The organism is Flavobacterium sp. LC2016-13 (genome assembly GCF_009707955.1).
Taxonomy (GTDB): Bacteria; Bacteroidota; Bacteroidia; order Flavobacteriales; family Flavobacteriaceae; genus Flavobacterium.
The window spans coordinates 1-220,197 of the sequence record NZ_WMDQ01000010.1 but is presented as its reverse complement, the minus strand read 5'-3'; the positions used below and the strand labels follow the sequence as shown (position 1 = coordinate 220,197).

At 32.2% G+C, this 220,197-nt stretch carries 191 protein-coding genes, 2 tRNA genes and 1 riboswitch; of the genes, 111 read left to right on the top strand and 82 right to left on the bottom strand.

The annotated features are described in order from the left end of the window. Positions 1-2,447 (bottom strand): cadherin-like domain-containing protein (locus GKZ86_RS19775; protein WP_195936691.1); only part of this gene is annotated, 2,447 nt, incomplete at its 3' end. A 521-nt stretch (positions 2,448-2,968) separates the two neighbouring features. Here GKZ86_RS19775 and GKZ86_RS19770 point away from each other — a divergent pair. Together GKZ86_RS19770 and GKZ86_RS19765 are read left to right on the top strand one after the other, a co-directional pair. Beyond that, positions 2,969-3,316, top strand: coding sequence for a hypothetical protein (locus GKZ86_RS19770; protein WP_154784775.1), 348 nt, complete (start codon positions 2,969-2,971; stop codon positions 3,314-3,316). A gap of 449 nt (positions 3,317-3,765) precedes the next feature. After that, positions 3,766-3,972: a hypothetical protein gene (locus tag GKZ86_RS19765; RefSeq protein ID WP_154784774.1), complete on the top strand. Its 207-nt coding sequence runs from the start codon at positions 3,766-3,768 to the stop codon at positions 3,970-3,972. Positions 3,973-4,524: 552 nt separating this feature from the next. Here GKZ86_RS19765 and GKZ86_RS19760 read toward each other — a convergent pair. After that, the gene (locus GKZ86_RS19760) at positions 4,525-5,103 is read right to left on the bottom strand and encodes a hypothetical protein (RefSeq protein WP_154784773.1); all 579 of its coding nucleotides are present in this window, start codon (positions 5,101-5,103) and stop codon (positions 4,525-4,527) included. Positions 5,104-5,111: 8 nt separating this feature from the next. Beyond that, complete coding sequence (locus GKZ86_RS19755; protein WP_154784772.1) at positions 5,112-6,530, bottom strand: hypothetical protein; 1,419 nt, start codon at positions 6,528-6,530, stop codon at positions 5,112-5,114. A gap of 945 nt (positions 6,531-7,475) precedes the next feature. On the opposite strand from GKZ86_RS19755, the gene GKZ86_RS19750 reads away from it, so the two are divergent. The 6 genes from GKZ86_RS19750 (at position 7,476) to GKZ86_RS19725 (ending at position 15,253) form a co-directional block, all read left to right on the top strand. Then, positions 7,476-7,853: a hypothetical protein gene (locus tag GKZ86_RS19750; RefSeq protein WP_154784771.1), complete on the top strand. Its 378-nt coding sequence runs from the start codon at positions 7,476-7,478 to the stop codon at positions 7,851-7,853. Between the two features lie 106 nt (positions 7,854-7,959). Next, complete coding sequence (locus GKZ86_RS19745) at positions 7,960-10,092, top strand: TonB-dependent siderophore receptor (RefSeq protein ID WP_154784770.1); 2,133 nt, start codon at positions 7,960-7,962, stop codon at positions 10,090-10,092. 21 nt (positions 10,093-10,113) lie between these two features. Next, positions 10,114-11,202: a PepSY domain-containing protein gene (locus GKZ86_RS19740; RefSeq protein WP_154784769.1), complete on the top strand. Its 1,089-nt coding sequence runs from the start codon at positions 10,114-10,116 to the stop codon at positions 11,200-11,202. 582 nt (positions 11,203-11,784) lie between these two features. Further along, positions 11,785-12,960 carry an FAD-dependent monooxygenase gene (locus GKZ86_RS19735; protein WP_154784768.1) on the top strand — a complete coding sequence of 392 codons (1,176 nt, stop codon included), beginning with the start codon at positions 11,785-11,787 and terminating at the stop codon, positions 12,958-12,960. Between the two features lie 76 nt (positions 12,961-13,036). Continuing rightward, entirely contained in the window at positions 13,037-13,843 is an 807-nt protein-coding gene (locus GKZ86_RS19730; RefSeq protein ID WP_194632589.1) for a helix-turn-helix domain-containing protein, read from the top strand. A 927-nt stretch (positions 13,844-14,770) separates the two neighbouring features. After that, entirely contained in the window at positions 14,771-15,253 is a 483-nt protein-coding gene (locus GKZ86_RS19725; RefSeq protein WP_154784766.1) for a hypothetical protein, read from the top strand. 126 nt (positions 15,254-15,379) lie between these two features. Here GKZ86_RS19725 and GKZ86_RS19720 read toward each other — a convergent pair whose 3' ends face one another. The 4 genes from GKZ86_RS19720 to GKZ86_RS19705 all read right to left on the bottom strand — a co-directional run bounded on the left by GKZ86_RS19720 (position 15,380) and on the right by GKZ86_RS19705 (position 29,716). Beyond that, positions 15,380-17,545 (bottom strand): TonB-dependent receptor, encoded by a 2,166-nt coding sequence (locus GKZ86_RS19720; RefSeq protein WP_154784765.1) that lies wholly within the window; start codon positions 17,543-17,545, stop codon positions 15,380-15,382. A gap of 446 nt (positions 17,546-17,991) precedes the next feature. Further along, complete coding sequence (locus GKZ86_RS19715; RefSeq protein WP_154784764.1) at positions 17,992-18,867, bottom strand: PorP/SprF family type IX secretion system membrane protein; 876 nt, start codon at positions 18,865-18,867, stop codon at positions 17,992-17,994. Between the two features lie 64 nt (positions 18,868-18,931). After that, positions 18,932-19,621, bottom strand: coding sequence for a gliding motility-associated C-terminal domain-containing protein (locus GKZ86_RS19710; protein ID WP_154784763.1), 690 nt, complete (start codon positions 19,619-19,621; stop codon positions 18,932-18,934). 144 nt (positions 19,622-19,765) lie between these two features. Further along, complete coding sequence (locus tag GKZ86_RS19705) at positions 19,766-29,716, bottom strand: LamG-like jellyroll fold domain-containing protein (RefSeq protein WP_154784762.1); 9,951 nt, start codon at positions 29,714-29,716, stop codon at positions 19,766-19,768. A 241-nt stretch (positions 29,717-29,957) separates the two neighbouring features. Here GKZ86_RS19705 and GKZ86_RS19700 point away from each other — a divergent pair, with 241 nt between their 5' ends. After that, positions 29,958-31,220, top strand: coding sequence for an AraC family transcriptional regulator (locus tag GKZ86_RS19700; protein ID WP_154784761.1), 1,263 nt, complete (start codon positions 29,958-29,960; stop codon positions 31,218-31,220). A 667-nt stretch (positions 31,221-31,887) separates the two neighbouring features. On the opposite strand, the gene GKZ86_RS19695 is transcribed toward GKZ86_RS19700, so the two are convergent. Together GKZ86_RS19695 and GKZ86_RS19690 are read right to left on the bottom strand one after the other, a co-directional pair. Next, positions 31,888-32,958 carry a hypothetical protein gene (locus GKZ86_RS19695; protein WP_154784760.1) on the bottom strand — a complete coding sequence of 357 codons (1,071 nt, stop codon included), beginning with the start codon at positions 32,956-32,958 and terminating at the stop codon, positions 31,888-31,890. Positions 32,959-33,021: 63 nt separating this feature from the next. Beyond that, a complete protein-coding gene (locus GKZ86_RS19690; protein ID WP_154784759.1) occupies positions 33,022-34,671 on the bottom strand; it encodes a hypothetical protein in 1,650 nt (549 codons plus the stop codon). 592 nt (positions 34,672-35,263) lie between these two features. Here GKZ86_RS19690 and GKZ86_RS19685 point away from each other — a divergent pair. Next, positions 35,264-35,728, top strand: a complete 465-nt coding sequence (locus GKZ86_RS19685; protein WP_154784758.1) for a JAB domain-containing protein — start codon at positions 35,264-35,266, stop codon at positions 35,726-35,728. A gap of 296 nt (positions 35,729-36,024) precedes the next feature. On the opposite strand, the gene GKZ86_RS19680 is transcribed toward GKZ86_RS19685, so the two are convergent. The 5 genes from GKZ86_RS19680 to GKZ86_RS19660 form a co-directional block, all read right to left on the bottom strand. Beyond that, positions 36,025-37,314 carry an HlyD family secretion protein gene (locus GKZ86_RS19680; RefSeq protein ID WP_154784757.1) on the bottom strand — a complete coding sequence of 430 codons (1,290 nt, stop codon included), beginning with the start codon at positions 37,312-37,314 and terminating at the stop codon, positions 36,025-36,027. A gap of 3 nt (positions 37,315-37,317) precedes the next feature. Beyond that, positions 37,318-39,531, bottom strand: coding sequence for a peptidase domain-containing ABC transporter (locus GKZ86_RS19675; RefSeq protein WP_154784756.1), 2,214 nt, complete (start codon positions 39,529-39,531; stop codon positions 37,318-37,320). A 606-nt stretch (positions 39,532-40,137) separates the two neighbouring features. Continuing rightward, the gene (locus GKZ86_RS19670; protein WP_154784755.1) at positions 40,138-41,715 is read right to left on the bottom strand and encodes a thioredoxin domain-containing protein; all 1,578 of its coding nucleotides are present in this window, start codon (positions 41,713-41,715) and stop codon (positions 40,138-40,140) included. Positions 41,716-41,724: 9 nt separating this feature from the next. Next, positions 41,725-42,498 (bottom strand): TlpA disulfide reductase family protein, encoded by a 774-nt coding sequence (locus tag GKZ86_RS19665; RefSeq protein WP_154784754.1) that lies wholly within the window; start codon positions 42,496-42,498, stop codon positions 41,725-41,727. 63 nt (positions 42,499-42,561) lie between these two features. After that, positions 42,562-42,750, bottom strand: coding sequence for a hypothetical protein (locus GKZ86_RS19660; protein ID WP_154784753.1), 189 nt, complete (start codon positions 42,748-42,750; stop codon positions 42,562-42,564). A 425-nt stretch (positions 42,751-43,175) separates the two neighbouring features. Here GKZ86_RS19660 and glf point away from each other — a divergent pair, with 425 nt between their 5' ends. Both glf and GKZ86_RS19650 read left to right on the top strand, forming a co-directional pair. After that, positions 43,176-44,291: a UDP-galactopyranose mutase gene (gene glf / locus GKZ86_RS19655; RefSeq protein ID WP_154784752.1), complete on the top strand. Its 1,116-nt coding sequence runs from the start codon at positions 43,176-43,178 to the stop codon at positions 44,289-44,291. A 69-nt stretch (positions 44,292-44,360) separates the two neighbouring features. After that, positions 44,361-45,641 carry a DUF6734 family protein gene (locus GKZ86_RS19650; RefSeq protein ID WP_154784751.1) on the top strand — a complete coding sequence of 427 codons (1,281 nt, stop codon included), beginning with the start codon at positions 44,361-44,363 and terminating at the stop codon, positions 45,639-45,641. 701 nt (positions 45,642-46,342) lie between these two features. On the opposite strand, the gene GKZ86_RS19645 is transcribed toward GKZ86_RS19650, so the two are convergent. The 9 genes from GKZ86_RS19645 to GKZ86_RS25620 all read right to left on the bottom strand — a co-directional run bounded on the left by GKZ86_RS19645 (position 46,343) and on the right by GKZ86_RS25620 (position 59,448). Beyond that, on the bottom strand, positions 46,343-47,245 hold the full coding sequence (locus tag GKZ86_RS19645) for a hypothetical protein (protein ID WP_154784750.1): 903 nt from the start codon (positions 47,243-47,245) through the stop codon (positions 46,343-46,345). Positions 47,246-47,438: 193 nt separating this feature from the next. Continuing rightward, the gene (locus GKZ86_RS19640) at positions 47,439-47,618 is read right to left on the bottom strand and encodes a hypothetical protein (RefSeq protein ID WP_154784749.1); all 180 of its coding nucleotides are present in this window, start codon (positions 47,616-47,618) and stop codon (positions 47,439-47,441) included. 557 nt (positions 47,619-48,175) lie between these two features. Next, the gene (locus GKZ86_RS19635; RefSeq protein WP_154784748.1) at positions 48,176-50,026 is read right to left on the bottom strand and encodes a TlpA disulfide reductase family protein; all 1,851 of its coding nucleotides are present in this window, start codon (positions 50,024-50,026) and stop codon (positions 48,176-48,178) included. 1,821 nt (positions 50,027-51,847) lie between these two features. Then, positions 51,848-52,867: a LamG domain-containing protein gene (locus GKZ86_RS19630; protein ID WP_194632591.1), complete on the bottom strand. Its 1,020-nt coding sequence runs from the start codon at positions 52,865-52,867 to the stop codon at positions 51,848-51,850. Positions 52,868-52,950: 83 nt separating this feature from the next. Continuing rightward, on the bottom strand, positions 52,951-54,720 hold the full coding sequence (locus GKZ86_RS19625) for a hypothetical protein (protein ID WP_154784746.1): 1,770 nt from the start codon (positions 54,718-54,720) through the stop codon (positions 52,951-52,953). 191 nt (positions 54,721-54,911) lie between these two features. Beyond that, positions 54,912-58,376 carry a hypothetical protein gene (locus GKZ86_RS19620; protein WP_154784745.1) on the bottom strand — a complete coding sequence of 1,155 codons (3,465 nt, stop codon included), beginning with the start codon at positions 58,374-58,376 and terminating at the stop codon, positions 54,912-54,914. A gap of 137 nt (positions 58,377-58,513) precedes the next feature. Further along, positions 58,514-58,912, bottom strand: coding sequence for a hypothetical protein (locus tag GKZ86_RS19615; RefSeq protein WP_154784744.1), 399 nt, complete (start codon positions 58,910-58,912; stop codon positions 58,514-58,516). Positions 58,913-59,018: 106 nt separating this feature from the next. Beyond that, positions 59,019-59,195: a DDE-type integrase/transposase/recombinase gene (locus GKZ86_RS25625; protein ID WP_370456776.1), complete on the bottom strand. Its 177-nt coding sequence runs from the start codon at positions 59,193-59,195 to the stop codon at positions 59,019-59,021. A gap of 61 nt (positions 59,196-59,256) precedes the next feature. Beyond that, complete coding sequence (locus GKZ86_RS25620) at positions 59,257-59,448, bottom strand: DDE-type integrase/transposase/recombinase (protein ID WP_154784742.1); 192 nt, start codon at positions 59,446-59,448, stop codon at positions 59,257-59,259. A 1,335-nt stretch (positions 59,449-60,783) separates the two neighbouring features. Here GKZ86_RS25620 and GKZ86_RS19600 point away from each other — a divergent pair. Genes GKZ86_RS19600 through GKZ86_RS19590 form a run of 3 tightly spaced genes read left to right on the top strand, consistent with a single transcriptional unit; the run spans position 60,784 to position 64,193 of the window. Beyond that, positions 60,784-62,472 (top strand): ATP-binding protein, encoded by a 1,689-nt coding sequence (locus GKZ86_RS19600; RefSeq protein WP_154784741.1) that lies wholly within the window; start codon positions 60,784-60,786, stop codon positions 62,470-62,472. 11 nt (positions 62,473-62,483) lie between these two features. Then, the gene (locus GKZ86_RS19595) at positions 62,484-62,924 is read left to right on the top strand and encodes a response regulator (protein ID WP_154784740.1); all 441 of its coding nucleotides are present in this window, start codon (positions 62,484-62,486) and stop codon (positions 62,922-62,924) included. Positions 62,925-62,966: 42 nt separating this feature from the next. Beyond that, positions 62,967-64,193 (top strand): hybrid sensor histidine kinase/response regulator, encoded by a 1,227-nt coding sequence (locus GKZ86_RS19590; protein ID WP_154784739.1) that lies wholly within the window; start codon positions 62,967-62,969, stop codon positions 64,191-64,193. A 400-nt stretch (positions 64,194-64,593) separates the two neighbouring features. On the opposite strand, the gene GKZ86_RS19585 is transcribed toward GKZ86_RS19590, so the two are convergent. Then, the gene (locus tag GKZ86_RS19585) at positions 64,594-65,025 is read right to left on the bottom strand and encodes a hypothetical protein (RefSeq protein ID WP_154784738.1); all 432 of its coding nucleotides are present in this window, start codon (positions 65,023-65,025) and stop codon (positions 64,594-64,596) included. A gap of 597 nt (positions 65,026-65,622) precedes the next feature. Between GKZ86_RS19585 and GKZ86_RS19580 the strand changes: the two genes are divergently transcribed. The 8 genes from GKZ86_RS19580 to GKZ86_RS19545 all read left to right on the top strand — a co-directional run bounded on the left by GKZ86_RS19580 (position 65,623) and on the right by GKZ86_RS19545 (position 73,034). Continuing rightward, positions 65,623-66,123, top strand: a complete 501-nt coding sequence (locus GKZ86_RS19580; RefSeq protein WP_228526617.1) for a tetratricopeptide repeat protein — start codon at positions 65,623-65,625, stop codon at positions 66,121-66,123. Positions 66,124-66,252: 129 nt separating this feature from the next. Beyond that, positions 66,253-67,215, top strand: a complete 963-nt coding sequence (locus GKZ86_RS19575; RefSeq protein WP_154784737.1) for an ion channel — start codon at positions 66,253-66,255, stop codon at positions 67,213-67,215. A 73-nt stretch (positions 67,216-67,288) separates the two neighbouring features. Further along, the gene (locus tag GKZ86_RS19570; RefSeq protein WP_154784736.1) at positions 67,289-68,188 is read left to right on the top strand and encodes a MerR family transcriptional regulator; all 900 of its coding nucleotides are present in this window, start codon (positions 67,289-67,291) and stop codon (positions 68,186-68,188) included. A 37-nt stretch (positions 68,189-68,225) separates the two neighbouring features. Then, the gene (locus GKZ86_RS19565; protein WP_154784735.1) at positions 68,226-69,692 is read left to right on the top strand and encodes an NAD(P)/FAD-dependent oxidoreductase; all 1,467 of its coding nucleotides are present in this window, start codon (positions 68,226-68,228) and stop codon (positions 69,690-69,692) included. Positions 69,693-69,696: 4 nt separating this feature from the next. After that, a complete protein-coding gene (locus GKZ86_RS19560; RefSeq protein WP_154784734.1) occupies positions 69,697-70,536 on the top strand; it encodes a phytoene/squalene synthase family protein in 840 nt (279 codons plus the stop codon). Positions 70,537-70,643: 107 nt separating this feature from the next. Continuing rightward, entirely contained in the window at positions 70,644-71,084 is a 441-nt protein-coding gene (locus GKZ86_RS19555) for a sterol desaturase family protein (RefSeq protein WP_154784733.1), read from the top strand. An 8-nt stretch (positions 71,085-71,092) separates the two neighbouring features. Next, the gene (locus GKZ86_RS19550) at positions 71,093-71,554 is read left to right on the top strand and encodes an SRPBCC family protein (RefSeq protein ID WP_154784732.1); all 462 of its coding nucleotides are present in this window, start codon (positions 71,093-71,095) and stop codon (positions 71,552-71,554) included. 184 nt (positions 71,555-71,738) lie between these two features. After that, positions 71,739-73,034: a deoxyribodipyrimidine photo-lyase gene (locus GKZ86_RS19545; RefSeq protein WP_154784731.1), complete on the top strand. Its 1,296-nt coding sequence runs from the start codon at positions 71,739-71,741 to the stop codon at positions 73,032-73,034. A 134-nt stretch (positions 73,035-73,168) separates the two neighbouring features. On the opposite strand, the gene GKZ86_RS19540 is transcribed toward GKZ86_RS19545, so the two are convergent. Both GKZ86_RS19540 and GKZ86_RS19535 read right to left on the bottom strand, forming a co-directional pair. Continuing rightward, complete coding sequence (locus GKZ86_RS19540) at positions 73,169-74,473, bottom strand: AarF/ABC1/UbiB kinase family protein (protein ID WP_154784730.1); 1,305 nt, start codon at positions 74,471-74,473, stop codon at positions 73,169-73,171. Then, a complete protein-coding gene (locus GKZ86_RS19535; protein ID WP_154784729.1) occupies positions 74,473-75,132 on the bottom strand; it encodes a TetR family transcriptional regulator C-terminal domain-containing protein in 660 nt (219 codons plus the stop codon). The genes GKZ86_RS19540 and GKZ86_RS19535 overlap by 1 nt, the downstream gene beginning before the upstream one ends. Positions 75,133-75,230: 98 nt before the next feature. Between GKZ86_RS19535 and GKZ86_RS19530 the strand changes: the two genes are divergently transcribed. Continuing rightward, positions 75,231-76,142, top strand: a complete 912-nt coding sequence (locus GKZ86_RS19530; protein ID WP_154784728.1) for a TIGR01777 family oxidoreductase — start codon at positions 75,231-75,233, stop codon at positions 76,140-76,142. Between the two features lie 3 nt (positions 76,143-76,145). On the opposite strand, the gene GKZ86_RS19525 is transcribed toward GKZ86_RS19530, so the two are convergent. The 5 genes from GKZ86_RS19525 to rmuC form a co-directional block, all read right to left on the bottom strand. Beyond that, complete coding sequence (locus tag GKZ86_RS19525) at positions 76,146-76,715, bottom strand: YceI family protein (protein WP_154784727.1); 570 nt, start codon at positions 76,713-76,715, stop codon at positions 76,146-76,148. 176 nt (positions 76,716-76,891) lie between these two features. Next, entirely contained in the window at positions 76,892-77,134 is a 243-nt protein-coding gene (locus GKZ86_RS19520; RefSeq protein ID WP_154784726.1) for a hypothetical protein, read from the bottom strand. Between the two features lie 231 nt (positions 77,135-77,365). Then, positions 77,366-77,761: a VOC family protein gene (locus tag GKZ86_RS19515; RefSeq protein ID WP_154784725.1), complete on the bottom strand. Its 396-nt coding sequence runs from the start codon at positions 77,759-77,761 to the stop codon at positions 77,366-77,368. 189 nt (positions 77,762-77,950) lie between these two features. Then, the gene (locus GKZ86_RS19510) at positions 77,951-78,499 is read right to left on the bottom strand and encodes an acyl-CoA thioesterase (RefSeq protein ID WP_154784724.1); all 549 of its coding nucleotides are present in this window, start codon (positions 78,497-78,499) and stop codon (positions 77,951-77,953) included. Positions 78,500-78,541: 42 nt separating this feature from the next. Continuing rightward, positions 78,542-79,915 carry a DNA recombination protein RmuC gene (rmuC, locus tag GKZ86_RS19505; RefSeq protein ID WP_154784723.1) on the bottom strand — a complete coding sequence of 458 codons (1,374 nt, stop codon included), beginning with the start codon at positions 79,913-79,915 and terminating at the stop codon, positions 78,542-78,544. A gap of 202 nt (positions 79,916-80,117) precedes the next feature. Here rmuC and GKZ86_RS19500 point away from each other — a divergent pair, with 202 nt between their 5' ends. From GKZ86_RS19500 to GKZ86_RS19480, 5 genes are read left to right on the top strand one after another with little or no spacing between them, the layout of a single operon-like run. Beyond that, the gene (locus GKZ86_RS19500) at positions 80,118-80,993 is read left to right on the top strand and encodes a protease complex subunit PrcB family protein (protein ID WP_154784722.1); all 876 of its coding nucleotides are present in this window, start codon (positions 80,118-80,120) and stop codon (positions 80,991-80,993) included. A gap of 7 nt (positions 80,994-81,000) precedes the next feature. Continuing rightward, a complete protein-coding gene (locus GKZ86_RS19495; RefSeq protein WP_154784721.1) occupies positions 81,001-81,393 on the top strand; it encodes a hypothetical protein in 393 nt (130 codons plus the stop codon). A gap of 50 nt (positions 81,394-81,443) precedes the next feature. Next, positions 81,444-81,995: an RNA polymerase sigma factor gene (locus tag GKZ86_RS19490; protein WP_154784720.1), complete on the top strand. Its 552-nt coding sequence runs from the start codon at positions 81,444-81,446 to the stop codon at positions 81,993-81,995. Further along, positions 81,992-84,166, top strand: coding sequence for a hypothetical protein (locus tag GKZ86_RS19485; protein ID WP_154784719.1), 2,175 nt, complete (start codon positions 81,992-81,994; stop codon positions 84,164-84,166). Before GKZ86_RS19490 ends, GKZ86_RS19485 begins: the two co-directional genes overlap by 4 nt. A 52-nt stretch (positions 84,167-84,218) precedes the next feature. After that, positions 84,219-84,758, top strand: coding sequence for a MepB family protein (locus GKZ86_RS19480; RefSeq protein WP_154784718.1), 540 nt, complete (start codon positions 84,219-84,221; stop codon positions 84,756-84,758). A 54-nt stretch (positions 84,759-84,812) separates the two neighbouring features. Here the strand turns inward: GKZ86_RS19480 and GKZ86_RS19475 are convergent, their stop codons facing one another. The 3 genes from GKZ86_RS19475 to GKZ86_RS19465 form a co-directional block, all read right to left on the bottom strand. Next, a complete protein-coding gene (locus GKZ86_RS19475; protein ID WP_154784717.1) occupies positions 84,813-88,307 on the bottom strand; it encodes a T9SS-dependent choice-of-anchor J family protein in 3,495 nt (1,164 codons plus the stop codon). 303 nt (positions 88,308-88,610) lie between these two features. Next, on the bottom strand, positions 88,611-89,363 hold the full coding sequence (locus tag GKZ86_RS19470; RefSeq protein WP_154784716.1) for an SDR family NAD(P)-dependent oxidoreductase: 753 nt from the start codon (positions 89,361-89,363) through the stop codon (positions 88,611-88,613). A gap of 148 nt (positions 89,364-89,511) precedes the next feature. Further along, a complete protein-coding gene (locus GKZ86_RS19465) occupies positions 89,512-89,886 on the bottom strand; it encodes a hypothetical protein (protein WP_154784715.1) in 375 nt (124 codons plus the stop codon). 143 nt (positions 89,887-90,029) lie between these two features. Here GKZ86_RS19465 and GKZ86_RS19460 point away from each other — a divergent pair, with 143 nt between their 5' ends. The 4 genes from GKZ86_RS19460 to GKZ86_RS19445 all read left to right on the top strand — a co-directional run bounded on the left by GKZ86_RS19460 (position 90,030) and on the right by GKZ86_RS19445 (position 92,513). Further along, entirely contained in the window at positions 90,030-90,611 is a 582-nt protein-coding gene (locus GKZ86_RS19460; RefSeq protein ID WP_154784714.1) for a pseudouridine synthase, read from the top strand. A gap of 13 nt (positions 90,612-90,624) precedes the next feature. Further along, on the top strand, positions 90,625-91,080 hold the full coding sequence (locus GKZ86_RS19455) for a tRNA (cytidine(34)-2'-O)-methyltransferase (protein ID WP_154784713.1): 456 nt from the start codon (positions 90,625-90,627) through the stop codon (positions 91,078-91,080). 119 nt (positions 91,081-91,199) lie between these two features. Continuing rightward, positions 91,200-91,679: a hypothetical protein gene (locus GKZ86_RS19450; protein ID WP_154784712.1), complete on the top strand. Its 480-nt coding sequence runs from the start codon at positions 91,200-91,202 to the stop codon at positions 91,677-91,679. A 27-nt stretch (positions 91,680-91,706) separates the two neighbouring features. Next, entirely contained in the window at positions 91,707-92,513 is an 807-nt protein-coding gene (locus tag GKZ86_RS19445; RefSeq protein WP_154784711.1) for a hypothetical protein, read from the top strand. Here GKZ86_RS19445 and GKZ86_RS19440 read toward each other — a convergent pair. From GKZ86_RS19440 to GKZ86_RS19430, 3 genes are all read right to left on the bottom strand, one after another. Further along, complete coding sequence (locus GKZ86_RS19440) at positions 92,510-93,286, bottom strand: ABC transporter ATP-binding protein (protein ID WP_154784710.1); 777 nt, start codon at positions 93,284-93,286, stop codon at positions 92,510-92,512. The genes GKZ86_RS19445 and GKZ86_RS19440 overlap by 4 nt on opposite strands. 115 nt (positions 93,287-93,401) lie before the next feature. Then, positions 93,402-94,430, bottom strand: a complete 1,029-nt coding sequence (locus GKZ86_RS19435) for an iron ABC transporter permease (protein ID WP_228526618.1) — start codon at positions 94,428-94,430, stop codon at positions 93,402-93,404. 5 nt (positions 94,431-94,435) lie between these two features. Then, the gene (locus tag GKZ86_RS19430; protein WP_154784708.1) at positions 94,436-95,578 is read right to left on the bottom strand and encodes an ABC transporter substrate-binding protein; all 1,143 of its coding nucleotides are present in this window, start codon (positions 95,576-95,578) and stop codon (positions 94,436-94,438) included. Between the two features lie 177 nt (positions 95,579-95,755). On the opposite strand from GKZ86_RS19430, the gene GKZ86_RS19425 reads away from it, so the two are divergent. The 9 genes from GKZ86_RS19425 (at position 95,756) to GKZ86_RS19385 (ending at position 104,020) form a co-directional block, all read left to right on the top strand. Then, entirely contained in the window at positions 95,756-96,118 is a 363-nt protein-coding gene (locus GKZ86_RS19425) for a DUF5522 domain-containing protein (RefSeq protein ID WP_154784707.1), read from the top strand. A 30-nt stretch (positions 96,119-96,148) separates the two neighbouring features. Beyond that, on the top strand, positions 96,149-96,526 hold the full coding sequence (locus GKZ86_RS19420; protein WP_154784706.1) for a four helix bundle protein: 378 nt from the start codon (positions 96,149-96,151) through the stop codon (positions 96,524-96,526). Positions 96,527-96,539: 13 nt separating this feature from the next. Further along, the gene (gene cobU, locus GKZ86_RS19415) at positions 96,540-97,049 is read left to right on the top strand and encodes a bifunctional adenosylcobinamide kinase/adenosylcobinamide-phosphate guanylyltransferase (protein WP_154784705.1); all 510 of its coding nucleotides are present in this window, start codon (positions 96,540-96,542) and stop codon (positions 97,047-97,049) included. 84 nt (positions 97,050-97,133) lie between these two features. Next, on the top strand, positions 97,134-98,813 hold the full coding sequence (gene cobT / locus GKZ86_RS19410) for a nicotinate-nucleotide--dimethylbenzimidazole phosphoribosyltransferase (protein ID WP_154784704.1): 1,680 nt from the start codon (positions 97,134-97,136) through the stop codon (positions 98,811-98,813). A gap of 19 nt (positions 98,814-98,832) precedes the next feature. Further along, positions 98,833-99,261, top strand: a complete 429-nt coding sequence (tnpA, locus tag GKZ86_RS19405) for an IS200/IS605 family transposase (RefSeq protein ID WP_154784703.1) — start codon at positions 98,833-98,835, stop codon at positions 99,259-99,261. Positions 99,262-99,448: 187 nt separating this feature from the next. Beyond that, positions 99,449-100,240 carry an adenosylcobinamide-GDP ribazoletransferase gene (locus tag GKZ86_RS19400; protein ID WP_154784702.1) on the top strand — a complete coding sequence of 264 codons (792 nt, stop codon included), beginning with the start codon at positions 99,449-99,451 and terminating at the stop codon, positions 100,238-100,240. Next, positions 100,225-100,761, top strand: coding sequence for an alpha-ribazole phosphatase (gene cobC, locus GKZ86_RS19395; protein WP_154784701.1), 537 nt, complete (start codon positions 100,225-100,227; stop codon positions 100,759-100,761). Before GKZ86_RS19400 ends, cobC begins: the two co-directional genes overlap by 16 nt. Positions 100,762-100,828: 67 nt before the next feature. After that, positions 100,829-101,060, top strand: a riboswitch (cobalamin riboswitch). Between the two features lie 27 nt (positions 101,061-101,087). Further along, complete coding sequence (locus GKZ86_RS19390; protein WP_194632592.1) at positions 101,088-102,950, top strand: TonB-dependent siderophore receptor; 1,863 nt, start codon at positions 101,088-101,090, stop codon at positions 102,948-102,950. Between the two features lie 5 nt (positions 102,951-102,955). Continuing rightward, positions 102,956-104,020: a YncE family protein gene (locus tag GKZ86_RS19385; protein ID WP_154784700.1), complete on the top strand. Its 1,065-nt coding sequence runs from the start codon at positions 102,956-102,958 to the stop codon at positions 104,018-104,020. A 111-nt stretch (positions 104,021-104,131) separates the two neighbouring features. Here GKZ86_RS19385 and GKZ86_RS19380 read toward each other — a convergent pair whose 3' ends face one another. Continuing rightward, positions 104,132-105,607 carry a S41 family peptidase gene (locus tag GKZ86_RS19380; protein ID WP_154784699.1) on the bottom strand — a complete coding sequence of 492 codons (1,476 nt, stop codon included), beginning with the start codon at positions 105,605-105,607 and terminating at the stop codon, positions 104,132-104,134. A 232-nt stretch (positions 105,608-105,839) separates the two neighbouring features. Between GKZ86_RS19380 and GKZ86_RS19375 the strand changes: the two genes are divergently transcribed. The 5 genes from GKZ86_RS19375 (at position 105,840) to yiaA (ending at position 108,469) form a co-directional block, all read left to right on the top strand. Beyond that, a complete protein-coding gene (locus GKZ86_RS19375) occupies positions 105,840-106,349 on the top strand; it encodes an RNA polymerase sigma factor (RefSeq protein WP_154784698.1) in 510 nt (169 codons plus the stop codon). Continuing rightward, on the top strand, positions 106,336-106,794 hold the full coding sequence (locus tag GKZ86_RS19370; protein ID WP_154784697.1) for a hypothetical protein: 459 nt from the start codon (positions 106,336-106,338) through the stop codon (positions 106,792-106,794). The genes GKZ86_RS19375 and GKZ86_RS19370 overlap by 14 nt, the downstream gene beginning before the upstream one ends. A gap of 15 nt (positions 106,795-106,809) precedes the next feature. Further along, complete coding sequence (locus GKZ86_RS19365) at positions 106,810-107,337, top strand: DUF4252 domain-containing protein (protein WP_154784696.1); 528 nt, start codon at positions 106,810-106,812, stop codon at positions 107,335-107,337. Positions 107,338-107,339: 2 nt separating this feature from the next. Further along, positions 107,340-107,876, top strand: a complete 537-nt coding sequence (locus GKZ86_RS19360) for a DUF4252 domain-containing protein (RefSeq protein ID WP_154784695.1) — start codon at positions 107,340-107,342, stop codon at positions 107,874-107,876. Positions 107,877-108,073: 197 nt separating this feature from the next. Then, positions 108,074-108,469: an inner membrane protein YiaA gene (yiaA, locus tag GKZ86_RS19355; protein WP_089353010.1), complete on the top strand. Its 396-nt coding sequence runs from the start codon at positions 108,074-108,076 to the stop codon at positions 108,467-108,469. A 97-nt stretch (positions 108,470-108,566) separates the two neighbouring features. Here the strand turns inward: yiaA and carB are convergent, their stop codons facing one another. Together carB and rpmH are read right to left on the bottom strand one after the other, a co-directional pair. Further along, positions 108,567-111,422 (bottom strand): carbamoyl-phosphate synthase large subunit, encoded by a 2,856-nt coding sequence (gene carB / locus GKZ86_RS19350; protein ID WP_154784694.1) that lies wholly within the window; start codon positions 111,420-111,422, stop codon positions 108,567-108,569. Between the two features lie 146 nt (positions 111,423-111,568). After that, positions 111,569-111,730 carry a 50S ribosomal protein L34 gene (gene rpmH / locus GKZ86_RS19345; protein ID WP_008464848.1) on the bottom strand — a complete coding sequence of 54 codons (162 nt, stop codon included), beginning with the start codon at positions 111,728-111,730 and terminating at the stop codon, positions 111,569-111,571. A gap of 166 nt (positions 111,731-111,896) precedes the next feature. On the opposite strand from rpmH, the gene GKZ86_RS19340 reads away from it, so the two are divergent. Then, positions 111,897-112,412: a DUF2892 domain-containing protein gene (locus GKZ86_RS19340; RefSeq protein ID WP_154784693.1), complete on the top strand. Its 516-nt coding sequence runs from the start codon at positions 111,897-111,899 to the stop codon at positions 112,410-112,412. 136 nt (positions 112,413-112,548) lie between these two features. Here the strand turns inward: GKZ86_RS19340 and GKZ86_RS19335 are convergent, their stop codons facing one another. Then, positions 112,549-113,208 (bottom strand): alpha/beta hydrolase, encoded by a 660-nt coding sequence (locus GKZ86_RS19335; RefSeq protein ID WP_154784692.1) that lies wholly within the window; start codon positions 113,206-113,208, stop codon positions 112,549-112,551. A gap of 293 nt (positions 113,209-113,501) precedes the next feature. On the opposite strand from GKZ86_RS19335, the gene GKZ86_RS19330 reads away from it, so the two are divergent. Then, complete coding sequence (locus tag GKZ86_RS19330; RefSeq protein ID WP_154784783.1) at positions 113,502-113,786, top strand: GNAT family N-acetyltransferase; 285 nt, start codon at positions 113,502-113,504, stop codon at positions 113,784-113,786. Between the two features lie 2 nt (positions 113,787-113,788). Here the strand turns inward: GKZ86_RS19330 and GKZ86_RS19325 are convergent, their stop codons facing one another. The 5 genes from GKZ86_RS19325 to GKZ86_RS19305 all read right to left on the bottom strand — a co-directional run bounded on the left by GKZ86_RS19325 (position 113,789) and on the right by GKZ86_RS19305 (position 121,051). Further along, the gene (locus tag GKZ86_RS19325; protein ID WP_154784691.1) at positions 113,789-115,219 is read right to left on the bottom strand and encodes an anion permease; all 1,431 of its coding nucleotides are present in this window, start codon (positions 115,217-115,219) and stop codon (positions 113,789-113,791) included. Positions 115,220-115,234: 15 nt separating this feature from the next. Continuing rightward, a complete protein-coding gene (locus GKZ86_RS19320; protein WP_154784690.1) occupies positions 115,235-116,392 on the bottom strand; it encodes a porin in 1,158 nt (385 codons plus the stop codon). A 205-nt stretch (positions 116,393-116,597) separates the two neighbouring features. Further along, entirely contained in the window at positions 116,598-118,031 is a 1,434-nt protein-coding gene (locus GKZ86_RS19315) for an anion permease (protein ID WP_154784689.1), read from the bottom strand. 30 nt (positions 118,032-118,061) lie between these two features. Next, a complete protein-coding gene (locus tag GKZ86_RS19310; RefSeq protein ID WP_154784688.1) occupies positions 118,062-119,216 on the bottom strand; it encodes a porin in 1,155 nt (384 codons plus the stop codon). 200 nt (positions 119,217-119,416) lie between these two features. Beyond that, a complete protein-coding gene (locus GKZ86_RS19305) occupies positions 119,417-121,051 on the bottom strand; it encodes an ABC-F family ATP-binding cassette domain-containing protein (protein WP_154784687.1) in 1,635 nt (544 codons plus the stop codon). A 274-nt stretch (positions 121,052-121,325) separates the two neighbouring features. Between GKZ86_RS19305 and GKZ86_RS19300 the strand changes: the two genes are divergently transcribed. Next, a complete protein-coding gene (locus GKZ86_RS19300) occupies positions 121,326-121,769 on the top strand; it encodes a PepSY-like domain-containing protein (RefSeq protein WP_154784686.1) in 444 nt (147 codons plus the stop codon). Between the two features lie 95 nt (positions 121,770-121,864). On the opposite strand, the gene GKZ86_RS19295 is transcribed toward GKZ86_RS19300, so the two are convergent. Together GKZ86_RS19295 and GKZ86_RS19290 are read right to left on the bottom strand one after the other, a co-directional pair. Beyond that, the gene (locus GKZ86_RS19295; protein WP_154784685.1) at positions 121,865-123,040 is read right to left on the bottom strand and encodes a GlmU family protein; all 1,176 of its coding nucleotides are present in this window, start codon (positions 123,038-123,040) and stop codon (positions 121,865-121,867) included. Positions 123,041-123,384: 344 nt separating this feature from the next. Next, on the bottom strand, positions 123,385-123,639 hold the full coding sequence (locus tag GKZ86_RS19290; protein ID WP_029272307.1) for a type B 50S ribosomal protein L31: 255 nt from the start codon (positions 123,637-123,639) through the stop codon (positions 123,385-123,387). Positions 123,640-123,886: 247 nt separating this feature from the next. On the opposite strand from GKZ86_RS19290, the gene GKZ86_RS19285 reads away from it, so the two are divergent. From GKZ86_RS19285 to GKZ86_RS19265, 5 genes are all read left to right on the top strand, one after another. Continuing rightward, on the top strand, positions 123,887-124,420 hold the full coding sequence (locus GKZ86_RS19285; RefSeq protein ID WP_154784684.1) for a DUF4199 domain-containing protein: 534 nt from the start codon (positions 123,887-123,889) through the stop codon (positions 124,418-124,420). 21 nt (positions 124,421-124,441) lie between these two features. Then, entirely contained in the window at positions 124,442-125,389 is a 948-nt protein-coding gene (locus tag GKZ86_RS19280) for a glycosyltransferase family 2 protein (protein ID WP_154784683.1), read from the top strand. 158 nt (positions 125,390-125,547) lie between these two features. Further along, complete coding sequence (locus GKZ86_RS19275) at positions 125,548-127,275, top strand: phospho-sugar mutase (RefSeq protein WP_154784682.1); 1,728 nt, start codon at positions 125,548-125,550, stop codon at positions 127,273-127,275. Between the two features lie 320 nt (positions 127,276-127,595). Beyond that, positions 127,596-129,425, top strand: a complete 1,830-nt coding sequence (locus GKZ86_RS19270; RefSeq protein WP_154784681.1) for an ABC transporter ATP-binding protein — start codon at positions 127,596-127,598, stop codon at positions 129,423-129,425. 142 nt (positions 129,426-129,567) lie between these two features. Next, a complete protein-coding gene (locus GKZ86_RS19265; protein WP_154784680.1) occupies positions 129,568-130,269 on the top strand; it encodes a DUF2971 domain-containing protein in 702 nt (233 codons plus the stop codon). A 208-nt stretch (positions 130,270-130,477) separates the two neighbouring features. On the opposite strand, the gene GKZ86_RS19260 is transcribed toward GKZ86_RS19265, so the two are convergent. The 4 genes from GKZ86_RS19260 to GKZ86_RS19245 are packed head-to-tail and all read right to left on the bottom strand — an operon-like array spanning position 130,478 to position 136,047. After that, positions 130,478-131,200: a hypothetical protein gene (locus tag GKZ86_RS19260; RefSeq protein WP_154784679.1), complete on the bottom strand. Its 723-nt coding sequence runs from the start codon at positions 131,198-131,200 to the stop codon at positions 130,478-130,480. Between the two features lie 46 nt (positions 131,201-131,246). After that, positions 131,247-131,879, bottom strand: a complete 633-nt coding sequence (locus tag GKZ86_RS19255; protein WP_154784678.1) for a hypothetical protein — start codon at positions 131,877-131,879, stop codon at positions 131,247-131,249. Further along, complete coding sequence (locus tag GKZ86_RS19250; protein WP_154784677.1) at positions 131,876-134,341, bottom strand: carboxypeptidase-like regulatory domain-containing protein; 2,466 nt, start codon at positions 134,339-134,341, stop codon at positions 131,876-131,878. Before GKZ86_RS19250 ends, GKZ86_RS19255 begins: the two co-directional genes overlap by 4 nt. An 11-nt stretch (positions 134,342-134,352) precedes the next feature. After that, positions 134,353-136,047, bottom strand: a complete 1,695-nt coding sequence (locus GKZ86_RS19245) for a M23 family metallopeptidase (protein ID WP_154784676.1) — start codon at positions 136,045-136,047, stop codon at positions 134,353-134,355. Positions 136,048-136,226: 179 nt separating this feature from the next. Here GKZ86_RS19245 and GKZ86_RS19240 point away from each other — a divergent pair, with 179 nt between their 5' ends. From GKZ86_RS19240 to rny, 3 genes are all read left to right on the top strand, one after another. Next, positions 136,227-136,517, top strand: a complete 291-nt coding sequence (locus tag GKZ86_RS19240; RefSeq protein ID WP_133509626.1) for a hypothetical protein — start codon at positions 136,227-136,229, stop codon at positions 136,515-136,517. Positions 136,518-136,523: 6 nt separating this feature from the next. Then, a complete protein-coding gene (locus GKZ86_RS19235) occupies positions 136,524-136,817 on the top strand; it encodes a cell division protein ZapA (RefSeq protein WP_012022231.1) in 294 nt (97 codons plus the stop codon). A gap of 207 nt (positions 136,818-137,024) precedes the next feature. Beyond that, positions 137,025-138,587, top strand: coding sequence for a ribonuclease Y (rny, locus tag GKZ86_RS19230; protein WP_154784675.1), 1,563 nt, complete (start codon positions 137,025-137,027; stop codon positions 138,585-138,587). A gap of 69 nt (positions 138,588-138,656) precedes the next feature. On the opposite strand, the gene GKZ86_RS19225 is transcribed toward rny, so the two are convergent. The 5 genes from GKZ86_RS19225 to GKZ86_RS19205 form a co-directional block, all read right to left on the bottom strand. Beyond that, on the bottom strand, positions 138,657-140,177 hold the full coding sequence (locus GKZ86_RS19225) for a PAS domain-containing protein (protein ID WP_154784674.1): 1,521 nt from the start codon (positions 140,175-140,177) through the stop codon (positions 138,657-138,659). A 162-nt stretch (positions 140,178-140,339) separates the two neighbouring features. After that, a complete protein-coding gene (xerD, locus tag GKZ86_RS19220; RefSeq protein ID WP_154784782.1) occupies positions 140,340-141,236 on the bottom strand; it encodes a site-specific tyrosine recombinase XerD in 897 nt (298 codons plus the stop codon). Between the two features lie 78 nt (positions 141,237-141,314). Then, positions 141,315-141,884 carry a porin family protein gene (locus tag GKZ86_RS19215; protein WP_154784673.1) on the bottom strand — a complete coding sequence of 190 codons (570 nt, stop codon included), beginning with the start codon at positions 141,882-141,884 and terminating at the stop codon, positions 141,315-141,317. A gap of 169 nt (positions 141,885-142,053) precedes the next feature. Further along, a complete protein-coding gene (locus GKZ86_RS19210; protein ID WP_154784672.1) occupies positions 142,054-142,638 on the bottom strand; it encodes a porin family protein in 585 nt (194 codons plus the stop codon). Between the two features lie 116 nt (positions 142,639-142,754). Next, the gene (locus GKZ86_RS19205; protein ID WP_154784671.1) at positions 142,755-143,360 is read right to left on the bottom strand and encodes a porin family protein; all 606 of its coding nucleotides are present in this window, start codon (positions 143,358-143,360) and stop codon (positions 142,755-142,757) included. Between the two features lie 232 nt (positions 143,361-143,592). Here GKZ86_RS19205 and GKZ86_RS19200 point away from each other — a divergent pair, with 232 nt between their 5' ends. From GKZ86_RS19200 to GKZ86_RS19190, 3 genes are all read left to right on the top strand, one after another. After that, positions 143,593-144,153: a porin family protein gene (locus GKZ86_RS19200; RefSeq protein ID WP_154784670.1), complete on the top strand. Its 561-nt coding sequence runs from the start codon at positions 143,593-143,595 to the stop codon at positions 144,151-144,153. A 102-nt stretch (positions 144,154-144,255) separates the two neighbouring features. Further along, positions 144,256-144,669, top strand: coding sequence for a type II 3-dehydroquinate dehydratase (gene aroQ, locus GKZ86_RS19195; RefSeq protein WP_154784669.1), 414 nt, complete (start codon positions 144,256-144,258; stop codon positions 144,667-144,669). Positions 144,670-144,738: 69 nt separating this feature from the next. Continuing rightward, a complete protein-coding gene (locus GKZ86_RS19190; RefSeq protein ID WP_154784668.1) occupies positions 144,739-147,228 on the top strand; it encodes a DUF5686 and carboxypeptidase regulatory-like domain-containing protein in 2,490 nt (829 codons plus the stop codon). Positions 147,229-147,563: 335 nt separating this feature from the next. Here the strand turns inward: GKZ86_RS19190 and GKZ86_RS19185 are convergent, their stop codons facing one another. The 4 genes from GKZ86_RS19185 to GKZ86_RS19170 all read right to left on the bottom strand — a co-directional run bounded on the left by GKZ86_RS19185 (position 147,564) and on the right by GKZ86_RS19170 (position 150,948). After that, positions 147,564-148,442, bottom strand: a complete 879-nt coding sequence (locus GKZ86_RS19185) for a cation diffusion facilitator family transporter (protein WP_154784667.1) — start codon at positions 148,440-148,442, stop codon at positions 147,564-147,566. A gap of 86 nt (positions 148,443-148,528) precedes the next feature. Next, positions 148,529-149,842, bottom strand: a complete 1,314-nt coding sequence (gene murA / locus GKZ86_RS19180; RefSeq protein ID WP_154784666.1) for a UDP-N-acetylglucosamine 1-carboxyvinyltransferase — start codon at positions 149,840-149,842, stop codon at positions 148,529-148,531. Between the two features lie 83 nt (positions 149,843-149,925). Continuing rightward, complete coding sequence (locus GKZ86_RS19175) at positions 149,926-150,648, bottom strand: DUF4290 domain-containing protein (RefSeq protein WP_154784665.1); 723 nt, start codon at positions 150,646-150,648, stop codon at positions 149,926-149,928. A 3-nt stretch (positions 150,649-150,651) separates the two neighbouring features. Next, positions 150,652-150,948, bottom strand: a complete 297-nt coding sequence (locus tag GKZ86_RS19170; RefSeq protein ID WP_154784664.1) for a DUF493 family protein — start codon at positions 150,946-150,948, stop codon at positions 150,652-150,654. Between the two features lie 286 nt (positions 150,949-151,234). Between GKZ86_RS19170 and GKZ86_RS19165 the strand changes: the two genes are divergently transcribed. The 7 genes from GKZ86_RS19165 to GKZ86_RS19135 all read left to right on the top strand — a co-directional run bounded on the left by GKZ86_RS19165 (position 151,235) and on the right by GKZ86_RS19135 (position 157,815). After that, positions 151,235-152,152: a S9 family peptidase gene (locus GKZ86_RS19165; protein ID WP_154784663.1), complete on the top strand. Its 918-nt coding sequence runs from the start codon at positions 151,235-151,237 to the stop codon at positions 152,150-152,152. 20 nt (positions 152,153-152,172) lie between these two features. Further along, a complete protein-coding gene (locus GKZ86_RS19160; RefSeq protein WP_154784662.1) occupies positions 152,173-152,928 on the top strand; it encodes a hypothetical protein in 756 nt (251 codons plus the stop codon). A gap of 300 nt (positions 152,929-153,228) precedes the next feature. Next, positions 153,229-153,762, top strand: a complete 534-nt coding sequence (locus GKZ86_RS19155) for an AAA family ATPase (protein ID WP_194632593.1) — start codon at positions 153,229-153,231, stop codon at positions 153,760-153,762. 65 nt (positions 153,763-153,827) lie between these two features. Beyond that, positions 153,828-155,723 (top strand): ATP-dependent DNA helicase RecQ, encoded by a 1,896-nt coding sequence (locus GKZ86_RS19150; RefSeq protein ID WP_154784661.1) that lies wholly within the window; start codon positions 153,828-153,830, stop codon positions 155,721-155,723. Beyond that, on the top strand, positions 155,723-156,670 hold the full coding sequence (gene fmt / locus GKZ86_RS19145; RefSeq protein ID WP_154784660.1) for a methionyl-tRNA formyltransferase: 948 nt from the start codon (positions 155,723-155,725) through the stop codon (positions 156,668-156,670). The genes GKZ86_RS19150 and fmt overlap by 1 nt, the downstream gene beginning before the upstream one ends. Before the next feature lie 182 nt (positions 156,671-156,852). After that, positions 156,853-157,125, top strand: coding sequence for an HU family DNA-binding protein (locus GKZ86_RS19140; RefSeq protein WP_042567273.1), 273 nt, complete (start codon positions 156,853-156,855; stop codon positions 157,123-157,125). A 129-nt stretch (positions 157,126-157,254) separates the two neighbouring features. Continuing rightward, complete coding sequence (locus GKZ86_RS19135; protein ID WP_154784659.1) at positions 157,255-157,815, top strand: YqgE/AlgH family protein; 561 nt, start codon at positions 157,255-157,257, stop codon at positions 157,813-157,815. On the opposite strand, the gene GKZ86_RS19130 is transcribed toward GKZ86_RS19135, so the two are convergent. Both GKZ86_RS19130 and GKZ86_RS19125 read right to left on the bottom strand, forming a co-directional pair. Beyond that, complete coding sequence (locus GKZ86_RS19130) at positions 157,812-158,651, bottom strand: aminotransferase class IV (protein WP_154784658.1); 840 nt, start codon at positions 158,649-158,651, stop codon at positions 157,812-157,814. The genes GKZ86_RS19135 and GKZ86_RS19130 overlap by 4 nt on opposite strands. 54 nt (positions 158,652-158,705) lie before the next feature. Further along, positions 158,706-159,098 carry an START-like domain-containing protein gene (locus GKZ86_RS19125; protein WP_026727620.1) on the bottom strand — a complete coding sequence of 131 codons (393 nt, stop codon included), beginning with the start codon at positions 159,096-159,098 and terminating at the stop codon, positions 158,706-158,708. Positions 159,099-159,251: 153 nt separating this feature from the next. On the opposite strand from GKZ86_RS19125, the gene GKZ86_RS19120 reads away from it, so the two are divergent. The 10 genes from GKZ86_RS19120 to GKZ86_RS19075 all read left to right on the top strand — a co-directional run bounded on the left by GKZ86_RS19120 (position 159,252) and on the right by GKZ86_RS19075 (position 168,477). After that, positions 159,252-159,325: transfer RNA gene (locus GKZ86_RS19120), tRNA-Met, on the top strand. 417 nt (positions 159,326-159,742) lie between these two features. Continuing rightward, a complete protein-coding gene (locus tag GKZ86_RS19115; protein WP_154784657.1) occupies positions 159,743-160,000 on the top strand; it encodes a hypothetical protein in 258 nt (85 codons plus the stop codon). 208 nt (positions 160,001-160,208) lie between these two features. Next, entirely contained in the window at positions 160,209-160,625 is a 417-nt protein-coding gene (locus GKZ86_RS19110) for a helix-turn-helix domain-containing protein (protein ID WP_154784656.1), read from the top strand. Positions 160,626-160,772: 147 nt separating this feature from the next. Next, complete coding sequence (locus GKZ86_RS19105) at positions 160,773-161,993, top strand: DUF763 domain-containing protein (RefSeq protein WP_154784655.1); 1,221 nt, start codon at positions 160,773-160,775, stop codon at positions 161,991-161,993. Positions 161,994-162,124: 131 nt separating this feature from the next. Further along, entirely contained in the window at positions 162,125-162,382 is a 258-nt protein-coding gene (locus GKZ86_RS19100) for a hypothetical protein (protein ID WP_154784654.1), read from the top strand. Between the two features lie 236 nt (positions 162,383-162,618). After that, on the top strand, positions 162,619-164,346 hold the full coding sequence (locus GKZ86_RS19095) for an ATP-binding protein (protein ID WP_228526620.1): 1,728 nt from the start codon (positions 162,619-162,621) through the stop codon (positions 164,344-164,346). Between the two features lie 4 nt (positions 164,347-164,350). Continuing rightward, the gene (locus GKZ86_RS19090; RefSeq protein ID WP_154784653.1) at positions 164,351-164,791 is read left to right on the top strand and encodes a response regulator; all 441 of its coding nucleotides are present in this window, start codon (positions 164,351-164,353) and stop codon (positions 164,789-164,791) included. A 34-nt stretch (positions 164,792-164,825) separates the two neighbouring features. After that, complete coding sequence (locus GKZ86_RS19085; protein WP_154784652.1) at positions 164,826-166,079, top strand: ATP-binding protein; 1,254 nt, start codon at positions 164,826-164,828, stop codon at positions 166,077-166,079. 588 nt (positions 166,080-166,667) lie between these two features. After that, a complete protein-coding gene (locus GKZ86_RS19080) occupies positions 166,668-167,141 on the top strand; it encodes a GNAT family N-acetyltransferase (protein WP_154784651.1) in 474 nt (157 codons plus the stop codon). A 73-nt stretch (positions 167,142-167,214) separates the two neighbouring features. After that, entirely contained in the window at positions 167,215-168,477 is a 1,263-nt protein-coding gene (locus tag GKZ86_RS19075; protein ID WP_154784650.1) for an MFS transporter, read from the top strand. Between the two features lie 188 nt (positions 168,478-168,665). On the opposite strand, the gene GKZ86_RS19070 is transcribed toward GKZ86_RS19075, so the two are convergent. The 3 genes from GKZ86_RS19070 to GKZ86_RS19060 all read right to left on the bottom strand — a co-directional run bounded on the left by GKZ86_RS19070 (position 168,666) and on the right by GKZ86_RS19060 (position 171,540). After that, positions 168,666-169,040, bottom strand: coding sequence for a hypothetical protein (locus GKZ86_RS19070; protein WP_154784649.1), 375 nt, complete (start codon positions 169,038-169,040; stop codon positions 168,666-168,668). A gap of 117 nt (positions 169,041-169,157) precedes the next feature. After that, positions 169,158-170,246, bottom strand: coding sequence for an exopolyphosphatase (locus tag GKZ86_RS19065; protein WP_154784648.1), 1,089 nt, complete (start codon positions 170,244-170,246; stop codon positions 169,158-169,160). Positions 170,247-170,907: 661 nt separating this feature from the next. Beyond that, positions 170,908-171,540, bottom strand: a complete 633-nt coding sequence (locus GKZ86_RS19060) for a response regulator transcription factor (protein WP_154784647.1) — start codon at positions 171,538-171,540, stop codon at positions 170,908-170,910. Between the two features lie 310 nt (positions 171,541-171,850). Here GKZ86_RS19060 and GKZ86_RS19055 point away from each other — a divergent pair, with 310 nt between their 5' ends. The 3 genes from GKZ86_RS19055 (at position 171,851) to GKZ86_RS19045 (ending at position 174,347) form a co-directional block, all read left to right on the top strand. After that, positions 171,851-173,005, top strand: coding sequence for an alpha/beta hydrolase-fold protein (locus tag GKZ86_RS19055; protein ID WP_154784646.1), 1,155 nt, complete (start codon positions 171,851-171,853; stop codon positions 173,003-173,005). 12 nt (positions 173,006-173,017) lie between these two features. Continuing rightward, on the top strand, positions 173,018-173,743 hold the full coding sequence (locus GKZ86_RS19050; RefSeq protein WP_154784645.1) for a DUF6193 family natural product biosynthesis protein: 726 nt from the start codon (positions 173,018-173,020) through the stop codon (positions 173,741-173,743). Between the two features lie 76 nt (positions 173,744-173,819). Continuing rightward, positions 173,820-174,347: a PaaI family thioesterase gene (locus GKZ86_RS19045; protein WP_154784644.1), complete on the top strand. Its 528-nt coding sequence runs from the start codon at positions 173,820-173,822 to the stop codon at positions 174,345-174,347. A 12-nt stretch (positions 174,348-174,359) separates the two neighbouring features. Here GKZ86_RS19045 and GKZ86_RS19040 read toward each other — a convergent pair whose 3' ends face one another. Beyond that, entirely contained in the window at positions 174,360-175,382 is a 1,023-nt protein-coding gene (locus tag GKZ86_RS19040) for a hypothetical protein (protein ID WP_154784643.1), read from the bottom strand. Between the two features lie 202 nt (positions 175,383-175,584). Here GKZ86_RS19040 and GKZ86_RS19035 point away from each other — a divergent pair, with 202 nt between their 5' ends. From GKZ86_RS19035 to GKZ86_RS18995, 9 genes are all read left to right on the top strand, one after another. Beyond that, entirely contained in the window at positions 175,585-176,100 is a 516-nt protein-coding gene (locus GKZ86_RS19035) for an RNA polymerase sigma factor (protein ID WP_154784642.1), read from the top strand. A 49-nt stretch (positions 176,101-176,149) separates the two neighbouring features. Beyond that, positions 176,150-177,049 (top strand): FecR family protein, encoded by a 900-nt coding sequence (locus GKZ86_RS19030; RefSeq protein ID WP_154784641.1) that lies wholly within the window; start codon positions 176,150-176,152, stop codon positions 177,047-177,049. A gap of 27 nt (positions 177,050-177,076) precedes the next feature. Continuing rightward, positions 177,077-179,590, top strand: coding sequence for a TonB-dependent receptor (locus GKZ86_RS19025; protein WP_228526621.1), 2,514 nt, complete (start codon positions 177,077-177,079; stop codon positions 179,588-179,590). Between the two features lie 329 nt (positions 179,591-179,919). Beyond that, on the top strand, positions 179,920-180,828 hold the full coding sequence (locus GKZ86_RS19020) for a hypothetical protein (protein ID WP_154784639.1): 909 nt from the start codon (positions 179,920-179,922) through the stop codon (positions 180,826-180,828). A gap of 105 nt (positions 180,829-180,933) precedes the next feature. Beyond that, positions 180,934-181,329, top strand: a complete 396-nt coding sequence (locus tag GKZ86_RS19015; RefSeq protein WP_154784638.1) for a hypothetical protein — start codon at positions 180,934-180,936, stop codon at positions 181,327-181,329. Between the two features lie 2 nt (positions 181,330-181,331). After that, positions 181,332-182,177: a DUF5777 family beta-barrel protein gene (locus GKZ86_RS19010; protein WP_154784637.1), complete on the top strand. Its 846-nt coding sequence runs from the start codon at positions 181,332-181,334 to the stop codon at positions 182,175-182,177. A gap of 11 nt (positions 182,178-182,188) precedes the next feature. Beyond that, entirely contained in the window at positions 182,189-182,539 is a 351-nt protein-coding gene (locus GKZ86_RS19005; protein WP_154784636.1) for a cytochrome c, read from the top strand. A gap of 260 nt (positions 182,540-182,799) precedes the next feature. Beyond that, entirely contained in the window at positions 182,800-183,345 is a 546-nt protein-coding gene (locus GKZ86_RS19000; RefSeq protein ID WP_154784635.1) for a YceI family protein, read from the top strand. A 370-nt stretch (positions 183,346-183,715) separates the two neighbouring features. Then, positions 183,716-185,182 (top strand): glycoside hydrolase family 130 protein, encoded by a 1,467-nt coding sequence (locus GKZ86_RS18995; protein WP_154784634.1) that lies wholly within the window; start codon positions 183,716-183,718, stop codon positions 185,180-185,182. Between the two features lie 18 nt (positions 185,183-185,200). Here the strand turns inward: GKZ86_RS18995 and GKZ86_RS18990 are convergent, their stop codons facing one another. The 7 genes from GKZ86_RS18990 to GKZ86_RS18960 all read right to left on the bottom strand — a co-directional run bounded on the left by GKZ86_RS18990 (position 185,201) and on the right by GKZ86_RS18960 (position 193,073). Then, positions 185,201-185,788, bottom strand: a complete 588-nt coding sequence (locus tag GKZ86_RS18990; RefSeq protein WP_194632594.1) for a TetR/AcrR family transcriptional regulator — start codon at positions 185,786-185,788, stop codon at positions 185,201-185,203. Between the two features lie 15 nt (positions 185,789-185,803). Continuing rightward, entirely contained in the window at positions 185,804-187,402 is a 1,599-nt protein-coding gene (locus GKZ86_RS18985; RefSeq protein WP_154784632.1) for an MFS transporter, read from the bottom strand. Continuing rightward, positions 187,402-188,442: an HlyD family secretion protein gene (locus GKZ86_RS18980; RefSeq protein WP_154784631.1), complete on the bottom strand. Its 1,041-nt coding sequence runs from the start codon at positions 188,440-188,442 to the stop codon at positions 187,402-187,404. The genes GKZ86_RS18985 and GKZ86_RS18980 overlap by 1 nt, the downstream gene beginning before the upstream one ends. A gap of 30 nt (positions 188,443-188,472) precedes the next feature. Further along, the gene (locus tag GKZ86_RS18975) at positions 188,473-189,795 is read right to left on the bottom strand and encodes a TolC family protein (RefSeq protein WP_154784630.1); all 1,323 of its coding nucleotides are present in this window, start codon (positions 189,793-189,795) and stop codon (positions 188,473-188,475) included. Positions 189,796-189,890: 95 nt separating this feature from the next. Continuing rightward, a complete protein-coding gene (locus tag GKZ86_RS18970) occupies positions 189,891-190,754 on the bottom strand; it encodes an AraC family transcriptional regulator (RefSeq protein WP_154784629.1) in 864 nt (287 codons plus the stop codon). A gap of 265 nt (positions 190,755-191,019) precedes the next feature. Next, positions 191,020-191,808, bottom strand: coding sequence for a TIGR03915 family putative DNA repair protein (locus GKZ86_RS18965; RefSeq protein ID WP_154784628.1), 789 nt, complete (start codon positions 191,806-191,808; stop codon positions 191,020-191,022). Between the two features lie 5 nt (positions 191,809-191,813). After that, positions 191,814-193,073, bottom strand: a complete 1,260-nt coding sequence (locus GKZ86_RS18960) for a putative DNA modification/repair radical SAM protein (protein ID WP_154784627.1) — start codon at positions 193,071-193,073, stop codon at positions 191,814-191,816. Between the two features lie 282 nt (positions 193,074-193,355). On the opposite strand from GKZ86_RS18960, the gene GKZ86_RS18955 reads away from it, so the two are divergent. From GKZ86_RS18955 to GKZ86_RS18940, 4 genes are all read left to right on the top strand, one after another. Beyond that, positions 193,356-193,928 (top strand): DUF6642 family protein, encoded by a 573-nt coding sequence (locus tag GKZ86_RS18955; protein ID WP_154784626.1) that lies wholly within the window; start codon positions 193,356-193,358, stop codon positions 193,926-193,928. Continuing rightward, positions 193,925-194,845: an AraC family transcriptional regulator gene (locus GKZ86_RS18950; protein WP_194632595.1), complete on the top strand. Its 921-nt coding sequence runs from the start codon at positions 193,925-193,927 to the stop codon at positions 194,843-194,845. Before GKZ86_RS18955 ends, GKZ86_RS18950 begins: the two co-directional genes overlap by 4 nt. Before the next feature lie 71 nt (positions 194,846-194,916). Beyond that, positions 194,917-195,117, top strand: a complete 201-nt coding sequence (locus tag GKZ86_RS18945) for a hypothetical protein (RefSeq protein ID WP_154784625.1) — start codon at positions 194,917-194,919, stop codon at positions 195,115-195,117. A 42-nt stretch (positions 195,118-195,159) separates the two neighbouring features. Then, a complete protein-coding gene (locus GKZ86_RS18940; RefSeq protein WP_154784624.1) occupies positions 195,160-195,732 on the top strand; it encodes a pentapeptide repeat-containing protein in 573 nt (190 codons plus the stop codon). 115 nt (positions 195,733-195,847) lie between these two features. Here GKZ86_RS18940 and GKZ86_RS18935 read toward each other — a convergent pair whose 3' ends face one another. The 4 genes from GKZ86_RS18935 to GKZ86_RS18920 all read right to left on the bottom strand — a co-directional run bounded on the left by GKZ86_RS18935 (position 195,848) and on the right by GKZ86_RS18920 (position 204,290). After that, positions 195,848-197,425, bottom strand: a complete 1,578-nt coding sequence (locus tag GKZ86_RS18935; protein ID WP_154784623.1) for a DUF5123 domain-containing protein — start codon at positions 197,423-197,425, stop codon at positions 195,848-195,850. Positions 197,426-197,453: 28 nt separating this feature from the next. Then, on the bottom strand, positions 197,454-199,268 hold the full coding sequence (locus GKZ86_RS18930) for a RagB/SusD family nutrient uptake outer membrane protein (protein ID WP_154784622.1): 1,815 nt from the start codon (positions 199,266-199,268) through the stop codon (positions 197,454-197,456). Between the two features lie 17 nt (positions 199,269-199,285). Then, entirely contained in the window at positions 199,286-202,456 is a 3,171-nt protein-coding gene (locus tag GKZ86_RS18925) for a TonB-dependent receptor (RefSeq protein WP_228526622.1), read from the bottom strand. A gap of 667 nt (positions 202,457-203,123) precedes the next feature. Then, positions 203,124-204,290: an MFS transporter gene (locus GKZ86_RS18920; RefSeq protein ID WP_154784620.1), complete on the bottom strand. Its 1,167-nt coding sequence runs from the start codon at positions 204,288-204,290 to the stop codon at positions 203,124-203,126. A gap of 102 nt (positions 204,291-204,392) precedes the next feature. Between GKZ86_RS18920 and GKZ86_RS18915 the strand changes: the two genes are divergently transcribed. From GKZ86_RS18915 to GKZ86_RS18900, 4 genes are all read left to right on the top strand, one after another. Beyond that, positions 204,393-205,226, top strand: coding sequence for an AraC family transcriptional regulator (locus tag GKZ86_RS18915; protein ID WP_154784619.1), 834 nt, complete (start codon positions 204,393-204,395; stop codon positions 205,224-205,226). A gap of 71 nt (positions 205,227-205,297) precedes the next feature. Then, entirely contained in the window at positions 205,298-205,681 is a 384-nt protein-coding gene (locus tag GKZ86_RS18910; RefSeq protein ID WP_228526623.1) for a hypothetical protein, read from the top strand. 131 nt (positions 205,682-205,812) lie between these two features. Beyond that, positions 205,813-206,343: a DUF3347 domain-containing protein gene (locus tag GKZ86_RS18905; protein WP_154784618.1), complete on the top strand. Its 531-nt coding sequence runs from the start codon at positions 205,813-205,815 to the stop codon at positions 206,341-206,343. A 2-nt stretch (positions 206,344-206,345) separates the two neighbouring features. Then, the gene (locus GKZ86_RS18900; protein WP_154784617.1) at positions 206,346-206,906 is read left to right on the top strand and encodes an AraC family transcriptional regulator; all 561 of its coding nucleotides are present in this window, start codon (positions 206,346-206,348) and stop codon (positions 206,904-206,906) included. Positions 206,907-206,956: 50 nt separating this feature from the next. On the opposite strand, the gene GKZ86_RS18895 is transcribed toward GKZ86_RS18900, so the two are convergent. Together GKZ86_RS18895 and GKZ86_RS18890 are read right to left on the bottom strand one after the other, a co-directional pair. Then, entirely contained in the window at positions 206,957-207,238 is a 282-nt protein-coding gene (locus GKZ86_RS18895) for a Txe/YoeB family addiction module toxin (protein WP_154784616.1), read from the bottom strand. Beyond that, on the bottom strand, positions 207,214-207,444 hold the full coding sequence (locus GKZ86_RS18890) for a DUF2683 family protein (protein WP_154784615.1): 231 nt from the start codon (positions 207,442-207,444) through the stop codon (positions 207,214-207,216). The genes GKZ86_RS18895 and GKZ86_RS18890 overlap by 25 nt, the downstream gene beginning before the upstream one ends. Before the next feature lie 320 nt (positions 207,445-207,764). Here GKZ86_RS18890 and GKZ86_RS18885 point away from each other — a divergent pair, with 320 nt between their 5' ends. From GKZ86_RS18885 to GKZ86_RS18860, 6 genes are read left to right on the top strand one after another with little or no spacing between them, the layout of a single operon-like run. After that, positions 207,765-208,478, top strand: coding sequence for a heavy-metal-associated domain-containing protein (locus GKZ86_RS18885; RefSeq protein WP_154784614.1), 714 nt, complete (start codon positions 207,765-207,767; stop codon positions 208,476-208,478). 56 nt (positions 208,479-208,534) lie between these two features. After that, positions 208,535-210,724, top strand: a complete 2,190-nt coding sequence (locus tag GKZ86_RS18880) for a multicopper oxidase family protein (RefSeq protein WP_154784778.1) — start codon at positions 208,535-208,537, stop codon at positions 210,722-210,724. 37 nt (positions 210,725-210,761) lie between these two features. Next, the gene (locus tag GKZ86_RS18875; protein ID WP_154784613.1) at positions 210,762-211,184 is read left to right on the top strand and encodes a hypothetical protein; all 423 of its coding nucleotides are present in this window, start codon (positions 210,762-210,764) and stop codon (positions 211,182-211,184) included. Positions 211,185-211,187: 3 nt separating this feature from the next. Further along, positions 211,188-211,856 (top strand): hypothetical protein, encoded by a 669-nt coding sequence (locus tag GKZ86_RS18870; protein WP_154784612.1) that lies wholly within the window; start codon positions 211,188-211,190, stop codon positions 211,854-211,856. 42 nt (positions 211,857-211,898) lie between these two features. Next, positions 211,899-212,453: a hypothetical protein gene (locus GKZ86_RS18865; protein WP_154784611.1), complete on the top strand. Its 555-nt coding sequence runs from the start codon at positions 211,899-211,901 to the stop codon at positions 212,451-212,453. 31 nt (positions 212,454-212,484) lie between these two features. Continuing rightward, entirely contained in the window at positions 212,485-212,640 is a 156-nt protein-coding gene (locus GKZ86_RS18860) for a hypothetical protein (RefSeq protein ID WP_154784610.1), read from the top strand. Between the two features lie 100 nt (positions 212,641-212,740). On the opposite strand, the gene GKZ86_RS18855 is transcribed toward GKZ86_RS18860, so the two are convergent. Next, a complete protein-coding gene (locus GKZ86_RS18855; protein WP_154784609.1) occupies positions 212,741-213,193 on the bottom strand; it encodes a DUF4442 domain-containing protein in 453 nt (150 codons plus the stop codon). Positions 213,194-213,424: 231 nt separating this feature from the next. On the opposite strand from GKZ86_RS18855, the gene GKZ86_RS18850 reads away from it, so the two are divergent. The 5 genes from GKZ86_RS18850 (at position 213,425) to GKZ86_RS18830 (ending at position 217,808) form a co-directional block, all read left to right on the top strand. Next, positions 213,425-213,904, top strand: coding sequence for a DUF4870 domain-containing protein (locus GKZ86_RS18850; protein ID WP_228526624.1), 480 nt, complete (start codon positions 213,425-213,427; stop codon positions 213,902-213,904). Between the two features lie 169 nt (positions 213,905-214,073). Continuing rightward, the gene (locus tag GKZ86_RS18845) at positions 214,074-214,409 is read left to right on the top strand and encodes a PadR family transcriptional regulator (RefSeq protein ID WP_154784608.1); all 336 of its coding nucleotides are present in this window, start codon (positions 214,074-214,076) and stop codon (positions 214,407-214,409) included. Between the two features lie 2 nt (positions 214,410-214,411). Continuing rightward, positions 214,412-216,151, top strand: coding sequence for a PspC domain-containing protein (locus GKZ86_RS18840; RefSeq protein WP_154784607.1), 1,740 nt, complete (start codon positions 214,412-214,414; stop codon positions 216,149-216,151). 3 nt (positions 216,152-216,154) lie between these two features. Then, entirely contained in the window at positions 216,155-216,889 is a 735-nt protein-coding gene (locus GKZ86_RS18835; RefSeq protein ID WP_154784606.1) for a head GIN domain-containing protein, read from the top strand. An 85-nt stretch (positions 216,890-216,974) separates the two neighbouring features. Beyond that, entirely contained in the window at positions 216,975-217,808 is an 834-nt protein-coding gene (locus GKZ86_RS18830) for a GIN domain-containing protein (RefSeq protein WP_228526625.1), read from the top strand. A 337-nt stretch (positions 217,809-218,145) separates the two neighbouring features. On the opposite strand, the gene trxB is transcribed toward GKZ86_RS18830, so the two are convergent. After that, positions 218,146-219,093 carry a thioredoxin-disulfide reductase gene (gene trxB, locus GKZ86_RS18825; RefSeq protein WP_154784605.1) on the bottom strand — a complete coding sequence of 316 codons (948 nt, stop codon included), beginning with the start codon at positions 219,091-219,093 and terminating at the stop codon, positions 218,146-218,148. Between the two features lie 176 nt (positions 219,094-219,269). Between trxB and GKZ86_RS18820 the strand changes: the two genes are divergently transcribed. Next, positions 219,270-219,344: transfer RNA gene (locus GKZ86_RS18820), tRNA-Pro, on the top strand. Between the two features lie 301 nt (positions 219,345-219,645). Further along, positions 219,646-220,125, top strand: coding sequence for an Arm DNA-binding domain-containing protein (locus GKZ86_RS18815; RefSeq protein ID WP_154784604.1), 480 nt, complete (start codon positions 219,646-219,648; stop codon positions 220,123-220,125). Positions 220,126-220,197: the final 72 nt, after the last annotated feature.

Here is a 220,197-nt window from a genome sequence, read left to right as displayed (position 1 = left end):
ACTGGATTATCATTTACCGGTGTAACGGTAATAAGTTCATTGGCTGTAGCTGTTCCGCCGTGACCATCGCTGATAACATAAGGAAAACTAATCGCTCCATTATAATTTAAAACTGCTGTAAACGTAATCACATTCGCAGCTGAGATATTTACAGTTCCGTTTGTAACTGAAATACTCTGAACTCCGCCTGTTAATGCAGTTCCATTGATTGAAGTAATCGTTAAAGCATCGCCATCAACATCTGAATCTAAAGCCAATGGGGTTAACGTTACAGTTGCATCTTCGGCAACGGTATAATTATCGTTTACTGCCACAGGATTATTGTTAACGCTAACTACACTTAATGTTGCAGTATTAGAAGAAAGTTGGGTACAAACATTTGAAGTACTTGTAAGATCTACTCTATACTGATAATTATTATATGAAAATGGGACATTCGTTAAGGTTAACGAATTTGTTGTTGCATTTGAAAAAGCAGGAACTGTTCCGCCATCCGTTACAGTTGTCCAGGTGGTACCATCTGTACTTTGTTTCCAGGTATATACTATATGTGTTCCGGTAACAACAGAGTTAAAGGTAACATTCGTACCGGAATTTATAGTTTGGTTTCCGGGTGATGTAGTGATTGCAACACTATTTCGAACCAAATAATTTGGCTTGCTGGTACCTGTAGTATTCACAGGGGCACTATATGAAGCGGATGTTACTTTACCATCAGTGGCATTGGTTGCCGGAGGATTACCCGTACCATAATATCCGTTTGAATCCGGATCTGCCGTAGTGGTTCCATAAGCTTCTACAGCATCAGGACATCCATCGTTATCTGAATCTAAATCCAGCTGATTTATTATTCCATCTAAATCTTCATCATATCTGTCGTCAATTCCGTCTGAATTTGTATCTGTAAATCCTGGAGCATCACTATCGATATAGTTCACTTTTTTATCACCGTCTAAATCTCCAAAAGCATCGGGTAAACTTCCTATTTCAACTGTATCTAAAATTCCATCATTATCATCATCCAAATCACAATCTACATTAAGACCGTCATTATCCTGATTTCCTTCATAATTAGGATTTTCTATCGGAATATACAAAGAAACACTTCCTCCCGCTGACCCATTTTGTGATCCGTTTCGTTGACCATCTAGGTGTTGTCCGCCAATACCTCCTGTCGATATTAATGTTACGTTTGCAGGCAAGCTTGCTAAAGAGTAGAGTAAGGCACCACCTCCGCCTCCGCCTCCGGGACCGTGATAAGTATTTGTATTTAAATCCTGACCATCTCCTCCTTTAGCAGATACCGTCAGATTACCGTTAAAAATCGGAGTCTTTAGAACTATTGTTCCTCCGGCGCCGCCACCTCCACCACCATCTGGTGCACCTGTAGGATTAACGGCTGAAGGTGCAAAACCATCAGCTATTATCGAATGACCATTTCCTATAATTTCATCAGCAAAAATGATTACAATACCACCACCATCAGCAGCTGTTGAAGGATTACCTGTTGTTACATATCCAGATCCTCCAGCTCCACCAAGGAAAACTTTATCCTGAGCAAAATATGATGTCAGACTAACACCTCCAATACCACCGGCATTTAATCCATTGACATCGCACCAGCGCTTACCGCCTTCTCCTCCGGCTCCAAAGTTTGATCCACCACCACCACCAGAATCACCTGCAACACCAGAACCTCCACCATTCGCTCGTGGTGATCTACCTCTATTATTAGCTGTATTGTCTATAACAATACCATCTCCTTTGGTAAAAGATGCTGTATAAGTACTATTTTGTACATATTGTGTATTTGGATTAATCGTACAATCATTATTCGGCCCATTTGTTAACATCTGAATTCCCTGATATCCCTTTCCTGCAACATTTATATCTGCGTTAAAAGTTACCTTATCAGCCTGAATAGCCAACACTCCTCCAGTTCTATCTGAATTGATCCAGTCTTTTGCAGTTAAGGTTCCGTTAATATTTACTGTTCCCGTATATTTTGGAACCCTCACTACCTGGACAAAACCGCTAATTGTATAACTTTTAATCAAGGGATATACAGGTGTTATTACATTACCTGCAATACTTTTAATTTCAAAAAATTCATAATTCCCCGTATTGTTAATTGCTGTAATACCACCACCGCCACTGGTGTTAGTAGTATTAATCGCAGCTCCTTTCATCTGAATAATCAAAGCTTTGTCCCCAGCCGAAAGTCCTGCAGTGTTACTAACTGTAATAGTATTAGCACAGTTTAAATCACAAGGAGCGCAAACTGGCTGATTAATTGCTGTAACCGAAAAGTAACTGTTTACTATTCCTGAAATATTGGTTTGTGAAAAACCATTTAAACTAAATAGCAAAAAAAGACTGACCAGAAGCCGATTGACGGTTCCCTCCTTATTTAACACTAAAAACTTAAAATAAGTAAAATTCATCATATAATAATTGTTTAAAAATTCAAAAAAAAACGGGACATAAAAAGAGTTATCTCCAGCTGGTATTAAAATCAAATTAATAATTTCGAGTACTTATTTAGAGATAAGCAGGCTTTATAAATAATTCAAAAAAATCATGTGTTTTTAATTTCCAGAAGATTGACTGAAAATCAAAGTGTCGTATTTTTACAAAAAAATGTTTTTGATTTTTAGTGATGCAAAAAAACAAAATCGGTCTAAAAACAAGTTGTTTGTAATTTTAAACATTGTCCAAAAACGAAGATTTTGGAAAACAAAAAAAACATAAAGACACTTACAGCTTCAAAATCAAAATATTAATCTTTTAGAAAAAAGGTCTGAATAAATTAATATAAGATTGATTTTAATATTGTATTTGTTAATTTTGTTTGTCTAAAAAGGTCCTATTTTCGCTATTATTTTTTAATGAGTCCTTATATATCTGCCCTGTTTTTTCATCTTATTCGGTGGTACACTATATTGTATTGTTTAAGAAAAGTCTGTTTTTGACAGCGGTTCTTTATAATAATACAGCTCTAGTTGGTTTAATACTTGAGCCGTTGTTTCATTTCTATATAAGAGGTACGCTGTTTGATAATCGTAAGCTCTCTAAAAAAGACCTTATCCATTTAGTTCCGTCTTTTATCAATATGGTAAGTATAACCCCTTATTTATTAACTCCTTTTTCATATAAACTAGCACTGGCGGAAAAACTTTTTAAAGACACTATGGTTGCTAAAACTTTTACCGTAGAGCTTTATCCAAATACGATAAACATTATTGCAAGACCAACGCTGCTATCTATTTATACTATATCCGTGATAGTCATGCTGTGTAAATTTGGGCGAATATGAAAACAAATGACTATATCCCTAAAAAGCAATCACGAAAAATACTGATATGGCTCTTCAGTTTCGTTTTTATAGTCATTATTACCTCGGTAAGTTTTGTAGTACTCTCTTATCTTTTCTTAAAAGAACCTAATCCGGATCTTGTCAGTTTAAAAACCGATTTACCAATGACTATAGTAGGCTTTTGTCTCTTGATGATACCTGTAAGTTTACTTATTTTTCCTGAAATACTCTATGGAATTCCACAGATGATAAAAGACAAAAAAATGATTTTGTACACCTTAAAGCCGATATAAAAGGAGAGGAAAAAATTGTTTCTGATAAAGAAGAAAAGAATAAAGAGCAGACCGATTTTCAGTAAAAAAATCTTGATCCAAAATTTACAGAATTATTACAATCGATTCTAGAGTATATTAATAGAGAGTGAAATCTATTTGAATCCTAATTTTTCGATGGAAAAACTTTCTCGATTCATGAATGTTCCCAAACACCCTCTTTATTATTCTTTCAATACTATCTTAAACGTTAAATTAACAAAAATACGTGCCGAATTAAGAGTCGAATATGCAAAAAAAGTACTGTTACAAGGTCTTTCAGATTCGTTAACTCTGGATACAATTTGGAACAAAGCCCGATTTTCGTCTCGTTCTTCTTTTTAAAGTGTTTTTAAAGATTAAGTAAGATGTACTCACTGAGAATATCTAAAAACGAGATCCGAGATAGTTCCTTAGTGTGAAAATCGCTAATATTGATTATCTTGTAGCAAAATTAACTGACCATAATTCAGGCTTAAAATAAACAAAAAAATATACAATTATGAATACTGGAGTGATTGATTTTTTTAACAAAAGCTCAACTCATAAGATATCTTAAATCTGCTCATATTAGGGAATTCCTAAATTGACCATCTACCAGTATGAAGTCAAAACCTACTTGTTTTCTTCTATTACAGCTCTGCGTACTTAAAAAAATCCTAAACCTTTATTTTAAAAGGGTTTAGGAGTTTTTTATTTTCAATTTTGCCGAAATTTTGTCGAAAATACTAGCTTAAACAAAAAAACATTAAACTAATTATTAGTCTAATGCTTAAAATAGTTTTCCTATATTTTTTATTATTATGTTCGAAAATTAATTTTAAGTCAATTTCTTGCCTTAAAAAGATATTCTTCAATTCTTCCAAATAATTATCTTAAAAAGCTTTCTTTTATATTTTAATTAATTTCCATAACGTTATTGTAATGATTCAATTCTACCCAAATATCGTTTACTTTTTTTAACAATACTGCTTTTTCATTAGAAAAGCCTATCTCGACAGCAAAAGACCTATAAAATAAAAATGCATGTTTTTTATCTGTAGTTATTAAAGGTTTTGATAAATAAATTCCATTTTCGCCTAATTGACGGCTTCCTCGCTTTTTAATTGTTTTATAAGGCACAATTTTTAATTTTTGGTTTTTAAAATCTGAAGCTGCCCAGTGATAGGTAATAGTATCTTTTAAAGCTTCTTTTTTTAAAACACCTATTTCTATAGAATCTATTTCCCAAGTATATGGAGGATATCCATTTGGCGCAAAACGTATTTCACCTTCATGGAGATTTCGTTCATTGTAAGCATTTTCATAATATTGCAAAGCTTTAATTTTAGGCAAAGATTCTTCAACTAAAATAACAGTAGATTTATCTGTTTTTAATTCTTTATCTAAAAAATCATTAATTACTTTCTTTTCTGTTTTTGATGATGAACAGGAAATAAAAGTTGTAACTAAAATTAAGCATATTATTTTTTTCATAATTTCAATTATTTACAAGGTTTCCCTTTTGGAGTGTATTCAGGGTCATTATTACCATTATTTTTCTCAGTCAAATATTTATTTGTGATCCTTTTGTATTCTTGGCCATCTGTGGGATATTTACCGGCAAAATTATCTGTTTTCATTAGAGTTCCCAATATAATATCTTGATAAAATTGCGATGGAGAATTAGTAGGAACTCCAGTACTATATTCTTGTAATGAAGAAGACATAACATTAATAAAACTTTTCCAAATTTGAGCGTGTTGAGCATCATCAGTTCCTACATAGTTTTTTGTAACATATCTCTGATACAATAAATCAAAATTATCTAATGCTTTTGGCTTATTGCTATTTATTTTATCGTCAAATAAACTGAAGAAATAAGCATGTACAACTTCGTGTATTATTACAGCTGCAATAACCAAATCAGTTGGAGGCTTATTTATACCTGTACCGTCATTACCATCCAAAAAATCTTTATCTAAAATAGTTGTATAAGTATTAAGCGCATTTCTATTTGTTGCTGCAAGATTACCGTTTGTATTTCCAATATCAAAAGTTAAAGTATAAACTTCAGATTTCCCTCCTAACTTTGACATTATATTAGCAATATCACTCTGTGTTAAATTCTTTAATTTATCTAAAATTGCTTTAGTACATGGATCCAGCTTAGTACCATCTATTTTTTTCTCTAATTCAGCAACAATTTGTGCAGATGTTGGCGCTGTAATACCACTGCCACTACCGCCGCCGCCAGTCGCATCCCAAGTGACTCCTGACGCACCACCTACAGGAGCATAACCCATACTTGAACCGCCACTTCCCCAAATCATATCAAAACTAACAGCATTAGTCAGTTTAGGCTTAGGACCAATAACTACTTCTTTTAATTCTCCTCCATCTATTGTTTTTGAAGTCGAAGATTTTGTTGCATTAGTCTTTACATATTGAATGTCAATAATTCCATCTTTTGCTTTGTACCCGTTAATAAAATCACCATCGAGTGAGTAAATAAGCAGTTTTCCAGAAAAACTACCTTCAACAGAATTCTCATCAGGTTGCATACTAAAAATAACGCTTCTAATCTCATCGTCTATCTTCACTATCAAAACACGATCATTTCGAATTTCGTTATTTGTTGCAAAAGGAATTACGGTCAATAACTGATCGCTGCCGTTTAATTTTTCCAGTGTTGCTTTATCAAATTCAAGCTCATCTATTTCACTGCCTGATATTTTAGCCATAGGATTATTAACTGACCTTGCTAAGAATGCTCTAGCATCATTGATGCTTACGGTTTTAATTGTGCTTTGTTCCTGCTTTGTTAGGTTTTCATTGTCCTGACAATTGGTTAGTACCAATGCCAAGGTAAAAAGAAACATTCTTTTTGTTAGTTTTAATTTCTCTGGTTTGTAGTTTCTCATGGTTATATTTCAGTTTTTTCTTTCGAAAACCAAAAGTATACATTTTAGCTATTCAAAAAAACTACTTAGGTATTTCTTACAAAAAAAAACAAAAAAGTAGATTAAGTGATTTATAATGATTATCAGCCTACCCTATCCAACAAAGAATCCGTTATTTTTTGCAATACCATTGCAAAAGCTTAGCAAAAAAAAAAATTAGCTAGTAATTTAATTGATAATCCTTAGTAATTTTGATTGAAAAACAATTTTTAGTACAGTTTTATTGCAAAGGGGATTTGTATTCATAGCTTTTTAAACTCTATTAAAAAAGGCTTTGTTTTACTTTGGGTGCGCTTTTTATCAGCCCCATGTAGACTAGTAGACTAGTTGAAACTTTTTAATAAAATCGGGCAATCAAATGCTTTCATTATTAAAACTGTGTCAACTTGCTTAAAACTTGAAAATCTTCAAGTAAAAAATTCGAATTTTGTACCAAGAAGTTTCCAAGAAAAAGACAAAGCTTGTGAAGTATTTATTTTGCAGGCTTTTTTGGGTTCAACAAATTTTTCTGCATTTTTAATTGATCAACATATCCTTATGTTTATTGAGTTTTCTGGTTCGAACCCTGTAAAGATTTTTAACTTATATGTTAAACTTTTAAAAGCTATTCAGTTTATATAGAGTTAAAAGTTAACACAGGATATATTTTTATTCTCAGATCCCGACCAATGGTGCGAGAAATTGGCTAAGATTATGAAGTTTATTTAAGACACAGTAGTATTAATCTCCAACTTTCATTTTAAATTGAATCTTTAATAGATAATAATAGAATTTACATAATAAAGTTTTAATCCTAAGTGATTATAAATAAGCAAAGTGGTGTTTTTTTGGTGAAGTAAATAAGACCTTTCTTCAAAAGAAAAACAAAAAATGGTATTTTTGCGGTCGTAAACAAAAATAACAACTTTGAAAAAGTATCTAATCATATTGCTTAGCTGCATTATTTTAGTATCATCATTTGGTAGTGTATTTGTTTATGTATCTTTTAAACTAGAGCAGCAAGAAATTGTAAAAACAATCTGCGTACAGCGAAAAATGGTTTTTAATACCTGTAACGGACGCTGTGAACTTCAAAAAAGTCTAAAAAAATACGACGACAACGAAAAGAAAATGCAGAACAACCTTAAAGAAAAAACAGAGTTGTTTTACATTTTACATACTTCAAATAACACTTTCAAATTAATAGAACCTATTGAAATCAAAGCTGACTTTTCGGCTAGATTCGACAATAAGCCTATTTCTGTTTTAACCGAGACTTTCCGTCCCCCTTCTCTTTTTATATAAATTCTAATTTCAATTTCAATTCTTATTGGAATGATTTTTCATTGTTATACAACAATGAAAGAGTGTAAGCACTCTAATAAAATTACAATTATATAAAAATTACAAAATGAAAAAAGTGATATTTTTTTCGGTAGCTGTTGTGGCTTCACTACAAATCTATGCACAAAAAAAAGATAGTATAACCAACAAATATACCTTAATGGACGAGGTGATTATTGAAGGAGTCAGAAAATCCAAAGATGTTTCAAGTGAATTAGCTTCTAAATTACCGCTCAAGAACTTGGAGAATCCTCAGGTGACCGCTTCGGTTTCACCACAACTTATTAAAAACAGAAATTTTTTCACTCAAGGCGAAATGCTGAAAAATGCCACAGGTGTTGCTCCTAGTTGGGCAGGAATTTCACCCTATTATTCCATCAGGGGATTTCGTACCCGTTCCAGCTTCAGAAATGGTGTAAACGGTTATGTGGCTTCTGATATGGATCCAGTTAACATCGCCCAGTTAGAAGTCATCAAAGGACCAAGCGCCGTAATTTTTGGAGGTGGTGGCGCAACCATGATTACTTTCGGCGGACTGATTAATCGTGTTACCGTAAAACCCCAACAAACCACTTTTGCCGACATTACTGTTATGGGCGGATCTTATAATTTACAAAGAGCAACTATTGATATCAACAGGCCTCTTGACAAAGATGGAAAGATTCTTGCTCGATTAACCGGCGCTTATAACTACAATGATACTTTTCAGGATCAAGGTTTTTCAAAAACATTTTTCTTAGCTCCCAGCATTTCTTACAAGTTTAGCGATGATTTAAAAATTCAGCTTGATGCAGAAATTTTAAACAAAATGGCTACGAATAATCCGCTGTACCAAGTAGCTTTGGGAACTGCTAAATCGGCTGATGAACTCAATTTAGATTATTACCGTTCTTTCAATGACAACTCGGTTACGCTCAATAATAAGGCGGTAAATATTTACGGAAAAATCATTTACAGGCTTTCAGAAAATTGGAAATCGGAAACCAATTTAATTTCAATCAATAATAAAACTCCGGGTGATTACATTAGGCTAAGATTAGATGATAACAGTCAAAATGTAACACGTCGAGTGTACAGAATGTATCCGGAAAATATTACCAGCCAGCAAATCCAACAGGACTTCGTGGGGAATTTCAAAATTGGGAGTATGAAAAACCGACTAATTACAGGTGTTGAATATTATCATTATCTCTACGGGATTGCCAGTAAATCTATGAATTTTACTAAAGTTTCGGCTACTGCTTCAGATCCTCAAAATGCTAATTTTAATAATGAATATATTTCTGGTCAATTGGCTACAAAACCGTATGGAGAGAATTATAAGGCGATTCAGGATCATTATTCAGTATATGTTTCAGATGTTATTAACCCATTGGAGAATTTAAGTGTAATGCTTAGTGCCCGAATCAATTACATTAATAACAAAGGAACTGAGGATTTATTAACAGCAACAACTACCGGTGATTATACACAAACGGCTGTTTCTCCCAAATTAGGAATTAATTACCAGATTATTCCTGAAAGAATAGCATTGTTTGCTAATTATATGAATGGTTTTCAGCCGCAGGCACCACAGTCGGTAAACGGACAGATGACCAATTTTCAACCCGTTTATGGAAATCAATGGGAATCGGGAGTTAAAGTTTCCCTGAAAAAGAACCTTTTGGATGCGGTTTTGAGTTATTATAATATTGATGTAACCAATGTGGTAAGACAAAACCCAAATGATACGGCTTCTTATCTCCAGGACGGTGAGCAGCGCAGTAAAGGTTTTGAGGCCGATTTAGAATCAAATCCGATAAAAGGACTCTTTCTGCATGCCGGTTTTGCTTATAATGACAGTAAACTTATTGTTTCAGATGCGCTTACTGAAAGGTTAAGACCTGTTGATGCAGGTCCTAAACTTTCTGGGACTTGGTACGTTAATTATGCTCCACAGTCAATAGCATTAAATGGGTTTTCATTAGGTATAGGTGGTAGTCATTATGGTAAAGATTTGATGATTAATAACACTAATGGTTCTTTTTACACAAATCCTTATACGGTAATCAACTCGGTTCTAAGTTTTGAGAAAACAGGTTATGTATTTTCGCTTTCTGCCAATAACTTGCTCAATGAACATTATTGGTATGGCGGTCGTGGTATGATTACTCCGGGAACCCTTCGCCAAGTGATTTTATCTCTAAAATTAAAATTGTAATGCTGTAATTCAGAACTTCTAGTGAAAAAAATCACAAAAACCTCATTTAAACTGCACAGTTACCTCGGATTGTTTTTCGGGGTACTGTATCTGTTTTTTGGAATTTCGGGCACTTTATTGGTTTTTAAAAAAGAGATTGAGTATTTCAATAATCCACCAATGCATTGCTGTGTAAAGGGCAGTAAAACCATTTCGTTAAATGAGATGTATCATAAAGTCTCTGAGACGTATCCCGAAGCACGACAGATTATGTTGCAGACTTTTCCGAGAAATAGCTGCGACACCTATGAATTTATGATTTTTAATTATCAGGGCAATACAATCGATAATTATCTCTATTGTTGTATGATAGACCCTTATTCGGGGAAAATTGTAAGAGAAGGCAGTTTCGGCTCTTTGCAGTCGCCTTTTTTCCGCTGGCTGTATGTTGCGCATTACTCGCTTTTAATTGATAAACCAGGCAGACTCATAACTGCCATTGCGGCCATTGCTTTACTGTTAAACTTAATTACAGGTGTGATCATTTATCGTAAAAAGATATTTGCTGTACTTACTTTTAAAGAGAAGTTAAATCGTAAATCTTCCAGATCCCTTTCTTCTTCATTGCACAGGATTATTGGTGTCTGGACTTTGATACTTAATTTCATTCTTTTTTTCACCGGTTTCTGGATGAATAAAAGTCTTTTTCTACCTGCTGAATGGGAATTGATTCCTAAGAAAGAACAGAATTATCAGGTAAAGGCAAATATTGACCAAGTAATAAAACATGCCAGAGAAATTCCGAATTTTAATCCAATTGCCATAAAAATAGCCGCTGATAAAAAAACGGATATTATAGTAAGCGGCGAGTTTTCGGATACTGAAAATCCATTGTATTTTGGTAAAGGGAGTGACATTTATTATGACAGTGATAATGGCAATTGGATCAAAACAATACGGATTGAAGAAAAATCATTTTCCGACCGATTTTATTGGATGATGAAACAGCTTCACAGAGGGGATTATGATAATTTTTGGATTAAAATTCTTTATGTAATTGCCGGATTTAGCCCTGCAATACTTTCTATTACGGGATTTATTCTTTGGAAAAGAAAAGGCAAAAAGCAATAACTGCTTAAAAACAGGTTGAAACTTCATTATGAAAATAATAGATTAGGGCTCCAAATACTTTTAATTTGAACTGTATTTCTTGACAAGATTCATAAATAAATCTCCAATGAAGCGGGTCAGAATCATCTTAAACCATTATTTACGGTTCGAAAAAATAGACTAAAAGAAGCTCTGAATATCTTATTACTGCAACATAAAAAGAGGTTCGTGATCTACAGAACACAAATCATGTTTAAAACAGATAATATTTATCTTTTTTGTTTAATTTTTAGCAGTGATTTAATTTCCTTATCAGGCTTTAAAAGGGGTTCAATAAATGAGTACAGAAAACATGAAGGGCAAATATTTTATAAAGATTAAATTTTAATTAACCTTGTCGGATATTATTAGAAACATAAATATTCAGCAGAGATTTATATGAAATAAATTTGCATGAATTTTAAAAAACACTTTTTTCTTTTGTCTAGTCGTTCTCAAGAAAACCTTTTTTTGTTTTGGCAGAAATGATAAATTAATTGTTATTATTTCAAATTAACATGTTTTGTTATTAGAATATTTTTGTACTCTAAAACATTTTAAAATATGTCAACAATAAAAAAAGAAGAGACCAAAGTTGTAATTATTGGTTCTGGAGTATCTGGTTTAACATTAGGAGCTTTACTTTCTCAGGCTAACATTCCTTTTATTTTGTTAGAACAAAGCAGCTTGAGTGCAATTAAAATGCAAAATCGAGCAGGTTCAGTAGAAGCAAGAGCCTCCAAAATGTTTTTTCGCTGGGGTTTAGGCGATGTAGTGGTTGGTCCGCCGGCAATGGATACAGAATTTCGTTATGAAGGTAAAAGCTATATGCTTTCAACAAATGTTGGAGATGGAAGCATTGATTCCGAAGTACGCCTTTGTCCGCAGCAATTATTGGTTATAAACTTAATTAACAATCTTACTGAAAAAAACTGTGCATTGCATTATGAAGCAAAAGATGTTAAGATTATAAACCTTGAAACGAAAAAACCAACTGTAACCTACACAGACAAAGAAGGTGGTAAGCACGAAATATACTGCGATTTTATAGCTGGCTGTGATGGATATAGCGGAGTTAGTAAAAAAGTGATTCCTGATGGTATTTTGAAAAAATACACACAGGATTACGGTATTACCTGGCTGAATTTGTTTGTAGATATAAAACCTAAAATCTGCATGTCTATGGGAGAAAGAGGACTGGCAGCTCAATTCCCTAGACAAGATAAAAGCAGGGTGTATTTAGAATGTCACCCGACAGATAAATTAGAGGATTGGACAGACGAAAGATGCTGGAAAGAAATAAAGTCGAGAATGTATGAACCTGATATGGAAGAAACTTCTATTTTAGAAAAATCACTATTTCCATTGCGCAGTGCAGTTTTTGAGCCGATGAGATATCAAAATATATTTTTGGTAGGTGATGCTGCACATATCATTTCGCCAGTGGGGGGCAAGGGAATGAATCTTGCATTATATGATGCCGATATTTTGGCAACAGCTCTAAAAAGTTATTTTGAAACCGGCGAAGAAACAGCATTAGACGCTTACTCAGACACCTGCCTGAAGCGTACTTGGAATTATCAAGAATTCTCTTCTTCTTATGTAGATATGCTACATGACAGCTCAGAAATGCTGGGTAAAAGTCCTTACAGGGCTAAATTGGCAAAAGCAAATTTAGAAAGATTAATTGAATTGGGCTCAGCATCTAGATTGTACTCAGAAATGATGGCCGGCATTTAATCATATTTAAATTTCTCAACCCACAATGGTCTTAAACATTGTGGGTTACCTTTTTATGGATATATTGCAATCAAAAATGTATAAAAAAATGGCAGCTAATAATGATTTTGAAATATTAAGAAATATAGATGCCAATCCAAAAGAAGTAATGGCTTTTAATTTCAAAACCCCATTAGATGTATTCGAAAAATCGTATCGTCACAGCCACAGAAAAGCGCAACTGCTTTATGTCAAAAACGGTGTATTGAATTGCGAAGTTGATAATGCAATTTGGCTAGTACCGGCACAAAATGCGGTTTGGATTCCCAGCGGTCTATCACATTGTGTTTTTGGTACTGGAGCTGTTGAATGTGTTTCCATTTATTTTGAACCTACAAAAAAAGTGTCTTTGCCTGAAAACTGCTGCACACTATTGGTAAGCAGATTACTCCGAGAATTAATTATGGCTTGCTCCTTATTTGTTATTACTGAAAAGTATTCTAAACAAGAGTTAAATATTATAAATGTTTTGTTAGATGAAATTTGCATTGCAAAAGTTGAAAAGTTGTATCTGCCAATGCCTGCCGATGCAAAATTGCAGGATTTAGTAGGTTTTCTAATAAATGATCCTTCTAATAAACAAAAAATGAGCCAAATAGCAAAGCAGATTGGTATGAGTGAAAGAAATCTTGCAAGAAAATTATCAGAGGAAACAGGTTTGAGTTATGGTCAATGGAAGCGACAATTACATATTGTTACTGCTATAAAAAAGTTGTCTTTAGGCGAAAGTGTTAAATCCATTGCTTATGAATTAGGATATGAAAGCAGTAGCAGCTTTGTTACAATGTTTAAAAAAGTTTTAGGCAAACCTCCACTTCGCTATAATATTGATAGTGATAAATAGAATTAATCAGACTATTATTACTTAAGTATGAATACTGGAAAAAATACTTAAATTGACTATAGATTATAAAAATAAAACATATTTAAAACTAGCTAAATTCAGATTAAATAATTATCATTAAGAACACATGACAACCAAATCATTTTTATAGTATAAATATAATGAAAGTTATGACTAAAAATAAATCAAATTATTAAAACAAGAAATGATCAGAGATTGACTAATTATATATTTGATAAAATAACATCGTTGTCACAATTGAATATAATCTCAACTTAATTACTATTGGCATAAAAGCAAGAGACTCATATAAAGTAGTATTAATGATTTTAAATTCCAGTCAGCCCTAACTAGGGTAGTTTCTTTCAATGTATAAACTAAGTTTCCCTTTTGTTTTGTCAGTATATTCAGAAATAGAAAGCAGTTTTGATGAAATCACAAAAAAACATATCAATAAAATTAATCATTCAGCTCAAAGAATGGAGAATATAATAGAACTATACTTAGTTATTCCAAGGTTGATATAAAAAACAACCAATAGAAAATATACATCTAAATAAAATAATTGAAAACGTAAAAACTCATATGTACTTATAATAAGAGAAAAGGATACTACATTTTTTGATTTCCATTTTCCTGAAATAGAAAACGGATTATACATTATTATAAATAAGCTTTTTTACCTTTTACAAAATATAATGAAATTTTCGAAAGCAGATCATGCTCCAAAGGTAAATAATAGCGTGCTCTTCAAGTAATATTAAACTAATTGATACAGTGTACAGATCATAATAAAAAATAACGGAACAGGAGGGACTGCCAGCAGTCTTTCAGAACTAATTTTAAACTAACTTCATTCAAAAAATTAGTATCAAGAAAATATAATTGAATCGGCACTTTTCAGAAAAATTTTAAAAATACAATAAAATGTATGAATGTTCTAACTTTTACAATGCATCAGCAAGTGCATCAGCAGCACTTACAGGCTTAATTTTTATAGGGATCTCTATTAATCTAGAAAAAATTTTGCAGCATTCATCACTTCCAACACGAGCATCTTTCTCTCTGTTATTATTAATTTCTATTTTGATTTTTTCTCTTATTCTGCTTATACCAAAACAAACCCCCAAGTTAATTGGCTTCCTGTTTACATTTCTAGGTTTTATTTTATGGGCAATTATAACGAAAGCAGATTTAAAAATCCACATAGAAACAAATCCCGAATATAAAAGACTTTTTTTAATGAATCTATTTTTTGACCAGTTAGCTGTACTACCATATATAATTGGGGGTATTTATATTTTATTTTTAGGTCAAACAGGATTGTATTTTATTGCTTTTGCTTTTATTGTATCATTTATAAAATCTGTTTCAGATGCATGGGTTCTGCTAATAGAAATTCTTAGATAGAAAAAAATAAATCGACTAATTACTATATCTTAGGGTTAAATCACAAACTATTGCTAAAAATTAGTTTTAGTTATTTTGATAAAAAAATCTAATCTCTTTCATTTTTTAGCAACTGTAAATGAATAATTAAAATCTAAAAGATAATGTCATTCCTATCTGACTTGGCATTGCAGCAACAGAAGACCTTCTTAAACTGGTATCACTGCTTCCATATAACAAATAGTGTTCATTGGTTAAATTTTTAGTCCATAAAAACAATCCGTAATTTTTATAACTTAATCCAAATCTTGTATTTACAACATGATAAGTGGGCTGGTAGAGACTATTTTGAATATCAGTATAATATCCTCCAATGTTTCTAAATTCAACTCGAAACAGTAAATTTACTTTTTCTGAGGTTTCGATTGAATATTGAGCTGCGGTATAAAATGTTGTCTTTGGAGCATTAGATAGTTTATTACCTCCTATTGGTGTTACAATTACTGATCCTGATGCAAAATCTATTCTTTTTAAATCAAAATCTTTATATTCAGCATCATTTATTGCATAGGCAAAATCCAATTGCAGGCCTTTTACAGGAATAATATTAGCTTCTAATTCAATTCCTTTTGAGTATGCATCACCTACATTTTCCATAGAATAAGTAGCCGGTGCAACCAAATTAGAGAATTGCAAATCCTGCCAATTAATCATAAATGCTGCTACATTCAAGTTTACTCTGTTGTCCCAAAAATTGGTTTTGTAACCTAATTCAAAATTATCCGAATATTCGGGATCATAATCTTGACGGACTCCCGCAGGAACAATTTGAGAACTTATTCCTCCAGCTCTAAAACCACGTGTAAATGTCGCATAAACATTTGATTTTTTGTCAAGATTATAAATTAAAGAGGCTTTAGGAGAAAAAGAACTATAGCTTACCGACTTTGTTACGTCAGGTTTTATTTGTGTAAATACCCCGCCCACAAAAACGGCATCTCCAAAACCATTAAAAACAGATTCACGTTCTTCAATATCGTATCTTGCTCCAGCAACTACTTTTAGCTTATCTAGAAATTTATAACTGATTTCTCCAAAAGCTGCATATCCGCTGTTATTTCTTTTATTTCTATAAATTACATATTTATTTGGAGCCAATTCATAGGCTAAATTACTTGTTGGGTCATAGCTAATTTGCTTAAAACCATATAAACCCGCAATGTATTGAAACTTGTTATTTTTGTTAGAAGAATTAATTCGAACCTCTTGACTCCATACATTTTGTGTTGGTAGTTTTTCTCCAATACTACTTCTATAGAAGGATTCATAATAACCAGGGAAATCCATATTTTTAAACAAAAAATAAATTTGTTGGAAAGCACTAATAGAAGTTAGCTCGAAGTTTTGGGCTTGATATTTTACTGTTAAGGAATAATTAGTCATTTTTCTTTCATGAGTTCCTATTCTAGCCAGATTAATGACCGTAGGTGTTTCCAAAGCAATTTTTTCCGATTTTTGTGATACCAAATAACCTGATGCATTTGAAAAATCTCTTTGATGTTTGACATTAGCGGTAAAACTAAGTTTATGATTAACGAGCCATTTCAAGAAAATATTTCCATATGTGTTTTCTTCATCCCCAATGGTTTTTCCGTTTAAACTGGTATCTGTCGATGGGGTTCCTGTGATGTCGTTTTTCATAAAACCATCTTTTTTCAGGAATAAACCATTTAAACCAAAAAATAATTTGTCTTTAATAAATGGTGTTTTGATACCAGCCGAATAACGCTGTAAAGCAAAATTTCCGCTTTCCAGTTCTATAAATCCTGTAGTTTTATTGGTCGGTTTCTTAGTATAAACATTTACAACACCCCCCATAGCATTTCGCCCAAAAAGGGTACTTTGGGGCCCGCGTAAAATCTCAATACGATCAATATCGGTAAGTTCAAATCCACCAGCCATAATATCAAATGAATTTACATCATCAACATAAGTGGATACAGCCGGGTTATAACTAAACACCTGAATTCCCCTTATAGAATGTATCGATTGAAAACCAACACCAGATCCTTGGTATAAATAATTAGGAACTCTTGCAGTTAAATCAGAGTAGCTTATTAATCTGGAATCTGCGATTGCTTTTGCCGAAATAGAAGTGACAGATACAGGAACCTCTACATTTTTTTGTTCTACTTTGTTGGCCGTTACAATAACCTCTTCAAGCTGACTGTTTTTTGTACTGTCTTTTTCCACTTTGTTTTGTCCATATGTATATTGTATTGACAGCGTTAAAAACAAAATAATTTTTTTCATTTCGATAATTATAATTAATTCAGCAGCTAGTTTTAATTGAATAAAAAAATAGCGTTTTGTGATTTTTTTATACAAAAGCTTACCACAGTTTTCGGGCGCAAAACTATATTATTTTTTTCTTTAATATATAACATTCCAGAAAGAATTATTTATGTAAATAAATTTTCAAAACCAATATTTTAATAATGTCTTCATCCTGATGTAAAAAAACAAAAAAGTAATGCTTTACAATAATTATTCTGTTGTAAAATTTTAATCTTATACAAAAATAAATGGGCTGCCAAAAATGACAACCCATTTGTTTTTTCTTAAATTCATTTATCTAATCAATATTAAAGGTGTTGAAATATCAAAATTTTAAACCCTTTTGCTTGACTTTCTCAGAAAGTCTTTCATTTAAAAATTAAGATTAACTTCATACAATTAAATAACAATAGTGAATAAAATTAGATATTAAAAAATAATCCAAACTGGCTTGTATTACCTACTAATGCTTTGAATTCAGAATTAGAAGAAAATGAATAATTATAAGCAAAATTCATTTTTTTATAATTAATTCCAAAACCCATTACTACTTGTTTAAAATTACTATACCCTATTTGTAACGAAGCTTTTTTGATGTAATTTACACTGAAAGAAGTAAAAGCTTCAACTTTTTTATTTTGAGCCTCTGTCATTAAAACAGAAGGGGTTAAATCGAATTTTTCATTAAGTTTGAACTCGTATTCGGTATAAGCTGTAAAACCTACATTTTTTTGTTTGTGTTGTAATAATGAAGGAAGCCCTAATGCTACTTGCAATTTTTTGAATTTGTAAACAATGCCAACTTCCATATCGAATCCGTTTTCAGAATAGCTGTTTCCTAACAAATAAGGATCTTCCAAATCAACATTATCATTCGGATTAAATCCATTACTGTAATTAATAGATTGTTTATTGAAACTTACTCCAAGTCCTGCAGATAAAGACTGAGTATCTGAAAGGTCAATTTTATAAGCAAAGGCTTGTTTTATTTCAAACTGTGCAAAATTACCTTGTTTAATATTAGTAAAAACAGTAGCCATCGATACTTTTTTGACCAATGGCAAATCCAGAATAGCTTGTTGCCAAACCAAATCTTTAGCATCATCTAAATTTTTGGACGTAACTCCATACACCGCCGCTACACGTATTTTTTCAAATTCACCTGCATAACCTATATTTATAGCTGTTTTATTATCTTTAAATAGCCTGTTGCTCAATTGAAATTGAGCATGGGCTAAGGGGGCAAAAAAGAGTGTAAAGTTTAATAGATAAAATAATCTTTTTGATATATTTTTCATTTAATTTTTCGTTTTATAAATTGACCATTTGTAACTATTTATCATAGGTATTTCATTTTACTAATTATGATTTTTTCACTAAGTGCAAAACCTCTTTATAAATGAATTTATTTTTATCCTGATCTGTTCCGCTGATGTAAATGTAGTACTCACCGTTTAGTAAATCATTTCCACTCCAATCGTTTTGATAATTCGTTGTTTCATACACTTTTTGTCCTCTGATATCGTAGATAGATAAGGTATATTGGTTGAATAATGCTAATTTTTCTATAACCAAAACGTCGTTGTGCCCATCTCCATTTGGAGTAAGAAGATTATTGTATTTTATTTTTTTTGGAATACTGCTGTCGCTAAAAACAAATGGATTTTCGAGTGTTCCAATTATTCCATCAGCTACAAAATTAATTGCCTCTACTGGCGAATTCGAAACTACATTATTAGATTGGTCATATACTTTAAAAGTAATAGGGACATTCTGATCGTTACTGTAAACAATCAAAGTAGCTACATAACGATCCTGGCTTTTTAAATAGGTAATAGGAGAAGCAACTCCCCGAACATCAGCACCAATAAAGGCTGTAATTACATCCTGTGTATTGCGTGATTCTTCAGAATTGACATTCAAAACACAAGTGATTATCATTGAGTGATTATAGTCATTTGGGTTTACAGACCAGTTTGCAGGTACTTGAGCGTAAAGTCTCGCAACACTAAAAAGAAATACAAAAAATGTATGCTTTATTATTTTTTTCATTTTTTATGTTATTAAATTCGAAGTTTGAACTAGTACTTATAACATCAAATCATCTGAGCTGATGCTTAGTAAAAGTTTTAAAATAACACTGCTGTAAAACAAATCACAGCAGTGTTATCAACTAAATCAAGACATTTTTGTACTCTATTTGACTACACGTCTGGACTGTAACACATTCCCTTTTGAGTCATAAGTCAGAACTAAATAAACTCCAGAAGGAAGATTTGACACATTTAATATTACTTTAGAATCTGTTGGTGAAACCGCATTCGTTTTCACTAAAGATCCCTTCATATCTACTATACTAATACTTTTAATTTCATGATGTTCATAAAGATCTATGTTAAGCACATTGGTAAACGGATTAGGATAAATCATTAAGTCAATAGAATCTTCCTGAGGTATTCCTGAACCAATTGTCAATGCTTTTGGAGTTGCCAGACCACCTAAAACAACATTGTTATTAAAAGCGATCACTTCATTAATTGCAGCAGATTTTTCATCGTCTAAAAATTCAAAATTCACTTTATCGTTGTCATTACTACCATAAATAGTCATGAAATACGATGTTTTGTTTGTTATTGGATTGTAAATAGCAGGTGCCTGACCTCTTAATTCTTTTCCAACAAAAGCTTTCAAATAATTATTTTTGGATTGATTATCTCCCACAACTTCTGCAACAACATTCATCGTGTTGGCATATTTGGTAACCGCTTCTATGGTTTGATTTGCGTATAGATTGTCGTTATTTGACATTTTACTAGTAGCAGAATAACTCAGATTTGGATAATAAAAATGTCCGTCAGAAGCTGATTTCATCATGTATCCTTCACCCGGTTTGAGAGCTGTTAAATCTCCAACCCAGCCAATATTTTTATTATAGATAGCCAAGTGATATTGGTTCTTGATAACATCTCCTTCCTGCACATTTGCAAAACCAGCCAGCGCTTGATTGATTGGTGTGTTTTTAAAACCTATATAACCAATCCAATTCCAGCCTTTTACAAGATCAATTTTCACTTCACTTCCTTTTAATAAAAGTCCGTTATATTTTAATTGATTTTCGTTAGTCACAAAGATTTTGTAACCGCGACCATTTTTAACTCCCCCTTTGGCAGTAAGTGTTCCTAACCAGCCTTCTTGAGAGCTATAACTATCGACGGCATCTATAGCACGTATCAAATCACCGCTGACAGCCTTGATTGGTTTTAACAGATCGTTTGTTGTAAGCTGTTTGCTTGGATTGTAATTGTAATTTAAATGAGATGAAATCCACGTCCAGCCTTTTGGCAAATCATATGTATATTCAATAACATCTACTGCTTTAAGCATTTCGGGATTAATTGCGGTTCCTTTTACGGTATTAGAGTCGAAAGAATAAGACGGTGTAACGTCTCTGTGAATTTGTCCGTCGCTGGCATTCCAGATACGGAATTCAACTGCTTCTCCCAAAGGTTTATTACTGTAGATACTCACATAAGCCTGATAATTATCTAAAGCTTGTATGTAGGTTAATTTTGCAATTCCACGACATTCATCCCCAACAAATGCGGCTACTTGATCATTGGGATCTCTTGAAACATCACCATTAATATTCAATTGCGCAATCACGTTCATCGAATATTGATAATTGGCTGGTGTAACTTTCCAGTCTGCCGGCAATGGTTTTGCAACATCTAAACTAAGATTTAGAACCTCAGCAAATCCGAATTCAGTTTCCAGCAAAATATCCTGAACATAATTCCCGATGTTCACATTTTTATCAACGGTAAATGTAACCGGAATTGAACTTACAGGAGTCAAAACACCGCTGCTTGGACTAACAGTAAGCCAAGAAGGCAAGTTACTGATGTTGTAATTAAACACTTTCCCACCTGTATTTTGAATTCTGGTTTCGAATGTAAATCCGTTACCCGATTCAATAGCAAAGTGTTTATCTGATTCTGCCCAAATCACTTGGTTTTTATCCACGTAAGCTGTCCAGCTTACAGGAGCTCTCATAGTATTTCCGTTCAAATCCTGAACTCCGGTCACACTAATATCTAAAATAACATTTTCTAAAATGCTGTCCGGATCGGTAGTAGTCAGGATAATTTTATCCTGATTAGCTGAATAGCCAAAGTTTACTTTTCTAACCGGTCTTGGCAGTTTTACCAAAGGAGTATCTTGCATATAAGCAATTTGCCCTTTAAGTTCAGCTTGAACACCATTTGATCTTACTGCTGTATTTCCAGTAGCTGCAGAAGAATTAGATGCTTCTAACAATTCGATACCCATATTGGTTTTATATTTATCAAAAGGCAAGTATAAATCCAATCCAACTTCGTCTCCGGTTAGCATATAACGCATATCACGTTTAATTTGCAAAGCAGAACGAGTTCCTTGCCAAATTCTAACCTCGTCTAACGAGCCAGTAAAATGTTGCGTTTGTTGAGTAGTTCCAATTGCATCTACCCAGCCCATAGAACCTAAGTAAAGTGCCGCTCCACCAAATCCAGAAAACCCAGCAGTATCTGTTTCAATTGTATTTTGCTGATTTCCATCAACAAAACAAACTGTATTAGTAGCACGATTAACCACTAAAGCAAAATGATGCCACTGATTGTCAAAATAATTATTAGGCGATGCTGTAAACGTTTTATTGTTATTCCAAACTTCTAATAAACCAGAAGTATTAGCACGAATAGACCAACCATTTTTGTTCAAATCCTGATCGTCTCCCTTCCCGTTAGAAAGCAAAGTAGCTCCAGTTGTTTTATCTCCTTTAAACCAAAATTCTACGCTAAAGTTTGCTACATCTAAATAAGCAGGCGAGCTAATAGCAGGAGAATTAGTAGTTGAAGTCGACAACGCATTACCAGATAAAGCTACTTGCCAAGTCCCAGAAATTAATTGTGCGTGACGTTCTCTAACGATATCATTGATAACCACACCTTCTGTTTCTTCCATTGTCCAGTTTCCTAAAAGACCTGGCTCATTGTTTTTCAAACGTTTTGTAGCTACAACATTGATTTGAGATGCTGTTAGCGCTTTGCCCCAAAAACGTAATTCGTGCATGTTTCCTTTGAATGAAGACGCTCTTGATAAAGCATCTTTTCCAACGAAAATTTTGCCTGTTGCCTCATAATTTGGAGAATAGCCCTGTTTTACAACATCCAATATTCCATTAATATATAATTTACCTTCTTGATTCGTAGCATCATAAGCAAAAGCATAATGTACCCAAGTATCATCAACTGAAATAGTTTTAGCCGAATTTAATTTTATACCTGCTAATGCAACCTCAAATTGATTCGCAGCATTAAACCCAACACTAAGTGATTGGGCCTCGGTACTTCCTTGAGAAAGCAATACTTCAGATCCTGATTTTTTACGTTTTGCATAAAAATCAAGAGAGAATGAACGACGATTTAATTGAATACCTTCTGGTATTTCCATATAATCGTTAGCCCCGTTGAAATAAATGCTGGCAGGATGTTTTAATTCTCCTCCTTGGATGACACCTCTAATATCAAAATTGTACGGATTTAACAAACCGGCATTTACAGGTTCATTAAATTGTATCATAATTTCGTCACCCGCTGATAGGATTCCGTCAGCAGGCTGTGGTGCACCAAATGAACTTGGATTGATACGATCGATAATACCAGTAATCGTTGGTGACGTAAAAACAACATCATCTGCCTCTCCCTGACACATACTTTGAATGCGTACATCATACAAATCATCGGTTAGTTTGGACACATCCCAATTATAAATAAAATCAGTACCTCCTTGTTCTGTTAATAAAGGCGCTTTTCTTGCAACTTCTTCAGAACCTGCGTTGGTACGTGACTCTTCATTACGATAATAGGTTTCTAAAAGTTTCCAGTTAGACTCTGATTCACTGGCACGTTTGTACTGAATTTTAATTCCTTTAAAGCCTTGATAATTAACATCGTAATTATTTACTTTGATAGGTAATCGGTTATTACCATCATAGTTTACAGTCCAATTGTTACCTGGGCTTACAATAGTTGCTTCAGAACAAACCGGAATGTATTCAATATCCATAGTGATTTCTTTGTGAATACTTTCGTCGCAAGTCGATTCAAAAACCAAAGTCAAATCTTTGTATTTGTATTCTTTTGGACCTCTTAAAACGGTTAAGGTTTGACGGATCTTTTGCCCAAAAGGAATTGAAACTTCTACAGGTTTTACTAAGGTTTCTCCGTTCAATAATACAACCAGACCATCAGGATTAGATGCCGGATCTATTGACATTTGATACGTAATCTCCTGATCTGTGGAAGAAGGAATTAATTCGGTTTCGTTGCGTAATTCTAAATCAAAAGTAGCGGCTTTGCTCGATGGTACGTTTACCATTGTGGCTTTGTCGTTTCCGTTTACCAATATGCCCGGTTTTTCGATTTGAACGGTACGTTTACTTAATAACGGTTTTTCAGCATCATTATACATCGTTAATAACTGGCTGTAAATTGCTTTTTTCTCTTCGATAACTGCAGTTACAGTTTCAATTTCTTGATTTTGTTTGTCAAGATCGTCTGTTATTTGCCCTCCTAAAGGATTTGCAATAAGATGTCTATCTTTTATGATTTTTATTTGTTCATCTAAAACTGTTGGAAACATTTTTATCCAATAATCCAAATAATAGGTATGTTCTTTGGTTACTTCTAATTCTTTTTCTCTTTCGAAAGGGCAAGACGTTTGTCCTCCTACAATTTGAAAGATAGGTCCATCACTACCTTTTCCGTCATAAATATTCATGCTATAAGCATTGTACTTATCATTATCTTGTATTGTATAAGATGTTGTAACGGTGTTAATGCTTGTGTCGTTTGCGCTATCGCTAAAAGTTTTATCTCCTCCACCGTGAATACTATAGGCTGGGCCTATTAAAACTCCTGCTCCTAATAAAAATTTCCCCTCTGCATCTGCAGAAGCTCCCGCCATTACTTCAGTAGAAGATATGGTGGTTTCGGTAGTTTCGGTAGTCGAAGTGTTAGAATATGCAATTCCTGAACTAATAGAAATATTTTTCTGTTTCGGTTTGTTACCAGAAATAGCGGTGTATTTTTGAATTTCGTTGGTCATCAAAATTTCTTCCCAAGCTCTAATCTGAGTATTATACCAACGTACTTTATCCTGAATAATACCGTTTGTTTTAGGAGCTATTGATCGATTAAAACTATAACTTGCTCCGGTATCATCTTCAGCATCATCTTTCGTATAATCATTTTGATTCGCCAAAGTTCCCAAACGAGGATCGTCATTATTTACTCCATATAATGGGTTTGAAGTATCCAATTTTGTAACATATACATTAGCCTGGTCTATAAAAAGACTATTTCTAATGGCTGCCAATTTCGGAATTATATCCGTTTTGATATGGTCTTCTGAATATAATAATAAGGTTTCGCCTTTTTCTTTTTGGTAATAAGTTTCGCCTTTATTCAAAATGTATTCTTGACCATCATCTCCAGTTACTTTTGGTCCTACGCATCCCACACATTTATTAGCCAAAATAAATTTTAAATTATTAGCCCGACCAATTTCTATGTTTTTAGAATCGGCAATAAAGAAATCGCCTTTTTCAAAAGCATCTTCGGCTGTAATCGTAAGATTTTGTGTTGTACTATTTGCTTTCGCACTTGTTTTTTCATTACCTAAATACCTTGAACCATAAGTGGTAGCCATTACTTGATTTTCACTTTTACCAAGATGAAGACCTGCTAAAGGAGTTTCTAATTCATAATCAAAAGCAACTCCCGCACCAAAACTCCAATCTCCACCTGCTTGTGTACTACTAGTAGTTTCTTTGGTTATCGTACTCCCTTTTTCTAAGGTTACGCTACTGCCGCTTCCTGGGGGAATTCTAATAGTAGTGGTTATAGAAGCAGGTGCTTCAGTAATAAAATCAGTACCTGGCATTTTAGAACCTCCTAAAACATACGCCTTATATCCTTTGGAAGCATCGTTTGAATTTGGCCAATAAACAGTATAATCGCCCGTTTTTAAGGCAATAGACATTGATTTTACAAAAGTATCTTCGATACCAGAGCCTTGAATTAAATCTGGATCTCCACCTACAAAGTTATAGTTGACGCTACCTCCATTTTGCAAATCAAACTGATGTGTGTTTCCTGAAAGAGAAACCCATTCTTCATCGGTTAACTGATAAGCTGCCGATGAACCTCCATCTGCTTTAGCACTTATATTGTTGCTTATCGTAACTTGACCGTCCAAAACTGGTACTTGATCAGTAGCTGGATTTTTGACAGGTTTTGTTCCGTAATACGCATATTTTTCAATCGCTTTAATCGTTACCTGATACCCTTTTCCTTGTAAAAAAGCTGGATATGGCAATGTTTTAGTAGGCAAATTAATGTCTTTAGATAATTCTTTGTCGTATATTTTTACCGTAGTTTCTCCCACTAATGTTTTTTCCGTAATGATATTTCCATTACTATCAAGTTCTTGGGTGTTAGGTAAATAATCTAACGAAGTATTACTTTGTACCACCATACTTGGGGTGCTTCTGTAAATCAATCGTTTGGCTGCATTGTACCTTACTTTTTGAGCAACATACCCTCCAGAAACCAAAACAGGCTCTTCTTCTTCAATTCCTTTATAGGCTGCATCATCGTCTAATTTTATAGAAGATATGTCTTTTGATAAAAACAAAATTTTATCATCAGCTGGATTTGCTTCATCTCCAATAAAAGACACATCTGAGAATTCGTACTCATTTGGAGGTAACTTAATTTCAAACTCTCCCGTCTCAGGATCCGTTTGTACTGAACGTTTAATACGAGTATCTTTTGAAGTCAATGTAAAATAAGTTGCTCCAATATTGTTAACACGCTGTACGTCTGTTTGTAATTTTCCTTTATAAGCAGAAAAACCTAATTTTTTGTTCGCCTGAACCAATCCGCCAACTACGCAACCTGTAAGGGTATGCTTGGTATTGTCTAAAACTTCTATGCCAGACAAAATATCCTGATAATCGTAAGTACCTGTTGTTGGAAATTTATTGCTTACAAACGTGTGTCCGTCTTTTCTAAATTCTAAAAAGTGCTTACCAATAGGCACTACTACTTGAAATTGTCCAAACTCATCTGATAAAATTGCTTGTCCGTTTTTCATCAATTGTTGCGCTCCGTCCAACCAAATAGAAACGCCTTTTGAGCCCGAACTCTGAAAATGAGTTGGGTCGTTTTCGGTATTATCAAAATCATATCGAATGGTTCCCGTTACATTAAAGGAAGACTGATCGATAAAATCGATATTGTTTTCGATGCTTCTGCCTTCACCTAAAAATAAAACACGATTACTTGGCGAAAAGGCATGAATAGCACCACTAAGTGTTATAGTTGGCGTTATACTAAAATTTTCTCCCGAACCAGTATAAGAAATACCTTCGATAACGTAATTTCCGTTTTTATCTGTAAATCCTGCAAAACCTAATTGTTCTCTCGAAGGAACTTCTTTACTCCAAGTAGCACCAATTAAATCGCCATCAATTTTGTTGAAAACACCTGATTCTTTGGACGAGTCAAACACAAAAGGTCCAACCCCTTCGTCAAAACGCCAGTTTCCAACAATATTTGGAGTTTCGGCCTGCACCAATCGGCTGTAATCTCGTTCTACATCTGCGGAGGTAAGAGCAGCTTTGTAAATACGGAATTCATCTAACAATCCGTTATAATAATCATCAGACCCGTTACTTCCTAAATAAATAGCATTGCTAACATTGGCTGTTAATGCACCATTAGCATTGATCGATTTATCTAGTTTTCCGTTGATGTATAATACTAATTTACTATTATCATACGTAGCAAAAATATTAGAATAATTACCGTCAACCAGTTTTACTTTTGAAGTTATAGTAGTTCCAGCAATAGTAACTTCTACTCTTTCATTATGCAAGGCTACTTCAAAAACACCTGACTGACTGGCTAAAACTTGTTTAGAAGTCCACGCTTTTGGTTTTGCCCATATCGAAACTGAGATTCCGGTTGTATTATACACAATATTTTCTTGGTTCGGATTGATTTTTACGGTTTGGTTTACACCATCAAAAGCCAAAGCATTTCCTGTAGCTGTTCCGTCTTTCTCGGCAACCAGCTTTACATTAGGTACGGCAACGCCGCCTACATACGTTACATTCCCGGTTACAACTGCCGATGGCAATCGAAACCCAATACCTGTTGCTAAGCCTTTTAACCCAGTTAATTGTGTGTATGGAGTTCCTGAAACTCCGTTTATATCATAACTGGTAATTTTTTCTAAACCACAATCGGCAGTAGCTACTACAAAATATTCATAAAGTGTTTGTGCAGTGGCTTTATTATCTGCCCAAGAACGAACGGTTTTATCAACTGTAGCTTGTAATTCGGGAGCAACTGTGCTGTTTAACACTCGACGATAAATTTTGTAATTGCCTACAAAGTCGGCATTTTCATCGATTTTCCAGTCCAATTGTACTAAATTCCCAAAATATCCTTTTGAGGTTTCCAGATTATTAGCCAAAAATACACTCGAAAGATCAATATTGGTAATACTCAATTTATCTGAAGCATTGTCCTGAACAAAAACTGCAGCTGCAGACGACTGACAGCTATTTACTGCTACAATTTTGTACGAATACGATTCGCATGTACTTACTTCTTTGTCTGTATAAGTTAGCAAATACCCTTTGTTTCCGGCTACTTGATCCTTAATTTGCCCTTCGTAGAAATCACCTATTGGTAACTCGATAGTTGTTTCAGTACCTTTTTTTAAATCCTTTCTGAAAATTTTGTATTTCTGATCGGTTGCTTTTTCAAAATCTTCCAAACTCCATTGAGACTCATTCCAAGATAGTTTCACCCCAGAGTCAGCACCTGTAACCATAACCATTTGGGCATTTGTGGGTGCTACTGGATTAGCAGGAGAAATTCCCATTGTAGCATCTTCCGATTTATCGCCTTTGGCATCAGGACATTTCCCTCCATTGGCGGCTATTTTAAAATAATATTTTTGTCCACGAGTAAGTCCGGTAATGGTATAAGAACGTTTAGACCCCGAAATAATATCAGAAAAAGCCGTAAAAACACCATTTGGAGTAGTGGAACTATATACCACAAAATTACTCGGACTGGCTTGCATCCATTGCCATTTTAAATCGACTGAACCATCACATTTGGTCGTACTGGCAGTCAAATCGGCGGGTATAGGCAACGGGTCGTAGGCAGAACCTTCGGTGGAAGCTTCGTCTATGTAAGTTCCTTGCCAATACAACCGTACAATTGGACTAATAGCACCAGTAACACCTGTTATCACAAAACTAGTCTTGTCAATTGATACCTCGGTATTAAGACCACTACCGTTATCGACTACATACTTAAAATCGCCAGGATTAAAACTCGAAGGAATAGTCATTTTATCCCAGGATAATTTTACTGAATTACAACCTTGGGTCGCTCTTACGGTTGGCATACCAGGTAAAGTTGGAGTGCTCAAAGAGGCATTTAAATAAGTAGTTTTACCGCTTTTGCCACCATTACCATTGTCAAGCGTTTCTGCTTCACCTCCAATAGTAAGCTGATTTCCATTTAAAAACTTTGCCGGAAGCTGGTAGGTAACATACAGTACACCTTTGTCTCCGTATCTTTTACCTTCGTAGTAAGATATATTATTAGGCCCTGCGGTTCTATAGGAATCGAAATACCAGTAACTATCATCAAGATCGCCATCTCCTGAGGTAAGAAAAATAGTAGTACTCATATTTGGCAAATAAAGAAGCTTAGTCAAATGAAAAATATCACCTTCGTCACCTACGCTAATGTATAATCTTTTCAGATAATCATCCATGTTTTCTGGATCACCATCGGCAATCATAGCCGAAATATACAATTTAGAACCAACAATCTTAGCATTCCAATGTTCGCCAAAGTTGTATGAACTTCTTAAATCCACACTGGCGGTATTTAGTATTGTGTGTCCATTCTGTGCATTTCCCAAAAATGATGTTAAGAGCAATGCAAAAATAAGTAATAACATTTTTAGTTTTTGAAAGACTTTCCAAAAGTCAAAGAGTAGTGTTTTTTCCATAAAAGTATATTAGAAATTAAGAACTTGCAAAACAACAAAAACCTTTAAAAACATACTTATGTAAAGATTTAAAGCTTGTCCAAAAATGAAGATTTTGGCAAACAAAAATATTTTACCAGTAAATACTTAATTTTAAAAAAGCAAGCATTGTTGATTTTAAAAAATCTTGTTTTTAAAACTGTATTTTTTAACTTTGCAGAACTTAAAAGCCGATAGCTTATAAGTTTAAAAAATAACTTTGATGCACCCTTATATTTCGGTATTTACTATTTTTCTGGCAATTTTGATGACTTATCATAATTGGAATATTAACCGTAATTCCATTTTTTTATCCGGATTCATTTATGTACTCTCATCATATTCCTTGATACACTATGTATTGTTTTTTAAAAAGAGTGTGTTTTTACTGGCTATTTTTTATAATAATACCGCTCCGATTGGTTTTTTGATTGGGCCATTATTATATTTTTATGTGAGAGGTACTTTATTTGATAATAGTAAGTTAACCAAAAAAGATTGTTTACACTTGATTCCAGCCTTTGTCAATCTGGTTAGTATAACACCTTACCTACTAACACCTTTTACTTACAAATTATCATTGGCACATAGAATAGTCAAAGACACTATGGTTGCAAAAACGTTTACAGTAGGACTTTATCCTAATATTGTAAACATCATTGCAAGACCTACTTTGCTTTGTATTTATGTGGTATCGGTACTTATTATGTTATTTCGTTTTTGGGCTAAAATGAATACCAATAATCGTATTCCTAAAAAACAAACTCGCAAAATGCTAATATGGCTCTTTAGTTTTGTCTTTATAATTGTCTTTATAATTGTTTCTTTTGCGATACTTTCCTATTCTTTTTTGAAGGAACCAAATCCAGATCTTAGGCAATTTAAAACTAGTTTACCAATGGATATTGTTAGTTTTTGCTTGTTAATAATACCTTTAAGCATGTTATTTTTTCCTGAATTATTGTATGGAATTCCGCAAAGAGGAAGAAATGTAAATGATTATTTTGTAAAACAAAATGAAAAAGTACAACCTGAAGAACAAATTATTTTAAAAGATATTTTTTCAACCGAAGCGTCAGATATTTTAGATAAAGAAGAAAGAAACCCACCTGAAGAAGAGCTACAACAAAAAGATATTGAACCAAGATTTATTGAATTATCTCAATCAATTTTAGATTACATTAAAAAGAGTGAAATTTTTCTAAATGCTAATTTTTCAATGGAAGAACTTTCCCGATCTATGAATGTACCCAAACATCATCTTTATTATTGTTTCAATAGTATATTAAAAGTTAAATTGACAAAAATACGAGCAGAACTGAGGGTAGAATATGCAAAAAAACTAATAGAAGATGGTCTTTTAGATACATTAACGCTTGATGCAATAGGAAATAAAGCTGGATTTTCTTCACGGTCTTCTTTTCAAAGTACCTTTAAAGAAGAAGTTGGTTGTACACCTGGCGAATATTTAAAAACAAAACCCTAAGTATTTTTCTAATAAATATTAACTAAAAATCCGTTTATTAGATTAATAATAGCTGTCATTATTTTTTTAGATTTAGCATTTTTGTTATTATAACTAAATAAATTTGTATTGAGAATTAAAAGTGAGTTCTAATTTTATTGAACCAATTATAATACGACCACCTTTTATAATACGACCACCTTTTTACCATAATGACTAATAAAAAGCCATTTTAATAACATGGCTTTTATTTTTATCAAAATGTCCCGTCCTGAAATAGCGATTATTTCTCCAACGCACGCTTTGACTAACCATTATACCTAAACTGGGTTTCATATTAGTCCTTTTTTACTACGTACTCGTTTTCTTAACTTAAAAAAGTAATAAGTCAAAATATGCTAAATCTGCACATTTTGAACGGTAAATAAACAAGCTACTATTTTTGAAAATTACAAAGCAACATTCTCCACTTACAACCACTCTCAATCGGGTAGTCGATAGCATTTCAGATGAAACGCAAGCTGCGTTAACGTTTTTTATCAAAAATAAAGAGCTATGAGTCTTTTAAATCTTAGAAAAGCTTAAAAAAACAACGGTTTGTGATTATTTAGGTATTAAAGTTAACTACTTAGTTGTTAAAAAAACTAAGTAGTTAACTTTAACATGTCGCAAAAAGTTCTTTTCATTATTAATGTCCCAAATATACGTTTACTGCATTAGCTACTCCATCATCATAATGAAAAGCTTTGGGTGAATTATAAGCATCAATATGTTGAAATCCTGCTTCGAGAATAAAAGTTGTAGCTACTTCTGGGTCACCATAAAATCTATATTCTTGTGGCTTTCCATCAAAAATTCGGGTATATTCACTATTTTTTAAACAATTATTTTCTGAATATTCCAAAGCTTTTTTTACCTTTTCTGAAAGGGTTAAAAATCCGAATGGAGCAGTATTATAGATATCTGGAATTTGTAAAAGCGTTTTAGAGTTCCACGCATGAGGAACTATATCATAATTATTAATAACGGAATGATAATGGTTGCCAAATTTACTTTCTGCATATTCTACAAAAGCTTTGTTACCAGAACTTGCACCTGCACTTGGATAGGTAGAAACTAAAAATGATTTGTGTTCTTTTTCTTTCCATTCAATTATTTTAAGAGCTAATAATGGAGATAAAGTACCTGCTAAACTATGTCCGCAAGTTGTTACTTCTGCATTTTGGTCTAATGGTAATTGACTTAAAAAAGAAATGATGTTTTGATTTTTATCGTTTTTTAAATTCTTCAAAATTTTTACTCCATCATAGCTACCACCTGCTATTTTTGCATTAGGAATAGTTTTCCAACTTCTCATAAATTTAGTTTCGACTTTAAAATCTTCATCAAGCCATCCAAATTTTGAAATAAGATTAGTCCCTGAAATAGAAATTACGTAAAGTGTTTTATTTTCATCATCAGGATCTTGACCTTTTGCAACAAACATAGCGTTATCTGTAATAAATTCATTAGGGATAACTTTTAGGTTTTTATCCCTTTGCTTACTATTTTTAGTACAAGGTCCCCAGACAATATCCCAATTACCAATGTATGCTTTTATGGTTTCGTTGTTTAAAGCTGAAGTTACTTGATCGCATAAATAATCCTGTAATTCTTTTTCGGTACTTTTATGGATATTTTGATTGCAATTTGATAATGCTGATAAAATAGAAATTACCTGATGTTTTTTGGTCAATGGATTTAAATCGTTGTTTTTCATAACTTTTAAGTTTAGTATTTTTTATTTGTTTGATTTTTCTTTAAAAAACCTATCTTCAAAAAATTAAGCTGCTGACGCTTTATTAGATATTAAATCAATAATTGATGTATGTTTTTTAGAAAGTTCTTCAACTAACTTTTCTTCTATATTCAACATCTCGGCAATTTCTCTTGGTGTTTTTCCTTGCAATAGCATATTAACAGCTTTTGCATCTATTATGTATTTAGCTTCAATGCCCGTTTGAGAGCTAATTTCAGAAACCGATTTTGATTCATCTTTCAATAAATACATTGCTTTTAATATATCTTTTTTTTCTTTTTTATTATAATATGTAATAGAATCAAGATTAACGACTGCGAAACGTATTGATGTATTTAAGTCAAATTCCTCATTATCAGCTTTAGCATCTTCTTCGGTGTTTTCTATCATTTTAATGGCTGCAGTCCATTTGTTCATTTCAGTTCTTTGCATTATTATAAACTCTGTAAATTCATGATAAGCATTATCCTTGCTAGTGTCGATTTCTTTAAATTTTTTATATTCTGCTTCAGTAAGAAATCCTGCTGCATAAAATGTTGTCAAAATATTTTTATAGAATGTTTTAATTTTTTCCATAGAAGAATTAATTTCCGATCGAACTGATTTTATTTTTTCATTTGACTTTTTGGTTTCATTCATTATTTTTTCAAAAAAATCTTTTCTTTCTTCCGCAGCAAAAATGGCCGTAATTATTTCAATAATCCCAAAAAGTGCTAATGCAATTGGTAGAATAGGTGCAGCAAATATCGAGATTCCTATTCCTATACCAACAACTGTATCTATTGTGTTAAATTTTGTGAATGAATCCTGAAATGCTGGTACAGTTAAACTTAAAGATACTAGTTGAATATTAACATCTTTTTTCCATGACTCATAGTTGTTTATTATTTGTTGAATATCCCCTTTCAAAAGATCTTTTAATTTATCTAGTTCCTCAATAACAATGTCAATATTTGTTATAATACCATCCTTTCCTTTTATAGCTTCTATTGCATTTTTCTTTCTCTCTGGATTGTCGGGTCTAAACACATTATCACCAATCCAAGCTGATATTGAAAACGTCTCGTTTTCTATCTTATTTAAAAGACTATCATAATCTTTTCGAACTGTTTTTAAATCTGAAATTGCTTTTACAACTTGATCTGTATTTTCCATATTATCGTATTTAAAAGTGTAAATTTTATCTTCTGGTTGCCATAGTGTGCCAAATTTCGCTTTCACAACTCCTTGTTCCATAACAATCCAAGAATCGTTATCATTTGTATTGAACGTAGTACTGAATTGAAAGTTTTTGGTATAAATAAATAATGTTTTGTTTGAAGCTCCCAATTCAGAGAAAATGCCACTTATAGATGTGTATTTCAATATAGTGTCACTAGTTACTTCTTTAAATTCGTGTGAGGGTATCTTTATTGCGTTTGGACGAAGTTGGTCAAATATTTTTACAGCTACTCCTGCTGGAAAATAGGTGGCTTTACCTATGGTTTTGATATAACTAAATGCAGTCCACAAAGTTTTTAACGAATTAATAGCAACAGGTGCATTCAATGTAGCAAGGCTAGCGGCTAGTGATATCGTATCAAAACCAACATCTGCTAATAACCAATCTGTGTTTTTTGTGGCAATTACGTATACGTCCTCTCTTAGATTATTACTTATGTAGATTTTACTCATTGTTTTCGCTTTATTTGTTTTTAAAATTAAACCTACTATGGGATTGATTTTTTACACTCACAAAAAAAAGTAAAATCTTCCTACAAAATAATGTTTTACACTTCAATATTGTCCAAAAACGAAGAATTTGGCACTAAAATTAAATTTTAACAGTCTATATCTTATATTTTGTACATTTTGTTTAAAAAAAAGTAAGTATTGTTCATTTTAAAAAAATCTTATTTTTAAAACTGCAATTTTTAATTTTGAATTAGTTTCAGTTGCTATTTAATGGATTTACTCGATTGTAGTCAAACACAAATAAGATTAGCTTTGTAATAAATATTTGAAGCGTAACTAACCTCTGCATTGTTTTTTATTCTATTGGAGACTAGCAACTTGAATTAATTAGTGTTTTTAACCTATGCTAAAGAGTCCTTTATTCTTTTATATCTTATTTAATTTTGTCACAAAGTTAGGGAACCGCCTGCGGGCGCTAGCAAAAAATTCCCCCATAAATGCAGCAAAAAATTCCTGCTTTATTGCGTTGCTTTTTGCGATTGCTAAGCGATTCCCAGTGAATGTTCCATAATTAATTTAAAATATCGAAATTATGGAAACTTTAAATCAAAACTGGCAGACTGTATCTGAAATTGAACTGATCTACAAAACAAAAGTAAAAAACTCTGAAAGACCACAAATCAAATCTTCAAAAGATGCATATAAACTAGTCCTTTCAGCTTGGGATTATAATAAAATAGAATTCTTCGAGCAGTTCAAAGTATTACTTTTGAATCAAGCTCACAAGGCACTTGGAATTTACGAAATCTCTTCAGGAGGAATTGCTGGAACTGTTGTAGACATTAGACTAATATTCTCATCAGCTCTTAAGGCAAATGCTACATCTTTGATGATGATTCACAATCATCCTTCAGGAAACCTTACAGCCTCCGAAGCAGATAAACACATAACTCGAAAAGTAAAAGAAGCCGGAATACTTCTGGATATCACATTACTGGATTCATTAATTATAACTCCCGAATCATATTACTCTTTTGCTGATGAAGGCGCTTTATAGGCGCCTTTATAACTATTATTGTCTCTAAAAGATTTCCAAAAAAAGTTTAAGATTTTTTAATTTATATTTTAAGATACAAGTGCAATAATCATATAATAATCTTCAATAAAGTGTTTAGATAATTGAATGCTTCCCGGCTAATAAGTAAATATTTTACATAATGGTAAACTTTTTTTAGACAGTTTATCCCTTTTCCAGAATGCCATATTAAACTATTTTGATTTTTATTGTATCGAGAACTTGATTCTAATCATTGTTTAGTTCTTTTATATTTTTTGGAAGAAAGTCATCAAAACTTAAACCTGCTCAAATATACTTTTAAACTGATACAGAATTCTTTCGATAAGCCTCAAATCTTCGGTTACAATTTCAGCGCTTCCTTTCATTTCCTGTTGAAATACAATTTGTTTTTTATAAGAAGTTTGCAGTCCGTTTGGAAGTGCAACGTCAAGTAACAGATTTCCGTCTTTGTCCGGAACCAATGAGATATTTTTTATTTTTCCTCTCAGAACACCAAATTCTCTGTCAGGGAAATTCGCCAATCTGATATTTACTTTTTGACCCACTTTTATTTTTCCTGAATTCAACGCAGCAGCTTTTACTTTTCCAACAAAACCATTTCTGGCATCGGGAATTATAGAAAAAACATTATCACCCACATTTATCGTTTGATTCTCTGTCCAAACCTGCAAAAAAGTAACCACACCGCTTACAGATGTTTTTAGCATGTATGCCATTTCCCAGTCTTTTATCACTTTTTTGAGCTGATAAAATGATTGTGCCATATTGCGCCCAAGATTAACCTCTTCTTTAGTGCTGTTTATCTGCGAGCTCTGACTTGATTTTGTGTTATCGATCAAAGTAGATTTTAATTGCGAAATCGACGATAATAACCCCTTATAACTCTTTTGAGCCTGCAAATAATTCAGTTTCTTGGCTTCCATTTCCTGTGCCGATATGATTCCTTTATTGAAAAGGGTTTCAAATCGTGCAATCTCATTTTTCTGAAGCTGTAATTCGCTTTCGTTTATCACTTTTTGCTGTTGCAAAATTTCCAGTCTTTCCTTAATCTGAACTTTCTCTGAAATCTGCGCTCTGTTCTCGACTTCAAAAGGCTGTAAATCTTCATTTAATTGTTCTGCCTGATAATCTTTTTGAAAAACTGCAAAGGCGCTTTCTATTTCGCCCAATTGTGTGTTCTTGAGTTTAGCAAACGGAAATGTTTGTTTTGAATCGTTGACATTATAATTATCAACGATACTTTTTAATAAAAAAACATCTTTATAATTGGCCGTATTTTCTATTATCGCCAATGTGGTATTTTTAGCAACTATGGCTTTATTTTTCACCAAAATAGCTTCAATTCTACCCGATGATTTCGATACGATTTTCTCCGGCGGAATATTGGTTGTGATTATGATTTCGGTATTTACAACGTCCGGATATTTGATAAACCAGGACACAAAAAACAGCAAAAATATAATAGCAAATATCACAACAGTTCCCCAGCGTATCATCCAATGCGGTACTTTGGTGAGAATGTCCTGTACTTCTTCACTTCTTAATTCAAATGTATCTTCTGCCATGTTTTAATTCCCTAATTGTAATTGATTGCGAACCAATTCAAAATAATTTCCTTTTTGTTGTACTAATGCCGAGTGCGATCCTATTTCGATAATTTTTCCTTTATCCAGAACCACAATCTGATCTGCGTTCATAACCGTGCTGAGTCGATGTGCGATTACCACAACGGTTTTTTCTTTAAAGAAAATATCGAGTTTTCGCATAATCTCCTTTTCATTATTGGCATCTAATGCTGATGTTGCTTCGTCAAAAAACAAGATTTCCGGATTTTTGTAAACGGCTCTTGCAATTAGTAATCGTTGCTTTTGTCCGGTACTCATTCCTGTACCTTCTGAGCCTATTTTTGTGTTATATCCCAGTGGCAAACTCGAGATGTATTCTTTTATATTAGCTACATCTGCAGCGTATATCAAGCGTTCTTTATCAACTTTGTCTACGCCAATGGCAATATTATTGGCGATAGTATCATTAAAAATAAAACCTTCCTGCATTACAGCGCCAATATTGGATCTCCAGGCTTTTTGCGAAATGTTTTTCAACTGTGAATTGCCAATATTGATTTCTCCTTTTTCGGGTTCATAGAATTTAAGAAGCAATTTCATCAGAGTAGTTTTTCCGCTTCCGCTAACGCCAACTATTGCAGTTACTTTGTTTGCGGGAATTTTTAGGGTCAAATCATCCAAAACCGGAATATCAGATCCTAAATAACGATACGAAAGGTTTTTTATCTCAATATCTGAATCATACGGAACTTCATTGGTTTGATTTTCTTCCTGATCAGTTTCATCTTCTTTTTCATGAATTTCGGACAATCTTGCCAAAGAGATTTTTGCATCCTGAAGTTCTCTCACAAATTCTATAAGCTGGGCAATTGGTCCGTTTAAACTTCCCACAATCGAACTGATTGCCAACATCATACCCAGAGTTATCGAGCCGTCAATTACCAGTTTTGCCGACAGAAATATGATAAAAATATTCTTCAATTCATTGATTACAGAAGAACCTATGGTTTGGGTTTGTTCTAAAACTAATCCTTTTATCGAAACCCTAAAAAGTCTTGCTTGTACATATTCCCAACCCCAGCGTTTTTGTTTCTCGGCATTGTGGAGTTTGATTTCCTGCATTCCGTTGATAAGCTCCATTACTTTACTTTGCTCTTGAGAAACTTCGGCAAAGCGTTTATAGTCCAAAATTTCTCGTCGTTTTAAAAACAGGGTAATCCATCCAAAGTAAAAAATACTTCCGATAAAGAAAACGAAGAAAATCTGCAGGTTAAAGTACGCCAAAACACCTCCCATGACAACCATGTTAATCGTGGAAAACAATACATTCAAAGATGATGTGGTCAGAATTCTTTCAATTCTTCGATGATCATTAATACGCTGCATTATATCTCCTGTCATTCTTACATCAAAGAACGAAATAGGCAGATTCATTAGTTTTATAAAGAAATCTGAAATAAGGGAAATATTGATACGGGTAGAAAGATGGAGCAATATCCAGCTTCTAATAAGTTCTAGACCCGTTCTTCCTGCAAAAAGGAACAATTGTGCAAAGAGTATTAAATAAATAAAATGGATATTCTGATTCTGAATCCCAATATCAACAATACTTTGAGTCAAAAATGGAAAGACTAATTGCAGTAAAGTGCTTGCAAATAAACCTATACTTAACTGTACTAGAAATGATTTATAACGGATTATGTATTGTGATAAAAGCCCAAACCCAAACTTTAATTGTTCATTTTCTTCTTTATCAAAATCTGTTTGATAAAATTTAGCGGAAGGCTCTAACAATAGTGCAATTCCTTCATTAGTATTTTCATTCGCATTATTTCCAATCCAAAATTTTAAGAATTCGTCTGGTGAATATTCTAGAAGACCAATCGCCGGATCTGAAATAAATATTTTTTCGATTTTTGATTTCCGAAATCTAAGCTCGTACAAAACCACATAGTGTACCTTATTCCAATGCAATATACATGGGAATGAAACTTCTGATAATTTTTCTAAACTTAATTTTGCTCCAATAGTTCTAAAGCCTATTTTTTCGGCTGCATCGCTTAACATCAATAAATTACTACCATCGCGATTGGTTTCGCTATGATCTCTTAAATCTTGAATCTTGCATATTTTACCGTAATATTTAGCAATGATTTTTAGACAAGTTGGACCACAATCCTTAGATTCAGTTTGTAAATAATTAGGGAATTGCTTCAAATTTTTCTTTTCTTTTATAAAACTTAACTTATAATGACAATTTTTTGTTCGACAGATATAAAATTATTTGGAATATTTTTTAAATATTAAAAATGTAAAAGATATTTATTAAAAATAATACGGATTAAAATATAAAAACTTACCATATTACTCTTCATCATTAAAGATAGTATCATTTCTTAGATATTCTTCTAGCACAAAAAACATTCTAATTTGTAATAATTGAGAATACTTAAGATATTACAAATGTTAATCTTTTCTTCAGTTAGAAAACTTCCTTAATTTTCATAAACAATGGCTAAAACTTACTCTCCAATAATCATATTATTGAAATACTTAAAAAAAAACTTAAAAACCGTTGAATTTAAACACATTAAAACCAATTACGTCAAATTTTATTTTTTGGAAGCCATTTTTTGAATCTCTTATAAATAATTATATTGGGTAATCAACTCTAATTGGGATATAGTTTAAAATCTAAATAATGATATAAAAACTTATCAATGGATTGAACGAGCAAGAATGTAAATAGTACTAAAATATTTTCAACACTTAAAGTACCAACCTCAAAATCGTTATTAAAATTAATCCAATAGTCAGTGATTTTTAAAATTCATCTTCTATTAAATCATTTATAAAAAATAAAAGGTTTTTCTCTTCATACATCTGTGGATATTCATATCCATTTATAAAAATGAGAGGTGTAAAATTATAATCATTGTCTTCACACCATTGTTGTTGATTATTAAACATTGAATCAAATTCGTTTGATTCAATTACGGTGAACAAACGAAACCATTCTATAATCTTTTTATTCTCAAACCAATTTTTTAATGCTTTAGTAAAATTAGCTTCACCATCGAATTTATATATCCCCATCAAACTTCTAAACAGTTTTTTACCCTCTTCATTTTCCTTTTCAATATTAGTTTTTAAGATGACTTGTATTTGTATTTCTTTATGATATCTATCTAAAATATTTTCCATTATCTCGTGGGCATCTTTACAAAAACTACAAAATGGATTTGAAATTATTGTAATTATTGTTTTACTCTCTTTATTTCCCAAAACAATAAGGCTTTCTGGCAATTCAACTTTATCTTTTGCCAATAAGGAGTTTTTGAATATAGTATAATTTCGTTCAAAACGAATAGCTTTTAATTGGTGTTCTTTCAATTCTTTCCGCTGTATAAACATTTTTTTCAATGCAGACCAAATGAACATTACAGAAAGAAAAACAAAACTAAAAACAATTATTTTTTTATTTGAAATTTGATAAACTGAGTACTTAAAAGCCATTAAATAAAGTATTTCCGTAAGAATAAGAGCTATAATAGCTAAACAAATTGGACACCATTTATTTTCAACAAATTTTTGATAGTATAATGATAAAAACAAAATAGGAACAGATACAATAAGAATTATTTTTTGAATTAAAAAATAGGTTATAGTATCACCTAAAAGAAAAAAAAATAACAACCCTAAGAATTGAGAACTAAAAAAAACTAAACTCAAATCACTGAAATTAACTATTTCGAAAATTTTCCATTTATTAGAACTAACAACCGTAGAACAACTAGTAGAATTGGTGATATTACAAAACCTATTAAGAAACTCTATTTTAGTCCCAAATAAATCTTTAAGAGCTGTAATAGAAAAAAACATTCCAACTATAGGAAATAGAAAAAATATTTTGGACTTAAAATAATCTTCCATCTGAAATAAAACAGCTAAAAATGACATCAAGCATAAAAAAGGTAAAACCCAAAAAAATCTATTCTTGCTTTTTATAAGGATTTCCTCTTCTTCAGGTTTTTCCAATAACAGAATAATACCAAACCAACGTAATTCCAATGAATTGTTTGAAATAGAAATAGATCTTTTGTCTTTTACATAAAAATACGCATTATTTCTTCTTTCAATAAAATATTGTTTGGTTTCAATCGTAGGCTTATCATTTTCCTCTTTTAAGATTGCAATAAAATGATTTGGAAGCAATTCAATTTCAGAAAAAGATACATTTATAGCTCCATTTTTTACATTAAAAAAACTCAAAGTATCTGCAATAGACAATAAGGAAGGATAATCCGGGTGGGATTGAACTTGAAATATAAACTCATTCTTATCAATATTTATGTTTTCTTTCTTCAAATACAAGAAAAGGTTTGTAAAATTTTCGCTCATAAATTGTTATTATTTTGAGATTTCTTTTTTTAAAGCTATTTCTAATTCAGAATAACTATTTACAACTTTAGTAACATTTCCCATCTTGCTGATTATCATATGTGTGGGAAATATTTGTAATCCTAGATTCTTTAAAATATAATCTTCTTGATTACCAATGACAGCATATTTAAACATTTTCTTTTTCAAGAACTCTTTTAATTTTTTATTTTCATCAAAAGCTAAACTTATAAAAAGTATATCTTTTCTATTTTCATATTTTTTGACCAACATATTTAGTGATGGCATTTCTTCAACACATTTCTGACAATTTATAAACCAAAATTTTAGAACTATAATTTTCCCTTTTGTATTGTAAGTGTTATAAATATTACCATTCAAATCTGTATAACTAAATTTTTTAAAAGGTTTTCCTTCCCTCAAAAAATTACCGTATTCCATATTTGCCATATTTTTTATTTGATCAGGAATATCATTGCTACTCCAAGAATTAACTTTTAATAGTTTATAATATATTGGTCTTTTGCATTTAAGTCTTAATGGTAAATACTTACCTGAAAGAAGTAATCTTAAGAATTCTTCTTTTTTTAAGACACTTGAATTGGAATTCAGACCTACAAAATCGGACGATAATTGAATATAAGTATTATAATAATTCCAAAAACTTTGAAAATCTTTAGTTATTAGAGATGGGTTTTCTATTGGCTCATTACAATTATTTTTTTGAGCATTAGAATATTGACATAAAAAGAACACTAAAAAAAGAGGTAAAATAATTCTCATATTTTTAATTTATTTAAAATATAATTAAAAAAATCAGAGAGGAAAACTCCTCCCTGAAATTCTTTAACAATCAGTTAAAGTTGCTCCGTCAACACAAGAAGTTCCTCCTTCAATACAGATGGAACAATTAGTAGTTCCATTCCAACAACATTTTTTCTTAGTTTTACCGCCGCTAGAATAACCTCCATTAATCATTTTCATTTCATTTCTGGAAAGCATACTTTCAACATTTTTTAAACTTAACTTTTTCATAATTTAATTGTTTTTAGTTAAAAATAAAATCACTACTCATCTTTACTAAATTTTCTTATGTGCACTTAAGTTAATAGCTAAGCAAGTAAGATTATTATTTCAAATATCACAAAAAAAAAAGAATCAATCGTTCAAAATCATTGTTAATGTTTTGTTAAAAGTGTAATATACACACTTTTTAAATAATTAATTTTGAATGATTTATATGGAAGAATAGTAGCAAATTCAAAATATAATTTCCTACTATAATTCTTCGGCATTAAATTTATTAGTAGATTAAGATGTAAAAATATAAATGAGAAATATTTTAAATTTATTTGCAAGCTAGTTATACATGTAAATGATACTAGTTGAAAATTTGAGTCATCACGCAATATAAATTCAGTTAATTTTTCCTACATTAACACAAAATTATAAAGTAATATATGTTAAAAAAATATGATTTTCTGATTATTGGGTCTGGTCTTTATGGTGCTGTATTTGCTCAACAGATGACCAAATTTGGAAAAAAATGTCTAGTCATTGAAAAGAGAAATCATATAGGAGGCAATATCTATTGTGAATCTAAGGAAGGTATTAATATGCATAAATATGGTCCTCATATTTTTCATACAAATGATAAAGGAATCTGGGACTATGTTAATTCTTTTGTAGAATTCAATAACTTTATTTACTCTCCACTAGCTCATTACAAAGGTGAACTATACAATTTACCATTTAATATGAATACGTTTTATCAACTATGGAAAATTAAGAATCCGCAAGAAGTTATCACTAAAATTCAAGATCAGATTATAAAGTCAGGAATTAATAATCCTCAAAATCTTGAAGAGCAAGCTATTAGTGTGATTGGAACAGATATCTATGAAACTTTTATTAAAGGCTATACAGAAAAACAATGGGGAAGAAAGGCAACAGAGTTGCCAAAGTTTATTATTAAGCGTTTACCTGTTCGATTTACTTTTGACAATAATTATTTTAATGATAGATATCAAGGAATCCCAATAGGAGGATATAATAAGTTAATAGAAGGTTTATTAGAAGGTATAGAAGTAAGAACTGATATCGATTTTTTTAAAAATAGAGATCAATTTCAAAATATTGCGGAACGAACAGTATATACTGGTAAACTGGATGAGTTTTATGATTATAAATTTGGGCATTTACAATATAGGAGTTTAAGATTTGAACATGAATATATTAATTTGCCAAATTACCAAGGGGTAGCGGCAATAAATTTTACTGAGTTTGATATTCCCTATACTCGTATTATTGAACACAAGCATTTTGAGTATGGAAAACAGGAGGGAACAATCATTACAAAAGAATACCCACAAGAATGGACACCCGGAGCTGAAGCTTATTACCCAATAAATGACAGTTATAATACTAAAAAACTTAATAAATATAATGAGTTGGTAAAAATGGAAGATAAAGTGATTTTTGGAGGACGATTAGCAGAATACAAATACTACGATATGCACCAAGTAATAGCTTCTGCACTCTCAAAGGCAAAAAAAATGATGGAATTAAAACTATGATTTAAGTAAATAACTTTTGCTTAAATATAATTATTACTCCTAATCTAATAAAATTAACAACAATATAATATGAAAATTATTCATTCATTTTGGTCTAAACCAACTTTACACAAGCAAAAGCAAGAATTTAGTAATAATAGAAAATTTGGGGGATGGCTGGAATATAAATATTTTTTAATGAGCAACTGCTTGAGTTTACTTACATTAAAAAGAGAAAATTCCAATGTTGATCTTTATACAGATGATCATGGTTATGACATTCTAATTAATCAGCTAGGATTACCATATGGAGATGTTTCTTTAATATTGAATGAGTTAGAAAATGAAGACCATAGATTATGGATTCTTGGAAAAATTAAAGTCATAGAATTACAAGAGAAACCGTTTATTCATGTAGATAATGATGTTTTTACTTGGGCTCCTTTTCCGAAATCAAATTTGAATGACCATTTGATTGTTCAAAGTAAACATCCAGTTCCTGATATTTATAAAACAGCATTGATGGAAGTACAGCAAAAACTGAAAAGCATTCCTTCTCATCTAAAAAAAAATGTTAATGAATATCTGTTTAATGCCAACGTAGGAATTGTGGGAGGGAATGATATTGAATTTTTCCAAAATTGGTGTAAAATGGCTAAGAAATTTCTGAAGGAGAATATGAATCAAATAATCAATTTAGAAAACATAGGATATTTTAATCAAATCATAGAGGAATTTTCGATCAGCTGCATGCTAAGTGAAAGAAAAAATGTCACATATCTAATTGACTGTTCTAAAGATATCAATGATTTAGATTCTGTTCTACGTTTTCATTTTATCCCATTCATAGATAAGTATATTCATCTTGTAGGTATTGCTAAACATAATAAAATAGCATGTAATCAACTAGAACTTCGTTTAAAATATGAATTTCCAGAATATCACAAAAAAGTAATGGATATTATGGATTCGATGGATTATGAAGACTCAAGTTCTACTTATGAAAGGATGAAGTCTGATCGTATCTTTAAGGCATTACCAAAAGTGTATCATTATAAATATGAGGAAATCAAAACTATCAAGATTAAATTGTACGATAACTTTTCTATACATGAAGAAGGAGACGAAGAAAACTTTTTTTTAATAGAGATTGACCCTTTTTCCGGGAAAGAAATCCAGAAGATTCTATTAGAAGGAACTGATCAATTGATGTACTATTTTACAGAATCATTATCTATAAACGAACTTATTGAAATAATTAGGGGAGATTTTCAAAACATCAATGAGATTGAATTTAAACAATTAGAAGAAAATATACTAAGCATGGTTTTTGAGGAAATTCTTATGATTGGTTCACTTGAAATTTTATAATGTATTAATTATTCAGTTGAAATCTTGGCTTAGAGCAAGCCTGGTAAATAGTTTAGCTTATTGGGGATTTTTTTGGTGAATTTTATTCTATAATAAATTGTTTTTATTTTTAAACTGGTATTTCATAGATAGTACAGGAAGATGGTAAATCAAAAAACAATATATAACAATGAAATAAAGAAAACTGTTAAGTGTGTATTCGATAAAATTATATTGTAAAAAAAGAAAAAAATAGTTTATGTTTTTTTCTTTTTTTTGCTGTATGGTACATCTAAAGAAATTTCAAAAGATATTTACAAATGCTAGAGATAAAAATGGTTATTAATATTTTTAATGAACTGAAAATTAAGACACAAAGTAAGTTTGCATATTTTTATGACGTTGCTAGAAATTTTAACAATTGAGTTAGAATGTAAAAATATGATATATGTGTTTCAAAATTTTGGCACGAAAAAACAGGCTGTATAATTTAATGAATTATAAACAGTTATTTTGACACTTTAAAGGTAACAAAGAATGAAAAAATAAAATAATTTTCAAATAAATATTGGAAAGGGAAATGATGGTTTATCTTTTTTTTCTCAAATATCTTATTAAATTTAAGTATGAATATTGATAAAGATAACATTAATCAAAATTCACTTTTAATAATCTTGTGTTAAAAGCATAAAAATTTATTTACTAATTAAGCAAAGCCATCATTAATATTCAACATCCATAATATAATGAAGATCTTGTGGGAGCCAAATATTACATTTTTCCGGATAATCACATTGCCTGTACAAATAGGATTTTCGGATATAATCTTTGCTATATTTATAAGCTTTTAATGCTGGAACTGCGGATATTATACCAAAACTTGAATTGATAAAGTCTACAGGATAGTCTTTTTTTTCTAAAATTATAAAAACAACAAAAATACCTTCGTCAGGAATTGTTATTTTAAATTTTGAAATATCAACCTTTGTCAAACTATTATCATCATTTTTTTTTGATATTATATCCTTTTCAAAAACGGGCTTTAGCGGTTTCCCTAAACTATCAACAGTATATAAATTTACTTTAAATGGTAAATATTTTAAATTTTTAACTCCTCCATAGTCAGAAATGGCAAATAAGAGATTTTTTATGCAATTATTTTGATTACTTTTCGGAATATAAACAGCAGCTTTATTTTCCCAGCTAAAGTTAGTTTCAAAATTATTTAGTTTTTCTATAATGGATAGTTTATATTTAGTTTTAGATTTTGAATTAATAATTACTTCGTTTAATTGATTTGTGTAATTTTCTAGATAAATAGTATCTGTAATTATTTTATTTAAGACTTTTTTAAAACCAAGTGAAGAAATCTCAAAAAAATCTATTTTATTTTGAGGGGTATTAGGTATTTCGAACTTTCCGTTTATATCTGTTGTAAAATATCTTAACTCATTTTTTGATGATGTTTTTATCGTTGCTTTTTCAATAGGTAAGCCATTGTTGCGCGAATAAACATATCCTATAATCAAATTACTATAATCTTGATTTTTTATTACTTGAGAAAATAAATTATGAAAGGTTAACAACAAAATAAAAATCAGATTAAATAAGGTTTTATTTTTCATTTGTTTATAAAAATAAAGACGTATAAAACAGGCTCTCTCATAATTCAAAAAATAAAAATTATTATTAAGTTTATAATAAAAAAAGCTATACTTCTATTTTTCGGACATTAAAAATAGGTCTTTTTCAAATACTTTTCTGTTAACTAAATAAAAATAGAGGAAATCTCATAGTACTGAGACTTCCTCTATTTAATTAACCCCATACTGAACAGCCGCCCCATTTAAGAGTTCCGTTGCATGACCATTCGCAAGCATAACTCACAGGTTCTCCACCAGAATAAATTATTTTTTCATTTCCAGTTAATGTACAGCCAGAGCCAGAGCCTCCTGAGTAACCACCCATAATTGTTTTCATTTCTTTCCTAGAAAGCATGCCTGGAGCATTTTTCAAATTTAATTTTTTCATGATTTAAATGTTTTTTATTAAAAAAATGGAATACTTAATTTTTAATTAATCAAATTCCTCACGTGCACTTGAGTTTTTTTTATAAAAAAAAATCAGGTTATTTTTACAAATATATAAAAAAACTGTAAAGTAGTTATTTTAAATTCATAAAAAAGAAAGTCTTTTCCTAATTTTATTAATGTTTACCAAAAGCTTAAATCATCTTTAAGAAGTTTAAAACCAAAATATTAATATTGTTATTTTTTTAATAGAAGTGGCTTTTTAATAATTGGGTAATTTACCACATACAAAGTATTTGTGAAGTTTTAAATTTAAGAGGCTATTGCAAAAATCGCAAAATAATCTTCAATAAATTGGTTAGATAATTGAATGCTTCCACTACAACGATAAAAGCTTCAAATTTCTCTGAAGCTTTTTGCTTTTTTAGACTTTTTAAAATTGTTGCCATGAATCAGATTGCGGGTGAGAAGTCAGGTGACATTCGTACAGATTTCATAAGAACTCTTCGGTAAGCGGTTTAAATTTTAATTCAATTGCTGGTCAATTAAATCGGTGAGAGTTGAATCTGAAGCATCACCGGTAAGAATTTTTCCGTTTTTATCAATAAGTATTTTAGTCGGAATGGATTCAATTTTGTAGTTGGTAGCTACATCCGTTTTATAATCAAAGATGACGTTGAAACTGTATTTTTTGTCTGAGATATAAGTATTGACTTTTTTGAAAGTATCTTCTTCCTTTCCTTTTTCAAAAGTATTTACAAACAGAAACTCTACATTTTTGCCCTTATATTTAGTTACCAATTCTTGCATTTTCGGAAACGAAGCTTTGCATGGTCCGCACCAGGTTGCCCAAAAATCAAGAACTACTACTTTTCCCTTGTAATCAGAAAGGTTGACTTGTTTTCCTTCGAGATTTTTAAGTGAGAAATTTGAAGCTGTTGCACTTCCAAATCTTGCAATAACAGCTTCTTCCAGTTTGGTTTTAGTCAGAAGATCGGCTTTTTGCTTTAGTTTCTCATATTTATCCAGCGGAATATTTTGCGAAGTATAATTGGTTTTCAATGCAGATAAAAATGCAGCAGGAACAAGCTGGTCGTTGTTGATTTCATTTTCAATATATTTATTCACTTCATCTTTACTTTTTACCTTCTGCATATAGGTCAGATAACGTTCTTTTCCTCCGGAATCAAAACCATTGAATCCTCTGACAATTTCCTGATATTTAAAAGCCCCGTCATAATCACCTAGTTTATACAAAATCAATGCATAAGTGTCTGAAAACATATTATACATGCTTTCATAATCAGGATTAGAAGCAACTTTTTGATTTTCGTCAAGAATGTCCAGCGATCTTTTTGAAATTTTTTGGGCAAATTCAAGATCATTTGCGGGTGTTGTTAAATCTGCACCGGACAATTCCCATGCTGTTTGATTGTAGCTCGATGTAATTGCGACTTTATTTTTTAAGGTACTTTCTAAATTAACTATTTTTTCGAGATCCTTATTTTGGAGGTAGATATTCATTAAAAAATAGTTGAAAGTAAATAATGTACTTTCAGAAGTATCATGATACTTGGTTTTTATGGTATTCATGCTTGCTAAAACGGAAGCTTCGGTTTTGTTGGGATTAGAGAAGAATTCCTGAAGAAATTTCGTCTTTTCGAGTTCCCCACAAGGATATTTCTTTAAAATTTTCTGATCCAGTATTTCTTTTTCTTTAACCATTTCGGTTCTGCCGTAAATATTTGAAGCCAGTATTAAATATTCTTCAGTATTTTTATTAATGCATTTTTGGGCGAAAGCTAAAAATTCCGATTTGGTTTTATCTTTGTTAATTCGTTCTTTTTGAACAAGGTACTGATAAAAAGATTTATCATTTTTTAAATTTGGATATTTTGCAAACAATACCTCATAGTCTCTAACCATGTTTTCGGGCTTAGTATCCGTTTTTAGTTTTAGACTAAAAGAGCCTAAATTTCTCATAGCAATTTCATCAGCCAAAGTTTTACCCAATTCCGTCTTGTTTTGAGTTCTTAAAAGTACCGAATATCCTTTTTCTTGATTGTCATCTATTACTTTTTGATTATTATTGATAGTCAGCAGAATCACTCTGCAGGAATCAGGAACTTTTACTGCGAATTCGTAAAAGCCGGCCTTTTTGATTATTTTTTTGAATTCAACACCAAAGTCATTGCTCGTTGAGTAGGCTACAGAAGCTCTTGATTGGTCGGGAATTTCGATTCCTATAGGTGGCTCGTAAACATAAGTATTTTCCTTTCCGAATTTGAATTTGGAGTCTTTCAAATATACTTTTCCTGTCTGAGAAAAAGCGATATTAATAAAGGTAATAAACAATAAAATGAGTTTTTTTTTCATTTGTCTTTTTGTATTTGTTTATAGATATCTTAATTTTTTAACGATAGCTAAATTATAGAACATTAGTCTTATTGTTTTTTTTATTAAGAAAATATTAGCAAAAAAAAAAAAAAACAATAGAAAAGATCCATATTGAGAGACTTGACCTTAACTGCATATTTGAGATAATATTAGTTTACTTTTTTTTGAAATATTACATTTAAGACGCTAATGCAAAAACTGCATAATAATCCTTAATAAACTGGTTAGATAATTGAATGCTTCCCGCTACAACGATAAAAGCTTCAGAGAAATCTAAAGCTTTTTAATTTAAACAATCCTTAAAAAACATCTTTGTCAACATTTCGTTAGGAAGGAAGTATAAGATTCTGTTAAGCCTTCCTAAACTAAAAGTCATCAGACAATTCAACACAACAAACTACAATACTAATAAATAAGTAATTAAAAATCAAACAGAACTTATTTTTCAAGATTGTTTGAAATTAGTAAACATCATGCAATGATTTATATTTCATTAAAAAAAAATATCTCATAAGACAGTTTTGTGATATGATATGAGCGCAAAAATGAAATCTATACAAAATTAAAATGAAATGTTCATTTTAATTTTCTGTTTTTTTTTTTTTTTTTACTGAGAATAAACAGTTTACATGTTTTTTGATTATACTCATAAGGTAACCCATTAATAAACCCATTGACTTAATAACATATACTAAAAGCCTTTATGGGTGTTTTATGGAACATATTTATGTCATTTGTTTTTCATAATATACATTTCATTTTTTGTACAATTCAAAGAATTACTTGACAAACCTCAAATGCTTACTAGGCTTTTGTGAATATTTCCATTATTTGAAAATGTACATTTCATTTTTTCAAATATACTTTAAAAGATTTCCAAAAAAATTAAAGATTTTTCAATATATATTTAACAAAATTAATATTCCCTATCAAGCGGTTCATAATGAAAAAATGAGTAAAATACTTTTTTTAAATCAAACCGAAGAGGATTATTTAGTATAAGAGCTAAAGTGAAGATAAAAAACTTACTTATTTTGAAATAGAAATCCCTTTTAATGCTAATGTTCTTTGGAATTAAACCTAATATTTCTAGAAGAAGCCCAAAATTTATTTAAGCAATCCAATTTCATTAAAACAAGCAGTAAATAAATATTATCACATATTAGAAACCAAGTCAAAGGTGTAAAGGCTACTTATTTCGGTAACGGATTTTTCATTTCGATTGTTGTTTTTTACATCAATACCTTGATTCGGGTCTTTCATGATTATAGTAATACAAGAAAACATTAGAAATGCAATATACAAACGCGATGCGGAGACATGATTCTAATCCCTCTTTTTCTGTTTAAAACGAGATCCCCAATATTTATTGGGGATCGTAATGTTTTTAGAGGACGCAAAAAACTGCTAAGCCCTCAATTCAAAAAAAGCTTAATTCCTCGAAAACTCAATAAAATCAAGCTTTCACAAATTTCTTTCTTTCGTTTACCTCTGATCAAAATTCCCAAAATGCTCCATACATATAACTCCCGTATTACCCCCGGTAATACCTGTCGGAATTTTATTTATCGGACGACACATAGCTATTTTTCATAAAATGTTTTACCCAATTTCTGCCATGTTCTATCTCTCACATGGCTCATTCACATAGACTCAATCCACTAGAATTCATCACGCTCTTGCTTAAGTTGGCTATAACCGGGTTTCATTATATAATCTCCGAAAGTATCAATCGTATATATACTGAATTCTGAAGGAATAGTTCTATCGTTTTTGGTTAATTTTTTATCTTCAGGTAATTTAAGAGATTGCGCCTGGGGAAACGTAGGAAACAGATCCCGTTGGCGTAGCGTTATTCTTTGTAGGTGAACTGTCATTACCGTTTTGGGCAGAGAAAGTATAGTAGCCTACTAATCCTGCTTCATTTCCTGTAAGCGGTTTATTCATGTTCGCTACAATTTCAGCAGCAGATAACGCGCGGCTCCATACCCTTACTTCGTCCAAACTTCCTGTAAACTGTCGGAATGGCTCCTGTGCCTGAGCAACATTACCAATCATCAACGGAAGGTTATTGCTTACATCAATGGGAGGGGAAATATTAGAACGCGGGTTAGACGGAATTAGCTTACCATCTACGTAAAGTTCTAACACATTAGAACGTCTCACAGCAGTCAGGAAATGCCAATTGCCATCATTTATTCCGCAAGGAACTGAGTTTATTTCATAAAATCCAAAACCATTATCAGTCGCAAATTTAATAGAGGCATCATTTTTTATCACCACAAGAAATCCTCCGTTTCCTGGACCTCCCTGAGTTGATTTTCTTGAAATCACTGTACCTGATCCTTTTGTTTTCACCCATGCCTGAACAGAAAAGTCGGATGTCCTGAAATTATAAACCGAATTAGCCGGTGCACTCAGGTACGATGGATTACCTGTAAGGTTCAATGCATAACTCGCTGTGATATTATATAATATTACAATAGCAGCATTTATGACATCGGGAGTAAAATTTACTGCAGTGAGCACCACAAACATATCTTCTTTGGAAAGGTTGGGAAAGATTGTTGGATCTAGCAATATCTTTCCTAGCTCCAAGGCTTTCAAATCCGGAAACCCAAATTCTGACTTCAGCCCTTCGGCAACAAATTTCGGATCGTTTTCGAAAGCTTTTAGCCCCTGAGCCATCTCCAAAGGTGTTACTCCTTTCCATATTGTACTTATGGCAGTAGCCAGCAATTGCGGATTTATTGTTATTGCAGCTGTTGATGCAGTACCAGCAGCTAAACCGCCGGATTTTAATTTTTTAACAGCCTCCAACGGGCTCTGGCCACTTTCTTTGTAAGCAAGCAATTGCTGCTCTAAAATTTTAAAATTTTCCATAATTAATTGGTTTTAATGATTTATTTATAACTCTGGCGAAAAATATTAGCTACTTCCGCAGGGGAGAGTTTTGGGAAATATTGTTTTAGGGCCGGGCCAAGCTGTTCAGTACTATAGCCTGCCTGTCCAAGAGAAACACCAAAATCCATAGCGCTTATTCCGGGAAATTGCGATACCAGATTTGCTCCTGCTTCTATAGACGTCAGACCCTTCTCTTTGTCTGATTTGGCAAGGTCACCGGGTGTTGTCTTTCCAAAAGCTACTGAAAGTGCTTCTGTTACCTGCGCTGGCGTAAGCTTAGGAAATCCAATTTTTAAAGCACCGGCTGTCTCAGTGAATTTGTAACCCACTTTTGCCAATACTATAGCCGATTCATTAGCAGTAACCGCTGAAAACTGTTTTAGAATTAGAGAAATGCAATCGTTAGCTGATTTTTTGTTTGAAAACTGCAGCTGGGCAAGTTCCATTAAGGTGAATACGGTAATCGTTAATTGCTTCTGACCTACTATAACTCCCTTTATCAAAGCCGTAAGGGTAAATGTTGTAGTCGCTAGAATAGTATAAGGAAAACTTGCGTCTGTAAGTTTTATAGCATTGTCTCCCGAGCTAAGATTGCTGATCCCAACTTCTGAAAAATAAGAAAGTGAGATACTATCAACACCTTTAGCTGTGCCCCACGAAAACTGAATTTTAGAACCTTCTCCCACTACAGCCTGATCGACAAAAAAAGTAAGATACTCTTTAGTTCCAACTATATCCGGTGGTAATTGCCCCACAGTAAGCTGTCCCTGCAGTTCTTGAATTTGAGGTACTTGCCCCGAATTTAGCTTTCCTGTCATCTCTCCCAGATCCGGTAGTTGTATTATGGCTACCTTACCCTTCAGATTTTTAATTTCAGGCAGGATATCAGGAGTCAGCTCCGGTAATCTGTCTGTTTTAAGTTCAACACTTTTCCTGTCGTTACTACTTACCGCCGGCAGTCCTCCGGTAACCTTAACTGTAGCGAGAACAACCTTATCTTTAGTTTTCTTTTCGGTAAATTCCAGAATTGGTGCACCTGAATCGGGTGTGTTTTGAGAAATTAGCAGTAACCATGTTTTATCCTGAAAAGCTGCATCACTCATATCCAGAGAAAAAACTCCCTTCTCCGCTGTTATAGTACTGTTTTTATAGGTTGCAGTAGTATCAAGAACAATTTGGTTTCCCGAAGCATCTACAGCAATTCCACTTGTCAATTGTACGATGTTATCTGTATTACTGGCGGTTAATCCGGTAAGTACTCCCGCTGTGAAAGCGTTTTTTACTATTGCATTGTCGTTATTAGGAAGGACAGGAAGCTGTGACGGGGTTAATTTTCCATTAAGGTTCTGAAGATCAGGAATACGATTTTTGTCAAAAATACCTTTTGTTATTACCGAAGTATCAAGATTTTGAATCGATTGTTCAGGAATTCTTGAAGAGCGTATCTGTACTTCCGATGCAGCTCCTTCTAGTTTAGATACAACCTTATTGGCAATTGTCACATTGGCAAGCAGTATAGCATCATTTATTGGTTTTCCAGCAGCTATAAGGCTTAATGCTGGATCGCTTTTCAGCTGATTCTTCGTGCTGGGTATAAGAACTGTTTGATAATTCATAACAAACTGATAATCTCCATCAGCCGAAGTTACAGCATAGGATTTGTCCGCTGTCAGTAATAGGTAAGCTCCATTTATATCAATTGCCGCACCAGAGGTTACATTAATAGCTGAACCGTTGGTATTTATATCTACTATCAGACCCGAAAGCACTCCTGAAGAGAACAGCTGCTGATTGCCAAAATTGCGGTACTGGATATGAAAATCCCGCTCCCGGTTGAAATCGTCAAGCTGAAGCAGTTGTCCCGCGTAATACATTTGTTCGATGATAGATGGTATAATATCGGCCATGATTTCTATATTTTAATGATGCACTTATCTTTGGTCGCGCAAGATGATAATTTTTATGTAATTCTGGTATTTATCCCTATTACAGCCTTCCCAACTCTAAATTGGGTGTCCGTACCGGTCTGGGTAGCATATACTACCTCTGAAGTCAAACCATTTGTATTGTAGCCTTTCATTTTGATTACAAATTCGTGCAACTCCTCACTAAATGCTAATGCCCCGTCGAGGCTGCCACCAATCTCCTTTAATGTGTCTATAGTACTTTGAAGATTATTTTCTGCCTCTCGGGTCAAAAAAGTATAACCGGTTATAGAGGTTTGGATGGATGCATTCATTCTGAAATCAGGGTCTTCCTGTAACATTTCTGACCATGCTCTATGATATGAAGTACTTTGCATCGACATGAAGCCTGTCGACGGTATCTTAGAGGGTATATCTCCGGAACCTATTTCTCTTCCTAAAAAATTTAACTTATAGACAATATGCGGATTTTCTCCTAAATCTGCTGAAGGAGAAGGAAAATTCCAATTCAGCATATAATCACCCTGATCGTTAATACCTGCTTCTAACGATTTTACCTGTATCGTAGCTGCCATTTTATTAAGACTGGAATTGAGAGATGCTATAAGCTGCTGTACGGGTGCTTTGATGGCGTTTAGTTTATCTTGAGCCTCTTGCTTGCCGTCATCACCTCCAAATATTTTTTTGATTTCATCCCACACTTTTTTAAGAATACCCAGAAGTCCTCCTACAGCTCCGGCAATACCTGCGGCGAATACTGCGGTAATTACTGCACCAAGTTCAACCAATCCTTCAAGTCCTGCTGTTATAAGTCCTTCTGCTAAAGCTTTTGAAAGCGCCTGAGCCAGGTCCTTCGCAACTTCTTCGGCTGCCCTGCACAGCATCCTTGCTGCCAGCTTGGCTGCTCCCTTTTTAGCCATCTCAAGAGCAATAGCCTTGTAAAATGTAGGGCTTCCCAACAACTGCTCAACGATACTTCCCATATTTGAACCAAGCGTTTCGATCATCGCCCCCGGCAAGCCTCCAATTGATGTTGGCATTTTCACATTTAAATCCATCCTGATACTGTCGCTCATGATGGTTGTATCGCCAACAGAAAAGGTGTAGTTTATTTTCAACGGCATAAGCATAGTTCCATTACCATTGTCAGTAGGACTTTTTCCTTCCTGTAATGCAGGACTGAAACTGGATTTTAGTCCTTCAAACATCTTATCTACAATGCTTTCGCAACCTCCACTGCCTGTCATGCTGTTCAGTTTTTGAACCAACGCAGCAATAGATTCTAATTCCTTAATATCGATCCCGTCAATTCTCGTAATTGAAAATCCTCCAGAACCTTGTTTTTTTGTCCATTGCCATTCAAATCCAAATTTTGGATTGTTAAGACTATAGGTTCCTGAAAAAAATCCATTTTGATATTTGGCGATGATTTTGTCGCCAATCGTAGTTCCAAAGAGTTTGAGATTACTTATACTTATTTCAAAATTGTTTCCTCCTACTGTACCTATTGAAAGTACCGGAGATTCCAACGATATAAAAAAGGCTGTTATTACTTTAGCACTTGTAATCTTGCCATTCTCATAAGTACCTCCATAAGAACCTGAAAGAGTAATTCCATCAGTTTGTACAGACAGATCAATTACAAACACATATTTTTCAAACAGCAATAAATCCGCATGTATATGATAGCCGGGTTTAAATACGGTTAATGCATTAGCAATTCCTCCATCAGTAGCACCATCTAAATTTTGGGGTTGGTCGAGCTGTATAGGATTAGTATAGGAAAAAGTATAATTTTTTTTGTCTTTTACGGATTCCGGCACATTCAGATAATACATCGTACCGGAAATGAATCCGATTTGTTTCGTGATCTGATCCACCCATTCCCATGGTTTTTGTATTACCTCTCTAACAAAGTTATTTAGAGTTAATGCCGGTGTAGCATTGAGTGATACCAGTACCAGACAGGCTTCTTTATCTTCAAACACCACGTTCCCCTGCAGCTGAAGTCCTACGCCGCTGAAGTTAAAATCTATATAACCGCCTATAGCCAGATCTAGTTTTTCTTTGACTTCCGGTTGTATACCTTCGGCTTTCTTGGCAAATGTTTTATTGACGCACAGATATAATTTCCCGAAATTGATTCCGGTCATTCCCAAAGGCTTATTAATGTTTTTATTTGGTGAATCCACTGTGATATCAATGGTCGCAACAAGCTTGTCATCATTGACTAATAGGTCACCGCCAAATACAAATGACTTTTCAAAAGCAGTAAAGGTTATACTCCCGCTCAGTTCATATTGGTTTTTATTTGAAGTATATTTAAAAAGTATTCCCTGTCTGCCCTTCAGTCCTTCTAATGTTAAAAAATTGAGGAATGTTATGGCTGGCAGCTGTGCATAAAAATAAGCAGCTGTAACGGGTTGAGGAATACCACTCTTTTTATTTTCAGTTTTAAATCCATATAGAATTAATGAATTTACCTGCTCCTTTTTATATCCGATCGTAATCAGGGAACCAAATAAAGATATCTGATTAAAATTAATCATAACCCAAAAGCAAATACCCGTAACATCTTCACCCGAAAATACTTCGGTAAACTGAGCCGTAAAATCGGTATCTATTTCATTGCCGGCACGTATGCCAACTTTTGTTAGCTGTGTCCCGTTTTCAATAATTGTTTTTTCTGCCAGCGGAAACGTAGAAGGCATGTACTTGGTGACATCTGAATCGCCGACAGGTCCTTCGGATTTGTTTTGAAGACTTGCAATCTGGCGCAATGCGTCGAGGTAAGTAATCTCTGGAACAGTTGTATCCGGAGCTCCATCCTTACCGGGAATCTTTTTTTTAGCAGCTGTTTTGGCTATCCTGAATATTCCTGAACTTTGAACATCAATTGTCAGGTTTAGTGAGGTAACGCCAAATATTGCTTCTATAATTTTGCCTACATTAATTTTTCCGGAAAAAGCAAAGTAGATGACGGATGCATTATTGGATAAGAAATAAGCTGCTTTTAGCGTAGCATTTGTAAGTACCTCAAAAAGTTTTGTGTTCTGTTTTACGGAAAGATTACAACCAAGGAATATGATCTGATCTTTAAAATTGGACTGACTGTTTGCAGCGCTTGGACTAAGATACAGATAATAGAAAAAAGCTTTATCGATACTAATATCACTCAAAATGGGAATGGGAATCGTTATTTTCTCCATTTCCCCTGCAAATTTTATCAGGCGGTATTCTCCGTTTGGATTAGGTTTCTTATTCTGATCTGTTCTGGATATCGCACCGCTAAATTTAGCGACGGAAAGTGTACTGGAACCTTCAGGCAGGATGACGTTAAGGCTGTTAAACCTTTCTTTTACAGTTTCAACAAGGTCAAATTTACAACTCTTTACCTCAATATATAAAGTAGTACTATTAAACGATGCCTGAAAAACTATAGGAATATCATCAGCTATGATTGTAGTGCCAATTCCGATATTTTGCGTATCTGAATTCATAACTAGAGATTAGATCAAATAAAATGGATAAATCAATTATTAATAAAAAGGATTTCCAAAAAGTGACTTGTTATGATTAGAAAAACAAGCAACCTTTCGGTTCACTTTTTGGAAATCCTTATGAAGCAGTAAACCGCTTATACTTTGGTACCCTTTACTGAGCCAGGTATTTCCTTTCCATCTACATAGACACCTGTAGCAAACTGAATTGCAATGTTTTTAATTGCAAATGTAGTCTTCGTAGAGTCTGTGCTGTCCTTAATATTAGGCAGGATAGATGCTGGCGGACTAAGCTCCAGATAAAAATTATCAGGAAATGTCTCTGTGGAATCAACATTGTAAGATGCTGCAACATGCGCTAACATAGCCACGTTATCTGTTGTTGGGGTCAGAGCAACTTCTGCTTGATTATAAATTGTTAAAGTGTAAGCGTTAACTCCCACAACTGGTGTGCTTGTCGGAATTGCAACAGACACGTCGTAAGTGTCATTGAGGATAATGACGTCGGTTTGAATTTTACCATTAATCTTTGCCATTTTTTATAAATTTAGTTTGTTAATAATTGATTTTACCTTATAGCTGACTTACTTGGTTCTGTCGCATTTGCCAGAATCAGATGTAAGAATTTAAGCAATTTAAAATTTAGTCCGATATTAAGAATGATTTAATCACAGATATTCCTGTTATAATTATCTGATCCTTTTTAAGCATATGAACAACCTCAATACCGCTTAAAGTTCTCTTTGCAGATTTAAAATTTTTAAAGCTGAATTCGTTTTCTATACGCAACTTGATAAAACAATGATCCTGTTCTAATATCTTATTAAGTTACATTGTCGGATTTTAATCTTTGAGAACGAACGCTTGTTATAAACTTTGATCACTTCAGTATTAGAACCACTTTTATTACTCTTGACCTGCAGTTGTTACTAATCACTTTAATTAGAAAAGACTCAGTGCTCATTCTCTGTCTTTTTCTGTTCAAAAGAAAGTCAATCGTATTGCCTAATTTATCTACTGCACTATATAAACAAAACCATTGCCTCTTAACATTAATATAATTCTGGTTCATTCTCCAACTACTACCAACTTGTAACTTTGCGTTTCTTTATTTACATCACCATTAAGGTGTAAGCTTATAGAACGAGCGCTAAATATTAACATCCTCAACATAAACCCCTTGCATTTTCATAATCTCTTGAATATCCCGATAGCATAATACAAACCTAAGCTTAAAATATACTGCCTGCAGTATAATAGACTTCGGATAGCAATGACTCTTCGTATTCATTTTTCGATGAGTTTAAAATTCTAAAGATAAAAGTTATCCCCCGATGCGACAGAGCCGCAAAGTTTGGGTATGACATTTTTTATGTTTTTAGCGATTAATAAAAACTAATATTTAGAACTAAATCTGCTTTATTATAATTCACAAGTAAATCTAATTTATCATAGCATTATGTCATTATAAAATGTCATGAGTAAGCTTTTTTTAGACACAAAACAGATAAATTAGGATATAAGTTTTTGCATAAAAAATATTAAAGTGTTAAAATTTAAATTAACTCTTATATACATGATATGTTATATTTCCGACTCATTGGATTCGAAAAAGAAGTATCAAAAAATTAGTTTTGCTTTAATAAGCTGTTTAGGTACGAAACTGTATTAACAAGCTATTTTTTATTAGTTTAAAAAAATTACTATCCAAATAATTCCAAAACCACTGACTTGATGGTTTGTAAATTAATTTTTGGATTTCACGACTTCTTAATCTCTCATATTATCATAATATAGATTAATGGTCTTGAAGTGTGGATTGGCCACTACAAATTATTTTTTCTCTTCGCCAGCATGATTAACGTAACAAGTTGAATCTTATTTTTTACTGCAAACGTACTTCCATACCATAAACAAAATTTTCATGATAATGACTGAGTTTAAAATTGACGTCGCTATACGCTTCTTTGAAATCCATCTTTACCTAAATTTTAATAAACGGACTTCCTGTTCAATCAAAGAAAAACCTTTTCTTTTTTGTTCCTCAGTACTTACTCTGACATATCCCGGATTGTATAACTATTCAAGTTCTGAGAGTTGGGAATTATAAGTAAAATACAATTTTGAAAGCAATTCACAACGAGTACTTGCTATTGTCTCAGGCTTTTTTAGTTGGGAATTATAAGTAAAATTACCACTAATCTAATTGTAGTAAGCATCTAAATAATAATTCTTTATATCTACCACCTAAGATATTAACTTGAATAACCATTTTATTTACCTATATTCGTTTAATATAAAATTACTCCATTTGCCACAAATGGTATCCGCTCTAAATAATTATTAAAATATAGGTGCTTTTCCAGCAAATTACTGCCATTATTTTTCAAATAAAACATCGCTTACTATGAGCATTAAAGAAAAAAATGGTATTAAGGAAGTTGCACTTTCTGATACAGTACTTCCACAAAAGGAAAACATTCCAGAGAATAGCGAACATTTAACGGAAGAAAAGTTAACGCTTCAGAATATCAGTAAAGCAAAAAAAGCAATGTCGCCTGTTAGCGACAGCATCGAAGCTGAATTTCACAATAAGCAAATAGAAGCTGAAATTTTAACCCTTAAAGAACAACTTCAAGCAAATGAACAGTATTTGCTAAATCTAACCAATGCTATAAACACCACAAACGCATCTGTAGAGCTCAATATGGATGGCAATATTTTAAATGCCAATAAAAATTTTCTCAAAATTATGGGCTACACTGCAAAAGATTTGCTGGGAAAGCATCATAGTATTTTAGTTGATACCTCATATTCAAAATCAAATGCGTATCAGTTTTTTTGGAACAGCCTAAAAAAGGGTATTTATCAAAGGGACGAATTTATTCTGACCGCGAAAAATGGCAAATTGATATGGTTTTTAGGTAGTTATAATCCTATTTTTGATGCTCAAGGAAAACCTTATAAGATCTTAAAAATAGCAACAGACATAACACTTACCAAAACACAATTTTTACAGCTGGCAGTTCAGGCTGACGAAAAGGAAAAAAGATCATCTGAGTTAATTATTGCCAATAAGGAACTTGCTTTTCAAAATAAGGAAAAGGAAAATCGTGCTGCAGAATTAATCATTGCAAATAAAGAATTAAAATTTCAGAATGACCAAAAAGAAAAACGGGCAGAAGAATTAATTATTGCTAATAAAGAACTGGCCATTCAAAGCAGAGAAAAAGAAAAACGTGCTGCTGAACTTATAATAGCCAACAAGAAACTTGCTTCTGAAAAGATTCTTAAAGAAAAAAGAAAAGTGCAAAAGCTAAAAAGAGCAGCAGAATTGATAGTTAAAAATCGAGAACTTGCCTATCAGGAAAAACGAAGCAGTGAGCTGACATTGGCTAATGATGAATTAAAAAAAGCGCAGGAAGAACTGGGATCATTCTCTTATTCTGTTTCCCATGATCTGCGCGCTCCAATACGTGCGATCAATGGTTATACACAAATATTGATAGAAGACCATGCTGATTCAATAGATGATGATGGGAAAAAAATCATACAAGCCATAATCAACAACTCCAATAAAATGGGAATATTGATAGATGACTTACTTGCTTTTAGCAAATTAGGCCGTAAAGAGGTCTCTTCTACCAATATAAACATGACCTCACTAGTAAATGGAGTCATAAATGATATAACATTTGAAAAAGGTGAAAATACACCCATTTTTGAAATTGAAGAACTTGCTCACTCCTATGGAGACCCATCACTGATCAAACAAGTCTGGATCAATTTAATCTCTAATGCAATAAAATATTCAAAATACAAACCAGAGATAAAAATTAAGATAACATCAACTTCACAAGAAGACAAAATCATATATAGTCTAAAAGACTGGGGCGCAGGATTTGATATGACCTATTACGATAAACTGTTTGGCGTATTTCAGCGTCTGCACTCACAGGAGGAATTTACAGGAACAGGCATTGGACTTGCAATAGTACAAAAAATAGTCAGCCGGCACTCGGGAACGGTTTGGGCTGAATCAAAATTAGATGAAGGTGCAACTTTTTACTTTAGCCTGCCGAATATTAAACATTAAAAAATAAAAAAATGGATTACGAAAATATTGAAATTTTATTTGCCGAAGACAGCATGGAAGATGCCATGCTGACCATGCGTGCCCTTAGTAAAAGTGGCTTTACCAACAAACTCCTACATGTAAAGGATGGTGCAGAAGCGCTTGATTTTTTATACTGCAGGGGAATTTATTCTAAGAGGAATCCAAAATCACATCCCAAACTTCTTCTCTTAGATTTAAAAATGCCTAAGATGTCCGGAATGCAGGTGCTTGAAAAGGTCAAAACCGATGATGCGCTTAAATCTATTCCAATAGTGATTCTTACCTCTTCCCAGGAAGATCCGGATATTGCAGAATGCTACAAACTTGGAGCCAACAGTTACATTGTAAAACCTGTTGACAGCAATAACTTTTTTAACGCAATAAAAGAACTTGGAATGTACTGGATGATCCTGAGCCAGCCGGCTAATTAAGCGTTTAATTAATTATTTCCTAAAACTATGATTCTATATTAAATGAAAAAAGATATTAGAGCATTGATATTAGAAGACAATACTTCTGATGCAGATTTATTAATCCGTCACTTGACAAAATCAGGATTATCGTTTGTATCAAAAATAGTCGATTCAAGAAAAGGTTTTGAAGAATCACTTGATACATTTTTGCCTGATATTATATTATCGGATTATGCACTGCCTTCATTTGATGCTGTTTCAGCCTTTAAAATAGTAAAAGACAGAAACCTCAATATACCCTTTATCATAATATCAGGTACTATTGGGGAGGAAAATGCTGTAATGCTTATAAAAGAAGGTGTTACGGATTATGTTTCCAAAAACAATTTATCATCGCTGATCCAAAAAATAAATCGTGCCCTGAAAGAAGCAGAAGAATTAGTTCAGAAAGAAGAGCTTATTGAAAAACTAAAAATACAGACTGCTGCACTGCTCAAGGCAAATAAGGAACTCGAACTCCAAAATGCGGAGAAGGAGAAAAGAGCAATTGAGTTATTGAATGCAAATAAAGAACTGCTTGCTTTTAATTTTATCTCAAGCCATGATCTGCAGGAACCGCTTCGAAAAATTCAGACTTTTATTTCCATTATAATGGAAAAAGAGATGACAACAATGACTGAAGCGGGAAAAAACAATTTGAAACGCATACATATCTCGGCAACAAGAATGAGACAGCTTATTGAAGATCTACTGGAATTTTCAAAAGTGAGTGTAATTGAACATCCATATGAATTAAGTGATCTGAGTGCTGCAATCGAAGATGTTAAATCAGAGCTTTTAGATGACATATATCAAAAAAAAGCTGTCTTTAAGATAAACGGATTAGTGCCTGTATTTATAAGACCATTCCAATTTCGTCAGCTTATCTATAACCTGATATCTAATTCATTAAAGTTCACAATTCCAGAAACTGAACTTCTCATCACTATACAATCGACCATTATTAAATATAATAAATTCAAGATGCTTAATCTCACCAATAATCCACAAGTATGTGATTATTGGAATCTCACATTTAAAGATAATGGAATCGGCTTTGACGCGCAATACAACGAGATTGTCTTTGTCATATTTAAAAGACTTCATCATGTTGAGGAATATTCCGGAACAGGAATTGGTCTGGCCATTGTAAAGAAAATTGTAGATAATCATAATGGAATTATAACCGCTGATGGTAATTTAAACAAGGGAGTTACATTTAACATCTTTATCCCAATAACTAAATAAAATCCCTAAGATCTAAATTTGGTATGGCTTATTTTATTTAAAACTGGATTGGATACCTTTTTTCCACAAAAGTCAATATTGATTATCCTTGAATTCTAAGTCACATCACTTAAAAGATCCAAAAATATTTGTCATTGCTTGTCATAAAAAATATTATCTTTGAGTCTAAATTAATTAAGAATTATCACGCCAATTTAAACGGATTTAAGCCAGTCTGAAACTTTCAATATTTATATAAATAACGAAAATCCTGATGGCAGAATCGTGGCGCAGCAGTTAGAAAATTTTAGAAATGCATTATAAAAGCGGGATGTGACGATTTTGTTTGAATCCCTCTTTATCCAAATTAAGACAAATAAATCTACTGGCTTTTTTTATTGGTTTAATTATTTTACTGTTGTCACATTCTAAATCCTCTTTTTTGAGAAGAAAGTTTTTGTTGAGGAAATACTGAAACCTGAGCAATGGCTTCCTTTAATGTCGGAATTGAGCTTATAGAAGGGTTTTTTATTTCCATTTTTTTCAAAAGTTGTCCATATCGGTCTTTACTTGTAATTTCCATTTTTTGTATATCAAAACCGTCATTTTCTTGTCTTACCCAAAAATCGCATACAATACTAGGATTATCATCTCCTGACCATTTCAGATAAGTCGATAGTAAAAAGTTTCCATCTCTATCAGATCTTTCTTTACCATTGTTACAGGCTTCCATATATTCGGTAATGTTTTCTTTCAACTTTCCCGTATAGGCTACTTGTATTTGAAAGTAACCATTAAAGCCTTTGTCTATGAGATTTTTTACGAATACGTCTAAATTAGGCAACTGTTTCATAATTTTAAATTTTAGTTTATTATTTTGATATTCTGTTTTTCAACACAGTGATTTTTTAATATTGAAACCTTTCAAATTATTACATATATAAATACAATGTTATTAAGCCTAAGATTTCAATATTGCTGGAAAAATGATATTCTTGTGTATTTACTGGATATCCTTAAACTTGAAGGACTTTGTATTTCATACAATTGGATGTGCTTTAAATCAGCCCAATTTAGGATACTTCCAACTTTTTAATAAACTCGGGTAATCAAATACTTTTATTAATAAACCTCTGTTAACTCGCTTAAAACTTGAAAATCTTCAAGTAAAAGGTTCGAATTTTGTACCAACGAGTTCACAAAAAAGCGGAAATCTTTATTTATAAGATTTTCGCTTTTTTAATTTTAAACTAAATTCATCATTTAGATCCTATCCTGATTCAAAAATCTTTATATTGACATATTCTATTTCCAATATTTACTGCTAAATCATATCCAGCTACGACAAAATTTGAGTTAATTACTTTTTTTAATCAAAGAACTTCCTTCACAAACAAAACTTTATTAAATTCGTTGCAGAAAAACAATTAACCTAATCCCAAATTAGTTTATGAAACACCTACTACTCTTATCATTTATTATGATAACATGCTCAACATGGGCACAATCTGCAACCGCTTATTTTGATAAAGCGATGAAAAAAGCCGAAGCCGGAAACACAAAAGGCGCCATTGCCGACTATACAAAAGCCATTAAAATGAATTCTCATTTTGTAGAAGCTTACCAAAACAGAGGCGTTGCAAAATACAAACTCAACGATTTACAAGGAGCTCTTGCTGATTTCACCAAAGCAATCGAGTTAGACACCATGAATTCTGATGCATTTACAGGAAGAGCAAACGTAAACTACAAATTGATGAATTACGATGCAACTATCGAAGATTGCTCTTATTGCCTCATGATGAACCCTAAAGATTATGTAGCACTGAATTTAAGAGGTCTTTGCTACAATAAAATGGGAGAAAAAAAGAAATCCTGCAAAGACTTTTCTAAAGCTATAGAATTAGGAAGTCAAAGCGCCATAAAAAACAGAGCTACTTTTTGTAAATAAAAAGCAAACTCAAAAACTAAACTCAAAGCAATCTGTAAAATCTACATTTTATAGATTGCTTTTTTCATTAATAGCGAACTCAATTCTATATTAAAGATATTACTACATTTGCTCTATAAACATATAATAATGGTACTCCTTAAAAATTTAAATAATAAAGCAAAAACAGACGAAAACTCAGGCTTCGGAACAAATGCAAATAGTTACGGAGGAAGGTTTGTAAACAAAAACGGAACTCCTAATATTGAAAAAAGAGGAATGAATTTGTTACGCCGAATTAGTTGGTACCATACCATGATTGAAATGCCAAATTGGAAATTCATGCTGATTTTATTTTCATTTTATATTATAATCAATTTCATCTTTGCCATTCTGTATTACGCAATCGGAATTGAGCATCTAGACGGAATCGAGCAATCTCAAAGTATATTGACTCAATTTGGACAAGCTTATTTTTTTAGTGCGCAAACTTTTACTACTGTAGGTTACGGACATATTAGTCCAACCGGATTTTTAACCAGTGCATTATCTGCTGCCGAGGCTTTAATTGGTTTATTGAGTTTTGCCATTGCAACAGGATTATTTTTTGGAAGATTCAGCAAACCAACCGCTTTTTTAAAATTCTCACATAACGCATTAATTAGTCCTTATAAAGATGGAAAAGGATTAATGGTAAGACTTGTTCCTTTTAAAAACACCAATCTTACCGATGCAAAAGCAAAAGCAACCTTGGGAATGAGCGTTGAAGAAAATGGCGTAAGAACAAACAAATTTTACACTTTAGAGCTTGAATTAGACACCATAAATGCACTTTCGTTAAGCTGGACATTAGTGCACCCAATAACAGAAAATAGCCCTTTGTATAACTTTACAGAAGATGATTTTAAAAATACGCATGGCGAAATTTTAGTTTTTATTACCACATTCGATGATATGTTTAGTAATACCGTTGCAGCGAGAACATCTTATACATTTAGTGAAGTAATTTTTGGTGCAAAATTCGAAACAATGTATAACAGAAGTAAAGGTGGTACTAAAACGATTTTGTATTTAGACAAATTAAATCAGTTTCGTACTACAAACTTCTCATAATCTATCATTTTAATCAAGTTTTAAAAGGGAATCTCAGATTTTGTTTTATTTTTGTTTATCCAAATAACCAAAAATGATTAACAACATTAAAACTGTTTTCAGCATTAAGGATCTCGAAAACCTGTCAGGAATAAAAGCACATACAATTCGAATTTGGGAAAAAAGATATAACATTCTTGAACCAATGCGAACGGATACTAATATTCGTCTTTATAACTTACATAGCTTACAAAAACTTCTAAATATAACTTTACTCCACGAGTATGGTTATAAAATATCTAAAATATCAACCTTTCCGGAAGACAAAATTCCACAATTAGTTCGTGAGATTATCTCGAAGAAAAATGCTCAAAACTACGCCATTACATCTTTTAAAATGGCAATGATGAATTTTGATCAGGAAATTTTCTTCAATACTTTTGACTGGCTTATTTCTGAAAAAACATTTAAAGAAGTTTTTAAGGATCATTTTCTTCCTTTACTGAAAGAATTAGGATTATTGTGGCAATCTGAAACCATTACTCCTGCAAATGAACACTTTATGAGTCATTTGATTAAACAAAAGATTTTAATTTACACCGAAAGCCTTCAGATATTAAAACCAACCAAAACTGACAAAATTTTTGTTCTTTCATTACCATTAAATGAAATTCACCAAATAGGACTACTTTACCTTCAATATGAGATTTTATCTAAAGGATACAAAACCATTTACTTAGGTGAAAGCATGCCAATCGAAAACTTGCAGGATCTTACCAAACATTTCGAAAATATTACGTTTATTTCGTTCATGACGATTCAGCCTGATCGCCACGTTATCAATCAGTACGTCAAAACAATGGGGCAAAAATTGCTTCAAAAAAACAACGAAATCTGGCTAATGGGTAAAATGGCACAACATATAGATGCAAAAAACCTACCGGATCGAATAAGAATATTCGATTCTATGGATGAAACAATTGAAACTATATAAATATTTTGTTTAAAGTTTTTGTACATTTGTTAAACAAATGAAAAAAACTATCGCAATAATAGGATCTGGCTTTTCTGCATTAGCCGCTTCATGTTACTTGGCTCAACAAGGAAACAAGGTAACGATATATGAAAAAAATGATTCTATTGGAGGAAGAGCCAGACAATTTAAAAAAGATGGTTTTACCTTTGATATGGGACCAAGCTGGTATTGGATGCCCGATGTTTTCGAATGTTTCTTTAATGATTTCAATAAAAAAACAGCTGATTATTATGAACTCATAAAGCTAAACCCTGCTTACAGTGTTTATTTTGACATTGATGATTTTATCAATATCTATGACAATCTTGAAGAAATAAAAATCACTTTTGAAAAAATTGAAACAGGAAGTGCTAAAAAACTTCAAGCTTTTATCAATCAAGCCAAAAGCAATTATGATATTGCGATTAAAGATTTGGTTTATCGACCAGGAGTTTCTCCACTCGAATTAATCACACCCGAAACCGCTTTAAAATTAAATCAGTTTTTAGGTACTGTAAGCAATGATATCCGAAAGAAGTTTAAAAACGAAAGACTGATTCAGATTCTGGAATTTCCTGTTTTATTTTTAGGAGCAAAACCCTCAAAAACACCATCTTTTTATAATTTCATGAATTATGCCGATTTTGGTTTAGGAACCTGGCATCCAAAAACAGGAATGTTTGATGTTGTTCGCGGAATCGAAAAATTAGCTCTTGAACTCGGAGTTCAAATTGAAACCAATGCTTCGATCGAGAAAATAATAGTCGAAAATAAAATAGCAACCGGAATAATAATTAACGGAAAACCTATAAAAGCCGATATTGTTTTAAGCGGCGCAGATTACCATCATACCGAAACTTTACTAGATGAAGAACATCGCGCTTATTCTCAAAAATATTGGGAAAGCCGAGTTTTTGCACCTTCTTCTCTATTGTTTTTTGTTGGCTTCAATAAAAAGATAGAGAATGTAACACATCATGCTTTATTTTTTGATGTCGATTTTAATCAGCACGCAGCCGATATTTATGATAATCCGAAATGGCCGGAGGCGCCTTTGTTTTACGCCAATTTTCCATCCAAAACAGATGAAACTGCGGCTCCAAACGGAATGGAAAGCGGGTTTTTCCTGATTCCGTTGGCACCGGGAATTAAAGATACCGAAGAACTTCGGGAAATATATTTTAAAAAGATAATCACTCGTTTTGAAACACTTACACAACAAGAAATAAAAAATAGCATTATATTTAAGAAGTCTTTTTGCAAAAACGACTTTGTAACAGATTATAATGCATACAAAGGAAATGCTTACGGAATGGCCAATACGCTATTGCAAACTGCTTTTTTACGGCCAAAACTAAAAAGCAAAAAAGTCAAAAATCTATATTTTACAGGACAATTAACTGTTCCTGGACCAGGAGTTCCACCTGCCTTAATTTCAGGAAAATTAGTTGCTGAGTTAATTCAAAAATCTAATAGATCGTAAAAAGATGAAAACACTATTTGACACCGTTTCTTATAAATGTAGCAAGTTGGTCACCAAAAACTACAGTACTTCGTTTTCGCTTGCGGTTAACATGTTGTCGCCAAGCATTAGAGACGCTATTTACAGCATATATGGTTTTGTTCGTTTTGCCGATGAAATTGTCGATTCGTTTCATGATTATGATAAAGAAAATCTAATCAACGATTTCGAAAAAGAACATTATAAAGCAATGGAATCCGGTATAAGTTTAAATCCAATTTTAAATTCATTTCAGCATACCGTAAAAGAATATAATATTACAGATGATTTGGTTCAGGCATTTTTAAAAAGCATGAAACTAGACCTTGTAAAATCGACTTACAACACACAAACAGAATACGAAGATTATATTTATGGTTCTGCTGATGTTGTTGGTTTAATGTGTTTAAAGATTTTTGTAAAAGGAAATAACCAAAAATACGAACAGCTTAAAACAGAAGCAATGCGATTGGGATCTGCTTTTCAGAAAGTAAATTTCCTGAGAGATTTAAAAGATGATAATTTAGTTTTAAACCGAAATTATTTTCCGGGCGTCGATTTAAAATCTTTTGATGAAAAAGCAAAAACAACTATTATAAACGAAATCGAAGAAGATTTTAGAATTGCATACCAAGGAATTGTAAAACTTCCTATTGAAGCAAAATTTGGCGTTTATACTGCTTTTATTTATTATAGAAAATTGCTCAAAAAATTAAAAAATACACCGTATCATGAAATTGGAAATTCACGAATCAGAGTTTCAAATTATACTAAAGCCGGGCTTTTAGCGCAATCTTTTGTAACTTACAAGTTGAAGCTAGTTTAGCTTAGTGAAGTGCATTTATCCGCACAGTTGTGTCATTCCGAAGCCTTGGGATCAAAATGATACAAGTGAGAATAAATTTTAAATAATAACAATACAAAAAATACAAAATGATTCCTTTTCTAATCTTTTTAGGCGTTTTTCTGTTTATGGAATGTGTAACCTGGCTTACACACAAGTACATTATGCACGGATTGATGTGGTATTTTCATGCTGATCACCATCAGCCTAAATATGAACATACTTTTGAACGCAATGATATTTTCTTTGTCATTTTTGCCACTCCAAGTATTACGATGTTTTATTTTGGAGTTCAGGGCGGATTCAATTATTGGTTTTTCATCGCTTGCGGCGTTACGTTATACGGAATGTGTTATTTTTTAATTCACGATGTTTTGATTCATCAGCGTTTTAAGTGGTTTAAAAATACTAAAAACAAATACCTCATCGGTTTACGAAAGGCGCACAAAATGCACCATAAACATTTAGGAAAAGAACATGGAGAATGTTTTGGAATGTTGTTCGTTCCTTTTAAATATTATAAAATGTAAATTGATTTATGAAAGTATATAAAATAGAAACCGTACAACATATAAATGCCAATATCGAAGAATGTTGGGACTTTTTTTCGAGTCCAAAAAACCTTCAAACCATTACGCTTGATAATATGAGTTTCGAAATTCAGGATTTTGATGGCAAACGCATGTATTCCGGACAAATTATTATTTATACTTTGAAGCCACTTTTAGGTATTAAAATCAATTGGATGACGATTATTACAGTTTCAAAAGAAAATCAATATTTTGTAGACGAACAACGTTTTGGTCCTTATTCTTTATGGCATCACAAACACTTTTTTGAACCAACTGAAACGGGCACAAAAATGACCGATGTTGTGCATTATGCTTTGCCTTTTGGCTATTTAGGCAGAATCATGAATAAATTGATTGTAGCAAACAAACTCAAAGATATTTTTGATTATCGTCGTAATAAAATCGAAGAATTATTTAATTCAAAATAATTTTTTGCTACAGATTTTACAGATTAACATTGATTTTTTCACGCAGATTCTGCAGATTTAAGCAGACATGCGCAGATTTCTTTTGATTAAAATCAAAAAATAAATCTGCTTAAATCTGCAGAATCTGCGTGAAAAAATCAATGTTAATTTGTAAAATCTGTGGCAAAAAAAAGAATTCCAAACAATGACAAAACAAAAAGTTACCCTTTTCTGGTTTCGACGCGATTTGCGTTTAGACGATAATATTGGATTGTTTAATGCTTTACAATCTGATTTTCCTGTAATTCCTTTATTCATTTTTGATGAAGATATTCTGGAGAATCTTCCTAAGAATGACGCACGTGTAAGTTTTATTTATGATTCACTCGAGAAAATAAACACAGAACTCAAAACTTTTGAATCTTCTATCTTAATTAAAAAAGGAAAAACATTTGAAGTTTGGAAATCACTTCTGGAAGAATTTGACATTCAACAAATCTTCTTCAATAAAGATTATGAACCTTACGCCATCAAACGTGATTTAGCAATTAGTACTTTATTAAAAGAAAATAATGTTGAGGCTTTTTCATTTAAAGATCATGTTATTTTTGAAGAAAAAGAAATTACAAAAGCTGACGGACTTCCGTACACCATTTATACGCCTTATAAAAATAAGTGGTTAGATAAATATCATCTTTCAGGACAAACTCATGAATATGATACCAAACCATTATTAGGCAATTTTGCGAAAAGCAACTATTCGTTTCCTGAATTATCAGAAATTGGTTTTGAAAGAAGTTCGATAAAAGTCTTGCCTCACAATTTAACTCAAATAGCCAATTATAAAGAAACACGCGATTTTCCAGCGCTAGACAGTACATCTTATCTTTCTCCGCATTTACGTTTTGGAACTGTTAGTATTCGAAAATTAGTAAACTGGGCGAATAAAAAAAATCAAACCTTTTTGAGTGAATTAATTTGGAGAGAATTTTTCATTCAGATCCTTTTTAGTTTTCCGAATGTTGTTAATCATAATTTTAAATCGGCTTACGACGGAATTCAATGGCGAAATAATGAAGACGATTTTAAACGTTGGTGTTCCGGAACCACAGGTTATCCAATGGTTGATGCCGGAATGCGCCAATTGAATGAAACAGGCTATATGCACAATCGTGTCCGCATGGTAGTGGCAAGTTTTTTATGCAAACATTTGTTGATAAACTGGCAATGGGGAGAGGCCTATTTTGCAGAGAAATTATTAGATTTTGAATTAGCTTCAAACGTAGGAAACTGGCAATGGGCAGCAGGAACGGGTTGCGATGCAGCACCATATTTCAGGGTTTTTAATCCTGAAATTCAACAAAAGAAATTTGATGATAAAGGAATCTACATTCGTAAATGGATTCCTGAATTTGATTTGGGTTATAACAAACCTATGATTGATCATGCTTTTGCAAGAGATCGAGCGATTGCAACTTATAAGGCGGGGATTTTGAAATAGTTTTTCAGGTTTCAGGTTTCAGCATAAAAAAATCCAATTCGAAAATGCGAATTGGATTTTTTTTTATGGTTAAATTCCAGAATTCACGTTCCAACGAACTTCAAACTTGAAACCTGAAACAAAACAAACATTTTTTAATACTTCTTAAAATTCTCAACTACAATTTTCGCTTTCAAATCAAACATTAAATTATACAAACCAAAGAAAGTTCTGTTCATATAAATAAAGTGTTTAGAACCGCGATTTCCGTTCATTTTTTTAAGATTTGTATCATTAGAAAAACGTTCGCCTAATTTAGCGATACTTTCAAAAAAAGTTTCATCGGCAAAATCAAAAGTTTCACCCTGAAATGGTTTTGTAAAAAGCGATAATAAATCATGAAACATCTCTGTAAAATATTCAATTTCTGCAGGTGAATCATCTGGACGAAGGATTTCTAATTCGAATAATTTCTGATTGAAACGTGCTGTGTCTGTAATTACATTTTTATTGATTAACTCAAAATACGGCACATAAAACTCCTCCGGAATTTGTTTCATACATCCAAAATCCAACGCAATTAATCTATTTTCATCGTCAACTAAAAAGTTCCCCGGATGCGGATCAGCGTGAACTTTGCGAAGTACATGAATTTGATACATATAAAAATCCCAAAGCGCCTGCCCTATTTTATCTCCAACTTCTTTATCGGTGTTTTTTGCGGTAAATTCAGAAAGATGAATTCCCGTCATCCAATCCATTGTAATAATTTTCTCTGACGAAAACTCAGGATAATAATGTGGAAAAAGTATGTTTTCGATTTTACTACAGGCAGCCACAACTTCCTGACTTTGTTTAAGTTCTAACAAATAATTAGTTTCCTCGATCAACTTGTCTTCAACTTCTTTAAAATATTTATCGGAATCTTTTCCTTGCAAATTAAACATTCTAATCGCAATAGGTTTTACCAAAGCCAAATCTGAAGAAATGCTATTGGCAACTCCCGGATATTGAATTTTAACGGCTAATTTTTTATCACCTTTTTTCGCTAAATGCACCTGGCCAATACTTGCGGCATTGACAGAATTCGCATTAAATTCATCAAAAATTTCATAAGGTGTTTTGCCTAAATTGCTTTTAAATGTTTTTAAAACCAATGGCGCTGAAAGTGGCGGAACAGAAAATTGAGACAAAGAGAATTTCTCGACATACGCCTGAGGCAAAAAATTCTTGTCCATGCTTAACATCTGGGCTACTTTTAAAGCACTTCCCTTTAAGCTTTTTAATCCGTCGTAAATATCCTCGGCGTTATTCTCGTTTAATTTGTCGCGTGTCAATTCTGAATTCACCATTTTTTCGGCATAATGCTTAATGTAGTTTACACCTACTTTTGCACCTGTTTGCACCAATTTGCTGGCTCTTTCTATTTTTGAGGTTGGTATATAATCTATTGTTTTCATTATTTGCTGTATATTTTTTCTTTAAAAAGAAATTTTCCTAAATCTATAAGATGGTTCATTGGTGCAACATTCATTAATTCAAATGATGCGTTAACTGATTTTTCAATAAAAATGTCTGTTTTTTCAAAAGCTGCAGATTCATCACTCATCCAGAATTTTATCGTTAGCATTAATTGCAACCATGCTGATTCTTTAAGTGCTTTTTCCTGAAAGTTCTGAAGTTTTTCCTGCTCAAGTCTATAATCATCGGTCAGAATTTCAGAAACGTATTCTTTAAAACTTTCACGAAGCGAAGTCAGCTGCACCAGGTTTCGAAGCGGGTTTCTGTCTAGTTTAAGCGATTGCAAAACATAACTTCTATTGGCTGTTAAAACTTCAAAAAAAGTAAAATAAAAGCTTAACATCTTGTTTTTCATGTCATATTCAAGATATTCCGTATTTTTGTGCAATAAGTCAACCGTGTTACTAAAAAAGATTTTGAATATTTCTTTTTCTAAGCCTTCAAGCGTTCCAAAAAAAGAGTAAAATTCAGCTTCTGTAAAATCATTTTCTTTCGCAAAATGATACACAGATTTTGGTTTTTGTCCCTTTTCCAGAACTTCATTCATATATAGTGAAACTATCTCTTCTCTGCTGATTATCTTATTTTTGGTAGCCATTTTTTATAAATTTAGAATTCGCCTTAAAGGTAAGCAATGTTTAAGTATCTTTACTTATACCTAAACAAGACACACTGTTAAATATATTATAAACTATCATGGCTAAAAATGTTTTACTTACCGGAGGTTCAGGATTTGTTGGTAAACACCTAACTGAAGTTTTAATTGCCGGTGGTTTTTCAGTTTCTGTTTTGAGTCGTTCTGACCGAAAAAACACTCCTTTAATTACGTATTATAAATGGGATATAAAAAGTGACTTTATTGAAGAAGAAGCTGTCTTAAAAGCAGATTATATTATTCATTTGGCCGGCGAAGGAATTGTCGAAAGTCGATGGACTGAAAAGCGTAAAAAGGCAATTCTGGAAAGTCGTACAAAACCTATCGAACTTATATATTCTGTTTTAAAAAATAACAACAAAATTTTAGATGCTTTTGTTTCGTCTTCTGCTGTTGGAATTTACGGTGCAACAACGAGTCAGGAAATTTGTTCTGAAAACACGGCTCCGGCAAACGATTTTTTAGGAATGACTTGCCAAAAATGGGAAAGCACTGTAGATACAATCAATTCGTTGGGAATTAGAACTGTAAAAATCAGAACCGGAATTGTTCTTGGAAAAGATGAAGGATTTCTAAAAAAAATTACGCCTGGTTTTAAAGCTGGTTTTGGTGCCGTTATAGGTTCAGGAAAACAATATATTCCCTGGATTCATATCGAAGATTTATGCCATATTTATGCTAAAGCCTTAACTGATCTCGAAATGAATGGAGCGTACAATGCTGCAGTCACAGATAATACTACAAATGCAAAATTATCCAGAATTCTGGCTCATTTATATGGATATAAAATCTGGGTGCCAAAAATACCTGCCTTTGTAATTAAACTCATCTTGGGAGAAATGAGTATTGCAATTTTAGAAGGAAAAAGGGTTTCTTCTGAAAAAATACAAAAAGCAGGTTATGAGTTTCTGTTTATCGACATCGAAGTTGCACTTTCTAATAGTTTATCTTAAACGCTATTTAAAAGTTAAAAGTATTTCCTCATCGCTGCGTATTACTCCGGTTAAATCTGTATTTGCCGTCATTGCGATCTTAGAACCAATTTTTTGAGGGATTTTAATATTGAAATCAGAAACAGCAATTGGGAAATCAGAAATAATCTGTATTCCGTCTTTTACCTTTTTAATAAAAGCCTTAACTGTTACTTCTTTCGTTTTTCCGTGAATAGCTAATTTTCCTTTAATGCTATATTCTTTTTCAATTTCATCGATATCCTTCATATCAAATTTTGCGATTTTACCTTTAAAGACTGCTTTAGGATAACGATCGCTTTCGAGATAATTATCATTAAAATGTTCCTCCATCAGGTCTAACTTAAAATGAAAATCTCTGATAATAACGGTACAAATGAAAATGCTTGTTTTGGGTTCCAATAAAATGGTAACCGATCTGTTGACCGCTTTTACTTCTTCAAAAAAAGGAACAGAAGCTTCAAAATTTATAACTGCCGAATTGGTTTTAAATTTATCCTGGGCAAGTATTGAAAATGCGGTAAAAAGTAAAAATAATAGTGTAGTTGTTTTCATAATCGTCAGCAATTAAACAATTATGTCAGTCGATTTTTTAAGAAGATAATAATCAGGTTTGAAAAATCGAATGGCAATACTCCTTGAAAATATAGTAACCTAATCTCTTCTCTTAAAGTTACGATATTTTATGGCTATTAGTTGCTGATTTTATGCTAAATATTTGTGAATGTTTTTTAATCCGAAAATGATTTTATCTTTTTTATTAAAGACTGAATGATATTTATAAAAAATAAACTCTGAACCCCAACTATACTTAAAAAAGAAATAAATATTCCCCCGTTCATTTTCTCATTAAAATACATATCATCCATAAAAGATCCGTAATCTCCTTGTTTTATGCCATTACGAATCAATTGAAAAAATAGTAACATTAGACAAAAGCCTCCAATAGTTATTAATGTATGAATTGTGGTCATCCATTTTACTAACTTAAAATTTGATTTTATCAGAGTAAAATATAGCAATCCTATAAAACCATATATTATAGATACAACTATTCCGAAATCCGGATATGTAATAACGAAGTATGTATCATGAATATTGATATCTAAAGTTTCTTTAGGATTTATAAATCCAATAATTAAGAATATTAGAATAAATATAAAGAAGAAAAAATATGGCTCCCTAAAAATGTTATTTTTCATAAACTAACCTTGCACTTCTGTACAAATCTCAATTAAAAAACCATCTAAATCCCTCACATACGCTACGGTTTGTCCCCAAGGTTTTTGAGTTGGTTCTTTTACTAAAATTGCTCCAAACGCTATTGCTTTCTGTACCAATTCGTCAACTTGATCTGTTATAAAACCTATTTCAATAGCAAAAGGTTTATGTTCTAATTTGCTTTCGATAAATCCATCTTTTAAATTCTCAGCCGCCAGTTTTTTAGACGCAAATGAAAGTGTTGTTTCGCCGGTAATTAATTCGCCATAATCATTTCCCGGAGCAATAAATTTTCTTGAGAAACCAAAAGCATTTTCATAAAACACAATTGATTTTTCTACATCTTCTACATATAAAATTGTATAACCAAACTTTACCATTTTGTTTCTGTTTTTAATTGATTTGTTTGTTGTAATAAATTCTAACACATAAAGACATAGTTTTTCTTTGAACACAAAGGCGTTTCACTTGTTTAAAACAAACATAGCTATGTGTGGGAAATCTTGATTTTCTTCAAACCTCCTTATTATTTAAATTTTAATCTATGTTTCTATGTGTTAAATATTTGTTTAGCTAATTTCTAAAAGCACATTATATTTATCTAAACTTGCTAAATCTTCAATCGAATTTACATTCGTAATTCTGGCGTGTTCTTCAACTTCTTTTTTTGATTCAATTTGTTTAATGCATTTTCTAAAACGTCTTACTTCATCTAAATTAGACAAAATAAGTCCCGGAACGGCAACGCTTTTTCCTTCTTTATCTTTTGCAACCATTGTAAAATAAGAGGAATTACAATGTTTTATCGCTCCTGTTTGAATGTTCTCTGCTTCTACACGAATTCCAACAATCATCGAACTTCTGCCCACATAATTTACGGAAGCTTTCATCGTAACAAGTTCTCCAACTTCAATCGGTTTTAAAAAGTTTACGGTATCAACCGAAGCAGTTACACAATAATTACCACAAAATTTTGATGCAGAAGCAAATGCAATCTGATCCAGTAATTGTAAAATATAACCTCCGTGAATTTTACCGCTAAAATTGGTGTGCGACGGCAACATTAATTCTGAAATACTAATTTTTGATGAAGAAACGGGTTTAAAATCTGCAGCCATGTTTTTATTTTCTTGTAATTGATTTATGAATGAAGATGAAATTTAATTTAGTAATTCATTTTCATCTGTATTTGAAGCTCTCGCAATAATATTTTCCGGAAGTGCCTTTTTTGCCTTTGCTCCCATTTTCTTTAATTTTTCGACGCTTGAAACTAAATTTCCTTTTCCGTCGACCAATTTGTTCATTGCATTATCGTATTCGCTTTTTGTGTCTTTAATTTTATTTCCAATTTTTACCAAATCGACTACAAAACCTTCAAATTTGTCATATAATGCTCCGGCTTGTCTGGCAATTTCAAAAGCATTTTCCTGTTGTTTCTGATTGCTCCACATACTATCAATTGTTCGCAGGGTTGCCAATAAAGTGGTTGGCGTTACAATGACAATATTTCGGTCAAAAGCTTTACTGTATAAAGTCGAATCTTCGTTTAAAGCAATGGCAAAAGCGGGTTCTATCGGGATAAAAAGCAAAACAAAATCAGGACTTTCGATTTGGTATAAATCGTGGTAATTTTTATTTCCGAGTTGTTCTACGTGTCTTTTTATCGAAATAATATGTTCTCTCAGAAATTCTGTTTTTAGTATTTCTGATTCTTCATTAATCCATTTTTCATAGGCTACCAAAGAAACTTTAGAGTCGACAATCATTTTCTTTCCGTCTGGCAAATTAATTACAACATCAGGAAAAACCCGGTTTCCTTCATTGTTAGTAAAACTTTGCTGTACTTCATATTCACGTCCTTTTTCTAAACCTGATTTTTCTAAAACACGCTCTAAAACCAGTTCTCCCCAACTTCCCTGCATTTTACTGTCGCCTTTTAATGCTTTGGTTAAGTTTAGGGTTTCTTTGCTCATTTGAGCATTCATTTCGCTTAAACCAACTATTTGCTGACGTAAAGCTGCATGATAATCGATACTTTCTTTGTGTGTTTGTTCTACTTTTTGTTCAAATCCATGAATTTTATCCTGCAAAGGCAACAAGATATTTTTCATGTTTTCGCTATTTTGTTCTGTGAATTTAGCTGATTTCTCTTCGAGAATTTTGTTGGCCAGATTTTCAAACTCTTTGGTGAATTTTTCCTGTAGTTCTGTTATTTCATTTTTTTGCTCTTTATGGCGTTCCCATAAATTTTCAAAATCTACTTCTTTTTTAGAAAGCTGAATAGCAAGACTATCTTTTTCGGTTCGAATGTTTTCTTTTTCAAAATTATTTGCCTGCAATACTTTTTCGAAACTTTTTCTGTCATTATCAAACTGATCTTTTTGCAATTGCAATTGATTGGTATTCGCATTCAATCTTTCTTCAAGACTTACTTTTTCTGATTGAAACTTAGCCGAAAACAGCATTTTTCCTAAGTAAATACCTAAAAACAATGCGATTATAAAACCTGCTATAAACGGAAGAAAATCAATCATACGGAGTTGTATTTTAAGTAAAATTACGCAATAATGTGTAGTGCCGAATTTTAAAATTTAAAATTTCACTAATTAATATCAATTCAAAATTAAACAAACATTTTGAACTTATTTTTAAAAAAATCAGTCTCAAAAAAACTCAGTTTACGCAACCATTTCAATATAAGGACATCTACAGAATATAACCTATTAGAAAAATATCATGAAAAAATTAATGCTTGGCTTATTTATAGCTTTTGGAATTAGCGCTTGTTCAGTTAACGACAATGACCTTAATGTTGACTGCGGAGCTGATGTAGATGTACCTTTTACCGGATTTCCTCTTTTATGCAATTATAGTGTAAAAGTTTTACCTAATAACCCGCAGGCCATTTTAGTGAATACACAGCAAAAAATGGATGACAATTTTACAAAACACCCTAATAGCTGCCCTGTTGCAAGTGATCCTAATATAGATTTTACAAAAAACTATTTGATTGGAATTTTTGCAGGAGTTAAAGCTACTAGCGGATACGAAATAAAAATGACTTCTATGGTTGAGAACAATTGCGAAATCGTAATTAACTTTTATGAAAAAGGACCTCAATCCGGAGAATCAATCTCACAAACCCCTACTTATCCTTCAGATTTTATTTTGATTCCTAAAACGTCAAAACCAATTATTTTTAACAGAACTGTTGAAACTTCAGACAACATTGTAATTGGAAGTTTTACCAATTTATGTACCGGTGGAGATTGTCAAAAATTCTATCAGTTAAATGATTTTAATATCCTTAAATTTTTAAATGTTGGTTACGGAAGCTATACTTTTGAACAATATAAGTATACAAATACAACAAAAAGAGGTGAATATACTTTATTTTTAAAAAGTGTTCCTGCTGAAATTTTAGCTTTGAAAGGACAAACTAAAACGTATGGTACGCCAGATGATGGTAATCAGGGTGGAATTTATTTCCAACTTCGTCAGGCAGGAAGTATTACTAAAATTTATATTGACAAAAACGATACTGCTGATCAAACTGATGCGATAAAAGCTTTCAAAAAAGCAATTCAGGATAAAATCATAAGTTTAAACTAGTCAAATTATGAGAAAACTTTTATTGTTTTTTGTTGCATTTTGTCTTTTCTCCAGTTTCTATTCTAAAGATTCAGTAAATGCTGTTTCAATAGTAAATACATGGACTTGGGAAAAATCGATTGGAGGAGTTAATAATCCTTATACGGCTACACCAAAAACCAGCGGTTTCAATAAAAAAGTAGTTTTTACATCTGATGGAAGAATTATCACTTATAAAAATGATATAGAAATTAGAAATAGTGCTTACGAAATTGCAAAGGGAATTGGTGTTTCTGATAACTTAGAACATGACCTTATTACGTTTGAAGGTAAAACCTATATCATAGAAAAGCTTGATAATCAAAACCTAACCATTTTAAGCAATAATACAGACGCAGCTCGTACTATTTTTAAACGATAGTTTGATGCGTTAAAAAAAGCTAATTTTGCCAAAACAAATTTAACCATTTTTTGAAAGACGATTTAGATAAATATATCAAGCAATGTATGCAAAATGACAGAGAGGGACAACTGAAAATATATCAGTTGTTCTCTCCCGTTTTGTATGGTATCTGTTTGAAATATATGAAAAACGAAGACGATGCAAAAGATGTTTTTCAGGAAGCATTTGTTATTGTTTTTCAAAAGATAAATCAATACAAATTTGAAGGAAGTTTTGAAGGCTGGCTTAAACGGATTTTTATAAATAAGCTTATTGAGGCTTTGAATAAAAAAAAGAAAGAAAGCTTTTTTCTGGATGTTTTTGATCCTGATACCGATTTTGTTGAAGAACCCGAATTAGATATTGCTCCAATAGAACAGGAAAAATTACTAGAGTACATTCGGGATTTACCAGATCAATACAGGACGGTTTTTAACTTATATGTTTTTGAAAAGATGAAACACAAAGAAATCGCCGAATTATTAAAAATTTCAGAAGGAACATCCAAATCAAATTTAAACAGAGCTAAGCGCATTTTGCAAAAAAGGATTTTGAGCATAAAAAATTTTAAGACAGCATGAAGAAGCAAAATATAGAAGATATTTTTTCATCAATGGAAAACTTTTCAAGTGTTCCGCCTCCCGAATTATGGGATAAAATTGAGGAGAAATTAGACAAACCTAAAAAGAAAAAAAGAGCTGTTCTTTGGTGGTCTGCTGCGGCATGCTTATTATTAGGATTAATGCTCCCTTCTGTTTTACATTTTAATTCCGGATCTGGAATTAAACCTGAAAATAATGGCTCTGGAGAAAATAATAGTGTTGTTCTGGATGAGAAAAAAACACAATCTGATGATTCAAAAACAAGAAGCGTTGAAGAAATCGACAATAAGAACGAATCTATTAATAAAATAAATAAGGAAGAAAATGCTGTTGCAGTAGAAAACTCAGCTGATAAAGACACCAAAAACACATTAAATCCTTCGCAAATTAATCAAAATCAAAAAACGACAGTTAATCCTGTAAATACTAAAAACAAAAGCAATCAGGAAGGCGTTTTAAATGAAAAATCAAATTTAGAAATAAACAAACCAAATCAGGCTGTAGCCGATAGATCATTTGCCCCAAATAATGAGAACGGATTGAATACTGCTTCTAAAAATGAAATATCAAATTCTGAAAAAAGAAATTCAAATCAGGCTGTGGCCGGAAAATCTCTTCTTCCGAATGGAGACTCATTTAATTCGCCTTCTAAATTTCAAACTTCAGATTCCGAAAAAGGAAATAAAAATCAGGCTGTCGCTGAAAAATCATTTGTTCCGAATAATCAAAACACATTTAATTCAGTTTCTAAAACTCAAGCATTAAATCCTGAAAAGAAAAATGCAAATCAGGTTGTCGCTGAGAAATCTTTTGTTCCGAATAATCAAAATACATTCAATTCAGCTTCAAAAAATCAAGTAACAAATCCTGAAAAGAAAAATGCAAATCAGATTGTAGCCGAGAAATCTTTTGTTCCGAATAATCAAAATACATTCAATTCAGCTTCAAAAAATCAAATGATAAATCCTGAAAAGAAAAATTCAAATCAGGTTGTCGCTGAAAAATCATTTGTTCCGAATAATCAAAACACATTTAATTCAGCTTCTAAAAATCAAGTAATAAATCCTGAAAAGAAAAACACAAATCAGGCTGTAGCTCAGAAATCATTTCATTCAGAAAAAGAAAATGGATTTAATTCAGTATCTAAAAACCAGGTTCCTTCTTCTATTTTTGAAGATAAACTGAAAGCAAAAAACAATATTGCATTAAACGCTGAAAATTCAGTTTGGAACAATCAAAAATCAACCGAAATTGTAAAAGAACCGAAGAAAGAAATTATAACAAACGAAAAAGCGATTGCTGATAATCAAAAAAGCAATTCAAAATTTAATACTGTTGTTTTGAGCAAGCAGGATTCTGTTCAATTAGCAGAACTTCAGAATTTAGAAAAAGGAATTATTACGCCAACTCCTGAAACTAAAAAAGAGAAAGAAGATAAAGACAAAAGAGTTGCTAAAAATGAAAAATGGGATTTAGCCGTTTTTGCCGGAGTTGCCAATTCTGAAAATTATAAAAATGAAAAAACGCTAGGCAACGTAAACGATTCTAAACAAAGTAATAGTTACGGTGTAAAAACAAAATACAAAATCAATAAAAAATGGGCTGTTAGTTCCGGTATTAAATTTAACGAATTAGGTCAGAGTATTGCTAATGTTTCTTACATGAAAACTTCAAATGCTTTTTTATCTTCCAACGATTATTTTAATCCAAATGCGACATTAGCGGCACAGGAAATTACGAAAGATACCAGATATATATTTGTGCCTACCAGCACAACAATGGCGTTAAAAAGTGATAATATTGAAAAAGGAAATCTGGATCAGAGTTTAAGATATCTTGAAGTTCCATTAGAAGTTTCGTATTCTGTTTTTAATAAAAACAAAACGAATATCAGCCTGAATACAGGTGGTTTTGTGGGTAAATTAATTTCGAACAATATGGCTTTAAACGGCACTTCGATAGGTGAAAATGCAAACGCAAATGATTATGTTTATGGATCAACATTGAGTACGACAGTACAATATAGAATTTATAAAAAGACAAATGTTTTTGTAGAACCTGCGATGAATTATTATATAAATCCGTTGACTGAACAGTCTTTCAATCAATTTCAATGGGGATTTAATTTTGGATTGAATATTTCATTTTAGAAATCTTTTTGTTGTAATTTTCAAAAAAAACAGCAACAAATAATTCTCAATAATGACAATTAAAAGCAATTGGATTCATACAAAACGAATACCTAACGATTTAATCATAACCAAGGAACTTGTTTATGATAATTGCAATTTTGAATGCACTGAACCTCAACCAGAAATGGAAAGCCAGGAATATGATGCATTCGATTTTCAAATTAACAATCTGAATATTAAATTCAGATCAGCTAAAATTACTCCAACAAAAACAGGTCAGTTTGTAACTTTATGGAAACGAAATAAAACAGGAATTATTGAACCTTTTGATTTTTCAGATGCTATTGATTTTGTTATTGTAAATGTTCGAAAAAACGATTCTTTTGGCCAGTTTATTTTTCCGAAATCTGTTTTATTACAAAAAGGAATATTTTCGACAGCAACTAAAGAAGGTAAACGAGCTACAAGAGTTTACCCGCCTTGGGATGAAACCACAAGCAAACAAGCTCAAAAAACACAACAATGGCAATTGGATTATTTTTTAGAAATACCTAACAACAAATCTATTGATCTGGAAAAGGCTAAAAAATTACTTACTTCTACTATTTAAGAATAAAAAAAGGCAGTCAAAATTGACTGCCTTTTTACTATTTATTTCTTATGGTTATTTCTTAATAATTTTATTACTGTAAATAACCTTATTATTTTCGCTTAAAGTATAAACATAAATTCCTGTTTTAAGATTACTCAGCTGAATAACAGAAGTACTGTTTTCCGACGTTCCTTTTATTTCAACCGGGTTTGTTACTAAATGCCCTGAGATATCGTAAAGTCTTAGTTTTAAAACCTTATCATCTTTTGTTTTTACAGCTACATTAACAATATCTGATGCAGGATTAGGATAAGTGCTTACATAATATCCATTCTTGTTTTCAAAATCAATTGTCGCTAAGTTGTCTTCTTTCAATTCAAAACGGGCAATTACTGGTCCGTGATCTGATGTTGTCGTAATATAATTAGGAATATCATTACGAGGATCATAAACGGCAATTGAATTTGGAATGTATTGATCTGATAATTCATTTGAAATAATGATATGATCAAGGAAACTTTCAGGAGTAAAATTAAAATAACTGCTTGCTCCGGCATTGCTTAAACCTAAAGTAAGTACGTCATAGTTTGCTGTATCATCAACAAAGGTTTTATATGATGATGGAGTACTGGCATTTCCAACCCATGCTTTTACATCATCATTAAAATCTCCCAAAATAACAACATTTGAATTTGGATATTCCGCATCTAAAGCTTGTTTTAGATAATCAACATCATATTTACGCTGATTGTATTTTTCTATATTAGTTCCGCTATTGGCACGTGCGTGAAAATCAATCACATTAATTTCTTTTTTGATTCCACCAATATTAGTTTCTATCTGAACCAAATATGGCAAGCGTCCTGACGAGAAAAAACTATCATCATTGTCCAGAGGAGTACCTGTGCCAGGATAATTTGGTAAAACGACAGTATTGGCACGAACCTGATCGTATAAATCTTTAAATAATATTTTTGTGCTTTTTACAGTCGTAGTCTGAGTATTGTAAAGAACGACTAATTTTTGTGGAGGAAAATCTGGTTCCGGGGCATTGAAGGAATATGACCAGGAAGTAGAAATTGTTTTATTGAATGTTTTTCCGTTTATACTTATCTTATCTATCAAATTTTGTAAAGAAACTACATCATCAGATACTTCCTGAACAACATAAACGTCAGCATTTAATTTATTCATTACTTTAGCGACATTTTCGACTTGCAAAATGTTATCTGTCGGACCAAATTCTTTACCGCTACTATCTTTCACATTTGTACCAAAAAACTCTAAATTATAAGTTGCAATATCAAAAGTATCTGCTTTAAGTATAGATGAACCTATAAACGAACCGATTTGCTTGTCTAATAAAGTTCCTGTAACTTTTAATGTACCGGAAATTGTTAATGCTTTTACTGAAGGCGTAAATCTTGCATAAAGTGTTTTTCCTGTTGCTGCATCAGCTGATGTAACAACAATACTTGATTGAAATATAGTATTATCTAAAGACAATTGATAATCTGCAGGAGCTGTAAGAGTAATATCTCCATATCCTTTTGCCTTAAGTACAAAAGATTGGCTCGTAGAAACAGCATTAGCAATTACATCTCCAAAATCTAAGACAGGATTTGAATCAAAATAACTCGTTTCATTTGAAATTAAAAAATCATCCAACGACCATTCGGCTACCAAATTAGTGGCTCTGGGTCCGGCGGAAGTTTCATAAACCCATGCCAAATAGGTATGATCAGTTTTGTAAGCGCTTAAATCTATGAATTGTGATTGAACATAACCTCCTGTTGAAGTTGGAAATTTTCCATTTATTTCTGTCCAGGTTGCATTTTCAGGATTGCTAACTCCGTCATAATTGGTAGAAACCATCAATTTCAAACTTGGACCTTCATAATATTTACGTGAGTAAAAAGACAATAAAGGAACTTGTGTGAAGTTGTTTAAACGTAATTTTGGAGAAATCAACCAGTCTTTACTAGCTCCGGCATCAGAATACCCATTCACTAAAACTGCACCAGGAGAAGAGTTTACATTTCTAGCAACTATTGTATATACCCATTTATTTAAAGGGCCTTCCAAATTAAATTGAGTCCAACCGCTATTTGTTAAAACGTTCGGATTATTAAAATTTTGTTTATAAGGATCGATTCCATCTCCTGTAAGCGCTACTATTTTAGTAACTCCGCCAGTTGTTATATGTGTTATTTGTCCTGAAAAACTATTTACTGCATTTGGTGTAAACTTCACATAAACCGTTGGTGTTGCATTTGAAGCTAAATCAGCAACAGTAAAGGTTAAAGAAGAACCAAATGTCGTATTATCTTTAGATATCGTAAAATTATTTGCCGTTGAAGTCAAAACTACGTCACTAGTAAGATTTAAAGCCTGAATTTGATAACTTAAAGTTTCAGAAGTATAGTTTGATTCTAAAGCACCCAAATATAACGAACTTATCGTTGTAGATATTACCGGAGTAGGAACATTTGAAGTTGTTATATCAACTTTATTTATTGTAGATTGAATATTTCCAGAAGAGTCTTCAGAAATAGAGAAAACTGAATAAAAAGTATTAAGATTTAATCCTCCAAAATTTTTCACAACAGCCTGAGAAGCGGTCGTAATATCTAAAAATCCAGATTGTAACGCGGCTGTTCCTGTCGCATCTTGACCTGCTTTTAATTGAGTAATTGTTGGTTCTGCGCTTCCTCCAGCAACAAGAACATAATATGTTTTACCGATTTCATTTAATTTATTAGAAAAATCAAAACTTTCTCCTAAAATATTATCGGCTTTGGGATATCCAGCACTATTAATTGGAGCAGTAACATCACCTCCCGCAGCACTTGCAATATCAAGATTATCAATAGCAAAAGATTGACGAGAACCTGCAGTACCTGAAATTAATCTTGCTATCCATCTTATTTGAATTATCGGTTTATTATCGCAATCTGAAGGTAAAGTTACAGATATTCTGGTTGTTTTATTGTCTACAGGATCTACACCTGAACCTGTAATTTGAGGAGTTGTAGTATTATTTGAATAAATAGTAGATGGTAAGTTTATAAAAACACCACTCTCACCTACACGATATTGTAAAGCCATTTCCTGAAGACGATAACTAGCAGTTCCATCATAAGGGTTACGAATCACCATCGCATCGTATTCTACTTTTATCCCTGTATTGTCAAGGGTTGAAAAAGCAAAACCTATTGTAAAATCTCCCGAAGTCGTATTCAAAAATCCTATTTTACCACTATAATTATGAATACCTCCACTATTATTACCAACCGAACTATTTTTTATAAAAGGTCTGTCTCCAGTAATTCCTGTATTATAAACTGTTGTATTTTGACTTGTACCATTTGTTGTCCAACCCTGAAATCCAGGTATATCCGTATAAGAAGCAGATCCCGCATCTAATTTCTCGAAATTCTCACTAATAGGAAGTGATGATGATGGTCGAGGTGCTGGCATTGTTGTCTGAGCAAAGAGATTTGCCGAGAAGCAATAAAAAAAACTTAAAAGTGCCATAAAATGGCGCATTGAGTAATTATTTTTCATATAATTTATTAATAGAGGTTTTAGAAATCAAATTTATATTGTTTAAAGTTAACAGAATATTGTGAAATCATAAACTTATTGCATTCCATTTTATAAACATTGCGTAAAGAATATCAATTTGTTGCACAAATAATTAAATATTTCATAGATAAATAGTGACTTTATAAAGTTATATGTTATTGAAAGATTTTACTTAACCAAATTAATTTAACAGGATAAAACTTTATTTTTATTAACTGAATAAAATAAAAAAGGCTACCTCAAATAGAGAATAGCCTTTCTTAATTATATTTATTAAGACGTTTAAATCGCTGTGTAACCACCATCGGCAATAATATAACCTCCGGTAGTAAAAGAAGATTTCTCTGAACTTAAAAACAATACAAGTTCTGCAATTTCTTCAGCAGTTCCTAAACGGTTCATTGGTGCTTTTGCAGCAACTGCATCCATTGCTCCTTTATTTAAATTATCTTTCAATAAAGCTGTTTCGATATAACCGGGACCAACAGCATTACAACGAATATTTTTTTGCGCATATTCTGCAGCTATATTTTTAGTTAGTCCAACAACACCATGTTTTGATGCTGTATATGCAGGACTAAGCGGAGCTGCAACTTGTCCGTGAATAGAGGCAATATTAACAATGCTTCCTCCTCCGTTTTTTTCCATTTGTTCAAGCTGATAGCGACAAGCATAAAAAACACCGCTTAAGTTTAAAGCAATTACACGATCCCAGGATTCCGGCTCATATTCTCCCGTTGGTTTTGCAGGTCCGCCCATTCCAGCATTGTTGCATGAAATATCGAGGCGTCCATATTTAGAAACAGCTACCTCAACCATATGTTTATTGTCGCTTGCGCTTGACGAATCTCCTTTTACAAAAAAGGCTTCTCCACCCTTATCTTTTATAACTTTTACTGTTTCTTCGCCATGTTCTACATTAATATCTGATACTACTACTTTTGCGCCTTCACGCGCATACGCTTCTGCTACTGCGCGTCCAATTCCTGAACCTCCGCCTGATACAAAAGCAACTTTGTTTTCTAAAAGTGCCATTTCTTTAAGTTTTAAATTTGTATCTACAATTTACGAAGATATTAACCGCTAACCATAAGAAAACCTGAGTTTACAATAAGATTAAGACTTTATCACAATCAAATGTTATTTCACATTAAAATCATCCAAATCAAGTAATTTTTCTTTATTAATTATCTTCATCTAATTTCATATTACCTCTATCTTTATGATTATCAGGATGCGAATTAGGATAACGATTTGGCGTTACGTCAGAATTCCTGTCTTTGTTTTCGACTGTTTTCTTTGCTTCTTCTTCAGTACTAACTCCTCGGTTTGCTGTTGCACTGTCTTTTGCAACCTTATTCGGAACTTCTTTTATAACTTCATTTTCATTTCTGGCTCTTTTTACAACTTCCTTATTACCACTTTTATCTGTAACGATTTCTTTTTTCAGTGGTGATTCGTTCTCTTTTTGATCGTGAGAAACATTTTTACCTTTAGATTCATCTATATTTTTCTGGGCTCCATTTATTTTTTTTGAGCCTAAATTATCAGTTCCCATATCTATATTTTTTAAAATTACTTATATAATATTACGAATTTTCAGACTGAAATCTAAGTTCTTTAACATTGCTTTTGGTTTAATAATGATTATTCTTTTACTTAATATGAAACAAAACTATCTTTGCAGTCTAAATCTAAAACATGCATCAACACTTCATTCTTTTTAAACCTTACGGCTATTTAAGCCAGTTTATATATGAATTAAAAAGGAAGAAAAAGCTTTTAGGAGAATTGTATAATTTTCCCGAAGGAACAATGGCTATTGGCAGACTTGACGAAGATTCTGAAGGATTGCTTTTACTTACGACTGACGGAAAAGTAAGTGAACAAATCAGAAGCAAAAAAGTCGATAAGGAATATTATGTTCAGGTTGATGGTGTAATAACTAACGACGCCATTGAACAACTGCAAAAAGGTGTTGAAATTGGTTTTGATGGCGGGAAATATAAAACCAGACCTTGTTCTGCTTTTATCGTAACTGAAATTCCCGATTTTGGACCAAGAGCTAAAAAAATCAGGGATGAACGCCACGGACCAACTTCATGGGCATCAATTACTGTAAATGAAGGAAAGTTTCGCCAGGTTCGAAAAATGACTGCCGCTGTTGGTTTCCCAACACTGAGATTAGTTCGCGTTCGTATAGGAAATGTATATTTGCAAAACCTAAAAGCCGGAGAAGTTTTAGAAGTAAACGATTTTCAAATAAACGATTCAACAAATTAACAAATAAACGATAATGCTAAACGTTGTTCTTGTAGAACCCGAAATACCAAATAATACGGGAAATATCGGAAGATTATGTGTGGGAACTGAAAGCAGACTGCATTTAATTCATCCTTTTGGTTTTGTGATTAATGATAAAAATTTAAAACGCTCTGGTTTGGATTATTGGGTTCATCTTGACGTGACCGAATATCAAAACATCGAAGAATGGATTCAGCAAATTCCGGATCTTTCACGTGTATTCTTAATGAGTTCTCATGCTGAAAAATCTTATTTAGAAACCGATTTTCAAGATGGAGATTGGTTGGTTTTTGGAAAAGAAAGTGTTGGTTTAAGTAAAGAAGTTTTGGCTCGTTTCGAAAACCATTTAACGATCCCGATGTCGAAATTAATTCGCAGTTTTAATATTGCAAATTCTGTGGCTTTTGTAGTTGGTGAAGCGAAGAGACAAATTGGTTTAAAAGTTTAATCGGTTATTTGTTTATTCGTTTAATTGAATATTAGATAACGATTTCCTGCAAGGTTTTTTCAACGTTGTAGATATAATTACTTTTGAATATTACATCTAAATTAATTCGAAGTTTTAATATGAGACCTTTTATTGACATAAATAACTTAAGTTTTTCTAAAGAAACTTTAATTTACTATTCCAGAAGTCTTATTTTTCTCTGGATATTTATTTTAATTGGAATGACAATTGGTTCAATTTACGCTCTGCAAATAGAAAATGGTTTTATATTATCCCTACTTTTATTTGCTTTCATCATATTTCAAGGTAACGAGCAATTCAAATTATTAAAAAGAATTAATGAAGTCCAATTTCGAATTAATTCTAAAGGAATTCAGTATAGAGATGAAATCTTAGTTTCATGGAATAATATTGAAAATGAAAGAGTTGTTATAGAAGGTCGCCCTAAAGCAAGAAGAAATTTTTTCATTTATTATATAATCGATCAAGACAAAGTAATGAAATTTGATATTGAAGAACTAAATGTTGGTGCTGGAGATCTTGAACATACTCTTACCATACACAGAAACAGATATAAAAGAGAAAATAATATAAAATAATATCTCATTTTTTCACCATCAAATAATATGGAAAATACAATTACAGTAAATGAGGCAATAAGCAAAGGAAAAATAAGACTTGTTCATTTACCTATGATAGTTATTATTGGAATTATAATTTTAGGCTTTATTTTATATTATATGAAAATAGTACCTGGATGTAGTATTCCTATAACTTTTGTTCTTGGTTTTTTATGTGGATGGCTAACATGGAGTTATTTTGTTAATAAATGGAAAATTTGGGCATTTGAAAATGTGCGAAATGTTAACGAATTAAGACGAAAGGCAGTTGATCAGAAACTAATTTGGGAAAACGATAGCTGGTTTGAAAAAACAGAATTTAAAAGTCTTTCTCAAAAAATAAAACTAGAAGAATTAGAGAAAAAATTTCTTGAAAATGATGTTTACAAAGATGATATTAGTATACCTAAAGAAACATTAATTTTTTATTCAAAAAATACTCTAATATTTTTATTGATAATAAGCTTAGGATTGATTTCTTTGGGAGTATATTTTCTTTGGGAGAAAGAATACTTTGCTATATTTATTTCCGCTTTTGGTTTTTACATGGCTTACGAGCAAATTAAAAAATTAAGCGACAACGACCCACAAATCATAATTAATGATAAAGGAATTCAATTAAAGAATAAAAAACTTAAATCTTGGAGTAAAATCTATAATGATAGAGTATTTACAAGATCAAGTGGAAAAAACTCTAGAAATTATCTTTCATTTAATAATGAAATGATTGAAATTGACGATTTAAGTATAAAATTTGATGAATTAGAAACTCTACTCCATGTTTACAGAGTACGTTTTGAAAATAATCACTAAGTAATTATAAACTTCCCTTTTTCAGCATCAAAAATAATATGCTCATCTTTAAATAAAGTAGCAAAACTTCCATTCGAAATTAAATTGCAAGGCTGATCCTGAACTACATTTTCCGGTGTCATAATAATCATTTCGTCACTTAACTGAATCGCCAAATCGATATCGTGTGTTGAAAACAAAATGCATTTTTGAGTTTCCTGCGTTAGCTTTTTAAGTAATTTAAACAACGAAACTTTATGTAATAAATCAAGATGTGTTGTAGGTTCATCTAAAATAATCAGCGGAGTATCTTGTGCCAAAGCTCTTGCGATTAAAACTTTTTGCAATTGACCGTCACTAATTTCATAATGTCTTTTTGTACCTAAATGTTCGATTTGCGTTAATTGCATCGCTTCCTGAACTTTCTCGATATCAGTTTGAGTTAAAGATCCAATCCAGTTGGTATACGGCTGACGGCCTAAAGCCACTAACTCAAAAACGGAGAGATTACTTGGTGGTAATTTTTCCGTTAAAACCAAACTTAAATTCTGAGCTAAATCTAAAGGTTTGTAAGTTGCTATATTTTTATCATTCAAAAAAACATTTCCAGACAAAGGTTCTTGAATTCCTGTAATCGTTCTAAGCAAAGTCGATTTCCCGATTCCGTTTGCGCCAATTAGAGAAATGAGTTTTCCTGAGTTTAAATTCAAATTTAAATTTTCAGCAATGGTCACAATTCCTTTCTTGGATTTGTATCCAATGGTTAAATTTGAAGTATTTAAAATAGTTGTCATTCTAAAGTCGCTAAGGTTCGAAGATACTAAGTTACTGAGTTTTTTTTGCCACAGATTAAAGGATTAAAATGATTAATAATCTGTCTGAATCTTTTTAATCTGTGGCAAAATTATTTTACTGAAAATTTCTTTTTCGCATTAATAACCAAACAACAACCGGCGCACCAATAATTGATGTAATTGCATTTATAGGTAATGTTGTTTCTAATCCCGGTAATTGAGTTACGATATCACAAAACAACATAATTATTCCGCCGTAAAAAAAAGTGCTCCAATATAAAACAGCGTGATTACTGGTTTGAAAAGTAAGCTTTGCAATATGTGGAACTGCCAATCCAATAAAAGCAATTGGACCCGCAAAAGCCGTTACACTTCCTGCCAGAATACTTGTTGCAAATATGATGATTAATTGTGCCTTTTTATAATTCAGTCCCATGCTTTTGGCATAATTTTCACCCAAAAGCAAAGCATTCAAAGGTTTGATACTACTTGCACTTAAAAGCAAACCAAAACTTATGCAAACAGCCAAAACAGCAATCGATGTCCAGGAAAGATTTCCAAGACTTCCTAATGACCAAAAGGTGAATTTTTGTAATTGTTCAGCCGAACTAAAATACGTTAAAACGCCAACAATAGCACTTGTAAAACTAGCAAACATAAGCCCGATAATTAAAATTGCCATTGTATTTCTTAACTTTTGTGCGACTAATAAAACGAGCATCAAAACCGAAACACTTCCTAAAGTTGAAGCCAAAACAATTCCGTATGGAGATAATAAAATTTCGTTTAAAAAAGCGGGCAATAAACCTGCTCCCAAAATAACAATTGCTACCGCCAAAATTGCTCCCGAACTTAATCCTAAAACATCCGGGCCAGCCAATGGATTTCTAAATAATGTCTGCATTAGCAAACCACTTATAGACAAACCAATTCCGACCAAAAACGCCGTAATTGCTTTTGGCAAACGATAATTAATTATGATATATTCCCAAGTCGATTTGCTCGCTTGTCCGCCGGTTAAACTTGTATAAACTTCTTTAAACGGAATTGTAATCGAACCCAGACTTATGTCTAAAAAAAACATCAACAAAAGTGCTAAGCCAAGTATCGAAAACAGAATTATATTTCGTTTTTTATTTATCAATGATCTTAATTTAATTTAGAAGCAAAAGTAAATTCGTAGCTCGGTAATAAATCAGGATGAAAAATCTTGATATAATCCTTTAAAACTAAATCCGGGCGGCTTGGAGCCAATTCGTAATAAACTGTTCCTCCGGTTGCTCCAAATTTACCTTCAAAAGTATAAACATTTTTAGAAGTAAAAGCATCAAATTGTGTGTAATGCGGATTACTTTTTCCAAACTCTTCCAACGTTTTAAATGAACCTGAAGCAATCCAGAAATTAGCTGTTTTTGCTTTTACCAATACTTTTTCAAAAGATAAACCTTCGCTTCCGGTACCTTTTAAATCTGCCCATAAATAATTAGCCTGGGCATCTTTCATAAATTGGGCAACCCAGCTATTTCCTTTTGCTACGTACCAAACATCTTCATACATAGAACCGTATAAAACGCTTGAAGTTGCAGGTTTATCTGCCACAAGTTTCTTTGCCTGATTGTAACTCAAAACAATTTTATCAAACAATTCTTTGGCTTGATCTTCTTTTCCAAATAAAGCACCGTAAAGTTTAATCCATTCTGCTTTTCCAAGCGGAGATTGTTCCATCCAATCGGCCTGAATAAAAACATTTAAACCGCTTTTTTTCAAATTATCCAGCATCGGATTATTGTTGTCTACTCCAAAAGTAACAATCAAATCCGGTGATAATTCTATTAATTGTTCGATGTTTAATTTCTCGTTCTGACCAACATTTTTAACAGATCCTTTATCGATTAATGCTCTTGTTTTTTCAGAAGAAACATAATCCGTATGAGGAAAACCTACTAATTTATCTTCTACATCAAGCATTTCAAGAAACGGAATATTGGTTGTTGAAGTTACCACTACAGATTCTAAAGGAACTTTAATCGTAGTATATTTTTGCAAACTATCCGGAACTTTAGCTTCTTTTTCTTTTAAAATATAAGTGAATTTTGCATTCGCATTTGGCCACGGATCTAATACTGTTACAACAGAATATCCTTCATGTTTTACGATGGAAAGTCCTGAAGCATATTCGATACTATTTTGGGGAATTTCAGATTTTACGATCTCTGTCGTTTCATTTTTCTTACATCCAACAAGAATAAAAAAAGATAAAACAAAAATAAATTTAGGAGATAAATTTTTCATGTGTAGGTTATATTGCTTTTATAGATAGTTTATTGTTGTTTTCACCACTATTTAGTGGCTTAATTTTTTTACGAATGAATAAGTGCATTTTTCAATAACGACAAAGGTAACGCAATTTCTATTTTTTTTATTTACCTTTATTCTTACAAAACCAAATAAGTTTATTATTGCGATAATATGAATACCACAAAAATAAAAATTTGCTCAAGTTGCGAATCTACTTTTTCCTGCGGAGATATTTCTGTTGAAAACAAATGTTGGTGTAATGAGTTTCCTCCCATTTTTAATCTTTCAGAAGGAGGAGATTGTCTTTGTCCGACTTGCTTTAAAGAAGCATGCGTAGACAAAATTGATGCTTATGTCGAAACGATAACTCCCGTAAAAGCACTACAAAATAAAGCTGTATCTTTACCAAAAACCGAAAAACTTCTCGAAGATATTGATTATTATATCGAAAATGACAAGTATGTTTTTACAACCTGGTTTCATCTAAAAAGAGGAAATTGCTGTGGAAATAATTGTCGGCATTGCCCTTATTAATTGTTAATTATAAATTGTTAGTTGTTGATTATGAAAAACAACATTGTTAAGAATAGGAGTTTTGATTTTGCTATCAGAATTGTAAAATTATATCAATATTTATGTAACGAAAAGAAAGAATTTATACTTTCTAAACAACTTTTAAGATCCGGAACCAGTATTGGCGCAATGGTACGTGAAGCAGAACACGCCGAAAGCAAAAATGATTTTGTACATAAATTTGCTATTGCCCAAAAAGAAGCTAATGAATCTGTTTATTGGTTAGAATTGTTAAAAGCAACTGATTATTTGAATAATAAAGAGTTTGAAAATATTCATAAAGATGCTATCATAATATTAAAACTAATAACCAGCATTATTAAGACCACCAAGAATAAACAATCCCTCCTAAAAACTAACAATTTATAATTAACAATTAACAATGATTCATCTAATTACTGGCGGCGAAAGATCTGGAAAAAGCAGTTATGCCCAAAATCTGGCTTTACAACTTTCTAATTCACCTATATATGTAGCAACAGCCCGAAAATGGGATGATGATTTCGAGAACAGGATCGATCGCCACCAAAAAGAACGTGATAAACGTTGGACGAATATTGAAAATGAAAAATACTTAAGCGAAATTGATTTCTCCGGGAAAGTAGCTTTAATAGATTGTGTAACACTTTGGCTGACCAACTTTTTTGTTGATAATCAAAATGATGTAGATTTGAGTTTAGAAGAAGCCAAAAAAGAATTTCTTTCGATTGCTAATCAGGAAAATGTTACATTAATTATTGTGACAAATGAAATTGGAATGGGTGTTCATGCCCAAACTCACATAGGAAGAAAATTCACTGAACTACAAGGCTGGATGAATCAGTTTTTGACAGCAAAAGCAGATGAAGTCGTTTTGATGGTTTCAGGAATTCCGGTTAAGATAAAAGGGTGAAATTCGAAAAAATAAATTCCAAATTCCAATTTGAAAACATGAAATTATTGCGTTTGGAATTTAAAAATTGAAAGTTTAAAAATTATGAGCTATTTAGATAATATTTTAAAATCGCGTCGTGATACCCGACATTTTACTACTGATGAAGTTCCGGACGAAGTGATTGAAAAAGCGCTACAAGCTGGACATTGGGCGCCTTCGGTTGGATTAACGGATGCTACAAGATATTATATCATTAAATCGGCCGAGGTAAAAAGTGCGATTAAAGATTTGTTTTTAGATTATAATAAAAAGGCCGAAGAACTTACAGATAATCCGGAACAAAAGGAACACTATAAATCACTAAAATTAGAAGCAATTGAAGAAGCTCCAATCGGACTTATTATTGCATACGATCGCGCTGTTTTAAACAAGTTCACAATAGGAACTGTTGGAAGCAATGAAGCCGTGAAATTCAGTTCGGTTTGTGCTGCTCAAAATATTTGGCTTTCACTTACAGAACAAGGCTTTGGAATGGGTTGGGTTTCGATCTTGAATTATTATCAGTTTAAAAAAATACTTAATTTACCTGATAATATTGAACCTTTAGGCTATTTCTGCATAGGAAAACCGGCAACCAATTATGACAATCAGCCCATGTTGCAGCAATTGCACTGGAAACAAAAATCTGAAGCACCGGATTGTAAAGAAATTAAAAATATCACTGAAAGCCCTGTTTCTGATTTTTACTTAGAATCTCAATCCGAAAATAAAAATGAAAGCGATTTCAACAGACTTCTTCAGGAAAAAATCGATTCTAAAACAAAACCGCTTGACGCTTTGGGAACTTTAGAGATCGTGGCTTTTCAGATGGCAACAGTTTTTGAAACTTTAAATCCCAGAATAACAAACCCAAATATTGTCGTTTTTGCTGCAGATCACGGAATTGCAAATCAAGGCGTTAGTGCTTATCCGCAAGATGTTACGCGACAAATGGTTGGTAATTTTCTGGAAGGCGGCGCTGCCATAAATGTATTTTGTAACCAGAATAATATTCAATTATCAATTGTTGATGCGGGTGTTAATTATGATTTTCCAACAAATTCGAATTTAATCAATGCTAAAATTGCTAAAGGTACTCAGTCGTTTTTGCACGCTCCGGCAATGAGCGAAACTGAATTGCAATTGTGTTTCGAAAAAGGAAAATTAATTGTTGAAGAAATTGCTAAAACAGGTTCAAACTGCATTGGCTTTGGTGAAATGGGAATTGGAAATACGTCAACAGCTTCTGTTTTGATGAGTCTTTTAACTAATTTTTCTATTGAAGAATGCGTTGGAAAAGGAACCGGAGTTGCTGACGAAAAACTACTTCAAAAACAAGAAATCCTAAAAAATGCTATTCAAAATTATTCCGGTCAAGCCGATTTGATGCAGCAACTTGCTTATTTTGGAGGTTTTGAAATCATTCAAATGGCAAGCGGAATGTTGACGGCTTTTAAAAATAAAATGCTCATTTTAGTTGATGGTTTTATTTGCAGCGTAGCTTTTTTAATCGCTTCAAAAATAAATCCGAATATAAAAAAGAATGCTGTTTTTTGTCATTGCTCTGCAGAAAAAGCACATCAAAAATTATTACATTATTTAGAAGTTAAACCTATTTTAAATCTCGATCTACGTTTAGGCGAAGGAACTGGCTGCGCAATTGCTTTTCCTATTTTAAAATCTGCTGAAGCTTTTTTGAATGAAATGGCTAGTTTTGAAAGTGCAGGAGTTAGCAGGAAGTAAGTTCTTAAAATTGTTGTATATGTCGTTAATAAAAGTTTATATCCATTTTGTATGGAGCACAAAAAACAGATTTCCCTATCTCGATTCTATAGAACTACGTCAAAAAGTTTGGAATCATATAAAAGAAAATGCTAAAGAAAAAGGAATTTTTATTGATTTTATAAATGGATATTCAGATCATTGCCATTGTATTATTTCACTAGGAGTTGATCAAAATATTCAAAAAATAATGCAATTGATAAAAGGAGAATCTTCCTTTTGGATTAATAGAAATAAATTAACTAAAGAAAAATTCGAATGGCAAGATGAATATTTTGCTGTTTCAGTTTCTGAATCTATAATTGACAAAGTGAGGGATTATATTAAAAATCAAGAAATTCATCATAAGAAAAAAACTTTTCAGGAAGAATATGAGGAAATTATTAGCAAATTTGGATTTGGTAAATAGAATTTGGCTAAAGCCTTTTCACTTCTCAATCATTACCCCCAGATAAATCTGGGGGCTATTCAAAAACACATTAATAAAAATAAACTTTATAGACAATCAACAATTGAATAGCCAACACCTTTAGGTGTTGGTACAAAAAATGTCCACAAAGTAGGCTTTAGCCAAAACATTTCAACACTCAAAATAAATGAAAAAAGAACTACATATTTTCATTACCTGTTTAATGTTTTACACCAGAATTCCCTGTCCTAAAAACATCGATCATAATCCTGATTATTTAAATAAAGCTACACGATATTTTCCTTTTATCGGATGGATTGTTGGCTCTGTTTCTTTTGCTGCTTTTTATCTTTCCTCACTTTTTCTCTCAATAGAAACGGCTGTTATTTTAGCAATTATAACTTCTGTATTAACTACTGGTGCTTTTCATGAAGATGGTTTTGCAGATGTTTGCGACGGATTTGGCGGTGGCTGGACCAAAGAGAAAATCTTGATTATCATGAAAGACAGCGCGATCGGAGCTTATGGAGCGATTGGTTTGGTGTTGCTTTTTTTATTGAAATTTAAATTGTTATCTGAATCTATTTTACTTTTTACAAATAACAATTCACGTCTTTATATTTTTCTTTTATTTATTTCTGCACATGCATTAAGTCGTTTGGCGGCAATCAGTATTATTTTTACGCATCAATACTCGCGTGATGATGCTTCGAGCAAAAGCAAGCCCATTGCCAATAAACATAGTTGGAAAGAGGTTTTTGGTTCATTTTTCTTCGGATTAATTCCTTTGTTTGCACTCTCCTATTTTCAATATAAATTTTTACTTGCCTTAATTCCGGTTTTTTTAACCCGTTATTTTCTGGCTCGTTATTTTCAAAAATGGATTGATGGTTATAGCGGAGATTGTTTAGGTGCAACACAACAGGTTTGCGAAGTGATTTATTATTTAAGTATTCTTTTGATATGGAAATTTATCTAGTTCGCCATACAGAAACAATTTGCGAAAAAGGCATTTGTTACGGACAATCTGATGTTGGTTTGGCTGAGCCATTTGAATCTGTTTTTGAAAATATCCTTTCACAATTGCCTACAGAAGCCATAATTTTTTCAAGTCCTTTAAAGCGTTGTGCAATTTTGGCAAAACATATTCAAAAGCATATAAAAGCCATTTCTTATCAGGAAGACAATCGATTAATGGAAATGAATTTTGGGGATTGGGAATTGAAAAACTGGAACGAAATTCTGCCAGAACAACTCAATCCGTGGATGGAAGATTTTGTAAATATTCCGGCCACAAACGGAGAATCTTTTATTGAATTACATAACAGAGTTAATGATTTTTTATCCCTTCAGATTTCAAAAGAAATTACAACGCCAATTATTATAGTTGCTCATGCCGGAATCATCAGAAGTATTTTATGCCATCAGACTTCTTTACCATTAAAAGACGCTTTTCAGAATAAAGTTGATTTCGGGCAAGTAATAAAAATAGTACTTTAATAGCTGTTTTGTTTAGAATTTGGCACAAAAAGCGAAACAAATTTGAAAATTCGCTAATTTTAACTTTATCTTTGCACGAAATTAAGGTTGCGTTTATTTTAGACGCATTAAAAGGGAATCAAGTTAAAAAGCTTTAATAAAAATTAGCCATAAATCTTGAGCTGTACCCGCAACTGTAAGCTTAGTTCTTAAAAAGAATGCTTGTTGTTAACTACACACCACTGCTCGCCCCCAAGCGAATGGGAAGGTAAACAACAAGACGCAAAGCCAGGAGACCTGCCTTTTATAACAAATATCGAACTCTCGGGAAAAAGAGTGTAGAAATTATGACTTTAAAAAAACGTTTTGCATTTTGTCTACTATTGTTGTGCCAAATTATTTCGGCGCAGAATGACTCTATTACCAAACTTAAAGAAGTTGTAGTATCTGATGTTAATCTTAAAAAATACTCTGGTTCGCAGTCTGTTCAGGTATTGAATGACTCTGTTATTAATAAAAACCAAGCTTCATTAACCTCTCTTTTAAATTACAATACTGTTATTTATTTTAAAGAAAACGGACTTGGAATGACTTCTGCTCCATCTTTTAGGGGAACAACAGGCGCACAAACTGCAGTTATCTGGAATGGACTAAATATAAATTCTCAGTTTTTAGGTCAGGCCGATTTCAATACTATCGGAACAAGAGATTTTAATTCTATAACAGTAAAAGCCGGAGGAGGAAGTGTTTTATACGGAAGCAGTGCGATTGGCGGAAGTATTCACCTGAATAATGACTTGAGGTTTAAAAAAGAATTCTCAAATCAATTATTCTTTAGTTTAGGAAGTTACAATACTTTGAGTGCAAATTATCGCGCTATTGTTTCATCTGATAAATATAGCCTTCAAGTTAGTATTTCGAGAAATAGTTCTGATAATGATTTTAAATATCCGGGAACTACTGATGAGAGAAACATCAACGGAGAGTACTACAATACGAGTATGAATACTACTTTTGGGTATAAATTAGATTCTAAAAATACACTAAAAGTATACAGCCAGTTTTATGATGCTGAACGTCATTTCTCTTTGACTTCTCCCAATGGAAGTAAAACAAAATATAATGATTTTAATACCCGAAATCTATTAGAATGGGAAAGTATATTCAATCGTTTTACTTCTAAATTAAAAGTGGCTCATATTGGAGAATCGTACAAATATTTCTCTAATATTAATTCGGAATTATTTACGTACGGAAAAGTCGAAACTTCTACTATTAAATACGATTTGGCTTTTGATGTAAATGATAAAATCAAACTAAACTCAATTATTGATTATAATCGGAATAAAGGGTATGGATCCAGCATTGATAATGTAAAAAGAGAGGTTGGTTCGGCTAGTTTATTATTAAGCCATGTATTGAGTGATAAATGGGATTATAATGCCAGTATCCGTCAGGAAATAACCGATAATTATGGCAATCCTTTTCTTTTTTCTTTTGGAAGCCGCTATCAATTCACTGATTTTTATCGTGTAAAACTAAATGCTTCAAAAAATTTCAGAATGCCTACTTACAATGATTTATTTTGGGAAGGAAGCGGGAATCCAAATTTAAAACCGGAGACTTCCTATCAGGCTGAAATTGGCAATGAATTTTTCACCAAAAACTTTTCTTTATCGATAACTACGTATTACAATTCTATTAAAGATTTATTACGCTGGGTACCAACAGAAGGTGGCGGAGATGTGTGGTCTCCTGAAAATACTGATAAAGTAAGAGCTTACGGTGCCGAAGTGCTTTTAGAATGGAAAACAAAAATAGAAAATCACAATTTCACTCTTAACGGTACATACGCTTATACTATTTCGGAAAGTAAGCAATTAATAAAAGGAGAATATGTTTACAAGCAATTGATATATGTTCCTTACCACAAACTAACGGGATCGGTTTCGTATAATTGGAGAAAAATATCTTCTTATTTTCAATACTTATATAATGGAGATGTTTACACAACTCCTTTTAATAATCCCACTACCAAAGTAAAAGATTATAACATTGGTAATGTTGGGGCTGATTATGATTTTGGAAAAAAGAACAGCTACAAAATTGGATTACAAGTACTAAATGTCTGGAACGAAAATTATCAACCTGTGGTTAATCGACAAATGCCGGGAAGAAATTATACTATATACATAAACCTTAATTTTTAAATATCATGAAAAGATTTAACAAACTATTTTTAGCAGTCATTGTAAGCTCGGCATTTTTTGTGTCATGTAGCAGTGATGATGACAATGATACTCAGGAACCTCGTGGAGATTATGAAGGAGGATTATTTATTGCAAACGAAGGTCTATTTGAATCAGCGAATGGAAGTGTTTCATACTTATCTGATGATTTACAGATTGAAAACAATGTTTTTTCTTTGGTAAATGATGGAAAAAAAACGGGTGATATTGTACAATACATTGGTTTCAATGGAGATTTAGCTTATATCGTTGTAAACTATTCTAATAAAATTGAGGTTGTTAACAGATATACATTTAAAAGTGTTGCTACCATTACTGCAAATATAAATAACCCAAGATATATTGCTTTTGCAAACGGGAAAGGATATGTTACAAACTGGGGTGAAGGCGGCAGTGCAACAGATGATTATGTGGGTATACTTGATCTTGCTTCAAATACTATTACTTCTAAAATTTCTGTAGTTGAAGGTCCTGAAAGAATAATTGAGAATGACGGCAAACTTTACGTAGCTCATAAAGGAGGATGGAATCAAGGAAATTCTTTAACTGTAATCAACGCTACAACAAATACAGTTGTAACAAATTTTGTAGTAGGAGATGTTCCTGGTACATTGGTAAAAGACAACGGAACATTATATGTTTTATGTGAAGGAAGACCATATTATGCAGATGAAACAGCTGGTAAATTAGTTAAAGTTAGCCTAAGCAACAATACAATTACTTCAACTATTAATTTTGAAGGTTTAGATCACCCGGGATTTTTAGACATTGAGAGCAGCAAAATATATTATACTGTAAATAAGAATGTTTATACTGTGCCAACAACGTCAACAACATTATCGACTACTCCAATATTTACAGCTGACGTTTCTGCAATTTATGGTTTTGCTGTAAAAAACAATAACATATTTGTTGCAGATAATGGAAACAGAATAGATCCAGGAGAAATTTCAATCTATTCTTTAACAGGAGCATTAAATAAAACATTCGATGTAGGAATAGCTCCAAACGGTTTTTACTTTAATAACTAATAAACGCAAACTAAAAAATACTTGGAATTATTTTTTAGACAATCAATTTACTTTATTTTTTTTATTTTTTTTGGAAAAAAAAAGGCTTTCAGAAATGAAAGCCTTTTTTATTTATTTTAGTGATCTTAAAAGTCCCTCGGGAGCTTTCTCTACATACATTTGATTTCTGATTCCGTTTATTGATTTAGAATCTATAAATGTTCGCAAAGCTTCTCCTCTGTCCTGCTGTACTCTTTTTGTTGCCGTGCCTGTAATAGCTGAAATAGCTGCATTTAATAATGGCTCAGATGGATCTCCTAAAACGCCCAATGTAGAAATATATTCTAATTGCTTATAAGTTGGCTCAAGTCCGTTCGTATATTCTCCAAAACCAGTTGCATTTACAATTTTAAGCACCAAAGGCTGCATCGCATATTTATGATTTGGATTTACTTTTGTTTTTGTAAAAGTTTCTGAATCATATAAGGTTACAGATCCAACATTTTTTCCAACAGTAACATCTCCAACCTGAACTACAGTAATATATGGCGCCAGACCATTAATTACCAATTCACTTGCAGATGCAGTTCCGTTTGTAGTCAGTATATAAACTTTTGTTAAGCGTAAACTGTTTAAAGGTTGTCCGTTGATATTATCTACAAATCTATTATTTAGCGATTCAGGATCTTCACTTTCATAATACGAGTTTACCTTATTATTCCATTTTTCTTTAGCAAAAATCTGATCTTTAAATTGTCCGGTAATCAAACTTGCTAAACGTGTCGCTGTTTGAACAGATCCTCCCCCATTATATCTTAAATCCAATACAAGTTCTGTAATTCCTTGTGCCGATAATTGCCCAAAAGCATCGTTTAATTGAGAATCATAATTAGGATAAAAGCCGTTGTACATTAAATAACCAATTTTATGACTTCCGGAAGTAATTACTTTATTGACTAAAATAGGATTTTCATCCAAAGTAGTTTTTACCAATGAAACCGATTTTCCATTAGATACATAAGTAGTTCCGTTATATTGCGCCAGATTTAATGTATAACTATCAGAATCTAAAAGTAATGATTCGTAATTAGAAACCGTAAGCTGAGTTCCGTTAACTCCTGTAAATAAATCACCGCGTTTTACACCTTTTGCAGCAGCATCAGAATTAGGGATAACATAACGTACAAAACCAAATACATCTGTTGAACTTCCCGGCATATAGGTTAATTTAAAATCTATTCCATTATTTTTAGTTGTTCCCTGAAGTTCTCCTTCCAAAACTGAATAATCTTCAACAATCCAGCTAAAACGGTCTATAGCTTCTCCCTTTGGAAATTTGCTAATTGGTTTGTTTAATAAATCCTGAAACAAGTCTTCCGGTTTAGAATATCCTCGTAAATAAGAATTCAAAGCCTCTTGTGTATTAAAACGATCGTCTGCTAAAGTAGGAACATCTGCCTGCCACAAATAAAACTGATTTAATCCTTTCCAGATGAAATCATTTATTTGCAAATCTGCCGGAGCATCAACATCATCTTGATCTTCACAAGACTGCAAAGAAAAGGCCAGCAAAAATATTAATAGTATACTTTTTAAGATTGGTTTCATAAAGCTTATTTTGGTGTGGTATTATCCTATTAACGTAAAATTACTACCTTTAGTTTTAACAATTACAAATTTTGTTAATTTTTTCTATAAAAAAATTAACATCATCGCTGTAACAAAAATAATACTGCCTCGTCTTGACTATATAAGCGCTCCAATAATCTTGATTTATTATATAAAATGAACAAGAATATCCAGCGAAATATAATGACCAACCAAATCATAATCAACCAGTATGAATCAAATTTTGTTTATAGAATTAATAAATCCTTTTAAAGACAAAGTTTTTCGTCTGGCAAAAAGATTGCTTACCAGTACCGAAGAAGCAGAAGATGCTACTCAGGAGGTGATGGTGAAATTATGGAACAAAAAAGAAAATCTGGAAGCTTATAATAATATTGAAGCTGTAGCCATGACAATGACTAAAAACTATTGTCTGGATCAATTAAAATCGAAAAGAGCAGGAAACTTAAAAATTGTGCATAATAATTTTACAGACCGTGAGCCTCAATTAGATAAACAATTAGAAGATATTGATAGTTTAGAATGGGTCGAAAAAATAATGAGTCAGTTGCCGGAACAACAACAAATATTAATTCAGTTACGCGATGTTGAACAATATGAATTTGATGAAATTGCGAAAATTGTTGACATGAATGAAACGGCTATCCGGGTAGCCCTTTCGAGAGCGAGAAAAAAAATAAGAGAATCAATGCTTAATACACACCGTTATGGAATTAAATAGAATAGAAGATATATTAGAAAAATACTTTCAGGGAGAAACAAGTATTGCCGAAGAAAATCAATTAAAAGAATATTTTTCTTCACCAAATGTTGCGCAGCATTTAGAGCAATACAAACCAATTTTTGGTTATTTCTCTCAGGTAAAACAACAAAAATCAACGCAGGAATTACCACTAAAAACTAAAAAACGAAATGTGGCGTGGATATCAATTGCAGCTTCTGTTGTTGTTTTACTGGGAATTGGAACCTATTTGTATGTGAGCGATCAAAATACGACTCCGGTTGTAGCGCAATCAGAATTAGGAACCTATGATAATCCGGAAGAAGCACTTGCTGCAACGCAAAAAGCTTTGGCCTTATTATCAAACAATGTTAATGTAGGCATTGGAAGTGTGCAATACATTAAAGAATATCAACAATCAAAAAACAAAATTTTTAAACAATAATTAAATTTAATAAAAATGAAAAATTTCATCATAACACTAGTTTTCGCATTTGTTACTACTACTTTTTATGCACAAGGTGCATTCGATAAATATGATGGTCAGGACGATGTGACATCTGTAATTGTAAACAAAAAAATGTTCGATTTAATGAGTAAGGTAAAAGTTGATGCTTCTGATAAAGAAATGCAACAATACATAAGCCTGATTAAAAAATTAGACTATTTGAAAGTGTTTACAACCAAAAACCCAAAAGTTGAAGCAGATATGAAAGCTTCTGCCGATAAATATGTAAAAACAGCCGGCTTAGAAGAATTAATGCGAGTAAACGACAGCGGTAGAAACGTAAAAATACTAGTAAAATCTGGCGCCAGCGATTCGCAGGTAAAAGAATTGCTAATGTTTATTGACGGGGCAAAAAACGAAGAAACGGTCTTATTGTCTTTAACAGGTAATTTTGATATCAATGAAATTTCAGTACTTACAGACAAGATGCAACTTCCTGGAGGAACTGATTTAAAAAAAGCTTCTAAAAGCAGAAAATAATTATGAAACGCAGCGTCTTTACCTCAGCCATTTTGGTATTACTAACTTTAATGAGTTGTAATTCTGAACCTTCATTGCAAAAATATTTTGTAGAAAATACCGATAATAAGGATTTTATTTCAGTCGATGTTTCGCCTAGTATTTTAAACTTAGAAAAAGCAAAGTTATCTGCACAACAAACAGAAGCTTTAAATTCTTTTGATAAGATGAACATTCTGGCATTTAAAGCCAATGCTAAAAATCAGGCACAATTTGAAACTGAAAGAGCAAAAGTTAAAGCGATTCTGAAAAATCCTAAATATCAGGAATTAATGAAATATGGTTCCGGTAAAGACGGTGCTTCAATAAGTTATGTTGGTACTGATGATAATATCGAAGAATTTGTAGTGTTTGCGAACAGAAAAGAAAATGGATTTGCGGTTGTTCGTGTTCTGGGAAAAAACATGAATCCGAATAACATTATGACTTTAATGTCTGTCTTGAAAGAATCAAAAATAGACATGGATCAATTGAAACCTTTGCAGCAATTGATTAAATAATACATCTTTAATTTCAAGATTCAAAGTTGCAAAGGCTCAGAGGTTTAAAAACGAAATTAATCAAAACAAAAAAGCACTATATTTCTATAGTGCTTTTTTGTTTTGTAACTCAATTACTTGAATCTTTGAACCTTTAAGCCTTTGCAACTTTGAACCTAAATTTAACTATATTTGTTACTTAACCAAAAATAATAAATATGGTACAAAAAACATCGAATGCCTTTATTGCAGCATCTTGGGTTGCTCTTGGAGCTGGAATGATTGGATACATTGTTGGGCTTGCCAGAGCCGAAATGCTTTTAAACGAAAAAGGATATTATTTTACAGTTCTGATGTTTGGTCTGTTTGCTGTAGTTTCACTACAAAAAAGTGTAAGGGACAGACTTGAAAAACTTCCGGTAACAGATATGTATTATGGAATTTGCTGGTTCGGGACACTTTTGTCAATTGTATTACTAACTGTAGGGCTTTGGAATGCTACAATTTTACCAAGTGAAAAAGGTTTTTATGCATTTGCATTTTTATTAGCGCTTTTTGGTGCAATTTCTGTACAAAAAAACACTAGAGATAATATGTCGTTTTCTAATGAATAATCTCAAAAAATTATAATAAACAAGAATAACTTCCAAATTGATTAAACAAAAAAAGCTCCATAAATTATGGAGCTTTTTTATTTATCAGGTTTGAGTTTTATTTACTCAAATACATTTTTCTTCTAGAGTACAATTCGTAGAATTGATCGTCTTTTAAGTCATCTATAAACAAGATACTTTCTCCTGTCGATTTCATTTCAGGTCCTAATGCTTTGTTTACATTATGGAATTTGCTGAAAGAGAAAACCGGTTGTTTGATTGCGTATCCTTTTAATTGAGGGTTAAAATCAAAATCAGTTACTTTACTGTGTCCTAACATTACTTTTGTAGCGTAATTTACATAAGGTTCTCCGTAAGCTTTTGCAATAAATGGTACTGTTCTCGATGCTCTAGGATTTGCTTCGATAATATAAACCGTATCATCTTTTATCGCAAACTGAATGTTGATTAAACCAACCGTTTTTAAAGCTCTGGCAATTTTTACAGTATGATCTTTTATCTGTTGCATTACAAATTCTCCCAAGTTAAAAGGAGGCAAAGTAGCATTACTATCTCCCGAGTGAACTCCACAAGGTTCGATGTGCTCCATAATTCCTATGATGTAAACATTTCCATCAGCATCACAAATTGCATCTGCTTCAGCTTCGATTGCTCCGGCCAAATAATGATCTAAAAGCAATTTATTTCCCGGGATTGTTTTCAATAAGTTGATAACGTGCTCTTCTAATTCTTTTTTGTTGATTACGATTTTCATTCCCTGACCTCCTAATACATAAGAAGGACGAATCAATAATGGGAAATCTAAAGTATCAGCAAGTGCAGAAGCTTCATCTGCTGTTTCAGCGATTCCAAATTGCGGGAAAGGAATATGCAATTCTCTCAATAAATCTGAGAATCTTCCTCTGTCTTCTGCCAAGTCAAGTGCATCAAAACTAGTTCCGATGATTTTTACTCCGTATTTAGACAATTTTTCAGCTAATTTCAAAGCCGTTTGTCCACCTAACTGAACAATTACACCTTCTGGTTTTTCATGCTGAATAATGTCATAAATATGTTCCCAGAAAACAGGTTCGAAATATAATTTATCAGCTGTATCAAAATCAGTCGAAACCGTTTCAGGATTACAGTTAATCATAATCGTTTCGTAACCACATTCTTTAGCTGCCAAAACTCCGTGTACACAAGAATAATCAAACTCAATTCCTTGTCCAATTCTGTTTGGTCCTGAACCAAGAACTATAATTTTCTTTTTATCGGTTACAATACTTTCGTTATCTACATAACGCTCGCCATTTGCTTTTTCGATTTCAGCCTCAAAAGTGGAATAATAATAAGGTGTTTTTGCTTTAAACTCAGCTGCACAAGTATCAACCAGTTTAAATACACGGTTAATATTTTTTTCTTCACGTAAAGTATGTACTTCACTTTCCAGACAATTCATCATGTGAGCAATTTGTCTGTCTGCAAAACCTTTTTGTTTCGCTTCAAGCAAAAGTTCTTTCGGAAGATTAGATACTTTATAGTTTGAAATTTCTTTCTCTAAAGTATAAAGTTCTTCATATTGTTTTAAGAACCACATATCGATTTTTGTGATTTCATGAATGCGGCTCAACGGAATTCCCATTGCGATTGCATCATAAATTACAAAAACACGGTCCCAACTTGCAAAAGTTAGTTTCTCGATAATTTGTTCGTAGTTTTTATATCCTTTTCCGTCAGCACCTAAACCATTTCTTTTGATTTCAAGAGATTGAGTGGCTTTATGTAATGCTTCCTGGAACGAACGCCCAATTCCCATTACTTCACCAACAGATTTCATTTGAAGACCCAACGTTCTGTCAGCACCTTCAAATTTATCAAAATTCCAACGTGGTATTTTTACAATTACATAATCAAGAGTTGGTTCAAACAGAGCCGAAGTCGATTTTGTAATTTGATTTTGCAATTCATCAAGATTATATCCTAAAGCTAGTTTAGAAGCAATTTTAGCAATTGGATAACCTGTTGCTTTTGATGCTAAAGCAGATGAACGAGACACACGAGGATTAATCTCGATGGCTACAATATCTTCTTTTCCGTCTGGCGAAACTGCGAATTGTACGTTACATCCTCCCGCAAAATTTCCGATACTTCTCATCATTAAGATGGCATAGTCACGTAATTTTTGGAAAGTTGTATCAGATAATGTCATCGCTGGCGCAACTGTAATCGAATCTCCGGTATGAATTCCCATTGGATCCATATTTTCGATCGAACAAATAATTACAACATTATCATTTTTATCTCTTAAAAGTTCTAACTCATATTCTTTCCATCCCATTAAAGCTTTATCAATTAAAACTTCGTGTATTGGAGAAGCTTCAAGTCCGCGAGTTAAAAGCTCATCAAAATCTTCTTTTTTATAAACAATTGCTGCTCCAGTTCCTCCAAGTGTAAACGAAGGACGAATTACAAGCGGGAAACCAAATTCCTGTGCAATTTCTTTTCCTTCTAAATATGAAGTAGCTGTTTTTGCAGGTGCAGTTGGTACATTAATTCTTTCTAAAAGCTGTTTAAACTGCTCTCTGTCTTCGGTAATATTAATAGCGTTTACATCAACTCCTATTAATTTTACTCCAAAATCCTGCCAGATTCCTTTTTCTTCAGCTTCCAAACATAAATTTAAAGCGGTTTGTCCTCCCATTGTAGGCAAAACAGCATCAATTTGTGGATGTTCCTTTAGAATTTCAATAATCGATTTTGTAGTTAGTGGTTTCAAATATACATGATCGGCCATTGTTGGGTCGGTCATAATAGTCGCTGGATTTGAGTTTATCAAGATAACTTCAATTCCTTCTTCACGAATAGAACGTGCAGATTGAGAACCTGCATAATCAAATTCGCAAGCTTGACCAATAACAATAGGTCCTGAACCTATTATTAAAACGGATTTTATTGATGTGTCTTTAGGCATTTTATTTGTATTGTGTAGTTATAATTCGGTATTCAAAAATCACTTGTAGTACTTTATAAACCAGAATGTTGCAGGTTTTTTTACTGACAAGGTATAAAAAAAGGCGATACTAAAAAAGTAACGCCTTATTTATGTTTATAGAAACATTATTTTTTGTGTCTAGGTTCGCTAGAAACAGTTAATTTATGTCTTCCTTTTGCTCTTCTACGCGCTAGAACTTTTCTTCCATTCGCAGAAGCCATTCTGTCCATAAATCCGTGCTTATTTCTTCTTTTTCTTTTCGATGGTTGAAATGTTCTTTTGCTCATTGCTTTGTATCTTTAAAATGGTATCTAATATCTCTTTTCTGTTTTCGAATATCGTTATTCTAAAACCGAGTGCAAATATACAAAGACTTTTTTTTCTGGCAAGTACTTTAATAAAAATATTTTTAATTCATTTTACTATATTTGCAATCACAAATATACATCTATTATGTTTCATAAAAATATTAAACTTATTTTGCCCGGACTTCTTGTAGTCGCTGGCATCTGGCAATTTACAGAGAGTAATATCGGGAACGGAATTTTCCTTATTTTACTAACTGCGATTCCAATTTTTCTTTACTTTAAAAACGAATTCATCCTTTTAGCTTTCCTTAAATTAAGAAAACAAGACTTTGAAGGCGCTAAAAAATGGCTGGCATACATTAAAAATCCTGAAGCTGCATTAGTAAGAAAACAACAAGGATATTTTAATTACCTTCATGGAATTATGTTATCTCAAACAAATATCAACCAAGCCGAGAAACATTTCAAAAAAGCGATCGAACTTGGACTATCAATGGATATGGATTTGGCCGTTGCTAAATTAAACCTTGCAGGAGTTGCGATGTCACGCAGAAGAAAACTTGAAGCGACTAATTTATTGAACGAAGCTAAGAAATTAGACAAGCAAGGAATGCTGAAAGAGCAAATTACGATGATGAAAGAACAAATGAAGAAAATCTAGTTTTTCTAAAATTTCAATAAAAAATCCCAAATTCTAAAAGAGTTTGGGATTTTTTTATTGATTAACTCAAAGTGTATCATTTCGACGGAGGAGAAATGACACAAAATGGGATTTATTCTAAATCAAATATCTTTTTTTACTCTTCCAATATAATCGAAGGCAAATTTTCATTGAGCCACTTATATTTATTGAGAATCATAACATGAGTTCCCCCTTTTACTATAATGCAGCTCTTGATGTATTTTATTGGAAAAACATCGTCTTTATCACCATGAATATGAACTACATTTTCATCAATTTGAGTTCTGTCCCAACGTATTACAGATTCTACCGCCCATTGCAAATAACGAAGATCGCGAACGGATAAGAATTTTTCATATAACTGAATACGTTTATTGATTTTTTCTCCAAAGGAATATTTCGCCAGGCTTTCGATATTGAGAAGTATTTTCATCGGAATCAATTTGTATGCTTTTGTTGTTTTTCCGATTTTCATTCTTCTCGGAAATTCAACAGAACTTCTAACACTCGAAATTATAATAACTTTACGCGCATCAATATGTTTTGCAATTTCCTGAACCAGAATTCCCCCAAAAGAAACTCCGATCAAAACCGGATTTGGATGTTTGATTTTCTTGGCAATCCGAATTGCATAATCTGTGAGAGATTCTTTTGCTGCCGGAATTTCCCATTCTAAGAAACACATTTCAAAAACAGCCTCATCTAGATTGATTCTTTCAAAAATGGCCGGACTTGCAGCCAAACCAGGCATAAAATATACAGGAATTTTACTCATTCGCGAGAAAGGATTATGGTTATGTTTTTTAAGCTAAAATTACTTTTTTTATTAAGATACATTACAAATCGTATGCCTAATATTATATTAAAAAACAAAAGTAAGAACACCCTCTCATTCGCGCCAAAGAAAAAATAATTTTATATTGAAAATCAAATGATTACCTTTGTAGTCACAATAACCATTATGTAGATCTCTATTATAGAAGTTTTATATGATGTTATTCAACGTTCTTTTTCTATTATTTTTTAATCCACCCCCAAAACATGACAAATATGGAACCTATTGAAACTATGGAAATCAAAGACAACACTTTTGCAAGACAATTTGAAACCATAGTCCCTGAAGGATTACTTTCTGTAGAATATTCTTTTCAGGAAAAGAAAATTTTTCTAACTAAAATTAATACACCGGAAGGATTTGAAAACCAGGCTTTGATTGATGCATTACTTAAAAACATCATGAATGTTATCATCGAGAAGAAATTCAAGTTGATGCCTATTCATCCTAAAATTGTTTTATTTATTAAAAAAAATCCAAAGTATAAAGAATTACTTCCACCCGGAATCAGGATTTAATTTTAGAAATCGCCAATAAGTCTAAGCCACAATCCACCGATCACCATGTAAATAAACAACATTGTGACTCCGGTGATTAAGCCTTTGACCCACCAGCTTTTTAAATCTACGTAGCCGCTCCCAAAGAAAACGGGTGCCGGACCGTGACCATAATGCGTTAAAGTTCCGTAAATCGAACCAATAAAACCAAGCATAAAGGCCAGAAGCAAGCCCGGAATTCCGAGTGAAACTCCTACGCCTAATAGTGCGGCATACATCGCTGCGACATGAGCGGTTGCACTCGCAAAAAGATAATGACTAAAAAAGTATACTAAAATAATGATCGGAAAAGCCATTTGCCAGCTTAATCCGCCAATTTGTGTTTTTACGACATTACTAAACCAGCCTATAAATCCCAATTCGTTGAGCGAACTAGCCATCATTACCAAAACAGCAAACCAAACAATCGTGTCCCAAGCTCCTTTCTCTGCTTTTACATCATCCCAGGTTAAAACTGATGTTAGCAGCAAAACAACCAAACCAATAAATGCAGTAGTTGTAGCGTCTATAGAAAACAGATCGCCTGTCATCCAAAGGAATAATAATATGAAGAAAGTCAATAACATTAACCATTCGTTACGGGTTATTGGCCCCATTTCTTTCAGTTTTTGAGTTGCTATTTGTGGTGCATCTCCGGTTTTTTTAAGTTCTGGCGGATAAATTTTATATAACACAAACGGAATCACAAAAAACGAAACTAATCCGGGAACTATCGCCGCAGTTGCCCAGGAAATCCAGGTAATCTTAATTCCTAAATTCAATGCGAATTTTTGACACATTGGATTACTTGCTGTTCCGGTTAGAAACATTGATGAAGAAATTAAATTTGCGTTATAACTACTCAATGTTAAATATGAACCTAATTTTCGATGTGTTTCCGGCTGATCTGGCACTGAACCAAAACTCATTGCCATTGATTTCATTATCGGATAGATAATTCCTCCTCCTCTTGCCGTATTACTTGGTACTGCCGGAGCCAAAACCAAATCTGCCAAACCTAAACCATAAGCCAAACCAAGTGAACTTTTACCGAATATTTTAATGAATAAAAAAGCGATTCGGTTTCCTAAACCTGTTTTGATAAATCCTCTCGCAATAAAAAATGAAATTCCGATTAACCAAATCACTTTATCACCAAACCCCTTTAAAGCCAGTGTAATTGATTTTCCTGCATCGCCCGGCGCCAGTACTTGAGACAAAGCGGTTAATGCAATTGCAATCATACACATCGTTCCCATTGGCGCGGCTTTAAGGATAATTCCGAGAATTGTTGCAACAAAAATGGCAAACAAATGCCACGCTTCTATAACTACGCCATTTGGCGCGGGAATTAACCAAATTGCAATTCCAACAGCAAGCGTAATAATAGTTTGAGGAATTTTTACTTCTTTCATAAGACATAGATTAAATTAAAGTCTGCATTGAAACTGAATTATAAATAAAGTATCATCATAAGTTGATGTATTAGGAATATTTCTGTCAAAATTATCAATTTCGAGTCCCAATTCGATTCGGCCCGTATATGCTTTACCAAATTCAAGACTTATCATTGGCGTGTAGGTTTGCCGAACATTTGAATCAATTTTATAACTCGGATCAAATGATTCATAGCGGCAGGATAATTCTAACGAAGTCAGTTTTTTATAATTTACCGTATATCTTAAATTGGGCAAGAAATAAATTCCGCGCATTTGATAATCAGAAACATTTGGAGTTCTTGTATCTACAGGTAAAGAAAAATACAAATTATGATTTGTTCCTTGTTTATATTCTATTTGAAGATCAAAAGTAAATCGATCTGTAAGTTTAAAATCACTTGTTATATCTGCTCCTAATGCATAAACTTTCTCTTTTGAAAATTTTCCGATACCGCTGTTTAGTCCTAAATTGATTTTATGTTTTTTTGACAACTCAAAAACCAATCTTGAAGAATATTGCTTTCCGTTATCATTATCTTTTTCCTGATTTTTTCCATTTCCGTTTAAAACTGAAAAAGAATAATTAAATGGTATTTTTCCAATATCAAAAGCTCCGGTTGCAGAAGCTCCAATTTGAAAACTTGTCCAGCCATTTTTACCAAATTCATAATACTGATTAGAGAAATCAAATGATTTTATAATATCAACAGGAACTAATTCCTCAATACCAAAAGCGGGACGAAATTGCCCACCTATAACGGCTATATATTTATTGAATGTGTATTTACCGTATGCATTTTCAAGAACTTTTCCTTTTGTATCTGATTTAAAATCAGCCAGATTAACCAGGATTACAATTTCAGTAGCTTCGCTCAACTTAGTATTTAAGCCAACACGCATTCTTTTTATATCAAATGAACTTTGTGTAACATCTCCTGTAGAATGATGCATTCCTAAAACATCTACATTATCACCAAAACTTTCTAAATATCTTGCCTGTAAAAGTCCTTTAAATTGAAATTGTGGATATTTTACAGCATTGTCAGAGTCATTTACCTGTGGAGTTTCAGGATTTTGTGCTTGTATAAAAAATGATATTACAAAAAATACCAAAGAGAAAAATACCGGAAGTTTACTGATCGATTTCATAACTAAATAATTTAGATTTTATAAACTGGCTCAGAAATCAACTACGGCTAAGAAACAACATAACTAACTACAAATCAATACAATATTAAACTAAATTAATCAAAAAAAACAACATATTGTAAAAAAAATTTGACAAAAATATTGCCAAAAACAAAAGGCTGCCTGAAAACACATTCCAGGCAGCCTTTTGTTTTTTAATTTTACTTTAGTTCACATATCCAATTAAACTTAACCATAACCCTCCAATTGTCAGGTAAATTACTAGCATTGTAAGACCTGTGATGAGTCCTTTTATCCACCAGCTTTTTAAATCAACATATCCACTTCCAAAAAATACCGGCGCGGGTCCGTGTCCATAATGGGTTAATGTTCCGTAAAGTGAGCCAACAAATCCCAGCATAAATGCGAGAAACAATCCCGGAACGCCCAAAGATATACCTACCGCCAGTAATGCTGCGTACATAGCTGCTACGTGAGCTGTAGCACTTGCAAAAATATAATGGCTAAAGAAATAAACAGCTATGATAATTATAAATGCCAACTGCCAGCTCATGCCAATCATACTGCCTTTTACAATTTCGCTAAACCAGTTTATAAATCCTAACTTATCTAACGAACTTGCCATCATTACTAAAACTGCAAACCAGACAATTGTATCCCAAGCGCCTTTTTCGCCTTTTACATCATCCCATGTTAATACTGAGGTAAGCAATAAAACGACTAAACCAATGAATGCTGTTGTGGTAGCATCTATAGAAAACAAATCGCCAGTCATCCATAGAAATAATAAAATAACAAACGTAAGCAGCATTAGCCATTCATTTTTAGAGATCTTTCCCATCTCATGTAGTTTTTGTGCTGCTATTTTTGGAGCATCGCCGGTCTTTTTTAATTCGGGCGGATAAATTTTATACAGCAAAAACGGGATTACAAAAAAAGCTGCCAATCCGGGAACTATCGCTGCAATTGCCCATGATGTCCAGGTAATATGAATACCCAAATTTTCGGCAAATTTTTGACACATTGGATTACTCGCTGTTCCGGTTAAAAACATTGAGGATGCAATTAAATTGGCGTTATAACTACTTAAAGTAAGAAATGAACCTAATTTTCTACGTGTTTCCGGTTTGTCAGGATCAGAACCAAAACTCATCGCCATCGATTTCATAATAGGATAAATAATTCCTCCTCCTCTGGCTGTATTACTGGGCACAACAGGAGCCAGAACTAAATCTGCCAAACCTAAACCATACGCTAAACCCAAAGAACTTTTGCCAAATATTTTTATGAATAAAAATGCAATCCGATTACCAAGTCCTGTTTTGATAAAGCCTCTTGCAATGAAAAATGAGATTCCGATTAACCAAATTACTTTATTTCCAAAACCTCCTAAAGCCAGTGTTATGGAATCTCCCATATTTCCAGGGGCAAGTACTTGTGTAAAAGCTGTAATCGCAACAGCTATCATACACATAGTACCCATAGGTGCTGCTTTTAAAATAATACCTATAATGGTTGAAATAAAAATAGCAAACAAATGCCATGCTTCAGGCGAAAGTCCGTCTGGTGTTGGAACAAACCAAATGATTAAGCCTATTACAAGTGTAATAACTGAATTTTTTATATTAATTTCTTTCATGATATAACAATTAAATGTTTAATAGTTGTTTTAAAAAAATCTGCCTTGAAACTGTATGATAAAAAGGTTGTTATCATAAGATGTCGTATTAGGTATGTTTTTTTGATAATTATCGAGTTGCATTCCTATTTCGATACGTCCTGTATAACCTTTTCCAAATTCTAAACCTGCCATTGGCGTGTAAGTTTGCCTTCCGTTAGAATTAATCTTAAAGTTTTTATCAAAGTATTCGTAACGACATGAAAACTCTATTGCGGTTAATTTTTGGTACTTTATCTCATACCTCAAATTGGGTAAAAAATATGCTCCGCGCATTTCATAGTCATTTATATTTTCGGTTCTCACTTTTGGATCCAGGGAATAATACAAGTTGTGATTTATTCCTTGTTTTCCTTCGAGTTGTGTTTGCAGAATTAATTTATCTGTTAATCTAAAATCAGCTGTAAGGTCTAGTCCAACGGCAAATACTTTGCTGTTATAAACTTCTCCAACACCTCCATTTAAACCAAAATTGACATTGTGTTTTTTACTTAATTCAAAAACAAGGCGGGAAGAATATTGTTTACCGTTATCTTTATCTGAGATCTGGTCTTTTCCATTGCCATTTACTGCAGAAATTGCATAAGTCACAGGAATTTCAGCTACATTGAAAACTCCAAACATCGAAGCTCCAATTTGAAAACTTGTCCAGCCATTGTTACCAAATTCTGTGTATTGATTAGAATAATCAAATGATTTCAGAATATCTGCAGGATTTGTTTCTTCAATCCCAAACGCAGGTCTAAATTGACCAACCATAAAACCAACACTTTTATTAAAAGTATATCTAGCAAAAGCATTTTCCAGAACTTTTCCTTTGGGATCTGATTTAAAATCTGCAAAATTTGCCAAAAGTACGATATCAAAACTCTCTGTTAATTTGGCCGTAACCCCCAAGCGCATTCTTTTAATATCGAATGTATTTCCTACTGCGTCGCCATCTGAATGCTGAAGTCCTGTTACAGCATCAATTCCGTTACTAAAATTGCTCAAATAACGGCCTTGAAAAAGCCCCTGAAATTTAAATTGTGGATATTTTATTTCATTTTGAACATTAGCTTCTGTTGTTTGTCCAAAGGATAAAAAGGGTAATATTAAAAATAGAAGAAGGATTTTTAAGCTTAAAAAGCTATTTAAGTGTTTCATAATTATAAAATTAAATTTTGCATCACATAAACTTTTATTGAGTTTATTCTTACAATAAAATTAATTCGATAACTAAAACTGAAACCTGATTTAAATCAGTATTTGAATTATTACGATCTTCTCAGATATTTTAAATATATAGCAAAAAAAAGCATAAGAATTAACTTATGCTTTAATATAGTAAAGGTGTTTTTAACTTTTTATTTCTCTATCTCTCTCATAGAATCCATTTTCTTATGTGCCAAGAAACCTGCAACGTCTTCAAAATGTTCTTTTACTCGTTTGTTTCCAAATTCAAAAACCTTTGTTGCTAAACCGTCAAGGAAATCACGATCGTGAGAAACCAGAATTAAAGTTCCGTCAAAATCACGTAAAGCATCTTTAATAATATCTTTGGTCTTCATATCAAGGTGATTTGAAGGCTCATCCAGGATTAATAAATTAACCGGCTCTAATAATAATTTTATCATTGCCAAACGCGTTTTTTCTCCTCCCGAAAGTACTTTTACTTTTTTAGTAATATCATCTCCCTGAAACATAAAAGCTCCCAGAATGTTTTTGATCTGAGTTCTGATATCTCCAACGGCAATATTATCAATTGTTTCAAAAATAGTAGCATTTTCATCTAAAAGTGAAGCCTGATTTTGCGCAAAATATCCAATTTGAGAATTATGACCAATATCTACACTTCCTTCATCGATACCAATTTCTTTCATGATCGCCTTGATCATAGTCGATTTTCCTTCTCCATTTTTACCAACAAACGCCACTTTTTGTCCTCTTTCAATAACAATGTTGGCATCTTTAAAAACAACATGATCTCCGTAAGATTTAGAAAGATCTTTTACCACAACAGGATATTGTCCTGAACGGGCTGCGGGCGGAAATTTTAGTTTTAATGCTGAGTTATCTACTTCATCAACCTGAACAATTACAAGTTTTTCAAGCATTTTGACACGCGATTGAACTGCATCTGTTTTAGAGAAAGTTCCTTTAAAACGATCAATAAATGCTCTGTTGTCAGCAATCATTCGTTGTTGTTCATCGTATGCTTTTTGTTGGTGTACACGACGATCTTTTCTAAGCTCTAAATAATGAGAGTATTTTGCTTTGTAATCGTAAATTCTTCCCATTGTAACTTCGATAGTACGATTTGTAATATTATCTACAAATGCTCTATCGTGCGAAATTACTACAACTGCTTTTGCTGAGTTTATCAAAAATTCTTCTAACCACTGAATACTTTCAATATCCATGTGATTGGTTGGCTCATCCAGTAAAATCAAATCCGGTTTTTGTAATAAGATTTTAGCCAATTCTATACGCATTCTCCATCCTCCTGAAAATTCAGAAGTCTGACGTGTAAAATCCTCACGTACAAAACCTAAACCAACTAATATTTTTTCAACTTCGGCTTCGTAATTTACTTCTTCAATAGCATAAAATTTCTCACTTAAGTCTGAAACTCTTTCGATCAATTTCATGTAAGCATCACTTTCATAATCAGTACGAACGGTTAATTGCTCGTTGATTTCATCAATTTCGGCTTTCATTTTAAAAATCTCACCAAAAGCTTTTGACGCTTCTTCCATTACAGTCGAACCATCTTTCGTTAATAAATGCTGAGGCAAATAAGCTACAACAGCATCTTTTGGCGTCGAAATACTTCCGGTAGAAGGTTTGCTTTGACCAGCAATTATTTTTAAAAGTGTCGATTTTCCCGCACCATTTTTACCCATAAGGGCAATTTTATCATTTTCATTGATAGCAAAAGAAACATCGCTAAATAATGTAGTTCCACCAAACTGAACCGAAATATCGTTAACTGTAATCATTACTTTTTGTGAATTTGTTTAATCGGTTAACTGTTTATTTGATAACCCAATTTTTTCGTGGTGCAAAGATAGATTAATTAGATAATTAGGCAATTAGAAAATGAGATAATGTATTTCTTTGGGGACAAGTTTAATTTGAAAAAGAATTAACTAACACAAGCATTATTTAATTGCCTAATTAAGAAATTGGCACATTTTTCAATTACATACAATTATTCTTACTTTATTTGTTTTTTTATCATATCTTGTGTTCTAATTTAAAAACAAAAAAATTATGAGAACGAAATTAAACTTAGTAACCTTCTTTATTACAGGGTTAATATTTGGACTTTCTGCAAATGCTCAAAAAACTGTAATTAAAAAAGAAGCTTTGCCTGCAAATGCGCAAACTTTTTTAAAAACCCACTTTGGATCAAAAAAACCTGGTTACATACTCGAAGACAAAGAAATTCTATCTACAGAATACAAAGTTCAATTTGATGATAATCTTGAAATCGAGTTTGACAAAAAAGGAAATTGGAAAGAAGTTGATGGAAAAAATTCTAAAATACCCACTTCTATTATCCCAAAAAAAATCAGTTCTTATGTAAAAACTAATTTTCGTAAAGAAAAAATAACCAAAATAGAAATAGAAAGTTCCGGTTATGAAACTAAACTAAGTAACGGTTTAGAATTAAAATTTAACTTAAAAGGAGATTTTATAAAGATCGATAAATAGTCTTTTCAATTAAAGCAAAAACCCGACAAGTCCCTAAAAACTCGTCGGGTTTACTAAATTATCTAATTTTCAAATTGACTAATTATCTATTCAAATTAATCTTTTCTCCATTTTTTCGTTTCCTCAAAAATGTGTTCTAAGATAGCAGATTCGGTTTCGTCAAATTCTATATTTCTTCGGCTCATTACCAATCTGGCAGTTTCAAAAGCTTTTTTGGTTACATAAGTTGTAAAACCTGCAGCTCCGCCCCAGGAAAAACTCGGAACAAAATTACGAGGAAAACCTGATCCAAAAATATTGGCACTTACTCCAACGACAGTTCCGGTGTTAAACATGGTATTAATACCACATTTACTGTGATCGCCCATCATTAAACCACAAAACTGAAGTCCCGTTTTAGCAAAACCTTCTGTTTCGTAACTCCATAATTTTACTTCTTCGTAATTGTTTTTCAGGTTCGAATTGTTGCTGTCAGCACCGATATTACACCATTCGCCAAGAACAGAATCACCTAAAAATCCGTCATGTCCTTTATTTGAATTCGCAAAAAGAACGGAGTTTTTAACCTCTCCTCCTATTCTTGATCCCGGACCAACGGTTGTTGCGCCATATACTTTGGCGTTTAATTTTACTTGTGCATTTTCGCATAAAGCAAAAGGACCGCGAATTACAGTTCCTTCCATAATTTCGGCATTCTTACCTATATATATAGGACCGTTTGATGCATTTAGTGTTACAAACTCTAGTTTTGCCCCTTCTTCAATAAATATATTTTCTGGTGCAATTGTATTTACACTTTTTGGAATTGGCTGTGATTTTCTATCTTCTGTTAAGTATTCAAAATCGGCACGAATTGCTGCATCATTTTTAGAAAAGATATCCCAAGTATGTTCCACTGTTAAGCAATCGTCGTTATACTGAATAATTTCATAAGAATCAAAATCAACTTCTTCCTGATTTTCAGTTGTAAAAAAAGCAATTACATCATCTCCTTTAAATATTGCCTGGTTTTCTTTTAAATCAGAAACAAGTTCTGCAAGCGTATCATTTGGCAAATACGCTGCATTTATCATGACGTTTTCTTCCATTTCTACCATAGGGAATTTGGCAGACAGGTAATCTTCGGTAATTGTTGTTATAGTAGAACCTAAACGCATTTCCCATTTTTGACGAATGGTCATGATTCCGATTAAAATATCAGCCACAGGCCTTGTAAAAGTAAAAGGTAATAAAGCATTCCGGACGGGACCGTCAAAAAGAATGTAGTTCATAAAATAAATTTAATATTGTTAAAATTGATTTGGTTACCAGATTCAAAGTTACAAATATTTATGGGTTTCATTAAAGACCTTTTCTATCAAAAGAAACATGAAACGTTTTTTTTCTTCACGAATTCGCAAATTATTTCATAATCTCCGATAATATCATGCTATAAACATAGCCAACGGTTTCAACCGTTGGGGCGTAAAGCATTTCATAATTTATTATTAGTCTCCCACGGTTGAAACCGTGGGCTAGTTAAAACATGATAGCTTTTTTTTGGATAGATCTGTAAAATTAAATGCAAAAAAAAAGCCTTCCGATTGGAAGGCTTTTGTATAAATAAAAACAGTTATTAGTTTTTAACGTGTTTTGCATATTTAGTTTTGAACTTGTCAATACGTCCTGCAGTATCGATAAGTTTAGATTTACCAGTATAAAAAGGGTGAGATGTTCTAGAAATCTCCATTTTTACAACTGGATACTCAACTCCGTCAACTTCAATTGTTTCTTTTGTATCTGCAGTAGATTTAGTGATAAAAACTTCGTCATTAGACATGTCTTTAAATGCAACTAATCTGTAATTTTCTGGGTGAATTCCTTTTTTCATCTTTTCTTTTATTTATTGTTTAAAGTATTTTTATTTTGAAGCTTTTCCATGGTTAGAAAAAGGTGTAAACAAACAATACTCTTTTTTGTTTAAAAACTTTTAATTATTTTGAGTTTGCAAATTTACAATTCTTTTTTAATATACAAATGTTTAGCCCACTTTTTTTTAGTAAAATTCAAAAAGCTTTTTTTACGTTTGATTATATTGGGAATTGCTATATTTGTGGATTAAATAAATTAATTATTTTATGGATAAAAATATATCTCCTGCCAAGTCAGGAACCATGTACGGAGTTCTATTCGGAGTCATAATGGTTTTAGAGTTTGTTATTATGTATGTAATTGGCATGAAATCATTAGTCAATACAAGTGTTGGAGTAATAGTAAATGTAGCAAATTATTTAGTTTTGCCTCTTATATTTATATACTTAGGATGTAATCATTACAAAAAGGAAATCAACAATGGTTTTATTTCTTTTTCTGAATGCCTCAAAACAGGAGTTTCTATTACTGTTATTGCAGGTTTGATATATGCAATTTTTAGTGTTATTTTTAATTTCATCTTTCCAGATTTCATAAATGAGATGCTTGAAATTACAAGAGACCAAATGATTGCCAAAAATCCTAACATAACCGCTAAAGAATTAGAATTAGGTCTTGGCATGGTTAAAAAATTCATGAGCCCATTCATTGTTCTTCCTGTAACACTTGTAATGTTTGCGCTAATTGGTCTTATATATTCCCTAATTATTGGAGGAATAGTAAAAAATGACAAACCCTAAAAAGTCTATAATAAAAAATAAATGAATTTATCTATACTTATACCGCTTCTAAACGAGGAGGAATCACTTCAGGAACTCTATACATGGATTATTAAAGTGATGGATTCTAACAATTACTCTTATGAAATCATTTTTGTAGATGATGGTAGTACAGATAATTCCTGGAATATTATTGAAGGTTTTTCTAATGAAAATTCGAATGTAAAAGGCATTCGTTTTATGAAGAATTTCGGAAAATCTCAAGCGTTGCATGCTGGTTTTGCTAAAGCCAAAGGTGACGTTATTATTACAATGGATGCAGATTTGCAAGACAGTCCGGACGAAATTCCTGGATTATACGAAATGATTACGGCTGAAAAATTCGATTTGGTTTCAGGCTGGAAAAAGAAACGTTATGACTCTGTTGTAGCGAAAAATTTACCTTCGAAATTATTCAATTGGGCGGCAAGAAAGACTTCCGGTGTTGAATTGAATGATTTCAACTGCGGTTTAAAAGCGTATAAAAACACGGTTGTAAAAAACATTGAAGTTTCTGGCGAAATGCACCGTTATATTCCGGTTTTGGCAAAAAACGCCGGTTTCAATAAAATTGGCGAAAAAGTTGTAATTCACCAGGCACGTAAATACGGTGAAACCAAATTTGGAATGGATCGTTTCATTAACGGTTTTCTGGATTTAATTACCATTTGGTTTTTATCAAGATTTGGAAAAAGACCAATGCATTTATTTGGTTTATTGGGTTCTATTATGTTTTTAATTGGTTTTTTACTGGCTTTATATTTAGGAATAGACAAATTATTTATTCACAAAACCAGTAGACTAATTACAGAAAGACCACATTTTTATTTATCAATAACATCAATGATTATAGGAACGCAATTGTTTTTAGCCGGATTCTTAGGTGAAATTATTTTGCGTACCAAAAGCAATGAAGCACGTTATAAAGTAGCTCGAGAAGTTAATTTTTAACGTTTTAGTACAAATGCTGATGTTCCTGATTTTTTCGGGAACATCTTTCTTTATTCTTGCAAAACAATAAAAGATAAAGTTTCCCGATAAATATCAGGAAGCAGGATTATTCCTTAAAAAATCTTATCTTTAATTAAAACATAAAAAAAAACATTTACATGAATATAGCACCTAATATATTGAATGCTGTAAACGAATGGTTGACACCTACATTTGATAATGATACACAAGCGGCTGTTAAGGAGTTAATGACGACTTCGGCAAAAGAACTTGAAGAAAGTTTTTATAAAAACCTGGAATTTGGAACTGGTGGAATGCGTGGCGTTATGGGCGTTGGAAACAACAGAATCAACAAATATACGCTTGGAAAAAACACACAAGGACTTTCTGATTATTTACATGAAGTTTTCCCAAATCAACCTTTAAAAGTTGTTATTGCTTATGATTGTCGTCATAACAGTAATACTTTGGCAAAGGTTGTTGCTGATGTTTTCTCTGCAAACGGAATTCATGTTTATTTATTCTCAGATTTAAGACCAACTCCTGAATTATCTTTTGCGCTTAAATATTTAGGTTGTCAATGCGGAATTGTTCTTACAGCATCGCACAATCCACCTGAATATAACGGATACAAAGTGTACTGGCAGGATGGCGGGCAAATTGTTCCTCCGGAAGATGCTGCTATTATTAACGTAATCGAAAATTTAGGTTACGATAAAATTAAGTTCAATGCAAACGAAAGTCTGATCGAATATATCGATACTGAAATTGACAAGGCTTTTATAAAATCATCTATAGAAAATGCGAGTTTTAACACTCCTTTTGACGCTAAAGATAATTTACACATTGTGTTTACTTCATTGCACGGAACGTCTATAAAATCTGTACCGGATACTTTATCGCAGGCAGGATATAAAAATGTACATATTGTTCCTGAACAAGCGATTCCTGATGGAAATTTCCCAACGGTAAAATCTCCAAATCCTGAAGAACCAGAAGCTTTAACAATGGCATTGGCATTGGCAGACAAAACTAATTCTGATATTGTTGTTGGAACTGATCCTGATTGTGACCGTTTAGGTGTTGCAGTTAGAAATAACGAAGGCAAAATGATTTTGCTTAACGGAAATCAAACCATGATTTTGATGACTTCTTTTCTATTAAAACAATGGAAAAAAGCAGGCAAAATTAACGGAAAACAATTCGTTGGTTCTACAATTGTTTCAACTCCAATGATGATGGAATTGGCAACAAGCTACGGTGTAGAATGCAAAGTTGGTTTAACAGGCTTTAAATGGATTGCCAAAATGATCAAAGATTTTCCTGAACTTCAATTTATTGGAGGTGGAGAAGAAAGTTTTGGTTTTATGGTTGGCGATGCTGTTAGAGATAAAGATGCTGTTGCGGCTACCTTATTAATATGCGAAGTTGCAGCGCAGGCAAAAGCTGCCGGAAGCAGTGTTTATAAAGAACTTTTGCAACTTTATGTTGAAAATGGTTTTTATAAAGAATATTTGGTTTCACTGACTAAAAAAGGAATGGAAGGTTTACAGGAAATTAATCAGATGATGATTGATTTACGTGAAAACCCTTTGAAAGAAATCAGCGGACAAAGAGTAATTATGGTAGAAGATTATCAATCATCAATTGCTTTGAATTTATTGACTGGTGAAGAATCTGCAATGGATATTCCAAAATCGAATGTATTGATTTATTATACGGAAGATGGTTCTAAAATTTGCGCAAGACCAAGCGGAACGGAGCCGAAAATTAAATTCTATATCAGCGTTAATGCTGAATTAGAATCGGTTGAAGATTTTGATGCTGCAGAAAGTTTCTTGGATCAAAAAATACAAAATATCATTGCAGGAATGCAATTGAATTAATAAAATGAGTAATAAACTCTTTTCAAATACATTTCAATTTTGCTCACAATGTGTTCAAAATTGAAATTATAGTATATTTGAACTCTTATTTATATTGGAAGCAATGTAAATAAGAGTTTTTTTTTATAAAAATGAACAAAAAGAAGACAAAAATAAATCAATTGAATTAATTTTGTCCCCTGAAAATCACCGGAAAAATTAATTCTTTAATCGCCCACAAATCAAAGCGCCGGTATATTTAGAAAATTTCTGAAAAAATTATTGCCGGAAAAACAGGCAAAAAACATTGCTTTAGCAAAAAAAATAACATCAAAAAATAAATGAGTAATATCAAAAAAATAATTCCTTTTATATATCCGTATAAAAAATATGCTTTCTTAAACATCTTTTTTAATATTTTATATGCGCTTTTTAGCACGCTTTCGTTTGTTGCATTAATTCCAATGCTTCAGGTATTATTTGATAAAGGCAAGCAAATTACGGTAAAACCAGTATTTCACGGAATCCTAAAGATTCAGCAATATGGCGAAGACTATTTAAGCTACTACATTACAACCACAAAAGGCACGCACGAATCAGGTTATGTCTTATCTGTAATGGTGGCAATTATCATTTCAATCTTTTTATTGAAAAACTTAGCTGATTATGCCGCTATGTTTTTTATCACCTTTTTACGAAATGGTGTCTTAAGAGATATGCGAAATGCGATGTATAAAAAAACACTTGAACTGCCATTGGCTTTTTATTCTGAAAAGAGAAAAGGCGATGTGATTTCAAGGATTTCAGCTGATGTAAATGAGGTACAAAACTCGTTTTTGGCAATTCTTGAACTTATTGTAAAAGAACCGTTAACGATTATTTTCACAATAGTTACCATGTTAATTATCAGTCCTAAATTAACCTTATTTGTATTTATTTTTATTCCGGTTTCAGGTTATGTGATTTCATTAATCGGAAAACAACTTAAAAAACAATCTACAAAAGCGCAACAGGAACAAGGTACTTTTTTGTCTACTATTGAAGAAACGATTGGAGGTTTAAAAGTTGTAAAAGGATATAATGCCGAAAATTATTTCAATACTGTTTTTAAGAACTCAACAGAACGTTTTTTCAACTTATCAAATAGTATTGGAAACCGTCAGAACTTAGCTTCTCCGGCGAGTGAATTTATGGGAATAGCTGTAATTGCAATTTTGCTTTGGTATGGAGGTCAAATGGTTTTGATTGAAAAAACATTAGACGGAGCCGCATTTATTGCTTATATGGGATTGGCTTATAATATCCTGACACCTGCAAAAGCTATTTCTAAAGCTTCTTATGGTGTAAAAAGAGGAAATGCCGCAGCAGAACGTGTTTTAGAAATTTTAGATCAGGATAATCCAATTACAAGCAAAGTTGATGCTATAGAAAAAACAACTTTTGATAATAATATCGATATTCAGAATATTAATTTCAAATATCAGGATGAAACTGTTTTAAAAGATTTTTCTCTTAAAATTAAAAAAGGACAAACGGTTGCTCTTGTGGGACAATCAGGAAGTGGAAAAAGTACGATCGCCAATTTATTAACGCGTTTTTATGATGTAACCGATGGATCTATTTCTATTGACGGAATCAACATAAAAGATTTAAACCTGCAATCGCTTCGTGGTTTAATGGGATTAGTTACTCAGGATAGTATTTTATTTAATGATACGATAAAAGCAAATATTTCATTAGGAAAACTTGATGCTACAGATGATGAAATTATTGAAGCTTTAAAAATTGCCAATGCTTTTGAATTTGTTAAGGAATTACCTTTAGGAATTTACACGAACATTGGTGATAGCGGAAACAAATTATCAGGCGGACAAAAACAACGTTTATCGATTGCACGTGCTGTATTGAAAAATCCTCCAATTATGATTTTGGATGAAGCAACTTCTGCATTAGATACCGAAAGTGAAAAATTCGTTCAGATTGCGTTAGAAAATATGATGCAAAACAGAACTTCTATTGTTATTGCGCACCGTCTTTCAACGATTCAAAAAGCAGATTTGATTGTTGTAATGCAAAAAGGAAGAATTGTGGAACAAGGAACCCACGACGAATTAATTACGCATAACGGAACATATAATAAGCTTGTAACGATGCAGTCTTTCGAATCATAGCAGATTTATATTCTGCCATAAAGTACTTACTTAGTTTTCCTGATCGATTTAATAAATCTCAGAAAATTAAGTAAGTATTTTTTTTATAGTATTTTATAAAATCAATTTGTAATTTTATTAGAAAAACTAAACGCCTGATAGAATGTACCTAAACAATTCAAACATAAAGTTACCTGAGGATCCTGACACTATTGTTTGGAAATACCTGGATTTATCTAAGTTTCTTGATTTATTACTTTCTAAAAAATTATTTATGTCACGTTCTGATAAATTTGAAGATCAGTACGAAGGCACTTTTAGTGAACCAACATTTGAAGAGATTAAAAAACTGGCCGTTAACAATCCTGACTTTTTAAATTACTATAAAACGCATCGCGAAAAAGTAGCAATAAGCAGCTGGCATATTAACGAATATGAATCGTTTGCTATGTGGCAGATATTCACGCAAAATAGCGAAGGTTTAGCAATTCAGTCCACAATTGGAAGATTGCAAAAAGCCCTGAACCCTGAAAATAATTTTGATCAGTATATTGGAGAAGTAAACTACATCGATTATAAAAAAGAATATATTCCGTTTGATGATTTATTCTTTCCGTTTTTATTTAAGCGAAAAAGTTTTCAATACGAGCGCGAAGTCCGCATTATAACCGATACTTCAAAAAGCACTATAAAACTAAATGACGGATTAAAAATCAATGTTGATATCAATCAGTTAATTGAGAAGATATACATTCATCCAAAATCTGAAAACTGGTATAAAAAACTGGTAATCGAATTAGTCGAACGTCTTGATTTTGGTTTTGAAATCGAAAAATCTGATTTGGAAAGTGATATTTTGATTTAGATTGTTTTTAAAGGTGCTAAGGTTCTTAGATGCTAAGATTCTAAGATTTTCAAATCTTTATAAACATAAAAAAAACATTTAAAAATTAGAATTTAATTTTTAAATGGTTTTTTATGTTGTATTTTTTTAAATCCTTTTAATCTGTGCGATCTGTGGCAAAAAAACTTAGAATCTTAGTATCTCAGTCCCGAAGCTTCGGGATAGAACCTCATATAGGTTTATAACTTTTAACTTCCCATTTTTTAGAAGCCAAATCTATATAGTTATAATGTAAAACGTCATTTTTATCAAACTGGCCGTTTTGGTTGGTATCTTCAATAGTTCTAAAATACAAACGGCTTTTAGATTCTATTAAGCTCCAGTCAACCAATTCCTGAAAATCTTCTGAAATTTTAGTAAAATTTTCTCCGCTAATATTACTCAAATACAAAGTTTTGATATCACTTGCATCAATTTTACCGTCCTTATTAGTATCAGAATCAGCTAAAGTATACACCATTATTTGGTTCTTTGTTTTATCAGCAACTGGTTTTAAATACGTCGCTGTTAAAATTAATGCCGGTTTATCTGTTAAAGGGTGAATTGAATCTGAATCTACTTTTTGAAATTTTAGATTTTGTAAATAACCTGTAATTTCATAATCTCCTAAATTTGAAATCGTAAAACTCAAATCACTTACACTCGAAGATCCGTAACGCGATTTTGTTCCTCTTTCATAAACTCTCAAATCTCCAACAGGATGAATTAAATAGTTGGTTCCTTCCATCTGAATTGGCAAATCAGCCACTTCAATCTGCGTTGAATCTGTTTTCGCAACAACATTTGCTTTATTTGAAGCATCATAAATTACTTTTGGCTTCTGAACTTCATCTTTACAACTTACTAATGTTCCGATGATTACTAAGGCTATATATTTTAAGGAATTTTTCATGTCTGCAAATTATATTAGAATATCAAATATAGTATTTTTGATTGTATTATCTGTTTTTATTGAATTTTACTAGCGCAAAGATATTTAGAAGTACCAGTCCGAAATAACCCAAAAAAAGAACCCAGTTTTTTCTATATAAAGACAAAACATATTTTCTCTCAGCTTCTTCTCTTTGTTTTTCCCAAAAATCACCATCATATCCACAAATTCTTATAATCGGGATTCTTATAGATTTATTTTGTTTAGGTTTTGGCTTCATAAAAACCCAAAAATCATCTTTATGAGGAATATAAATTTCAATTCCTTCTTCTGCGAAAATATTTAATACCTGAACATAAACTCCGTAGGTCATCTTTTTCCCTAAATGGATTCTTATACCATTAATTGTATCATTTTCTTTTTTTAATTTTCGCAATGAAAAACGTAATTTTTCTAAACTTCTATTTTCCTCAAATTCATTACTGTTGTAATTAAATATCTTGTATTTTCTTAAATCAGCAATATTTAACTCTTCAAATACATTATTATCAGGAGCAGGAAGTTCAACATTTAATAATGTGTAAACTTTAAAAGCATCAACTTTATAAAAATAAATCAAACATAACAAAGGAATGAAAATCAAGGAAATCATTCCCGGAACGTAAAAAATCTTCTTTCTTTTTTCACGTTTTTCTATCATAGTCTCGCATTCAGTTTTATATTGAAAACTCTCGAAGTCATATAATTCGGAATCGCATATTGATTTTTAGAATACACATCGCGAACCCAGGTATTGGTTATCGCATTTTGATTGTTAAAAAGATTAAAAATTTCAACACCTAAAGATAATTCCTGAAAGTTTTTTATCCAGCCTGTTTTATTATTTCTTGTATTGCTGTCAACAAAAACCTTTGCAAAACCAACATCTGCCCTTCTGTAATCGTTCAATCGGTTTTGATACAAATACGGATCAGAATAAGATGGCGCTCCGCCCGGCAAACCTGTATTGTATACTAAATTCAAATACAATTTTACACTCGGAATATTCGGCATATAATCCTGAAACAACATCGCAAATTTCAAACGCTGATCTGTTGGTCTGGCGATATAACCTTTGTTTTCATAATTTTCTTCGGTTTTCAAATATCCAAAACTAATCCACGATTCAGTTCCCGGAACAAATTCTCCATTTAATCTAAAATCAAGACCTTGTGCGTAAGCTTTTGCGTTGTTATTTGCGACATAGCGAATTCGGACATTATCGATCGAATACGTGTTTACATCTGAAAGTGATTTATAATAAACCTCGGTAACCCATTTAAAAGGGCGATTCCACATTTTGAAAGTATAATCGTTACTCAAAACAACATGAACGGATTCCTGCGCTTTTACATTTGGGTTTACAACACCATTTAAATCGCGAAGCTCTCTGTAAAAAGGCGGTTGATGATATAATCCTCCGGAAAGCCTGAAAACCATATCCATATCCCAATCTGGTTTTAAGGCAAATTGAGCACGCGGACTAAAAACAATTTGATTTTTTCCTTCGATCGCCGCTCCGGAAACACTCCAACTCTGAAAACGCGCTCCGATATTATACCAAACCTGACTTGATCCAATTTCTGTTTTCTGGTTCCATTGCGTATAACCTGAAAATCGGTTTATAGTATTAAAATTAGTAGCACGAATATCCTGATAAGGCAATAATGGTCCGGTATAAGGTTCGTACGGCTGATTATTTTGTGGCAAAGCTATAATTGGCGGATTAATCGAAAATCCTGCCGAATCGATCATTTCCCACTCTACTACTCGATCGCGAATAGATTCTCTGGTATATTTTAAACCAAATTCTAACTGGCTGTCTCTCCATTCTTTAAAACCTTTAATTTCTACATTTGCAATTAAGGCATCCAGGTCGTTTCGGGCATGATTAAGTTGGGAGCCAATTCCTGTTGTAAAATCAACGTTGTCAAGATCCGTTTCTCCATCAGCATTTACATTTCCTAAACGATATTGCGCCAGAATATCAAAATGTTCTTTTTCTTTGGTGTGAAATAAAGAGCTGATTAATTTAAAAGTTAACGACGGAGATGCTTTATATGTTGTTTTTAAAGCTCCAAAATAAGTGTCATATTGATCTTTTTCCTGACCTTCGTAATAAACCGCAAGCGCCATTGGCTGGTCTATTGTTCCGAATTTAGTTTCTCTGGTTAAAGGCTGATATAAATATTTATTTTGCGAAATATTTCCTAAAAAGCTCATTTGCCACTTTTCAGAAATATCATAATTTATATTGGTCTGAACGTCTACAAAAGTTGGCGTATAATTGGTTTGTGTATCCTGACTATTGACAAGCAAACTATTGTTTCGGTAACGGACTCCGGTTACTGCTGACCATTTTTTATTTTTAGAAACGGCATCAACAGCAATACTTCCACCTAAAAAACTAGCTTCTAATGCGGCTCCAAACTGAGTTGGTTTTCTATAGGTAATATCTAAAACAGAGGATAATTTATCTCCAAATTTCGCCTGAAATCCTCCAGCGGAAAAATCTACATTTTGAACTAAATCTGTATTGGTAAAACTTAAACCTTCTTGTTGTCCGGAACGAATTAAAAACGGACGATAGACTTCGATTTCGTTTACGTAAACTAAGTTTTCATCATAATTTCCGCCACGAACGGCATATTGTGTACTTAATTCATTGTTTGAGTTTACGCCAGGTAATGTTTTTAGAATATTTTCTATTCCTGCATTTGCTCCGGGAATTTTCTTTATCGTTTCTGTATCAATAACCGTAATTCCCTGAACGCGTTTTTTATTATTAGAAGAAACAAAAACTTCTCCCATTTGTTCTGCTGAATTACTCATTTTCGGATTGAAAACAAATATTTCATTTGGTTTTAAATTTACCGTCAGGCTCATCATTTTTAATGAAACATGGGTAAAAATCAAGGAGGTTTTTTTGTTTGACGGAACTTCGATTTCAAAAAAACCATTAGAATCGGTTTGCGAAATATTTCCTGAAGCAGAAACATTTACATCAGCAACCGGGCGATTTTCATTATCCAAAATAATTCCTTTAACATGGGCATTTTGGGCAAATGAAATATAACTAATGCACAAAAAAAGGAAACCGAATATTAACTTACTATGACTCAAATGTTTTGGTTTTATTTTAGTTGACTTCTAAAAAAGTGAGTTTCAAAGATAGTAGAATTTCCTACATTGTCAACAACTTCAACTTTTAGATCATTTGCACCTTCTGCTAATAGTTCATTTTGAAATTTATGCGTAATTTTTCTGGTCTTGTTATCATATTCAAATAAAACCCAATTTCCGTTTAAATACCCGTTGTAGGACTTTATTCCGGACAAACTATCACCAATCGTAAACTGAATAGCATTTACTTCACTAATCCATTTGCCTTCGATTGGTTTTGTAATTTTTATAACGGGTGCAATGGTATCTAAAACTAAACCGAATTGTCCAAGTATTTTTGATTTGGCCGTAAACACATCTTTATTTCTGATTGTACCGTTATAACTTTTACTGTTTCCGCTAATTCTTGCAATAAAAAGTTTATCTCTTAATGCTTCAGAATAAGTACTGTCTTTTATTGTAATGGTAAAATTAGAATGCACGGGAATAACATCTTCATGAATATAAATTCGATTATTTTTTACATCAAAATTCATATCAAAATCATCATAAAAAGTTCCGGCAGGGAAAAATACCGACATATTATCTTTTTCGAAATTTGAATCTTTATTGGCGTGAATAAAATATTTTGAAGTATTAGGTTCTGCGTTTACAATTGGTGTTTCAATATCATATTCTATCGGAACGGTAACGGTATTCATATTTCCGAAATAATCAGAAACTTCAATTCTGTAAGTTGATGCTAAATTTGGTTCAACCTTAATAATTCCGCGAAGCGAATCTGTTTTTATAATGCTCAAGGCAAAAGGCGTTTTCATAAATAACTTTTGAACACGCTGACTTGTTTTCTTATATCTTGGATAATCGATAAAGGCATTTATATAACGCATTTCATCGAATGAATAGGTATTAAACTGGTAATTGTAATTTTGATTTCCGTTGAAAAAAGTAGAAACATTAAAAACACCATTTTTATTTCCTGAAACATCGTCAAAATCCACAGCATTGATTCCGAAACCAATTTTACCGTTTGCTTTTACTTTACTTGCCAGATAAGTTCCGTCTTTTTGAAGTGATAAATTCAATAACAAAGGCAATTTTGACTGATTTACAGTTGTGTTATCAAACGGGTAAACAAATACATTTGAAATTGTTGGTTTTTTGGTGTCTTTTATATTTTTATCAAATCCAAAAAACATCGGATTTATAACAAATTCTGTTTTAGAATCACGAATTTCAAAATGCAAATGCGGACCTTCAGAAGATCCTGTATTTCCTGAAAGCGCAATTAATTGTCCTTTTGTAACCGGCAATTCGTCGGGTTTCAGAAATATTTCAATTTCAAAAGCTTTTTCTTTATAATGTGTTTTCTGAACATAATCCTGAATAGCACCAATAGTCGTTTGCAAATGTCCGTATACAGAAGTATATCCATTTGGATGCGTTATGTAAATGCATTTTCCGTTTCCAAAAGTCGAAATTTTAATTCTTGAAACGTATCCATCGGCAACTGCATAAACATTTAAGCCTTCTCTTTGATTGGTTTTTAAATCGAAACCGGCGTGAAAATGATTTGGTCGCAACTCGCCAAAATTGCCCGAAAGCTGCATAGGAATATCCAGCGGCGGACTAAAATAATCTTTAGGATATTGAGTTTGAGCAAATATAAAATGACAAAAAAATAGGGTAAGTACTGAAAATCTCATAAGCAACATTTTTGCTAAGATAAAGAAATCCGGAGCCAAAACCGAGTAAAAAGCTACAAAAATACAATTGATTGAATTTCATTTATTTGGTTATTTTTAATGTAAAAAAATCGATAAAAAATTGCATTAATAAAAAGGAATACTAACTTTGTATGATTAAGTAATGAATAGGATTTATAATGAGTGTAATTGCCGAAATAATTGATACTCTTGAATATAAAGTCGAAAAGCTGTTTGAGAAATCAAAGGGACTGGAGAATAACAATCAGGAATTAAGATTACAACTAGCCAAAGCTGCGCAAATCATCCAGAAACAATCTGAAGAAATTGAAGCTTTGAAGAAGCAATATGATACACTTAAAATAGCCAATTCGTTGCTCGGCAGCGATAATAACAAGAGAGAGACAAAGCTTAAAATAAATTCATTAATTCGCGAAATTGATTACTGTATAGCACAACTATCAGACTAGTAAAACATGGACGGAAAGCTTAGAATTAAAATATCAATTGCAGACAGAGTTTACCCTTTAACGGTTGAACCTGCTCAGGAAGAAGGACTTAGAAGTGCTTCTAAAAAAATTGATGCTATGATAAAGCAATTCGAAGAAAGTTATGCGGTTCGCGATAAGCAAGATGTACTGGCCATGTGCGCCCTGCAATTTGCATCACAAGTAGAACAAAAACAAATTGATAACGCAATTGATGGCGAAGAAACCATCGAACGAATCAAAAGATTAAATTCGCTTTTAGATCAATATCTCGAAAATTAAACGTTCTTTACAGAAACTAAGATACTGCCTACATTAGTTCACAATTGGTAAACTCAACACTAACAATTTAGAATGAGCAAATCGTCGCTACTATAGTATGCCATGCTTCGGCTTGGAAACTTGAACAGTGAGTTAGCTCAAAACTTGTCTTTACGAGTTTATTCAAGCAATTAATGTAGGCTTTTTTATATATAAATTTTAACAAACATGGACATCATAACGATCATTATTTCAGGAATTATAGGTATTGCAGCAGGTTTTGGAATAGCTAAAATTATCGAAAAAAGCAATATTTCAAACTTAATCAAAAACGCTAAAAAAGAAGCCGCTTCCATTTTAAAAGACGCTAATTTAGAAGCTGAAAATATTAAAAAAGATAAAATCCTTCAGGCAAAAGAACGTTTTATCGAACTAAAATCAGAACACGAACAAGTTATATTAGCCCGAGATAAAAAAGTAGCCGAAGTAGAAAAAAGAGTTCGTGATAAAGAATCACAAATCTCAAATGAGTTATCTAAAGCTAAAAAAGTAAACGATGATTTTGAGGCTAAAACACAAGAGTACAATAGTAAAATTGAGGTTTTAGATAAAAAACAATCAGAAGTTGACAAATTACACAAAAGTCAATTACAACAACTTGAAGTAATTTCAGGACTTTCTGCTGATGAAGCAAAAGAACAATTGGTTGAAGGCTTAAAAGCTGAAGCTAAAAGTAAAGCTATGTCTCATATTCAGGACACGATTGAAGAGGCAAAACTTACAGCACAACAAGAAGCTAAGAAAATTATCATTAACACAATTCAAAGAGTTGGAACTGAAGAAGCGGTTGAAAATTGCGTTTCTGTTTTCAACATTGAATCTGATGATGTAAAAGGTAGAATTATTGGTCGTGAAGGTCGTAACATTAGAGCGCTTGAAGCTGCAACAGGAGTAGAAATTATTGTTGATGATACACCGGAAGCTATTATTCTTTCTTGTTTTGATCCTGTTCGTAGAGAAATTGCCCGTTTGTCTTTGCACAAATTAGTAACTGACGGACGTATTCACCCAGCGAGAATTGAAGAAGTTGTTGCTAAAACAGCGAAACAAATTGACGACGAAATTATTGAAGTTGGTAAACGTACGGTTATCGATTTAGGAATTCACGGTTTACACCCTGAATTGATAAAAGTTGTAGGTAGAATGAAATACCGTTCATCTTACGGACAAAACTTATTACAGCACTCTAGAGAAGTATCTAAACTTTGTGGTATCATGGCAGCCGAATTGGGCTTAAATGTAAAACTAGCCAAAAGAGCCGGTTTACTTCACGATATTGGTAAAGTGCCGGATACTGAAAGTGATTTACCTCACGCATTATTAGGTATGCAATGGGCTGAGAAATATGGCGAAAAAGAAGAAGTTTGTAACGCTATTGGAGCTCACCACGACGAGATCGAAATGAAATCATTACTTTCTCCAATCGTTCAGGTTTGTGATGCTATTTCAGGGGCAAGACCAGGCGCAAGACGTCAGGTTTTAGACTCATACATTCAACGTTTGAAAGATCTTGAAGAAGTAGCTTACGGATTTAGCGGTGTGAAAAATGCTTATGCAATTCAGGCTGGTAGAGAACTTCGTGTAATCGTAGAAAGCGAAAAAGTTTCTGATGATAACGCAGCAAATTTATCTTTTGAGATTTCACAAAAAATTCAAACAGAAATGACTTACCCGGGTCAGGTAAAAGTAACAGTAATTAGAGAGACAAGAGCAGTTAACATTGCTAAGTAATTTCTCTTCTATATAAACAAGAAAGGCTATCGTAATGATAGCCTTTTTTATTTATAACATAATTTGATTTTACATATCATTAAATACAATTTTAAAACTTGTACCTACTCCAACCTCACTTTCTACAAAAATACTCCCTTTCATAGCTTCAATTTGATTTCTGGTGATATACAACCCAATTCCCCGGGCTTCTTGGTGTTTGTGAAACGTTTTATACATTCCGAATAACAAATCGCCGTAAATCGCTAAATCGATCCCTAAACCATTATCTGTAATTTTAAGCGATTTATAACCTTCGGGTTCAATTGCAAAATCAAAAATAATTATCGGGTCGCGATCCGGATGACGGTATTTTATGGCATTTGTCGCAAAATTCAACAATACACTTTCAAGATAAGCCGGATTAAAATTGATCTTTAAATATTCCGGAACATTATTTATAATCGAAACATTGGTTTGCTTATCATAACCTTTAATCGTTGAAATCGTTTTTTCAATATATTCGTTCAGTTTTAAAGGAACAACGGCAATATTTATATTACTTTGCGTTTTTACAATTTGGGTTAAATTCGAAATCGTTTCATTCAAATCATTAGAAACCGTTCTGAGATGAAATAACATTTCATTAATCGTAGTGCGATCAACATCGGCATCTATAAAATCCAGAATCGATTTTATGTTTCCCGCCTGTGTATTCAGGTTGTGTGAAACAATATGCGAAAAGTTCAATAATCTACTATTTTGATCGCTGTAGAGTTTCATTGTTTTTAAAAGCTCTAACTCTTTTTCTTTTTGCAATGAAACATCAGTATGAGTTCCGATAACACGCAAAGGCTTTCCGTTTTCATCTCTTTCTATAACCTTTCCCCGATCTAAAATCCATTTATAATTACCGCTTGACGTCATTACCCGATGGTAATTTTCGTAATACGGAATCTTATTATCAAAGTGTTCCTGAATGTCTGAATAATATTTTGGAAGATCATCAGGATGTACAATTTTATCCCAGCGTTCCGGATCATCAAAAATATCTGTCGATTCTAATTCTAAAATTTTAAGTGACAGTGAAGAATAAAAAACGCTATTCGTAACCATATTCCAATCCCAAATACCAGTTGTCGATGCTTCAAGCGCAAACTGAAAACGTTCTTCAGAAATACGAAGTTTTTCTTCTTTATCTTTTAAATCTGTAATATCAGAAACATGTCCAAAAAAACTAACAGAACCATCAACAGCAAGTTCAGTTTTAGAAGAAACCTTAAACCAACGCAAGCCTTTTTTAGGCAAAATAGCTCTAAATTCTATAACCCAGGGTTTTACTTCTCTTCGGGCCTTAACCAAGGATTCAAAGAATAAATCCTTATCGTTAGGATGAATCCTGTTATAAATAACTAATATACTTTCGTTGGAAAAAGCTGTTGAAGGCAACTCGAAAATATCATCGGCAGATTTGCTTACAAGCGGAAAAGTGTAATTATTATTAGAATCAATAATAAACTGAAAAAGCAAATCAGGCATTTCAGCAAACAATTTTTTATAAAAATTATTTACTTCTAAGCAATCTTCGTTTTCATACAAATCAAAAACCATATATTTCTTGTTTATGCAAATTGAATTATTAAAATAATCTTCAAACAGAAAACAGAAAAAGATGTAACTTATTGTTTTTAAACTATTATTAATGCAAAAATACAACACAAAGCATTATCTTTTAAGAAATAAATCGTGAATTTTGCAAGAATTTTATGTAAATTATTTTCTTGGATGAAAGGAATGCATAACTTCTTTTAAAAAGCTTCTGTCTAAATGCACATAAATTTCTGTGGTTGTTATAGATTCATGTCCAAGCATTAACTGAATTGACCTTAAATCTGCACCATTTTCAAGTAAATGCGTGGCAAAAGAATGACGTAAGGTATGTGGACTAATATTTTTATGCAAACCAATTTTTACAGCCAGATTTTTTATAATTGCAAATATCATGGAACGTGTAAGCTGATTTCCTCTTCTGTTTAAAAACAAAGTATCTTCGTGCCCTTTTTTTATGGTTAAAGTATTCCGAATGGAGTTTTGATAAATCTGAATGTATTTCTGGGTTAATTTTCCAATGGGAACAAAACGTTCCTTATTTCCTTTTCCGGTGATTTTAATAAAGCCTTCATCAAAAAACAGATCAGAAATTTTGAGCGAAACCAATTCTGAAACCCTTAAGCCACAACCGTATAAAGTTTCGAGCATGGCACGGTTTCTTTCTCCTTCATTCGAACTTAAATCTATAGCAGCAATAAGCGCATCAATTTCAGGTACAGATAAAGTATCGGGCAATTTTCGTCCCGTTTTAGGAGATTCAATTAATTCTAACGGACTATCTTTTCTATAATCCTCAAAAACCAAATAGCCAAAAAAGCTTTTTAAACCGGAAATAATACGCGCCTGCGATCGCGGATTAACTTCTTTAGAAACGGCATAAATAAATTGCTGTACTGTTTCATCGGTAATATTTATGGGAGAAACTTCTATTCGATTGGTTTCTAAAAAAAGGCACAATCGCTCGATATCAAAGCTATAATTCTCAATGGTGTTTTTAGACAATCCTCTTTCGATTCGCAAATACGATTGATAATCTTTTATATAAGTATTCCATTTCATATTTACAAAGTAAAACATTTTTGAGCACAAAAAAACCTTCCTGATCAGGGAAGGTTTTATAAATATTATAAGCTAATATTAGAATTTGTATGCTGCAGTTAATGCAAGGACATTATTAGTATATCTATTATCGTAATAACCAAAGTCACCATAATATTCATCTTCATATCTGTAAACATTAGTTAAACCAATAGTATAACGAATACCTACAGAGAAATTGTCTGTAAAATTATATCCCGCTCCTAAATTGAAACCAACATCAACTGATTTTTCGTCATAAGTGTTTTTACTAGAAACTAAAACTCCAAGTTGTGGTCCAGCTTCAACAGTGAATTGTTTTGTAATGTAATATTTAGCCAATACAGGAACATTGATGTAATTTAAATTTACGGTATAGTCACGCTCACCATAGTATCCATCAAATTTTCCTCCTTGAGCAGAATATAAAAGCTCTGGTTGAATGTATAATTTTTTCCAAACTTTCACTTCAGCAAAACCACCTAATTGAAAACCAACTAGTGCGTTAGCACGATCATCACCACCAATTGTAGCTATATTAAGACCACCTTTTACTCCAAATCTAGTTTTTTGCGCGTTCGCAAATCCAAATGCCATTATTGCAATAGCACATAAAATAATTTTCTTCATTTTATTTGTATATGGTTAAAATTAAGTGGCAAATATAAAACTATACTTCATGAAAAAGGATTTGTTTTTTAACAAAAATAATAGTAATTGTGAGCCAAAATTATGTTAATAACATATACAAAAAAACCTTCCATTATTGGAAGGCTTTTGTATGAATCTTGAAATAAATTTAAAATTTATATGCCAAAGATAAAGCTAAGTTGCTATTTTTAGCGCTGTCATAATAATCTTCTTCATCTTCGATATCTGCATTGTCAGAAATAGGCGATAGACCGATAGTATAACGAAGATTAATAGAAAGATTTTCGGTAAATTGAAATCCTGCACCTACGTTAAATCCAAGATCTACAGATTTGAAAGAGTCTTTAACATCTTCACCTTCAGACTTTGCAGACAATAAAATTCCTAATTGAGGACCTGCTTCTACACTAAACTTCTCTACTATATAGTATTTAGCTAAAACAGGAATATTCAAATAATCTACTTTAACGTCAAAATCTTCAAAAAAAGGACCGCCATCGAACTTGCTTCCTTGTGCAGAATATAAAAGCTCAGGTTGAATAGCAAATTTTTCAGCAATTTTGATTTCAGCAAAACCTCCAACATGAAAACCAACTAAGGATTTATTATCTTCAACATTTCCACCTGTGATAGTAGAAAGGTTTAATCCTCCTTTTACTCCAAATTTAGTAGACTGAGCATTTGTTAGTCCAAATGCCATAACTGCTAGTGCAGATAAAATAATTTTTCTCATTTTATTTGTTTTGGTTAAATTAATTACTCAAATATAAAACTATACTTACTAAAAATTAATTTGTTTTTTAACAAAGAATGTGGTAAATAAGAGATAAAACACTGTTTAATAAAACATTAGAACTTATATCCTGCCGATAACGAGAACACACTATTTTTTATTTTGTAATAATCAATATCTTTATGCAAGTTTGTTAAACCAAGATTATAGCGAAGTCCTACAGAAAATTTTTCAGTAAGATCATAACCCGCACCAAAATCAACTCCAAAGTCAATTGATCCAAAATCTTTTTTAACATCATCTTCTTCAGATACCCCCGGAGCAGTATATTTACGTTTTGCAGCTACAAGAAAACCAATTTGTGGTCCAGCTTCTAAACTAAATTTTTCAGCAACATAATATTTTGCTAAAATTGGAACATTAATGTAAGCCAATTTATAGTTTAATTCAATTTCATAAACTTGACCTTGAAAATCAGTACCTGAACCTTTCTCTTTAGTTCCTTGAGTTGAATAAAGAACCTCTGGTTGAATAGAAAATTTATCAGAAAGTTTAAATTCTGCAAATCCACCAACATGAAATCCTGCTTTTAAAGATGTATGTTGAGTATCTCCTGTCAATGTAGAAAGATTAGCTCCACCTTTTAATCCAAATTTAGTTTCTTGCGCATTTAAAAATACGAAAGCCATCACTGCCATCGCAGTTAACATAGTTTTTTTCATTTGATTGTTTTTGGTTCGAAATTTATGTGTCAAATATAAAATTATACTTCATAAAAAAGAGACAAAACCATGTAATAAATTATGAAGTTTTTCAACGTGTCATCAATAAAAAATTATCATTTTAACAAATGTGAATTGTATTAACTATTTATTCAATAATATAAGAGCAATAAAACTATAAATAAATAGTTTTACTTATATAAAAACAATTTTAATCTTAAAGAAATAATTTATGAAAAAGATATTTTTAGCAGCTGTATTGTTCATCGCAACATCGGCTACAATTCAGGCACAATTATTACGATTAGGTGTTAAAGCTGGGGTAAACTTTGCCAGTCAAACAGGAGATGCTTATATGGAAGGTGTCGCTTTTGATAAAGATGGTATTACAAGTTATCACGCAGGTTTAGTTGCAGAAATTAAACTATTAGATCGTTTTGCTGTTCAACCGGAACTTTTATACTCTACTCAGGGAGCTACTTATAAAAATGCGGTTGATGAATTTAAAAATGAATTAGGCTATTTATCTATACCGGTTATGGCTAAATTTTATTTGACAGATTCATTTAGTCTTGAAGTTGGGCCACAAGCTTCATTTTTATTAAGCGAAAAAAATGATTTTGATGTAAAAGATGCTGAAACCTTCGAATTTGGTCTAAATGCGGGACTTGGATTTAAAATCACCAAAAACCTTTTCATTCAGGGTCGTTATGGTTTAGGGTTAACAGAAGCTTCAAAAAACGCGGATGTTAAAAACTCAACTATACAATTGTCTGCCGGATTTATGTTCTAAAAAATAATATCACATACTTTTATAAAAACCGTTCTATTAATTAGCACGGTTTTTTTATTTTTACATACTTGTGAATTCACTTTAATAAAATTAAAATCACTTATGAAAATCTGCATTATCAACGGACCCAATTTGAATCTTTTAGGAAAAAGAGAACCTGAAGTTTACGGAAGTCAAACTTTTGAAGATTATTTTGAAACGTTACAAAAGGAATATCCAAACGTCGAACTTTCGTATTATCAAAGTAACATTGAAGGTGAATTGATTGGAAAAATTCAGGAATGTGGTTTTACTTTTGATGGAATTATTTTAAATGCCGGTGCTTATACACATACTTCAATTGGTTTGGGTGATGCCATAAAAGCCGTAACAACTCCGGTTATAGAAGTTCATATTTCTAATACGTATGCCCGTGAAAGTTTTAGGCATCAGTCGTATTTATCGGGAAATGCAAAAGGCGTTATTTTAGGTTTTGGTTTAAAAAGCTATAATCTTGCAATTCAGGCTTTCTTATAAACGTTATTTAACAAATTATTAATAAGCTCAGATTTAACTTATTTTATTTTTGTTAGAGAAAAAGCTTTCATGAAAAACTATATAGTACTCGCCTTTTTATTTTTTTCGATTTCAAACTTTGCTCAAATCAAAGGAACAATAACCGACGAAAAAGGAAATCCATTACCTTTTGTCTCCGTATTTGAAGAAAACACTTATGCCGGAACGACTTCAAACGAGCAAGGGCAATATCAACTGAACGTAAAAGAAGTTGGTAAAAACAAAATCACTTTTCAGTATTTAGGTTTTAAAACTCAAAAAATTGCGGTTTCTGCATCTTCAAAAATAATTATTTTGGATGTAAAAATGCTGGAGGAAAGTTTCGATTTAAACGAAGTTGTAATTGATCCTAAAAATAATCCGGCCAACGCAATTATAAGAAGTGCGATTGCAAACAAAAAGCAAAATTCTGAAAAAACAGCACGATACACCGCTGATTTTTATTCGAAGGGAATGTTTAAAGTCAAAGATTTGCCTAAAAAAATCCTTGGACAAAAATTAGATATTGGCGATGATATGGCTTCAAACCTTGATTCTACCGGAACCGGAATTTTATATTTATCTGAAACCATTTCGAAAATTACTTTTGAAAAACCGAATAAATTAAAGGAAAAAATCATTGCTTCTAAAATTTCAGGAAACAACAAAGGATACAGTTATAACACGGCTACTTTATCGACTTATGATTTTTATGATAATACGTTAGAATTTGGTATAAATCTTATTTCTCCAATTGCTGATAATGCTTTCAATTATTATAAATATAAATTGGAAGGTACTTTTTTTGATGAAAACAATCAGGAAATCAATAAAATAAAAGTCACACCAAAACGCGATAAAGAACCCGTTTTCGAAGGTTATATTTATATTGTTGATGACAGTTTTGCCATTTATGCGATCGATTTAGATATAAAAGGATATCGCATGAAAAATGAATTTACAGAGTCGATGACTTTAAAACAGAGCTTTAGTTATAATACCAAAAATAAAATCTGGTCGAAAAATGCCCAAACATTATCTTTTAATGCCGGAGTTTTTGGAGTGAAATTTTCAGGGAAATTTAATTATGTTTATTCGAATTATGAATTCCCGGACTCTTTTGAAAAGAAGACTTTTAGTAATGAAATTGTAGCTTTTGAAGATAATGCCAACAAAAAAGATGATGCTTTTTGGAATGAAATAAGACCAATACCGCTAACAATTGAAGAAAGTACGGATTATACAAAAAAAGACAGCCTTCAAACCATTAGAAAATCTCAAAAATATATAGATTCTGTTGATGCAAAAAACAACAAATTTAAAGTTTTGGATATCCTAATGGGATATGAATACAAAAACACTTTCAAGAAACATTCTTTTGAATATAAAGGTTTACTAAACATCGCTTCATTAAGTTTTAATACCGTTCAGGGGTTTAATTTTGATTCCGGATTTTCTTTTAAAAAATGGAATGAAGATGAAGGAAAAAGCACTTCGATAAGCACCACTTTTAATTATGGTTTTTCAGATGAGCGTTTTCGTGTTATTGGCGAATTCACTCATAAATTCAACAATATAAACTACGCTACAATTGGCATTTCGGGAGGAACAAAAGTGGCGCAATTTAACAGTGCTGAACCTATAAGTAAGTTTGTCAATTCTATAAGTTCTTTATTTTTTAAAGACAATTATATGAAGTTGTACAATTTAGAATTTGCTCAAATTAATTATGCTCAAGATGTTGCAAATGGTTTGAATTTGAATGGAAAAATTGCTTACGAACAGCGAAAACCTCTTTTTAATACAACTGATTATTCTTTCTTTAAAAGAGATGATTTTTATTCTTCCAACAATCCGCTAGCGCCAAATGATTTTGATACGCCAGCTTTTGATCAGCATGATTTATTTAAGGCCGCTTTAACGGCCCGAATTAATTTTGGAAACAAATATATTTCAAGACCTGACGGAAGATATAATTTTAAAGATGACAAATATCCGACTGTATTTCTGGCATTTGAAAAAGCTTTTGCAGCAAGCGAAAAGAAATATGAATTTGAGCGAATCGGAGCTTCTGTTCAATATGATTTATCATTAGATAATAAAGGAATTTTAGGAATGAATTTCAGAGCAGGAAAGTTCTTTAACGCAGAAAATATTTCGTTTATTGATTACAGACATTTTAACGGAAACCAAACTCATATTGGTACAAGCGATCGTTATCTGAATGTTTTTAACTTAATGCCTTACTACGCCAACAGCACGAACGACAGCTATTTTGAAATGCATTTGGAACATAACGATATGGGATTTATTATGAATAAAATTCCACTACTGAATCTCTTAAAATCAACAATGAATATTGGATTTCATTCTCTGGCAATTCCGGATAGAAAACCATATTCTGAATTTACGATTGGTTTAGACAATTTAGGTTTCGGAAAATTTAAATTATTCAGAGTAGATTATGTTCATTCTTATCAAAGCGGAATTCAACAAAATGGTGTTGTATTTGGTTTGAAGATTTTGAATATTTTGAATTAAAGGTACAAAGGTTCAGAGGAGCAAAGGTTCAAAGGTGTGTAGTCGAAATGCTTTGCGGGTTCTCTCCCGAAGCTTCGGGACGCTCGAACTGACAATTGTAACCGTGTAAAAAAATAAAAACCATAAATTTCTCATAACCCGAGTATGCGTTAGGGATAGAAGCGGTATCCTTTTTATTTTTTCTTTAAAAATAAAAAGATATAGCGGATAGCCCGGCCGAAGGTAACGCCCAAATAAAAAATCCGCTTACTCTTTTTAAAGAATAAACGGATTTTGCTTTTTTCACGTTTCAAAAGAAAACCTTAGAACCTCAGCACCTTTGCGCCTTTGAACCTCTAACAATGATAATCATCCGGTTCAATATGAATTAAAACATTGCCCAATTGAGGTATTTTTTCTTTTAAAGTATCTTGCAATTTATGCGATAAATCATGTCCTTCTTTTACAGAAATTTTAGCTGATACAATAGCGTGAAGATCAACATGATATTTCATTCCGGCTTTACGGATAAAACATTTTTCTGTACCTAAAATCCCGCCTACCGTTAAAGATTTCACGCGGATTTCTTCGACCAAATCATCGTTAAGATTCTCATCCATGATTTCGCCAAGAGCCGGTCTGAATATTTTATAACTATTGTATAAGATAAAAAATGCAGCAAAAAGTGCGGCCCAATCATCTGCAGATTCAAAACCTTTTCCCATGATTAGCGCAATCGAAATTCCGATGAACGCCGCAACAGAAGTTATGGCATCACTACGATGGTGCCATGCATCAGCGGCAAGAGAAGAACTATTTGTTTCTTTGCTTCGTTTCATTACCAAACGAAACGAATATTCTTTCCAAATGATAATAGCTCCCAAAACATATAAAGTCCAGGATCTGGGCAAATCATGTGAAGTTTGAATATTAGAAATACTTTCGTAACCAATAATCGTTGCCGAAGTAATTAAAAACCCAACGACCAAAAAGGTAATTAAAGGTTCTGCACGACCATGCCCGTAAGGATGGTTTTCATCTGCAGGTTTATTCGAATATTTGATCCCGAATAAAACCAAACAAGAAGAGAATATGTCTGCCGTTGATTCTATTGCATCTGCAATCAAGGCATAAGAATTGCCAAAAAAACCTGCCAAACCTTTTATCAAGGCTAAGCAGGTGTTTCCAACTATACTAAAGATAGTAGCTTTTACAGCTTTTTGTTCATCTGTCATTTCGACTATTTTTTTTCACCACGAATTCACGAATTCAAATCTCAAAAGATTATCAAAAAATAATTCGTGAATTCGTGGCTAACTTTTTAAGCTCTTATAATTTTAGCTCCAATTGCTCTTAAGCGTTCATCAATTCTTTCATATCCACGGTCGATTTGCTCGATATTTTGAATTGTGCTTGTTCCTTTAGCAGAAAGTGCTGCAATCAATAATGAAATTCCCGCACGAATATCCGGAGATGACATTGTTGTTGCTTTTAGTTGAGATTCAAAATTATGTCCCATAACCACAGCTCTGTGCGGATCACATAGCATAATTTTTGCTCCCATATCAATTAATTTATCCACGAAAAACAAACGGCTTTCGAACATTTTTTGGTGAATTAAAACATCGCCTTTCGCCTGTGTTGCCACAACCAAAACGATACTCAACAAGTCAGGCGTAAATCCTGGCCACGGTGCATCGGCAATAGTTAAGATAGAACCATCAATATCTGTTTTTACTTCGTATCCGTCTTTGTGAGCAGGAATATAAATATCATCTCCTTTTCTTTCAATTGTAATACCAAGTTTTCTGAATGTATTCGGAATCAAACCTAAATTATCCCAGCTTACATTTTTAATCGTGATTTCACTTTTTGTCATAGCTGCAAGACCAATCCAAGAACCAATTTCGATCATATCAGGAAGAATTGTGTGCTCACAACCTCCAAGGCTTTCAACACCTTCGATAGTTAATAAGTTTGATCCAACTCCGGTGATTTTAGCTCCCATCGAGTTTAGCATTTTACACAATTGTTGTAAGTAAGGCTCACAAGCAGCGTTGTAAACTGTTGTTTGTCCTTTTGCTAAAACTGCAGCCATTACGATATTTGCAGTTCCGGTTACAGAGGCTTCGTCAAGCAACATATCTGTTCCCTGAAGTCCTTCTGCAGGAGATTCTACTCCGTAAAAGTGATCTTCTCTGTTGTATCTGAATTTTGCTCCAAGGTTAATAAAACCTTCAAAATGTGTATCTAATCTACGACGACCAATTTTATCTCCACCCGGTTTTGGAATATATCCTTTTCCGAAACGTGCCAAAAGAGGTCCAACAATCATAATAGAACCACGTAGCGCTCCGCCTTCTTTTTTGAAAGCTTCTGTTTCTAAATATCCAACATTAACTTCATCAGCCTGAAACGTAATCGAACCCGGTTCATTTCGTTGAATTTTTACACCTAAATTACCCAACAATGTGATTAATTTATTGATGTCAATAATATCGGGAATATTATTAATTTTTACTTTATCCCCCGTTAAAAGCACGGCACATAAAATTTGTAATGCCTCATTTTTTGCTCCTTGCGGAGTGATTTCTCCTTTTAAAGGAATTCCTCCTTCGATTTTAAAAATTCCCATAGATCTCTTTTAGGTTCTAAGGTTCTTAGATTCTGAGGTTCTAAGCTAAAAATCTTAGTTCCTTAGTATCTTAGTCCCTTTTTTTATTTTTGATTGTTATTTTTTTGAAAAGGCTTTGGTTTTCCCGGACCTTTATTGTTTTTGTTGCTTTGAATTTTCGGTTGTCCCGGTGGCGTAATTTTATTCGACATACGCTTATTGGTACGTAATAAGTCTGTTGTATTTAAAAGCTCTTCTGTGCTTTGCAATAAATTGATTTTTCCGCCTGACAATTCATATAAATGCTCGAAAATAACATCGTCTTTTACAGTGTCTTTGTTCCAGCTTAAATACGATTTTTTCATGTGATTGGCGATTACCAATACCAATGCATTTTTCATTTCGCCTTCCTCCCATTTATTGGCAACATCAATCATATATTTGATGTTGTTACCGTAAAATCTGTATTTTGGAAAGTTTTGCGGATATTGTAAAACGTCTGGTTTTAACTGTAATACATCGCGTGACGGAATTGGATATGGTGAATCTACATTCAATTTAAAATCAGACATTATAAAAAGCTGATCCCATAATTTGTGTTGAAAATCAGGAACATCACGCAAATGCGGGTTCAAACTTCCCATTACCTGAATGATATATTTCGCAGCTTTATTGCGCGTTTCAGCATCTTCAATAATAGTGGCCTGATCGATCAGTTTTTGCAAATGACGACCATATTCCGGAATAAGTAAACGTTGTCTTTCAGAATTATATTCTAAATTGAAAACAACGTCATTCGCGACTTCTTTTTTATATTTTTCGATCATAAGTTATAATGAAACTATACCTTCTATTGTAGAAACTTCTTTGTATTTACCAATCACATCGTCTGAACTATTCATAGTAACATCTACAGAAACGCTGGTAAATTTACCTGTTTTAGATTTTGTTGTTTTGATAACCGCGCCCATATTGTCAAAAGCCTTTTCAACGCGCTCAACATTATCAGCTACCGAAGGCATAATAAATTTATACAAGTACTCTGCTGGCCAAGTATTTGAATTATCTAACTCAACCTTTAATCTTTCGTAAAATTCGGCGGTGTTTTTTTCTTTATCGTTTTCCATTCGTAATTAAAAATAAACGCAAATATACGGTTTTGATTTCAGACTTTTGAGTTTAGATTTTAGATTTTTTTCAGGCTTAAAACTTTGTTTTAAAGGTTCAAAGTTACAGAGGTGCAAAGGTGCAGAGAAAAAAACTTTGCAACATTATTTCTTTGTGAAATTTCATCTTATATTTGAGAAAATAATGCAACGAAATCTCTCGCAAAGTCGCAGAGTTGCAAAGAAAATGTTCTAAGTTTAAAAACTTTGCAACTCTGCGACTTTGCGAGATTAAAAAATACATATCATGAAAAAAATCATCTTATTACTTTTTATTATTCTGACTTTTAAAAATATTCAGGCACAGGAAATAAAAACGATGACTTATTTTCAGAATGACACCATCAAACTGGATCTGGATTTGTATTTACCTCAGAAGAAAACCAACGAAAAAATTCCGTTAATTATGTTTGCTTTTGGTGGAGGATTTTCGGGCGGAGAACGTACAAGCGAGAAAGACTTTGCAATTTTTATGGCAAAAAACGGTTATGCGGTTGCGAGTATTTCGTATAGTTTATATATGAAAGGAAAAGATTTTGGATGTAAAGGAATTTTAACCGAAAAAATAAAAGCAATTCAAATTGGTGTAAGCGATATGTGGCAGGCAACTTCTTTTTTGATTGAAAATGCAAATAAATACAATCTTGATACTTCAAAAATATTTATTTCCGGAATTAGCGCGGGTGCCGAAATTGGTTTTCACGCTTCGTTTTGGGATTATAAACTCATGAATTTATATAAAAACAATTTGCCTGAAAATTTTAAATACACAGGTTTTATTGGAGGTTCCGGAGCCATTCAGGATATAAATTTAATTACGAAAGAAAAAGCTATTCCTATGTTATTGGCTCATGGAAACAACGATCAAACTGTTCCTTATGCTGCAGGTTCGCATCGCTCCTGCCCAACAAATGCTTCGGGTTGGTTGATTCTTTTTGGATCTTATGCGGTTTACAATCACATGAATGATCTTCATAAAGATGTTGAACTGATTACTTTTTGCGGTGGCGGACATGAATTTTCCGGCTACCTTTTTCATGACGGAAAACAATATGTTTTAGATTTTGTAAATGATGTTTTGAAAGGAAAGAAATTTGAATCGCATATTATTATTCCTTCGGAGAAAAAAGGTATAGGTTCTGAGAAGTATTTGTTTTGTAATTAATACCTTTTAATTAAAATTTTATGAAATTAAAAATCATTTTGTTATTCGTTTTTGTATTATTTATTCAGTGTAAAGGTGAAAAAATAGAAAAAATATCTACTAAAAACACTTCTCTTTTTTTTGAAAGTGAAATGTTAAAATTCCAGTTCTTCTCTGACAACACTTATCTCTTTACTGTAATAAAAAAAGATGAACCTATAAAGTCGAAGAAATATAAAGGTTCTTGTTATTTTAAAAATGACACAATATATTTTAAACCTTTTTACTTTGAATTTAATCGAAGTGAAAAAGCAGTAATTAAAAATAATTTTATTGAATTTATTAACCCTAACTATCCTGTGAGACTTGAAATTGAGAAAAATTTATTTCATACAAAAAGCAAACTAGACCTAAAAAAATATCTTGATTATGCCTTTTTCAGTTTTGATGCAAAATATCTCAAAGACGATTCTAATTACAAATCAAACCATCTAAAACCAGCCGATTTAAACCAAAAGGAATTAGTAGAACTTGATCAAATTTTGAAAAAATGTTTTTCTGATAATGCTTCAAAGCTTAGGAAATTTAACCAATATATAAATCAATGCATTGTAGTTATAAATGAAAAGCAAGAAAAAGAAATTTTAATAAAAAGCTATTGCAAAGATCCATATAATACAAACGAATTTAAATATTCTTTAATTATGATGGATGATGGCGGAAATTGCAACATAGGTTTAAAGGTAAATTTAACCAAGCGTACTTATTCGGATCTACATATTTCAGGTAGTGCATAAAATATTTGGCTAAAGCCGAAAACCGCAAAATATTTAACCCGTTGGTTGAAACCAACGGCTATTCAAAATTAAAATTTGTCAAAATATCCATTATGTAAATTGGACTAAAGTCCAGCCCTATAATATTTTCTGAATCTACGACTCTTCTTTATTTTAGTTCCGAAAGAACGATTTATTTTGTAGAGCTGGATTTTAATCCAGCGCAATAATAATTACCAAATTGCGAAATCATTCGCTTCTTGCAAAATAATCTTTTAAAATACAATAACTTTAGGTAAATTTGCGCTTTATTTTACGAAAGTGCAAAAACAAATCATAGTTCTCATTGGTGGCCCGGGAACGGGAAAATCTACTCTTATCAACGAATTAGTCGCTCGTGGCTACTGCTGTTACCCTGAAATTTCAAGACAAGTTACACTCGAAGCACAACAACGCGGTATCGAGCAATTGTTTCTGGAACAACCTTTATTGTTTAGCGAAATGTTACTGCAAGGTCGCATTAAACAATTTGAAAATGCACTTGAAGAACCTGACAATGTAGTTTTTATAGATCGCGGAATTCCTGATGTTGTTGCTTATATGGATTATATTGGCGATAAATATCCGGAGCATTTTATAAAAGCCTGTGAGGATTTTAAATATTCTAAAACTTTTATTTTACCGCCTTGGGAAGAAATTTACGAAAGCGACGCAGAACGTTACGAGAATTTTGAACAGGCTTTAACGATACAAAAACACCTTGTTGAAACGTATAAGAAATACGGTTACGACTTAATTGAAGTGCCTAAAGATACGGTTGAAAACAGAATTCTTTATATCTTAGATAAAATTTAGGCGCGTGTTTAAAGTTGCAAAACTAGAAACTGCTTTCTAAATTTTTTAACTTTAAAACGAGACCAATGCCTGAAGCGCAAGAAATTCTTTTAAAATACTGGAAACACGACAGTTTCAGACCGCTGCAAAAAGAAATTATTGATTCGGTTTTAGACGGTCAGGATACTTTTGCCCTTCTTCCAACCGGAGGAGGAAAGTCGATTTGTTTTCAGGTTCCGGCCATGATGCAGGAAGGTATTTGTTTGGTTGTTTCGCCTTTGATTGCTTTGATGAAAGATCAGGTAGCGAATTTGCAAAAGCGCGAAATTAAAGCAATTGCACTTACCGGAGGAATTCATACCGAGGAAATCATTGATCTTCTGGACAATTGCCAATACGGAAATTACAAGTTTTTATATCTTTCTCCGGAACGACTTCAATCAGATTGGATTCTGGAACGCATCAAAAATCTTCCTATCAATTTAATTGCGATTGATGAAGCACATTGTGTTTCGCAATGGGGACATGATTTCCGCCCGGCTTATTTAAAGATTTCAGAACTTAAAAAGTTTTTTCCTAAAATTCCGTTCTTGGCTTTAACCGCTACGGCAACTCCCAGGGTTATTGAAGATATTAAAACTGAATTGAGTTTAAAAGATCCTAAATTTTTTCAACAATCATTCGAACGAAAAAACATTGCTTACATGGTTTTTGAAGTTGAAGACAAACTGTATCGTGTTGAACAAATTTTAAAGAAAAATCCGCAGCCCTCTATTATATATGTACGAAACAGAAAATCATGCCTGAATATTTCGACGCAACTGCAATCGTTAGGATTTAAAGCAACGTATTATCATGGCGGACTTTCATCTAAAGAAAAAGACAAAAACATGCAATTGTGGATGTCTGAACAAGCACAGGTTATTGTGGCTACAAATGCGTTTGGAATGGGAATTGACAAGGATAACGTAAAAACGGTTATTCATACACAATTGCCTGAAAATTTAGAAAACTATTATCAGGAATCCGGAAGAGCGGGACGAAATGGCGAAAAAGCTTTTTCGGTTGTTTTAACGAATTCATCAGACACTAATCAATCTGAACAGCAATTTATAAGCGTTTTACCGGACAAAAAGTTTCTGAATACGATGTATGTAAAACTTTGCAATTATTTTCAGATTGCTTATGGAGAAGGTTTAGACGATTCGTTTTCGTTTAAACTAAATCATTTTTGCCATAAATACGACTTCCCTACTTTAAAAACGTACAATGCTTTGCAATTTTTGAATCAAGTGGGAATTATTACGATGTCTCAGGAATTTTCAGAAAAGATTACAATGCAGTTTTTGATTGAATCGAAAGAGGTAATCAGATACATGAGTTTAAACTCTAATGACGAAGAAATTATTTTGGCGATTTTGAGAACTTATCCTGGAATTTATGAAATGAAAACGCCTTTTAATATTTCATTAATTGCAAAAAAATCAAATCATACTGAAGAACAAGTTGCTGCCGTTTTAGCAAAATTGAACGAAAAAGAAATCATAGAATACAAATCTAAAAACAACGACGCTACGATTTTGTTTAATGAAGTTCGGGAAGATGACCGAACCATAAACAGGGTTTCAAAATACCTAGAAAAACAAAATCAACTTAAAAAAGACCAGCTTTTATCTGTTCTACATTATATAAAGGACAATAAAACCTGCAAAAATCGATTGGTTTTAGATTATTTTGGAGAAGAAACAACCGAAAATTGTGGTGTTTGTTCTTATTGCATTACTCAAAAAGGAAAGATTACAGATGTAGATTCTATTGCAGACAAAATTCTGTCTTTATTAAAAACAGCTGCTTTGACTTCAAGAGAAATTCAGACCCAAATAAAACTGGACACCAAAGATATTCTCCTGGCACTTCAGGAATTACTGGAAAACAATCATATTATCATACAAGCGAACAATAAATACACTTTGAAATCATAATGGAAAAATTGAGAATTATATTTATGGGAACTCCTGAATTTGCTGTTGGCATTCTGGACACCATTATTAAAAACAATTACGATGTTGTTGGCGTAATCACTGCTGCAGACAAACCGGCAGGACGCGGGCAAAAAATAAAATATTCGGCAGTAAAAGATTATGCACTGGCGAACAACCTTACTTTATTACAGCCTACGAATTTAAAAGATGAAAGCTTTTTAGCCGAATTAAAAGCTTTGAATGCTAATTTACAGATTGTTGTTGCTTTTAGAATGTTACCAAAAGTAGTTTGGGAAATGCCAGGCTTGGGAACTTTTAATCTTCATGCTTCTTTATTACCTAATTATCGTGGAGCTGCGCCAATAAACTGGGCCATTATAAATGGAGAATCTAAAACAGGTGTCACTACATTTTTTATTGATGATAAGATCGATACAGGTGCAATGATTTTAAATTCGGAAATTGCTATTGAACCGGAAGAAAATGCAGGACAATTGCATGACCGATTAATGGTATTAGGAAGTAAAACCGTTATTGAGACTTTAAAAGTTATTGAAAACGGAAATGTAACTACTACGATTCAGGAAGATGATGCGGAAATTAAAACAGCTTATAAACTAAACAAAGAAAATTGTAAGATCGACTGGACCAAATCAGGAGATGAAATTAATAATTTGATTCGTGGTTTAAGTCCTTATCCTGCGGCATGGACTTTTTTGAAAGACAAAAACGAAGAATTAAGTGTCAAAATATATGAGGCAAAATTAGTTACAGAACCACATTCTTTTGAAATTGGAAGTTTGATTAGCACAAAAAAGGAGATTAAAATCGCTATTAAGAATGGTTATATTTTACTTTTGAATTTGCAATTACCCGGAAAAAAGAGAATGCAAGTTGCTGAATTGCTAAACGGTATCACTTTTTCAGATACTGCAAAAGTCTATTAAGGTCAGTAAAACAAGGGATTTTACCTATTTATCATCGACAAACTACTTGCTTTATGAACAAAAAAAGTAAGTTATTAACAATTTTTGCTAAATTTAAAGAAAACACTTGCAAGGAACGGATTTCCTATTAAATTTGTGTATTAACAATTTTTTTTTTAACCAACAATTAATAACTAATTATTATGAACAAATCAGAATTAATCGATGCTATCGCTGCTGATGCAGGAATCACAAAAGCTGCGGCTAAATTAGCTTTAGAATCATTTTTAGGAAATGTAGGATCTACTTTGAAAAAAGGTGGAAGAATTTCATTAGTAGGTTTTGGATCATGGTCAGTATCAGCTAGAGCTGCTAGAGATGGTAGAAATCCTCAAACAGGAAAAACTATCAAAATCGCTGCTAAAAATGTAGTGAAATTTAAAGCTGGAGCTGAATTAGAAGGTGCAGTGAACTAAGTAAGAAAAGTTCTCTAAACTTATAATATAATTAAAACCCTCCTCATGGAGGGTTTTTTTGTGCGGTTTAACGATTTTATTTGGGATTTTAAAAAATTTATACCTAAATTTAATAAAAATTGTAGCCGTATGATTTCAGAAAAATTAAAAAAAGGACACCTGCTTATTGCCGAACCTTCTATAATTGGAGATTTATCTTTTAATAGATCGGTAATTTTATTAGCAGACCATAACAAGGAAGGATCAATAGGTTTCATTATTAATAAGCCCTTAAAGTACACTATTAATGATTTGATACCTGAAATTGATGCCAGTTTCAAGATATATAATGGTGGTCCTGTTGAACAGGATAACCTTTATTTTATTCACAATATTCCGGAATTGATACCAAATAGTGTAGAAATTTCTAATGGAATTTATTGGGGAGGTGATTTCGAATCGACTAAAGACTTAATAAACGACGGAGCTATTAATAAAAATAATATTCGTTTTTTCTTAGGATATACCGGTTGGGATGAAAATCAGCTTGAAAGCGAAATGCAAGGTAATTCCTGGATTATTGCCGATAATAATTACAAAAATAAAATTATTGGTAAATCCACCACTCATTTTTGGAAAGAGCAAATTATTGAGTTGGGCGGAGATTACGTTATTTGGTCAAATGCACCTGAAAATCCATATCTGAATTAATTTTCAGAAATGGATTCATTTAGTTTTTGCACTAATAAATGAGCCAGATTACTTGTAAACTCTTTTTTTCGATATTTACTTATCGGTTGTATCCCTGTGATTACATTTGTCAGGAATAATTCGTCAGCTTTTTGAAGATCAAATGGCGAAATTATTTCTTCACTTACTTCTATGCCTTCTACTTTCTTGGCTAATCCTAATATTTGTTTACGCATTACACCATTTAAACAACCTTCAGAAACTGGCGGCGTAATTAGTTTTTTACCCATTACCATAAATAAATTCCCTTGCAATACCTCAACAACATTTTTGGTATCATTAAGTAAAATACAGTTTTCTAAACCATTTTCATGGGCAAAAATACTTCCGGTAACATTTATTATTTTATTGGTCGTTTTAATAGACGATAACAATTGTTTTGTTACATAGAAGTCTTTATATAAATCAACTTCATAAGAAGCTGTATTTAAAGCATATAAAGCATTATCAAGTAACGTTGCATGAATTAAAAATGAAACTTCATTTGTTTTTGGCAAATATAAACCTCCATCATTTCTAAAAACAGTAATTCGCGCTCTTGCTGATGCCGAGAGTCCTTTTTCCTGAACAAGTTTTAAAACCTGTTCTTCAAAATATTCCATTGTAAAGTTCATTGGAATTTCCATTCGAACAACACGCATTGAAGACATTAACCTGAAATAATGATCTTCGAGAAACAAAATTTTGTTGTTGATTATTTTTAATGTTTCAAAAACACCATCTCCATAAAGAAACGCGCGGTTTTGAGTTAATATATTATCGTTCTGCGCTACTATGTTTCCGTTAAAATTGATCATAAAAAAACCCTGAATTTTGTTCAGGGCAAATATAAGTCATAAAATAGACTTTTACTAAACAGAACCAATAAGATGTTTCAGATCTGAGATCTGATTCTCCCACAATTGTTTAGCTTCTCCTACTTCTTCTTTTTCAGCGAAATCGACAACCATTAATGACACATCTTTAGTCAGTTCATCGACTAAAATATGCAATTCAAAAAAGTATTCAGTATCCTTACTGCTTTCGTCTACCCATTTAAATTTTACTTTTTCACCTGTTTTTTTAGAAGCGAGACGCGCTTTTTCCTGCGAATCATTCCAGATAAACGTAAAAAATTCTCCTCTTGAATTCACATTATCAGCAAACCATTCTGATAAACCTGACGGAGTTGATATATATTGATATAATAATTGCGGCGAAGAATTTATGGGAAACTCGATTTCGTAACGTATTTTTGAATCCATGTGCTACTTTTAATTTTTTCGAAATATAAGAATATATGTCCAAAAACAATGCGTTTTTAAAAATATTTTTTTTTCTTCATTTTATGCTTGTAAGCTCTAATATTATTTTTATATTTGCACCCGCAATGAGGAACACGGTTCACCTGCAATCTTGGCGAGGTAGCTCAGTTGGTTAGAGCGCAGGATTCATAACCCTGAGGTCACGGGTTCAACTCCCGTCCTCGCTACAAAAATAAACCCTTAATCATCAATTGATTAAGGGTTTTTTATTTAAATGAATTACGCTGAGTTGAGAAAATTGATTGGGAAATTTAAAAAAATCGCAAATATGTCTCTGATAATATGGATTGATAATTAAACAGGATTTAGGTTTTTTGAATCGCTTTATTTTCTATTAAAAAACTTTTTTTCGGTTAGATCAGGTTGATTTTTTTTCATTTACATTGATTTTATCACCAAATATTTTCCAAAATCATCTGATGACACCCATCAACCAGCAAAAAGTTTATATTAAATTCTATTAAACCTGATTTTAGTATTAACATAAAAAGTAATACCTTTCTATTAGTATTAAAAAACACAAAATAACTACAATAACTTCTTTATAAAATAGCATTTTGCAAACTAAGTAACTTATTAATAACATGGATATAGTCAAATTTAAAATCACATCAAAAACTATAAAAGTAGAAGTGCGCAATTCTAATAATTATGTTTTTAATTTTAATACGGCTTTAGAGATTGCAAAAGAAGACAAAGATGTTTTATTAAAATTGTATAATGCATTGGATATTCTTTTTAAGAAAGAAACTCCCAGCGAAGTAAAAAACTACATTTCGCCTAACCAAACCAATATATTAGATCAGATTTCGGCTGTTGACAGTTTAGAAGAAGAAAAATAGTTATCAGGGAAGACTATTTGATTTTATGGTGCTTTTAGAAAAAATATAATTAAAATTCTCTGATATTCAATTTTACAAAAAACATGCTTTGTAATAAAATAGCTATATATTAGCAATACTAAAACATACAAAAATGCATCTTACAGCTACAGAAATGTGTTTTACCAAACCAGAAAAATTTTAAAGAATTTTAAATATCTTTGAACTTATGAGCACAGTAACAAAACAAAATCATATAGGGCGAAAAATTAGCCGTATTCGTGAACTGAAAGACATGAAGCAAGAAGCTTTGGCACAAGCCTTAGGAACCAATCAACAGGCGATTTCAGCTATGGAAAATAGCGAAACTATTGATGATGAAAAGCTTTTAGAAGTCGCAAAAGCTCTTGGTGTAAGTGTAGAAGCAATTAAAAATTTCTCTGAAGAAAGTATGATTAGTTATTTTAATACTTTTAATGACAATAGTACTGCTAATGGACTGGTTAACAACGCAAATAATTGCACTTTCAATCCATTGGATAAATTAATAGAATCTTTTGAAGAAAATAAAAAACTTTACGAGCGTTTGCTGCAAGCTGAAAAAGATAAAATAGAATATTTAGAAAAATTACTACACGGAAAATAATTCCATCAAACCAATATATTGAATCAGATTTCTGTCGTTGATAGTTTAGAAAAGGAAAAATAAAAAGTTATAATCTGGAACAACTTTTCGATCTCACCAGCATTTAAGCGTATTTTATTTATTTTTGTATCATACAAATTCTTCTAAATGAAACGTTCCGGTACGGCAGATCTTCCATTACATTATGGACATGTTCCATTATGGCTTGCTGACCGAATGTCTAAACTTGGTTTTGCAATTGTAGAAACGATTGCCCTTGAATTTTCTACTTCCGAAGTAATCAGTAAACTAAGTAATCCGTTTTGGTTTCAAAGTTTTGGTGCTGTTATGGGAATGGATTGGCATTCTTCCGGAATTACAACTTCTGTACTTGGAGCATTAAAAAAATCAGTAAATCCACATTCAAAAGAACTCGGAATATATATTTGCGGAGGAAAAGGCAAACATTCGATGTTAACGCCACAAGAGCTTCTGTTTGTGGGCGAAAAAACAGGTCTTGACGGCAACAATCTTGCAAATTGCAGCAGACTTACCGCTAAAGTTGATAATACAGCTATTCAGGACGGATTTCAACTATACCAACATAATTTCATTGTTGATAATAAAGGACAATGGGCCGTTATTCAGCAAGGAATGAACCCAAACTCTAAAACCGCAAGAAGATATCATTGGCATTCGCAAGATTTAAAATCTTTTATAAATGAACCTCATACTTTTATTTATGGCGAAAATCAAGGTACTATTTTAAATCTTACGGCTCAGACAGCCGAAAAATCCAGAGACGGTATTTTAGAATTATCGAAAGAATCTCCAACAAAAATCATGAAGGAGATGCAGTATCTTGCTATGCCGGCGCACCACGATGTGAGAATGGAAGATGTTAACATGAAAAGACTTGGCGCAATGCTTTGGGCAACTCATGAAAATAAACCGGAAGATTTTGAGGAATTATTGCTTTTAAAAGGAATGGGACCAAGAGCATTACAATCATTAGCTTTGGTTAGTGAAATCATTTACGGCACTCCTACCCGATTTGAAGATCCTGCACGTTTCTCATTTGCACATGGTGGAAAAGACGGACATCCGTTTCCTGTTCCGATAAAAATCTACGATGAAACGATTGACACTTTGCAAAGAGCAATTAATCGTGCAAAAATTGGTAATAGTGATAAAATAGAAGCAATTCGTAAATTATCTGAAATTTCAAGAAAAGCAGAAGAAAGCTTTACTCCGAATGATAACTTTGATGCACTGATTCAAAAAGAACGGGATGAATCGTATCTATATGGCGGAAGAACTATTTTTGGAAATGCTAAGCCTCCCAAAAACAAACCTGCAAATCCAAATAATCAACTGGAATTATTTTAATGTTTACAAGATAATTTTATCAATCTTGATTATGGAAGAATAATATTTTATTTGACCATTAAAAAAACACGCAAACAACGACGATAAACTGCTGTTAAATTAGCACTTTTGCAAAATAGAATTAGATCAATATGGATATCGTCAAATTTAAAATTACCTCAAAAACCATAAAAGTAGAAGTACGCAATTCTAATAATTATGTTTTTAATTTTAATACTGCTCTAGAAATTGAAAAAGAAGACAAAGAGGTTTTGCTAAGACTATATAATGCATTAGATATTCTTTTTAAGAAAGAAATTCCGAGCGAAGTAAAAAACTACATTTCTCCGAACCAAACCAATATACTTGACCAGATTTCTGCTGTTGATAATTTAGAAGAGAAGAAGTAATCTCATGATCTGTCACTGTTTAATAACATCTGACTTATTTTAACATTACAATAACATGTGTTATTGATATATTGCCAAGACAATTAGCGGTTTAACCATTTAATTTACCTACATTCGTTTAGTATCAAAATTACTTTATCCCTAATTTAAGGTATACGTTCTAATAATTATTAAAATATAGGTGCTTTTCCAGCAAATTACTGCCATTATTTTTTTCAAATACAACTTCGCTTTATATGAGCATCAGAAAAAAAAATGGTGATAAGGAAATAATCCTTTCCCAAAAAGAAATCCTTCAAAAGGAAAAAGCTTCAAAAAATACCGAATTAGTTAGTCCCGAAAAAAAACTGTTGATTCAAAATGACGGCAAGGCAGTCCTATTTCAAAATAAGGAAAAACAGGAAGCTGAAATCCAAAATCTCAAACAACAACTTTATGCCAAAGAGCAAGAGTTAAACAATCACATTAACGCTGTTGATACTACTAATGCATCTATAGAATTCGATCTGGAAGGTACTATTTTAAGTGCCAATAAAAACTTTCTCGAAATCATGGGGTACAGCGAAATAGATTTGATTGGAAAACATCATAGTCTTTTGGTTGATCCTGCGTATTCAAAATCAAATGCTTATCAATTATTCTGGAACAGCTTAAAAAAAGGAATTTATCAAAAAGATGAATTTATAAGGGTCGCTAAAAATGGTACATTGATATGGTTTTTTGGCAGTTATAATCTCATTTTTGATGCAATGGGCAAACCGTACAAGATTTTAAAAATTGCCACAGATATTACGCTTGCAAAAACACAATTTTTGCAGTTGGCGGTTCAGGCACAAGAAAAAGAAAAACGAGCTGCTGAATTGATTATTGCCAATAAGGAATTGAAATTTCAGAATGAACAAAAAGAAAAAAGGGCATCTGAATTGATTATTGCCAATAAAGAACTTGCTTTTCAGAATATCGAAAAAGAAAAACGGGCTGCTGAATTGATTATCGCTAATAAGGAATTGAAATTTCAGAATGAGCAAAAAGAAAAACGGGCAAAAGAACTCATTATAGCCAATAAAGAACTTGCCATTCAGAGTAGGGAAAAAGAAAAACGCGCTGCTGAATTGATTATTGCCAATAAAAAATTAGCCTCTGAAAATATTCTGAAAGAAAAAAGAAAAGTTGAGAAAGAAAAACGGGCGGCAGAATTAAAAGTGAAAAATTTCGAACTCGCTTATCAGGAAAAACGAGCTCATGAACTAACACTGGCAAATAGTGAACTAAAAAAAGCTCAGGAAGAACTTGAATCATTTTCTTACTCTGTTTCTCATGATTTACGCGCTCCAATACGAGCGATCAATGGTTATACACAAATTTTAACTGAAGATCATACTGATTCTATTGATGAAGATGGAAAAAAAGTGCTTCAGGCTATCATCAATAATTCTAAAAAAATGGGAATGTTGATTGACGATTTACTCTCTTTTAGCAAATTAGGACGTAAAGAAGTTTCTTCGACAAATATAGATATGACAACTTTATTAAATGGAGTCATCAGCGAAATAACCATTGAAAAAGGCGAGAATACGCCAATATTTGAAATTGACGAACTTGATCAGGCATACGGAGATCCGTCGCTTATTAAACAAGTTTGGATAAATCTGATTTCTAATGCAATCAAGTATTCAAAACACAAACCGGAAACCAGAATTAAGATCACCTCAACTTCTAAAAAAGATGAAGTCATATATAGCGTAAAAGACTGGGGCGCAGGATTCGACATGGAATATTACGATAAATTATTTGGTGTTTTCCAACGTTTGCATTCACAGGAAGAATTTTCGGGAACTGGCATTGGATTGGCTATAGTTCATAAAATAGTCAATCGCCACTATGGAACGGTGTGGGCAGAATCAAAATTAGAGGCAGGCGCCAACTTTTACTTTAGCCTGCCGAATATTAAACTTAAAAAATAAAAAAATGAACTACGACGATATCGAAATTTTATTTGCAGAAGATAGCATGGAAGATGCAATGCTAACTATTCGTGCACTTAATAAAAGCGGTTTTACAAACAAACTCTTACATGTAAAAGACGGTGCTGAAGCGCTTGATTTTATATACTGCAGGGGAATATATTCAGAGAGAAATCCAAAATCACAACCTAAACTATTTCTTTTAGATTTAAAAATGCCAAAAATGTCGGGAATACAAGTACTTGAAAAGGTAAAAAGTGATGCTGCGCTTAAATCGATTCCGGTGGTTATCCTGACCTCTTCGCAAGAAGATCCTGATATAGAAAAATGCTACAGTCTTGGAGCTAACAGTTATATTGTAAAACCTGTAGACAGTAATAATTTTTTTAATTCCATTAAAGAAATAGGAATGTACTGGATGATATTGAGTCAGCCTGCAAAATAAAACTTAAATAATAGAATTACTTTCATTCAAAACTATGATTCCATATCAAATGAAAAAAGATATTAGAATATTGATATTAGAAGACAACACTGCAGATGCGGACTTAATAGTCAGGCATTTGATCAAATCAGGATTGTCTTTTATGTCTAAAATAGTTGAATCAAGAAAAGTGTTCGAAGAATCTATTGATACTTTTTTTCCGGACATTATTTTATCAGACTATTCATTGCCATCCTTTGATGCTTTTTCTGCATTTAAAATAGTCAAAATTAAAAAACTCAATATACCGTTTATAATAATTTCAGGTACAATTGGGGAGGAAAATGCTGTAATGCTTATAAAAGAAGGTGTAACTGATTATGTGTCTAAAAACAATATTTCATCTTTATTTCAAAAAATAGACCGCGCACTAAAAGAAGCTCAGGAATTAATTGAGAAGGAAGACCTTATTAAAAAACTAAAAACACAAACTGCCGCACTCTTATTAGCCAATAAGGAATTAGAGTTTCAAAATGCTGAAAAGGAAAAAAGAGCAATTGAATTAATGAATGTAAATAAAGAATTGCTTGCATTTAATTTTATCTCTAGTCATGATCTTCAGGAACCTCTTCGAAAAATTCAGACTTTCATTTCTATTATCATGGATAAAGAGCTGAAAACCATGAGTACAGCCGGAAAAAATAATTTGGAACGCATACATGTTGCCGCGACAAGAATGAGGCAGCTTATTGAAGATTTGTTAGATTTTTCGAGGGTTAGTATTGCAGATCATCCTTATGAAATGAGTAATTTGCGGGATATTATTGAAGATGTTAGAGCTGAACTTTTGGATACGATTGATCAAAAAAAGGCATTTTTTAAAATAAACGAATTAGTTCCTGTAAATATAATACCATTTCAGTTTCGTCAACTTATTTATAACTTGATCAGTAACTCATTAAAGTTCTCGATTCCCGGCGTTGCGATTGATATTACCATAGAATCTACTATTCTTAAACATAATGAGTTCAGGTTGCTTAATCTACCCAATAGTCCGCAGGTTTGTAATTATTGGAATTTTAGTTTTAAAGATAACGGAATAGGTTTTGATGCCCAATACAACGAGATTGTTTTTATTATATTTCAAAGACTACATCATCTTGAGCAGTATTCAGGAACAGGAATTGGCCTTGCTATTGTAAAGAAGATTGTTGATAACCATAATGGAATTATTGTTGCTAACGGAAGCTTAAACAGTGGCGTTACATTTAATATCTATATTCCAATAATTGAAAATTCTAAAAATTAAAGCTATAAAAGATTAATATATAAAATCAAAATCGCGTTAAAAACGATAAAAATAACAGTACATAATTTGAATAATTATGTACATTTTTCAAACAAAACAGCTCTAATTATTCATTTATTTAGGGCTTTTTATTTGCTTTTTTTTAAGAATTTACCTTCTAAAATCTTAAAAAAAATCTTTCCTAAAATGAATAAATTTCATTTTTTAAAGATTTTAGGCCTTCATAATTTTAAAATTTTATACATAAAAGGCTTTCAAAAAAAGATTTCATTTACGAAAAAACAGATCTGATTTCTTAAAAATTTCTGACAAAGCAACTTAGTTTTTCAACAGAAAAAATCCTCTAAAATTTAATTTTTAACACATTAAAACTGATTTAAAAACATTAAATCAGAGGGCTGAAATTTGCAAAAAAACAAGAACAAAAAAACATGCAAATCTGCTAAAAAAGCATTCGAATTTATGTTAAAAAAACAATGGTTTTTTCATTAAAAAAAATTAAATTTACAGCGTAAAAAACATAGAATAAATTACCGAATAACTACTTGTAAATTAAGGGTTTTTGTAGATTTTTCTTAAACTTTTCTTATGAAGAATTTGCATACAATTTCAGAAATAAATTCTACCGATTTCGACTCAGTAAAAGAGATAATTTACGAGTCAAAATTAATAGATGAAAAGCTACTGAATCTAGAAAATGCTGTGCTGTTTATAAAACACAAACTGGACCGAAATAAAGCTAAAGTTTTTGTCAAAAAAGAAGATAACATTCCTGTAGCATTTATTTTGCTTTATTATAAAGTAAACCCTTTATCTAAAATAAAATACAATTGGCATATTTCATATTTATACGTCAAGCCAGATTTTAGACGAAAATATATTGGTAAAGAAATTATAATGAAATGTATTGATTTTGCTAAAAAAACAAAAGTCGATCATATTTCTTTAAATACGGATACTGAAAATTATGCCGCGCATCAGCTTTATGAAAGTTTTGGTTTTGTCCGGAAAAATTTTATCTCTAACTATTACTATTACGAAATGAAATTATCGTATGAATAATAAAAAAGGTTCTTTGAAGTGCAGAACCTGAATATAAAATCTATTATTACTTTTTACTCCAAATCTATATTATATGATTACAACATTACTTAAAAATTATTTAAAAAATTTCAATCAGTTTTCTGTAGAGGTTAAGGTTTTAGCGATTACAACTTTTATTAACAGATTGGGCGCCATGGTTGTACCGTTTCTTTCTAAATATATGATGGAACAACTTCATTTTACCTACAGCCAGATCGGATGGGTTATGGTATTTTTTGGTTTAGGTTCTTTTATCGGAACCTGGATTAGCGGAAAATTATCTGATAAATTTGGGTTTTATAAAGTCATGGTTTTTAGCTTATTCACAAGCGGACTTATATTTATTATGCTTCAGTTTCTAACAACTTTTTACAGTTTTTGCCTGGGAGTATTATTATTAACTACTGTTTCAGACATGTACCGACCAGCAATGTTGGTTTCATTAGATAGTTATGCCGGCAGAAACGAAAGAACAAAAGCTTTATCATTAATTCGATCTTCGGTAAATCTTGGTTTTATGTTTGGCCCGTTGATTGGCGGAATCATTATTACCATTTTAGATTACACGTTTTTATTTTATATTGATGGCTTAACTTGTATTTTAAGCATTTTGTTATTCGTCATTTATGTAAAAGAAAAAAAATTGCCTTTTAAACTAAATACCTTCAAATACTTAAAAGAAGGTAATTCGATTTTGCAGGATAAACCTTTTTTACTTCACTTAGTAATTACCTTGATTACGGGTATTTTATTTTTTCAAATGTTTACAACTCTTTCTCTTTATTACAAGGAAGTTTTCAATTTTACAAGTGTAGAAAGCGGTTTGTTTTTGGCTTTGAATGGTGTAATAATATTGCTTTTTGAACTTTCAATTGTGAGTTATGTCGAATCTAAAAACATAAACAGACTTTTAATCGTTTCGTATGGAGTACTATCTATGGCGGTGAGTTACTTGTTTTTGCTAATAGAACACAGCATTTTGGCACTTATAGTAATGATGATTTTTATGACTATCGGAATTATGTTTACTTTTCCCTTTGCTAATTCATTTGTAAAAAACAGATCTCTTAAAAAACAAGAAGGGAAATTTATGGCGGCTTTTACAATGAGTTATAGTGTTGCTCATATTTTAAGCACAAAAACAGGTATGACTATTATAACGGATTATGGATATAAAGCCAATTGGGTATTTTTAACCTGTTTAGGTTTTATAGGTTTTCTTTTGGCTTATCGTTTGGTTTTTATTGTAGCAAAAGAAAAAGAAACTATCAAGAAGAAAATCGTAGAATCTATTTTTACACCTAACACAAAATAATAGGGTTTACAAAAAATAGCTTGAGTAGAAAAACACTAATTACTTTAAACAAAAAAGCTCGTTGAAAAATAATTTCAACGAGCTTTTTTTATATTCATTTTACATCAAGAGTTTCAACTAAAAATTTAAAGTAGATTTAAAAGGTAACTATTTGAGGCAAAGTTTAAAAGAATTAGTAAAAAATGAAATTACATTTTTTCAGTAATATCTTTTTTAAATCTATTCAAAAGTGCTTTTGTCATTCCTAAATTTGCTTTATTAGAATCTACAGCCAAATAAATAAAATATTCATTGTTTTCTGAAATGTCGATAATGTGAATTTGATTCGTAAGTGTAATCATGATATCATCAATATTTTGATCTAATCCTAAAGCACTAATTGCATTTAATTTAGCTTTTACCACTTCTAAGTTAAAGGCTGAAGCCAATTCAGGATCAAAACTAGCAACAGAAGAGTCACTAAAATAAGAAATACCACTTTTAATTTCGGTTACGGCAACTGCGATATAACCAGGAATGTTTTTTTTAACTTCATCCCCAAATTGTTGTAAAAAATCTGACATATTAAATTGTTTTAAATTATTGTTTATTTATATATTTCAATGACGTCTAAATGTTTGCGAACAATTAAACAGAGATTAAATTTGTTTTAAAAAGCTGTTTTTCTTTTTTTCTGAATACTAAAAATTATTTTTAATCTTTTTAGAGCGATCAACAACGTAAGAAACTAACCATGCTATTTGTCCTTCTTTTGCAAAATATATCTTCTTTGATTTCAAATTAGGAATACTTTCAAGACAGGCGATTAAAATATTATTGGCAGAAATTAAATGCTTCTGACTATAAGTATTGATCACTTTATCTACTTCTTTGCTTGTTTTAGCTAAGTTTTCATACTTAATAAAGTTATTCTTCAAAACAGCATCATAATCTATAACATCTTCCATTTTTAATGGAATAAAATGATCTTCGTTAATTTCATTGTAATACAAAGTTGTAAATGCCCAAATTGCCCCACCAGACAGATATATTTTCTTTTTCTCAACTAATTGAGGTTTCGTTCGAAGCATCTCTTTTATTTTATCTCTTAAAAGCGGTGCATACTCAAACGATTTTTCCTTGTAAACTCTCATATCATTTATTTCTCTGGGAATTACAATTGTTTTATTAATTGCTTCGGTAAGTGTGATGGTACCGAAATCTAGTTTTAGAGGAAAAAACTCAAATTTATCATTAACCATATCTACATAACCACCTTTTGTATTACCACCGCCAATGTCAAGAACAATAGCATCCTGATAATCTGTTGAAGGAATAGAACCTTTTAAAAGCATTTTGCCCTCTGCTTCTACACTAATAAAATCAAGTTCCTTATTCGTTAAAGTTTTAATCTTATCGCTTAAAGCTTGCGTATTATGAGCCAATGCCACTCCCGAAGAAGCAACTATATAAATAAATTCGTCCGGTACATTATATTGTTTTTTAATTTTCGAAAGATTTTCAAAAACTACAGCTCCTGCGTTGTTTATATCTTCTTGGGCAAGATTACCATCAATAGAAATACCTTTGGCAATACCTACATTTTCTGTCCAATACCCCAAGATATCGTAATCTCCTTTTTTGATATTATTTACCTCAATCACTGAAATTTTAATTCCCTTACTTCCTATTTCAATTCCGGCATAAACACTCTTTTGCGCAAATGCACCAAAAGAAATGAAAAAGAGGAAAAAGAGAAAAGATAATTTCAATAAGTATTTTTTTTGCATGCGATTCTTAATTATTAATTCTTATACCGTTTGTTTTTCAATCAAATACGTAATATTTTCAATTAAGGTTTATTAATTGGGTTATTTAGTTTAATAGTTTATTATTTAGTCTGGAATTGCATCATTTATATTACAATTGGTTCCTGTAATACTTGGTTATATTTCAATTTTAAAAAATTAATGAGTCTTATTTTTTTGAAATAAATTAACGCGCAAAAGTCATTTTTATCTGCGTATAAATTTGTAGCAAATTTTCAGATTGCATGTAGAATTAATTCTACAACTGTTCGTTGCTTTAGTATCTAAAGTAAGGAAAATAGGAGAAATCTTATTTTGAATTTGATCTTACTTAAAGTAAAATTAGTAATGAGTACTGTAAACATAATGGAAACCCAAAACATTCGGACTAATAACCTAGCAAAAGGAAAACAGGAAGATATTTTATAATTTGAGATTGAAAAACAGTAAAGATTTGCAGATTTAAAAATTTAACTTTTTCATTGCAAGTATTACTTTACAATAGGTTTTTCATTGAATTGAAAATAATGTAAATTGTAAAAATTTAATGTCATTTTTTTTAATGTAGTGATGATCAAAAACAAAAAAATCCAAACTAAGTTGGATATTGAATAAAAGTACTCTATTAAAAAAAGAAAATAATTTAGTTTTTATAAACCCCTAAAATCTCAACTAACCTTACAACGTTACTGATTCCGAGTTTATCAAAGATTCTGTTTTTAAGAGTGCTCACCGTAGACATTTGAATCTTTAATTTATTTGAAATTTCAAGATTTCCGTCTCCGTTTCCCAAAAGTTCTGCCACTTCTATTTCTCTGTCTGATAATTTTTCCAGTGGATTAATAGGCTTATTTAATAAAGCATTTTCCACAATTTTATCTTTAACAACATCGCTTATATATTTTCCGGTTTCAAGAATTGATTTTACGGCATTTATAATTTCTTCGTCTTTGCTGTATTTATTTAAAAAGCCATTTGCTCCTGCATGAATGTAACGTAAAGCATATCTGGATTCATCATAAGCTGAAAACATCATTATTAGCAAATCAGGATGTCTCAACCTTATTTCTTCAATCATTTTGGTACTGTTTCCTCCGGGAAGATTAATATCAAGGAAAATCAAATCATGATTTTGGTTCAATTTGCTGAGTAAATCTTCAAAATTATCAGCATGAGTTATAGTTACTTTGTCAAAAGCTTTTTTTAATAGTACTGAAACTCCATGACGGACTACACCATGATCATCTACTAATAGTATCTTTAAATCTTTGTTCATTGTTTTGGATAACTGATTAAACAAATATACCTATAAACCAATAAAATACACAAAACAACACACTAATTTATTTTTAAGTTTAACTTTTGTTAATTTAAATTTAATCGATTACAAAATGAAATCGATTTCGAAGTCTGTTAACATTAAACAATTGATTCTTATATTTAAATTAATTTTATATTAGCGTTAAAAAAGAATCAGAATTAAGTCAGAATGCAAAAGGTAAACAAAGCGATTGAAATTTTCAGATTGCTACCAATATCAACTGGATCGAGAACAAATTGTACTTTAATAAATAGAAACGATTTATATGAAAAAAGACATTCACAGATTTATTTTTTCCATTTGCGGATTGTTGTTATTTCTGTTTCCTAAAAATGTAATCGGACAAGCAATTGACTCAATTCCTTCAAGCAATCAGCAACAAATTTTACTTCATTCTAAAAGTATAAACGAAGACAGGACAATTTGGATTCATACACCGCCAGAATACGCCACTTCAACTGATACTTATCCGGTTTTATATTTACTTGACGGCGGAAGCCATTTTAAGTATGTTTCAGAAATGGTAGATTTTCTTTCTGATTTTGAGACTAATTTTATTTCAAAAATGATTGTTGTGGGAATTCCAAATACAAACCGCGGAAGAGATTTTACACCAACATTTGACTTAAAAGAAAACGGTGCAGAAAAATTTCTGGGCTTTATAAAAGATGAACTCGTTCCGTACATTGATAAAAACTACAGAACACAACCGTATCGAATTCTTGAAGCACATTCATTGGGAGGACTTTTTGGGATTTATGCAAATGAAACGGCACCAAATCTATTCCAGGCGTCCATTATTATCAGTCCGGCCTTAACAGGCGATAAGAATAGAGAGAAAGTAATGTCAGACTTCAGTTCTTATCTTAAAAATAATAATCAACTCTCAAATACGTTTTTTGTGACTATCGGAAATGAAAACACACAAGGAGTTGATACGCTAACCAAACAATTAAAAACGTCTGCTCCAAAATCTTTTCAATGGAGTTATAAAACATACAAAGAAGAAAATCACTTTTCTGTACCTTACAAAAGTATGTATGACGGACTTCGATTTATTTACAGCAATTGGCATACAGAGGCTTTTCTTAACCCAAATAAAATTTCATATAAGGATATAGAAAATCATTTTAAAAAATTATCTAAGGCGTTTGGTTATGCAATAAATCCAACAGAAGATTTCCTAAATCAATGTGGCTATCAGCAACTTCGGTTTAAACATATTGAAGAAGCAATCGAGTTTTTTAAGCAAAATATTAGATTGCATCCAGATTCATTTAATGTTTATGACAGCATGGGTGAAGCATATATGATAAACGGACAAAAAGCCTTAGCAATTGAAAATTATGAAAAATCAATTGTTATAAACCCAAAAAATGAAGGAGGAAAGGAAATGCTTAAAAAATTAAAGAACGAGTAATTATAATTTTTAATGGAAATAAAAGAAACCGGCGGAATTTCAGTAGCTTTAAATAGAGAATTTGCAAGAATTAATTCTAGTTTAAAAGTTTTGGGTTCAGAAAATGGAGAACATATAAATCTTACTTCAGCAATAGTTGAAAACGAAAACAAATTCTCGCAGATTGGCATTACAGATAAAAAAGACTACGGACTTGACTTTTGGAGAGATGGAGTTTATTTAGCAGTTGGAAGAGCAAAAGATATTCAAGAACTTGCAAAAGTTTTAGATTTTTGGCTTTGTCAGGATGTTACAACTAAATCACTTTGCGAAAATTTCACATTTGTTCGCAGCGAAGAAGGTGCAGCCGAATTTGATGAAGGTCGGGAAATTGAATATATATGGACCTGTTTCTTAGAAAAAGATGATAATTATTCAGGTCTTAGTGAGTTTATAATTTTAGCTGCTAAGGATCCAATTTTAAGTAACTTATTTCCATTTACCAGTATGGATACCTTATGTTTTAGCAAATGTACAGGTTATCCGTTTGACATAGCTGGTATGCCTAATATAATACGGAAAGAATTTGACCAAGGAAATAGATTGGACGTAAACCCTAATAACAAAATACAGTACGTCGTTAGAAATGATACAAGAGATTATCTCGGTGAAGGAAACGCAATTGAAGCTTTAAAAATTATTAAAGACAATATGCCAAAAAATATACAACGCGCAAGAAAAGGAGTGGCTCTGGAATAAACACCTAATTAAAACAAAAATACCTTGTCAATAAAACAAGAACCAGAATTAATCGCAATCCTCAAACAAATAATAAATGTCAATATATCAAACATTAGCAGCAATAGGATCTAAGTATATTGGGAAACCAAAACTTTTTAAATACGGCTTTAATCTGTCTCCTATGTACAGAAGAAGCACCGCAAGAGTCATCAATATATCAGATGATTTATTGCATGTACAGATAAAACTTCCTATTAGTTATAAAAACAAAAATTATGTAAACTCTATTTTTGGAGGAAGTATGTTTGCAGCCGTAGATCCAATTCCGATGATTCAACTGATGAATCTTTTAGACCAAAATTTTGTTGTTTGGGATAAATCAGCCGAAATTTATTTTAAACGTCCGGCGAAAGAAGATTTATATGCCGATTTTACTTTTACGCTGGAAGAGCTGGAGGATATTAAAAACAAGATCCTTCAACAAAATGAATTAGAAATCGTAAAAACGACTTTCCTTACCAATAAAGAAAAATCTATTACGTTTTGTGAAGTCCGTAAAACAATTTATATCGCTGATAAAAGTTATTTCAAGAAGAAGAGAGAAAACAAAAAGAAACTTTAAAATTATCAGGATTTATTTTTTTTCAAAATAAAGATAATTGGTGCTATTGCTTACGTCGCGTAATCGTATTTGTGAATTATTAAATTCAAATAACTTCCAATCGTTATTCAGTTTACTCAGTAAATCTGAACTAAAAGTTAATTTTAATTCTTTAACGCCACTTTGTACTGTATTTTCCCATTGACCTGTTTCTGAAACGCCGCCTTTAGTAGCAACTACTGATTTATCACTTTTAAAAACAAATGAATATCCAGTATACGAAGCTGTTTTTTCTGAACCGGAAAAGAAATATGGTATTTCCCAGGAACCTTTTGTTATCACTTCTGTCAAATCAAGCGTTACAATATTGTTTTCCGGGCAGTAATCAATAGCATATTTTATAGCATTTTCGAACTCTAAATTGTTCGTTACCGATTTTGTCTGACCATGATAATCTACTATCGAAATTGGATATTGTAATGAAATATACTGACTGGCATTCAAATTTTTTATAAAATTAAAAAAAGCCTGATCACTTATTATAGATTGAGAACTTGCAATTTGATTGGCGCTGTTATAGCTATTAATTGTTATAGGATAATTGATATTGAGTCCGTTTATTTTAGATAAAAGATCAGGATATTGATTCCAATAATTGATTAAAGAATCAAAATCAGCTTCATTGGGAATCACTTTCTGGATGTAATTATAGTACACCATCGTTACCGGAAAATCAATTTTTACAATATCATCATCCGTAGTACTTGCGTTGATATTGTCTGCTACTTTTTGATAATCTGCGGTCGTATTAACAGCAATTTGAGTATTATTAACCGTAACCGTATAAGGGAGTTTTATGGTACAATAAGTCGATCCGTCGATTATATTATCCTGCACGGTCTGAACCATTGCAACCCTTTGCAAATAAGTAGTAAGAGGAGATGCATTAGTAACTGTTCCTTGTGCAGTATTATTACCCTGCTCATCTATTTCATTTTGGCAAGACAATAGAAACAAGAAAACTATTATTGATAAATATTTTTTGAAAGGGAACATATTTATATTTTTACAAAGGTAATAAAATTTAAGAAACTGTTTTTTAATAAATTTGGCATCAAGGGTTTCTGTTTCAATTTTTTAAACCCTTCATTATCACAAGAAAATAGCATTTCATGTTTATATAAAACAATCAGCTTTGCTTTTACCCTACTTAAACTAAAAACAAATACTTTTGCATTGTACAAATTGAAAAATCCAAATGCCAAATAAAACCCAATCAAACACTTGTGATGAAATAATCTTTTCGTCTTTTTTTAAAAGTCACATAAAAGCGCTTCGGAATTTTCTTTTTTACAAATTTGGCAATATCGATCAGGCAGACGATTTAGCTCAGGAAGCCTTTGTAAAACTTTGGCAAAACTGTGCTTCGGTACCGTTAGAAAAAGCAAAATCATATATTTATACGATTGCAAATAATAGCAGTCTGAACGAAATTGCGCACCAGAAAGTTGTTTTGAGATATGAAAAAAACTTTACAGGTTTGGATAAAACAAACGAAAATCCGGAATATATTCTGGAAGAAAAACAATTTCAGTCCAAACTTTTGAAAGCCATTGAAAACTTAAACGAAAAACAACGCATTGCTTTTTTGATGCACCGAATTGATGGAAAAAAATACAGCGAAATTGCCTTAGAATTAAACATTAGCGTAAAGGCAGTAGAAAAGCGCATTCATCTCGCTTTGTTAAGCTTACGCAAAGAAATTGATTTATAAAAGTAGGGTAAACTTCGTTCTAATTGTTTTAATAATATAATAGAGTACAATGAAAGAAAATCGCTTATTAGCTAAATGGCTTAACGATGATTTATCTCCGGATGAATTAGCTGAATTTGAAGCAAGTCCCGATTTTGAAAAATACCAAAAGATAAAAAATTATACAAATCATTTAGAAGTAAGTGATTTGGATGAAAACGCTATGTTGTCGAATATTCTGAGCCAGAAAAAAGCAACTCCAAAAGTAATTCCTTTATACAAAAACTGGATGTTTAGAGCAGCCGCTATTTTTATTTTAGCTCTTGGAATTACCTTTTTTATGAAATTTTTTGTGCCTCAGACGCAGACAGCAAATTTTGGAGAAAAAACCACTTTTTTATTACCTGATAATTCTGAAGTAGTTTTAAACTCAGGTTCTGAAATAAATTATAAAAAATGGAACTGGAACAACAACAGGCGTCTCGAATTAAAAGGTGAGGCTTATTTCAGAGTTGCTAAAGGCAGACGATTTGAAGTACAAACCAGTCTGGGAAAAGTATCTGTTTTGGGAACTCAATTTAATGTTAAAGCCAGAAAAAACAGGTTTGATGTCGTGTGTTATGAAGGACGCGTAAAAGTAAATTATGCAAATACCCAAATTTTATTAACGCACGGACAAAGCGTTAGTTTTGAAAACGGCAGACAAGTTAACAGAAATGTAAGTGTATTGAAACCAGAATGGATAGACAATCAAATTTGTTTTAATAAAGAAAATATCAGAACCATATTAGACGAAGTTGAAAGGCAATATAATATTACAATCGAATTAAATACGAAAGATACCGTTTCACTATTTACAGGAAAATTACCCGCTAAAGATTTAAATGTAGCCTTGCAGATTATTAGCACAACGTATCATTTAGAGGCGAAAAAAGTCTCAAAAAATAAAATAATTTTTGACGAAAAATAAATGTTGCTCCCCAAACAATTTCATTTTTTGTTTTTTCTATTTTTCTTTGCCCTGAACCTTTTTGCTCAGGACAAAGGAAAACTTGTGCCTTTTAAAAAAATCATAATTGATATTGAACAGCAACATCAGGTTAGCTTTAATTATACTGAAGACAATATTGCCGGGCTCGAATTAATTCCTCCAAAAAAGTCACTTTCGTTAGAACAAAAACTGCAATATCTGACCAGGGAAACCAATTTATCTTTTGAAAACATTGGAAACAAATTCATTAATATTTATAAAAAAAACAGAGATCATGAATCGCAAATCATTTGCGGATATGTTTTTTCAGGCGTGGATAAAAAACCTATTGAAAACGCCAATATTAGTTTGCTAAATAAAACCCAATTTACTACGGATTCAAACGGTTATTTTGAGTTTGAAAAAGAAGATCAAAATATATTTGTAATTAGTCACGTTGGGTTTGTAACCAAAAGAATTGTGGTGGCTAATTCAGATTCTAAAAATTGTATTCAAATACTATTAGAACCTGAAATTACAGAACTGGCAGAAATTAAAGCCAATGCTATTTTGGCTTCAGGAATTTCAAAAAATAAAGACGGATCATTTGAAATTAAACCCAAAAAATTTGGTATTCTTCCCGGACTTATTGAACCTGATGCTTTGCAGACGATGCAGCAAATTCCGGGTGTAAACAGTATCGATGAAAGCGTTTCGAGCATCAACGTTCGCGGCGGCACACACGATCAGAATTTATTTTTGTGGAATGGAATTCGAATGTACCAAACGGGACATTTTTTTGGTTTAATATCAGTCTTCAATCCAAATTTGGCCCATACTATTTCTATTTATAAAAACGGAAGTTCTGCATTTTACGGAGAAAGTGTTTCGAGTGTAGTCGCTATTTCTTCTACTCCCGAAACAACAGAAAAAAACTCTTTTAGCGCCGGAATAAATATGATTAATGCTGATATTTATGCAAAATATAATCTTTCGAAAAAGAGTTATATCGAAATCTCGGCACGTAAATCAATTACTGATTTTGTAGAAACGCCTACGTATAAAGAATATTTCAATAAAGTATTTCAAAACACTACAATCACTGATTTCTCTAAAAATCAAAATGTCGATTATCAAAGTGATAAAAAGTTTGGTTTTTATGATGCCACGCTCAAATACGCTCAAAAAATAGGAACCAAAGATCAAATAATATTAGACTTAATTACCATTAAAGACAATCTTGAAGTTTTTCAAAGTGCGACTGTATATGACATAAACCGATCTGAAAACAATGTTTTACGCCAGCAAAATTATGGAGGAAATTTGTCCTGGAAAAGAAACTGGAACAACTTTAATACAACAAAAATTAATGTTTATAACTCCGCTTATGAACTTCTGGCGAATCAAAAAACAACTTTTGAAAATCAAATTGTCATTCAGGAAAATACAGTAAACAATAATGGAATTAATTTAGAGAACAACCATATTATTACTTCTAAATTTAGTTTTAACGATGGTTATCAGTTTAATGAAATTGGTATTACTAATTTGGAGCAGGTAACGAATCCTGATTTCTACAGAAAAATTAAAGACGTGCTGCGAACTCATGCCTTAATTTTAGAAGGAAAATACAACGACACGATTTCCAGAATATATTTTAAGGCCGGAACGCGAATCAATTATATCGAAAAATTTAAAAAATACATTGTTGAGCCCCGAATTCAATTGAGTTATGGCATCAATAAAAATTTAAATTTAGAATTGCTGGGCGAGCTAAAAAGTCAAAATTCACAGCAAACCATTGATTTACAAAAAGATTATTTTGGTATTGAAAAAAGACGTTGGATTATCTCAAACAACACCACAATTCCAATTCAAAAAAGCAGACAATTATCTCTAAATTTATTCTACCAAAAGAATGACTGGTTGTTTGATATCGAAAATTTTTATAAAAAAGTAGCCGGAATTACAACGTCCAGCCAGGGTTTTCAGAATCAGTTAGAGTTTGTTAAAACTAATGGCGATTATGAAGTTTGGGGAGCAGAAATGCTTGTTCAAAAAAAAATGAATCATTTTCTGACCTGGTTAAGTTATACGTATAATCATAATAATTATCATTTTTCTAATTATGAATATCCTAGTTTTCCTAACAACTTCGAGGTAATGCATACCGCATCGTGGGCTGGAATTTATGAGAAGAATAACTTTAAAATTGCTTTGGGGACAAAATGGTCTTCGGGCAGGCCAAAAACTTCTCCTGATCTTTCTCAAATTGATCTTTCAGATCCAGTTTTGGTTTACAATAAACCGAACAATACAAATCTGCATATTTTTTCACAGGTTAATATTTCGTCTACTTACAAGTGGGAAACTTCAAAAGGAATTCAATACAAATTAGGCATATCTATTTTAAATGTCCTAAACAGACGAAATGAAATCAGTGAATATTATAGAATAAGTTCCTTAACAAATTCTATAGAAGAAGTCGAAACTTTTTCACTGCAACGAACTCCAAATCTGAGTTTTAGAGTTTCATTATAACACAATTCCTACACGGTTTTTAAAAACTTCCGTACTTCTCTTTTATTTTTTTTTATAAAATATCAATTCTTTGGTAGGGTAATCTGCATTAAAGCTGTTTTACTATTGAATCTATCAAAAGAATAAAAAATGACTGCCTTACAAAACTTGATACTATATCATCAGGGTTATTTTTTTCATGACAGTTCATAACAATAAGCTTAAGATTATTGAATGAAATGTTTATCGAAAAGAAAAACCATTGATAAACAATCACCAAACAAGAACACTTTACGATTTCTGTAAAGTATAAATTTTCCCTTTTTAACATAACCTAAATTAAAAGAACGATGAAATTAAAACAAATCAAATTCGCTTTAGTTGCTCTTGCAGCAACAACATTTTTCGTAAGCTGTAGTAGTGATAATAGTGACACACCTGATCCTACTCCTCCAACTCCTCAATTAAAAACAGAAGTTAACCTTGCGACAAGCGCGACATTAGGTTCTTATCTTACAGATAAAACCGGAAGATCACTATATTTTTTCTCAACAGATGCAAACGGACAATCTTCTTGTACAGGAGGATGTGAAGCTTTATGGCCTCCTTATTTCGTAGATAATTTAACTGCAGATAAATTAGGTGCAGGATTAACATTAACCGATTTTGCTACCATAACTACTGCATCTAACAAAAAACAATTAACCTATAAAGGCTGGCCATTGTATTATTATGCACCGGTTTCAGGAACTGATCCTTATGGTAACGCAGGAACAAATACTATTGAATCTCCGGGTCAAACAACTGGAGACGGATTTGGCGGTATTTGGTTTATTGCAAAACCTGATTATTCTATTATGATTGTAAGAAGCCAGCTTGTAGGCCATGATGGTAAAAACTACAAATCAGATTATACTGTTGGAGATGGTGTAACGACTTATTTTACAGATGCTAAAGGTTTAACATTGTATACTTTCAAAAATGATAATTTTAAAAAGAACAATTTCACAAAAGAAGATTTTTCTAACAATGCTGTTTGGCCAATATATGAAACAGACAAAATTGTTGTTCCTTCTTCTCTTGACAAAACTAAATTTAGTGTAATTACTGTTTTTGGTAAATCTCAATTGGTTTACAACGGTTGGCCTTTATACTATTTCGGACAAGATGCCAGCGTAAGAGGTGCCAACAAAGGAATTAGTTTCCCTGCTCCTGCTGTTTGGCCTGTACCTGTAAAAGATTCGCCACTTGCGATCTAAAAAGCACAGTATATTTCAAATTAGTCCAATAGAAATTGGGCTAATTTGAAATAATAAAAAGAAAAAATCCAGTACACTACGTCAAAATTAAAATCATAAAATCAGATGAGTAAAACAAAAATCAAGATTTTGATAGTGTTGTTAGTGATAAGTTTTGGCCCCTACTATATCTATCAAAATATTTTATACAAAGATGCCCGAGACATCAATAGTGAAAAATCAATACTTACGATTACTGCTGAAAATTTAGAGAAAGAATATACGCTCGATCCTACAAAGGGAGATTCAAAATATTTAAATAAAACAATTGAAATCGAAGGAAAAGTTTCAGAAGTTACAGATTCTTCAATGGTAATTGATGGTAAAGTATTTTGTAAAATGAATGAAAAGGCAAAAATGGCTTTCATGAACAAACAGATCAATGTAAAAGGAAGATGTATTGGTTTTGATGATTTATTCGGAGTAGTCAAATTTGATCAATGCAGTATACAACAACATTAAATATGAAAAAAAAAATATTCATAATAGCCAGTTTTTTAATCTGCCTATATAGTAATGCCCAAGAGGATTTACTCTCCAGCCTGGATTCTACGCAAGTAGTTGATAAAAATGCAACAGCCACTTTTAAAGGTTTGCAAATTATAACGCTGCAATCGACAAAATTAGCTGCCAAAAAAGAATTATATATCGTGATATCGCATCGTTTTGGAACTGTAAAAGGCGGAATTTCGGAGTTTTTTGGTTTTGATGATGCAACGACAAAAATTGGTGGAATTTATGGTGTAACCGATTGGCTTTCTGTAAGTGCATCACATCATACTTTGCTAAAAATAAATGAAGCTTCGTTAAAATACAGGCTTGTTAGACAAAATGATGAGTTTCCTGTTGATATTGTGGGTTATAGTACAATAGATTTTAATAGTGGATTAAAAAAGGACGATTATCCTAAAATTGAATTTTCGGATCGATTAGCGTATGTAAATCAACTTCTGATTTCAAGAAAATTTTCTGATAAATTATCGCTGGAATTGGTGCCTTCATACATTCATAAAAACCTGTATAATCCGGATATAGAAAACGATAATCAATTTACGTTAGGCGCAGGCGGAAGATTAAAACTGACCAAAAGGCTTTCTCTTAATTTAGAATATGGTGCAAATTTTAATAAACCTGACTTTTATAATAATCCATTATCTGTTGGACTTGACATAGAAACCGGAGGACATATTTTTCAATTGCTTTTTACCAATTCTCAATCTATGACCGAGAGCGGTTATCTTACGAGTGCTGCAGGCGATTGGGGAAAAGGCGATTTTTTCTTTGGGTTTAATTTATATAGAGTTTTTTAAAAGTATAAAATATGAAAAAATATATTTATCTATCTGGCATTATCCTATCATTATACGGTTGTGAATCTAACACTTACGAAAGTTTGGAAGAACCAGAAGTTATTGTTGGCACAGTTACCTACAACGCAAATACTAAGGCTGTTTTTGATGCCAATTGCATTGCTTGTCATCCATCTGGAGGAACGCTTACACCTCTGGAAACGTATGCCGAAGTTAAAGATGCTATGCAAAACACTAATTTATTAGATCGAATTCAGCGCCAAAACGGAACTCCCGGACAAATGCCAAAAGCGGGAAGAATGTCTCAGGATAAAATAAATACAATTCTGCAATGGAACACGGATGGATTATTAGAAAACTAATCATAACCCGTTATGTGTAATTATTTTTAACACATAGAATCATAGTCCCGATCCCGAAACTTCGGGACGGGATTGTAAACTTATAAAAGACGTTTCACTCAACTCACATCAACAATCCCGTCCCGAAGTTTCGGGATCGGGACTATGTCTGAAGAAACTAGTTTCTTTTTTATACTCTTTTAAACATAAAAAATCTATGTTTCTATGTGTTAAACTGCTTTTTTTTAATTACGCCAAATGGGTTAATCAATACTAAAAAAATGAAAAAACGAATTGTACTGCTGTTTTTATTGGCTGGAATATTTCATGTTTCTGCTCAAAAATATGCAACAAAAACGGGGAGTTTAAAATTTGAGGCAACTGTTGATTCTTTTGAAGAAGTGGCAGCAGAAAATAAAAATACATCTGCTATTCTGGAATCATCAACGGGAGAAATTGCCGTATTAACGCTCATGAAAGGATTTCGGTTTAAAGTGGCGTTAATGGAAGAACATTTTAATGAAAATTATGTAGAATCAGATAAATTTCCGAAAGCTACATTTAAAGGAAAAGTAGAAGATTTTGATGCATCAAAACTTTCATCAACTCCTAAAATCTTTAAAATTTCAGGAGATTTAACGTTGCACGGAAAAACAAAAAAAATAACCGTAAACGCCAAAATTTTAAAAGCTGATGATAAAATTACGATAACAGGAAATTTTGACGTAAAAGCAGAAGACTTTGCTATTGAAATACCAAAACTGGTTAGTAAAAAAGTATCTGATAAAATCAAAGTGGGTTTGAATTTATCGCTTACAAAATTATAAACTCGTAAATAGACTTTAACTGGTCAGAATTACTAAAAGTGCTAAATATTTTATTTCAGCACTTTTTTTATATTTACAGCGTTTTTATATCGCAAATACCTCATTAATAAAATGTTTCAAATCTTACTCTTTAAAGTTTATAAATTAAGAAATGCAACGCCGAGGAGAATTTTAACAAAAATAAAGTTTTTTTTAGTTAACAAAATTATTAACTTGTTATAGAATTAGAGCTAATACACCGTATTAATCTTGTTTCGTACAGGTCTGCTTCTACGTTTTTCTAAAACAAATTATAGCACAGCATTCCTGAAATAATTTAACTAATACATAAAAATGCACTCCTTTTTATTGTAATTAAAAAAATAAAACTATGCGAGTATCCGTAATCCGAAAAAATATAAAATTTATCCCAGATTCCAAAAGAGTTGTTGCCCGATATTTTATGAATGGCGAAGAACGAACACAACAAATGGTAAGCCGGATAATGGTGCTGGATGAAAAACAAGTATTAGAAACCTTAGAACAAACCCTTCGTGAGTTTGCCAGGCGTCATCGAAATATTTCGGCTATATTTTTTAGACATTGCGAGAAAATCAGACCTTTAATAGAAGCGATGCAAATAGATTATGAAGCTTTATCTCTTGACAGAAAAATGCTGATTGGTTCTTTTTGTACTATGGAATATGCTATTGAATCTGCTGCTATTTTCAATCCTTCTATTGTAGAAGATTTTGACCAGTCAGGTTTAGAATTAGGAGAAAAACGCGTTATCATTTCTTTCCGTGCAACAGGCGAAGGCCATATTTCTTCTATTGTTTTTAGAAGAGGAATTCTGGATAAAGACAATAATCTGCAGGTAATGAAAATTGGCCATAATATTGACAAGGCCGAGATTGAACATAAAACGTTATTCAACAAAGAGCGATTTCTGTCGAAATTGTCTGAAATGCATACGCAGGATAAATATATAGAGCAAATTATGCAGGATTTGCCTAATGAATTCGAATTTGCCATTTTAAAAAACATGGTAAATACTGCTTTAAGCGACCCATCGATTAGTCAGGAAAGAAAAACTGCACTGGAAGAAATACTTTGGTTAGCAAATTCATTTTATGATTTGCAATTTAAGCACGATTCTGATATTACAGAACGCGTTATTTTTCCAATATCTGAATCTGAAAGCCGCGGAATTGAAGACGCTCGTTTTGTTCGTTTTATTGATGATGACGATTCTGTTCGTATCATGGCGACCTACACAGCTTATAACGGTCACGCCATTTTACCTAAACTTATTTCTACCGAAGATTTTTATTCTTTTAGAGTAATGCCTTTGCATGGCATTGGTGCACAAAATAAAAATCTTGCCTTGTTTCCCAGAAAGATAAAAGGCAAATATGCAATGCTTGCCCGAATTGATGGTGTGAACAATTACATTATGTATTCTGATCGTGTTACGCAATGGAACAATCCGATTTTGCTGCAAGAACCGCGTTATACGTGGGAACTTACACAAATAGGAAATTGCGGTTCTCCGCTTTGGACTCCGGATGGCTGGCTCGTTATTACGCACGGTGTTGGTACAATGAGACGTTACTGTATCGGTGCTTCATTATTAGATCTTGATGATCCGTCTAAAGAAATTGGAAGACTGAGCGAACCATTGCTTTCACCACTCGAAGACGAGCGCGAAGGTTATGTGCCAAATGTTGTTTATTCCTGCGGCGCTATTATTCATAACGACAGCCTTATATTACCTTATGCTGTTTCTGATTATTCTTCTACTTATGCTGTAGTTAGTATGAAAGAATTATTAGACGCTTTGAAAAAAAGTAAATAAAACTGAAATTAGTAAAGATTAAACAACAGCAAAGCTTACTAAAACTTTTTCAAGATATTGTTTTGCTTTGTTTTTATTTCTTTGATTTACCAACTCTGATTCACTTTCTAATTTAAAAATAAGGCAGACTAAAAATCCGGATATAGTCATTATAAAAGTCTCTATATCGGTATGGTCTGCCTGTTTATAAATACTTTCTCTTTTTATGATATTTTTTAATGTTTCGCGATTCAATTTAAAATAAGAATTTATAAGCGTAACAATTTTTTCATTTTCATTCGACAATTTCTCTTTCATCATTAATTTATAAAAAGGCTGATGATCTGCGATTAAATCGATGAAAAAATTAATATAAACCAAAAGTTCTTCCGAAGCCGTTTTATTTCTCAGGTCAATTCTCTTTTCAGCGGTTTTAAATTGTTCTATCCTTCTTTCGAATATCATTACAAACAAATTTTCTTTAGACTTAAAATAATAATTCAGCATTGCGGTATTGATATTTGCTTTCTGAGCAATAAGTCGCACCGTAGTATCTTTCGAACCATAATTACAAAACAGTTTTTCTGCTATATCGAGAATCTGATCTTTTTTATTTCTTGTATCCACTTTCAAAGCACTAAATTATGCAGCAAGATTTTGCTGTTTTTGATTTCTTGCAGCAATAATTTTACTGCCAATAATAAAAACAAGCATCACTACAATTGCGAAACACATTAATAAAGCTCCTATCATAAAAATGGTTCTGTTCGTTAATAATTGTGCTTGTATTGTGGCCGCTTTGTTAATCATAGCAGTCGACAACGCATTTGCCTGTTCAGCATTGTAACCTTTAGACAAAAATAAATTCTGATAATTTAAACTGCTTTGTACCAAATTCTGGTCTTCTGTAGTTAAGTGCGTTAAAAAACCTAATTTGTATTCTTTATTATAATTCAATTGCATCGTATAAAATCCGGAAATTGAATTTAAAGTACCAATAAAACGCCCATAAGCACAAACTATAATAGCTGTAAATCCTGTAAACTTAGGAACTGCTGACATCGTTAAAATAAGCACAGGTAAAAAAATAAATCCAGAAGCAATTCCCTGAATGAAAACGGGAACAGCTAAATCAGCAAAAGACAAATTGGGCGTTAAGGACCAATACATCCATAAATTATAAAAAATCATTATTAGAAATCCCGTTATTATTAGTTTTGGAACATTCATTTTATTTTTAAGAATCATTTTGACAGAAAATGCGATTGAAATTATAACGCCAGCACTATTGTACAAACCCAATTGAACAATGTCTGTAGAACTCCAACCCAAAATACCTCCGGCATATCCGTAAATTAAATTGATTGTATCTTTTATTCCGTAAAAAAGAATCAGAAAAAACAAACCCAAAATAAACTTACCATATTTGAAAGCTCTTAAATCTATAAGCGGTCTTTTTAGAATGGCTTGTTTGTATACAAAAAGTAAAAGCATTACAAAACCAAATAACGCTATTTTTAGAATTGAAGGAGATGAAAACCAATATTGTTTTGGCCCGTAAATCATAATATAAGCAAAAGAAAGACTGAAACCTGCAAAGAATAAACCTCCCGTCCAATCAATTTGATAAAGCGGAAAAGAACGGTGTTTCATTTCAGGATGAAAAATCAAATAACAAATTACCAGCGCTAAAACCTGAAGAGCAATCAAACCATAATAAACAAAATTCCAATTCATATTTACAGCAACCCACGAAGAAAGAATTCCCGTAATTACAGATGTGGTCAAAATTGCTGCAAAGAAAATTGCGGATCCTATCAGCGTTCTTTTTTCTCCTGGTTGAGTTGAAAACAGAACAATTAACATCGTTCCTACACAAATTGCAACTACAGTTCCCTGAAAAAACCTCAACACGATAAATACAACTATATCATGCGTTGCAAAACTTCCAAAATTGATTAAAATACCCAACAATAAAGCGGTCATTAAATATTTCCTTGCCGTAAAATAACGCTGCAAACGAAACTGTATTGGCAAAAAAGTTATAATTCCTGAATAAGTTGCCATCAATGACATTGATATATCTTCGGGCTCTACGCCGTAAAATGAAATTAAATGCTGCTGTATAAGATTATAGGAAGAAAATTGTGCCAATGCAATAAAAAGAACCAGAACTAATAATACAAAAGTCAAACCTTTGTATTGCATTGCTTTACTATTTAAAAAAGGATGTGCTTTCATTATTTCTTGTTTAAAACCGCAACCGTTACATTCATTCCGGATTTAACTTCCTGAATTGTTTTAGAATCTGCAAATTCGATTTTTACGGGTATTCTTTGAATAATTTTTACAAAATTTCCGGTAGAATTATCCGCCGGTAAAAGAGAAAATTTAGATCCTGTCGAAGCTGAAATTGCCTTTATTCTTCCCTCAAAAGTTTTTCCGGGAATAGCATCAACTTCTATTTTTACAGATTGTCCAACATAAAAACCATTTACTTGTGTTTCTTTAAAATTAGCCGTAATCCATTTTTCGTTTTCATTTACAATCGATACCAAAGGCTGTCCCAATTGCACTTGTTGCCCTTCAAGAATTTGTTTACGGCCAGTTTTTCCGTTATATGGCGATGTAATTACCGTATATGTCAGGTTAATCTTTGCTAATTCTAATATTGCTTGTTTGCGTTTAATATCTGCAATGACCAAAGCTTTACGGGTTTTAAGTTCCTGAACTCTTGATTGTGTACTCAACAAAGTATTTTCTGTAGCATCATAATCATTCTGGGCAACATCGTATCTGGTTTTTACCTGTTCGTATTCTTGTCCCGTTACCGCTTCATCTGTCAATAATTTTTTATATCTTAAATTATCCTGCTTTTGCTGCCATAATCTTGCTTTCGCAGAAGCGATTTGATTTCTATTCACCAAAACTCCTGTTTGAGCCACATTTATTCCGGCTTCCAGAACTTTTATTTGTGCATACGCATCTTCTAAAACGGCTTCGGCTTCATGAACTTTAGACGTGTATTCTCTATTGTCTAAAACGACAAGCGTATCGCCTTTTTTTACATCCTGATGTTCCTCAAACATAACTTTCGTAATATATCCGCTTGCTCTTGCAGAAACAGGATTGATATAAGATTCTACTTGTGCGTCATTGGTTTCCTCATAATTTGTTCCGTTTACAAGGTAAAGTGTAAAACATATCGCTGCTGCAATTACGATTGAAATCGCGGTTAGTGATAATACTTTGTTTGAATTTTTATTGGCTGCTGTTTTCATTGTGATTATTATTGAAATTGTTGTTTTGGTTTATAAATTTCCTGTGGTATATTGTAATCTGTAATAAATAATTAAGGCACTAATTTGGGCATTGACAAATGTGTATCTTGATTCCTGATATAAATTATCGGCATCGAGAAGATCTGTTAATAAGGATAATTGATTAAGATATTTCGTATTGATAATTTCGAAATTGACTTTGGCTTGTTCTATAGATTTATCTGTAACTTCAATTCTGTTTAGAGCCTCGTCATATTTGATATTCAAAGCCATAATATCATCTTTTACATTATCTTTTATCCAGTCTTTTTGAAGTTCAATCGCATCAAGTCTATGTTTGGCGGCTTTGACTTTGTTTTTGTTTTGATAAATGGATGATATGTTATAATTTAACTTAACGCCCACAAAGCCTGCAGAATAAATTTGATCTATGGGTTTAAAAAATAAGTAGTTTGGATAATTGAATCCGTAAGCAGAAATAAAACTTAATGAAGGATAATAATTAGATTTCAGGTTTTTAATTCTGGTCGACTGAATTTTCGAATTCATATCTATTTTTTGAAGCAAATAAGAATTACTGACATCGTTGTTATTTTCCGGCAGGACAATTTCTTTCAAATCATTAGCCAATAAAGTATCACTTGGATATAGCACTTCTGAATCTGATACATTTATTAAAATCGCTAATTTTCTGCTGCCAATTTTAATGTCATTTTCATTTTGCGTTTTATTCAGTAAAACATTAGATAATGTTAATTCGGCATGCAAAAGGTCACTTTTTGTAACACGTTGGTTTTTATAAAATGAAGTAATATTTTTTAATCTTGTTTGTGCTCTTTTTTCCTGATCCTGAATAAGTTCTTTAAAATGATACAAACGAATTAAATCTAAATACTGCACTGCGGTTTGTAAACCAATATTTCCGGCCTGATCTTTAGAATTTATTGCGGCCAATGCATTTCGATAAGAACTTTCTTCAATTACTGATTTTGTTTTTCCTCCTGAATAAATATTGAATGCTAAATCGACTCCAAGATTTGCTCCGTCAGGACTTGGTAAACGGCTGACTTGCGTAGCATCGTTTAAACCGTGATCGTACAAAGTTGCTTTAGAAAATCTTTGGTACATTCCGCCAATTCCCAATGTTGGCAATATTGTATTTTTTGCATCGTTATAATCGTCCGCAGCTGCTTTTTGCTCCAGACCAAAAACCTGAACGGTTTTGTTATTTTCTTTTGCCATTGCAATAGCTTCCTGCAACGAAATATTATGTTTTTCCTGTGCAAAAAGGGAAGCACTAAAACCTAACAGCATCAGGATATTTATAAATGGATTATTTATTATTGTTTTCATCGTTTTTGTTTTTAAAATTCATTTCAAATAAGACATGAGAATGCCTGCTCCCGTTTGGAAGTAATTTTTTAATTGTGATAATTTTACTTGATTTACTACTCGCCTAAATGGCTTTTTCTAAATTGCGCCGGCGATTTGCTTGTTATTTTACTGAAGATTCTGCTAAAATATTTGGGATCATCAAAACCAATTGTCGCGGCTATTTCTTTTATGCTTAAATCAGAATACCATAACAAACGTTGTGCTTCGCGAATGGCTTCTTCCTGAATAGAATACGAAACTGTATTTCCCGTAACCATTTTTAAGGTGTCATTTAGGTATCCCAATGAAAGATTCATTAAACCGGCATATTCTGCAGGGCTTTTAACTTCTTTAAAATTATCGCGCAATAATTTTCTGAAAGCAGTTACGATCGTATTACTTCTTAAGGAATATTGTTTGGTATCCTGAGTTACGCTTGCCTGATAAATAGAGGTTATTTTGTAAATAAGCGATACAACAATAGATTTAATGGCTGGTTTATGAAATGTAGACATATCGTTGAGAAGCGAAGTATCATACAATAATTCCATCAATTGAAACAACCATTTTTTCTGCTCTTTTGAAAGAGTAAGTACTGGTCCCTGATACAAAGATTCTTCTAATACTGATCTTGAATAATCATCTATTAGATTATGATCAAAAAACAATACCCAGCCCTCAATTTTCTGAGTTTTTATTATGCGCTGTACCTGGCCTGGATACAGGAATAACATGAAGCCGTCGCTAAGATAAACTTCCTTGAAATCAACAAAAAAAGTTCCTTTTCCATTGTTAGGCAAAATACAGGCACAAAAATCATTTCTATGTGATTTTGTAATCTCTCTTCCTATCTTTTCTACAAAACCATCACTCATCTTATCTATCATTATATCCAGAGTAGATTCGTTTAGTTTTTTAAGTGGAATTATTGTTTTCATCTTTACATCTATTTCTACAGTGCAAAGTTCACCTATAAATAAGTAGTTTTGTCTAATTAAAGACGGTATATAGTGGACGATTCACATATTTATCCATAAATCTACAAAAATGATGGATGATTCACTTATAAAGCACTGGATTTGTATGTCTTTTTGGCGCTTTTAGAACAGAAATTGCAAAATGAAAAAAGTAAACCTTTAAACAATAGCAGTTTAAAGATTTACTTTTCTATAAAATCATCTGAAAATCTAACTCATTTCATTTTCAATGATTAACTCTTCCTTTTATATCCGGAATCTTCTCAATCAAATTTTTCCAATAACGTTTTGGCATGTGCTGAATATGAAGTTTCATGTTTTTTCTTGATTCAATATTAACACTGCTAAAATAACGGCGCCAAAGGTTCTGAAAAAACTCTTCTTGTTCGTCGCATATTTCGGCTAAGAATTTAGATGAATTTGATTCATTATTAAATTGCAATTCTATTGTTGATACGTTTTCGAGATCATAATAAATACCATATTTACGTTTTGCATCATATATTAGCCAGCGTTGGTCTGCGTAGCGTTTTTTAAAATGGCTTTCTATAATGGGCAATACATTGCAATCCGGCTCAATAATGGCATAATATAATTTATCTTTTGTGAGTTTAAAACGCACAAAAGCTTCCATTCGGTGCGCTTCTTTTCTGGTCATTCTCATTGCTTTTCTGAGATCCCAAACGGCATTATTGCTAAAATCTTCTTCTACATTTTTTGAACTTGATACTACATATTTGACAAATTGAAACATGATTTGTTCGATCTGATCTACATCAGACAAAAATGCATTATAAATACTCGAAAATCCTTCTGCCGAAAGGCGTTGTTTCAATCCGTTCAAAACCCGATTTGCTTTTTCTATATCGGTCATTACATGATGATGCGTTGCAAAAAGCAAAGCAGCAGAAGCTTCATCTTTGGCAAAAACGACATCTTCAAATTTATATTCATAAATTTCAAATACCGCTGTCAGCCAGCCTTCGTAGGTTCCGTCATAAATTACCTGTATCATCTTAATTAAAATAAAGCAAGTTGATTTGAGAAGTCGTTTTTATATTTACTTTTTTGGATATTTAAAATTTGATCTTTGATTTGAATCGACGTTAAATCGCGCTGCATTTGAAACGGCGTTGCAAAAGCCAGAAAAAATTTGGCGCGCGTATAAGCAATTCCTAATTTCTTCAAATCTTCAGGAAATAGTTTTTTAAATTGTCTCGCTGCTACAATTTTTTTGGCACTCATATAACCAATTCCCGGAATTCGTTTTATCAATTCTAAATCAGCGGTGTTAATGTCAACCGGAAATTGGTTGAGGTTTCGCAAAGCCCAACCCAATTTTGGATCGATATCAAGATCAAGATTTGGCTGGTTGAAACCGACAATTTCATTGACATTAAATCCGTAAAAACGAACCAACCAATCGGCTTGGTACAAACGGTTTTCACGTATCATCGGAACCGGAGTTCCAATAGCCGGAAGCCGATTATCGTAACTAATGGGCACATATCCTGAATAATAAACACGTTTCATATTCATCTTTTGATAAAAATAATCTGCCATACCCAGAATTTCAAGATCGCTTTCTTTTGTTGCACCAATCACCATTTGTGTACTTTGTCCTGCCGGAGCAAAAACGGGCGCTTTATAATTTAGCTTCTTTTCTTCTTTATGTCCGACAATTTCATTTTTAAGATATTCCATCGGTTTAATTACATCAATATGATTTTTATCCGGTGCGAGCAATTTAAGGCTTTGTTCAGTTGGCATTTCGACATTTACACTTAAACGATCAGCGTACATTCCGGCTTGTTTCATTAATTCATCGCTCGCACCCGGAATCGCTTTGAGATGTATGTATCCGTTAAAGTTTTCTTCTAAACGTAATTTCTTGGCGATTCGAACCAAACGTTCCATCGTATAATCGGGATTATCAAAAATACCCGAGCTCAAAAATAATCCCTCGATATAATTTCTTCTGTAAAAACCAATGGTTAAATCAACGACTTCCTGCACCGTAAAAGCGGCTCGTTTAATGTCATTGCTTTTTCTGCTTACGCAATACGCGCAATCAAAAATGCAATGATTCGTCAGCAAGATTTTTAGTAACGAAACGCAACGTCCGTCTTCAGTATAAGCATGGCAAATTCCGTAGCCTTTTGCATCTCCAAGTCCTTTATCTTTATTTTCGCGCTTACTGCCACTAGAGGAACACGAGACATCGTATTTTGCCGCATCCGCTAATATTCCTAGCTTCTCCATCACTCGCTCGTTTACCATTTTTGACTTTTTATTTGATTTGGAAATGAAAATTCTTTGAATCAAAATTAGTTATAGATCGTTACAAATTAATGATTTTGATTGTTCTAAATTGTGTCAAATTTTTCTTTAGTGTTTGGTTAGACCTTGCAGGTTTTATCCCGTGGCTTCGAGTCAGTCAGGTCTCTGTTGATAAAAGCTTTTGTTAAAATATGTTTCATGTAACAGTTTTTCCGCATAAAAAAATATATTTGTCTTGAGCCCCAGTTCTAACCTGATTTAAAGAACCTAAAAGACAATAATATGGATACTGAAAAATTTATTTTCTGCCTCGAAGGTGTTCCTGATGTAGATGAAATTAGAACTACAGATGTGGTTAAAAATCTGGAAGAAATTGCGATTGACCAAGGTATTGCAAGCATTTATAAAACCTGTGACACGATTGAAGGTTTAGAAGAAAGTTTGAATGTATTGCTTTATGAAGATCATAATTTTAAGGATTATGAAATTATTTATCTGGTGATGCCGGGTCAGGAAAACACGATTTGCCTTCATGATTATTATTACAGCCTTGTAGAAATAGCCGAACTTTTTGAAGGAAAGATGAAAGGAAAAGTGATTCATTTTGCCAACAAAAAAATATTAGATTTAACTGAAGAAGAAGCACAATATTTTCTGGACGTAACCGGCGCGCGCGCCATTTCTGGTTATGGATCGACTTATAATAAAATTGCGAGCTGCAGCACGATTGATAAGGCATTTTTTAGTTTATATCAGGACAACGACGATCTTATTGAAGTTGTAGAAGAGTTGTATCAAAAACATCATGCGCTTTGCCAATTGCTTGATTTTAGATTGTACTATTTTAAACAATGAAAATAAAACCCGATGAAAAAGTAAAAACATACGGCGCCAAAGGTTTTCGTGACCGATTTCTTGGTGAAGAAAATCCGATGCATTTACTTTTTAAATCAAATTCTGATCATTTTTTCTGTCTTGAAATTGATGAAATAATGCAGATGCAATATCCTGTTCCGCCTTCCAAACATTCTTGTCATACCTTAATTTTTATTTCCGCTGGTCAGCATGTTATGAAATTGGGATATCAGGAATATATCACTACCGATAACGAAATTATTGTGGTGCCGGCGGGCCAGATTTTCTCTCTTGACAATGTTAACAATATACATAAAGGTTATATCTGCCAATTTCATCCCGATATTTTAATTGGAAAATACGGCAATCGGGAAATGCTTAATGATTTTGATTTCATGAAAATTTCCGGCAATCCAAAAATCACTTTAGCCAAGGAAGATATTCCTAATATTACAGCTATTTTGAGCCGGCTTCAAAAAGAATATTCTGAAACTTCAAGCGCAAATCTGAATATTGTGCAATCGTATTTGATTACGCTGTTTTATGAAATGAATAAAAATTCGGTTAAAACTTCTAAAAGTATTTCAGCTGCTGAAGTTATTACGGGAAAGTTTAAGGAATTAATTCATGAGAATATCAAAACACATCATCAGGTGAATTATTATGCTTCTGAACTTAATGTTACGCCAAATCATTTAAACAAATCGGTGAAAGCTGTAACGGGCAAGTCTGCTGCCAAATGGATTGATGATACCATTTTATTAGAGGCTAAGTATTTATTGTTTCAAACGACACTTTCTGTAAGTGAAATCGCAGTGCAGGTTGGACATGAGGATCATTCTTACTTTAGCCGTTTCTTTAAAAAACAGGAAGGAATTACGCCTATTCAATATCGAAAATTGATTGATAAGTCCTAATTATTGATTACGAAATCCTAGAAAAATAGTGGCACATTGGTTGAAATTTGCAGGGTAAAAAAGAGCAAATTATGATTTATGTTTTTAAAACTACTGTTGATTCAAAATCGAAATTAGAATCAGCAACTGTTGTACTTCACGAATTATTACCTCACGCATTATGGAATTTTGATCTTGAGGATTGTGATAATATTTTAAGAATCGACAGCGAAACGGAAGTTTCTGAGGTAATGCTTCAAAACGATATTTTCGACTGTATCGAATTAGAATAAAACTGCTTTCTCTTCAATTTTCCAAACCTCAACTTATTTATTATGGAAACTGCCCTGCATCAAAACAAAACTTTTGACACTATTGATTATTCGGATCAAAAATTATCTGAAAACGAATTTATAAACTGCGAGTTCATTAATTGCAATTTCTCTAAAAGCGATTTTAGTTATATCGATTTTTTAGATTGTACTTTTAAAAACTGCAATCTTTCGCTGGCTGTTCTTAAAAATACAGGACTTAAGAATATTAAATTTATGGGTTGCAAACTAATGGGTTTGGACTTTAGCTCGAGCAACAGTTTTTTATTTTCGATGCGTTTTCAGGATTGTATGATTGATTATTCGACTTTCATTTACAAAAAACTAAAGAAAACGGAGTTTATAGATTGTTCGCTAAAAGATGTTGATTTTTCCAATACGGATTTGTCTTTGGCTATTTTTAAAAACTGTGATTTATCGAATGCCACTTTCGTGGAATGTATTCTGGAGAAAACTGATTTTCGTTCTTCAAGAAATTATGCTTTTGATCCTTCTGAAAATAAAATTAAACGAACAAAGGTTTCGCATGCTGCACTTGCCGGATTATTAGAAAAATTTGATTTAGATATTGAGTGAGATTGTTTCTCGCAGATTTTGCAGATTAAGGAGATTTTATTTAAAATTTTTATAACAAAAAAAGGGATGCAAAATGAATTGCATCCCTTTTATCAAAATATGAAAAACAAATTATTTATTTAATCCAACGTGGATCTCCAATTGCATTATCTTTTAAAGTTTGATTACCAATTGTAAAATCTCCTGTTGCAGCGTTTGTAAACTGCGGATTGGCTGTAATTCCTGCAGCATCAACTTTATTTAAAGCTATTGTTGTGTCCATAAAACTTGGCGCATTGTAATAATAGTTTTGAGTAAATATTGGTGCTGTTGTACCAGCTTGATTTGTGTAAATTGCTGTAGTCTCAGCAATCAAAGTATTTCTTACTGCTGATGTATTAGCGCTAAAACGAACATATAATATTCTTTTTGGTGCTGCTGTACTAGACACTTTGTATAAAGTACATTTGTCAATTAATACATTTGTATTTAAACCTGTACCAGAAAAACCGTTAGCTGGCGCAACAGCATCTGCTCTAACAAAATCACGTGCTGTTGAACAGTTATTAAATGTGCTGTTTTTAAGAATGATATCAGTAACATATGTATTTCTGAAATCTATAAAATCTGCACCTACATTTGTATTTACATTCGTAACAATACTATTATCTACTACCAAAGATTTCACTTTTGTTGCACTAGCATTTGCAGAAACCAAAGCACGTGCAAAATCATGAACTTTACAACCGCTTATTAAAATATCATTATATATACTTGAAGCTCCCGTAATAGTAAGAAGTGCTGAATTGGTAATCCCTGTACCATCTAAATCTAAATCTATCAAACTTATAGCAGAAGCTCCGGCCGCAGCAGTAAAAGTTACATTTACTAATGGTTTGTTATACCTTTTAACTCCTCTAATAGTAACTGGCTTAGTTAGTATTATATCGCCAACATAAGCATTATAATCTCCTGGCATTAAATATAGTTTTGCACCTGGCGCTGCTTGTGTTATGATCACATTTAAATTATCTTCAGGATTAACTACAGTACCGGTTGATACGTCGACTCCTGTCGTAAATGTTGCAGTACCTCTTGTTTTAGTTCCATTTAACAACGTAGCGGTGTAAAATGTATCGCCGGTAAGTCCTGTCACGGTAGCAACTCCGGCAGTTTTTTCTGCAGCCGTTATGGTGTGTGTAATATTTCCCGGAGCAGTAGTAATTTGTGTTACATTGCTATTTGGTGTCCATCTTAAAGTAGCAGATGCTCCTTCAATATCAGTTTCCAGAACAGGAAAGAAAATTTGCTCTGATAATGTTGTTGCTGTAATAACTGACCAGCTAGAATCTGCTAATCCGGTTGTACCAACAGATTTTACTCTAATAGAATATACTGTTTCACCTTCTAAGGCAACTTGTATAGGCAATTGCTGTTGTGTAACATTCATTGTCTTGTAAATTGTCTTGAATTCAGGATCATCGGCACTAAATTCTACAACAAAATGATCTGCAACTTCTTGCTGTTTTAGAGTCCAATTTAATTCAACTGTAGTTTGATTTTTAATTTTTGCCGTAAGTCCAAGTGGAGAAAACTCTCTTGTATTTCCTACACTGTCTAACAATCCCTCATTATAACTTTCGCAGCTTGAAATTGCAAATGCAAGTACTAATGTGGCTATTAATCCTTTTAATATATATTTTGTTTTCATCATAATACCTTTATTATTTTTTTCTAAGAGCTTAATAACCGTAATCATTTTTTAATTGATTATTGCTTCCATCAATAAATACTTGCCATATTGGCCAGAATTGTCTGTTATCAGGATTAACGCCTGGTTTGTACAATGAATTTACCTTAGCATCTGCTGCTGTTCCTGTCCAAGTCCAAGGAGTAGATGAATATGTTGCTCCCGGATTTGTTGTTTCTCCTCTATTTAATCCGTAGATATCTAAACTTACATTATCCGCTTTATATTTATAGTACAAAGTTGTTGGTACATCAGCATATTCGCCTGAACGTGCTGATAAATCTGCCATTTTTTGTTTTGCCTGATCTAATTTTACTTTTAGCAAATTCCAACGAATAAGTGCTTGTTTACGCTCCATTTCTCCGGTAAACTCAAATTTATTCTCTTCAACAATAGCATTAAACATTGCTTCTTTACTACTTAGAGCGTTTACATAGTTCTCCACTTTTTCAGTCTGAACTGCTACAGGAAATGATCTTCTTCGAATTTCTTTTAGATAAGCCATTGCTGCACCAGGTCCTTCTAATTCGTTTGCTGTTTCAGCAGCAATAAGAAGTACCTCAGCATAACGCATGTACATTTTATTAACTCCATCATCATTATCTGAAGTAACTCTGCGTATCATCCATTCATAACGGTATTTACCAAAGTACCACGTATCTAATGTTCCCAACTCTTGCTTAGCAATAGGATATGGAGTCGCTGCAACAGCTGTACCCCATTTATAAGGCACACAAGTAACATCTCTACGTAAATCTGTCTGATCGTAATCGTAAAAAACAAATGGCAATGGACCAGCTACACCTCCTCGATTGGCTCCATTAGCTTGAAACTGATCACTAATAGAAGTATGCTTTACTGCAAACGTAAATAACATACGACCACGACCATCAGCAAAAGGCAGTTCCCAAAGAGATTCTCCGCCAGCAGTTGTATTCTCCTGATTGTATTTTCTCCATAGTCCCTCAAAAGTAGATTCTAAATGAGCAGTACCACTTTGAATCACTTCACGAGATTCTTTTAATGCCAATGCATACATACTGGCAACTGAAAGTTCCGGATCAGTACTTCTTCTTACTCCGTTAGGATATTGTTGATAACCACTTGCTGCTAAAGCCAAACGTGCTCTAAATGCTTTTACAAAAGCTCTATTTACGTGCTCAACAGTACCTGTATATGAACTTTGACCAGGCCAGGCAACTAATGTTGATGCTTCTCCTAAGTCAGCAATTAATTGTTTATAGATAATATCTCTACTTGATTTAGGTAGATATAAAGTTTCACTGGTAATAGGTTCAAAACGAGCCGGAACATCTCCCCATGCTTTAACCAAATCAGCATAGTAAATAGCTCTTAGTGTTAAAGCTTCCCCTAATAACTGTCCCATTTCTGTTCCCGGTAAAGGATTTCCATATTGACGTATACCTTTAATACAAACATTAGCACGTTCAATACCTGAAAACATCATGGCGTAAGCATTAGTGGTATTATTCATCTCTGTATTACCTGGCTTTGCATCATAAACACATAAATCAGCTTTATCTCCTGCGGTCTGAGAAGTATTATGCCATTCTACATCTGTATTTAATCCATAATATGGCAAGAAACGCCCTCTATAAGAGTTAGTCTCGGCAAATGGTACTTTAATTCCATCTACAGCTCCTTTTGCAAGTCCGGCTGTAGAGAAAATCAAGGATGCATCTAATGTCGATTCTGCTGGTGCATCTAAATAGTCATCTTCAAATTGTTGGCAAGAACTGAATAAACCAGAAATAATCAATCCTGCTATTATGATTTTATGTTTCATTTTGTAATAATTTAAAATTAGAAATTAAGATTCATCCCAAAAACCATTTGTCTGCTTCTTGGATAAGGACTTGAATCAACCCCAGGTGTAAGTGGGTTTTTTCTTTTCGTTGAAACTTCCGGATCAGAACCTGAATAGTTAGTCCAAACAAAAACATTGCTTGCTGTTAGATAGAATCTCAATTTAGAAACTCCAAGTTTAGATGTAAACATCTGAGGGGCCGTATAACCTAATGTTAAAGTATTTAATCTTAAAAATGATGCATCCTCAACTGCCCAATCAGTAAATATAGCAGTTCTCATATATGGCGACCACATTGTAGTATTAGCATTAAGTGCTGTTAATGCTGCAGGATCTGTTACTAATTGACCTGAAACAGGATCTAAATTCGTCCATCTCTTTCCGTCAGCCATAGTTGAATTTAGATTTTTGTACTCGCCTGAAGCAGTAGCTGTAGAAAATTCAATTTTATCAGCATTATATATGTCATTTCCAATACTCCAGTTAAAAGCTGCCATTAAATCGAATCCATAGGCATTCCCGTTGATAACGAAACCACCTGAACTTTTAGGATTAACATTTCCAATAATTGTTTTATCCTTTAGATCTGCTACACCATCTCCATTAACATCTTTTAATTTCATATCTCCGGGTTTAAGAGAACTTCCGTCTCCTACTAAAGTAGTAGCAGTAGGAGTTACACCACTTTTTAAAACATATTTTCCTCCAACATAATCAAAGTCAGAAACTTCATATCTTCCATCATTTTTATACCCGTACATAGAACCTAACGAAGAACCAACTTCTATTAGATAATCATCTCCAATTTGTGAAGAAGCCCAACCTGTAGCCGCTCCAAAATTATTCATAACACCTAATGAGTTTATACGGTTTTTGTTTATTCCCATGTTGAATGAAAAATTCAATCCGTATTTTGCTTTTTCAATTGCAACAACATTTATAGTAGCCTCGAAACCTGTGTTTTGTGTCTCACCCATGTTACGATATTGAAAATCGTATCCTGATCCGGGAACTGGAAAATTAATTAGTAAATCGCTAGTAATGTTTTTATATACATCAAAACTACCATTTAGGCGGTTTTTGAAAAACCCAAAATCCAAACCAACATTCTGAGTAACTGTTGTTTCCCATTTCAAATCAGGATTGGGCATTGTTTTTGAAGGTGCCCAAATACTGGTAACTCCATTAATCCATGTTGTTGATGTAGATTGAAAAATTTGAATTTGTTGTCCAACAGGTATATTATTATTTCCTGCTTCACCATAACTGGCTCTTAGTTTTAGTAGACTTATTGCGCTTTTATCTTTTAGGAAATTCTCTTCAGAAATTTTCCATCCTGCCGCAACAGCCGGGAAATATCCCCAACGATTTTCTTCTAAAAATTTACTTGAACCATCTGCACGAAATGTAGCTGAAAATATGTAACGATTTTTGTAATCATAATTTGCACGTCCAAAAAACGACAATAATTTATCATCAGGACTGTAGTAATTATCCACTGATGCCGGTGTTCCCTGAGTGGTTAATTTCTTTGCTTTATCAAAATCAAAAAACTTAGGATAACCATGAATAGTAGTAGTTACAGTATTTGAATTATAAGTAATACTTTCTTCTCCTAAAAGAGCAGTCAAATGATGATTTTCGCCCATTATTTTTTTGAAATCATAATTCAGTGTATTAGCATTTCTAAAACGTTTGTCTTTAGTATCACCCATAATCATTGCAGGCATACCTTGTAATGGACCTACCGGAGCGTTAGCAATATAATAAGTAGTTAGTCCGTAATAACGATAATCCAAATTGTTATAATTATCCAGACCTAAATCTACTTTCAATTTTAAATTATCTACAATCTCCCATCCAAAACTCCCTAACATATTGAAGTTCTTACGAAATTGTTGGCGATCATTATCAGAAACAGAAACTAAAGGATTTATCAATACATCTGTACCATCCCCAGATGTATCTTGTGAAGTTAAACCTGCTACCGGAATTGGAGCATAACCAACAATAGTACGCATACGTGAATCTGTTGAAGATTTTTCGTTTTGTTCATTTACTCCTCCTCCATCAATCTCAGTATCAGAATAACGCACAGTAAAACCAACATCAACTTTATCACTTATTTTACTATTTAAAGCCAATGAAAGGTTATTTCTTTTATAATTTGAACCTATCATAATTGCTTTTTCGTCATAATGAGCATAATTAAAATTATAGCTAATCTTATCACTTCCACCTCTAATTCCTAAATCGCGACTTTGCACTTCTCCTGTACGCCCGAAAATTTGCTTTTGCCAATCATCTCCTTTTAAACCATTGTACATATCGTGATCTTGCCAATTTCCAAAATACTTAGTATATGAATTTGGATTAGAAGCTACTTTTGTTCCTGTTTGTGAAAGCAAAGCATATTCGTATTGCCATTTAGTATAATCTTCAGGCGACAAAACATCAATTTGATTTGCTATCTTTTTCATACCATAAAACATATTAAAGTTTACAGCTACTTTACCATCTTTTCCTCGTTTTGTTGTAATAAGAATTACACCGTTTGCACCACGTGATCCATATATTGCAGTTGACGCAGCATCTTTTAAGACTGTCATGGAATCAATATCAGATGAAGAAATATCATTCATGCTATTTATTGGAAATCCATCCACAATAATTAAAGGTGAGGCGTCCTGTGTAAGAGAGCCTCCTCCACGAACTCTAATTCTTATATCTGCATCGGGAGAACCCTCAGATGAAGTCACCTGTACACCTGCAATTCGACCTGTTAAGGCTTCAGCAACATTTGCCACTGGCACTTTTTTCAAATCGCTACCAGAAATAGTAGAAACTGCTCCTGTTAAGTCAGATTTTTTTGCAGTTCCATATCCAATAACTACAACTTCATTTAAGCTGTTAGAATCCTCAGCTAATGAAACATCAAGTTTCGTTTTTCCATCAGCAGAAACTTCTTTTGTTTTAAAACCTATAAAAGAAAAGCTTAAAACTGCTTTAGAATTGGTTAGTTTGATTTTATAACGGCCATCAAAATCAGAAGAAGTACCGTTTTTGGTTCCTTTTTCTAAAATATTTACACCAGGCAAGCCTAAACCTGAGGCATCTTTTACAGTACCCTCGAGTGTCACATTTTGTGCTCTTATTTGATTGCTCATGAATAAGCACAATAAGAAAACAAATGCGAAACAATGATTCGTTTTTTTAGTAAATAAATCTTTAAAATTCATAGTTTACTCTTTAAGTTATTAATTGGTTTTTTAGTTTAAGTGGTTTTTTGTAATCCTTATATATGTTCCTGTATTTTGGAGACTCAACTTTGAAAATGATGTGCTACTTTTTAGATTCAAACATCATATTTTACATCGTAATATTTTATTAAAAAATATCATGTAATCGATTACACAAACATAGATATTTTTTTAATATAAAAAATTAAAATTCATAAAAATTTCCTAAAATAAATTACATATCAAAAATAAAAGCCTTTTTTTATACGACATGTGTAATTTTAATTCATAAAAAATATTAAATATATTTTTATTAATTAAACATTTGCTGTCTATTTACTAAAAAAACAATCGATTACAAGAAGAAAAATTATAAAATTATCAGGTGTAAAAATCACACTTAAAATATTTTTTACAGATAAAAATTACTGGTGAAAATTAAAATTTAAAAGATCGAATCTTAAAAATTCTTAAACCATTACTTACAAGAAGAAAAATAAGGAAGAACAATTCTGAAGTCAGAATTGAAAAAAGCGCACAAAAAAACCCTTAAACAATATTAGTTTAAGGGTTTATATATTTTAAGAAAAGTTCTTTATGCGCTTTGTAACTGCAATGAAGCTTTGCGTCGTTGAATTAATATCAATGTAATAACCATTCCGATAACCGACATTCCTACTCCAATAAGGTTTGGAGAAGCATAACTATATCCGGCAACTAAAGGTAATCCGCCAAGGAAAGCTCCAAGTGCGTTACCAATATTAAAACTTCCCTGAAGTGAGGCTGATGCAATCATCTCTGCATCTTTAGCGGTTCTAATCATCAGCATTTGAATAGGCGCAATAACCGAAAAAGAAATTGCTCCTGTTAAAAACGTCAGGAATAAAGAAGCATATTGATTGTAAGAGAAAAAGTAAACCAAAATTAAATCAATAGACATTACAAACAATAATGCTAATGTAGTTGGCGCGGGAGAAAATTTATCTGCCAGTTTACCACCGGCAAAATTCCCAACAACCATTCCGAATCCGGCAAGAATCAATATATAAGAAACATCTTCTGCAGAAAATCTTGAAACATTTATTAATAAAGGTGCGATATAACTAATCCAGGCAAATAATCCTCCAAAACCAATTGCCGTGATTCCGATAATTAACCAGGCATCTATTTGCTGAAAGAACTTCAATTGTGTTTTCATATTTACATTTCCGCTTTTTTCTAAATTCGGCATCCATAAATAAATAAACAAAAGCGTTAATAAACCCACAATTGCAATAAGTATAAAGGTATAACGCCATATAAAATTATGTCCTATATAGGTACCAATTGGCACACCAATAAGATTAGCCAGGGTTAAACCCGAAAACATAATAGCGATCGCCTGAGCTTCTTTACCTTTATCTGCCAATCGGCTGGCAACTACTGCTCCAACTCCAAAAAAGGCGCCGTGCGGTAATCCGGAAAGAAATCTGGATGCGAATAAAAAATTATAATTGGGAGCAATGATTGAAAGGGCATTAAAAACCGTTAACATCAAAGCTAAAATTAGAAGCATTTTTTTGGGAGCGAAATTTCTACCAATGATTACTAATAATGGTGCGCCAATAACAACACCTAAAGCATAAGCCGAAATTAAATATCCTGCAACAGGAATTGTGACTTTCATGTCTGAGGCTATATCAGGCAACAAACCCATCATAACAAATTCGGTTATTCCGATTGTTAAACCTCCTAATGAGAGTGCAATAAGACTTTTTTTCATTTGTTTTTACAAGAAAGGAATAGACTTTCTATGGTGCAAATTTAACACCATTTTACATAAAATTAGTTGTACATTTGCGATATAAACTTGTAAATTTATGTTATGCCGAAATTTAATCAGTTTGAAAAACTAATCATTCATGAATTCGAAGATGAGGTATTTCCTCATGTTCCGCATACGCATACCTATTATGAAATCATTTATATTAAAAAAGGAAGCGGAATTCATCATTTAAACAACAATTTACTTCCGTACAAAACAGGTGATTTATTTGTAATTTCTCCGGAAGACGAGCATTATTTCGATATAAAAAAAAGTACACGATTTGTCTATATCAAGTTTACAGACAATTATTTCGATTCTAATAAAAATCTTTTTTGTGATGATTTGCTTTTAAATACGCCTGAAGATTTCATGCGTAACAAATTATTAAAAGAAACGGTTTTAAAATTAGACGATCCGTGCAAAACGATTTTAAAAAATACAATCGAAAACATATCTGCTTATAATTGTAAAACTGATGTTGCGAGTTCACCAATTGTATTTTATCAAATTCTTTCGATTTTCGGATTAATAAAAGAAACGATTCGATGCATGAATTTGCAAATGAAATCGACACACATAGATAATGAACAAATTGCCACTTATATTCATCAGAATATTTATCAGCCAAAATTGGTTCAAATTAAAGTAATTGCCAATCATTTTAATATCGCAGAAACGTATTTTAGTGCTTATTTTAAAAGGACTTTTGCTATTAGTTATCGTGATTATATTCATAATTTGAGAACTACTTTAATAGAAAACCGAATTCACAATAATCAATTACCAATTAAACAAATTGCCTATGAATTTGGTTTTACGGATGAAAGCCATTTGTCGAATTATTTTAAAAAACGAAAACACATGAAGCCAACTGATTTCAAAAAAACATAACATTTGAAATCTTAAATAAATAGTGGCTCTTAAAAAAAATATCTAAATTTGTATTTCAAAAAATAATTTCATTGCCTAAAAAATTCCACATATTATTTTTCTTTTTAACTCTTGGCTTCTTTTTGATGTCCAATTCAGGTTATGCGTGTGGAAGAGCTTCTGAAAAAACATCTTGCGAAAAGAAAGAAATCTCAAAAAAAGAAACATCTCATTCTTGTCAAAAAGATTGTTGCACGAAAAATCATGATTCTAAAAAAGACCAACATGGCTGCAACGGGAAATGTGATCATTCGAGTTGTACCACAACGGCTTTACAATTTAGTCTGATAACGATAAACGAATTCGAATTTAGTAATAATCTCTTTAATTTCTCGCTTGAGAAATCTATTTCATATTATAAAACCGCTAGTATTTCTGCTGGTTTTACTTCTATTTGGTTGCCTCCAAAAATATAATAATTGTATTTCTAACAGCCATAATTATGTCTTGCCACAAAATTACTTTGTGACTTTGCGAGATCAAACATTCGATAAAAATTAAATTATTTAACTTAGAGAAATATGAATTCTCTATTAAACTACATAAAATGAAAAATACAATATCAACTATAACAGCAGTAATCATATTATTATTTTCTGCAAATACTATTCAGGCAAATTCAAACAAAACAGCAGCTACTACAATAGAAATTGCTGATTCAAGTCAATTGCAAACTGTTTATAATGCTTATTTTGTTGTAAAAGATGCTTTAATAAAAAGCGATTCAAAATTAACTTCGGCGAAAGCCAAAGATTTATTGACTGCGATTACTGCCATAAAAATGGACAAGCTAAAAAGTGACGAACACAATGTTTGGATGAAAGTTGTAAAAAAATTAACTGCTGATGCCAAAAGTATTTCAGCAACTACTGATCTTAAAAAACAACGTGAGACTTTTAAATCACTTTCTAAAAACACTTACGAATTAATTAAAGTTTCAAAATCAACTGAAGTTGTATACAAACAATATTGTCCAATGGCAGATGCTGATTGGTTAAGCAAAGAAAAAGCAGTTAAGAATCCGTATTACGGTTCTTCGATGTTAACTTGTGGAAACGTAGTTGAAACCATCAAATAAATATGACACTCTACATCAAAAACATGGTGTGTGGTCGTTGTAAAATGGTTGTGAAGTCTGAGTTTGAAAAACTTGGACTTCATACTATTTCTGTTGAACTAGGCGAAGTAGAATTAAAAGATGCTATTACCGAAACTCAAAAAAAGATTTTACTTCAAAACCTTCAAACTTTAGGTTTCGATTTTATTGATGATAAAAAAAGTAAAGCAATTGAGAAAATAAAAAATCTTATTGTCGATTTGGTTCATCATAAAAACAATGAACTCAAAGTCAATTTATCTGATTATCTGGTTGAAAACCTCAACCAGGATTACAGCACACTAAGCAATCTTTTCTCAGAAGTAGAAAGCACCACAATAGAAAAATATTTTATCAGCCAGAAAATAGAAAAGGTAAAAGAGTTATTAATTTACAATGAGCTTTCGTTAAGCGAAATTGCTGACATCTTAAACTATAGTAATGTAGCGCATTTGAGTAATCAGTTTAAGAAAATTACGGGTTTTACTCCTACTTATTTCAAGCAATTGAAGAATAAAAAACGAATTCAGATTGAGAATTTGTAAATCGCATTTTATACTATAAAAAAAAACGTGCTAAATTATTAGCACGTTTTTTATCTATCTGAATAATGTCCCATTGCCGAGATTACAACAACTGTTACAATTTCTTCTTTCACTCTATATAAAAGCCTGTCTTTTTTATTTATTTCTCTTGACCACAATCCAGAAAGCTCATGCTTTAGTGCTTCTGGTTTTCCAACTCCTTCAAATGGATTTTCAGCTAATTCTTCTAATATTTTGGCGATTTTTTTAATACTAGATTGATTACCTGATTTCAAATGTTTAGAAATATGTGTTTGAGCTTCCGCAGTTACTTCAATCCTAAACTTCCCCATATATCATTTGGATCAAGTGTTATGCTTTTAGACTTACCACTATTATAGTCTGCTTCTATTTTTTTTATTTTTTTTACAAATTCAGGATTGTATGGACTTTCTTCTTCCTCTATTTTCACACCTTTATTAGTAACAGCTAACAACTTTGCAAGTTCAAGCAATGTTTTCCCTGCTTTTGTACGCTCGTTTATAGTTATAGTTGTCATAATATTATTTTTTTATTATTACAAAGATACAAAAATCATGCTATTCTCATACGATACAATTCTGTCACAAAAATTATAGTTAATTTTATATAACGCTTAAAACCAAACACATTTCAAGTTTCATATCGAGAATTTATAATTGTATTTTTTAACCACAAAGAAGACAAGACTTTGCAACTTTGCGTTTTTATAAAGTATAGTATATATAAACCTTTGCGCTCTTTGCTGTTAAATAATCTTGCAAATCATTCTCAAAATTATACAAACCGAAGCAAACCTTAGTTCGGAAATTTGCATTGTAATATTTAAAAATAAAAACAATGACACATACATATCAACTTACCGGAATGACCTGTACAAGTTGCGAAGACAAAGTAAAAAAAGCACTTCAGCTTGTCGACAACATAACAAATGTCGAGGTTTCAAAAAATGAAAATACAGCAACCGTTACCATGAATAAACATGTTGCTCTGGCAGATTTACAAAATGCTTTAGACAGCAAATACCAAATTTCTACTATTAATCATAATGAAACTGCAGAACAAACAAGGTCGTGGTTTGAAACTTATAAACCTATTGTATTGATTTTCTTTTACATTAGTTTAGTTACGGGATTAATACAATTAACAAATCAGCATTTTAATTATATGCAGGCCATGCAGCATTTTATGGCAGGATTCTTTTTGGTTTTCTCCTTTTTCAAAATGCTTAATCTAAAAGGTTTTGCCGAAAGTTATATGATGTACGACGTTCTGGCTAGAAAAATTCCGGTTTGGGGATATATCTATGCTTTTATTGAACTTGGTTTAGGAATTTCATATTTATTAAATTTTAGTCCGCTTTTTACAAATGCCGTTACTTTCATTGTAATGACGATTAGTGTTATTGGTGTTTTGCAATCGGTTTTAAATAAAAAGAAAATTCAATGCGCCTGTTTAGGAGCCGTTTTTAATTTACCTATGAGCACTGTTACCATTATAGAAGATGGTTTGATGATTATAATGAGTTTAATTATGCTTATAACAATGATATAATGAGCTGTAAAAAACCACTTTTAACGACATTATTACTGTTCTTTTTTACCCAGATTATGCTTTCGCAGAAAGTAGTTCGTTACGATTTATATGTTCGGGATACCATTGTTAATTTTTCCGGAAAAGAAAAACGGGCTCTTACCGTTAACGGACAAATTCCGATGCCGACTTTGACTTTTACCGAAGGCGATATTGCTGAAATTTATGTGCATAATGAACTTAAAAATGAAGATACAGCTTTGCACTGGCACGGTTTGTTTTTACCAAATAAAGAAGATGGAGTTCCTTATTTGACTCAAATGCCAATTAAACCCGGAACAACACATAAATATACTTTTCCCATTATTCAAAACGGAACATATTGGTATCATAGCCATTCGGGATTGCAGGAACAAATAGGTTTGTACGGACTTTTCATTATCAATAAAAAGAAAGATGATGCTACTTTTAGAAAAGGAATTGACGATTTACCAACAATTCCAATAATTTTAAGTGAATGGACTGATTTGAAACCGGAAAATGTACAACGAATGCTTCATAATGCGAACGATTGGTTTGCTATAAAAAAAGGAACAACTCAAAGTTATGCGGAGTCGATTCAAAAAGGGCAATTTTCAACAAAAGTCACAAACGAATGGAAACGTATGAATGCCATGGATGTGAGTGATGTTTATTATGAGAAGTTTTTAATCAATGGAAAAAATGAAGATCAGCTTTCCCAATTTAAAGCCGGAGATAAAGTCAGGTTGCGAATTGCAAACGGTGGCGCTTCCAGTTATTTCTGGCTTACTTATGGCGGTGGAAAAATAACTGTTGTGGCCAGCGACGGAAATGATGTTGAACCTGTAGAAGTCGATCGATTGATTATTGCGGTTTCTGAAACTTACGATGTTGTGGTAACAATTCCTGAAGATAAAAAATCCTTTGCTTTTTTGGCTACAGCCGAAGACAGAACCGGATCAGCTTCTTTATTTTTAGGTGAAGGAGCGAAACAACCCATTTCTCATCTTCCAAAATTAAAATATTTTGAAGGAATGAAAATGATGAATGATATGATGAGAATGAATGGCGAAATGAATGATATGGGCATGAAAATGTCTCTGAATAAAATGGACATGAATGCCGTGATGTATCCTGAAATTTCCGGTGAAGAGGAATCTGCAAAAACTGATCATTCGATGCATAATATGGAAGGCATGGAAATGTCAAATGATTCTACCTCAACTTCTGAAATTGTCACGCTGAATTACGGAATGTTAAAATCTCCCACCAAAACAACTTTACCCAAAGACGCTCCCGTAAAAGAATTACGCTTTGAATTATCAGGAAATATGAATCGCTATGTTTGGAGTTTAGATAATAAAGTGGTTTCTGAAACGGATAAAATCTTAATCAAAAAAGGTGAAAACGTCAGGATTGTATTGTACAACGGTTCGATGATGCGACATCCGATGCATCTTCATGGACACGATTTTAGAATTTTGAACGAACACGGCGATTATTCTCCACTCAAAAATGTCATTGATATTATGCCAATGGAAACAGATACAATCGAGTTTCAGGCGAATGCTGATGGCGATTGGTTTTTTCATTGTCATATATTATATCACATGATGGCCGGAATGGGACGGATTTTTAGTTATGAAAATTCAGCTCCGAATCCGTTAATTCATCATCCAGAAATGGCGTACAAAATGCTAAAAATGGACGATCGTATGTTTCATTTTATGGGCGAAAATGATTTTGCTTCAAACGGAAATGACGGTGAAGCGATGTACAGTAATATGCGTTGGAGCATTGGAACGGAATGGAGATTGGGTTATAACGAAAAACATGGTTATGAAACCGAAACGCATATTGGCAGATATATTGGTAAAATGCAATGGTTTATGCCTTTTATAGGTTTTGACTGGCGGTACAGAAAAATGGGAATGGACGAACAGGAACAAAATCTTTTTGGTCAAAGTAATACAAAAGATAATCGTTCGGTTTTTAGTGCTGGTATAGAATATACTTTACCAATGCTTGTAAAAGCTCAGGTTGAAATGTATACCGATGGAAATCTGAGAGTACAATTTGAACGAAAAGATATTCCGCTTTCCAGACGTTTGCGAATGAATTTAATGTGGAATACAGATAAAGAATATATGGCGGGTTTAAAATACATTGTAGCCAGAAACTTCGGAATCACAACGCATTATGATAGTGATATGGGAATTGGTTTTGGTGTGAACCTGAATTATTAATATTATATTAGCATTGAAATAATCCTAATCTTCATAAATGAAAAAAGTAAATTTTCTATTCTTATTTGTTACTGCTTTTCTTTTAATAAGCTGTGATCCCTCACAAGGTATTCTTTTTACAAATAAAAGCGAAAGCAACGTAAAAGTAAAACTTATTATAAATTCGAAAGTTAAAAACGATCAATTGGATGAGATGAAAAAAGGAGATTCAATTGTTTTTAACTTAATTCCTCATAATCCAGAAGAAAAACTAGGATATATTTATTTTGGAAGAGGAAGATGGGATGATGAAAATATAAATGAAGTCACTAAATCAATCAAAAGAATTGAAATTGAAAATGATAATTATAAGATCGTTTATAAATCGCAACAAGCAATACGTAATTTACTGCAAGAAAACTATAAAGGCATAATTATGAAATCCCTCAATATTAAAATTGATGACAATTTTTTCAAATAAAATATGAGAAAAATCTATTTTGCACTACTTTTCACTTCAGGAATAATCTTAACAAGCTGTAATAAAAAAGAAAAGGATTTAGAATTTGAAAAAGATGTAATCTATCAAGTTTATCCTGATCTAATCGATTCGGTTTGGGTAAATGCTGCTTATCATTATGCGCCGCCTCCACCGCCACAAATCAAGGATACTCCAGAATATAGAATTCAACGGAAAAAGGAATATAAGAAACAATTTAATGAAGACTTAGCTGAGTTTAAAAAAAAGGGTTTCAAGATTGATCTTGTTTTTCTGGATAAAGCAAAGCCAAAGAAAAATGGAAACGAACTTCAAGAACATTTTAAAGATGCTGTATTATCGAAAGACAATATTTTAGATACGCTTGACTATAAGTTTAACAGAAAAAAACTGGATGCTTACAATGCATTTCATCTTAAATATGTTCCCAGAATACCGCGTGGAAATGACAGGATATTTTATAATGAATGTTGTTATTCTGTGCGAGGAGTTTTTAGTTTTAGCAGAATTCAATTTGATTCGGAAAAAAAATATGGCCTACTTACCGCTGAAATTGACTGTGGTGATATGTGCGGATATGGATATCGAATCTATATTAAAAAAGTAAAAGATAAATGGATTGTTGATAAAATTGAAGATGCATGGATTGTATAATTTAGATATATTTAAACATTTTATAAAACCAATAAAACAATTATGACATTAGAAGATTTCAAAAAGAATTTTAACGATCAAATTACACCTGAACTAACTTTATTTTTTGAGATAAACGATGAACTCGGATTCGAAAATTATTCTCAGGGTTTTGGATTATACGAAGATGATAAATCAGGTATTTCGAGCTGGTCTGAAGATCAGGATTTTTTAGATAAACTAATGCCTTTTGCTCAGGCAAATGGTTCTGGTTCGATGTATGTATTATGGAATAATGAACAAAATAAATCATTAAATGAATTACCTGTAGTTGTTTTTGGCGATGAAGGCGGTTATCATGTTATAGCAAAAAACATCTTCGAATTTATGCAATTGCTCACTTTCGACCAGGAAATATCTGTTGATCATGAAGAAGCTTACTTTTACAAAGATGAAGATTATGAAGAAAGCGAAAACTTTCCTGAATACATAACCTGGCTTAAAGAAAACTTTAATCTGGATCCTATTGAAGACACAGAATCAATTATTGCAGATGCACAGGAAACATACAAAGCCGACTTTGATAAATGGGTTTCTCAATTTTATTCTGAAGATTAATAAATAATAAACATCTATAAATAGTATAAATATGAAAAAGTTACTTACCGTTTTAGCAATCGCTTTATTTACAGTTGGCTTACAAGCACAAGACACAAAACCTGTTAAAAAAGAAAAAGCTAAAAAAGAATCATGCTGCAAAAAACAGATAGCAAAGACAAAAAGTGTTGTGCTAAAAAATAATTAAACATGATTTCAATAAAAAAGACCTCAAGAAATTGAGGTCTTTTTTTATATGTTTTTTTTGCCCAGAAATCATTTTAATCTTTGAAATCTGTGGCAAAAAACTATTTCAAACGAATACTCCATTCAAAATCCATTTCAGAAACCTGAACTCCTTCTTCGTTGGTTCCTATAGATTTCATCCAAAAGGTTTGGCCCTCGCCTGTTGCAATAGTTTCCTTAATAGCTTCTTTAATTAAATGTCCGTCATTACAAACAAAGGTTATTCTTCCTGTTGCCTTTTTGGTAAAGTTTCCTTTATTGTTAGCAACCAACATTGATATTTTTTTTCCGCTTTGCTGAATTTGAGCAATTACCAAAGCTCCGGTTGTTAATTCTGCTGCCATTGCCTGAACAGCAAAATACATAGAATTAAACGGATTTTGATTAATCCAACGGTGTTTTACACTTACGATACAGGTTTTATCATCGATAGCTTTAACACGAACGCCACAAATATATGCCGATGGTAATTTGAATAATACAAATTTGTTGAGTTTAGAAACTGAAATTGCCATGTGATTTATTTTTTTATGTAAAAATACAAAAAAACTATGCACGCACAATAAATTGCTATTATTTCACTATTTTCTCAATAAAATAAGGCGTTTACATTGATTTTCAGCACTTTTTATTTCTCAATATGAATTGAAATTTGTTAATTTTTTGTTAATATTTGGTACTATGTAAAACAAGATACTGTCTTTTAGCCATATATTTGTATAAGAAATTACTATATGCTTTTAATCATGGAAACAACAACACCACTAATCATGGAAACAACATCAGACAAGAACACTGCAACGTTCACACATTTAAGTACTTTAAGTCAGTACATCATTCCGTTTGGGAATTATATTTTCCCAATTTTAATCTGGACGAGTTATAAAGACAAATCTGAATTTGTAAATCACCACGGAAAACAGACTTTAAATTTTCAATTAAGCATACTGCTTTACACATTGATTTTAGCTTTAATTGCAATTCCGATTTTTGTAATTCTGTTTTTTCAAAACCTTCCTATGCAAGCTGTTTTTAACGATGAGGATTTCATCATCAGAAATTTCGATTTTCAGGGAAATATAGGATTACTAACTGTTGGACTAACAGCTGTAGTGCTTTTCGGATTACTAAAAGTAGTTGAGTTCTTTTTAGTTATTTATGCTTCAATAAAAACATCGAACGGAGAATATTACAAATATCCAATGGCGATTCCTTTTATAAAGTAAAATCATTAAAATTATGAAAGCACTTCGACTTCGCTCAGTGTGACATAAAAGTTAAAAGTTATAGTCGATAATATCTGACAATCAACAGGATAATTTCGAATCAATCATCAATCAATCATCATCAATCAAAAAACGAATCAGTTCAATCTAAAAAAAACAAAATGAAATTATGAACATTGAAAACACAAAAGCACAGATGCGCAAAGGTGTTCTTGAGTTTTGCATCTTATCAGTATTAAAAGAACAAGATGCATACACATCAGAAATATTAGACACTTTAAAAAACGCTAAATTACTAGTTGTAGAAGGAACGGTTTATCCACTTTTAACTAGATTGAAAAACGACGGCTTGCTTAATTATCGTTGGGAAGAATCGACTTCAGGACCACCACGAAAATACTATGGGTTAACCGAAATAGGACAAACATTTTTAAACGAACTTAGCGGTACCTGGACTGAATTGTCTGATGCCGTAAAACTAATCACCAATCAACAAAATCAATAGTCATGAACAAAACAGTAAATATTAACTTAGGGGGCATGTTTTTTCACATCGATGAAGATGCATACTTAAAATTAACGCGCTATTTTGACGCCATAAAACGATCACTAAACAATTCATCTGGACAAGATGAAATCATTAAAGATATCGAAATGCGTGTTTCTGAATTATTAACAGAAAAACAAAAAAGCGAAAAACATGTTGTGGGATTGAAAGATGTTGATGAAGTGATCGTAGTAATGGGACAACCGGAAGACTACATTATTGAAGACGAAGACAGACCAAAACAATCGTTTAACGATAACGGAACAAGAAAACACAAAAAATTATACCGCGATAAAGAAAAAGGTATGATTGGTGGTGTTGCAACAGGTTTAGGACATTATTTTGGAATAGACGCTGTTTGGATAAAAATCCTATTCTTGATATTTGTTTTCGCAGGTTTTGGAACCGGAATCTTAGCTTATTTTGTTCTTTGGGTTGTAACTCCGGAAGCGGTTACAACATCTGAAAAACTTGAAATGACTGGTGAACCGGTAACAATTTCGAATATTGAAAAAAAGGTTCGCGAAGAATTGGATTCGTTATCTGACAGATTTAAAAATGCAGATTATGATGCAATGGGAAACCAGGTAAAGTCGGGAGCTGAGAGAATAAGTAGTTCATTTGGAGACTTTATAATGACGGTTTTTAAAATTTTCGCTAAATTTTTAGGAGTTGTTCTAATCATGTCAGGTATAAGTGTTTTGATCATGTTATTGATTGGAGTATTTACTTTAGGAACAAACGTTTTTGTTGATTTTCCTTGGCAAAACTTTGTTGAAGCAGGAAACTTTACAGACTATCCTATCTGGTCATTTGGTTTATTAATGTTCTTTGCTGTTGGAATTCCGTTTTTCTTCCTGACACTTTTAGGATTTAAATTGTTATCTCCGGACTTAAAATCTATCGGGAATATTGCGAAATATACTTTATTAGCCATTTGGATTATTGCTGTTGCAATTGCAATTAGTATTGGAATCAAACAGGCTACTGAAATTTCATATGACAATAAAACGATAGAGAAAAAAGAGATTGGTATCAGCAAAAACGATACACTTTACGTAAAATTCAGATACAATGATTATTACGCAAAAGATTTAGATCACCATAGAGAATTTGAGTTTGTTCAGGATTCTGCAAATAACCAATTGATTTATTCAAACGATGTTCATTTACATGTTTTACGTACTGATGAAGCTAATGCATATCTACAAATAGAAAAAAGTGCAAGAGGAAATTCATTTACAAATGCAAAGCAGAGAGCTGAAAAAATTAACTACAAATTTCAGATCAATGGTAACCATTTAGTTCTTGATAATTATTTTTTAACAGATGTAAAAAACAAATTTAGAGGTCAGGAAGTTGATGTATATTTGTACTTACCAGAAGGTCAATTATTTAAACCAGACGCATCGGTACAAGATTATGACGAATCTGAAAATGATTTTTTCAACTTACACTTTAGTGGAAACTACAATTACAAAGTAGACGGATCAAAAATTAAATGTCTTAATTGCCCTGCAGAAGAAGATGATCATGACGATGTAGATTATGATAGTGACGATACTGAAGTTAATACAATTGAGAATGATACTGTAAAAGAAGTTTCGATTAAAATTAATGGAAAAGAAGTCTTGAACGGAAAAAAAACCAAAGGAAAACTAACCACTGATAAAAACGGAGTTATAATTAAAATTAACTAAGCCATGATAAAAATAATCATTCATATTACGAAATTCATTATTGCGACTGTCATTGCATTATTGTTTGCCTCATGCAACTTAAACATGAATACGGTTGAAGGCAGCGGAAATGTTACTACTGAAAAAAGAATTGTTCAGGGAGATTTTAAAAACATACAGGTAAGCAACGCTATTGATTTAGTTGTAGAACAATCTGATAATTACGAAGTTGTTGTTGAAGCTGATGATAATTTGCAAAAAGAAATTGTTACAAAAGTAGAAAACGGAACTTTGGTAGTGAGATGTAAATTTAGTTCTTTCAGAAATGTTACCATGAAAAAAGTAACTGTAAAGATGCCAAATATTGAAAAACTTGACGCTTCAAGCGCATCTTCAATACATAGCAAAAACGTAATTCAGGGAGAAAATATAGAGCTTGAATCATCAAGCGCTGCAAACATGGACGTTAACATAGAATCTGACAACATAGTAGTTAGAGCCAGTAGCGGAAGTGTAATTAGAGTTGAAGGAAAAGCATTAAAAGTTCAGACAAAAGCTTCGAGCGGTTCAAGTATTGATGCCGGAAACTTATTAGCCAACGAAGTTGATGCTGATGTATCAAGTGGAGGAAGTACTGAAGTACATCCAATCTTAAGTCTGAAAGCAGGCGCTTCAAGCGGAGGAAGTATTAATTATATTAATGTTCCTAAAACAATTGAAAAAAATTCAAGTTCAGGAGGAAGCATTAATCAGGGTTAACAATATTTATCTGTTAAATATAAAAGAAATCATTCATCAAAAGTGGATGATTTTTTTATATTTGTCCAAATCAAATCTAGAATTAATGAAAAAAAATACAGCCTTACTGTTATTATTATTAGTTACGACATTCACTTTTGCCCAAAAAAGAGAAAAAGTAAAAGGATCTAAAATCGTAACCACTTCAATAAAAGAAGTTGGTGACTTTGATGGCATTGAAGCCGATGATAATCTTGAAGTTTATCTGGAGCGCGGAGAAAAAAACGAAATTAAAATTGAAGCTGATGATAATTTGCACGAAATCATCGGAATGGATTTAAGAGACAAAATGCTTCGTTTATACACTACAAAAGAGAGCACAATTTTTAAAAAACTAATTGTTCGCGTTACTTACACAAGTTCGCTTAAAAAGGTTATTTCTAAAAATGAATCGGTTGTTTATGCCATTCAGGAACTGCAATTAGATGACTTAACATTTAATAGTTATGATTATTCTAAATTATATTTGAATGTCAATGCTAAAAAATTCTCATTGATTACAGATGATAAATCTAAAACAGAATTGAATTTAAAAGCTGAAGATGGCGTTTTGCAATTAAGTAAAAGTTCTTCGGTTAAAGCATTAGTATCTGCAATAAAATTTAAATGTGATTTATATCAAAAATCTGTTGCAACTATCGAAGGAATTGCTGAAAAAGCAACAATTCGTTTAGACAATAGCTCAACATTTACAGGAACAAAATTCACATTAAAAGATGCAACCGTTACTACTGAAGGAAGTTCAACAGGAATCTTTTTTGCAGAAACGACACTTTCTATAGCGGCAGGAGACAAATCTGAACTTACCCTTTTCGGAAATCCAAAAATCGAACTTACAAGATTCTCTGAAGAAGCAAAACTGATTAAGAAACTTAAGTAGAGTTTTTGTTTCATAGGTTTCAGGTTTTCTTTGTTTCAGGTTGAAATGAGAATTTTACTGCGAAGAACGCTGAGATTTTTAACCTATATTAATGTTGAGAAAACACAAAGTTCGCAAAGCTAGTTCAACACAAAGTTTTGCGAACTTTGTGTTTTCTACAAAACCTCGCATAATAATAACTTTGTGACCTTTGCGGTAAAAATTAATCTGTTTCAGCTTTAACATAAAAAAAGTCCCGTTCTAAATTGAATGGGACTTTTGTATTATCTAAGCGTTCCAAAGATTCATATTCAAGCAACTTGAAACCTGAAACAAACAAAATCTGAAACTATTTCTATTACTCCTTAGCTGCTAAATATCTTTCAGCATCCAAAGCTGCCATACAACCTGTACCTGCAGCAGTAATAGCTTGACGGTAAACATGATCTGCAGCATCTCCGGCAACAAAAACACCTGCTACATTTGTATTAGACGTTCCTGGAGTATTAATAATATAACCTGTTTCATCAAGAGTGATGTAATCTTTAAAGATATCTGTATTTGGTTTATGACCAATCGCTACGAAAAATCCTGTTGCAGGAATTTCAATAACTGCTCCTGTAGTTTTATTTAATGCTTTAATAGCATGTACTACATTTTGATCACCTAAAACTTCAACTGTATCGTGGTTCATCAAAATCTCGATGTTCTCTGTTTTGCGAACACGTTCTTCCATAATTTTAGAAGCTCTGAATTTTTCGCTTCTTACCAACATTGTAACTTTTTTACAAAGTTTAGATAAATAATGAGCTTCTTCGCAAGCAGAATCTCCTGCTCCAACAATTACAACTTCCTGATTACGGTAGAAAAATCCGTCGCAAACAGCACAAGCAGAAACTCCTCCGCCCATGTTTAAATAATGTTGTTCTGAAGGTAAACCTAAATATTTAGCTGTAGCTCCTGTAGAAATAATAACAGTTTCACAATGCAATTCGATCGAATCGTTAATCCAAACTTTATGAATATCTCCTGAAAAATCAACTTTAGTAGCCCAGCCATCACGAATATCAGCACCAAAACGTTTTGCTTGATCTTGTAACTGAACCATCATTTCCGGTCCTGTAACTCCATCAACATAACCCGGAAAATTTTCTACTTCATTTGTTGTAGTCAACTGACCTCCAGGCTGCATTCCCTGATATAAAACTGGATTCATATTTGCTCTGGCAGCATAAATAGCTGCTGTATAACCTGCTGGACCAGAACCAATGATTAGGCATTTAATTTTTTCTATTGTATCTGACATAATATGTGTAGTTTTTTGTGATGCAAAGGTAAACTTAATTATAAAAAATTCCAGTCAAAATAAATCCTAAATAACTATGTCAAAATAAGTTTTATTTATTTCACGATTTTCCTTTCACAAATAAAATTTATTACTATATTTGCATCCGCTTACGGGCATTACAACAATTACATCTTCGGGGTGTAGCGTAGCCCGGTTATCGCGCCTGCTTTGGGAGCAGGAGGCCGCAGGTTCGAATCCTGCCACCCCGACACTAACGCCTTTCAAAGGCAGTCAAAACCCCTTAAATCGTATGATTTAAGGGGTTTTTCTATTTATTTAACTCCAAAATGTTCAAGTTGTATCAAACTAAATGGGACCCATTCGGCTACCCATTTTGTTTTCTTAAGTTTAGGTCCCAATAATTGGGTTAACATCTTGCAATTCAGTCAATGTGCTTTGTTGGGTACTTTTAGATTCATTGGATAATTGTCTTCGCTTTTAGCGATCCATGACAACCAAAATTAAATCGAAGTACCAAAGAAAAGATGTCAAACATTAAATTTTGGAGATATGACAACAATTAACAACACATTCGGGGTATTATTTTATCTTAAGGTACAAAAGATCTCAGCGCAAGGCAAGATGCCAATATGCGCAAGAGTAACAGTAAATGGGAAACGTACCGAGATCTCAGTAAAGCGATCAGTAACTGCATCCGAATGGGATGTCAAGAAAGGAATGCCACGAGGAAGTCGAAAGGAAATCGTAGAACTTAACATGTTCCTTAATCAATTCAAAGCAAAGATTATCAGTATCTACCAGCAGATGCTTCTTTCGGATGACATAATAGATGGTCCTGCAATCCGAGATAAAATGTTGGGTACAGGAAAATTGACTCCTACACTATTGAAACTTCTAGAGCACCATAATAACCAGCAAGGACATAAACTGGCTCCTGGCACAATGAAAAATTACTATACAACTCAAAGGTATATCAAAAAATTCCTTATGGAGAAGTACTATAGGACTGATATTGTTCTTTCAGTGTAAAAACCAGTGATATTGATCATCTGATTCCAATTTAAATTGACCACCAAGTTTTGGTTTAAATTGACCACCTAA

What these genes read in the sequence shown, in the direction of transcription:
- GKZ86_RS19765 (WP_154784774.1), top strand. Translation starts at nt 3,766, where the DNA reads ATGGAAAAACTTTCTCGATTCATGAATGTTCCCAAACACCCTCTTTAT.
- GKZ86_RS19760 (WP_154784773.1), bottom strand. Translation starts at nt 5,103, where the DNA reads ATGAAAAAAATAATATGCTTAATTTTAGTTACAACTTTTATTTCCTGT.
- GKZ86_RS19755 (WP_154784772.1), bottom strand. Translation starts at nt 6,530, where the DNA reads ATGAGAAACTACAAACCAGAGAAATTAAAACTAACAAAAAGAATGTTT.
- GKZ86_RS19745 (WP_154784770.1), top strand. Translation starts at nt 7,960, where the DNA reads ATGAAAAAAGTGATATTTTTTTCGGTAGCTGTTGTGGCTTCACTACAA.
- GKZ86_RS19735 (WP_154784768.1), top strand. Translation starts at nt 11,785, where the DNA reads ATGTCAACAATAAAAAAAGAAGAGACCAAAGTTGTAATTATTGGTTCT.
- GKZ86_RS19730 (WP_194632589.1), top strand. Translation starts at nt 13,037, where the DNA reads ATGTATAAAAAAATGGCAGCTAATAATGATTTTGAAATATTAAGAAAT.
- GKZ86_RS19725 (WP_154784766.1), top strand. Translation starts at nt 14,771, where the DNA reads ATGTATGAATGTTCTAACTTTTACAATGCATCAGCAAGTGCATCAGCA.
- GKZ86_RS19720 (WP_154784765.1), bottom strand. Translation starts at nt 17,545, where the DNA reads ATGAAAAAAATTATTTTGTTTTTAACGCTGTCAATACAATATACATAT.
- GKZ86_RS19715 (WP_154784764.1), bottom strand. Translation starts at nt 18,867, where the DNA reads ATGAAAAATATATCAAAAAGATTATTTTATCTATTAAACTTTACACTC.
- GKZ86_RS19710 (WP_154784763.1), bottom strand. Translation starts at nt 19,621, where the DNA reads ATGAAAAAAATAATAAAGCATACATTTTTTGTATTTCTTTTTAGTGTT.
- GKZ86_RS19705 (WP_154784762.1), bottom strand. Translation starts at nt 29,716, where the DNA reads ATGGAAAAAACACTACTCTTTGACTTTTGGAAAGTCTTTCAAAAACTA.
- GKZ86_RS19700 (WP_154784761.1), top strand. Translation starts at nt 29,958, where the DNA reads ATGCACCCTTATATTTCGGTATTTACTATTTTTCTGGCAATTTTGATG.
- GKZ86_RS19695 (WP_154784760.1), bottom strand. Translation starts at nt 32,958, where the DNA reads ATGAAAAACAACGATTTAAATCCATTGACCAAAAAACATCAGGTAATT.
- GKZ86_RS19690 (WP_154784759.1), bottom strand. Translation starts at nt 34,671, where the DNA reads ATGAGTAAAATCTACATAAGTAATAATCTAAGAGAGGACGTATACGTA.
- GKZ86_RS19685 (WP_154784758.1), top strand. Translation starts at nt 35,264, where the DNA reads ATGGAAACTTTAAATCAAAACTGGCAGACTGTATCTGAAATTGAACTG.
- GKZ86_RS19680 (WP_154784757.1), bottom strand. Translation starts at nt 37,314, where the DNA reads ATGGCAGAAGATACATTTGAATTAAGAAGTGAAGAAGTACAGGACATT.
- GKZ86_RS19670 (WP_154784755.1), bottom strand. Translation starts at nt 41,715, where the DNA reads ATGAGCGAAAATTTTACAAACCTTTTCTTGTATTTGAAGAAAGAAAAC.
- GKZ86_RS19665 (WP_154784754.1), bottom strand. Translation starts at nt 42,498, where the DNA reads ATGAGAATTATTTTACCTCTTTTTTTAGTGTTCTTTTTATGTCAATAT.
- GKZ86_RS19660 (WP_154784753.1), bottom strand. Translation starts at nt 42,750, where the DNA reads ATGAAAAAGTTAAGTTTAAAAAATGTTGAAAGTATGCTTTCCAGAAAT.
- glf (WP_154784752.1), top strand. Translation starts at nt 43,176, where the DNA reads ATGTTAAAAAAATATGATTTTCTGATTATTGGGTCTGGTCTTTATGGT.
- GKZ86_RS19650 (WP_154784751.1), top strand. Translation starts at nt 44,361, where the DNA reads ATGAAAATTATTCATTCATTTTGGTCTAAACCAACTTTACACAAGCAA.
- GKZ86_RS19645 (WP_154784750.1), bottom strand. Translation starts at nt 47,245, where the DNA reads ATGAAAAATAAAACCTTATTTAATCTGATTTTTATTTTGTTGTTAACC.
- GKZ86_RS19640 (WP_154784749.1), bottom strand. Translation starts at nt 47,618, where the DNA reads ATGCTTTCTAGGAAAGAAATGAAAACAATTATGGGTGGTTACTCAGGA.
- GKZ86_RS19635 (WP_154784748.1), bottom strand. Translation starts at nt 50,026, where the DNA reads ATGAAAAAAAAACTCATTTTATTGTTTATTACCTTTATTAATATCGCT.
- GKZ86_RS19620 (WP_154784745.1), bottom strand. Translation starts at nt 58,376, where the DNA reads ATGAATTCAGATACGCAAAATATCGGAATTGGCACTACAATCATAGCT.
- GKZ86_RS19615 (WP_154784744.1), bottom strand. Translation starts at nt 58,912, where the DNA reads ATGGCAAAGATTAATGGTAAAATTCAAACCGACGTCATTATCCTCAAT.
- GKZ86_RS25620 (WP_154784742.1), bottom strand. Translation starts at nt 59,448, where the DNA reads ATGAACCAGAATTATATTAATGTTAAGAGGCAATGGTTTTGTTTATAT.
- GKZ86_RS19600 (WP_154784741.1), top strand. Translation starts at nt 60,784, where the DNA reads ATGAGCATTAAAGAAAAAAATGGTATTAAGGAAGTTGCACTTTCTGAT.
- GKZ86_RS19595 (WP_154784740.1), top strand. Translation starts at nt 62,484, where the DNA reads ATGGATTACGAAAATATTGAAATTTTATTTGCCGAAGACAGCATGGAA.
- GKZ86_RS19590 (WP_154784739.1), top strand. Translation starts at nt 62,967, where the DNA reads ATGAAAAAAGATATTAGAGCATTGATATTAGAAGACAATACTTCTGAT.
- GKZ86_RS19585 (WP_154784738.1), bottom strand. Translation starts at nt 65,025, where the DNA reads ATGAAACAGTTGCCTAATTTAGACGTATTCGTAAAAAATCTCATAGAC.
- GKZ86_RS19580 (WP_228526617.1), top strand. Translation starts at nt 65,623, where the DNA reads ATGAAACACCTACTACTCTTATCATTTATTATGATAACATGCTCAACA.
- GKZ86_RS19575 (WP_154784737.1), top strand. Translation starts at nt 66,253, where the DNA reads ATGGTACTCCTTAAAAATTTAAATAATAAAGCAAAAACAGACGAAAAC.
- GKZ86_RS19570 (WP_154784736.1), top strand. Translation starts at nt 67,289, where the DNA reads ATGATTAACAACATTAAAACTGTTTTCAGCATTAAGGATCTCGAAAAC.
- GKZ86_RS19565 (WP_154784735.1), top strand. Translation starts at nt 68,226, where the DNA reads ATGAAAAAAACTATCGCAATAATAGGATCTGGCTTTTCTGCATTAGCC.
- GKZ86_RS19560 (WP_154784734.1), top strand. Translation starts at nt 69,697, where the DNA reads ATGAAAACACTATTTGACACCGTTTCTTATAAATGTAGCAAGTTGGTC.
- GKZ86_RS19555 (WP_154784733.1), top strand. Translation starts at nt 70,644, where the DNA reads ATGATTCCTTTTCTAATCTTTTTAGGCGTTTTTCTGTTTATGGAATGT.
- GKZ86_RS19550 (WP_154784732.1), top strand. Translation starts at nt 71,093, where the DNA reads ATGAAAGTATATAAAATAGAAACCGTACAACATATAAATGCCAATATC.
- GKZ86_RS19545 (WP_154784731.1), top strand. Translation starts at nt 71,739, where the DNA reads ATGACAAAACAAAAAGTTACCCTTTTCTGGTTTCGACGCGATTTGCGT.
- GKZ86_RS19540 (WP_154784730.1), bottom strand. Translation starts at nt 74,473, where the DNA reads ATGAAAACAATAGATTATATACCAACCTCAAAAATAGAAAGAGCCAGC.
- GKZ86_RS19535 (WP_154784729.1), bottom strand. Translation starts at nt 75,132, where the DNA reads ATGGCTACCAAAAATAAGATAATCAGCAGAGAAGAGATAGTTTCACTA.
- GKZ86_RS19530 (WP_154784728.1), top strand. Translation starts at nt 75,231, where the DNA reads ATGGCTAAAAATGTTTTACTTACCGGAGGTTCAGGATTTGTTGGTAAA.
- GKZ86_RS19525 (WP_154784727.1), bottom strand. Translation starts at nt 76,715, where the DNA reads ATGAAAACAACTACACTATTATTTTTACTTTTTACCGCATTTTCAATA.
- GKZ86_RS19520 (WP_154784726.1), bottom strand. Translation starts at nt 77,134, where the DNA reads ATGACCACAATTCATACATTAATAACTATTGGAGGCTTTTGTCTAATG.
- GKZ86_RS19515 (WP_154784725.1), bottom strand. Translation starts at nt 77,761, where the DNA reads ATGGTAAAGTTTGGTTATACAATTTTATATGTAGAAGATGTAGAAAAA.
- GKZ86_RS19510 (WP_154784724.1), bottom strand. Translation starts at nt 78,499, where the DNA reads ATGGCTGCAGATTTTAAACCCGTTTCTTCATCAAAAATTAGTATTTCA.
- rmuC (WP_154784723.1), bottom strand. Translation starts at nt 79,915, where the DNA reads ATGATTGATTTTCTTCCGTTTATAGCAGGTTTTATAATCGCATTGTTT.
- GKZ86_RS19500 (WP_154784722.1), top strand. Translation starts at nt 80,118, where the DNA reads ATGAAAAAATTAATGCTTGGCTTATTTATAGCTTTTGGAATTAGCGCT.
- GKZ86_RS19495 (WP_154784721.1), top strand. Translation starts at nt 81,001, where the DNA reads ATGAGAAAACTTTTATTGTTTTTTGTTGCATTTTGTCTTTTCTCCAGT.
- GKZ86_RS19485 (WP_154784719.1), top strand. Translation starts at nt 81,992, where the DNA reads ATGAAGAAGCAAAATATAGAAGATATTTTTTCATCAATGGAAAACTTT.
- GKZ86_RS19480 (WP_154784718.1), top strand. Translation starts at nt 84,219, where the DNA reads ATGACAATTAAAAGCAATTGGATTCATACAAAACGAATACCTAACGAT.
- GKZ86_RS19475 (WP_154784717.1), bottom strand. Translation starts at nt 88,307, where the DNA reads ATGAAAAATAATTACTCAATGCGCCATTTTATGGCACTTTTAAGTTTT.
- GKZ86_RS19470 (WP_154784716.1), bottom strand. Translation starts at nt 89,363, where the DNA reads ATGGCACTTTTAGAAAACAAAGTTGCTTTTGTATCAGGCGGAGGTTCA.
- GKZ86_RS19465 (WP_154784715.1), bottom strand. Translation starts at nt 89,886, where the DNA reads ATGGGAACTGATAATTTAGGCTCAAAAAAAATAAATGGAGCCCAGAAA.
- GKZ86_RS19460 (WP_154784714.1), top strand. Translation starts at nt 90,030, where the DNA reads ATGCATCAACACTTCATTCTTTTTAAACCTTACGGCTATTTAAGCCAG.
- GKZ86_RS19455 (WP_154784713.1), top strand. Translation starts at nt 90,625, where the DNA reads ATGCTAAACGTTGTTCTTGTAGAACCCGAAATACCAAATAATACGGGA.
- GKZ86_RS19450 (WP_154784712.1), top strand. Translation starts at nt 91,200, where the DNA reads ATGAGACCTTTTATTGACATAAATAACTTAAGTTTTTCTAAAGAAACT.
- GKZ86_RS19445 (WP_154784711.1), top strand. Translation starts at nt 91,707, where the DNA reads ATGGAAAATACAATTACAGTAAATGAGGCAATAAGCAAAGGAAAAATA.
- GKZ86_RS19440 (WP_154784710.1), bottom strand. Translation starts at nt 93,286, where the DNA reads ATGACAACTATTTTAAATACTTCAAATTTAACCATTGGATACAAATCC.
- GKZ86_RS19430 (WP_154784708.1), bottom strand. Translation starts at nt 95,578, where the DNA reads ATGAAAAATTTATCTCCTAAATTTATTTTTGTTTTATCTTTTTTTATT.
- GKZ86_RS19425 (WP_154784707.1), top strand. Translation starts at nt 95,756, where the DNA reads ATGAATACCACAAAAATAAAAATTTGCTCAAGTTGCGAATCTACTTTT.
- GKZ86_RS19420 (WP_154784706.1), top strand. Translation starts at nt 96,149, where the DNA reads ATGAAAAACAACATTGTTAAGAATAGGAGTTTTGATTTTGCTATCAGA.
- cobU (WP_154784705.1), top strand. Translation starts at nt 96,540, where the DNA reads ATGATTCATCTAATTACTGGCGGCGAAAGATCTGGAAAAAGCAGTTAT.
- cobT (WP_154784704.1), top strand. Translation starts at nt 97,134, where the DNA reads ATGAGCTATTTAGATAATATTTTAAAATCGCGTCGTGATACCCGACAT.
- tnpA (WP_154784703.1), top strand. Translation starts at nt 98,833, where the DNA reads ATGTCGTTAATAAAAGTTTATATCCATTTTGTATGGAGCACAAAAAAC.
- GKZ86_RS19400 (WP_154784702.1), top strand. Translation starts at nt 99,449, where the DNA reads ATGAAAAAAGAACTACATATTTTCATTACCTGTTTAATGTTTTACACC.
- cobC (WP_154784701.1), top strand. Translation starts at nt 100,225, where the DNA reads ATGGAAATTTATCTAGTTCGCCATACAGAAACAATTTGCGAAAAAGGC.
- GKZ86_RS19390 (WP_194632592.1), top strand. Translation starts at nt 101,088, where the DNA reads ATGACTTTAAAAAAACGTTTTGCATTTTGTCTACTATTGTTGTGCCAA.
- GKZ86_RS19385 (WP_154784700.1), top strand. Translation starts at nt 102,956, where the DNA reads ATGAAAAGATTTAACAAACTATTTTTAGCAGTCATTGTAAGCTCGGCA.
- GKZ86_RS19380 (WP_154784699.1), bottom strand. Translation starts at nt 105,607, where the DNA reads ATGAAACCAATCTTAAAAAGTATACTATTAATATTTTTGCTGGCCTTT.
- GKZ86_RS19375 (WP_154784698.1), top strand. Translation starts at nt 105,840, where the DNA reads ATGAATCAAATTTTGTTTATAGAATTAATAAATCCTTTTAAAGACAAA.
- GKZ86_RS19370 (WP_154784697.1), top strand. Translation starts at nt 106,336, where the DNA reads ATGGAATTAAATAGAATAGAAGATATATTAGAAAAATACTTTCAGGGA.
- GKZ86_RS19365 (WP_154784696.1), top strand. Translation starts at nt 106,810, where the DNA reads ATGAAAAATTTCATCATAACACTAGTTTTCGCATTTGTTACTACTACT.
- GKZ86_RS19360 (WP_154784695.1), top strand. Translation starts at nt 107,340, where the DNA reads ATGAAACGCAGCGTCTTTACCTCAGCCATTTTGGTATTACTAACTTTA.
- yiaA (WP_089353010.1), top strand. Translation starts at nt 108,074, where the DNA reads ATGGTACAAAAAACATCGAATGCCTTTATTGCAGCATCTTGGGTTGCT.
- carB (WP_154784694.1), bottom strand. Translation starts at nt 111,422, where the DNA reads ATGCCTAAAGACACATCAATAAAATCCGTTTTAATAATAGGTTCAGGA.
- rpmH (WP_008464848.1), bottom strand. Translation starts at nt 111,730, where the DNA reads ATGAGCAAAAGAACATTTCAACCATCGAAAAGAAAAAGAAGAAATAAG.
- GKZ86_RS19340 (WP_154784693.1), top strand. Translation starts at nt 111,897, where the DNA reads ATGTTTCATAAAAATATTAAACTTATTTTGCCCGGACTTCTTGTAGTC.
- GKZ86_RS19335 (WP_154784692.1), bottom strand. Translation starts at nt 113,208, where the DNA reads ATGAGTAAAATTCCTGTATATTTTATGCCTGGTTTGGCTGCAAGTCCG.
- GKZ86_RS19330 (WP_154784783.1), top strand. Translation starts at nt 113,502, where the DNA reads ATGGAAATCAAAGACAACACTTTTGCAAGACAATTTGAAACCATAGTC.
- GKZ86_RS19325 (WP_154784691.1), bottom strand. Translation starts at nt 115,219, where the DNA reads ATGAAAGAAGTAAAAATTCCTCAAACTATTATTACGCTTGCTGTTGGA.
- GKZ86_RS19320 (WP_154784690.1), bottom strand. Translation starts at nt 116,392, where the DNA reads ATGAAATCGATCAGTAAACTTCCGGTATTTTTCTCTTTGGTATTTTTT.
- GKZ86_RS19315 (WP_154784689.1), bottom strand. Translation starts at nt 118,031, where the DNA reads ATGAAAGAAATTAATATAAAAAATTCAGTTATTACACTTGTAATAGGC.
- GKZ86_RS19310 (WP_154784688.1), bottom strand. Translation starts at nt 119,216, where the DNA reads ATGAAACACTTAAATAGCTTTTTAAGCTTAAAAATCCTTCTTCTATTT.
- GKZ86_RS19305 (WP_154784687.1), bottom strand. Translation starts at nt 121,051, where the DNA reads ATGATTACAGTTAACGATATTTCGGTTCAGTTTGGTGGAACTACATTA.
- GKZ86_RS19300 (WP_154784686.1), top strand. Translation starts at nt 121,326, where the DNA reads ATGAGAACGAAATTAAACTTAGTAACCTTCTTTATTACAGGGTTAATA.
- GKZ86_RS19295 (WP_154784685.1), bottom strand. Translation starts at nt 123,040, where the DNA reads ATGAACTACATTCTTTTTGACGGTCCCGTCCGGAATGCTTTATTACCT.
- GKZ86_RS19290 (WP_029272307.1), bottom strand. Translation starts at nt 123,639, where the DNA reads ATGAAAAAAGGAATTCACCCAGAAAATTACAGATTAGTTGCATTTAAA.
- GKZ86_RS19285 (WP_154784684.1), top strand. Translation starts at nt 123,887, where the DNA reads ATGGATAAAAATATATCTCCTGCCAAGTCAGGAACCATGTACGGAGTT.
- GKZ86_RS19280 (WP_154784683.1), top strand. Translation starts at nt 124,442, where the DNA reads ATGAATTTATCTATACTTATACCGCTTCTAAACGAGGAGGAATCACTT.
- GKZ86_RS19275 (WP_154784682.1), top strand. Translation starts at nt 125,548, where the DNA reads ATGAATATAGCACCTAATATATTGAATGCTGTAAACGAATGGTTGACA.
- GKZ86_RS19270 (WP_154784681.1), top strand. Translation starts at nt 127,596, where the DNA reads ATGAGTAATATCAAAAAAATAATTCCTTTTATATATCCGTATAAAAAA.
- GKZ86_RS19265 (WP_154784680.1), top strand. Translation starts at nt 129,568, where the DNA reads ATGTACCTAAACAATTCAAACATAAAGTTACCTGAGGATCCTGACACT.
- GKZ86_RS19260 (WP_154784679.1), bottom strand. Translation starts at nt 131,200, where the DNA reads ATGAAAAATTCCTTAAAATATATAGCCTTAGTAATCATCGGAACATTA.
- GKZ86_RS19255 (WP_154784678.1), bottom strand. Translation starts at nt 131,879, where the DNA reads ATGATAGAAAAACGTGAAAAAAGAAAGAAGATTTTTTACGTTCCGGGA.
- GKZ86_RS19245 (WP_154784676.1), bottom strand. Translation starts at nt 136,047, where the DNA reads ATGAGATTTTCAGTACTTACCCTATTTTTTTGTCATTTTATATTTGCT.
- GKZ86_RS19240 (WP_133509626.1), top strand. Translation starts at nt 136,227, where the DNA reads ATGAGTGTAATTGCCGAAATAATTGATACTCTTGAATATAAAGTCGAA.
- GKZ86_RS19235 (WP_012022231.1), top strand. Translation starts at nt 136,524, where the DNA reads ATGGACGGAAAGCTTAGAATTAAAATATCAATTGCAGACAGAGTTTAC.
- rny (WP_154784675.1), top strand. Translation starts at nt 137,025, where the DNA reads ATGGACATCATAACGATCATTATTTCAGGAATTATAGGTATTGCAGCA.
- GKZ86_RS19225 (WP_154784674.1), bottom strand. Translation starts at nt 140,177, where the DNA reads ATGGTTTTTGATTTGTATGAAAACGAAGATTGCTTAGAAGTAAATAAT.
- xerD (WP_154784782.1), bottom strand. Translation starts at nt 141,236, where the DNA reads ATGAAATGGAATACTTATATAAAAGATTATCAATCGTATTTGCGAATC.
- GKZ86_RS19215 (WP_154784673.1), bottom strand. Translation starts at nt 141,884, where the DNA reads ATGAAGAAAATTATTTTATGTGCTATTGCAATAATGGCATTTGGATTT.
- GKZ86_RS19210 (WP_154784672.1), bottom strand. Translation starts at nt 142,638, where the DNA reads ATGAGAAAAATTATTTTATCTGCACTAGCAGTTATGGCATTTGGACTA.
- GKZ86_RS19205 (WP_154784671.1), bottom strand. Translation starts at nt 143,360, where the DNA reads ATGAAAAAAACTATGTTAACTGCGATGGCAGTGATGGCTTTCGTATTT.
- GKZ86_RS19200 (WP_154784670.1), top strand. Translation starts at nt 143,593, where the DNA reads ATGAAAAAGATATTTTTAGCAGCTGTATTGTTCATCGCAACATCGGCT.
- aroQ (WP_154784669.1), top strand. Translation starts at nt 144,256, where the DNA reads ATGAAAATCTGCATTATCAACGGACCCAATTTGAATCTTTTAGGAAAA.
- GKZ86_RS19190 (WP_154784668.1), top strand. Translation starts at nt 144,739, where the DNA reads ATGAAAAACTATATAGTACTCGCCTTTTTATTTTTTTCGATTTCAAAC.
- GKZ86_RS19185 (WP_154784667.1), bottom strand. Translation starts at nt 148,442, where the DNA reads ATGACAGATGAACAAAAAGCTGTAAAAGCTACTATCTTTAGTATAGTT.
- murA (WP_154784666.1), bottom strand. Translation starts at nt 149,842, where the DNA reads ATGGGAATTTTTAAAATCGAAGGAGGAATTCCTTTAAAAGGAGAAATC.
- GKZ86_RS19175 (WP_154784665.1), bottom strand. Translation starts at nt 150,648, where the DNA reads ATGATCGAAAAATATAAAAAAGAAGTCGCGAATGACGTTGTTTTCAAT.
- GKZ86_RS19170 (WP_154784664.1), bottom strand. Translation starts at nt 150,948, where the DNA reads ATGGAAAACGATAAAGAAAAAAACACCGCCGAATTTTACGAAAGATTA.
- GKZ86_RS19165 (WP_154784663.1), top strand. Translation starts at nt 151,235, where the DNA reads ATGAAAAAAATCATCTTATTACTTTTTATTATTCTGACTTTTAAAAAT.
- GKZ86_RS19160 (WP_154784662.1), top strand. Translation starts at nt 152,173, where the DNA reads ATGAAATTAAAAATCATTTTGTTATTCGTTTTTGTATTATTTATTCAG.
- GKZ86_RS19150 (WP_154784661.1), top strand. Translation starts at nt 153,828, where the DNA reads ATGCCTGAAGCGCAAGAAATTCTTTTAAAATACTGGAAACACGACAGT.
- fmt (WP_154784660.1), top strand. Translation starts at nt 155,723, where the DNA reads ATGGAAAAATTGAGAATTATATTTATGGGAACTCCTGAATTTGCTGTT.
- GKZ86_RS19140 (WP_042567273.1), top strand. Translation starts at nt 156,853, where the DNA reads ATGAACAAATCAGAATTAATCGATGCTATCGCTGCTGATGCAGGAATC.
- GKZ86_RS19135 (WP_154784659.1), top strand. Translation starts at nt 157,255, where the DNA reads ATGATTTCAGAAAAATTAAAAAAAGGACACCTGCTTATTGCCGAACCT.
- GKZ86_RS19130 (WP_154784658.1), bottom strand. Translation starts at nt 158,651, where the DNA reads ATGATCAATTTTAACGGAAACATAGTAGCGCAGAACGATAATATATTA.
- GKZ86_RS19125 (WP_026727620.1), bottom strand. Translation starts at nt 159,098, where the DNA reads ATGGATTCAAAAATACGTTACGAAATCGAGTTTCCCATAAATTCTTCG.
- GKZ86_RS19115 (WP_154784657.1), top strand. Translation starts at nt 159,743, where the DNA reads ATGGATATAGTCAAATTTAAAATCACATCAAAAACTATAAAAGTAGAA.
- GKZ86_RS19110 (WP_154784656.1), top strand. Translation starts at nt 160,209, where the DNA reads ATGAGCACAGTAACAAAACAAAATCATATAGGGCGAAAAATTAGCCGT.
- GKZ86_RS19105 (WP_154784655.1), top strand. Translation starts at nt 160,773, where the DNA reads ATGAAACGTTCCGGTACGGCAGATCTTCCATTACATTATGGACATGTT.
- GKZ86_RS19100 (WP_154784654.1), top strand. Translation starts at nt 162,125, where the DNA reads ATGGATATCGTCAAATTTAAAATTACCTCAAAAACCATAAAAGTAGAA.
- GKZ86_RS19095 (WP_228526620.1), top strand. Translation starts at nt 162,619, where the DNA reads ATGAGCATCAGAAAAAAAAATGGTGATAAGGAAATAATCCTTTCCCAA.
- GKZ86_RS19090 (WP_154784653.1), top strand. Translation starts at nt 164,351, where the DNA reads ATGAACTACGACGATATCGAAATTTTATTTGCAGAAGATAGCATGGAA.
- GKZ86_RS19085 (WP_154784652.1), top strand. Translation starts at nt 164,826, where the DNA reads ATGATTCCATATCAAATGAAAAAAGATATTAGAATATTGATATTAGAA.
- GKZ86_RS19080 (WP_154784651.1), top strand. Translation starts at nt 166,668, where the DNA reads ATGAAGAATTTGCATACAATTTCAGAAATAAATTCTACCGATTTCGAC.
- GKZ86_RS19075 (WP_154784650.1), top strand. Translation starts at nt 167,215, where the DNA reads ATGATTACAACATTACTTAAAAATTATTTAAAAAATTTCAATCAGTTT.
- GKZ86_RS19070 (WP_154784649.1), bottom strand. Translation starts at nt 169,040, where the DNA reads ATGTCAGATTTTTTACAACAATTTGGGGATGAAGTTAAAAAAAACATT.
- GKZ86_RS19065 (WP_154784648.1), bottom strand. Translation starts at nt 170,246, where the DNA reads ATGCAAAAAAAATACTTATTGAAATTATCTTTTCTCTTTTTCCTCTTT.
- GKZ86_RS19060 (WP_154784647.1), bottom strand. Translation starts at nt 171,540, where the DNA reads ATGAACAAAGATTTAAAGATACTATTAGTAGATGATCATGGTGTAGTC.
- GKZ86_RS19055 (WP_154784646.1), top strand. Translation starts at nt 171,851, where the DNA reads ATGAAAAAAGACATTCACAGATTTATTTTTTCCATTTGCGGATTGTTG.
- GKZ86_RS19050 (WP_154784645.1), top strand. Translation starts at nt 173,018, where the DNA reads ATGGAAATAAAAGAAACCGGCGGAATTTCAGTAGCTTTAAATAGAGAA.
- GKZ86_RS19045 (WP_154784644.1), top strand. Translation starts at nt 173,820, where the DNA reads ATGTCAATATATCAAACATTAGCAGCAATAGGATCTAAGTATATTGGG.
- GKZ86_RS19040 (WP_154784643.1), bottom strand. Translation starts at nt 175,382, where the DNA reads ATGTTCCCTTTCAAAAAATATTTATCAATAATAGTTTTCTTGTTTCTA.
- GKZ86_RS19035 (WP_154784642.1), top strand. Translation starts at nt 175,585, where the DNA reads ATGCCAAATAAAACCCAATCAAACACTTGTGATGAAATAATCTTTTCG.
- GKZ86_RS19030 (WP_154784641.1), top strand. Translation starts at nt 176,150, where the DNA reads ATGAAAGAAAATCGCTTATTAGCTAAATGGCTTAACGATGATTTATCT.
- GKZ86_RS19020 (WP_154784639.1), top strand. Translation starts at nt 179,920, where the DNA reads ATGAAATTAAAACAAATCAAATTCGCTTTAGTTGCTCTTGCAGCAACA.
- GKZ86_RS19015 (WP_154784638.1), top strand. Translation starts at nt 180,934, where the DNA reads ATGAGTAAAACAAAAATCAAGATTTTGATAGTGTTGTTAGTGATAAGT.
- GKZ86_RS19010 (WP_154784637.1), top strand. Translation starts at nt 181,332, where the DNA reads ATGAAAAAAAAAATATTCATAATAGCCAGTTTTTTAATCTGCCTATAT.
- GKZ86_RS19005 (WP_154784636.1), top strand. Translation starts at nt 182,189, where the DNA reads ATGAAAAAATATATTTATCTATCTGGCATTATCCTATCATTATACGGT.
- GKZ86_RS19000 (WP_154784635.1), top strand. Translation starts at nt 182,800, where the DNA reads ATGAAAAAACGAATTGTACTGCTGTTTTTATTGGCTGGAATATTTCAT.
- GKZ86_RS18995 (WP_154784634.1), top strand. Translation starts at nt 183,716, where the DNA reads ATGCGAGTATCCGTAATCCGAAAAAATATAAAATTTATCCCAGATTCC.
- GKZ86_RS18985 (WP_154784632.1), bottom strand. Translation starts at nt 187,402, where the DNA reads ATGAAAGCACATCCTTTTTTAAATAGTAAAGCAATGCAATACAAAGGT.
- GKZ86_RS18980 (WP_154784631.1), bottom strand. Translation starts at nt 188,442, where the DNA reads ATGAAAACAGCAGCCAATAAAAATTCAAACAAAGTATTATCACTAACC.
- GKZ86_RS18975 (WP_154784630.1), bottom strand. Translation starts at nt 189,795, where the DNA reads ATGAAAACAATAATAAATAATCCATTTATAAATATCCTGATGCTGTTA.
- GKZ86_RS18970 (WP_154784629.1), bottom strand. Translation starts at nt 190,754, where the DNA reads ATGAAAACAATAATTCCACTTAAAAAACTAAACGAATCTACTCTGGAT.
- GKZ86_RS18965 (WP_154784628.1), bottom strand. Translation starts at nt 191,808, where the DNA reads ATGATACAGGTAATTTATGACGGAACCTACGAAGGCTGGCTGACAGCG.
- GKZ86_RS18960 (WP_154784627.1), bottom strand. Translation starts at nt 193,073, where the DNA reads ATGGTAAACGAGCGAGTGATGGAGAAGCTAGGAATATTAGCGGATGCG.
- GKZ86_RS18955 (WP_154784626.1), top strand. Translation starts at nt 193,356, where the DNA reads ATGGATACTGAAAAATTTATTTTCTGCCTCGAAGGTGTTCCTGATGTA.
- GKZ86_RS18950 (WP_194632595.1), top strand. Translation starts at nt 193,925, where the DNA reads ATGAAAATAAAACCCGATGAAAAAGTAAAAACATACGGCGCCAAAGGT.
- GKZ86_RS18945 (WP_154784625.1), top strand. Translation starts at nt 194,917, where the DNA reads ATGATTTATGTTTTTAAAACTACTGTTGATTCAAAATCGAAATTAGAA.
- GKZ86_RS18940 (WP_154784624.1), top strand. Translation starts at nt 195,160, where the DNA reads ATGGAAACTGCCCTGCATCAAAACAAAACTTTTGACACTATTGATTAT.
- GKZ86_RS18935 (WP_154784623.1), bottom strand. Translation starts at nt 197,425, where the DNA reads ATGATGAAAACAAAATATATATTAAAAGGATTAATAGCCACATTAGTA.
- GKZ86_RS18930 (WP_154784622.1), bottom strand. Translation starts at nt 199,268, where the DNA reads ATGAAACATAAAATCATAATAGCAGGATTGATTATTTCTGGTTTATTC.
- GKZ86_RS18925 (WP_228526622.1), bottom strand. Translation starts at nt 202,456, where the DNA reads ATGAGCAATCAAATAAGAGCACAAAATGTGACACTCGAGGGTACTGTA.
- GKZ86_RS18920 (WP_154784620.1), bottom strand. Translation starts at nt 204,290, where the DNA reads ATGAAAAAAAGTCTTATTGCACTCTCATTAGGAGGTTTAACAATCGGA.
- GKZ86_RS18915 (WP_154784619.1), top strand. Translation starts at nt 204,393, where the DNA reads ATGCCGAAATTTAATCAGTTTGAAAAACTAATCATTCATGAATTCGAA.
- GKZ86_RS18905 (WP_154784618.1), top strand. Translation starts at nt 205,813, where the DNA reads ATGAAAAATACAATATCAACTATAACAGCAGTAATCATATTATTATTT.
- GKZ86_RS18900 (WP_154784617.1), top strand. Translation starts at nt 206,346, where the DNA reads ATGACACTCTACATCAAAAACATGGTGTGTGGTCGTTGTAAAATGGTT.
- GKZ86_RS18895 (WP_154784616.1), bottom strand. Translation starts at nt 207,238, where the DNA reads ATGGGGAAGTTTAGGATTGAAGTAACTGCGGAAGCTCAAACACATATT.
- GKZ86_RS18890 (WP_154784615.1), bottom strand. Translation starts at nt 207,444, where the DNA reads ATGACAACTATAACTATAAACGAGCGTACAAAAGCAGGGAAAACATTG.
- GKZ86_RS18885 (WP_154784614.1), top strand. Translation starts at nt 207,765, where the DNA reads ATGACACATACATATCAACTTACCGGAATGACCTGTACAAGTTGCGAA.
- GKZ86_RS18880 (WP_154784778.1), top strand. Translation starts at nt 208,535, where the DNA reads ATGCTTTCGCAGAAAGTAGTTCGTTACGATTTATATGTTCGGGATACC.
- GKZ86_RS18875 (WP_154784613.1), top strand. Translation starts at nt 210,762, where the DNA reads ATGAAAAAAGTAAATTTTCTATTCTTATTTGTTACTGCTTTTCTTTTA.
- GKZ86_RS18870 (WP_154784612.1), top strand. Translation starts at nt 211,188, where the DNA reads ATGAGAAAAATCTATTTTGCACTACTTTTCACTTCAGGAATAATCTTA.
- GKZ86_RS18865 (WP_154784611.1), top strand. Translation starts at nt 211,899, where the DNA reads ATGACATTAGAAGATTTCAAAAAGAATTTTAACGATCAAATTACACCT.
- GKZ86_RS18860 (WP_154784610.1), top strand. Translation starts at nt 212,485, where the DNA reads ATGAAAAAGTTACTTACCGTTTTAGCAATCGCTTTATTTACAGTTGGC.
- GKZ86_RS18855 (WP_154784609.1), bottom strand. Translation starts at nt 213,193, where the DNA reads ATGGCAATTTCAGTTTCTAAACTCAACAAATTTGTATTATTCAAATTA.
- GKZ86_RS18850 (WP_228526624.1), top strand. Translation starts at nt 213,425, where the DNA reads ATGGAAACAACAACACCACTAATCATGGAAACAACATCAGACAAGAAC.
- GKZ86_RS18845 (WP_154784608.1), top strand. Translation starts at nt 214,074, where the DNA reads ATGAACATTGAAAACACAAAAGCACAGATGCGCAAAGGTGTTCTTGAG.
- GKZ86_RS18840 (WP_154784607.1), top strand. Translation starts at nt 214,412, where the DNA reads ATGAACAAAACAGTAAATATTAACTTAGGGGGCATGTTTTTTCACATC.
- GKZ86_RS18835 (WP_154784606.1), top strand. Translation starts at nt 216,155, where the DNA reads ATGATAAAAATAATCATTCATATTACGAAATTCATTATTGCGACTGTC.
- GKZ86_RS18830 (WP_228526625.1), top strand. Translation starts at nt 216,975, where the DNA reads ATGAAAAAAAATACAGCCTTACTGTTATTATTATTAGTTACGACATTC.
- trxB (WP_154784605.1), bottom strand. Translation starts at nt 219,093, where the DNA reads ATGTCAGATACAATAGAAAAAATTAAATGCCTAATCATTGGTTCTGGT.
- GKZ86_RS18815 (WP_154784604.1), top strand. Translation starts at nt 219,646, where the DNA reads ATGACAACAATTAACAACACATTCGGGGTATTATTTTATCTTAAGGTA.